At 41.3% G+C, this 230,686-nt stretch carries 187 protein-coding genes, 2 tRNA genes, 3 rRNA genes and 2 pseudogenes (1 of these 194 running past the window's edge); 109 read left to right on the top strand and 85 right to left on the bottom strand.

The features are described 5' to 3' along the window. Positions 1-1,606 carry the 3' portion of an Hsp70 family protein gene (locus tag HG267_RS09645; RefSeq protein WP_045870117.1) on the top strand. It extends 317 nt beyond the left edge of the window, so 1,606 of the gene's 1,923 nt are visible here — the last part of the coding sequence; its start codon lies beyond the left edge, outside the window; the stop codon is at positions 1,604-1,606. Between the two features lie 323 nt (positions 1,607-1,929). Here HG267_RS09645 and HG267_RS09640 read toward each other — a convergent pair whose 3' ends face one another. Next, positions 1,930-2,256 carry a hypothetical protein gene (locus tag HG267_RS09640; protein ID WP_228045422.1) on the bottom strand — a complete coding sequence of 109 codons (327 nt, stop codon included), beginning with the start codon at positions 2,254-2,256 and terminating at the stop codon, positions 1,930-1,932. A 317-nt stretch (positions 2,257-2,573) separates the two neighbouring features. Between HG267_RS09640 and HG267_RS09635 the strand changes: the two genes are divergently transcribed. After that, positions 2,574-3,521: a nucleotidyl transferase AbiEii/AbiGii toxin family protein gene (locus HG267_RS09635; protein ID WP_045869874.1), complete on the top strand. Its 948-nt coding sequence runs from the start codon at positions 2,574-2,576 to the stop codon at positions 3,519-3,521. A gap of 261 nt (positions 3,522-3,782) precedes the next feature. Here the strand turns inward: HG267_RS09635 and HG267_RS09630 are convergent, their stop codons facing one another. Next, entirely contained in the window at positions 3,783-4,967 is a 1,185-nt protein-coding gene (locus tag HG267_RS09630) for an AGE family epimerase/isomerase (RefSeq protein WP_045869873.1), read from the bottom strand. 702 nt (positions 4,968-5,669) lie between these two features. On the opposite strand from HG267_RS09630, the gene HG267_RS09625 reads away from it, so the two are divergent. The 3 genes from HG267_RS09625 to HG267_RS09615 all read left to right on the top strand — a co-directional run bounded on the left by HG267_RS09625 (position 5,670) and on the right by HG267_RS09615 (position 8,013). Further along, the gene (locus tag HG267_RS09625) at positions 5,670-5,858 is read left to right on the top strand and encodes a DUF4089 domain-containing protein (protein WP_045869872.1); all 189 of its coding nucleotides are present in this window, start codon (positions 5,670-5,672) and stop codon (positions 5,856-5,858) included. Continuing rightward, complete coding sequence (locus HG267_RS09620; protein WP_045869871.1) at positions 5,855-7,228, top strand: Asp-tRNA(Asn)/Glu-tRNA(Gln) amidotransferase GatCAB subunit A; 1,374 nt, start codon at positions 5,855-5,857, stop codon at positions 7,226-7,228. Before HG267_RS09625 ends, HG267_RS09620 begins: the two co-directional genes overlap by 4 nt. 167 nt (positions 7,229-7,395) lie before the next feature. After that, complete coding sequence (locus tag HG267_RS09615; RefSeq protein WP_045869870.1) at positions 7,396-8,013, top strand: hypothetical protein; 618 nt, start codon at positions 7,396-7,398, stop codon at positions 8,011-8,013. 40 nt (positions 8,014-8,053) lie between these two features. Here the strand turns inward: HG267_RS09615 and HG267_RS09610 are convergent, their stop codons facing one another. After that, a complete protein-coding gene (locus tag HG267_RS09610) occupies positions 8,054-9,082 on the bottom strand; it encodes a 2-hydroxyacid dehydrogenase (RefSeq protein ID WP_045869869.1) in 1,029 nt (342 codons plus the stop codon). Between the two features lie 17 nt (positions 9,083-9,099). Between HG267_RS09610 and HG267_RS09605 the strand changes: the two genes are divergently transcribed. Then, positions 9,100-9,441 carry a hypothetical protein gene (locus HG267_RS09605; RefSeq protein ID WP_045869868.1) on the top strand — a complete coding sequence of 114 codons (342 nt, stop codon included), beginning with the start codon at positions 9,100-9,102 and terminating at the stop codon, positions 9,439-9,441. Positions 9,442-9,619: 178 nt separating this feature from the next. Here the strand turns inward: HG267_RS09605 and HG267_RS09600 are convergent, their stop codons facing one another. After that, complete coding sequence (locus HG267_RS09600) at positions 9,620-9,742, bottom strand: hypothetical protein (protein WP_263420042.1); 123 nt, start codon at positions 9,740-9,742, stop codon at positions 9,620-9,622. A gap of 132 nt (positions 9,743-9,874) precedes the next feature. On the opposite strand from HG267_RS09600, the gene HG267_RS09595 reads away from it, so the two are divergent. Continuing rightward, the gene (locus HG267_RS09595) at positions 9,875-10,075 is read left to right on the top strand and encodes a hypothetical protein (protein ID WP_155539167.1); all 201 of its coding nucleotides are present in this window, start codon (positions 9,875-9,877) and stop codon (positions 10,073-10,075) included. Positions 10,076-10,611: 536 nt separating this feature from the next. Here the strand turns inward: HG267_RS09595 and HG267_RS09590 are convergent. The 3 genes from HG267_RS09590 to HG267_RS09580 form a co-directional block, all read right to left on the bottom strand. Continuing rightward, positions 10,612-10,923 (bottom strand): DUF5615 family PIN-like protein, encoded by a 312-nt coding sequence (locus tag HG267_RS09590; RefSeq protein ID WP_045869866.1) that lies wholly within the window; start codon positions 10,921-10,923, stop codon positions 10,612-10,614. Beyond that, the gene (locus HG267_RS09585; RefSeq protein ID WP_045869865.1) at positions 10,920-11,216 is read right to left on the bottom strand and encodes a DUF433 domain-containing protein; all 297 of its coding nucleotides are present in this window, start codon (positions 11,214-11,216) and stop codon (positions 10,920-10,922) included. The genes HG267_RS09590 and HG267_RS09585 overlap by 4 nt, the downstream gene beginning before the upstream one ends. Before the next feature lie 112 nt (positions 11,217-11,328). Next, positions 11,329-13,944 (bottom strand): tetratricopeptide repeat protein, encoded by a 2,616-nt coding sequence (locus HG267_RS09580; protein WP_045869864.1) that lies wholly within the window; start codon positions 13,942-13,944, stop codon positions 11,329-11,331. A gap of 93 nt (positions 13,945-14,037) precedes the next feature. On the opposite strand from HG267_RS09580, the gene HG267_RS09575 reads away from it, so the two are divergent. Continuing rightward, positions 14,038-14,175 (top strand): hypothetical protein, encoded by a 138-nt coding sequence (locus HG267_RS09575; protein WP_155539165.1) that lies wholly within the window; start codon positions 14,038-14,040, stop codon positions 14,173-14,175. A gap of 340 nt (positions 14,176-14,515) precedes the next feature. Here the strand turns inward: HG267_RS09575 and HG267_RS09570 are convergent, their stop codons facing one another. Both HG267_RS09570 and HG267_RS09565 read right to left on the bottom strand, forming a co-directional pair. Beyond that, on the bottom strand, positions 14,516-14,914 hold the full coding sequence (locus HG267_RS09570; RefSeq protein ID WP_045869863.1) for a hypothetical protein: 399 nt from the start codon (positions 14,912-14,914) through the stop codon (positions 14,516-14,518). An 82-nt stretch (positions 14,915-14,996) separates the two neighbouring features. Further along, positions 14,997-15,257 (bottom strand): hypothetical protein, encoded by a 261-nt coding sequence (locus tag HG267_RS09565; RefSeq protein WP_155539164.1) that lies wholly within the window; start codon positions 15,255-15,257, stop codon positions 14,997-14,999. 247 nt (positions 15,258-15,504) lie between these two features. Here HG267_RS09565 and HG267_RS09560 point away from each other — a divergent pair, with 247 nt between their 5' ends. After that, on the top strand, positions 15,505-15,750 hold the full coding sequence (locus HG267_RS09560) for a hypothetical protein (protein ID WP_155539162.1): 246 nt from the start codon (positions 15,505-15,507) through the stop codon (positions 15,748-15,750). Between the two features lie 149 nt (positions 15,751-15,899). Next, complete coding sequence (locus HG267_RS09555) at positions 15,900-16,295, top strand: hypothetical protein (protein WP_045869861.1); 396 nt, start codon at positions 15,900-15,902, stop codon at positions 16,293-16,295. 408 nt (positions 16,296-16,703) lie between these two features. Here HG267_RS09555 and HG267_RS09550 read toward each other — a convergent pair whose 3' ends face one another. Beyond that, positions 16,704-18,527 carry a tetratricopeptide repeat protein gene (locus HG267_RS09550; RefSeq protein ID WP_045869860.1) on the bottom strand — a complete coding sequence of 608 codons (1,824 nt, stop codon included), beginning with the start codon at positions 18,525-18,527 and terminating at the stop codon, positions 16,704-16,706. Positions 18,528-18,779: 252 nt separating this feature from the next. Between HG267_RS09550 and HG267_RS09545 the strand changes: the two genes are divergently transcribed. Further along, complete coding sequence (locus HG267_RS09545) at positions 18,780-22,487, top strand: PAS domain S-box protein (protein WP_045869859.1); 3,708 nt, start codon at positions 18,780-18,782, stop codon at positions 22,485-22,487. A gap of 224 nt (positions 22,488-22,711) precedes the next feature. Continuing rightward, a complete protein-coding gene (locus tag HG267_RS09540) occupies positions 22,712-23,089 on the top strand; it encodes an RNA recognition motif domain-containing protein (protein ID WP_045869858.1) in 378 nt (125 codons plus the stop codon). A gap of 246 nt (positions 23,090-23,335) precedes the next feature. Here HG267_RS09540 and HG267_RS09535 read toward each other — a convergent pair whose 3' ends face one another. Next, a complete protein-coding gene (locus HG267_RS09535) occupies positions 23,336-26,812 on the bottom strand; it encodes an AAA-like domain-containing protein (protein ID WP_045869857.1) in 3,477 nt (1,158 codons plus the stop codon). 569 nt (positions 26,813-27,381) lie between these two features. Next, positions 27,382-30,474, bottom strand: a complete 3,093-nt coding sequence (locus HG267_RS09530) for a plasmid replication protein, CyRepA1 family (RefSeq protein WP_045869855.1) — start codon at positions 30,472-30,474, stop codon at positions 27,382-27,384. A 388-nt stretch (positions 30,475-30,862) separates the two neighbouring features. On the opposite strand from HG267_RS09530, the gene psb34 reads away from it, so the two are divergent. Next, complete coding sequence (gene psb34, locus HG267_RS09525; RefSeq protein WP_045869854.1) at positions 30,863-31,033, top strand: photosystem II assembly protein Psb34; 171 nt, start codon at positions 30,863-30,865, stop codon at positions 31,031-31,033. A gap of 648 nt (positions 31,034-31,681) precedes the next feature. Continuing rightward, on the top strand, positions 31,682-32,044 hold the full coding sequence (locus HG267_RS09520; RefSeq protein WP_155539160.1) for a hypothetical protein: 363 nt from the start codon (positions 31,682-31,684) through the stop codon (positions 32,042-32,044). Positions 32,045-32,152: 108 nt separating this feature from the next. Here HG267_RS09520 and HG267_RS09515 read toward each other — a convergent pair whose 3' ends face one another. Further along, positions 32,153-32,995: a phytanoyl-CoA dioxygenase family protein gene (locus HG267_RS09515; protein WP_045869852.1), complete on the bottom strand. Its 843-nt coding sequence runs from the start codon at positions 32,993-32,995 to the stop codon at positions 32,153-32,155. Positions 32,996-33,235: 240 nt separating this feature from the next. On the opposite strand from HG267_RS09515, the gene HG267_RS09510 reads away from it, so the two are divergent. Then, the gene (locus tag HG267_RS09510; RefSeq protein ID WP_045869851.1) at positions 33,236-34,381 is read left to right on the top strand and encodes an NAD(P)/FAD-dependent oxidoreductase; all 1,146 of its coding nucleotides are present in this window, start codon (positions 33,236-33,238) and stop codon (positions 34,379-34,381) included. A 146-nt stretch (positions 34,382-34,527) separates the two neighbouring features. Here HG267_RS09510 and HG267_RS09505 read toward each other — a convergent pair whose 3' ends face one another. The 5 genes from HG267_RS09505 to HG267_RS09485 form a co-directional block, all read right to left on the bottom strand. Next, positions 34,528-34,890, bottom strand: a complete 363-nt coding sequence (locus tag HG267_RS09505; protein ID WP_045869850.1) for a DUF4864 domain-containing protein — start codon at positions 34,888-34,890, stop codon at positions 34,528-34,530. 18 nt (positions 34,891-34,908) lie between these two features. Further along, complete coding sequence (locus HG267_RS09500) at positions 34,909-35,973, bottom strand: SGNH/GDSL hydrolase family protein (protein WP_045869849.1); 1,065 nt, start codon at positions 35,971-35,973, stop codon at positions 34,909-34,911. A 741-nt stretch (positions 35,974-36,714) separates the two neighbouring features. Beyond that, positions 36,715-37,629, bottom strand: coding sequence for a YsnF/AvaK domain-containing protein (locus HG267_RS09495; protein ID WP_045869848.1), 915 nt, complete (start codon positions 37,627-37,629; stop codon positions 36,715-36,717). Positions 37,630-37,774: 145 nt separating this feature from the next. After that, a complete protein-coding gene (locus HG267_RS09490; RefSeq protein ID WP_045869847.1) occupies positions 37,775-38,701 on the bottom strand; it encodes a DUF2382 domain-containing protein in 927 nt (308 codons plus the stop codon). 761 nt (positions 38,702-39,462) lie between these two features. Beyond that, positions 39,463-40,302 carry a DUF2382 domain-containing protein gene (locus HG267_RS09485; RefSeq protein WP_045874447.1) on the bottom strand — a complete coding sequence of 280 codons (840 nt, stop codon included), beginning with the start codon at positions 40,300-40,302 and terminating at the stop codon, positions 39,463-39,465. A 527-nt stretch (positions 40,303-40,829) separates the two neighbouring features. Here HG267_RS09485 and HG267_RS09480 point away from each other — a divergent pair. The 3 genes from HG267_RS09480 to HG267_RS09470 all read left to right on the top strand — a co-directional run bounded on the left by HG267_RS09480 (position 40,830) and on the right by HG267_RS09470 (position 42,461). Then, on the top strand, positions 40,830-41,168 hold the full coding sequence (locus HG267_RS09480) for a hypothetical protein (RefSeq protein WP_045874448.1): 339 nt from the start codon (positions 40,830-40,832) through the stop codon (positions 41,166-41,168). Between the two features lie 91 nt (positions 41,169-41,259). Next, a complete protein-coding gene (locus HG267_RS09475; protein ID WP_263419991.1) occupies positions 41,260-41,859 on the top strand; it encodes a helix-turn-helix domain-containing protein in 600 nt (199 codons plus the stop codon). Beyond that, positions 41,856-42,461: a transposase gene (locus HG267_RS09470; RefSeq protein WP_045870252.1), complete on the top strand. Its 606-nt coding sequence runs from the start codon at positions 41,856-41,858 to the stop codon at positions 42,459-42,461. The genes HG267_RS09475 and HG267_RS09470 overlap by 4 nt, the downstream gene beginning before the upstream one ends. Positions 42,462-42,591: 130 nt before the next feature. Here HG267_RS09470 and HG267_RS09465 read toward each other — a convergent pair whose 3' ends face one another. The 3 genes from HG267_RS09465 to HG267_RS09455 form a co-directional block, all read right to left on the bottom strand. After that, the gene (locus HG267_RS09465; protein ID WP_045874449.1) at positions 42,592-42,837 is read right to left on the bottom strand and encodes a multicopper oxidase domain-containing protein; all 246 of its coding nucleotides are present in this window, start codon (positions 42,835-42,837) and stop codon (positions 42,592-42,594) included. Between the two features lie 653 nt (positions 42,838-43,490). Then, positions 43,491-43,715, bottom strand: a complete 225-nt coding sequence (locus HG267_RS09460) for a hypothetical protein (RefSeq protein WP_045874450.1) — start codon at positions 43,713-43,715, stop codon at positions 43,491-43,493. 551 nt (positions 43,716-44,266) lie between these two features. Then, positions 44,267-45,583 (bottom strand): hypothetical protein, encoded by a 1,317-nt coding sequence (locus HG267_RS09455; protein ID WP_045874451.1) that lies wholly within the window; start codon positions 45,581-45,583, stop codon positions 44,267-44,269. A 1,000-nt stretch (positions 45,584-46,583) separates the two neighbouring features. Between HG267_RS09455 and fmt the strand changes: the two genes are divergently transcribed. Beyond that, positions 46,584-47,585, top strand: a complete 1,002-nt coding sequence (gene fmt, locus HG267_RS09450; protein WP_045874452.1) for a methionyl-tRNA formyltransferase — start codon at positions 46,584-46,586, stop codon at positions 47,583-47,585. Positions 47,586-47,593: 8 nt separating this feature from the next. Here fmt and HG267_RS09445 read toward each other — a convergent pair whose 3' ends face one another. Beyond that, positions 47,594-47,968, bottom strand: coding sequence for a DUF6464 family protein (locus tag HG267_RS09445; RefSeq protein ID WP_045874453.1), 375 nt, complete (start codon positions 47,966-47,968; stop codon positions 47,594-47,596). A gap of 630 nt (positions 47,969-48,598) precedes the next feature. On the opposite strand from HG267_RS09445, the gene psaC reads away from it, so the two are divergent. The 3 genes from psaC (at position 48,599) to HG267_RS09430 (ending at position 51,634) form a co-directional block, all read left to right on the top strand. Continuing rightward, positions 48,599-48,844: a photosystem I iron-sulfur center protein PsaC gene (gene psaC, locus HG267_RS09440; protein ID WP_012411495.1), complete on the top strand. Its 246-nt coding sequence runs from the start codon at positions 48,599-48,601 to the stop codon at positions 48,842-48,844. A gap of 229 nt (positions 48,845-49,073) precedes the next feature. Continuing rightward, positions 49,074-50,951, top strand: coding sequence for a glutamine--fructose-6-phosphate transaminase (isomerizing) (gene glmS, locus HG267_RS09435; RefSeq protein WP_045874454.1), 1,878 nt, complete (start codon positions 49,074-49,076; stop codon positions 50,949-50,951). 107 nt (positions 50,952-51,058) lie between these two features. Then, the gene (locus HG267_RS09430; RefSeq protein WP_045874455.1) at positions 51,059-51,634 is read left to right on the top strand and encodes a Uma2 family endonuclease; all 576 of its coding nucleotides are present in this window, start codon (positions 51,059-51,061) and stop codon (positions 51,632-51,634) included. 268 nt (positions 51,635-51,902) lie between these two features. On the opposite strand, the gene HG267_RS09425 is transcribed toward HG267_RS09430, so the two are convergent. The 3 genes from HG267_RS09425 to HG267_RS09415 all read right to left on the bottom strand — a co-directional run bounded on the left by HG267_RS09425 (position 51,903) and on the right by HG267_RS09415 (position 57,331). After that, entirely contained in the window at positions 51,903-53,213 is a 1,311-nt protein-coding gene (locus tag HG267_RS09425; protein WP_045874456.1) for a Glu/Leu/Phe/Val family dehydrogenase, read from the bottom strand. Between the two features lie 396 nt (positions 53,214-53,609). Further along, positions 53,610-55,109: a carotenoid oxygenase family protein gene (locus HG267_RS09420; RefSeq protein ID WP_045874457.1), complete on the bottom strand. Its 1,500-nt coding sequence runs from the start codon at positions 55,107-55,109 to the stop codon at positions 53,610-53,612. A 794-nt stretch (positions 55,110-55,903) separates the two neighbouring features. Beyond that, positions 55,904-57,331, bottom strand: coding sequence for a folate/biopterin family MFS transporter (locus HG267_RS09415; protein ID WP_045874458.1), 1,428 nt, complete (start codon positions 57,329-57,331; stop codon positions 55,904-55,906). Between the two features lie 2,135 nt (positions 57,332-59,466). Here HG267_RS09415 and HG267_RS09410 point away from each other — a divergent pair. From HG267_RS09410 to HG267_RS09320, 19 genes are all read left to right on the top strand, one after another. Further along, positions 59,467-60,333, top strand: a complete 867-nt coding sequence (locus tag HG267_RS09410; protein WP_045874459.1) for a type 1 glutamine amidotransferase domain-containing protein — start codon at positions 59,467-59,469, stop codon at positions 60,331-60,333. A gap of 67 nt (positions 60,334-60,400) precedes the next feature. After that, the gene (locus HG267_RS09405; RefSeq protein WP_045874460.1) at positions 60,401-62,107 is read left to right on the top strand and encodes a thiamine pyrophosphate-binding protein; all 1,707 of its coding nucleotides are present in this window, start codon (positions 60,401-60,403) and stop codon (positions 62,105-62,107) included. A 146-nt stretch (positions 62,108-62,253) separates the two neighbouring features. Beyond that, the gene (locus tag HG267_RS09400) at positions 62,254-62,640 is read left to right on the top strand and encodes a nuclear transport factor 2 family protein (RefSeq protein ID WP_071989490.1); all 387 of its coding nucleotides are present in this window, start codon (positions 62,254-62,256) and stop codon (positions 62,638-62,640) included. A gap of 139 nt (positions 62,641-62,779) precedes the next feature. After that, positions 62,780-63,223 (top strand): nuclear transport factor 2 family protein, encoded by a 444-nt coding sequence (locus HG267_RS09395; RefSeq protein WP_045874462.1) that lies wholly within the window; start codon positions 62,780-62,782, stop codon positions 63,221-63,223. A gap of 220 nt (positions 63,224-63,443) precedes the next feature. Continuing rightward, positions 63,444-63,836, top strand: coding sequence for a nuclear transport factor 2 family protein (locus HG267_RS09390; RefSeq protein ID WP_045874463.1), 393 nt, complete (start codon positions 63,444-63,446; stop codon positions 63,834-63,836). Positions 63,837-64,006: 170 nt separating this feature from the next. Continuing rightward, positions 64,007-64,723: an SDR family oxidoreductase gene (locus HG267_RS09385; protein WP_045874464.1), complete on the top strand. Its 717-nt coding sequence runs from the start codon at positions 64,007-64,009 to the stop codon at positions 64,721-64,723. 223 nt (positions 64,724-64,946) lie between these two features. Continuing rightward, positions 64,947-65,615 carry an NHLP leader peptide family RiPP precursor gene (locus HG267_RS09380; protein WP_052335452.1) on the top strand — a complete coding sequence of 223 codons (669 nt, stop codon included), beginning with the start codon at positions 64,947-64,949 and terminating at the stop codon, positions 65,613-65,615. Between the two features lie 263 nt (positions 65,616-65,878). Further along, positions 65,879-66,910: a zinc-dependent alcohol dehydrogenase family protein gene (locus HG267_RS09375; protein ID WP_045874465.1), complete on the top strand. Its 1,032-nt coding sequence runs from the start codon at positions 65,879-65,881 to the stop codon at positions 66,908-66,910. 54 nt (positions 66,911-66,964) lie between these two features. Beyond that, entirely contained in the window at positions 66,965-67,462 is a 498-nt protein-coding gene (locus HG267_RS09370; protein WP_228045656.1) for a (2Fe-2S)-binding protein, read from the top strand. Positions 67,463-67,587: 125 nt separating this feature from the next. Further along, positions 67,588-68,361, top strand: a complete 774-nt coding sequence (locus tag HG267_RS09365; RefSeq protein WP_045874467.1) for an SDR family oxidoreductase — start codon at positions 67,588-67,590, stop codon at positions 68,359-68,361. Positions 68,362-68,380: 19 nt separating this feature from the next. Further along, positions 68,381-69,493 (top strand): XdhC family protein, encoded by a 1,113-nt coding sequence (locus HG267_RS09360; RefSeq protein ID WP_045874468.1) that lies wholly within the window; start codon positions 68,381-68,383, stop codon positions 69,491-69,493. 70 nt (positions 69,494-69,563) lie between these two features. Continuing rightward, positions 69,564-70,511, top strand: coding sequence for an NADP-dependent oxidoreductase (locus tag HG267_RS09355; protein ID WP_045874469.1), 948 nt, complete (start codon positions 69,564-69,566; stop codon positions 70,509-70,511). Between the two features lie 13 nt (positions 70,512-70,524). Beyond that, positions 70,525-71,142 (top strand): NADPH-dependent F420 reductase, encoded by a 618-nt coding sequence (locus HG267_RS09350; protein WP_045874470.1) that lies wholly within the window; start codon positions 70,525-70,527, stop codon positions 71,140-71,142. Between the two features lie 659 nt (positions 71,143-71,801). Continuing rightward, the gene (locus HG267_RS09345; RefSeq protein WP_045874471.1) at positions 71,802-72,818 is read left to right on the top strand and encodes a medium chain dehydrogenase/reductase family protein; all 1,017 of its coding nucleotides are present in this window, start codon (positions 71,802-71,804) and stop codon (positions 72,816-72,818) included. Positions 72,819-72,844: 26 nt separating this feature from the next. Continuing rightward, positions 72,845-75,217, top strand: coding sequence for a xanthine dehydrogenase family protein molybdopterin-binding subunit (locus HG267_RS09340; RefSeq protein WP_045874472.1), 2,373 nt, complete (start codon positions 72,845-72,847; stop codon positions 75,215-75,217). Between the two features lie 18 nt (positions 75,218-75,235). Then, positions 75,236-75,400: a hypothetical protein gene (locus tag HG267_RS09335; RefSeq protein WP_263420041.1), complete on the top strand. Its 165-nt coding sequence runs from the start codon at positions 75,236-75,238 to the stop codon at positions 75,398-75,400. 25 nt (positions 75,401-75,425) lie between these two features. Beyond that, the gene (locus tag HG267_RS09330) at positions 75,426-77,090 is read left to right on the top strand and encodes an FAD-dependent oxidoreductase (RefSeq protein WP_045874474.1); all 1,665 of its coding nucleotides are present in this window, start codon (positions 75,426-75,428) and stop codon (positions 77,088-77,090) included. Beyond that, positions 77,090-78,484: an ATP-binding protein gene (locus HG267_RS09325; protein WP_045874475.1), complete on the top strand. Its 1,395-nt coding sequence runs from the start codon at positions 77,090-77,092 to the stop codon at positions 78,482-78,484. The genes HG267_RS09330 and HG267_RS09325 overlap by 1 nt, the downstream gene beginning before the upstream one ends. A gap of 174 nt (positions 78,485-78,658) precedes the next feature. Beyond that, on the top strand, positions 78,659-80,035 hold the full coding sequence (locus tag HG267_RS09320) for an ATP-binding protein (protein ID WP_045874476.1): 1,377 nt from the start codon (positions 78,659-78,661) through the stop codon (positions 80,033-80,035). 114 nt (positions 80,036-80,149) lie between these two features. On the opposite strand, the gene HG267_RS09315 is transcribed toward HG267_RS09320, so the two are convergent. After that, on the bottom strand, positions 80,150-82,144 hold the full coding sequence (locus tag HG267_RS09315) for an iron uptake porin (RefSeq protein WP_045874477.1): 1,995 nt from the start codon (positions 82,142-82,144) through the stop codon (positions 80,150-80,152). 1,902 nt (positions 82,145-84,046) lie between these two features. On the opposite strand from HG267_RS09315, the gene HG267_RS09310 reads away from it, so the two are divergent. From HG267_RS09310 to HG267_RS09230, 16 genes are all read left to right on the top strand, one after another. Continuing rightward, complete coding sequence (locus HG267_RS09310; protein ID WP_045874479.1) at positions 84,047-86,824, top strand: hypothetical protein; 2,778 nt, start codon at positions 84,047-84,049, stop codon at positions 86,822-86,824. A 597-nt stretch (positions 86,825-87,421) separates the two neighbouring features. Next, the gene (locus HG267_RS41710; RefSeq protein WP_045874480.1) at positions 87,422-90,601 is read left to right on the top strand and encodes a calcium-binding protein; all 3,180 of its coding nucleotides are present in this window, start codon (positions 87,422-87,424) and stop codon (positions 90,599-90,601) included. Between the two features lie 651 nt (positions 90,602-91,252). Next, a complete protein-coding gene (gene sufU, locus HG267_RS09295; protein WP_228045537.1) occupies positions 91,253-91,720 on the top strand; it encodes a Fe-S cluster assembly sulfur transfer protein SufU in 468 nt (155 codons plus the stop codon). Between the two features lie 558 nt (positions 91,721-92,278). After that, the gene (locus tag HG267_RS09290) at positions 92,279-93,160 is read left to right on the top strand and encodes an FAD binding domain-containing protein (RefSeq protein WP_045874481.1); all 882 of its coding nucleotides are present in this window, start codon (positions 92,279-92,281) and stop codon (positions 93,158-93,160) included. Between the two features lie 206 nt (positions 93,161-93,366). Then, on the top strand, positions 93,367-94,356 hold the full coding sequence (locus HG267_RS09285; protein WP_045874482.1) for a zinc-binding dehydrogenase: 990 nt from the start codon (positions 93,367-93,369) through the stop codon (positions 94,354-94,356). A gap of 9 nt (positions 94,357-94,365) precedes the next feature. Continuing rightward, positions 94,366-94,935 carry a DJ-1/PfpI family protein gene (locus tag HG267_RS09280; protein ID WP_045874483.1) on the top strand — a complete coding sequence of 190 codons (570 nt, stop codon included), beginning with the start codon at positions 94,366-94,368 and terminating at the stop codon, positions 94,933-94,935. Positions 94,936-94,959: 24 nt separating this feature from the next. Further along, positions 94,960-95,394 (top strand): VOC family protein, encoded by a 435-nt coding sequence (locus HG267_RS09275; protein WP_045874484.1) that lies wholly within the window; start codon positions 94,960-94,962, stop codon positions 95,392-95,394. Positions 95,395-95,518: 124 nt separating this feature from the next. Next, positions 95,519-96,196: a TMEM175 family protein gene (locus tag HG267_RS09270; RefSeq protein WP_045874485.1), complete on the top strand. Its 678-nt coding sequence runs from the start codon at positions 95,519-95,521 to the stop codon at positions 96,194-96,196. A gap of 143 nt (positions 96,197-96,339) precedes the next feature. Beyond that, on the top strand, positions 96,340-98,154 hold the full coding sequence (locus tag HG267_RS09265) for an AGE family epimerase/isomerase (protein ID WP_045874486.1): 1,815 nt from the start codon (positions 96,340-96,342) through the stop codon (positions 98,152-98,154). Positions 98,155-98,364: 210 nt separating this feature from the next. Continuing rightward, positions 98,365-98,697 carry an anti-sigma factor antagonist gene (locus HG267_RS09260; RefSeq protein WP_045874487.1) on the top strand — a complete coding sequence of 111 codons (333 nt, stop codon included), beginning with the start codon at positions 98,365-98,367 and terminating at the stop codon, positions 98,695-98,697. A 48-nt stretch (positions 98,698-98,745) separates the two neighbouring features. Next, positions 98,746-100,866 carry a glycogen debranching protein GlgX gene (gene glgX / locus HG267_RS09255; protein ID WP_045874488.1) on the top strand — a complete coding sequence of 707 codons (2,121 nt, stop codon included), beginning with the start codon at positions 98,746-98,748 and terminating at the stop codon, positions 100,864-100,866. 91 nt (positions 100,867-100,957) lie between these two features. Then, positions 100,958-101,296, top strand: a complete 339-nt coding sequence (locus HG267_RS09250) for an anti-sigma factor antagonist (RefSeq protein ID WP_045874489.1) — start codon at positions 100,958-100,960, stop codon at positions 101,294-101,296. Positions 101,297-101,705: 409 nt separating this feature from the next. Beyond that, positions 101,706-102,122: an ATP-binding protein gene (locus HG267_RS09245; protein ID WP_045874490.1), complete on the top strand. Its 417-nt coding sequence runs from the start codon at positions 101,706-101,708 to the stop codon at positions 102,120-102,122. Between the two features lie 252 nt (positions 102,123-102,374). After that, complete coding sequence (locus tag HG267_RS09240; protein WP_045874491.1) at positions 102,375-103,829, top strand: PP2C family protein-serine/threonine phosphatase; 1,455 nt, start codon at positions 102,375-102,377, stop codon at positions 103,827-103,829. 137 nt (positions 103,830-103,966) lie between these two features. Further along, positions 103,967-104,593 (top strand): Coq4 family protein, encoded by a 627-nt coding sequence (locus HG267_RS09235; protein ID WP_369792194.1) that lies wholly within the window; start codon positions 103,967-103,969, stop codon positions 104,591-104,593. Between the two features lie 52 nt (positions 104,594-104,645). Then, positions 104,646-106,040, top strand: a complete 1,395-nt coding sequence (locus tag HG267_RS09230) for a cytochrome P450 (RefSeq protein ID WP_045874493.1) — start codon at positions 104,646-104,648, stop codon at positions 106,038-106,040. Positions 106,041-106,156: 116 nt separating this feature from the next. Here the strand turns inward: HG267_RS09230 and HG267_RS09225 are convergent, their stop codons facing one another. From HG267_RS09225 to HG267_RS09210, 4 genes are all read right to left on the bottom strand, one after another. Next, a complete protein-coding gene (locus HG267_RS09225) occupies positions 106,157-106,645 on the bottom strand; it encodes an LOG family protein (protein WP_045874494.1) in 489 nt (162 codons plus the stop codon). Positions 106,646-106,835: 190 nt separating this feature from the next. Then, positions 106,836-107,384, bottom strand: a complete 549-nt coding sequence (locus HG267_RS09220; protein WP_096622075.1) for a hypothetical protein — start codon at positions 107,382-107,384, stop codon at positions 106,836-106,838. Positions 107,385-107,703: 319 nt separating this feature from the next. Further along, positions 107,704-108,327, bottom strand: coding sequence for an exopolysaccharide biosynthesis protein (locus HG267_RS09215; RefSeq protein ID WP_045874496.1), 624 nt, complete (start codon positions 108,325-108,327; stop codon positions 107,704-107,706). Positions 108,328-108,469: 142 nt separating this feature from the next. Further along, complete coding sequence (locus HG267_RS09210; RefSeq protein WP_045874497.1) at positions 108,470-109,075, bottom strand: DedA family protein; 606 nt, start codon at positions 109,073-109,075, stop codon at positions 108,470-108,472. 148 nt (positions 109,076-109,223) lie between these two features. Here HG267_RS09210 and HG267_RS09205 point away from each other — a divergent pair, with 148 nt between their 5' ends. Together HG267_RS09205 and HG267_RS09200 are read left to right on the top strand one after the other, a co-directional pair. Continuing rightward, a complete protein-coding gene (locus HG267_RS09205) occupies positions 109,224-110,006 on the top strand; it encodes an ABC transporter permease (RefSeq protein ID WP_045874498.1) in 783 nt (260 codons plus the stop codon). Between the two features lie 215 nt (positions 110,007-110,221). Then, entirely contained in the window at positions 110,222-112,912 is a 2,691-nt protein-coding gene (locus HG267_RS09200; protein WP_045874514.1) for a filamentous hemagglutinin N-terminal domain-containing protein, read from the top strand. Between the two features lie 138 nt (positions 112,913-113,050). On the opposite strand, the gene HG267_RS09195 is transcribed toward HG267_RS09200, so the two are convergent. Both HG267_RS09195 and HG267_RS09190 read right to left on the bottom strand, forming a co-directional pair. Then, positions 113,051-113,602, bottom strand: coding sequence for a DUF2231 domain-containing protein (locus HG267_RS09195; RefSeq protein WP_045874499.1), 552 nt, complete (start codon positions 113,600-113,602; stop codon positions 113,051-113,053). Positions 113,603-113,614: 12 nt separating this feature from the next. Beyond that, positions 113,615-114,358, bottom strand: coding sequence for a DUF2993 domain-containing protein (locus HG267_RS09190; RefSeq protein WP_045874500.1), 744 nt, complete (start codon positions 114,356-114,358; stop codon positions 113,615-113,617). Between the two features lie 417 nt (positions 114,359-114,775). On the opposite strand from HG267_RS09190, the gene HG267_RS09185 reads away from it, so the two are divergent. Then, complete coding sequence (locus tag HG267_RS09185; protein ID WP_045874501.1) at positions 114,776-115,828, top strand: hemerythrin domain-containing protein; 1,053 nt, start codon at positions 114,776-114,778, stop codon at positions 115,826-115,828. Between the two features lie 75 nt (positions 115,829-115,903). On the opposite strand, the gene HG267_RS09180 is transcribed toward HG267_RS09185, so the two are convergent. The 3 genes from HG267_RS09180 to HG267_RS09170 all read right to left on the bottom strand — a co-directional run bounded on the left by HG267_RS09180 (position 115,904) and on the right by HG267_RS09170 (position 118,172). Further along, positions 115,904-116,149 carry a type II toxin-antitoxin system Phd/YefM family antitoxin gene (locus HG267_RS09180; protein ID WP_045874502.1) on the bottom strand — a complete coding sequence of 82 codons (246 nt, stop codon included), beginning with the start codon at positions 116,147-116,149 and terminating at the stop codon, positions 115,904-115,906. Positions 116,150-116,254: 105 nt separating this feature from the next. Beyond that, entirely contained in the window at positions 116,255-117,445 is a 1,191-nt protein-coding gene (locus HG267_RS09175; protein ID WP_045874515.1) for a M20 family metallopeptidase, read from the bottom strand. Positions 117,446-117,641: 196 nt separating this feature from the next. Further along, positions 117,642-118,172: a pentapeptide repeat-containing protein gene (locus tag HG267_RS09170; protein WP_045874503.1), complete on the bottom strand. Its 531-nt coding sequence runs from the start codon at positions 118,170-118,172 to the stop codon at positions 117,642-117,644. Positions 118,173-118,618: 446 nt separating this feature from the next. On the opposite strand from HG267_RS09170, the pseudogene HG267_RS09165 reads away from it, so the two are divergent. Then, positions 118,619-119,320: pseudogene (locus tag HG267_RS09165) on the top strand (galactokinase); the annotation flags it as partial. A gap of 3 nt (positions 119,321-119,323) precedes the next feature. Continuing rightward, positions 119,324-119,704 (top strand): signal peptidase I, encoded by a 381-nt coding sequence (locus HG267_RS09160; protein WP_045874504.1) that lies wholly within the window; start codon positions 119,324-119,326, stop codon positions 119,702-119,704. A gap of 52 nt (positions 119,705-119,756) precedes the next feature. On the opposite strand, the pseudogene HG267_RS09155 reads toward HG267_RS09160, so the two are convergent. Further along, a pseudogene (locus HG267_RS09155) lies at positions 119,757-120,065 on the bottom strand (carbamoylphosphate synthase large subunit); the annotation flags it as partial. A 673-nt stretch (positions 120,066-120,738) separates the two neighbouring features. Between HG267_RS09155 and HG267_RS09150 the strand changes: the two are divergent. Then, complete coding sequence (locus HG267_RS09150) at positions 120,739-121,524, top strand: SDR family NAD(P)-dependent oxidoreductase (RefSeq protein WP_045874505.1); 786 nt, start codon at positions 120,739-120,741, stop codon at positions 121,522-121,524. A 113-nt stretch (positions 121,525-121,637) separates the two neighbouring features. On the opposite strand, the gene HG267_RS09145 is transcribed toward HG267_RS09150, so the two are convergent. Then, positions 121,638-122,549 carry a hypothetical protein gene (locus tag HG267_RS09145; protein WP_045874506.1) on the bottom strand — a complete coding sequence of 304 codons (912 nt, stop codon included), beginning with the start codon at positions 122,547-122,549 and terminating at the stop codon, positions 121,638-121,640. 678 nt (positions 122,550-123,227) lie between these two features. On the opposite strand from HG267_RS09145, the gene HG267_RS09140 reads away from it, so the two are divergent. Next, positions 123,228-123,722, top strand: a complete 495-nt coding sequence (locus HG267_RS09140; protein ID WP_045874507.1) for a GNAT family N-acetyltransferase — start codon at positions 123,228-123,230, stop codon at positions 123,720-123,722. On the opposite strand, the gene HG267_RS09135 is transcribed toward HG267_RS09140, so the two are convergent. Further along, entirely contained in the window at positions 123,723-126,083 is a 2,361-nt protein-coding gene (locus tag HG267_RS09135; RefSeq protein WP_045874508.1) for a ComEC/Rec2 family competence protein, read from the bottom strand. 347 nt (positions 126,084-126,430) lie between these two features. Next, complete coding sequence (gene glyQ, locus HG267_RS09130; protein WP_045874509.1) at positions 126,431-127,309, bottom strand: glycine--tRNA ligase subunit alpha; 879 nt, start codon at positions 127,307-127,309, stop codon at positions 126,431-126,433. A 310-nt stretch (positions 127,310-127,619) separates the two neighbouring features. Between glyQ and HG267_RS09125 the strand changes: the two genes are divergently transcribed. The 8 genes from HG267_RS09125 (at position 127,620) to HG267_RS09090 (ending at position 137,444) form a co-directional block, all read left to right on the top strand. Then, positions 127,620-129,109: ribosomal RNA gene (locus HG267_RS09125) — 16S ribosomal RNA — on the top strand. A gap of 121 nt (positions 129,110-129,230) precedes the next feature. Continuing rightward, positions 129,231-129,304: transfer RNA gene (locus tag HG267_RS09120), tRNA-Ile, on the top strand. An 87-nt stretch (positions 129,305-129,391) separates the two neighbouring features. Beyond that, positions 129,392-129,465, top strand: a tRNA-Ala gene (locus HG267_RS09115). A gap of 334 nt (positions 129,466-129,799) precedes the next feature. Further along, positions 129,800-132,628: ribosomal RNA gene (locus HG267_RS09110) — 23S ribosomal RNA — on the top strand. Positions 132,629-132,721: 93 nt separating this feature from the next. Beyond that, positions 132,722-132,839 (top strand): 5S ribosomal RNA (gene rrf, locus HG267_RS09105). Together the 16S, 23S and 5S rRNA genes with 2 tRNA genes alongside form the textbook arrangement of a ribosomal RNA operon. A 367-nt stretch (positions 132,840-133,206) precedes the next feature. Then, a complete protein-coding gene (thrC, locus tag HG267_RS09100; RefSeq protein WP_045873013.1) occupies positions 133,207-134,508 on the top strand; it encodes a threonine synthase in 1,302 nt (433 codons plus the stop codon). Positions 134,509-134,595: 87 nt separating this feature from the next. Next, positions 134,596-134,871: a MoaD/ThiS family protein gene (locus HG267_RS09095; protein WP_045873012.1), complete on the top strand. Its 276-nt coding sequence runs from the start codon at positions 134,596-134,598 to the stop codon at positions 134,869-134,871. Between the two features lie 236 nt (positions 134,872-135,107). Further along, positions 135,108-137,444 (top strand): cation:proton antiporter, encoded by a 2,337-nt coding sequence (locus HG267_RS09090; RefSeq protein WP_045873011.1) that lies wholly within the window; start codon positions 135,108-135,110, stop codon positions 137,442-137,444. A 64-nt stretch (positions 137,445-137,508) separates the two neighbouring features. On the opposite strand, the gene HG267_RS09085 is transcribed toward HG267_RS09090, so the two are convergent. Continuing rightward, positions 137,509-137,745 (bottom strand): Hfq-related RNA-binding protein, encoded by a 237-nt coding sequence (locus HG267_RS09085; protein ID WP_045873010.1) that lies wholly within the window; start codon positions 137,743-137,745, stop codon positions 137,509-137,511. A gap of 20 nt (positions 137,746-137,765) precedes the next feature. Between HG267_RS09085 and HG267_RS09080 the strand changes: the two genes are divergently transcribed. The 3 genes from HG267_RS09080 to HG267_RS09070 all read left to right on the top strand — a co-directional run bounded on the left by HG267_RS09080 (position 137,766) and on the right by HG267_RS09070 (position 139,647). Continuing rightward, positions 137,766-137,897, top strand: a complete 132-nt coding sequence (locus HG267_RS09080) for a histidine kinase (RefSeq protein WP_096622078.1) — start codon at positions 137,766-137,768, stop codon at positions 137,895-137,897. A gap of 29 nt (positions 137,898-137,926) precedes the next feature. Then, complete coding sequence (dapF, locus tag HG267_RS09075; protein WP_045873009.1) at positions 137,927-138,766, top strand: diaminopimelate epimerase; 840 nt, start codon at positions 137,927-137,929, stop codon at positions 138,764-138,766. 86 nt (positions 138,767-138,852) lie between these two features. Continuing rightward, positions 138,853-139,647, top strand: coding sequence for a DUF4058 family protein (locus HG267_RS09070; RefSeq protein WP_045873008.1), 795 nt, complete (start codon positions 138,853-138,855; stop codon positions 139,645-139,647). 17 nt (positions 139,648-139,664) lie between these two features. On the opposite strand, the gene HG267_RS09065 is transcribed toward HG267_RS09070, so the two are convergent. After that, positions 139,665-140,345: a DNA-3-methyladenine glycosylase family protein gene (locus tag HG267_RS09065; protein ID WP_045873007.1), complete on the bottom strand. Its 681-nt coding sequence runs from the start codon at positions 140,343-140,345 to the stop codon at positions 139,665-139,667. A gap of 483 nt (positions 140,346-140,828) precedes the next feature. Here HG267_RS09065 and HG267_RS09060 point away from each other — a divergent pair, with 483 nt between their 5' ends. The 7 genes from HG267_RS09060 (at position 140,829) to HG267_RS09030 (ending at position 150,732) form a co-directional block, all read left to right on the top strand. Further along, positions 140,829-143,321, top strand: a complete 2,493-nt coding sequence (locus HG267_RS09060; protein ID WP_045873035.1) for a PAS domain S-box protein — start codon at positions 140,829-140,831, stop codon at positions 143,319-143,321. Between the two features lie 249 nt (positions 143,322-143,570). Further along, positions 143,571-145,337, top strand: coding sequence for a sensor histidine kinase (locus tag HG267_RS09055; protein ID WP_081584100.1), 1,767 nt, complete (start codon positions 143,571-143,573; stop codon positions 145,335-145,337). A 408-nt stretch (positions 145,338-145,745) separates the two neighbouring features. Beyond that, entirely contained in the window at positions 145,746-146,123 is a 378-nt protein-coding gene (locus HG267_RS09050) for a ferredoxin (protein ID WP_045873006.1), read from the top strand. Between the two features lie 809 nt (positions 146,124-146,932). Next, positions 146,933-147,232 (top strand): hypothetical protein, encoded by a 300-nt coding sequence (locus HG267_RS09045; protein ID WP_045873004.1) that lies wholly within the window; start codon positions 146,933-146,935, stop codon positions 147,230-147,232. Between the two features lie 439 nt (positions 147,233-147,671). Beyond that, positions 147,672-148,964 carry a glucose-1-phosphate adenylyltransferase gene (locus HG267_RS09040; protein WP_045873003.1) on the top strand — a complete coding sequence of 431 codons (1,293 nt, stop codon included), beginning with the start codon at positions 147,672-147,674 and terminating at the stop codon, positions 148,962-148,964. 147 nt (positions 148,965-149,111) lie between these two features. Continuing rightward, a complete protein-coding gene (locus HG267_RS09035; RefSeq protein ID WP_045873002.1) occupies positions 149,112-149,621 on the top strand; it encodes an AAA family ATPase in 510 nt (169 codons plus the stop codon). A 121-nt stretch (positions 149,622-149,742) separates the two neighbouring features. Further along, positions 149,743-150,732 carry a DnaJ C-terminal domain-containing protein gene (locus HG267_RS09030; RefSeq protein ID WP_045873001.1) on the top strand — a complete coding sequence of 330 codons (990 nt, stop codon included), beginning with the start codon at positions 149,743-149,745 and terminating at the stop codon, positions 150,730-150,732. 211 nt (positions 150,733-150,943) lie between these two features. Here the strand turns inward: HG267_RS09030 and HG267_RS09025 are convergent, their stop codons facing one another. Further along, positions 150,944-151,159: a DUF2945 domain-containing protein gene (locus HG267_RS09025; protein WP_045873000.1), complete on the bottom strand. Its 216-nt coding sequence runs from the start codon at positions 151,157-151,159 to the stop codon at positions 150,944-150,946. Positions 151,160-151,990: 831 nt separating this feature from the next. Here HG267_RS09025 and HG267_RS09020 point away from each other — a divergent pair. After that, positions 151,991-152,365, top strand: coding sequence for a DUF4870 domain-containing protein (locus HG267_RS09020; protein ID WP_045872999.1), 375 nt, complete (start codon positions 151,991-151,993; stop codon positions 152,363-152,365). Between the two features lie 92 nt (positions 152,366-152,457). Here the strand turns inward: HG267_RS09020 and HG267_RS09015 are convergent, their stop codons facing one another. After that, the gene (locus tag HG267_RS09015) at positions 152,458-152,835 is read right to left on the bottom strand and encodes a hypothetical protein (protein ID WP_045872998.1); all 378 of its coding nucleotides are present in this window, start codon (positions 152,833-152,835) and stop codon (positions 152,458-152,460) included. Then, positions 152,807-153,394 carry a Panacea domain-containing protein gene (locus HG267_RS09010; protein WP_045872997.1) on the bottom strand — a complete coding sequence of 196 codons (588 nt, stop codon included), beginning with the start codon at positions 153,392-153,394 and terminating at the stop codon, positions 152,807-152,809. Before HG267_RS09010 ends, HG267_RS09015 begins: the two co-directional genes overlap by 29 nt. Before the next feature lie 172 nt (positions 153,395-153,566). Here HG267_RS09010 and HG267_RS09005 point away from each other — a divergent pair, with 172 nt between their 5' ends. After that, the gene (locus HG267_RS09005) at positions 153,567-153,812 is read left to right on the top strand and encodes a DUF433 domain-containing protein (protein WP_045872996.1); all 246 of its coding nucleotides are present in this window, start codon (positions 153,567-153,569) and stop codon (positions 153,810-153,812) included. Positions 153,813-154,026: 214 nt separating this feature from the next. Here HG267_RS09005 and HG267_RS09000 read toward each other — a convergent pair whose 3' ends face one another. The 3 genes from HG267_RS09000 to HG267_RS08990 form a co-directional block, all read right to left on the bottom strand. Then, a complete protein-coding gene (locus HG267_RS09000) occupies positions 154,027-154,905 on the bottom strand; it encodes a restriction endonuclease (RefSeq protein WP_045872995.1) in 879 nt (292 codons plus the stop codon). Positions 154,906-155,021: 116 nt separating this feature from the next. Then, positions 155,022-157,664, bottom strand: a complete 2,643-nt coding sequence (alaS, locus tag HG267_RS08995; protein ID WP_045872994.1) for an alanine--tRNA ligase — start codon at positions 157,662-157,664, stop codon at positions 155,022-155,024. 135 nt (positions 157,665-157,799) lie between these two features. After that, positions 157,800-158,018 carry a hypothetical protein gene (locus tag HG267_RS08990; RefSeq protein WP_045872993.1) on the bottom strand — a complete coding sequence of 73 codons (219 nt, stop codon included), beginning with the start codon at positions 158,016-158,018 and terminating at the stop codon, positions 157,800-157,802. A 171-nt stretch (positions 158,019-158,189) separates the two neighbouring features. Here HG267_RS08990 and HG267_RS08985 point away from each other — a divergent pair, with 171 nt between their 5' ends. Together HG267_RS08985 and HG267_RS08980 are read left to right on the top strand one after the other, a co-directional pair. After that, a complete protein-coding gene (locus HG267_RS08985) occupies positions 158,190-158,390 on the top strand; it encodes a heavy-metal-associated domain-containing protein (RefSeq protein ID WP_045872992.1) in 201 nt (66 codons plus the stop codon). A gap of 945 nt (positions 158,391-159,335) precedes the next feature. Continuing rightward, entirely contained in the window at positions 159,336-160,361 is a 1,026-nt protein-coding gene (locus HG267_RS08980) for a GGDEF domain-containing protein (protein ID WP_045872991.1), read from the top strand. 91 nt (positions 160,362-160,452) lie between these two features. On the opposite strand, the gene HG267_RS08975 is transcribed toward HG267_RS08980, so the two are convergent. The 3 genes from HG267_RS08975 to HG267_RS41895 are packed head-to-tail and all read right to left on the bottom strand — an operon-like array spanning position 160,453 to position 161,985. Then, a complete protein-coding gene (locus tag HG267_RS08975) occupies positions 160,453-161,163 on the bottom strand; it encodes a hypothetical protein (protein ID WP_045872990.1) in 711 nt (236 codons plus the stop codon). Positions 161,164-161,223: 60 nt separating this feature from the next. Beyond that, positions 161,224-161,520: a hypothetical protein gene (locus HG267_RS08970; RefSeq protein WP_263420040.1), complete on the bottom strand. Its 297-nt coding sequence runs from the start codon at positions 161,518-161,520 to the stop codon at positions 161,224-161,226. Positions 161,521-161,574: 54 nt separating this feature from the next. Beyond that, on the bottom strand, positions 161,575-161,985 hold the full coding sequence (locus HG267_RS41895; RefSeq protein ID WP_081584098.1) for a hypothetical protein: 411 nt from the start codon (positions 161,983-161,985) through the stop codon (positions 161,575-161,577). Positions 161,986-162,299: 314 nt separating this feature from the next. On the opposite strand from HG267_RS41895, the gene HG267_RS08960 reads away from it, so the two are divergent. Both HG267_RS08960 and HG267_RS08955 read left to right on the top strand, forming a co-directional pair. Further along, positions 162,300-165,731: a PAS domain S-box protein gene (locus tag HG267_RS08960; protein ID WP_052335334.1), complete on the top strand. Its 3,432-nt coding sequence runs from the start codon at positions 162,300-162,302 to the stop codon at positions 165,729-165,731. Next, positions 165,728-167,404 (top strand): response regulator, encoded by a 1,677-nt coding sequence (locus HG267_RS08955; protein WP_045872987.1) that lies wholly within the window; start codon positions 165,728-165,730, stop codon positions 167,402-167,404. The genes HG267_RS08960 and HG267_RS08955 overlap by 4 nt, the downstream gene beginning before the upstream one ends. Before the next feature lie 33 nt (positions 167,405-167,437). Here HG267_RS08955 and purU read toward each other — a convergent pair whose 3' ends face one another. The 5 genes from purU to HG267_RS08930 form a co-directional block, all read right to left on the bottom strand. Further along, positions 167,438-168,292, bottom strand: a complete 855-nt coding sequence (gene purU / locus HG267_RS08950; protein WP_045873032.1) for a formyltetrahydrofolate deformylase — start codon at positions 168,290-168,292, stop codon at positions 167,438-167,440. Positions 168,293-168,438: 146 nt separating this feature from the next. Then, a complete protein-coding gene (locus HG267_RS08945; protein WP_045872986.1) occupies positions 168,439-169,044 on the bottom strand; it encodes a DUF4340 domain-containing protein in 606 nt (201 codons plus the stop codon). Between the two features lie 169 nt (positions 169,045-169,213). Next, positions 169,214-170,938, bottom strand: a complete 1,725-nt coding sequence (locus HG267_RS08940) for a GldG family protein (protein ID WP_045872985.1) — start codon at positions 170,936-170,938, stop codon at positions 169,214-169,216. A 112-nt stretch (positions 170,939-171,050) separates the two neighbouring features. Further along, positions 171,051-171,863 (bottom strand): ABC transporter permease, encoded by an 813-nt coding sequence (locus HG267_RS08935; RefSeq protein WP_045872984.1) that lies wholly within the window; start codon positions 171,861-171,863, stop codon positions 171,051-171,053. Continuing rightward, the gene (locus HG267_RS08930; RefSeq protein WP_045872983.1) at positions 171,864-172,868 is read right to left on the bottom strand and encodes an ABC transporter ATP-binding protein; all 1,005 of its coding nucleotides are present in this window, start codon (positions 172,866-172,868) and stop codon (positions 171,864-171,866) included. Between the two features lie 69 nt (positions 172,869-172,937). On the opposite strand from HG267_RS08930, the gene HG267_RS08925 reads away from it, so the two are divergent. The 4 genes from HG267_RS08925 to HG267_RS08910 all read left to right on the top strand — a co-directional run bounded on the left by HG267_RS08925 (position 172,938) and on the right by HG267_RS08910 (position 178,440). Further along, positions 172,938-173,069 (top strand): hypothetical protein, encoded by a 132-nt coding sequence (locus HG267_RS08925; protein ID WP_263420039.1) that lies wholly within the window; start codon positions 172,938-172,940, stop codon positions 173,067-173,069. A 90-nt stretch (positions 173,070-173,159) separates the two neighbouring features. Beyond that, positions 173,160-173,465: a hypothetical protein gene (locus HG267_RS08920; protein WP_045872982.1), complete on the top strand. Its 306-nt coding sequence runs from the start codon at positions 173,160-173,162 to the stop codon at positions 173,463-173,465. 649 nt (positions 173,466-174,114) lie between these two features. Continuing rightward, positions 174,115-177,402, top strand: coding sequence for a CHAT domain-containing protein (locus HG267_RS08915; protein ID WP_045872981.1), 3,288 nt, complete (start codon positions 174,115-174,117; stop codon positions 177,400-177,402). A 213-nt stretch (positions 177,403-177,615) separates the two neighbouring features. Further along, a complete protein-coding gene (locus tag HG267_RS08910) occupies positions 177,616-178,440 on the top strand; it encodes a DUF4351 domain-containing protein (RefSeq protein ID WP_045872980.1) in 825 nt (274 codons plus the stop codon). Between the two features lie 163 nt (positions 178,441-178,603). Here the strand turns inward: HG267_RS08910 and HG267_RS08905 are convergent, their stop codons facing one another. Together HG267_RS08905 and HG267_RS08900 are read right to left on the bottom strand one after the other, a co-directional pair. Next, positions 178,604-180,517, bottom strand: a complete 1,914-nt coding sequence (locus tag HG267_RS08905) for a caspase, EACC1-associated type (RefSeq protein ID WP_045872979.1) — start codon at positions 180,515-180,517, stop codon at positions 178,604-178,606. After that, on the bottom strand, positions 180,510-180,905 hold the full coding sequence (locus HG267_RS08900) for a hypothetical protein (RefSeq protein ID WP_045872978.1): 396 nt from the start codon (positions 180,903-180,905) through the stop codon (positions 180,510-180,512). The genes HG267_RS08905 and HG267_RS08900 overlap by 8 nt, the downstream gene beginning before the upstream one ends. A gap of 585 nt (positions 180,906-181,490) precedes the next feature. On the opposite strand from HG267_RS08900, the gene HG267_RS08895 reads away from it, so the two are divergent. The 3 genes from HG267_RS08895 to rnhA all read left to right on the top strand — a co-directional run bounded on the left by HG267_RS08895 (position 181,491) and on the right by rnhA (position 184,419). Next, on the top strand, positions 181,491-181,913 hold the full coding sequence (locus HG267_RS08895) for a hypothetical protein (protein WP_045872977.1): 423 nt from the start codon (positions 181,491-181,493) through the stop codon (positions 181,911-181,913). Positions 181,914-182,024: 111 nt separating this feature from the next. Beyond that, positions 182,025-183,377, top strand: a complete 1,353-nt coding sequence (locus HG267_RS08890) for a hypothetical protein (protein WP_045872976.1) — start codon at positions 182,025-182,027, stop codon at positions 183,375-183,377. A gap of 136 nt (positions 183,378-183,513) precedes the next feature. After that, complete coding sequence (gene rnhA / locus HG267_RS08885; RefSeq protein ID WP_045872975.1) at positions 183,514-184,419, top strand: ribonuclease HI; 906 nt, start codon at positions 183,514-183,516, stop codon at positions 184,417-184,419. Between the two features lie 93 nt (positions 184,420-184,512). On the opposite strand, the gene cruG is transcribed toward rnhA, so the two are convergent. Further along, entirely contained in the window at positions 184,513-185,694 is a 1,182-nt protein-coding gene (gene cruG, locus HG267_RS08880) for a 2'-O-glycosyltransferase CruG (protein WP_194007724.1), read from the bottom strand. A gap of 138 nt (positions 185,695-185,832) precedes the next feature. Continuing rightward, complete coding sequence (gene cruF, locus HG267_RS08875) at positions 185,833-186,738, bottom strand: gamma-carotene 1'-hydroxylase CruF (RefSeq protein WP_045872973.1); 906 nt, start codon at positions 186,736-186,738, stop codon at positions 185,833-185,835. A gap of 540 nt (positions 186,739-187,278) precedes the next feature. Between cruF and HG267_RS08870 the strand changes: the two genes are divergently transcribed. Then, on the top strand, positions 187,279-187,725 hold the full coding sequence (locus tag HG267_RS08870) for a hypothetical protein (RefSeq protein WP_045872972.1): 447 nt from the start codon (positions 187,279-187,281) through the stop codon (positions 187,723-187,725). Positions 187,726-187,798: 73 nt separating this feature from the next. On the opposite strand, the gene rpmA is transcribed toward HG267_RS08870, so the two are convergent. The 7 genes from rpmA to HG267_RS08835 form a co-directional block, all read right to left on the bottom strand. After that, the gene (rpmA, locus tag HG267_RS08865) at positions 187,799-188,080 is read right to left on the bottom strand and encodes a 50S ribosomal protein L27 (protein WP_045872971.1); all 282 of its coding nucleotides are present in this window, start codon (positions 188,078-188,080) and stop codon (positions 187,799-187,801) included. 30 nt (positions 188,081-188,110) lie between these two features. Further along, positions 188,111-188,497, bottom strand: coding sequence for a 50S ribosomal protein L21 (rplU, locus tag HG267_RS08860; RefSeq protein ID WP_045872970.1), 387 nt, complete (start codon positions 188,495-188,497; stop codon positions 188,111-188,113). Then, complete coding sequence (locus HG267_RS08855) at positions 188,478-188,630, bottom strand: hypothetical protein (protein ID WP_155539512.1); 153 nt, start codon at positions 188,628-188,630, stop codon at positions 188,478-188,480. Before HG267_RS08855 ends, rplU begins: the two co-directional genes overlap by 20 nt. Before the next feature lie 437 nt (positions 188,631-189,067). Then, positions 189,068-189,388, bottom strand: a complete 321-nt coding sequence (locus HG267_RS08850; protein ID WP_045872969.1) for a hypothetical protein — start codon at positions 189,386-189,388, stop codon at positions 189,068-189,070. Positions 189,389-189,425: 37 nt separating this feature from the next. Next, on the bottom strand, positions 189,426-190,844 hold the full coding sequence (locus tag HG267_RS08845; RefSeq protein WP_045872968.1) for a radical SAM protein: 1,419 nt from the start codon (positions 190,842-190,844) through the stop codon (positions 189,426-189,428). A gap of 121 nt (positions 190,845-190,965) precedes the next feature. Continuing rightward, on the bottom strand, positions 190,966-191,706 hold the full coding sequence (locus HG267_RS08840; protein ID WP_045873030.1) for a prolipoprotein diacylglyceryl transferase: 741 nt from the start codon (positions 191,704-191,706) through the stop codon (positions 190,966-190,968). Positions 191,707-191,952: 246 nt separating this feature from the next. After that, the gene (locus HG267_RS08835) at positions 191,953-192,495 is read right to left on the bottom strand and encodes a PadR family transcriptional regulator (RefSeq protein WP_045872967.1); all 543 of its coding nucleotides are present in this window, start codon (positions 192,493-192,495) and stop codon (positions 191,953-191,955) included. Between the two features lie 255 nt (positions 192,496-192,750). Here HG267_RS08835 and HG267_RS08830 point away from each other — a divergent pair, with 255 nt between their 5' ends. Beyond that, positions 192,751-193,044, top strand: a complete 294-nt coding sequence (locus HG267_RS08830; protein WP_228045319.1) for a monooxygenase family protein — start codon at positions 192,751-192,753, stop codon at positions 193,042-193,044. Next, positions 193,041-193,292 (top strand): hypothetical protein, encoded by a 252-nt coding sequence (locus tag HG267_RS08825; RefSeq protein WP_155539510.1) that lies wholly within the window; start codon positions 193,041-193,043, stop codon positions 193,290-193,292. Before HG267_RS08830 ends, HG267_RS08825 begins: the two co-directional genes overlap by 4 nt. On the opposite strand, the gene glgP is transcribed toward HG267_RS08825, so the two are convergent. Then, positions 193,252-195,465 (bottom strand): alpha-glucan family phosphorylase, encoded by a 2,214-nt coding sequence (gene glgP, locus HG267_RS08820; RefSeq protein WP_045872966.1) that lies wholly within the window; start codon positions 195,463-195,465, stop codon positions 193,252-193,254. The genes HG267_RS08825 and glgP overlap by 41 nt on opposite strands. A gap of 462 nt (positions 195,466-195,927) precedes the next feature. On the opposite strand from glgP, the gene HG267_RS08815 reads away from it, so the two are divergent. Further along, positions 195,928-196,305 (top strand): hypothetical protein, encoded by a 378-nt coding sequence (locus HG267_RS08815; protein ID WP_045872965.1) that lies wholly within the window; start codon positions 195,928-195,930, stop codon positions 196,303-196,305. Positions 196,306-196,325: 20 nt separating this feature from the next. Here the strand turns inward: HG267_RS08815 and HG267_RS08810 are convergent, their stop codons facing one another. The 5 genes from HG267_RS08810 to ndhC all read right to left on the bottom strand — a co-directional run bounded on the left by HG267_RS08810 (position 196,326) and on the right by ndhC (position 201,070). Further along, entirely contained in the window at positions 196,326-197,954 is a 1,629-nt protein-coding gene (locus tag HG267_RS08810) for a tetratricopeptide repeat protein (protein WP_045872964.1), read from the bottom strand. Further along, positions 197,954-199,240 (bottom strand): ATP-binding protein, encoded by a 1,287-nt coding sequence (locus HG267_RS08805; protein WP_045872963.1) that lies wholly within the window; start codon positions 199,238-199,240, stop codon positions 197,954-197,956. The genes HG267_RS08810 and HG267_RS08805 overlap by 1 nt, the downstream gene beginning before the upstream one ends. A 222-nt stretch (positions 199,241-199,462) precedes the next feature. After that, positions 199,463-199,987, bottom strand: coding sequence for an NAD(P)H-quinone oxidoreductase subunit J (locus HG267_RS08800; RefSeq protein ID WP_045872962.1), 525 nt, complete (start codon positions 199,985-199,987; stop codon positions 199,463-199,465). Continuing rightward, positions 199,980-200,717, bottom strand: a complete 738-nt coding sequence (gene ndhK, locus HG267_RS08795; protein WP_045872961.1) for a photosynthetic/respiratory NAD(P)H-quinone oxidoreductase subunit K — start codon at positions 200,715-200,717, stop codon at positions 199,980-199,982. Before ndhK ends, HG267_RS08800 begins: the two co-directional genes overlap by 8 nt. Continuing rightward, entirely contained in the window at positions 200,708-201,070 is a 363-nt protein-coding gene (gene ndhC, locus HG267_RS08790; protein WP_045872960.1) for a photosynthetic/respiratory NAD(P)H-quinone oxidoreductase subunit C, read from the bottom strand. Before ndhC ends, ndhK begins: the two co-directional genes overlap by 10 nt. Before the next feature lie 196 nt (positions 201,071-201,266). Here ndhC and HG267_RS08785 point away from each other — a divergent pair, with 196 nt between their 5' ends. The 6 genes from HG267_RS08785 (at position 201,267) to HG267_RS08760 (ending at position 203,585) form a co-directional block, all read left to right on the top strand. Then, positions 201,267-201,611: a rubredoxin gene (locus tag HG267_RS08785; RefSeq protein WP_045872959.1), complete on the top strand. Its 345-nt coding sequence runs from the start codon at positions 201,267-201,269 to the stop codon at positions 201,609-201,611. Between the two features lie 117 nt (positions 201,612-201,728). Next, positions 201,729-202,751: a photosynthesis system II assembly factor Ycf48 gene (locus HG267_RS08780; RefSeq protein ID WP_045872958.1), complete on the top strand. Its 1,023-nt coding sequence runs from the start codon at positions 201,729-201,731 to the stop codon at positions 202,749-202,751. A gap of 118 nt (positions 202,752-202,869) precedes the next feature. Then, the gene (gene psbE, locus HG267_RS08775) at positions 202,870-203,118 is read left to right on the top strand and encodes a cytochrome b559 subunit alpha (RefSeq protein WP_045872957.1); all 249 of its coding nucleotides are present in this window, start codon (positions 202,870-202,872) and stop codon (positions 203,116-203,118) included. Positions 203,119-203,127: 9 nt separating this feature from the next. Then, entirely contained in the window at positions 203,128-203,265 is a 138-nt protein-coding gene (psbF, locus tag HG267_RS08770) for a cytochrome b559 subunit beta (RefSeq protein ID WP_015115279.1), read from the top strand. Between the two features lie 9 nt (positions 203,266-203,274). Next, positions 203,275-203,394, top strand: coding sequence for a photosystem II reaction center protein L (locus HG267_RS08765; protein WP_071989460.1), 120 nt, complete (start codon positions 203,275-203,277; stop codon positions 203,392-203,394). 71 nt (positions 203,395-203,465) lie between these two features. Next, entirely contained in the window at positions 203,466-203,585 is a 120-nt protein-coding gene (locus HG267_RS08760) for a photosystem II reaction center protein J (RefSeq protein ID WP_013190555.1), read from the top strand. Positions 203,586-203,768: 183 nt separating this feature from the next. Here HG267_RS08760 and HG267_RS08755 read toward each other — a convergent pair whose 3' ends face one another. Then, the gene (locus HG267_RS08755) at positions 203,769-203,909 is read right to left on the bottom strand and encodes a photosystem I reaction center subunit VIII (RefSeq protein ID WP_045872956.1); all 141 of its coding nucleotides are present in this window, start codon (positions 203,907-203,909) and stop codon (positions 203,769-203,771) included. Positions 203,910-204,021: 112 nt separating this feature from the next. Next, positions 204,022-206,847 carry a hypothetical protein gene (locus tag HG267_RS08750; protein ID WP_045872955.1) on the bottom strand — a complete coding sequence of 942 codons (2,826 nt, stop codon included), beginning with the start codon at positions 206,845-206,847 and terminating at the stop codon, positions 204,022-204,024. A gap of 338 nt (positions 206,848-207,185) precedes the next feature. On the opposite strand from HG267_RS08750, the gene HG267_RS08745 reads away from it, so the two are divergent. Next, on the top strand, positions 207,186-207,806 hold the full coding sequence (locus HG267_RS08745) for a Uma2 family endonuclease (protein ID WP_045872954.1): 621 nt from the start codon (positions 207,186-207,188) through the stop codon (positions 207,804-207,806). A 238-nt stretch (positions 207,807-208,044) separates the two neighbouring features. On the opposite strand, the gene HG267_RS08740 is transcribed toward HG267_RS08745, so the two are convergent. The 4 genes from HG267_RS08740 to HG267_RS08725 form a co-directional block, all read right to left on the bottom strand. Beyond that, positions 208,045-208,290: a hypothetical protein gene (locus tag HG267_RS08740; protein WP_045872953.1), complete on the bottom strand. Its 246-nt coding sequence runs from the start codon at positions 208,288-208,290 to the stop codon at positions 208,045-208,047. A gap of 30 nt (positions 208,291-208,320) precedes the next feature. Beyond that, positions 208,321-209,175 carry a hypothetical protein gene (locus tag HG267_RS08735; protein WP_045872952.1) on the bottom strand — a complete coding sequence of 285 codons (855 nt, stop codon included), beginning with the start codon at positions 209,173-209,175 and terminating at the stop codon, positions 208,321-208,323. A 163-nt stretch (positions 209,176-209,338) separates the two neighbouring features. After that, positions 209,339-210,115 carry an RNA polymerase sigma factor SigF gene (locus tag HG267_RS08730; RefSeq protein WP_045872951.1) on the bottom strand — a complete coding sequence of 259 codons (777 nt, stop codon included), beginning with the start codon at positions 210,113-210,115 and terminating at the stop codon, positions 209,339-209,341. A 1,083-nt stretch (positions 210,116-211,198) separates the two neighbouring features. Continuing rightward, positions 211,199-212,032: a photosystem II manganese-stabilizing polypeptide gene (locus HG267_RS08725; RefSeq protein WP_045872950.1), complete on the bottom strand. Its 834-nt coding sequence runs from the start codon at positions 212,030-212,032 to the stop codon at positions 211,199-211,201. Between the two features lie 985 nt (positions 212,033-213,017). Here HG267_RS08725 and HG267_RS08720 point away from each other — a divergent pair. After that, the gene (locus HG267_RS08720; RefSeq protein WP_045872949.1) at positions 213,018-213,368 is read left to right on the top strand and encodes a hypothetical protein; all 351 of its coding nucleotides are present in this window, start codon (positions 213,018-213,020) and stop codon (positions 213,366-213,368) included. Positions 213,369-213,375: 7 nt separating this feature from the next. Here HG267_RS08720 and HG267_RS08715 read toward each other — a convergent pair whose 3' ends face one another. Together HG267_RS08715 and HG267_RS08710 are read right to left on the bottom strand one after the other, a co-directional pair. Continuing rightward, the gene (locus HG267_RS08715; RefSeq protein ID WP_045872948.1) at positions 213,376-218,406 is read right to left on the bottom strand and encodes a WD-40 repeat-containing protein; all 5,031 of its coding nucleotides are present in this window, start codon (positions 218,404-218,406) and stop codon (positions 213,376-213,378) included. A gap of 148 nt (positions 218,407-218,554) precedes the next feature. After that, positions 218,555-219,886, bottom strand: coding sequence for an ATP-binding protein (locus HG267_RS08710; RefSeq protein ID WP_045872947.1), 1,332 nt, complete (start codon positions 219,884-219,886; stop codon positions 218,555-218,557). A gap of 978 nt (positions 219,887-220,864) precedes the next feature. Between HG267_RS08710 and HG267_RS08705 the strand changes: the two genes are divergently transcribed. Both HG267_RS08705 and ftsZ read left to right on the top strand, forming a co-directional pair. Then, positions 220,865-221,710, top strand: a complete 846-nt coding sequence (locus HG267_RS08705) for a cell division protein FtsQ/DivIB (protein ID WP_045872946.1) — start codon at positions 220,865-220,867, stop codon at positions 221,708-221,710. 1,170 nt (positions 221,711-222,880) lie between these two features. Next, the gene (ftsZ, locus tag HG267_RS08700) at positions 222,881-224,176 is read left to right on the top strand and encodes a cell division protein FtsZ (protein WP_045872945.1); all 1,296 of its coding nucleotides are present in this window, start codon (positions 222,881-222,883) and stop codon (positions 224,174-224,176) included. Positions 224,177-224,583: 407 nt separating this feature from the next. Here the strand turns inward: ftsZ and gshB are convergent, their stop codons facing one another. From gshB to hflX, 5 genes are all read right to left on the bottom strand, one after another. After that, positions 224,584-225,570, bottom strand: a complete 987-nt coding sequence (gene gshB, locus HG267_RS08695) for a glutathione synthase (protein ID WP_045872944.1) — start codon at positions 225,568-225,570, stop codon at positions 224,584-224,586. A 120-nt stretch (positions 225,571-225,690) separates the two neighbouring features. Further along, positions 225,691-225,960: a glutaredoxin 3 gene (gene grxC / locus HG267_RS08690; RefSeq protein ID WP_045872943.1), complete on the bottom strand. Its 270-nt coding sequence runs from the start codon at positions 225,958-225,960 to the stop codon at positions 225,691-225,693. A gap of 510 nt (positions 225,961-226,470) precedes the next feature. Then, positions 226,471-227,337 carry an exosortase-dependent surface protein XDP2 gene (locus HG267_RS08685; protein WP_045872942.1) on the bottom strand — a complete coding sequence of 289 codons (867 nt, stop codon included), beginning with the start codon at positions 227,335-227,337 and terminating at the stop codon, positions 226,471-226,473. A 648-nt stretch (positions 227,338-227,985) separates the two neighbouring features. Next, positions 227,986-228,648: a 2OG-Fe(II) oxygenase gene (locus HG267_RS08680; protein ID WP_228045317.1), complete on the bottom strand. Its 663-nt coding sequence runs from the start codon at positions 228,646-228,648 to the stop codon at positions 227,986-227,988. 88 nt (positions 228,649-228,736) lie between these two features. Continuing rightward, a complete protein-coding gene (hflX, locus tag HG267_RS08675; protein WP_071989459.1) occupies positions 228,737-230,482 on the bottom strand; it encodes a GTPase HflX in 1,746 nt (581 codons plus the stop codon). Positions 230,483-230,686: the final 204 nt, after the last annotated feature.

Raw genomic sequence — 230,686 nt, 5'->3', positions numbered from 1 at the left:
AACTACATACTTTTATGTGGGTTGTCCTTCTGGGTGGTCAGTGAGCGATCGCAGCGAATATCAAAAGCTACTGCAATCAGCCGGGATTGATTTATTAAATGTTGTTCCTGAGTCGCGGGCTGCTTTTATGCAAGCCAAAGAAGCGGGGAAATTAGAGTATGAAAAGCTACTTTCTTCAGTATTAATTGTTGATATTGGTTCTTCAACTACAGATTTTACCCTGGTGAAAAGTTTACAGGAAATTCCTATAGATTTTGGCAGTAATATTTTAGGTGCATCATTAATTGACAAAGCTATCTTTGAACGCACTCTTGCTAAACATGAGCAAAGAAACTTACTAGAAAAAGTCTTTGCCGAATATCCTCACCACCAAGCACGTTGTGAACTAGCTTGTCGCAAAACTAAAGAAGATTACTTTTCTAATGAACAGCTATATAGCGATGCTCAATCATTTGCCCGTGGTTTTGAGTCTATCAATGAACAAATTTATTTTATCCCCCAAGTTAATAAATTAATTATGGAGGAAATCTTGCATCAACCTTTAGCTGCGTTGGCGGGAAAGAGTTGGATGCAAGCATTTTGTGAAGCAGTCCAAGAAGCAAAAGAACAGCTAGATAAACAAGGAATAGTACCAAAAATTTTGCTGATGACTGGTGGTGCATCGCGGATGAAATTTACCCACCAAATTTGTCAAGAAATATTTCCCGAACCGGAAACACTTCTGCGTCCCGATCCAGAACCAGAACGTTGCATAGCATTAGGTTTAGCACGTGTTGGGAGATGGGATTTGCGGGCTACAGCCTTTAAACAAGAAGTTAACAAACTGGTAGAATCGAACAAGCTAGAAGAATTAATTTCACGGCATATTCCCGAATTAATTGAATTGTTAACCCAGCCTCTAGCCAATGGTTTAATTGAAAATGCCGTGCGCCCAGGAATCAAAGATTGGCAGAAAAATAAAATCAAGACCTTAGCCGATTTAGAAACCTCAATGAAAAATCGCGCAGAAGATTGGTTACAAGGTAATATCGCCCAACAAATAATTAATAATCAATGCATTAGTTGGTTTAACAAAAAAATTCAACCAGACTTAGCAGCAGAAACCGATCCCATCTGCCGAAAATTTCAAATCCCTAGAAGTAGTTTGAGATTTGAAGATAGTATAGACCCAGCTTTTGTTAACCCAGAATTAAGAATTGGCGATGCCATTCTTGCCGAAACTGTAGGGTTGATTGTTAACGTCATCATTGGTGGCGGTACTCTTGCTAGCATCATCACCTTAGTACTCACCGGACATTTTACCTGGCCCATTGCATTAGTATATGGTGCTTCCGCGATCGCAGCCGGAATGGAGTTCAATCGTAAAGGTGTACAAGATGCAATCAAAGCCAATGTAGATGTTCCTGGCTGGTTGCGTTCGAGTTTTTTGAATGACAGAAAAATTGACGAAATGTGCGAGAGAATCCAGCCAGAGTTAGAGCAAGTTTTTCAAGAACAACTGACAGCTAATCAAGAAGCTTTTGATAAGTTAATCGCCAAAGTTGAGCAAGGATTAGAAACTGCACTTTCCACCAAAGTACAAGAAGCAATCATCCTTATCCAATGAAAAACTCCACCCCCTTTTGGGTGGAGTTTTTGGGCATAGGGCATTGGGAATGGGGCATGGGAAAGTGTTGCCAATGCCAATTAATGAATAGAATAACCTCGTCCACTAACGGATTAAATTTTCCCGTCGCTTTCAATGAAATATCATCTGAATGAATTGGATAATCTTTTTTCTAGAAGTTCCTAAGCTCAAAATATCAACATAGAAGCTGCTGCAATTTACGCGCAATACGGAAACGTTAACACAGAAGCTGCTACAACTTGCGCGGAACACGGAAACGTTCAAGCTGAAGCTGCTACAGCTTGCGCGGAACACGGAAACGTTCAAGCTGAAGCTGCTACAGCTTGCGCGGAACACGGAAACGTTAAAGCTGAAGCTGCTACAACTTGCGCGAAATACGGAAACGTTAAAGCTGAAGCTGCTACAGCTTGCGCGGAACACGGAAACGTTAAAGCTGAAGCTGCTGCAACTTGCGCGAAATACGGAAATGTTAAAGCTGAAGCTGCTACAACTTGCGCGAAATACGGAAACGTTAAAGCAGAAGTTGCTACAGCTTTAACAGAAGCTGCTACAGCTTTTGCAAAACAAGAAAACATCAAAGTAGAAGTTATGCCAATTTGAAAAAAGAATGCAACAGACTGTAGGGGCAAGGCAGTGCCCACCTGTGTCAACTTAACGTGAAACCCGTTCTTGTGCAAGGTTTCGCCCTCACCCCCAGCCCCTCTCCCACGGGGAGAAGGGAGCCAGAGATTTAGTTCCCCTTCTCCTGCGGGAGAAGGGGTTAGGGGATGAGGGCGCGAGGTATTTGTACAACGCCCACCCTATATCGCTTTTAGCTGAAGCTGACACCAATGGGCAGTGCCTTGCACTCTAGAATATATTAATGTGTCGCCAACATTATTTGATTCTGTATTACTCAAGCCAAGGTTAGCCCACCTAAAATTTCTCATGCTATCTGTAATGGTCTATGACAATTACACCTCAAATTGAAATACCAGATAAATTGCCCTTCTTAGAAAAATTATGTTGGCAAAGAGTAGATTTGCAAAATATTACTCTTTTAGAAATGCTCAAAATATATGAGCGAGGCTGGCATTATCGAGGTATTTTAGGAGATTTGAGCCAAACAGAAGCATTATTTGTGCAAGATTTAGCTAAATATTATGATTCATGGCTAGGGGCGCAGATGTTTGTTAGGGAATTTCATCAAAAAATTTTTAATGTACTGAATCAACTAAATGCTAATTTCTTATTAGAATGTGGCGCATATTTTGGCGATAGTACTCTAATTAGTTTAAACAATGGCGAATATAGATTAAGCAAAGATATAGATTTTCTCTGTTCTACAGGTACAGGCTATAGGTTATTGCGAAAGGCAATATCTGAACATCAATATAATGCCCTTTTTAATACCCAAAATAACTTCAAATTACCCAGAGAAATCAAGGCTGACCAATATGGTGTGAGATTTGCAATTCTAGCAGATGAAGTTTTAATTAAATTTGAAATTATTATGGAAGGGCGTATCGAATTGGGAGAACCAGCATATCCCAGTTGGTCGCCTGTACCATGCCTAAATCAAATTGATAGTTTTGCGGAAAAACTTTTAGCCAATTCTGATAGATGGAACGATTCTTCTGTAGAATCCAGAGATTTAATTGATTTGGCTATGCAAAGGCTCAAGTCTCCCATTCCTCAGCAAGCTATTGATAAAGCAGAAGCAGCTTATCCTGTGATTGAACCTTTAAAAGAAGCAATATTATTTTTCCAAAATCATCCCAATTATCGCGACAAATGTTTTACGGCTTTGGGAATTATTCAAGCAAGTAACATTATTGATGGTATTGATTTAATGGCGACAGATTTTTGTTTAGAAAAAACAGCCAGAACATTTAGCGAATCTCAAGCAGAATAATATAGTAATAATAAAATTGCGAGGTGAACATTGTCTTGAGGGCAAGGCACTGCTCATACGTGTCAACTTAAGCTAAAAGCTATATACGGCGCGTGTTGTAAAAAAACCCTCGCCCTCATCCCCTAACCCCTTCTCCCGCAGGAGAAGGGGAACTAAATCTCTGGCTCCCTTCTCCCTGCGGGAGAGGGGCTGGGGGTGAGGGCGATTAGAAAAATCCAGTATCACATCAGGTTAATTTTATCTGCGTTTATCGGTGGTTAATTATCCAACAGTTTGTGAACTCAACGCCTCAAATTGTTGCCAACAAAGATACAAGGCACGGGGTACATGAAAACAGCCTTTCCATTTACCGCCTTTAAGATTTAACAATACTTCCCCACGCCGATTTAAATACCCAAACCACTCACCATATTCAGGATCGGCAAAGTGCGACCAAGTATAATTATGCATCTTATTATACCATTCTCGGCATTCAGCACGCCCCGTTAAGCGATCGCCCATTGCTAACGCCACCAAAGATTCTAAATGCACCCACCACAGCTTTTGATCCCATTCCAGTTGTTGGGGAGGATGTCCCTTTGCATCCATGAAGTAATACAAACCGCCATATTCATCATCCCAAGCGAAATTCAGGATATTTAGCACCACATCCACCGCTTGGTTAATGGTTTTGGTATCATTGCGGCGGTTGGCAATATCCATAATGAACCACATCGCTTCGATACCATGTCCGGGGTTAATTAATCTCCCCTCAAAACAATCTACGTGAGAACCGTCCGGCGCAACGCTTTCATACATTAGCCCTCGTTCTTTGTCGAGGAAATCGTTCATCACTTCCTGAACTGTTAAATCTAGGACTTTCTCTAAGGTTTCGCTGGGTAGTAACCATGCCATTTCCAGGGTGAGGTTAGCTAAAATCATCGGTACAGCCAAGGATTTCATCGGGCGTGTACCTGGGTAAGCCTTGGTATATTTGCCCTTGGGGTTATCCTTGCGGCGCAAAACATTATTGTAAGCTTGCATAGCGATATCCCTTGCCCAATCTTCACCACAGGCGAGGGCGTATTGGCTAAAAGCCATTGCTGCAAAGCAATCAGAAAAAATATTGTAAGGTTGGACTAAAGGCTCACCTTCACGAGTTAAGGCGAAATACCAGTTACCATCGCTATCTCTACCATGTTGAGAAAGGAAATTCGCACCATTAGTAGCAATTTTTAGCCAATCGTCGCGTTTCTCTAGCTGGTTATACAGCATCGAGAAAGTCCACACCTGACGATTTTGCAACCAGATAAATTTATCTGTGTCATACACTTTACCTTGGCGATCCAGGCAAGTAAAATAACCGCCTTGTTCCCAATCTATTGAGTATGTTTCCCAAAATGGGAGTACATCGTGCAGCAGCGTGTTTTTATAAAGTTCAGCTAGTTCTTGAAAATCCTGCCCCATAAATGCCCCCAGCTTTGTACTAAAACTAACAGCGTTAATTATTACCGAATTTTAGATTTGAGATTTTGAATGTTGGACTGACGATTGAAAATTTAAAATTTCAATAAGTTTGTTCGCGTAGTGTTACCAGAAGGGGCAAGGAGAATAGGGATCTCGTACAAGCTCCGTTTATAAGGAGCGCTTACACAGCAATACAGTCCAGATAAGTTCATTAGTGATTGATTTGTTAGTTGTGGAGACAGCTAGCACAATTGGGGGATTCTCCCCCAAACCCCCGATTGGGGGACGGTTGCGTCCCCCAAACCCCCTCCAAAATTATTGTTTTTGTTGTCAATTTATTTTCTTAACTGAACTGTATTGGCTTATACGGGGCGAAGTCCAAGCTCCGTTCCAATACTGCTCGGTTAAGGATTTTCAAGTCGGAATTTGGTTTGGGGAAAAGGTGTTCGCGTAGGGTCTCCGCAGGAGAAAGGGTAAGGGTTAAAGGTTTTTTCTTGCCCCTTTTTCCCTTCCCCTTTTGCCCTTAACCGACAAGTATTGAGATCCGTTCCGGTCTTCCCCCTCTGCTCCCTTGTTAACCAGAAGCTAGCCTCAAATTGAGAGCTTGGGAGTCATAATTTGGTAAATTTTGTTTCAGGTGATTAATTTGGCATCAGGGGCAAATAGCTGTAAATGTAGCTGAAACAATTGCGAAGAGGAAATATGGAAAGTCGAGAATTCGATGTGGGTGAGTATGTTGAGCAGATGGCGTTGTTGGTAAATTTACAACTGCGGGATGAGTACCGTGATGGAGTGGTGGCAAATTTTGAGAGAATCAAAGCGATCGCTCAACTCGTGAATGATTTTCCTATAGCTGAAGAAGTTGAAGTTGCACCTGTGTTTGAACCATGAATGATGCTGTATCAATAGCGGCGGCTATACGTGCGGGTAAGGTTAGCGCTGTGGAAGTTACTAAAGATGCTTTAGCCACAATTGCGGCGCGCGATCGCGAAATCAATGCTTTTACGGCGGTAATTGCGGAAACTGCTTTGGCTGATGCAGCACGCATCGATAAGGAAATTGCCCAAGGTAACAATCCTGGTGCTTTGGCGGGTGTACCTTTTGCCGTGAAAAACCTCTTTGATGTCGCTGGGTTAACAACTCTCGCAGGTGCAAAAATTAATGCCGAAAATCCCCCAGCTAGCCAAGATGCAACCTTAGTAGCCAGGTTGAAACAAGCTGGTGCGGTGTTGGTGGGTGCGTTAAATATGGATGAGTACGCCTATGGGTTTATGACAGAAAATGCCCATTATGGTGCTACTCATAATCCCCATGATTTACAGCGTGTCACTGGCGGTTCTTCAGGTGGTTCGGCGGCGGCTGTAGCTGCGGGGTTGGTTCCGTTAACGCTGGGTTCTGATACTAACGGTTCGATTCGCGTTCCGGCTGCCTTTTGTGGAATTTTTGGTTTAAAACCGACTTACGGTAGGTTATCGCGGGCTGGGGTAGCTTTATTTTCCACCAGTTTTGACCATGTTGGCCCCTTTGCTCGTTCGGTGCGGGATATTGCGACGGCTTTTGATATTCTCCAAGGAGAAGACGATCGCGATCCGGTATGTACAAAACGCCCACCGGAATTATGTTTACCTCAAATTCACGAAGATATATCTGGTATTAGATTTGCCATTGCTGGGGATTACTATACTCAGGGTGCAGAACCGGAAGCCTTGTTAGCAGTGGAACAAGTCGCCCGGGCTTTGAATGTAACTGAGTATGTAACGCTACCAGAATCCCATCGCGCCAGGGCTGCAGCGTTTGTGATTACCGCCAGCGAAGGCGCAAATCTGCATATAGAGAGATTGCGATCGCGTCCCCAAGATTTTGATTTTGCCACACGCGATCGCTTTTTAGCTGGGGCTTTAATCCCGAGTCAATGGTATTTGCAAGCCCAGAGATTTAGAAGATGGTATCGCGATCGCGTGCGAGAAATCTTTCAAAATGTCGATATAATTCTGGCACCAACTACACCAATGGTAGCGCCATTAATTGGGCAAACCACGATGGTTTTAGATGGACAAGAAATTATCATTCGTCCCCATCTGGGATTATTTACGCAACCATTATCTTTTATTGGCTTACCTGTCATCTCAGTACCAATTCAACGCCCCAACGCTTTACCTTTAGGCGTGCAATTAATAGCCGCACCCTATAATGAAGCCTTAATTTTAAAAGTCGCATCTTTCCTCGAAGCGCAGGGTATAGTCTCAGCGCCAGTGGTTTGAAGAGGGGGAAAAGGGGAAAGGTTAAAGGTTAAAGGTTTTTCCCTTTCCGCCTCCGCTTTCTCAAAAGTTAAAGGATAAACGTTTTCCCCTTCCCCTCTTCCCCTTTCCCCCTTCCCCTTCTTACATGTTGATCTACCATACGATCAGAGAATTTCAAGAGTGTATTTATGACTGCTGAAGTAACACCTACGGCTAAACCTGATTTGGCGATATTATTGCAAGCTGCGGCTGCTTATTGCGGTGAAGGTGGTAAACTTCCGACTGCTGCTTTGGTTGTGGATGCGTTGCTAGCAGCAGAAAAAGCAGCCAAGCAGGAAAGATTAATCTATAACTTTGAGTCGCTTGTGGGTAAATGGCGGCTTTGCTTTGCTACGGGTACTCGCAAGGTGAGACAGCGCGGGGGAATTGTTTTAGGTAAGGGTGTATATATGCCCAAATTTGCTGCAGCATATATTTCTTTTAGCCAAACTTCCGAAGCAGATTTAGGTAAAGGCGAAATAGAAAATCAGGTGCAAGTCGGCCCAGTATTATTGAAGTTGTCAGGGCCAGCCAAATATTTAGGTAAGAAAAATCTCTTAGCGTTTGACTTTACGCAAATGCAAATTAGCCTATTTAATTATGTTGTGTACAACGGACAAATTCGCTCTGGTAAAGTTGAGAATCAAGATTTTTACACCCAACCAATCGCAAAGCAAGCCTTTTTCGCCTTCTTCCTAGCTACAGAAGATTTTATCGCGGCTCGTGGTCGTGGCGGTGGATTGGCGCTGTGGATTAGAGAGAAATAATACCAATTCATAATTACGAATTACGAATTGGTATAAATGTTTAGCTTACCAAGACCTTATTATGTCCGGGTTGGGGTTGGGGACAGATTTCGTAGGGGCAGTCTCTTCCCTGTTCAAAGTCAGTAATATTTGATAGAGTTGTCTCCGCGATATTATGTAGGGCTTCTTCTGTAAAGAAGGCTTGATGTCCGGTGATTAAGACGTTGGGGAATGTTGTCAGGCGTTGAAAGGTGTCGTCTTGAATGATTTCCCCTGACAAATCTTCAAAGAATAATTCTGATTCTTGCTCGTATACATCAACACCAAGATAACCAATTTGACCGGATTTTAAGCCTTCAATCACGGCTTGGGTATCGATAAGGGAACCTCGGCTGGTGTTAATTAACATCACACCTGGTTTCATTTGCGCGATCGCATTTTCATTGATTAGGTGATGAGTTTCTGGAGTTAGGGGACAATGTAGGGAGATGATGTCAGATTTAGCGAATAGTTCTGGTAATTCTACATATTTACCACCCATTGCTTCTATTCCAGGGTTTTGATAGACATCATAGGCAAGGATGTTACAGCCAAAACCTCTCATAATTTGCCCTAAAATTAAACCGATTTTGCCTGTTCCAACAATCCCGACTGTGCGTCCATGCAGATTGAATCCTAGCAAGCGATTGAGGGAGAAATTACCATCTCGAACTCGGTTATAGGCGTGATGAATTTTGCGATTGAGGCTTAAAATCAAGCCTACGGCGTGTTCTGCGACACCATAGGGCGAGTAAGCTGGAACACGTGATACTCGAATTCCTAATTCTGCTGCTGCATTGAGATCTACGTTGTTAAATCCGGCACAACGGAGAGAAACCAGGCGAGTTCCGTTTGCGGCGAGAATTTTTAAAGTGGAAGCGTCAACCTGGTCATGGACAAAGGGACAAACGGCTGGAAAGCCAGCTGCTAAAATGGCGGTGTCTCTATCTAAACGTGGTTCAAAGAATACCAATTCGTGCTGTTTAGAAGAATTTGCAGCTTCCAAAAACTGCCGGTCGTAGGCTTTAGTACTGAAGACTGCTACTTTCATGCAAAACCTTAAGTTTGATGCTGCATAGTTTCCGACTACATAATAGCTTGACTTGGGGACGTGCGATCGCTCTTGCAATGGTTGTCAGTCCTGGGTCTGAAGCTGTGTGTCAGCTATGGTGGAATTACAGCAAAACTTTAGAATTGGGGAATGGGGAATGGGGAATGGGGAACTCGGGGCCCCCTCTGGGGATAAGGGGTAATGGGGAATGGGTAATGGGTAATGGGGATTGGGTGAGGGTTTTAAATATTTGTAGTGGTTACTGGATTTATTTTACTCAGTACTTAGCACTCGCAACTCAGCACTTTCTTGAGATAAATAGGCGGATGGGCCTTGCCATCGGTATCCGCCTCAGATAAACAACAATACTATGAACTTAGTCTATGATTACAGCTAATGCAGCCATTTTGCTAGGGATAAATTGCAAGATAATCATTGATTTAATGTAAAAACTGTATTCCATTGTGGCGATCGCATCTATCTTTGTGATGAAAGTAACACTTTTTAGGGACTACGAGGCTGTCTGCTTCGCCATTATTAATCTTGATGTAGCTGGTTGAGCAGATGTGTGCTTTTTTGCTCCCACCATTGATCATTAACTTCTATTACTTCTCCGCTTTCAAGTCCGGCAATTAAATCTTCTTCTATCTTTTCTTGCATTTTGCGTTTTTGGCGTTGGTTGATTAATTCTTTTAAGCATTCGCTGATTGAAGCTTTTGAAAAAAGAATGCGACAGATGGACAGTAGGGGCACGGCATCTACAATCTTTTGGTATATGTAATTATCTTACTGGTGCCGTGCCCTTACAAAGAATTGCTCTCACCCCAAGATAATAAAAAGCCTGCATTAGCAAGCCTGAGTTCCTTTAGCCAAGAGTTTCAGAAGCGATCGCGATCGCGTCCAGCTACCATTTCGCGTTCATGTTCGCGTATTTCCGCAGCGCTGGGGGTTTTGAAGCCAAAATACGCAGCAATTAAGGCGGTGATTGCATGAAGCCAGACGTAGAAAGTCTCCTACATACTTGGCGATCGCACTTTTGTTGAAGAGAAAATGCGATCGCTTCTATAATCTATTCTTCACCCCAAGCGCTCAAAAATTCTACTTGATTTTGCATCTCCTCTGCTGACCGAAAATTAATGACGCGCAAGCCCCTAGATTCATCTATGGGGATAAGCGTCTAGGCGATTTTAATCGCCGCCCAACATGGTACGATTAGCATAGCTACATAAAAGAAAAGTAGCTCACCTACGTACTGCGAAAGCTCGGTTATTTGGACATCGGTAACCTGGTTAGTAGAGAGGATCGGGGTATTAAACATAAAAGTATCTGGGTTAATTCCCAGTAGTCGGGACGATGGCGTTCCCCACAGAGAAATCTGTGTAGCCCGTAGAATCTGCTCTACCAAGGGCAGTGGAAACGTGGAAACCCTGCTTGTGGAAACATTTTTCGACCATGAGTATCAGGGAAGAATCCCCCAGCTTTTCATGAAAACGAGCGATAGCGTTGTTTTCATAGCTGTGGGGAGTACGTCAATTGGCTGCAATTATTTTCAATAGGCGGCGCATTTGCTCACCTACAGAGTAACCTTGCTGTGCCAAGATAATACCAGCGTGAGATTGTTCGCTTTCTAATACAATTGTGTGCAACCGATAAAAGTCTCGCAGATTAAAACTGTAAATGACTCGTTGATTTTTTAAAGCCCAATTCAGTTGCTTTTCATCACTACAAGATATCATTCCTGCTTCTGCGACAGTAACCACATCTACACCACGAGCACGCAAAGCTTGCAACAGTCTGTTACTTTCTGCATCTTCATCTAAATATAAACGAATTAAACTCATTGTTGATGCTGTTTACTGTAGTGGAGTGCTGCTAATTCCTCATAGGCTGCTTGTTCTTCGGCTAAATCTGTATCAATTTCTGCTTGGTTAGCGTGATAATAAGTTAGTGCTGCATAAATTTGTACGAGTGTTAAGTGAGGTTTATCCGCAGCAATTTCTTCGGCGCTATAACCTTGCTTGTACAAAGCTGCTATTCGGCCTACAGATGTGCCTGTTCCGGCAATTATGGGACGACCGCTATGCAATTTAGGGTCTCTTGTAATTAGCGTACCGATATCAATGCTAGCTACCAAATGTTTTCTCCTACGATATTTTTCCTGATATAACTTAGGTTAACATTGCGATCGCACTTGACATTCAAGACAGTCGCTACGTAACTAAGTATCTCAGCATTTTAATTACGAATTACGAATTACGAACTACGAATTGAATTATTCTCTTAGCCAATCGCCACAGCAGGTAAAACGGGAAAATTACTATAGCTAAAAGAATTTGCAAAACCTGACGTAATCGACGTTTCCAAATGCCAACGAGAGTTAACTGACGTTGCAGAATTGTGAGATTTTCTCGAATTGTGACCGTAGTGGGATGATTAACACCTAACACCCGTTGACACATCGCCAAGGCTTGAACATACAGGGGTTCGGCTTCGCTGTACTTCCCATGCTTATCGTAGAGAAGAGCTAAATTGTTCAAGCTAGTGGCGATATCGGGATGGTCGCCTGCAAACAGGCGTTTTCTCATCGCTAGAGCTTGAATGTGGAGAGGTTCGGCTTCGCTGTATTTTTGTTGGCTTTTGTAGAGACTAGCTAAATTGTCCAAGCTTGTGGCGACATCGGGATGGTCGCCTGCAAACAGGCGCTTTCTCATCGCCAAGGCTTGAATGTAGAGAGGTTCGGCTTCGCTGTACTTCCGTTGGATGAGGTAGAGTCCTGCTAAATTGTTCAAGCTAGTAGCCACATTGGGATGGTCGCTTGCAAATAGACGCTTTCTCATTGCCAAAGCATCAATGAAAAGGGGTTCGGCTTCGCTGTACCTTCCTTGGCTACGGTAGAGACTAGCTAAATTGTTCAAGCTAAAAGCCACATTGGGATGGTCGCTTGCGAAAAGGCGCTTTGTGATCGCCAAGGCTTGAATGTGGAGGGTTTCGGCTTCGCTGTACCTCCCTTGGCTTTTGTAGAGACTAGCTAAATTGTTCAAGCTTGTGGCAACATCGGGATGGTCGCCTGCAAATAGGCGCTTTCTCATTGCCAAGCACTCAATAAAGAGAAGTTCGGCTTTGCTGTACCTCCCTTGGCTAAGGTAAAGATTAGCTAAATTGTTTAAGCTAAAAGCCACATTGGGATGGTCGCCTGCAAACAAGCGCTTATACATTGCCAAGGAATCAATGAAGAGGGTTTCGGCTTTGCTGTACCTCCCTTGCCTAAGGTAGAGTACTGCTAAATTGTTCAAGCTAAAAGCCACATCGGGATGGTCACCTGCAAATAAAACTTGGCAAACGTTGACGCATTCTTCATACCAAGGTTCTGCTAATTGATATAATCCTTGTCCTGCGTAAAATCTTCCCACTCCCACAAAGGCCCAAAGTACTTTATCTTGAGGAACTGATGCTGGGTAATTTATCTGATTTTCTGTTACTTGCTTAACTTCCGCAATTAACCTTTGTCCCAGGTCTTCGAGATGGGGAACTACATCTTTGATAAGTTCGATATCCTCAGAAGTGGGCGATTGGGGAACAGTTTGAGCAACTGCTATCATCGCATTAGCAAAGGTTTTTTCTAAAACTGATTTCATTTCGCCAGCACCGGCTAACTGTTCTTGCAAGAACCAGCGCACTAAGGCATGAATTTTATAATATCCGTCGCTGTCTTCTACTTGTTGCAACAAGTTGCGCTCGTAGAGTTGCTTTTTAGCTGTGTTTAATTCTTCTTCATTCCACCCCAGCAAAGCAGCGTTTTCACTTCCCTCCTCACTGGCGTTTAGGGTTTCGGGGTGGGGTGCTGTTATTTCTGTTTGCTCAATGTTTTGACTGTTTATTGCTACCCAAATTACTACATCCCAGAGAATTAATTGGGGAGCAAATAAACTCAAAAATCTGCCTAATTGTTGCGCTAGGGGGTCAAGTTCTGCCCATGTTAAGGCGAAGGCGGCTTTAACTCCTAGTTGAGTTGCGGTGAGAGTTTCGCGGTTTTGTAAGGCGGCTTCGGCTAATTTGCGTTCTTGCAACCACTTCAACATCATATCTAAAGCTAGATCCGGGTCACGGACTAAATAACCTCCTACTAACTCGATACCTAAGGGTAAATATTCTAAGCATTCACAAATTGCTGTGGCTGCAGTTGGTTGGTTTTCTACGCGTCTGTCTCTGTTTCCCAACAATCCTTTTAACAGTTCTACAGCTTTCCCTGGTTCTTTTTGGGGCGAGAGAACATCTAAGGGAATGGCTTGAATAAAGTTAGGGTCTAAAATTCGCAGGCGAGTAGTTACAAGAACGCAGAAGCGGTGGTCTTGGGGAACGACTTCGCGGAGGTTGGCTAGGTTAGTGACATCATCAAAGATGATTAAAATGGGTAAATTAGATTGGGGATATTGCGCCCAGCACCAAGCGACTTGTTCTTTGAGGCTTAACAGTCTTCCGCCTTGTTCTTGGGGAATCTCGAAGCCGAATTTCACAAAAAATTCCAAGACTGTGGCGGCGAGGTTGGTTTCTCGGTCGTTGAACCAGGCGATTCCACTATAATCTTGTTGATAGCGTCTGGCGTATTGGGTGGCTAATTCTGTTTTCCCTACCCCTCCCATGCCGGCGATAGCTACATAATCTCCGCGCTGCAATTGTTGATGGAGCATGGTGAGTTCGGTTTCTCGCCCGACAAAATGCACAGAACCGCGATAGGGGATATGATATTTGATGAGGTTGAGCTGTTTTTGACTTTCAATGATTTGAGTACCGATGTTTACCTGAGCGCCAGGAGCAGCAAAAACACCGATTTTCTCAGCAAACTTCCCAGATTCTTCAGGCATACATAGTTAAATTAACTGCGATCGCGGTGCTGTGAATACAAATGTAGGGTGTGTTGTCGCGCAGCGCAACGCACCATCAACGATTAGAAATATTTGACTATAGTTTTATGGAATTGGGCAGAGTCTATCCGCGCAGCGCAACGCACCATCAACGAATTAAAAATGCATGAGTTAAGTGTCATTGGCGGTGTGTTAGGCTTCGCCGTAACACACCCTACTGGACTGACATAGCTAAAATGTTGCAATAATTTTTCTTGTGGGGTGGACATCTTGTCCGCCTAGGACGGGCAAGATGCCCATCCCACAAGAGTTTGAATAATGCACTATTTTAGTCTAGACACGCCACTACTAGCGTGGCTGCGATCGCGGTGCTGTGAATACAAATGTAGGGTGTGTTGTCGCGCAGCGCAACGCACCATCAACGATTAGAAATATTTGACTATAGTTTTATGGAATTGGGCAGAGTCTATCCGCGCAGCGCAACGCACTATCAATGAATTAAAAATGCATGAGTTAAATGTCATTGGCGGTGCGTTAGGCTTCGCCGTAACACACCCTACGATTCAATGCTTTAAAAGGATTGGTTTTGAATATTGCCGGTTCCACCTGGCATAACTACCTGACCAATTTTATCAGCCAATTTTGTCAGGTTAGGCGTAGCCATAATTTCGGCAAACTTAGGATTGGTTTCGGCTTTAGCGGCTGTTGCTAGTTCTTGTGCAGCTTGCGCCAGTTCAGGATTAGCCTGAGTTGCCGATTCTACTTCTAGTACAGCTTTGCCATAATCGAGTGGTTGGTCTGGTGCTTTCTCAATTGCAACTACAGTTTGGGGAGAGTGTTTTCTCAGCTTGACGATAAACTCACCCGTCTTATCCCAGACAGCTTGTCCAACATTTTCGCCTGTTTTTTCTAAAGCTTTTGTGGCAATTGTCGCGCCAATTGCGATCGCAGCAGTAGTTAAGGGTTCCATTTGCTACTTTCTCTCGATGTCAGCTATTTATTTATTAACACATGGCTTTTGCGGGATTTTCCGTAATTTAGCTGAACAATCTTTATATTGCAGGTTGTTCAGGGTTTCGCATTGCTAAACTCCTACGAAAATTTGCTTTGTGGTCACCAACGTGACGATGTTGGTCACCAACGCGATGATGTTGGTCACCAACGCGATGATGTTGGTCACCAACGGGACGATGTTGGTCACCAACGCGATGATGTTGGTCACCAACGCGATGATGTTGGTCACCAACGTGATGATGTTGGTCACCAACGCGATGATGTTGGTCACCAACGCAAAGAATACCTCGCGCCCTCATCCCCTAACCCCTTCTCCCGCAGGAGAAGGGGAACTAAATCTCTTGCTCCCTTCTCCCTGTGGGAGAGGGGCTGGGGGTGAGGGCGAAACCTTTCAGTCAAGCGGGTTTCACCTTAAGTTGACACCAATGTTGCCCCTACCATCTGTCGCAATACTTGTCGGTTAAGGGGAAAAGGGGAAGGGAAAAAGGGGCAAGAAACAACCTTTAACCCTTACCCTTTCACCTTTTCCCCAAACCAAATTAAAAGTTGAAAATCCTTAACCGAGCAGTTTCGCCATCTGTCGTGTTCTTTTTTCAAATTGGTATAACTCCCCACAACATTATCATTACCATGCCCAATGCCCAATGCCCCATGCCCCATACCCAATGCCCCACTTCCGGTAATTTACGGTCATTTACCAAAAATCTTGTAAAAAAAATTCAAAATTCCAGAAATTATGCTGAACCGGAATTAAGGTTGTTTGAGGCAAGCTATTTAAGTAGGCATGATTAACCCTAGCTATATATATTGTTCTAACGAAAAAGGTTAAGGAAAAAAGATAACGGTTTTCTCTTGTTTCCTTACCTTTTTCTCTTCTCAATTATAGTTACGTACAATTGCCGACTTCATTAACTTTTAAACTACTTTTGATTGGGTGCATTATGACGCGACAAAAACGCACATCTCGCGTGTTAGAAAAGGCTGTCTTGAGGGCGCATGGCTTTAAGGCAATTGATCCCAATATGAACTTTGGGGAGGATTGCGACTTACAAAGTATGCTAGAGGAAATGGAGAAATTACGCAATAAGCTGGAAATTTATAATACAGCTTTAATTGTCATCGACTCTACTAAAAGCGAAATTGAGGAAATCGAGAAGACTTTGGGTAACATTTCTGAGAGGTTGCTATTAGCAGTTGCTTGGAAATATGGTAACGATAGCAACGAATATAAGATGGCGGGTGCTGTGCGGAAAAGCGATCGCATTCGTAAAGGTACGGCTACTCGTCTCAAAGGTGGAACCAAGGCGAAACCTGCGGAAGATACGCCTACTGCTTAAGTAGTTTTGGGAATGGGGAATGGGTAATGGGTAATGGGTAATGGGGAATGGGTAATGGGTAATGGGGAATGGGTAATGGGTAATTGCGTTACTCATTACCATCATCGTAGGGTGTGTTGTCGCGTAGCGCAACGCACCATTTGAGGTTATTAGGGAATGAAAAGAAGACATTATAACCTTGTGATGGTTGGCGGTGCGTTAGGCTTCGCCGTAACGCACCCTACTAGCGTGTCTAGACTAAAATAGTGCGTTAGATTTAGAAAAAATTAACCGCCGATAAACGCAGATAAACGCGGATAAAATTAATCTCTATTGCAACATTTAAGGCTAGACACGCCACTACGGCTTGTCATGGTTGGCGGTGCGTTAGGCTTCGCCGTAACGCACCCGACGGCTTCAATTCCGAGGTTATTGCTGTAATTCGGTGATTAAGTTGAGAATTTCGCGATAATATTGGGTGTTTCCTTCCTTATAATATAGATGGGCGGATTCTTGGAAATCGGTAATTGCGCGTTCGTAATGTCCCAGGTTGCGGTAAATATCGGCGCGGACAAGATAGGCTTCTGTCCAATGTGGTTGTAATTGTAAGGCTTTGTTGAGGTCTTGGAGTGCGGTTTCTAAGTCGCCGATTAAGGAATAGCTGCGTCCTCTGTTATACCAGTCTTCGGCAAAGTTAGGCTCAATGGCGATCGCTTGATTATAATCTGCGATGGCTGCTTCATAATCTTCTAGGGCATAGTGGGCATTACCGCGATCGCTATAAAATGCGGCGGAGTGGGGATTGAATTTGATAGCTTGGGTATAATCGGCCACTGCACCTTCATATTCTTCCCAGGCGTAACGCAGGGAAGCGCGGTTGTAATAAGCTTCGACTAATTCGCGGTTGAGTTTGATGGCTTGGTGATAATCAGCCATTGCGCCTTGTTCATCCCCGATTTGGCGGCGGGCGTTGCCTCGATTACAATAAGCTTCGGAAAAGTCGGGGGCAATTTCTATGGCTTGGGTGTTATCGTTAATTGCACCTTGATAATCTTGTAAGGCTTCGCGGACAATGGCTCGACCATAGTAAGCTGTAGCTAAGTTGGCATCAAACATCAAAGCCCAATCATAATCTTTGATCGCCCCTTGATAGTCTCCAAGGCTACGACGGGCAGAGGCGCGATCGCAATATCCTTCTGCTAATAAGGGGTTGAGTTGTAGTAATTTGGTGCTATCTTGAATGGCTTCTTGGTAGTCTCCCATACGGCGGCGGACGTTGGCGCGTAAGCCGTAAACTAAATCTAAGGTGGGGTTTTCTTGTAAGGCTTGATTATAATCTGCGATCGCACCTTCATAGTCTCCCAAGGCGCTACGGACTAAACCCCGTTCGTAGTAAGCTTGTACATCATCGGGATTAAAAGCGATCGCTTGGTCTAAATCGGCAATGGCTTGTTGATACTTTTCTAAATGAGCGTAAACTAAACCCCGATTATAGTAGGCTCCGGCAAATTTGGGGTTTAGTTCGATAGCGCGGTTGTAATCGGCAAGCGCCCTGGGATAATCTGTGAGGGCATAGCGGGCGTTACCACGATTATGGTAAGCTTCCGCTAAATGAGGATCTAGCTGTAAGGCTTGGTCATGGTCGGCAGTGGCTTGGATATACTCGCCTAAAATTTGGTAAACATTACCGCGATTGGTGTAGGCGGCGGCGAAATTAGGATTAAGCTGCAAAGCCTGATTAAAATCAGCGATCGCTCCTTCATTATCACCGCGATCGCAACGCGCCACACCTCGGTTATGATAAGCATTAGCAATATCAACATCTATATAAGTAGATAACTGGGGATTAATTTGAATTGCTTGCTGAAAATCAGCTAATGCTGTTTCGTAGTTTCCCAGAGCAAAGTCAGCCTTACCTCGGCTGTGGTAAGCTTCTGCCAACTGCGGATTAATTTGTACAGCCTGGCAATAATCAGCGATCGCCGTTTCATAATCTTCTAATAAATAATGGGCGTTCGCTCGGTTACAGTAAGCTTCGGCAAAATCAGGATTAATTGCCACAGCCCGACTAAAATCTGCGATCGCACCGTGATAATCTTTGATTTCATTAATTAGAATCACTCCCCGGTTATAATAGGCTTCTGCATAATCAGAATTAAGTTGAATTGCTTGGGTATAATCTGCGATCGCGCCTTGATAGTCACCTTGACAATTCTTGTTGAACCCCTGATGAAAAAAATTTGTAGCATCCATAATTTAAATTTGTCATTTGGTAATTGGTAATTGGTAATTGGTAATTGGTAATTGGTAATTGGTAATTGGTGTTTGTTATTTCCCCATTCCCCCTTCCCCATTTCCCCCTTCCCCATTCCCCATTCCCCCCTTCCCCATTCCCCATTCCCCATTCCCCATTCCCCCTTCCCCCCTTCCCCATCCCCCAATCTTGATAAACTAAACGGAGAATTTGTAGTACTTTCCAGCTATCTGTTATCCATATAAGTAGTTATGAGCCAGCCACAGCGCACTGTTTTGATAGTTGATGATAACCCAGAAGATTGTGAGCTGTATCGGCAATATTTTTTCCAGGATCGGGAATACCAATATACTGTTGTGGTAGCAGAATTGGGGCAAACTGGATTACAACTCTGGCAAGTTCATCAACCAGATGTTGTGTTGCTGGATTACCGACTACCAGATATTGATGGCTTGGAATTCCTCAATCAACTGCAAGCAATTACCCGTCAGCCGTTTTTACCTGTAATTGTAATTACAGGGTTGGGGAATGAAGCGATCGCAGTGCAGGCGATGCAAGCAGGGGCGCAAAATTACTTGGTTAAAGGTGGGATTACTTCTGAGGAAATGCGTTTAGCAGTTAATGGGGCAATAGAAAAATTGCAGCTACGCACCCAATTACAACAGCGCATTGAAAAAGAGCGATTAATTACCCAAATTACTCAACAAATCTATAAATCTTTAAACTTCCAAGAGATTCTGCAAATCACAGTCCATGAGGTGCGGCAATTCCTCCAGACGGATCGGGTAATTATTTTTCAGCTGTACTCAGATGGTAGTGGACAAGTAGTTGCAGAATCCCTTGGGGAACAGTGTCAATCTGTGCTGGCTTCTGCTATTTTCGATCCCTGTCTGGCTGAGGAATACATTGAACGCTATCGTCAAGGACTGCTGAACCAAGAACCCAGTGCGGTGGAAGAATATATCGAGCGCTATCGTCAGGAATTAGTGACGGCAACAGCAGATATTGATGATGGTACTATTGAACCATATCATAGGGAACTGCTAGCGCAGTTTCAAGTCCGGGCAAATTTGGTAGTACCAATTTTGCACGATCGCTATTGTTGGGGGATGTTAATTACTCATCACTGTACAGCCCCCCGAAAATGGCAACAGTTAGAAATTGATTTGCTTCAGGAATTGGTAACTCAGGTAAGTATTGCTCTACGCCAGGCGGAAGCTTTACAGCAGGCACAAACTGAACTGGCTGAACGTAAACGCGCCGAGGCAATTTTACAGGAAAATACCGCTTGGTTGAAATTGGCACAAAAAGCCACAAAATCAGGATTATGGGATTTAGATCTAACTACAGGTAAAGCCAAAATCTCGGAAGAATACTGTACGCTGTTGAGGCTTGACCCCAGTATCAGAGAAATTAGGGGTGATGAGTGGTTGCAGTGGGTACATCCTGACGATCGCAGCCGCATCAGCGAGTATGTTGGTCAAATGATGCGCGAGCGACGGCAATATTATGATACAGAGTTCCGCGTCTTGCATCCTGATGGCGATCGCTGGTTGGCTGGGAGAGCGCAAGTATTCTATGATGCAGCTGGCAACGCTGTGCGAAAAACAGGTAATGTGCAAGATATCACAGAACGCAAACGCGCTGAAGCCGAACTGCGAGAAAGTGAACGCCGCAATGCCACTTTAGCAGAAGCAGTACCAGTAGCCATTTTTCGCTTTGATAATCATCATAACTGTATTTATGTCAACAATCGCTGGTCGGAAATTACAGGTAAACCAACACATACAGCATTAGGCTTGGGATGGATAGAAACCTTACACCCAGAAGACCGCGATCGCATTGTTAGGGAAACACCGCTAAGATTACAGCCAGGAAAATTTTATCAGAATGAAGGCAGGTGTTTACGCCCAGATGGCAGCATCATTTGGTTTTATGTCCAGATACTAGCGGAAACTGACTCCAATGGTAATGTTATTGGTCAAATAGGCTCTCTCACGGATATTACTGAGCGCAAGCAAGCTGAGGAAGAACTGCGACAGAGTGAAGAGTTTAACCAACGGATGCTAGCCAGCAGTAAAGACTGTATCAAAGTCCTAGACTTAGATGGTAGACTTTTATACATAAATCCCGGCGGTCTCTGTCTGTTAGAAATCGATGACTTCACACCTCTGCTCCACACAGAATGGCGCTGTTTCTGGGAAGGAGAAATGAGGCAAGCAGCAGAAAATGCGATCGCCAAAGCTAAAGCTGGGGAATTAGCCAGATTTCATGGTTATTGCCCCACCGCCAAAGGTACACCGAAATGGTGGGATGTGGCAGTTACACCCATCCGCAATCCCGCCGGGCAAGTAATCCAACTGTTATGTATCTCCCGGGATATAACTGAGTACAAACAAGCCGAAGAAACTATCCGCCAAAGTGAAATCCGTTACCGCTACTTAGCAGAAGCCATTCCCCACCTTGTCTGGACTTGTGATGCCAATGGCGATTGTGATTATGTTAACCAACGATTATGTGAATATACGGGATTAACATTTGAGCAAGCCTTGGGTTTTGGTTGGCTAGCAGCCGTGCATCCAGATGATATGCAAGAGTCGCAAGATTTATGGGAAAGGGCTATCAAAAATAGTACTTTTTATAAACATGAATACCGCTTCCGCAGAAACTTAGATGGTAGCTATCGTTGGCATTTAATTTTGGGCTTACCCCTAAAAAATGAACAAGAACGGGTGGTGAAATGGTTTGGTACCTGTACAGATATTCACGATCAAAAAGAATTGGAAATCGAACGCGATCGCATTTTGCAACTAGAACAAGTCGCCCGCAATGAAGCCGAAAAAGCCAACCGCGTCAAAGATGAATTCTTAGCAATTCTCTCCCATGAATTGCGTTCCCCCCTCAACCCCATCCTCGGTTGGACAAAACTGCTGCAAAGTCGGAGGCTGGATAGCAAAAAAACAGCTGAAGCCTTAGCCACAATTGAACGTAACGCCAAGCTGCAAACTCAACTCATTGATGACTTATTAGATATTGCCAGGATTCTGCGGGGTAAACTCAGCTTAAACGCCGATACCGTCAACTTAACATTTGTGATTGAAGCAGCTATCGATACCGTCAGAACCGCCGCCGTCGCCAAATCAATTCTGATTCATTCAAAATTACGCAACATCGGGCAGGTATCCGGCGATGCTGTCCGCTTGCAGCAAGTTATGTGGAATTTACTGACTAACGCCATCAAATTTACCCCCAACGGCGGAAGGGTAGATATTCGCTTAGAAAGGGTAGATAACCAAGCCCAGATTACCGTTAGCGACACAGGTAAAGGCATCAACCCCGATTTTCTCCCCTACATATTTGAATCTTTCCGCCAAGAAGATGTCTCCATTACCCGTAAATATGGCGGATTGGGCTTAGGGCTAGCAATTGTGCGCCACATCATCGAAGCCCACGGTGGTACAGTAGGCGTTGACAGCCCAGGCGAAGCACAAGGAAGCACCTTCACCGTTAGTTTACCATTACAGAACATTCAACCAGAGAGCGATCGCACCGCAGATTTAGCAGTAGATGAACTTAATCTTGCAGGTATCAAAGTCTTAACCATCGATGATGAAGCAGACAGCCGTGATTTTCTCACCGTCTTGCTAGATTATTACGGCGCAGAAGTCGTCACAGTTGCTACCAGCTACGAATTTTTAGCCGCCCTAGAATCATTCCAGCCAGATGTCATAGTCAGCGACATCGGTATGCCCGAAGTCGATGGTTATACCCTCATCAGACAAGTCCGTTCCCTTCCAAGCGATCGCGGCGGACAAATTCCTGCGATCGCTCTTACAGCTTATGCTGGTGAAATCAATCAACAACAAGCCTTAGCCGCCGGCTTTCAAAAGCACTTATCCAAGCCCATTGACCCAGATTTGTTAGTGCAGGCTGTGGCAAAACTAATTTGTGAGCAATAATTCAGAAGTAGCCAAAAACCGATATTTATCCGGGTTTCGGCAGTTGGGGTAATGTTTTTAAGTTATGTAACTTTTAGCGTAAAACTTCAGCTTAAGTTTGAATTTAAATTGGTGTTACACAAATTTATGCTAGAGAAAAGTTTAATTCTTGGTTCTTTAGCTATCGTTTTTCTGCAAATCTCTTCTTGCAATATTACCATCTTTATTAATCAGGGGACATCAAAATGTTCAAAGTTAGCGGCTTACCAGTTCAGATTACTAAATCCGATCTAGAAGAGCTTTTTTCGCCCTATGGAAAAATTCAAATAACTGAAACTTCTATTGTTATAAAAATCGAAAAGGATGAGAGTATTGCATTTGTGGCGCTAGACAAAGAGGAAAATGAAAAAGCTGCTATTAACAAACTAGATAAAACACAATGGCGTAATAAGTACATCCTTTATCTTGATCCAATCAGAGGGGATGATATCAAAATTGGTCAGCCTCAAAGCAAGGATAGTAGGATGAGCGATGGCGATGGTAGCAAAGTTGGTCAGCCTCAAAGCAATGATAGTGCGACAGAAGCTGGCGATGACCGCAAAGTTGGTCAGCCTCAAAGCTAGGATACTTCAAACAAAGGCACTCACAACAAGTGATAATCTAGCTAATTTTCGCATACTTATAGTCACAAGACAGTAGGATATCTTAGATTTGGCGTTGCTGATTTATTTGTGGGATGGGGTATCTTGTCCATCTCTTGTATTTTGAGTAGGTATTCTACCCCACAAGAATCAACCCTTGATTTAGTAATGCCCTTACTTTTTTTTACATTGAGCAGACATACATTTAAGTTGCAACATCTACATCAATCAATTACATAATTTTTCTAAACTATTTGCTTGAGTCTTCAAATAATCTTTGACCTGGCTGCATCCTTTTTCCACCAACCCCTTCAAACTAATATCTGACACATCCCATAGCAAAACAAGTTTATCTGCACCAGCAGAAGCCAACCATTTGCTATCGCTACTAAAACTCACAGTATGCACCGAACCTGTATGTCCACTCAGAGTAGTGATTAACTTTCCATCCTGTTGCCAAAGTTTGATCGTCCCATCGCTACTAGCTGAGGCGATCATTTTTCCATTGGGGCTAAAGCTGGCATCAAGAACCGAAGCTGTGTGTCCACTCAAAGTGGTGATTAACTTTCCATCCCGTTGCCAAAGCTTGATTGTTTTGTCTCCACTAGCAGTGATAATCGTTTTTCCATCTGGACTAAAACCAACAGACCAAATTTCACTTGTATGTGCTTTCCATTTACTTGTATGTGCTTTCCATCTACTGAGTTGTTTACCCCCAGAACTCCACAAATTTACGGTCTTGTCATCACCAACAGTGGCAATTGTTTGTCCGTCGGGACTGAACGCGACACTTAAGACTCTATCACTGCCTTTTATTAGGGTTATAGGTTCTTTACCATCTAAACTCCAACGTTTCGCAGTTCCATCAGCACTTGCAGAGGCAAGTTTTAGTCCGTCAGGACTGAAGCTAACGGACATAACCCTATCTTTATGCTCTCCCAGTGTTCTCAGCGCTTGTCCGTCTACACGCCAAAGCCTTATTTTATTGTCATCACCACCACTAGCAATAGTTTTTCCATCTGGACTGAAACTAACGGTATTGATCTTATTTTTATGTCCTGTCAGGGTAGAGAGTAGCTTACCGTCCCGACTCCAGATCCTCACAGTTCCATCAGAACTTGCACTTGCAATCCGTTTACCATCTGGACTGAACTTTGCACCAAGCACATTGTCCTGATGTCCAACCAAAACAGTAAGCCAACTTCGATTTACCTGCCAAAGCTTTGTGATGCCATCGTTACCAGCAGTCACAAGCATCTTTCCATCTGGGCTAAAAGCTACACAGGGAATTGCCCCCTCATGGCCTGCCCAAGTGTCCAGCAATCTGCCATCTCGCGCCCAAAGTCTTATGGTTCTATCCTGACTACCAGAAACAATTGTTTGTCCATCACGACTGAAACTAACACTCCATACCTGTCCAGGATGCTTAAAAGTCCTTACAAGCTCACCCTCTTGATTCCAGAGCTTCACTGTTCTATCTACACTACCAGTGGCAAAAAATCGACCGTCAGGACTAAAATCTCCACTCACAACAGCGCCAGTATGACTTTTGAGAGTTTTTATTAGCTTCTTGCCATCTTGGCTCCAGAGCTTTACTGTTTTGTCATCACTGACCGTGATCATCCGATCCCCTTGAGGACTAAAACTCACTTGCCTTACCAAGTCCTGATGTTCGCTAAGGGTAGAGAGCAATTGACCATCCAGTCGCCACAGTTTTGCAGTTTTATCAGCACTGGCAGTAGCAATTGTCTTTCCATCTGGGCTAAAACTGACACTCATAACCAGATTATTGTGAGCTTGAATAACTCGTATTAGATTGCCCTTGCTGTTCCAAAGCCTGACTGTTCCATCCTGACTGCCAGAGGCAATCGTCTTTCCATCTGGACTAAAATGGACGCTCATGACAGGTTCTGTATGTCCTGCCAAAGTTTTGAATAGGCTTCCATCCCATCGCCACAACTTTATAGTGTTATCATAGCTACCTGTAGCAAGCATCTTAGCATCCGGGCTAAAGCTAACACTCTGAACAGCGTCTTGATGTCCTTCTAAGCGATCGCTCTCTCTGACAGCATACACTGCATTACCAAGTGCTTCCATTACTTGAGCTTGCAGTTCAGGTTTATTTCTATACCAAATAGATTGCTTTAGTTCTTTTCCTGCTCTCAAAGCTTCTATTAAGGCATCAAAAGTATTTCTATTAATGATGTATTTCGCGCTTGAAGATGTTGTTAGTGCTTTGATTTGTCCGGCTTCTGCTGCTCTCCACTTGTCGGCTGCAAAGATGGCAATCCCTGTGATAATTGCTGAAAAAGCGATCGCAATTCCAATGAATTGCTTTTGCCCTTGAACTTTTTGTCTAGCTTGTGCGGCTTCAGCTTGTGCTAATTCTAGTTCCAATTTTTTCTTAAAGTCGCGCGTTTCTAACTTTTGACTAGCTGCTAAAAATTGATAATCCAAATCGCTTAAACTTTTATCTGTTGCCCAAGTTTGAGCATCCTGTAGCGCTTGTCCTCGCAATAAACGCGACTCATCTTGACGTTCACTAGCTACCCAAATATTTAATTCTTTGGCATAAGGACGCAGTTTTGCTAGTTCACCCTCACACCATTGCTGATTAAATACCTCTGCATACAGGCGGTTATAAATTCGCAATTTACCATCACGCCGCACCACCAATCCTGTCAGCCGCAGTTCAACCTGTTCCGGACTGTCATCCGCTATAACTTCTCCTTGCTGCAAAATTTGCTGAGACAAGCCTAACAATCGTCCGCTACCATGTTGCTTACTGCGTAAAATGCGATCGCGGATGGTTTTTAAATGGGTTGGCTCATCATTTGCTTCCCAGTTGGTGATCATGTGCGATCGCACTAGCTGTTCTACCCAGTCTGCAATGTTGGAATCTACTTTTTTCCCCATCTCTAAACCAGATTGCAGCACCAACTTACATACCTTTTGGGTAAGAAATGGTTGTCCTCCTGTCCAGTCTAAAACGGCTGTGATTAATTCTGTGCGATCGCCAACATCTTCTAATCCCTGTGCTAATGGTTGCGCTTCATCCAGTTGGAAACCTGTCAAATCAATTGCCCGCCCAATATTAAAAGGTGTCCGCCCTTTGTCTTTAATTAAATCTGAGGGCGTAGATACTCCAATTAACGCAAAGGTGAGGCGGTTATAGTCTTTTTGATCGGCACGGCGGTTATAACAGTCGCGGATGACTGCAAAAAAGTCATCCAGGTTGAATGCAAGACTGAGGATACTATCAATTTCATCAATAAATATGACAATATTGTCAGTATTTTCTTTTAATAATACGGTCTCAATAAACTTGCTTAAATGTTGTACTGGTGAAAGCAATCCATTATTAGTCCACCAAGTTTCTAAATCAAAGTTTGTATAAAGATTAAAAGTTCCCACCAGGGTATCAATCACCCCAGCATACCACTGCTCTGGGGTAATATCTGCGGTGCCAATCGCTGTAATGTCAATGGCAGCACAGGCAAATCCCTCTACCTGCAACCGTTGCATTGTCTGCACCCGCAAGCTAGATTTGCCCATCTGTCGAGAGTTGAGGACATAACAGAATTCTCCCCGCTTCAAACTTTCATAGAATTCTTGATCAGCTTGTCGCCGTACATAAGTTGGGGCATCAACTGGTAAACTACCCCCTACTTGATATTCGTAGCTTGGGCGAGGTGCTGCAGTCATTAATTAACTCCCAAGCGCAAAATACTGGCGAGACAAATCACACAACGGCATGACTTCATTACCCTTAAACTTGACTAATCCCATACTTTGTTGGTGTTCGTCGGATTAGCGGACAAAATCAGGATTTTTTTCACTGTTTTCGACTATTAAACGCGCAATTCCTACCAAGATGCAGTGTACAGGTAGTTAAGGTGAATTACTGATGAGTTTTATGTAAATTTTTGTTGTAATGGCAAAAAGTAGAGTTTGCATAAGGACTTACAAATAAAAAAATATCCCAGTATTTATTGTGGGGTGGACATCTTGTCCGCCCAGTTTATTTCTTGGAAATCCCTAAGGACTATTTTATCAAGTAAGCGATCGCATCGCCCTGCAATTGAGTTGCATCGCCCTGCAATTGAGTTAAGCTGCACGAACGTAAGTAAGTCGGTGGGAAAAAACAAAACTAAGTTAAGAAAGATAAACAAAGCTATAACCCTCTTCTCTCCTGCCTCCTGCCTTGTCATAGCGATAATTTTTAACACTTAGCTACTTAGCATCAACAATTTAAGATGCCGTACCCTCACCAATCACACACCTACTTGCTGCCATTCTGAGAGATAGTTAGTTGTTTCATCCCTCATATTTCGCAAATGAGTCAACATTAATTCATCGCGTTGTTGCCAAATTGCAAATACTTTTTGTCTACCATCTGCAAGGGTTTCTGCGTCAACTTGATAACCTTTCTCTCCTCGCCTCAACCTTAAACCCAACAAACTTAATAAGCGACTGAGAATTTTAATTCCCGAAACACTTTCCGGCGCGCTTCCCAAATTAATACCCAGCACTCTTTTAATATGTTTACTATTTTGCACAGCCAAATTCTTCAATAAAGTTAAATCAGGCTCATCTTCCGTAAATTCTCTCCCTACTTCTAGAAAATCTACCATTCCCAAGGCTCTCATCGCCTCAACCTTCAGCGTATAAGTCTTTATATCTGGTAGAAAAACCTGCCCATCACCCCATGATAATTGTTGGTGCCACTCCTGGCGATCGCGAATATGAAAATACTCGCTTTCGTGGGTTAGATAATAGTGAGTTAACAGTTGTCCGTAATAGCCCCTATCATCTTGTAACTTCAGATTCGGCGTAACTTCTATACCGTATCTTTGCCTGAGAATATATTTCTCAACGGCGTTCCGTTCATCTTGAGTGAGGGAATGTTTAGCGAGCAAATTCTCATACTCAACATAATCAATATCCCTAGCATTAGCCACAGCCGTTGCTGCTAACAATTGATTTTGCTGTTTAATATCACGAATTTTACGTTTAATTTCTTTAGATTTTTGCCGTTTTTCCGTCCATTCTTTTTGGACTTTGACAATTTCTAAAATCAACCGCTTGCGATTGGCAAAATCCTGCGGATCTGTTGCTAAAAATGCTAGGCGTAAATCGCGGATAATATTATTATGTACAGCGTTGCTTCTTGTCCAAACTTGATGTCCATCTGCCATTAAACCTTCTTGTAAAGATTGGCGATAAAGACGAATAGAAGCATTTACCCTAGCAGACAACTTCGCCCAGGTTCTTAAATGAATGGGGTCGTAAACTAAGGGTAAATCTACATCAATTTTATGCAGAGGACTAAGCAAAGCTAAATTATCTTTTTGATTTTCTTGATACCAATAGGAAAGCAAACGATAATTTGTACTACCGCTACCAATTAACCCAATACCCCGCTTCGCACACCAAACCACACGGGGCACATTATCCCTCACTCTCGCTAATGCCTGGCGAGCTTCCGAATCTGGAATTACCCCTTGAAATATGCCATATACTCTATCAAAATGTTGCACATCAATGCTAATTCCTGTGCCAATGCTAGGGGTAACAAATACAGTCTCATATTCAGGAATCTTTTGATTAATTGCGGCTACAAAATCAACTGCTGGATGTCCTAATGTATTTGTAGTTTGGCTGCTAATTACTAAAGTTTTAGGAAATTGGCGACGTAATTTTTCTAACCGTTCTTTTAAATAACGTTCAATAGTTTCGCAACTGTAACGCCCGGTGCGACTATCAGTAGTTACATAACATTTTCGCCCAGCAATTAAATCTAATTCCAATTGATGAATTAACGGTGTTGGGTTAGGAGAATCATAAAAAGTCACATCCCAGCCGCGCTCAGGCTGCCATTGGTTTAAAACTATCCAAGGCGTTAATTTACTACCTGCTAAACCTTGTAAATATTCAAGAGAAACATCAGATAAATCTGCATCTTGGGCAATGACTAATCCGCCAGTGCTTAAAACTGTAGCAATTAATTGTTGGAATATCTTTAATATTCTGACGCGTTTTTGTTTACAAGTATTGCTATTGAGTAGATGCCATAAAGACTGCTCTACTTCATCTAAAATTATAATTGCTCCCTGCCAATCATCTGGATTCAGTTTCCAAATAGAATCAACACATAAACCAAATGATTTGGGGATGGGGCATGGGGCATGGGGCATGGGGCATTGGTAAATATTTTCTTGGCGTTCTCCATAATTAATACCCCAGTTAATGCCGATTTTTTCACATAAAAACTTTCCCAGTTGAATTCTATGGGTAATTAATAAAATAGGTTGATTTCTATTTTTAGCTTGATGAACGACAGCTTTTAATCCTGTAGTCTTACCCGTTCCTTTAGCTGATTTTACGCCTACTAATCCAGAAGTAGGAAAAGGAATTTCACCTAAATAAGGAGAATTAACTGTAATTGCAGCCGGAATAGTTAACTCGGTATGGGGTTTAGTTAAAGCTAGATAAACTTCTAAATCAACACTTTGGCGATAAACCTTCTCAAAACTACCCGCACCTTTAGCAACAATAAACTCATCAACCCCTTTTTCCACCCCTGGTAATTCAATAACTTTTACCGGACAGTTTTTTTCTTGAAATAAAAAGCCTAGTTGGGAAATAGCGTTATTAACTGCGGCGATAGTTTTGGGCTTAGTTTCAAAATCAAAGCAAATATAAAAGGTACGTTTTTTGAGAGTAAAAATTCCCAAGTCAGGAATTAGCTGACGACGAGTGACTTTACCAAAATCATCTTTAACAACGCGATAGCCGCTAGTGATTCCCGGAATTGCGATCGCAGCATATCCTTGACTTAAGAGTGTGGCTGCTTTCTTCGCCCCTTCGCAAATAATTAGGGGAATATTCTGTTCCATCACCCATTGCCAAAAGCCTACAGCTTCACCATTGCCAGCAATACTTATATTATTGGGCAGTGAAAGATTATAACGCTGGGCTACTTGCTGCCAAACATCTAGTGTCACGCGCAGACAAAACACCCGCGTTGGCGTACTGGGAGGATGTTCGTACTTGATTGCCTTACCATTTTGATTGATTCGGGGCTGGTTGGGCTTAAAGCATCCCCATTCCATCATTTGCCAATGATTTACCGGATCGAGTCCCGAACACCACCAGCCGCCCTCGGTGATATGGGCGTAACGCTGCAACCAGGCGTTTTTTACCATCCCGGTATTGGTGCGCGGAAGCAACTCAGAAATCAACAAGTACTCATAGGCGTTGATCCCCTGAAGCGACAAAAAATTCAGCTTCGCAATGTGTAAATTTATGCCACTGCTCTTGACTAATTCCTCAAGGTGTTGGGGGTGTAAATAGTGCAGATGCATAGTGCGAGGCTCTAAGCGAGGACATTGGATTTAAAACTTATCATGCATCTGCCGATTTTTTATCATGGTTTTCATGAGGGTTTAATGCTATTTTTTTTACTCAGTGGCGGGAGATACATCGGTAAAAGATAAAGTGAACGATTTTGTCTTTTATCTTGGTGCGGTAATAAGTTTGTATTGTGATAATTGTTCGCGATTAATTTTTAATTATCAGTAGAATCCTAGATTAAGGAATGCGATCGCACTGCCACAGCAGTTCAGTTGTATTACCTGCCTAATAAGCCCAGTTTATAGATACTATTTAATCTTTGTTGTCAACTTCTATTGACCAATCGTAATAATATCCGCTAAATTACTTTACATAAAGTAACAACCCAAAGAAAAAACTATGTATACCACCATTAACGAAAACGGCATTCTTAACAATTACGCAACAGAACCCGAACTTTACTACGCTGAATATCCCAACCAAGAGTTGCAAAATCGTTACAAGTTTCAAGCAGCAATTGGTACTTTATTAGTCACAACTTTATTTTTAGTTGCTTTGGGCGTTAGCTAAGATTTTTTACTTCGGTACAACTATTTCTCATCCAGGAAGGAACTACTTTTAATTACCTCAGCTATCAAGCTGAGGCTTTTTATTTTTACAGATGATTTTATTGCTTAATACCAAATCAAATATGTTTGCAACACATCAATAATATTCTAGAGTGCATGGTGTGCCATACCCCTACAATCTGTCGCATTCTTTTTTCAAATTGGTATTACTCAAAAAAAAAACCGATCAATCATTTTGGAGGGGGTTTGGGGGACGCAACCGTCACCCAATCGGGGGTTTGGGGGAGAATCCCCCAATTCTTCTAGCTTCTTTAATAAGTGATACCAAATCAAATAATGTTTGTAATACATCAATATATTCTAGAGGGCACAGCCTGCCATACCCCTACAATCTGTCGCATTCTTTTTTCAAATTGGTATAAGCTAATGAGCGTCTAAATTGCATAAATACTAATAAGGACAGTTAACTGTTAACAGTCAATAGCCTTCACGATGGATTGTGCGTTCAGCTTCAGCCGTAACGCACAATCCATAATTTAGTTACTTTCATCACGTTTGCATTAATCAAATTGGTAAATTCTGAACTATATATTTACTCAACTTAAGTATTAAATAAAATGACTACCAATAAACTAGGAAAAGCACAAACGTGAATCGTTTCCAAAAGCTATCCTCAATGGTTGTCCTGCTATTAGCCTTCATCTATCCACCTACTTTGGCTGAAGCTAAGGATACTACCCTCAATCATGTATTCAATGAACAGAGTATTGACTCACAAACAACATTACTAAAAGAGCAGAGTGAAGAGCTTTTGTTAGCTCGCCGACACACTCAAAGACGTTACCATAGACAGCGACATAGCGGAAAATATTATCAGCGCCAGAGGCATCGAAAACATCATTATAGACGAGGTTATCGTTCTATTCGTTATCGTGGACAAGCATATCGTTATGGACAATGGGAACTTGTGCGCGATCGTCATGGCAGACTAATGTATGATTGGCGGCGTTAATTTTAAACGTTGCTCTAATTCCTCGAAGTTTTTTTATGCGTAAGTCCTCATATATTTAGACTTTTTATAGCTAATTCTTATCTTAAAAATATCCTTGCATTGATTAAATTAACCATAAGCCCCATTAGGCAAAAATCCTAAGAGTTGTTTTAATCTTTCGTCTGCTCCTTCATAGCAATAAATTGGCATTTGATAATTCATAAATGGTGCATATTTATGCCCAACTAGCCTTTTAGCATAAGTAATCTGCGTAATATAGCGAGTGATAGCAGAAGAGTTTCTAGAGCCTCTATGCCATACTTGATTGTTAAAGCAAACGGCAGAACCCATTGCACCCAAGCAGCTAAAAATTTGGTCTTCATATCCAGAAATATCACCATTGCAGAACTTACCAAATAGATGAGATCCAGGAATCACCTGAGTAGGCCCATTTTCTTCAGACAGTACATCTGTGAGGTAATAATTCACAGTAAATGCCAGCACATTTAAACGAATATTAGTTAAAGGTTTACCATCAAGTGAAATTACGTGTGGTGTATCGTCTTGATGCCAAGCATTTTTAGCCAAACCATCAGTCTCTGCAGGAATCTTAAATGAGTTATTGTGAATCACATGAATGACATTAGCATTGGGAATACCATCATTCATTGAGTAGCCTATGCCATTAGCTTCACCAATTAAATGTTCTGCAAATGTCACAATCGGCTCCAAAGCAAAAAGATTTAGATTATTCTGAGAATGCTCAAACATTCGCTTCATAATCTTTTTTGATTGATGATAATTTTTACCTTCAGTCTGCTTGATAGCAGCATCTAAATCATTTCTTAGAAGCTCACATTGCTCAGGTGTTAACACATTGTCAATTACCAAAAAGCCATTAGCATGAAAAAACTCAATCCATTGATTTAATTGCTCTATAGTTGGCTTATTTCCAGCTAAATATTCAGACATTTTTATTGGAGCTTTATATTTATATTGGTATGTAATACAGGCTTTATTGTTGAGCCAGTTAATTCTAGTCTAAGAGATGATTCGTCAATAAAAGCTGAAAATTCATCATTCTGACTCAAACGCCGAAATCGATTGAGCCAGCCAAATGTCGGTTATATAATCCATTGAGTAGGCGATCGCTCTACTATCCACCGTTACAAACAAAGTCTAAACTTGGACAGGTACGTACTGGTGAGCATAATGAAGACTTACGACTGGATTGTTGTTGGTGCTGGAATTACAGGTGCGACACTTTCCTACGAATTAGCAAAAGCTGGCTTTTCAGTTCTCTTGTTAGAACAATCGCCAACACCAGACAACGCCACCCGCTATAGTTATGGTGGATTAGCTTATTGGTCAGGAACTACACCGTTAACTCGCCAACTCTGCGAAGAAGCGATCGCACGTTATCAAATCCTACCTCAAGAATTAGACGCTGATATTGAATTTCGCGAATTAGATTTATTACTAACTATTCCAGCCGATATTAATCCAGAAATCACAGCCGCATCTTACGCTAATTGTCGCATTCAGCCTCAGCTACTCACTGTTACTGAAGCTTGTGAACTAGAACCATTGCTAAATCAAGATGCAATCTCAGGTGCTTTAACAGTCAAACACGGTCATATTAATGCAGAAAAAACTACACAAGCTTATATCCAAGCTTTTCTCCGGATTGGCGGTGAAATCAAGATAGAAAAAGTATTACAGATATTATCTAACGGCGTTAAAACAAATACTGCAACTTTCAATAGTGCTAATGTAGCGATTTGCGCTGGTGGACTCAGTCGCCAGTTACTTAAATCTGCTGGAATTCCCATCAAAGTGTATTTTACCCACGCAGAAGTGATTAAAACTCCACCTGTCGAACTGCGGTTAAATACCTTAGTGATGCCAGCAAATATGCAAAGATTTCAACTAGAAGCCAAATCTACTCAAGTTGATGAATTATGGAATCAACCTGATAACGAACCACTTCCACCAATCCTAGATGCAGGTGCAATTCAGTTTCAAGATGGTAGTTTGCGCTTAGGACAAATTAGCCGCGTTCTCACAAATCCCAATGCTGAGGTAAACTCCCAAGCCAGTGAAAATTGGCTGCGAAACAGTATTGGCGAAGTTTTACCAGCATTAAAAAATTTACCCGGTACTTGGCACAAATGTTTAGTGGCTTTTAGTAGCAATAGCTTACCTTTAATTGGTGCTGTTCCAGAATATGAAAGTATCCATATTTTTTCTGGCTTTAGTAATCCCTTAGTCTTGGTACCACCTTTAGCACAACACTTTGCAAACTTTGCTAGCAGCAACCAAGATAATATTATTTCCCAGCTATTATTAAAGCGATAAATTTAACTCTTGCGAGGTTATTTATAAAGCGTGGATGGTGCGTTACGGCTAAATTTAATTGTCTCTAAGACCCAAATCCTTTTATAGCCGTAACACACCCTACTTAAAATTTACTTGACTCTTGACTCTTGACTGTTGACTCCATACTAATTAAATTCAGCCTCCACAGGTAATAAAACACATCCGTTAATTTTCCATGTAATATCAGGCTGCCTTTCCATTACATATAATGCCTTAACAGGTACTCCATCCGGGCCAAGTAGCAGTACTGGTTGAGTTATTTTGCCGTGAATATTTATTATATTTTGAAATAATACAGAACGAGGACGATAAACCGCCGGATAACTCACCCGCACCATTTCCATAAAGTTTTCTGCGGTGCGGAATTGGGTTTGAATTCCCGGACTAGCAAAGGCAAAAGCGCCTAAAGTATCATCTCTTTGAAAAGCTTCTAACTGACGTTCAATAACATAACGTATGGCGATCGCATCGCTATTAGTGATATTCATAATCTAAATTGCGATAGCTTAATTATCGCGCTGACTTAGCCTTAATTCTATCTGCTCTAGTGCTGCCTGCCAAACTTCATACCCATCAGGAGATAGATGTAAACCATCAGTAGTTAACTCTAGGCGTAAATTACCTTCAAAGTCTGTAAACCACCTATACATATTTGCATAACTAACTTTTTCTTGTTTGGCCATTAATGCTAGTTGATTATTGAGATTACGAATCCGTTGGTTAGAAATTGTTGACAGGCGAGTAGGTAAAATCGATTGCACAATAATTTGCGCTTTTGGGTGATTCTGCTTTAAGCGGCGCATAATTTGACGATGATTACGCAAAATTACATCATCACTTAGACCTTTGCGTAAATCATTAATCCCAGCCATCACATATATCACATCTGGTCGCGTTTGGGAAAATGCTCCTAATCTTTTTAACACACCACCAGAGGTATCTCCAGATATACCTTGATTGAGCCACAATTTAGTAGATGGCAGTTTTTCCTCAGGAAACCACATACTCAAAGAATCGCCTACCATAATCCCTAGATGATTTCCACCTTGGCCTTGAGCAACTGCTTTGGCTTCCAAAGCTAATAAACGTTTCCAGTCTTCGTAGCTTAACTGCGGTTTTTTAGCTGACTCCGAGAGCGATCGCAAAGTATCATCATCTACGGCTTTAGAAACTTGACCTGATTTTAGCGCTGCGAGTCTTTGATAGTAAAGTTGACTACCTGATGCCAGAGTGCGGTTTGTACCAACAGAAATAGGATTAAGTGATGATTGTACTGGCCTTGCTAACTCCTGGTTAGTCAAATCTGGTAAAGAGAAATTACCATTGGGGATAGTTTTCTTTGCTAATGCTGGCTGCGTATTTAAAAATTGCAAAGCCTGACTAGTAAAGTCCGATAGGGAGATGTCAAAACTAGGGATGGCTTTTTCGCCTACTGTTAGCTGCGAATTTTGATTTAATTCCCACTGTAATTGAGAATTTTCTGGCAGGATAATCGACATCTGGGGAAGAGCCGATGCTGGTATTGCCAATCCTGTTAACAAACTTGCTGCCAACAGATAAGAATCCCTCATCGCTTTATCTCTCCTATACTTATTACTTAATTTGATGACAGTATTACCTGAATGCACTCAGGCAAATTTTACTTCGGTTAAGTCTTATTGTGATTGACTTCATCTAGGTCTGTAAAGCAGGTTCACGGACTCCAATTAGACAATTTACAATCTCTTTAAAGCAGGTTTTTGCTCAAATCAAACAACTTAGCCTTGTAGCAAGACTTTAAATACCACAATGATTTTACTATCCCTGAGACTTCCATCTCCGATATTTCAGTGTTTTACGCGAATATTGGCTGACTCAACAGGATAAATCTATAATTTTTGTGTAATCTATCCGACTATTTATTTAAGTAAATACACATAAATCAAACTGTGAATGCTTTTTGATGTTTTCATCAACGCCCGATCTAAGTGGAACACACCGCATACCACGGATGACAATTTCATGCAGTACAGTATTACAGAGGTGTTTATAGCTTTGCACCGTACCTGTTGTAGAGAATATCTGCAATCTTCTGTTACATACAAATTTAAATTCTATATTTCGCGTACAGGTGGTCAAAAGTCAAGAGTTTACGTAGGATGCGTTAGCGATAGCGTAACGCATACTAAAACAGAGATGTTTTTACCTCAAATTTCTATAGACCTGTATCCCTATACCTTGGTCTATTTACCTAATAACAATTTGAAACCTCAAAACTTTTAGGTTTTGAGGTCTAGACTTTGGGGTTTAAAGTTAATTGTCTCGCGCAAAGTTTATAATTCTGGCTTTGGTGCTTGATCTAAAGAACAACGGTCAAACCACTCTTGATATTTTTGGCGATGTTCTTCATCTTCTACGACAATCGACACTTGTACCTGCTTACAACCTTGCTGCTTTTCCAGTGCGATCGCATTTAACAGTAGGCTAGCAATTTTAGGAGAGGTAAACAAGCCGCTCACGGTTAAACCATCTTCTAAACTAGCAACTGCTGGTATTTTTCCTGTATTCAATTCAATCCCAGAAATTTCTTCTTGTCCTAAATCAATTTCAGCTAATTGTTTATGTTCTGGACTAACTTGTTCCACAATTAGCTTTTCACGCCGCACAGGAACTTGTACCATCCTGGTTTCAATTTCTTTACGGACAATTATATCTCCAACTTTCCGCTTTTCACTATTAATTACCAAACGTTCTTCTAGTAATTTAATAGTTCTCTCTTCGCTAACTTCTGAAGATTTAGCAGTATCTATAATACCATTTATAGTTTGGCTGGAAGCCATTTCCCCAGTGGAGCCATTAGATACTATTTGATCGCTGGGTTTATTTGTCCCTAAATTATCTGACATATTTTCTATCTCTGATTTTTCTAAATCTATGAGGATTGATTTAGTTGGATTATCAATTTTTTTAATTCTCTGGCTCCTTAGTAGAAATGACTTCTGCATATCAGCTACTTTTTGTGTACCAGATTCTATACTATTTTGATTTATCTGTTTAGATATAACTAAATTTAGTCGATTTTGAGCATCTAAAACTAAATCTTTGACAACACCAAGCAGTTGCCCTTGCCTATCTATGACTGTAAAATTCCTAACTTTGCTTCCCAAATTATCCAGCAAATTGCTAATACGTTGATTAATGGCTGGACTTACCTGCCTACTATTTCGTGACAAAGTTTGGCTATTCATAAGGCAAATTTATTTAACTGCTATGTAACCAGCAAACTGCTATTTTGAGCGAAATAATTGAGTAGAAGTACAGGCAAAGCTATCGGCTAACTTCACCTGCACTTTATTTAATTAGTTATTAGCTATTAACTAATAACTAAGTAAATTAGCGTTCTTCAATTGGTAGACCACCAGTGGTATCTATATCTAATTCTTCACGACGTACAGTTGCTTGAGCTTCTGATGTTTCTTGCTCAACAACTTTTTTGACTCTGACTTCTTCACGTACTACTGTTTCTTTGCGAATGTCAGGAGTTTCTTCATAAAGTTCTACACGAGCAACTTCACCTTCACGGAAGTTAGCTTCCCCAGGAGTCACAGCAGTACCCGCATCGGTTGGTGTAACACGCTCAATTACTACGCGTTCTCTTTCTAGAGGAACCGCTACTCTTGCAGTGTCAGTTTCGACACGCTTACCAATTGCTACTTCTCCAGCCTTTTGGCGTTTCTTGTTAGCAATTAGCCGTTCTTCATATAATCTCAGAGTTTGATTATCCGCCTCGTTAATTCCAAACAAAGAAGGCTCGTTTTCGTAACGGTATGTATCGCGGTTGTAAGTTGGAGTTGGTGTAACCGCTGGTTGATAATTTCTATCTAGAGGTGCAGAAGCATCTACAGGTGTTGCTGATTCTAGAGTAGATGTGCTGTCTACAGCTCGGTTTGATGCTAAATCACCAGGACGACGATATACACCACGCACCCGTTCTTCGTAGTCATAATCAACTCCTGAGCGTTCATTAAACTCAGGTAAATCATCTGCTTGCTGTCTGGTCATGCCAATAGCATAAACTCGATCAACGTTATAGTCGATGCGCGCGCGTCCAATTGGTAACAATACTTTTTTACCAAAAATCCAGAAACCCAAATCCACGACTAAATAACGGAAATGTCCTTCATCGTCTACTAAAACATCGCTCACGCTACCAATCTTGTCATCAGTGCCTTCCGCATAGACACCAAGTCCTTTAATATCATCACCTTGAAAAGTATCGCGGTAGCTGGGATCAAAATCTTCTAGTTTGTAAAGAGCCATTTTATGTTTACCTCAAATTATTCTCTTTTATCCGTTAATAACTAAAGTATAAATTTATATATTTTTTGCCATCTGACCAACGACTGAAGTAATGGGATATTTTTTTATCTCAAGTAGTATATTTTTTTATAATTTATATAATGCTTAATCCTAAATTGGCTCATATAAATTAAATATTTAAAATTGCTCAATCAGTATTTTAAATTTATTAATTTTAATTACAATTTTATCTACACAAAACTAGCTAATAAATATCATTTTATCTAATCTAGGTAACTCAGCAGCACTCAAGATGCCTGTAATATAAGAGTTATACCAATTTTAAAAATGTGACAAATTGTAGGGACACGGCATTGCTCATACGTGTCAACTTAAGCTAAAAGCTATATAGGGCGAGTGTTGTACAAAAACCCTCGCCCTCATCCCCTAACCCCTTCTCCCGCAGGAGAAGGGGAATTAAATCTCTTGCTCCCCTCTCCTGGTGGGAGAGGGGTTGGGGGTGAGGGCAAAAACCTTGCAACCAATGGGGTTTCACGTTAAGTTGACACCAATGGGCATTGCCTTGCCCTCTAGAATATATTGATGTATATCATCCTTATCATAAAAAAATAGATGGGTTAATAACACCCATCCATATTTTCTAGTGGAATTGTGAGCTTTTACGTCAGTTTGTTCTAAGTAGAGGACTGCATATAATGGATAATATGTCGTTCTCTTGTGAAAATAAAACTGGATTTGATATCTTGAAATCTTGAATGTGACTAAATTAAGTTATCTCTACCAGGAGCAGTTTCATTCACATTCAAATTACCGGAAGTATCAATATCTAACTCTTCACGGCGAATTATCTCTTCTGCTTCAACGGTGTCGCTATCAACCACTTTTCTGACTCGAACTTCTTCACGCACAAAAGTTTCTTTCCGAATCTCAGGGGTTTCTTCGTAAACTTCTATGCGTGCTACTTCTCCTTCTTGGAACTGAGATTCTCTTGCATCTACTACAGCATCTTCTACTGTAGGAGTAACTCTTTCAATGACAACGCGCTCTTTTTGAATAGGTACGGAAACTTGTGCAGTTTCAGTTTCAATGCGCTTACCAACTGTAACTTCTCCAGCCTTAACCCGATTTTTGTTAGCAATCAATCTTTCTTCATAAAGTTTGAAAGTTTGATGATCCCGCTCATTCAAATCGTATAAATCAGGCTCTTGGTAATTATAGCTGTCCCGGTCGTAAGTGAATTGGCTATTTGGCGAACGATAAGTACTGCGGACATTCTCTTCATAGTCGGGATCGACGACTAAGTTATCTCTATATTCAGGTAATCTTGCTACCTGTTCTTTACTTAGTCCATCAACATAAACACGTTTTTGATCATAATTAATCCGAGACAACCCTATTGGTAGTAATATCTTTTTATCAACCGCATCTAAACTTGTATTAATAACTAAATAGCGAAATCTTCCATCTTGGTCAACTAAAGCATCATCAACCGAACCAATTCTATTTCCACTTTCAGTGTAGAGATCCAAGACTTTAACGTCTTCACCACCAAATATTTCCTTGTAGTCGGGTTCAAAATCTTCAAGTCTGTAGAGAGGCATAGGTTATTCCAATGTGGCTGAAAATATCTATGCATTAGCCTAAAAATTATAGAATTATTTTTCCTCCTGCTGGCGACTGAATTCTAAAAAAAGCTTCATGCTTAATAGGTGAAAAAATCAGAAGTAGCAACTAATTTAATTACCATTTGACATATAACTTAAGATATAGGAGTCTCGTATAATTGCTGAAATTACTTGCATGGCTAGAGAATAGGGAAAAATATTCTTAAAAATTAACTAAAAGCCTTATATAAAATTAAGCTTATTAGGTGAACGATATATTTGTAATCTAGAACACAAATTATCCCAAGGTGAATTATTAAGGTTTCCTTGGATATTGGCTGCTTATGTTAAGCGCGATCGCAATCTTAAATTATCACAGCCTCATCTCACACCAGCACCACTCGCTTTACGTTTAGTTCACAGAACTATAGCAAACTTATGTTGATTTATTTCTACTGAGTGATTTAATTGGCAGTTAGTTTAGAGTGAAATTAAAACCTCGCTCATCAACATGGAAAAGTTTTATGTGGAAAACTGTGTTCTTCACACTGATATTATTGATTGCTTCAGTGTTACTAATTGCTGAAACTACCTTTGCAACTCCTTGGATTGAAGGAAACACATGGCTTGCTTACCCTGCTTTAAACGCTTCTAAACCTGAGGTAAAACCATCACCAGAATTGCCAAAGGCTAATGATGCAGTGGCAAAAAATCAACAACCTCAAGAAAGCAAAACAGAAAGTCAGAATACAACCTCAGAAACACAATCAGCTATTAAGACCGTTCGACCCCAAACTGCTAATCCTTACGATATAGATGCGATGGAAAAATATAATGAGGAAAATTACGGCGCTGGTAACTAGTACAACACGGCATAAATAAATAGACCATATTGGTGGGAGAATAAATAATCAGGTTAAAACCCGTTTTGGGCGCGGATTAAGGAATCAAGGTGTGGCTAGATTAAATCCTAAAATATTAAATTTAAGCGATGGCGAGCGGGATCAACTCCAACAGTTGATAAACAGACACAACACGCCGCAACAGATAGCGCTACGAGCCAAAATAATTGTCATGGGATCAGAGGGTCAAAATCATCGTGAAATCGCCCGAAATTTAGACATAAATCGTCAAACGGCGCGTTTATGGCGAAATCGGTGGTTGGAAACTGAGGGGAAAGAATTATCAATTGAGCAGAGATTACAAGACTCTGAGCGTGTTGGCGCACGCCCGAAGTTTAGTATGGAACAAGTAATCGAGTTGTTTGCATTAGCTTGTTCCCCACCATCCGATTATGGAAGACCAATAAGTCATTGGACAGCAAGAGAACTAGCGAACGAAATCATCAAACTTGGAATTATTGAAAGCATATCTGTCCGCCATGTTGGAAGATTACTTGAAGAAGCAGAACTTAAACCTCACCAGAGCCGCTACTGGTTAACCCCCCTGAGGACGAAGAATTTGACGCAAAAGTTGAAGATATTACTGGTTTATACATCAATGCGATTGAGCGGCATCTTCAGGGAGAACGTACAATATCCATTGATGAAATGACAGGAATTCAAGCTACTGAGCGCTTAGAAAAAGACTTACCTGTGCGACCAGGCAAAGTCGAAAGAAGGGAATTTGAGTATATTCGTCACGGCACGCAAAGCTTAATTGCCAGCTTTGATGTTGCCACTGGTCAAATTGTCCAGCCGACTTGTTCAGATACCAGAACGGAAGTTGATTTTGCCCTTCATGTTCGCCGAACAATTGAAACTGACAGTGATGCTAAAAAATGGCATCTGATTATGGACTGCCTTAACACTCATCAGTCTGAGTCTCTAGTTCGTTTAGTTGCACAAATTGAAGGTTTGAATATTGACCTGGGTATTAAGGGAGAAAGTGGCATCCTTAAATCAATGAAATCCCGCACTGCTTTTTTGAGTGATCCAACACACCGGATTGTGTTTCATTACACACCTAAACATTCCTCTTGGCTCAATCAAATTGAGATTTGGTTCAGTATTTTGGTTCGCAAGTTACTCAGAAGAGCCAGTTTCGTCAGTCAGGATGATTTGAAAAATCGAATCCTCAAGTTTATCGACTACTTTAATCAAACAATGGCTAAACCTTTTAAGTGGACATATAAGAGCAAAGTTTTGGCTATTTAATGGTCTGCTTATTTCCGCCGTACTGTACTAGTAGCCCCTCAAGCAAAAATTTCTGGATTTGGGTGGGGAAAAGGTGAAGCGGTTAAAAATCTTTTCCCTTTACCCCAGCTTATTTAGCGATTTACTCAGACTAAAGCGTCGTAATTTGCGAAATTGGTAGCGCAGGTGCTGTTTTCACCGGGTCGAGGCCACCTTGACCAATTTCAAACTGAGTCATCATGGCATGGTCTTCGTGAACAAGATTATGACAATGCATCATAAATTTACCTTTGATGTCTCTATTATCCCGACTGCGAAATTGAGCAATTACTCTTACTAATAGTACACCACCGCCTGCTAAACTTAGTTTAATCGCCTCTCGTCTGGTAATCTTCATAATTTGTCTTGCCTATAAATGACCCAGCAATTCCACTATTTCTTGACGAATAGTTGGTTAAAAAATAAGCAATTAGGAAGACTCAGGAAATTGATTTTATCTGACAGCAGAACTTGCACCGCAAAATTAATGTACAGTCCACTATCTATGAGTGCAAATAACCGTTTAAGCACAGATAGGCTGTACATTACTTAATATTGTCTTCCGTTTGCATCCAGGAGTACGCCAATAATAGATATATTTCTATCTACTGAATATAAAAAACAATCTAGGACTTTTTGGAAGTAATTGATTTATATAGATATAAAAATTTAAACCTTAGTACTTGTTCATTCAGAAATATAGAATATCTTAAGTACATGAGGTACCACAATTAATAATAATGTAACTATTGTAGTGCGGGCATCTTGCCTACCATAGGTGTATATAACTCAGATAAAATTCGCTGAAGTACATCAGCAGAAATAAAGATATATGACGCAGCCTATATTAAGAATTATTGATTGCTCTTGGCTTCACTCATAAAACTATGGTTCCCAAGCTCTAGCTTGAGAACCATAACTTACACTTAAGGGAACACTAATATAGCTGAAATCTAGGAATTCGACAAATCCCTGCCTGCGATCGCAATTTTGCTTCCAACACAACTTGAGTTATAGCTTCGATAAAGAAGCCTCAACTAATTTTTTAAATTTCAGGTATGCTTCTGGTGCTGTCAGACCGATTGCATCCTCTTCATCTGGGATATAGAATACTGGGCTATCAGCATAGTGACGAACAACAAAAGAAGGAATAAGTTTCAAATTAACTGCCTTTCTTCCCCATGATTCTGCTTGTTCTGCTAAGGTAGCTTCATCGTGAAATGTGTAGTGGTTCATAACAATAATAGGGGCTTGAGTTTCTTTATGAGAAATTACGTAGCACTGTGGGCTGTTAGGTTTTCCTGTAGGGCAGGGATTGATTAATTAGTAATTGATTGAACTCAACTCGCAACAATTGGATAGGCAACACTTCATCAGGGTTATCTTCAGACTTGTCTAGCACCACTACCATCGTCTGAGTTTCGAGAGAGTGAGAAAAAGAAGTCTTGCATCAGAGTTGGGCATTGGTTTGATGACAAGTTGGCACGATGTAAAATGATGAATATCAGGAGTTCAAAGATTTTTTAACTTCTGATTTTCATCTTACTGATTTGTTATAAACACAAAATTTGAGGAACTTGTGAGGAATACCTATCAGGTCAAAAAATTACAGGTCTCAAGGTAATCACCACAGAAAAATCTATGGTTGTAACCCATGAAGCTCAAGGTTATCTATCAATTTTTGTAGAGCAGGTATTTTGTTCACTACGGCTGTAATTAGCAATGAAAAAAAATTCCCGTTGCCAACTGAGTAACAACGGGATCAATAGAATTTTATATAAATTGAACTATCGATAAGCGACCTGTGGGCCTGCCCAAACTTCTGTTAGCTTTTGACCGAAAGTAATAGGCTGATCTGTATCTGTATTTGTAGTTACAGTTTTACCATCACTTGCTACTTTCACTAAAGGCCAGTCTTCTTCGCCTAGTTCGCCAGCTCTAAATAGTACGTGATCTGGTTGGCTCTTACTCCAGCCTAATAACACTGCAATCTTTTCATGTTCATCTTCTGCTTGTGCCGGAGACACAGTGTTAGCCAGATTATTTTGTCGATCCCAAATCACTGCACGATCTGTAGAATCTGCTGTATTGAATATACCTTCAAAGCGACGAGCTAAGAAGCGATCGCCTTTTTCTGACCAACTTACAGGAACTAATACACCAATTGTGCCATTTGGCTGGATTGCTTCTGAGGATTGGGCTTTTGTTGCTAATAGTGGATCGTTAAGTATAGAAGTTGAAGCAATCACCCGTAATTTCTTGGTTTGGACATCTTCAACAAACAAAACGCTAGTAACGCGGCTATTGTACATTTGGGGTTGTACTTCTAGGCGTACTCTACTATAAACCACATACTTACCATCCGGAGAAACTACAGGTACACTGCGGTAGTAACGGACTCCGGAACGACCTTGAGAACTAAAAGCTTCTTGAGTAGCTATGATCCATTTCCAAGGAATTGGATGGGGACTACCTATAGGATCGGCTTGTGCTGCTTGCTCTGGCCCTGGTTGCTCCGAAACAGGAACTTCTGTTGCAAAGTTTGGCTGTGCGTCTCTAGGAAGCGGTTGAGTTGCTGTCAAAGCTTGAGCAATCTTTAACTCTTGTACCTGAGAATTACCTGCTGTCAAAGATTGGATTTTCGAGTCTTTTAATTTTTTCAATAAATTTAATTGACTAGAACTTAGCTTTGTGGATGGTGCGAGTTCCACTTTTGATAATGGATCGCTCACAGGTACATTGCTGCTAGGTACAGAGTGAGAATTTGCTGCTACTGCCGAAGGGTCAATTGCTTCTGGTGGTAATAATTGTGGTTCCCCAACAGTAGCCATTGCTTGTGGCTGAGAGTCAGATTCTCCTGTCAATGAATCAATTGCAGTTGCTTTTAATAATTCAGTTACATTAGGTTCATTAGCAGTAGCTATTTCTACTGGTGCTGAACTTGGTTTTTCTATATCAGGAGTGCTATTTGCTACTTCTGATTGTTTAGCTGAGGTAGAGTGACCTGATGCTGCCACGAGAGGTGCGATCAGTATCGCAACGACAGCATATTTAACAAATGGTTGCACGCGGAACCATCCTGACAGCAAAAGAGGTTTAAGCATGTGTTGACTCTCTAGGGGGTGGCAGTTGCTGTGTGGGGAGCAAGCCTATGCAGCAATGAATTAGGCTATGAATATAGGTATAACAAGAAACTAAATACTTTAACGAGATAATTTGTTCAAATTTATGACTGCTTTACAAATTTTAAGTATCATATTTAACTCCTTGTTTTCCTAGTATACTGTTATCTGCTATTACAGTAGTAATGCAGATTAACCAAGCAATATAAGGCACCAAATAAACTATTCAGTATTCAGCATCTAATACCATAACCGTACCTAGGGGTATCGGGATATAGGTATTAAACGCAAATTCAGACAGATAACAACTACAGCCAAGATTCAAATAACCGGGCTGTGAGGACTTTGTTTGAGGATAGCTAACCGATAAGCCGCTTCCTTATATATAACCTGCGACAATAGCGCAGAAGCCGAATCTAGGGGAGTTTGAGGCGTTAGTTGAAAAGCTAGCAAAGCTGACGCGCAACATATTGACTACTCAAAAACCACTACTAGTATCTACTCAAGATCGTAGTTTTGTCATCTGCTCTACATTAATTGTGAGAAGACAGTGACATTTTAGCGATGTAAATACACCTACAGCTAACTTTAAGGAAACACAAAGAAACGAAACTACTCTTGTAGATGCACAGTGGTATGGTAGCGATGCAGTGATTTTCCTTCCGCGATTTAAAATCCCCAGGAATTGTCGTCAGACATCGCCAAAGAATTAAGTTTGCTAGAGCAAAAGCTGTTATTACTAGCCTAGTTGCTACCTAACATAAACTTAATTATAAGTCTATCAAGGAACCTTGAATTTCACCAATATCAAAACACTTTAGCACCAAAAAACTTAATTTGTTAAAAGTTTATGGTGTAAAAGTCAAATATTCAAGGTTAAGTATCCATAGTCTCAGTTTTATGGGGCTGTTACGCTTGACTCTTGAGTACAGACGCGGTTAATTACGTCTCTGTGAATCTTGATCCTTAACTATTAACCCAGATGAAAATCGTATTTTTTGGTACTCCTCAATTTGCTGTTCCTACTTTAGAAAAATTACTACATCACCCAGAAATTGAGGTTTTAGCAGTAGTTACCCAACCAGATAAACGCCGAGAAAGAGGGAATAAACTAACACCTTCTCCTATCAAAACTCTTGCTACTGCTTTTAATATTCCAGTATGGCAACCCCAGAGGCTGAAAAAGCATACTGCAACCTTAACTAAACTCAAAGAATCAGGTGCAGATGCGTTTGTGGTTGTCGCATACGGGCAAATATTGTCCCAAGCAATCTTAGATATGCCTAAGTTGGGTTGTATTAATGTTCATGGCTCAATTTTGCCCCAGTATCGGGGTGCAGCTCCCATTCAGTGGTGCTTGTACAATGGTGAGCTAGAAACGGGGATTACAACGATGTTGATGGATGCGGGTATGGATACAGGGGCCATGTTGCTCAAGGCTACTACACCTATTGAGTTACTGGATAATACCTATAATTTAGCCGATAGGCTGGCGACCATTGGTGCTGATTTATTAGTGGAAACCTTATTCAAACTTCAACAGCAGGAACTTACCCCGATTCCTCAAGATGATAGTGCTGCGACTTATGCACCATTAATTCAAAAACCAGATTATGGATTGGATTGGTCTAAGAGCGCTATGCAATTACATAATCAAATTCGAGGCTTTTACCCTAACTGCACAGCTAGCTTCCGCAACCAAGTTGTGAAAATTACTGCTACCGTTCCCCTTGGTTGTGCTTATAGCTATCAGCTACCACCAGAATTAGCAAAAATACTTGATAAATTGCCTGATTTGTCAACTTTATCTGGTAGCCCGGGAGAAGTGGTAAGCATTACCAAGGGAATTGGCGCTATTGTCCAAACTGGCGAAGGTATGTTGTTGCTACGAGAGGTTCAGTTAGCTGGGAAACGTCCTCAATCGGGATGGGATTTCGTTAATGGTACCCGCTTAACTGTAGGAGAAATGTTTACAAATGGCTAAGGGAGAAATTATGTAGTCGGAATTTCATCCTGGCTGTTTTCGTAAAAACGGCAAGAATCACAAGGGCCACTGGGATTGACTGCACAACGTACAATTTCTGAATGGGCATTGAAGCTACAGGTAGCATCGCCAATTACCCATCGCCCCTTTACCAAACTTTTCTCAGATGGCCTTTGAGCAGATTGTACGTAAAGGGCTATATTATGCAAGCGGTAGCGCCCTGCTTTTAATTGATATTTGTGGCGGCGTTCTAAAACTGCGTAGGTTTTACCGTCAAAATCGAGATAGTTTCCCGGTTGCGGTGTCCAATCAAGCTGCGTTCTACCGAGGTACTGACGCGGATGCGTCAATATTACCTCGGTTGGTAAAGAGTCTGGCTCCATAAGCTGATGTGATGTGATTTACATTATAAAAATGGTATCGTAATAACCTCTTCTAGCTTATCGAATTTAGATTATAATTAGTAGTTTGCTGATTTTCCTAATAGTTACTATCTAGCGATCGCATCTCATAGTTGCGCGAATTTATCGGTTATTAAAGCTACTAAATAAACAGCGCGATCGCATATTTTAAACACTCTTGATTCAAGGGCGATCGCGCTTCAAATTATGATTGACAAAATGCTATGATTGGCATCGAAATCAATCTAGGCGATCGCTTAGTCTGTGCTGAAGTTGTGTTTTGCATTCCGGCTCAACCTGCTAAGTACCATATGCGACTGTCTTGCCTGCTCTTTGCTGTTTAATATAGATTGAGTTTAGATTCATAAATCTTCACAAAGGCGAAGCGCTGCTAGGGAGTCGGTAAAGCCGATTTCAGCCTATGATGTGGTTGATTTATTAGGGGGAACAGGCGATAGAGACCATGATCAAAAAGGCAAATTTTCCAGCCAGCCTATTACATTGTTTAAAGTTATGTAGCCTTTTGATTACGGAGCCTCAGCCACTGCGGTAAACTATGCCTTGATTATAATTCCTTCGCAGAGAAGAACACTCGAAAGGAGCCTTTTTTCAATGTCTCATACCGTAAAAATCTACGATACCTGCATTGGCTGCACTCAGTGTGTCCGCGCTTGCCCTACTGACGTATTAGAGATGGTACCTTGGGATGGCTGCAAAGCTGCTCAAATTGCCTCTTCTCCTCGTACAGAAGACTGCGTAGGATGCAAACGTTGCGAAACCGCTTGTCCCACAGACTTTTTAAGCATCCGGGTTTACCTTGGTGCTGAAACTACTCGCAGCATGGGTCTAGCTTACTAGGTTTTTGAGGAATTCATTTTAATTTCTCATTTTGCTCGCAATCTATTGTCTTAATTAGCAAGCACCTTTAGCAACGTAGGGTGGGAACTTGCCACCCTACAGTATCGTTCTTTAAAAATAGTGACTATCAAAAGGAGTAATACGCTCCTTTTTTCTTTGCTAAAATGTCACTTCTATGATACCAACTTAAACAGGTTGGAGTCATCCTCAACAGGGAATGGTGAACTAAATGTGCGGAATTGTTGGCTATATCGGCACCCAAGCAGCAACAGAAATCCTACTAGCTGGACTAGAAAAACTCGAGTATCGTGGGTATGATTCTGCTGGAATCGCTACCATCTGGGAAGGTGATGTTCAATGTGTGCGGGCAAAGGGTAAACTGCATAACTTACGTTCTAAACTAGAACAATTAGAAACCCCTGCCCAAATTGGTATCGGTCATACTCGTTGGGCAACTCATGGTAAACCAGAAGAGTATAATGCTCATCCCCACTTAGACACAGCAATGCGAGTGGCGGTAGTGCAAAATGGCATTATCGAAAACTACCGGGAGTTGCGAGAAGAATTAAAATCGAAAGGACATCAATTTCGTTCGGAAACAGATACCGAAGTCATTCCCCACCTCATCGCAGAAATTATCAAAAAATCTCCCGCTTCCTTATTAGAGGCAGTGCGTCAAGCAGTTAGCCACTTAGAAGGCGCATTTGCACTGGCAGTAATTTCTGCTGATTATCCAGATGAATTAATTGTAGTTCGGCAACAAGCTCCCTTAGTAATTGGCTTTGGGCAAGGCGAATTTTTCTGCGCTTCCGATACGCCTGCGATCGTTGCCTATACCAGGGCTGTACTACCATTAGATAATGGCGAAATTGCCCGTTTAACACCTCTAGGAGTGGAAGTTTATAACTTTGCCGGCGATAGGCTGAAAAAACAACCCCGGCTGCTGAACTTGAATCCCACGATGGTAGAAAAGCAGGGATTCAAACACTTTATGCTCAAAGAAATTTATGAGCAACCGGGAGTAGTACGCGCTAGTTTAGAAGCTTATTTTAATAATGATGCTCATGCGACTGGAGCTAGCCAGTCACCGATTAATTTAGGTTTATCTGAATCATTCTATGCAGATATCGAACAAATTCAAATCGTTGCTTGTGGCACGAGTTGGCACGCAGCTTTAGTAGGAAAATATTTGCTAGAACAATTAGCTGGTATTTCTACACAAGTACATTATGCTTCGGAATATCGCTATGCACCATCACCTTTGATAGCTAATACATTAATTATTGGTGTCACGCAATCAGGAGAAACTGCTGATACTTTGGCAGCTTTAGCGATGGAAAAAGAACGCCGTCAAGGTAAAGAAGCTAAATATCAAGCGCGATTGTTGGGTATTACCAATCGCCCAGAAAGCAGCCTCGGTCATCTAGTTCCCCATATTATTAATACATTGGCAGGGATTGAAATAGGGGTTGCAGCCACAAAAACCTTTGTTGCCCAATTAATGGCATTTTATGCTTTAGCCTTAGATTTAGCTGCTCATCGTCAATCAATTTCTCCTGATAAAATTGCCGAAATTATTGAGGGATTGCGACAAATTCCTAAAGAAATTGAAGCCACTTTAGAAACTCAAGAAAGTTTAACAGAACAACTAGCCCATCAATTTGCTGAAACTCAAGACTTCATCTTTTTAGGCAGAGGAATTAACTTCCCCATCGCTTTAGAAGGTGCTTTGAAATTAAAAGAAATTAGCTATATTCACGCTGAAGGTTATCCCGCCGGCGAAATGAAGCACGGCCCGATCGCCCTTTTGGATGCTAAAGTACCAGTAGTTGCGATCGCAGTTCCTGGTAGTGTTTACGAAAAAGTAATTTCTAACGCCCAAGAAGCCAAAGCCAGAGATTCTCGCTTAATTGGTGTAACTCCCGTGAAAGATGGCGAAGCAGGCGAAATCTTCAACGATTTATTACCAGTACCAATTGTAGATGAACTACTTTCTCCTCTTGTTTGTGTAGTACCTCTGCAATTATTGGCTTATCATATCGCTGCCCGTCGCGGTTTAGATGTCGATCAGCCAAGGAATCTAGCAAAATCGGTAACTGTGGAATAGGCTATTGATAGAGGTAGTAGCGCCCAAGCTCTACTACCAACCAATGTACAATTCTTCCTAATCTTTTGAGAATTATCTCAAAAAATCTCGTTATTAAAAATTATGCCATGACAAAGGCAACTACAGAGCGTCTGTATTCTTTTGAAGAATATCTGGCTTATGAAGATGGTACTGATAACCGTTATGAACTGGTGGATGGAAAACTGGAACTTATGAATCCACCAACTTTCAGACATTTACTGATTTCTAAATTCATTGAACTAGCATTTGACACAGAAATAAAACGCCTGATTTTACCTTGGCTATGCTTTAGAGAGGCGGGAGTAAGAACGGGATGGCGGAAGTCAAGATTACCTGATGTTTATGTCGTCACGGCTGAACAAGTAAAGGAATTCCTTGATGAGTCGGCTGTTTGTCAGACTGCACCGATATTAGTAGTCGAGGTGGTGAGTCTTGATTCAGTGAAGCGCGATTATCGCTATAAACGTTCTGAATATGCAGCGTTGGAAATTCCAGAGTATTGGATTGTAGATCCAATAGAATCAAAAATTACAATTTTATTTTTGTCAGAAGGATTGTACGAAGAGCAAGAATTTACCGGAAGTGAGCAAATTGTATCTGCAACTTTTCCAGAAATTGTGCTGACAGTTGAACAAATTTTAGCTGCGGGTAATATTGAGTAGAAAAAAATGATGCCTACAGTGGGCTACGCTTCTTGACCAACTACTAGGTTACACTTCGTGGTGAGACACTAAAAATTGCACTAACCATATTTAACCGGAATAAAAATTTTTCAGCAGTTTTATACATTAAATCTGTGTCCTCTGCGTCTCTGGGGTTTCAAATCACAGAGAACACAGAGACAAGAGTTTATGGTGAGAATCGCTAATTTATTTGTAAAAAAAGAGGCAGATAATTTATCTGCCTCAGAACACTATCAGGGATAAAAATTTATGGATAAAGACCTCTGTCAGTTAGTGCTTGTGCTACACGACCAACACCTAAGGTATAAGCTGCTAACCTCAGAGGAATTTGCCGCAACTTCGATTGTTGAATTACTTGATGGTAAGCTTGCACCATCAAATGTTCCATTTCGCGGTTAACTCTTTCCTCATCCCAAAATACGTAAGAAAGACCTTGTACCCATTCCAAATAACTCACGACAACACCACCAGCGTTCGCCAAAATATCAGGTAGGACGATCGCACCTCGGGCCTCTAAAGCCCTGTTTGCCTCTAGAGTGACTGGGCCGTTAGCCGCCTCTGCAATAATCTGGGCTTTGATTTGGTTCACATTCTCTTCGGTGATTTGATTTTCCAAAGCTGCGGGAATCAACACATCACAAGGTAAGGTAAGTAAATCTGCATTGCTAATTGCGTTGGCGCAGCCCGCCTTAGGCATCGCATCTGGAAAACCCACAACACTGCGATGATTTCTACTGGCGTAAGCTTTCACGGCGGGAATATCTAAGCCAGCTTCGGAATATATCCCCCCACCACTGGTAGAAACAGCAATAATTTTTGACCCAGCTTCGTATAGTAATTCAGCTGCGGCAATACCTACATTACCAAAACCTTGAATTACTACTCGCACTCCGTCTAAGGATCTACCTTGATCGGCTAAAGCTTCGCGAACAATAATCATCGCACCACGTCCCGTAGCCATTTCCCGTCCTCTGGAACCACCTACAGAAATTGGTTTACCAGTAACCACACCAGGAACAGCATGACCCACATTCACTGAATATGTGTCCATCATCCAGGCCATCTCACGGGCAGAAGTTCCCATATCTGGCGCGGGAATGTCTACAGATGGGCCGATATCTTTAATTAATTCGCTGGTGTAACGTCGGGTAATTCGTTCTAATTCGCTAGCACTATACTGTTTTGGATCGATCGCAATTCCTCCCTTTGCACCACCGTAGGGAATTCCTAGCAACGCACATTTCCAAGTCATCAGCATGGCTAAAGCAGACACTTCTCGTAGTGTCACCGCCGGATGGTAACGAATACCGCCTTTGTATGGCCCTAAAATATCTGAGTGTTGTACCCGATGTCCAGCAAAGACGCGAATTTCGCCGTTATCCAGTTTTACCGGAATGGAAACTGTAACTACTTTGCGTGGGTGGCTAAGAATTTCTAAGATTCCTTGGTCTAGTTTTAATTCTTTAGCTGCTGCTTCTAAATACCTACAAGCTTGATCAAATGGACAAATATACGCTGGAGAGGCAGGTTCCAGCGGCAGCATAGGTGTGGCAATCATAAAATTTTCTCCCAATCGCGGTATCTTTGCGAACCGGAATATATATATGTCTGGGGAAAAGGTTAAAGGGTAAAGGTGAATGGGTTGTTCTTTCCCTTTCTCCTTTAAGCTATTCTGCTTTTAAGTTGCACAATCCATCGTGAGGGCTGTTGACGGTTGGCAGTCAACGGTTAACCGTCAACAATTAACAGCCCTGATTAGTAGTTATGCAATTTAGACGCGCATTAGCTTAACTGACCAGTATTGATATATGCCTAGCTTATCCTTTCTGATAAAAAAATTAGAGATTTTGTAGTTTTTGTTACAATTTTATTTGATTTTTATGCAAGCAAAGCAAAAGGAACACAGATTATTGATTCTGTGTTCCTTTATGATGAGGCGATCGCTTTTCCGGAATTAGCCTTGTACGAACACCTCAGGCGTAAAACTGCCGTGCAAACCGTAGGGGATATGATGCTGGAGATGCAAACGCGCGATCGCACCTTTATGCAAATCTTGTGCATCCAAAATCACTACATCTGATCGATCATGAGCCGCATCATAAACTAAAGCCAACAGCCAGCCGTCATCTTCTGTTTGAGAATTAGGACGGGGAACAAAAATTGGCTCGCCCGTAAAACCGCGTGGTGCTGCACTCCACAGTTGTCTTTCACCAGAATCTAAATCGATTTTCAAAATTGCTTGTAAAGGAGCATTACCTGTTTCTGCATGAGCTGCACCTATATATAGATAACGATATTGGCGACCTACATTATCTGGATGAATAGTAGGAAACTCACAGCAACGGCTTTCTATTAATTGTCTTTGAACTGTGCTATTTTGCAGTTGCAGTGCAAACCGCCAGAGTTGTCCCGGTGCAAGTGCGTCAAAGTTAACTTGGCGAAAATCGCTTTCGGGTTCGACTTGAGATAAGGAATCGTAGCAAATCGAGTCAATGATAATTTCATCCCCCACCTCAAAAGCATTGATGTGATGAAAGATGAAACCTGATTGAGTTTCTAGAATTTTTACACCTGTTTTCGCAGTTTCGGGGTTGCGGGGAATGACTATGATCCGAGTTGGCTGATTTGGCTGAAACTTGATACATTCCCCAGCCGAACGGATTCCCAAAACAAAAGGTAAGGGATTGAAAGTCACAGGATTTTGTAAGAATATGCAGTAATTTGGCGTAATTACAAAATCGTGAATAAAGCAGAAACCCGGCACACTATGAGCGTGTTTTCTAATAATTTCTCCTGCTGGGTTTAGCTCAAAAATCGTAATTTTTGTAGATAGTCCCGGCTGAATTGAAAAGTTGACCAAACAAGGCGCGCCATTATCTTGGTTACAGCTGGGGTCAAGGCGGGGATGAGCGCTAAAAGCTTCACCTGTTGATAATACACCATTGAAATATTCCCTTCCCAAGGTTTCTAAGGTGTAAGGGTCGAGGTGATGAGGTTCAGCAGCTTCCCACAGCGCTAAAAGTTTACTACCCCAGTAGATGACGTTGGTGTTAGCAATATCTTTCATTTTGAAGTCAAAGAGATTAGCTAGCCAACCGCCGGGTTTTTGCGTACCAAATACACCGCGATACAGAATTTTTCCCGCTTTTTGTTCTGCTAAATAGCCTTCAGTGCGGATAAAGCGATTGCGGAAATGGGCACGACCATTAATAAAGCTAATGCGGCTAATCATGCCATCACCATCAAAGGGGTGATGAATCTGTTGACCGTTGATATCCAGTAAACCAGGGCCGTTTCTAAATAGCGTACCTTGCAGTTCTGGGGGGATTTCTCCTTCTATATCATCAATCCAGTAATCAAATTCTTGCTTTAAAGATTGATATCCCCCCAGCCAATCTTCACGATTGTAGGATTTTTCTAAAATTGCGTTTTCTGAAAGTTTTGAACTCTGCATCTGCTATATATTCTTAAAAAGGTGAAGGATAAAGAATGAAGTCACCCAATTTTAGATTTTGCGGAAAGTTGCGTGCGGGGGTTCCCCCCGTTGAGCAAACTTTTCAAGACGGATTTACGATAGCGCAGCGTTAGCGAGTCCGCGAGCGTCTTTTGGATTGACCTCTCCTTATAAAGAAGAGGCTTAAGTATTGAATGATTTTTTTGCTCCTTCTCCGTCAACGGAGGAGCCACTCTCGTGGGCGGGTTTCCCGACTTGAGAGAAGTGGCGTGAGACAGTGTGGTGGGCGGGTTTCCCGACATAAAGCAACTGGCGTAGGCTTGAAACCGTTTTTTGGATTTTATTTTTAGATTTAATCTAAAATCTAAAATCTAAAATCCAAAATTGTCTCGGTCAGAATCGATAAACGCTTAAATCTGGAATAATGCGTTATCTCTTGTTAGGCGAAGTAATACCAATTCAAATAATGTTTGCGACACATCAATATATTCTAGATGGCACGCCGTGCCGTGCCCCTACAATCTGTTGCATTCTTTTTTCCAATTGGTATTATTCAACAAAAAACCGAACAATAATTTTGGAGGGGGTTTGGGGGACGCAACCGTCACCCAATCGGGGGTTTGGGGGAGAATCCCCCAATTCTTCTGGCTTCTTGAATCAGTGATACAAAATCAAAAAATGTTCGCGACGCATCAATATATTCCAGAGGGCACGGCACGCCGTGCCCCTACAATCTGTCACATTCTTTTTTCAAATTGGTATAATTTCACACTTCTGACTTCCGACTTCAGCCTTCAGTTAACTCGGGTAATGGTAGCCTCAACGTCAGTGATCAACTCAGGTAAAAATTGCTCACCTTGAGTTGCTGAGGCTGGTTGCAATGCCGTAGAAATTTGACTTTGCTCTTCTGCTGCTGGTAGCCAGTTCAGAAATGGTAGTGGTAACAAAGTGCTGAGGTTAGTAATCATCACCAACAACCACAGAGAATCAAAATTAGTTTCTGTAATTCCCAGCCAATGCATGATGATGGCCCCAAATTCATAGGAAACCATTCCTGCTAAATTCGACACCGACATTAATAAAGCAAATAATGTCGCTTCTACTCCCGGTGGGCAAAGTCTAGCAGCCAGTACCAAGACAGGCATATAGGCGATTTGCCCCATGACGGTGAGAATTAGACTATCACCTAAACTAAACCAATGGTCATCTATACCTAAAGCGCGGTTGGTGTGTGTAACTAATAGCAGCATTGTCATTCCTAAAGCTGCTGATAGTACCGTACTCCAACCAAAAATCACGCGAAAAGGTGAGCTTTTCAGGTATCGCTGGAAAATCCAAATCCCTACTAAAGAAGCGAGATTTGTAACTAGGCGCACTCGTCCCAAAAATTCTGGGGCAAAATGTAATTCGTTGGTGGTGAAGAAGAAAAAGGCTGAGTCAGCAGTTGGTGTCGCTTGCCAAATAAAGACAAATGCTGTTGGTAACCAAATTGCCTTTTGGGTGACAGCTTGGCGGAGTTGACTCAGTTGATGCTTAACGCTGACACTGTTATTTTCAGAGGAATTTTCCGCACTTTTATTGACAGGAGATTCGGCAATTAACCAAGCGACAGCCGAAACTAATAAGGGAAAAATGGCGGTAATCCAAAATACAGTATGTGTAGAGAAATGCTCTAAAAGCCAGCCGCTAAAATATGCTGTAATCAAACCACCAAATGCAGAAGCACCCCAGCAAATAGATTGTAGTGAACCTGCATCAGCTTGGGATTCTGCTCTGGCGCGTTCGACTACTAAGGAGTCAACGATCACATCGCTGACTGCAACTGAAAGCGACCCCAAGGCGATCGCTAACGTTGCTGCCCAGGTAGTATGAACTAATGTGGCGAGGCTTACCCAGGAAATAGTTCCTAATATCCCCGATAAAATTAGATATGGACGGCGGCGATAGCCAAAGATGGGCAAGCCATCGGAGATAAAACCAAATACTGGTTTAATAATCCAAGGTAAGGCGACTATTCCTAGTAGCGCCGATACTTGGGTGGGACTCAGCAACAGTTCATCTTTGAGGAAAAAGCTGACGGCTAAACGCGCCAACCCTAAAATGCCTTGGACAAAGTAGACGGTAAGAATGGCGATTAACTCGGCACTGGGTTCATGGCCGAAGAAAATTTTCTGTTTTACTGAGTCTTTGACCTTGGACAAGCCAGAGGAGTGAATCAGCATTAGGTAAATATTTTTTAAGCTTTATCTACTTTTCTATATTATCTATGTTCTGAGAAATGGGGGTAAAGGCAGAGCCAGCGATCGCGGATGCACAAATTCCCTACCCAAAGGGAAAGTTCTCATTAAAATCGTTGAAAATGTGCTTAAATATACCTTTTGAATGTGATTGCTACTTAAAAAGCAAGTTTTATAATCAACCTGAAAATTAAATGCGATCGCACTCACTCAGATAATAGCGACCAAGCTAAATCATCAATTATCTTCTGTCAAGGTGACTCTGAAGAGTTTGTGGTAATTTTTTTCTTACGCTCTAGTCAAATATTGATACTTATTTACACAGTCACAAGCTTTGATATGTGAAACTTAGATTATTAGTAATTTTTTATACATTTTTATCTCAAAAAGTTAAATTAAGTACATGAATAGAAGTGTACTCAATACTGCTCGGTTAAGGTTTTTCAACTCGGAATTTGGTTTGGGGAAAAGGTGTACCCCTGCGCTTAAGCAAGCAAGCTACGCGTAGGGTCTGTGCAGGAGAAAGGGTAAGGGTTAAAGGTTTTTTTTCTTGCCCCTTTTTCCCTTCCCCTTTTGCCTTTAACCGACAAGTATTGGAAGTATACCTAACGATAGGGTAGCTTCTGTAACATTAGTGATATCTGCTGTAATTAGGCATTTCAGCAGGCTTTTTGATTGATAACCCTAGTTGCAGATCAATGATAATTTTTATACTTACAGTTATTTTTATGAAACAATAAACTGCCTATTTGGCATAACTATCACACTTTAGTTTCTGGTTAAGATTAGTTCATGATTAAGTAAATTAATGATTACTATCTGATGGTTGCAAAGTGAATAATCATCTGTAGCCAAAATTCCTTGTGATCGCCTTCAGTAAGTGATTTGCGGCATTAAGATGATATTGATACATATCATTGATTCTGCTAAATAAAGGCCCTCATTAATGAAAGCGATCACTGATTGTCGATGGCAATGCATAAATTGCCAATTAATTCTGTAGCCGCAATTATTTAAATATAAATACGAGAGAAAAATATTTTGATATCTTGTTATTTATTCATAGGTTAAATAATGCTTAAATAACAAGATATTTTAGGTTAATTTAACTCCCTTTTATAGATTAAAAATTATTAACTAAAGTATTGATAGTCATAAGGTAGACAGATAAAAAATTTCTAGCCAGAAATGAAAAATAATTTTTTAGCCCAGCTACCCTAGGCAAAAATTAAAATACAACAAGCAGAAGCAATCTCATGAATAGATTGAAAGCGTTCAAGTTCCATTGGAACATTGACACACAAATCTTCTCTTGAGCAGCTGTATTTTCCAAATTGCTGTCCTCTGGCTTTCTTTGCCACTTCTAAGAAATTAAACTTAACTATATTACTATTTAGCGATATTACCAATTTGAGAATTAGATTGACAAAAATAAATGTATATAATTTCTGTACATCTGGATGAGATTTATGCGAAGATAGCTAGGTCAACAAGTTTTTCGTTTTGATTGTCCAAAAATTAAGTTAATTAACAAGCGATCGCGGCCTGTCTAGAGTGGCTAACAACAAATCGCCCATAACAATTTCGTCAGAATGACAAGCAAGTTTTACAATTTGTTATCTCCAAGAGAAAATCATAATTTACATAAAAAATTAAGAATCTGATTGGACAAACTGGAGAAGTAAATATTATTCTAGTAGCGTGTTTTAAAAATTACCCTCTAACAAAATCACTTTATCAGGCGAGGTAATTTTCCGAAATCACGAAAGACGCAAGTGTAGGCTTATAAGTTGCCTACTTGAATACACAAGATAGATACTATCTGGCTTTATGGTTTTCCTCATATAAGCCTGTAATCTGGTGGGTTTTGTCTCAATCCCAAAGATCAACTTTTCTTTAAGTATCAAAGCTGTAGATGCGTATTCCTTATCAGGATAACTAGCGACTCAGCTGCTTCTAACAGGAGTGGCATAGAGGGCGCAGTCGTATCTCCTGCAAGGGTAGTATAGTCACAACAGGGTGCTGAGAAAAACATGGGATTTTTCACGAACAACCTGTAACTATAAATACCATAACTGTGATATTTCTATTTCTGTGAGCCGTAACAAGGAAATAAGACAATGACAAAAAATGTTCTCTTTATCATTTCAGAGTGGGGCTACTGGGGCGAAGAACTCATTGGGCCCTTAGAGGCATGTGATGCTGCTGGATATAACATCACCTTTGTCACCCCCAACGGCAAAAAACCAACACCACTATCTGTAAGTTGTGCGCCTGGTTATATCGATCCCCCATTAGGACGTGGCGTGACTTCAGAAGAAATGGGAGCAAAAACCGTCCGCGTTCATGAGTCAGACAGACTCGACAGCCCTAAGAGTTTAGCTGATTGGTTTCCTCTAAGAGCTTATCCTAGCTCTCCTACATATCTCAGAGATATGGAAGCCTACTACCAAAAAATAGACAAAATTATTGCAGAAGAACTAGTCAATTACGATGCGCTAGTGATTGTTGGTGGTAGTGGCGCACTCATTGATTTAGCTAATAATTCCCGTCTACACGAACTCATCCTTGGCTTTGTCAAACTCAACAAACCTATTGCAGCTGAGTGTTATGGAGTTACCTGTCTAGCATTTGCTAGAGACTTCCGCGAGAAGAAGAGCTTGATTTGGGGTAAGCACGTGACTGGGCACCCAATTGATTACGACTACCTAGACGGTACCGGATTTGAAGGGCCCCACGCTATTGATGGCTCTAAAAAGGGATTTGGCGACGGCTATATTAATTTTGGCCCTCCATTCTACCCTCTAGAATTCATTCTCCGTGACGCTGTTGGCCCCGATGGAGCCTTTATCGGTAACGTTGGTCACCAAACCTCCGTTTTAGTTGATTATCCTTTCATTACCAGTCGTTCTACAGCTTCTTCTGTTGAGTGCGGTCGCATATTAGTAGAAGTCCTAGAGAAAGGACTTACCCGTTATGGATGGTAAACCTGATTAGTCTTTGCAACTCAAACAAGATTAATCAATGACCTAAGCACTAATAACGACAGAATCCATGACTCAAAAAACTGGTCGTTTTGCCATTCTTGAGCAATTTCTCGCAGATGGCATCCACTATATGTTTGGTAACCCAGGCACAGTGGAACAGGGTTTTTTGGATGCCCTGTGGGAATATCCAGATCTCAAGTACATTCTGACTTTGCAAGAAACCGTGGCTGTGATGACAGCCGATGGTTACGCTCGAGCTACCAAAAAGCCAGCATTAGTCCAAATTCATAGTGGCGTTGGTTTAGGTAATGCGATCGGCGCACTTTACCAGGCCATGCGTGGTCACGCCCCTTTGGTAGTCATCGGCGGAGATGCGGGTATCAAATATGCAGCAATGGATGCTCAAATGGCAGCGGATTTGGTCGGTATGGCCAAACCCGTCACTAAATGGGCTGCCACAGTCAATGAGCCATCTTCATTGCTGAGAATGCTCCGCAGAGCCATTAAGATTGCCTCTACACCCCCGATGGGGCCAGTTTATCTCTGCCTTCCTCAAGATATTTTGGATGCGCCTGTAGTCGAGCCAATCATACCTACCTTGACTCCTTCTACTCGTGTAGTACCAGACGATGAGACAGTTAAGGCAGTGGCCCAGACTCTAGTAGCTGCCAAAAAACCCATGATTTTTGTTGGCGATGGAGTTGCTTATTCTGGAGCCCAGGCAGAGTTAACCAAAGTTGCCGAACTTCTAGGGGCTGAGGTTTGGGATGTAGACTCTGGAGAAGTCAACATTAGCTATGCTCACCCTCTATATCAAGGGGCGACAGGGCATATGTTTGGCTCTAGTAGTCTGCCAATTACCACCAAAGGAGATGTCAATCTAGTTTGTGGCACTTATATGGTGCCAGAGGTCTTTCCGGAACTAGGAAATATATTTGCTCCCGGCGCAAAGGTGATTCATATTGATTTGAACGCCTATGAAATTGCCAAGAATCACCCAGTAGATGTAGGGATTGTCAGCGATCCCAAACTGACACTGGCTAAACTAGCAGATGCGATCAAAGACATCCTTACTGCACAAGAGCAAAGCGCAGCTCAAACCAGAGCCGCAGAGATTGGTAAGGCTAAAGCAGACAAGATTGCTGCTGCTAAGGCAGCCGATCAAGCTGTCAGGGACTCAGTTCCTCTGCATTTCTCTCGGTTTATGGAAGAGCTTGCACCTCTGTTACCAGAAGATGCAATCTTCTTTGATGAAGCCTTGACCTCTTCACCCAATATCATTAGGTATAAGCCACCCAGCAAGCCAGATCATTATTTTCTCACCCGTGGAGGTTCTCTAGGGGTAGGGATTCCTGGGGCAATTGGTGCTAAATTGGCTAATCCTGACAAAAAGGTGATTGGCTTTACAGGTGATGGCGGTGGGATGTATACCATCCAAGCTCTCTGGACAGCAGCTCGTCATAATGTAGATGCCATATTCATCATTTGCAATAACCGTTCTTACAAGCTATTGCAATTGAATATTCAAGCTTACTGGCAAGAACAAAGTGTTGCCAAGCATGACTTTCCCTTAAGTTTTGACTTGTCGAAGCCAGTACTGCGCTTTGATGAAATGGCTCGTTCTATGGGGGTTGAAGCCATCCGAGTCGAGAAGCCAGAAGAGATTGCCCCAGCAATTAAGCAGGCATTAGCACATAATGGCCCTTTCCTCATCGATGTTGTCTTAGAGGGTGATGTTCGCCCAGACATGATTGGGATTCGGTGTGGTCAATAAAGGAGCTAGGGGATGAGGGGCTAGGAGAGCAGAGGAAGCAGAGGAGCAGAGGAGAAATCAAATACGCCCAATGCCCAATGCCCAATGCCCCATGCCCCATGCCCCATTCACGATTTTGAGTCTAGTTTCATAAGGATGCCTTAAGTATGAGTACTACTACTACACCAGGTCGTCAGTTCTTCGATGAACACATGAAGTACATCGTCGCTAAAGACGTGGTTGGCATGGTGACCAATACCTATACAGAAGATGCGATTCTGTATAATGCTTTTCCTTTTTTAGATACACCACCCCCAAATGTAATTCAGGGGAGAGAAGCATTAATCAAAGCTTTTGAAGGTTACCTAGAATATCAAGGCGAAATTCAAGTTGATTCTTTATACAACTTTTTAGAAACTGACGACGTAATTTCCTTCCAAGCAACAATTACCTCTCCCAAAACAGGTAAGTGGGCAGTAGGTGATGTGTGGGTGCTTCAAGATGGCAAGGTGGCTCGTCACTTTGGTTTTGCTCACAGGCTAGGAGATGCTTAATAACCATCTGGGCTGGTAAGGTGTTTTAGTACTACGAAGGTTCATTTAAGTTGTAAATCTGTTGCGTTGATTAAATCTGCGGTTCTGTAGCAACATCCCAACTTTTGAGTAATTAACTGTTCAATAAAGGAAATAAATCATGAGTGAGCTAGCACCACTAACTCAACCAGAAATTCTAGAATTTGCAAAAGCTTGGTATAGAAAACTAGACATTCACGTTCCTGTGGACGAATATGCTCCTCTGTTAGCCTCAGACGTAGAATTGAGGTTTCCTGAAGCCACAGTTAAAGGCTTTGAAGGATATAGCGGTTGGTACGATCGCGTCATCAATATTTTCTTTGATGAAGTCCATACCGTCAAAGAAGTAACAGTTAAATCTGCGACAGCCGAAAAAGCAGATGTACAGGTGGTGGTGAAATGGGAAGCCAGTGTTTGGAAGGCTCCAGCAGCTACTAGCGAACGCATTGTTTTAGATGCTTATCAAACATGGGAAGTTAAGCGATCGCCCGAAACCAATAAACCAGTAATCTCTGTTTATATAGTTGATGAACTCAAATACTACGAGGGTTCAGCTACATTGTAAATAATAGAGAACTCTTAACAGATAACATGAAAAACAGAAGATTACATAGATAGATTTTTAGCAAAATAAATTATCCCTGATAGAACGGGAAAAAATCTCATCTATTGCTGATTCTATATACAGAATAAAGCTAAAATTATCTGCTTTTTTTGTCTGTTAAGAGTTCTTTTTACCTAGTCTAAAGGGTTTGTGTAATCAAAATTTACGGAGAATCGAAAATATGGGCAAGCCTCCCGATACTGCTTTAGGAAGACTATACGAAGAACATATTCAATTAATCCTGAAAAAGGATATTGAAGCATTATTAAATCAATATACTGAAGATGCAGTTTTAATTAGCAGCTTTGAGAAAGTTCCTAAATATTTTCGCGGACGCAAAGAACTCGAAGAACACTTTCAAGGCATCCTAGGAATTGAAGGGTTACAGACAGATATTGCTTTTTGGGCAGAAACAGAAAATCCCCAAACCCTAATGATTGTTGAAGCTATTACTATGCAGGCTGGGGGACAAGAAGCTAAGATGCGGTTTGCCGATAGTTGGGTTTTGAGAGATGGCAAAATAGCTATTCACTTTGCTGGCATGACTCAATATCCCGATGGCACAGTAGCTTAGATTAGTTACATAATACTGATTTAAATACCATCACAGCAGTTGTTAACCTATAAGTACGTTAGCAGTTAGCGTCTTCATGGGTAAGTCCTGGGTAGAGTATGTGCAGAGTAAATAATTGCTGAGTAATTTATTGACTCAGCAATTATAGCTATCTATTTATTACCGAAATCATGGATTTAACCAATCAAAAAATAGTCATTATTGGTGGTAGTTCGGGAATTGGATTAGCAACCGCAAAAGCAGTTGTGGCTGCAGGGGGAAATGTCGTAATTGCTAGCCGTTCAGAAGCCAAATTAAACGCTGCTCAAGCTGAGATTGGTGAACGGGTAACTACCTTTAGCTTAGACATCACCAATGAAGAAGAAGTGCAAAAATTATTTTCCACAGTTGGTAGTTTTGATGGTTTAGTCATCACTATTTCTGTAGAAGCTATGGGTGCATTTCTGGAATTAGATTCCCAAGTAGCCCGCCAGATATTTGAAAATAAATTTTGGGGGCACTATTATGCTGCTAAATATGGTGCAGCCCAACTCAAACCTAGTGGTGCGATCATCTTCTTTTCTGGTTATGCATCGCAAAAACCAGTATCTAATCTTTCTATCATGGCATCTGTGAATGGAGCGCTGGAAGCATTAGCTCGTTCTTTAGCAGTGGAACTCAGTCCGATTCGAGTTAATGTTGTGTCTCCTGGTTTAGTAGCAACTCCTCTCTATGAAGGAATACCAGCAGAACAACGGCAAAACTACTTTAATTATGTAGCTGATTCTCTACCTGTAAAACGGATAGCTCAACCAGAAGATATTGCGGAGACAGTTCTATATTTAATCAACAACAAGTTTACAACTGGTGCGGTTATTGATGTAGATGGTGGAGCGAGGTTAGTATAAGAGGCTATTTATAAAGTAAAAATAAAATTACTGTAGGGGTTGCCTAACGCATTATTTATGCGGCTATTCCCTACAGCTAAATTTTATTTTCTCTGATTACCAAATTATTTTATGTCCGTAATAAAACCTACTTAAGATTTACTTATAAATAGTCTTGCAATGCTTTAGTAAAAAACTGGTACAATCAGAGAAACAACCAAACAATTGCTTGGAGTTAGCCACAATGTTAAGTGCAGTTAAAAGAACTTGGGCAGGAGTAGACGTAACTGGATTTGACCCTTATAAAGACGCTTTACAAGCACGGTTAATTAATCTTATTTGGAATGATGAAAACCTCAAACAAGAAATTCTGAAAAATCCGAAAGCTGTGTTTGAAAGGGAAACAGGAATTAAATTCCCTGCAGAATTAGAGGTTCGAGTGTTAGAGGAAGATGAAGATGAATTCTATATTGTGATTCCACCTCTACCTCCAACACAAGCCCAATGGGAGAATTTCTATCAGCAAATGTCTGTTTGGTGGACGTTAACATATACATGGTGGTGGTGGATTTACCGCACTAAAACAGAGAACGCTGTACCTTTCAGAGAAGGTTTAGAATCCCTCATCATTGTTCGTTTCATGCAAGATGAATCTTTAAGGCATCAACTTTTTACTGAACCAAAAACAGCTTTAGAAAAGCAAGCAGGTATTCAACTTCCTGCTAATATCAAAGTCCAACCATTAGCAGAAACTCAAAATCTTGCTTATTTTGTTCTGCCGAAGAATCCACAACTAGAAAAGCGTGTAAATGGAGGAGTAGGAGAAGCATGGATGGCAGCCCATACTTGGTTTTGGTGGTTAACATCCTTACGAATCAGAACGTCTGCTTTGGAAGCTACTAATTATAATTAAATATAGTAGCGGTAGGTAACAAGTTATCTCACTCTCAAGAATGCTATTTAAGAAGGCATAAGTCAGAGGGCAGAAGGCAGAGAGTAGAAGGATGGATCAAGATTTTTATCCTTGTTTGCTAAATTGAAAATGCTTCTTATACAGGTACCCATACTAGGTAGTTCCGGATTGCATTTTCATATTTTGATATTTGGTGGCGAAACCTGTTTCATTGGGATTGCCTTCTGCCCTTTACTTTTCTTGAGAACATCACAAATTTGCCCATGAAAGCACAAGTAATTGAAGAACTTGGGGATACTAGCGTATTCAAAGAAGTAGATTTGCCAAAACCAGAAGCTATACCTGGTCACATTTTAATTCGTGTGTTTGCCTCAAGCGTTAACCCACTGGATTATGTGATCCGAGATCCCAAGTACATGACTTATATTACTGATGAAAGATATGCTCAGGCGTTCAGCCAGGCGATTGTACCAGACTTACCAGCAGTGATACATGGTGATGTTGCTGGGGTTGTGGAAGAAGTGGGAGAAGGAGTAAACAAATTCCAGCCTGGTGATGAAGTTTATGCTTGTGCAGGCGGTTTGCGAGGTTTTGGTGGGGCTTTAGCTGACTATATGTTGGTTGATGCTGATTTAGCAGCTTTAAAGCCTAAGTCACTGACGATGGCAGAAACTGCTGCACTTCCCTTAGTTGCAATCACTGCTTGGCTGGCCTTGATAGACAGAGTGCAGATTAAGCCCGGACAGAATGTGTTAGTACATGCAGCTACAGGCGGTGTAGGTCATATTGGGCTGCAACTTGCCAAATGGGTTGGGGCAAAAGTTTTTACAACAGCTTCTTCTGAAAAAAAGTTAGCGATCGCCTATGAATTAGGTGCAGATGTTGCTATTAATTATCGCACGCAAACTGTGGCAGAGTACGTCAAACAGTATACGGATGGCAAAGGTTTTGATGTAGTTTTTGATACTGTTGGTTTCGATAATCTCGATCGCTCCTTTGAGGCTGTTGCAGTCAATGGCATAGTTGCAACCACAATGGCTTGGAATAATCATGACCTGAGTCCAGTTCATTTAAAGGGAGTAACTCTACATGCTGTCTGGTGGGAAATTTCTATGCTTTATGGTATTGATCGCGCACACCACGGCGAGATATTGGCCAAGCTTTCTCAACTCATAGATGAAGGCAAAATCCGCCCCTTAATAGATCCAAAATCCTTTAGCTTTGCTGATATAGCAGCAGCGCATCAATATGCTGAATCTGGTCAGGCAATTGGGAAAATAACTTTGACGCGATAATTTGCTAGCTTGGTATAAATTTGTCTGGAATTTTGGTATAAATTTAGTCTGGAATTGCAGACAAATAATTTAGAACAAGCTACATCTATGGAAATTTCCTTGAGAGTTAATGGTAAAAAATATACAGCAGATGTTGAACCCAATCTACTGTTATTAGACTTGCTCAGAGATCATCTTGGTTTAACAGGTACAAAAGATGATGGCGGTTCGACTTCTGGTGTGTGTACAATTTTACTCAATGGCGTATCGGTAAAAAGCTCATTTGTGCTAGCAGTGCAAGCGGATGGTGGCGATATTGTTACCATTGAAGGTATTGCTAAAAACGGGCAACTGAGCGTTATTCAAGAAGCATTCTGGGAAAAGCACGCAGTGCAAAACGGCTTTTGTACACCAGCAATGATCTTGTCTTCAATGGATCTCTTGCAAAAAAATCCCAATCCTACAGAAACAGAAATTCGTGCTTGGTTAGATGGGATTTATTCACGAGATACAGGCTATCAAAATGTTGTCAGTGCCATTAAATATGCAGCTGAAAAATTACAGCAAAGCTAGGTAGTGGTGACCGGAGTGATGAGGGTGATAAGGGAGAGGTGGGAGATGAGGGAGACAAAATAATATTCCCAATTGCGCCCTGTTCCCTGTTCCCTAGATAAAAATCATATGGAGTGAATAAAGCTATGAAACTTGAAGGTAGTGTAGTTCTAATTACAGGTGCGAGTGGTGGTATTGGAAAAGAGTTCATTCAGGGATTACTAGGCGCTGGTGTTGGGAAAATCTACGCCGCAGCTCGTAGAGTAGAGGCTCTGGAAAGTTTGAAGGCTAATAATCCTGACAAAATTGTGCCGATAAAACTTGATATTACTAACCTAGCTCAAGTTAATGAAGCAGCAGCCCAATACCAAGATGTCAATGTACTGATCAATAACGCTGGGATTACCCATGACCAAGGAGTAATTTCTGCACCAAATATGGATGGTGCACGTCAGGAAATGGAAACCAACTACTTTGGGACAATGGGGATGTGTCGCGCCTTCGCTCCTGTACTAAAAGCAAATGGTGGGGGAGTAATCGTCAACCTAGTTTCTTTCTTAGGTAAAATTAACCTCCCCTTTTTGGGTACATACTGCGCGTCTAAGGCAGCAGAATTATCCCTAACTCAATGTGTGCGTGCAGAATTAGCAGCCCAAGGAACCCTAGTAGTTGCCGTTATGCCAGGTTCAGTCGATACTGAATTTGCTAAGTATTATCCACCGCCAAAGGTTGCACCCGCAGAAGTTGTTAGAGTAGCTTTAGATGCTGTCATTAATGAAGTTGAAGATGTCTATCCAGGCGACCAAGCAACTTATTTGGCAGCTGAACTGCTCAAAGATCCTAAAGGTATAGAAAAATACCTTGCAGGGATGTTACCAGGTATATTGGAGCAGCAAAAACAGCAGCAAGAACAGCAATAGCAATTGAGGTAAAGCACCGATGAAAGAAGTAATAGATGAAGTCGAACAATGGCTAAATCTGGGCCATACTGTAGCATTAGCAACTGTGGTCAAAACCTTAGGTTCCAGCCCTAGGGAAGTCGGTGCTGTAATGGCGGTTAACGATGCTGGAGAAGTTCTTGGTTCTGTTAGCGGTGGTTGTGTAGAAGCAGCCGTGGTAGAAGAAGCTCTGATAGTCATCCAATCAGGCGAACCACGGCTGTTAAGCTATGGGGTCAGTGATGAATTGGGTCTATCGGTTGGCTTAACCTGCGGCGGGACAATTCAAATTTTTATCCAGCAGTTCTCAGACAAATTACATAGCAGTAATCTCAGTTTGAGGGAGATTTTCCAAGCAATTCGCCAATCATTACAGAAACCCATAGCTATCTGTACAGTGGTGGAGGGAATGCAAGCAGGAGCCAAGATGATTGTCAACGACAAGGGCGATCGCTTGGGTTCCCTCGGTAATGCAGAGATTGATTGCATAGTTGCTGATGATGCTCAAGGAATGTTGCATCAAGGGCTGACTAAATTGTCTGACTTTGCTTTAAATGAAGAATGTCGGCAAGCAGAGGTCACAGTTTTTATAGAGTCTTTTGCTCCACCACCTCACTTAATTATTTTTGGTGCCATTGACTTCACGCGATCGCTCTCTGTATTAGCTAAAGTCCTGGGTTACCGGGTGACTGTTTGCGATGCGCGCGATAGCTTTGCCACAGTTGCACGTTTTCCCGCAGCTGATGAGGTGATTGTGGAATGGCCCCATAAATACTTAGAAAGCACTCATGTAGACCACCGGACTATGATTGTTGTTCTCACTCATGACCCCAAATTTGATGTCCCCGCTTTAGTTAGCGCTGTGAGAACACCAGCCGCTTATATTGGGGCAATGGGTAGCCGCAGAACTACTAAAGATAGAATCAGTCGTCTTCAAGAAGCTGGACTGACTGAGGCGGAAATTAACCGGATTTCTGCCCCAATTGGGCTAGATATCGGTGCTCGTACCTCCGAAGAGACAGCAGTTTCAATTATGGCTGAAGTGATTGCCCAAAGAAGCGGGCGTAGTGGCGGACGGCTATCTCACAATGAAAAGCCAATTCACGCCAGATAGTGAAGCATTACTTCAGTAAATCACGCCAGTGGCGTGATTTTCCTCTAGCGATGAAGATTTAGGAAAATTTATGAAAGCAGTACGCACTCATTCCTACGGCAAACCAGAGGTACTTGTTTATGAAGATGCTCTTCTTCCTGGAATTGGTTCAGAAGAAGTTTTAGTTGAGGTTCATGCTGCTGGAGTAAATCCCCTAGATTGTAAAATCCGTGAAGGTCGCATGAAAGCGATTTTTGATTATCCTAAACCCTTCATTTTGGGATTGGATATGTCCGGTAAAGTCGCGGCGATTGGATCAGCAGTGCAAAACTTCCATTTAGGTCAAGAGGTTTATGGAGTTGCAGAAGTGAGCCGTTCTGGTGCTTACGGCGAATATGCGATCGCGCAACCGCAAAAGTTAGCTGCAAAACCAAAAACCCTCGATTATATTCAAGCCGCATCTATTCCCGTTGTTGCTATGACAGCATGGCAAGCTTTATTTGATGTCGCGGGAGTATCACCAGGGCAAACCGTACTCATCCATGCGGCATCGGGTGGTGTTGGGATATTTGCTGTACAGTTGGCTAAGTTAAAGGGAGCCAAAGTCATCGGCACAGCATCAGCTAATAATTTAGAGTTGGTCAAGGAATTAGGCGCTGATGAGGTGATAGATTACAAAACCACTAAATTTGAAGATGTCGTCAGCAATGTAGATATGGTTTTAGATACAATCGGTGGCGATACACGGGAACGTTCTTGGGGAGTCATTAAACCTAATGGCATTTTGGTTTCGTTAATTTCCTCTCTTCCTCCCTCTCAAGCGACTGCTCTAGAAAAAGGCGTTCGTGCGGTGGGATTGGTGATGCAGCCTCAAGCTTCGCAATTAACAGAAATCGCGGCGCTGTTAGATAGCGGCAAAATTAAAACTGTTGTTGGTAAAGTATTACCTCTGGCTGCAGCTCGTCAAGCGCATGAATTGATTGAGAATGGCGGGATTCGGGGAAAAATTGTGCTGCAAGTCGAACAATCGTCAACATAGTTAATAGTTAATCATGAAAATCGGAATTCTCGGTGCAGGTAATATTGGCGGTAATCTGGGTAAAATCTGGGCAGCAAAGGGACATGAGATTTTTTTTGCTGTGCGAGAACCTCACAGTGATAAGGTAAAAGCTTTATTGAATGAGTTAGGGTCTAGCGTTCACACAGGTAGTTTACAAGAAGCTGTCTCTTTCGGAGAAGTGGTGTTACTAGCTGTACATTGGCAAAACGTACCAGCAGTTTTACAAGAAATTCAAGGGCTGATGAGCGATAAAATTCTCATCGACAGCACTAATCGCATGATACCCCCGCCTCCTGATACTACTGGTTCAGCAGCTGAGGATATTGCTAGGGCACTCCCTGGAGCTAAAGTAATAAAAGCGTTCAGTACTCTGGGTGCAAACAATCTCACTAATTTAAAGTTTGGCTCTGAAGATGCTAGCACTTTTATTTGTGGCGATGACCCAAAAGCTAAAGCTATAGTTACCCAACTGGGAGAAGAACTTGGTTTTGATGTAGTGGATGCAGGACTATTAAATACTGCTCCTTTAATAGAGTCTTTAACTAAGCTTTGGGTACAGATATCACGTAACTATGGTAGAGAAATTGCCTTGAAGTTATTGCGACGGTGAAATTTATAGGAATATACCATTCAATTACAGTAGGAAAGAAGATAAATTGATAAATTGAGTTTCTGCTTTTTACCCAACAATTGATTTTAAATTTTATAAATTATCAATGAGTAACTTTTCGTGCGTTACGGCTCAATACTTGTCGGTTAAGGGCAAAAGGGGAAGGGGAAAAGGGGCAAGAAAAAACCTTTAACCCTTACCCTTTCTCCTGCAAAGACGCTACGCGTAGCTTGCTGAAGCGCAGGGATACACCTTTTACCCAAACCAAATTCCGAGTTGAAAATCCTTAACCGAGCAGTATTGCGTTACGGCTTACACCTAACGCACACTACCAAATACTTAATTTATATTAATTAATCTTGTTAAATTTTATAAATTACTAATTAGTTATATATAAAACCAAAATTTTCATCTATTTAAATACATGAAAGTATTTATGCTGATATAAAACAATTACTTATCATAGATAGACAAGACAATATCAATCAAAGCTAGTAATAGAAAAGATTTCCAGATAATTGTCAAACTTGATACTTTTGGTAAAATGGTCAATTTAAGCAACTAGATGAGAATCATCTCCCTTGATTGCTGTCTTAATTAACAGTTATTCTGTTCTTAATTATCAGGGACTTTTACCTTAGTATTGGAATTGACAATTTATGAAAAATCAATGCGTACTAGTGACAGCTAAAGGCGGTTCAGAAAATTTAAAGTTAGTTGAGCAAGATATTTCTGAACCAAAACTTGGACAAGTGCGGATTAAGATTTTAGCAACCGGGGTTTCTAGTGCAGATATATTAATGCGTGAGGGAGTGTATCCGGTAGATCCTCCCTCTTTTCCATTTGTTCCGGGATATGACATTGTCGGAATTATTGACAAATGCGGTGATGGAGTCAACAAATTCCAAATAGGTCAGAAAGTCGCGGCATTAACTAAGATTGGTGGCTACGCAAAGTTTATTAATTTATCAGAAAATGACTTGGTATTAATGCCTGATGGACTTGATCCCGTAGAAGCTGTAGCAGTCATCTTAAATTACCTCACAGCTTATCAAATATTGCACCGCATTGCAGAAGTCAAAGCTGGTGAAAAAGTATTACTTTACGCTGCTGCTGGGGGTGTTGGTACAGCATTTCTACAGTTAGGTCAATTAGCAGGGCTGGAGATGTATGGTACAGCATCTCCAGAAAAACATCAAACAATTATCGAATTGGGAGCCACTCCCATTGACTATAGAAATGGCAATGTTGAAGAAAGAATTAAGAGTCTCACTGGTGATGGTGTAGATGTGGTTTTGGATTCCATTGGTGGAGAAAATTGTTTCCGTTCTTATCAAACTTTGCGACCACAAGGTAGGATAGTAACTTTTGGCGCTTCATTCATTTTGCACGGACAAGCAGAACCAGATTTACAAGAAGTATTCTTTTGGTGGCGTGCATCTTTAGCATTAAATTTAATATCTAAAGATAAACAAGTCTTAACTTATGCCATTTCGACTTTTAAACAAGAACATCATGGCTGGTATTTAGAAGATTTAACAACTCTTCTTAAATTGTTAGCTGAAAAGAAAATTCAGCCGTTAATTGATAAAACAATGAGTTTATCAGAAGCTAAGGAAGCACATCATTTACTTGATACACAAGCGGTAAGAGGTAAGATAGTTTTATTGCCTTAATTTAGAAGAGTTAACTAAAAGAGAATATGGCTCAACCAATATTGGGAACCTCTATTAAACGGCGGGAAGATCCAGAATTATTACGCGGGGAAGCCAAATTTACAGCAGATATCACTCTGCCAAATATGTTACACATGGCAATTTTGCACAGTACTGAGGCTCATGCTCTGATTAAGAGCATTGATACCAGTGTGGCAGAAAAAATGCCAGGAGTGGTGCGAGTAATTACAGGAGCCGATACTAGCGCAATTTTTCCCCTCCCCGTGATTATGAATCCTGGCGGTGCAGAGGCGAAATTTCCACCCCATCCCTATGGCATACCAGCAGGTCAAACTATCTTAGCTATCAATAAAGTACGCTATGTTGGCGATTTTGTGGCTGTGGTGGTGGCCCAAACCCGTCAACAAGCATATGACGCTCTTAAAGGCATTCAGGTAGAGTACGAGCCGCTACCAGTTGTGACTGATGCTGAGGAAGCGCTGCAGCCAGATGCACCGCAACTATATGACAACATACCTGGTAATTTGAACCAGTATGCCAGTTATGGAGATAAAGAAGCCACAGAAAAAGCGATCGCAGCTGCTGAGGTAGTGATTAAGCAAAAAATTCGCATTCCCCGGGTGATTGCCAATTCTAGCGAAACCCGAGCCACGATCGCAGATTACAATCCCGAAACTGGAGACTATACCCTGTGGACAAATACCCAAATTCCCCACGGTAACCGCTTTTTGCTATCACAATTAGTTTTAGGAATTCCCTACAACAAACTGCGGGTGATTGTTCCCCACATGGGCGGAAGCTACGGTTCTAAAGGATATCTGTATTCAGATACAGCTATTACCTTGTTTTTAGCTAAAGAACTCGGTCGCCCGGTCAAGTGGGTAGATACTCGTCAAGGGTTAGCACGTACCACCGTTCATTCCCACGATCATATAGAGTATGCCACCCTGGCGGGTAACAGAGATGGCAAAATTACAGCCCTCTATTGCACCAACTACGCCAACCTTGGCGCTTTTTCTGGTACCAACGGCCCTGGCGCGCCTACAAGTTTGACAGGGCGCAGCATATCGGGGGCTTATGCCATTGAGCATCCTTTTTATGAAGTTTATTGCGTATTCACCAACACTACCCAAACAGGCCCAATTCGTGGTGCGGGAAGGACAGAAGCCCACTGTGTAATTGAGCGTTTGGTTGACCTCTTTGCTGATGAAATCGGTTTAGATCCAGCCGAAGTCCGCCGTCAAAACATGGTTCCTCCCGATCAGTTCCCTTACAAGAACGGTTTGGGCTGGACTTATGACTCCGGTAATTATCAAGTCGCCCTTGATAAAGCCTTAGAAATGGTGGATTACAAAAATATTCCCCAACTCAAAGAACAAGCCAAGGCGCGAGGTAAATATTTAGGTGTCGGAATTGGTTCCTTTGTCGCCATATCTGGTGTTGGCCCTTCGCCAATTATGGCTACAGATATTGGTCTCAATGGTAGTACTTGGGGTAGCGTTCACCTGCGCGTACATCCCACAGGTGATGTTAGTTTAATTACAGGTAGTCAGCCCCACGGTCAAGGTCATGTAACCACCTTCTCTCAAGTTGCTGCCCAAGAACTAGGGATTGATATTGAACGCATTGAGGTAATACATTCCGATACCAGAGGTGCTGTTTACGCTCAGGGTAGTTATGGTTCCCGGAGCTTCAGCGTTGAAGGTGCGACAGTTTATAAAGCTGCCCAAAAGATTAACGAAAAAGCCCGAAAAATGGCAGCTCATATCTTCAAAGTTCCAGAGGATGAGATTATTGTTGAGGATGGTAAATTCTATCCTAAAAATCAACCAGATCAAGTCAAAACCATACAGGATATAGCCTTAGCCCTTTGGTATGCTTGGGATTTACCACCAGGAATGGAACCAGGCTTAGAAGTCATTACCTTCTTCGATCCACCAGATTTTAGCTATCCCTTTGGTACTCATATTGCCGTCGTGGAAGTCGATCAAGAAACTGGTGAAGTTGAAGTAGTGCGCTACGTCGCAGTCAATGATTTTGGCAATGTGGGCAATCCAATGATTGTTGATGGTCAAACCCACGGCAATATTTATCTAGGGATTAGCCAAGCCTTATTTGAAGAAGCTGTTTATGATGAGTCTGGCAAAATCCTCACAGACGACCTCACCAGTTATGCGATCGCTAAACCTTCTGACTTACCCCACTTTGAACTAGCGCGTACCGTCACCCCCACACCACATAACCCTTTAGGAGCCAAAGGAGCTGGGGATGTCAGCAATCCACCCGTAGCACCTGCAATCGTCAATGCTGTTTGCGATGCTCTTACTCCTCTAGGAGTCAAGCATCTGAATATGCCTTTGACACCAGAGAAAGTGTGGCGGGCGATGAATGGGGTGTAGGTGATTGGGGACTGGGGATTGGGGATTGGGGATTGGGGACTGGGGATTGGGAAGATGAGGGGGGATGAGGGGGATGAGGGGGATGAGGGGGATGAGGGGAAAATTTCCATTACCCATTACCCATTACCCATTCCCAAACCCCAATTTTATAAATTAAAACCCACGGCAATTAATAATAAGTAAAGAGAAAGCAACATAGGTAAACTTTATGGCTAAACCAATGATTCTGACCGTGGATGACGATCCTCAGGTTTTACAAGCGATCGCGCGGGATTTGCGTAAGGAATATGGCGATCGCTTCCGGATCTTACGTGCAGATTCAGGCGCAGCAGCACTAGAGGCCATCAAAGAATTAAAATTACGTAATGAAACAGTAGCACTATTTCTGGCTGACCAGCGAATGCCCCAAATGACTGGGGTAGAGTTTCTGGAACAAGCAATTGCTATCTTCCCCGAAGCGAAACGCGCCTTGCTGACTGCTTATGCAGATACCGATGCTGCGATCGCAGCTATTAATAAAACTAGTATTAATTACTACCTAACTAAGCCTTGGGACCCACCAGAAGAGCGGTTGTATCCTATTCTGAATGATTTACTAGATGATTGGTTTGCTTCTTATCGTCCACCTTTTGAAGGGACTCGCGTGATTGGTCATCGTTGGTCGCCTAATTCTCATAAAATCAAAGATTTCCTCGCCCGCAATCACGTTCCTTATCAATGGTTAGATATTGAACGAGATCAGGAAGCCCAAGAGTTAGTTAACTATAGTGGCGTAGATAACGCCGAATTACCTTTGGTAATTTTGCCAGATGGTGAGCGTTTAGTAAAACCCAGCAATATTGAAATTGCAGCCAAAGTTGGATTGCAAACCCAAGCTAAACAGCCATTCTACGACTTAGCAATTGTCGGTGGCGGGCCAGCCGGGTTAGCCGCCGCCGTCTATGGGGCTTCTGAGGGGCTGCGAACGGTGATGATTGAACGGGAAGCCCCTGGCGGACAAGCGGGAACCAGTTCGCGGATTGAAAACTACCTCGGTTTCCCCATTGGTTTAAGTGGTGCAGATTTAGCTAGACGCGGCGTTACCCAAGCCAAACGCTTTGGTGTAGAAATTCTCACGCCCCAGGAAGTAGCAGGAATTCGCACCAACGGTAACTATCGTTATGCACTACTCAAAGATGGCTCAGAAATCGCCTGTCATGCCTTAATTTTGGCGATGGGTGTTTCTTGGCGGCGGTTAAATGTCCCTGGAATCGAAAAACTCACAGGTCGGGGTGTATATTATGGTGCAGCCATGACCGAAGCAATGGAATGTAGCAACGAAAAAGTCTACATTGTGGGTGGTGCTAACTCCGCCGGACAAGCCGCAATGCACTTCAGCAAGTATGCCCAGCAAGTACATATGTTAGTGCGTGGTGACGATCTGGGTAAAGGAATGTCACAATACCTCGTCGATCAGATTGGTGCTACAGACAATATTATTGTGCAACTTAACTCCAGCGTCGTTGAGGTGAAAGGTGAAGAAAGTTTAGAAGCCTTAACTATTCTCAACAATGTGACTGGGGAACAAGAAACCGTCCCAGCTAACTCTCTGTTTATTTTCATTGGTGCTGTTCCCCATACCGATTGGTTAGATGGAATTGTCGAACGGGATGAACGTGGCTTTATCCTGACTGGGCCTGATTTAATCAAAGATGGCAAACGTCCCAAAGGCTGGAATGTAGATAGAGACCCTTACTTACTCGAAACCAGTGTACCAGGAATTTTTGCTGTGGGTGACGTGCATCATGGTTCCGTGAAGCGCGTAGCTTCGGGCGTGGGTGAAGGCTCAATATGTGTTAGTTTTGTCCACCAGTATCTTGCTAAGGTGTTGTAATGCTGGACATAGAAGAATTACGCCAAGTAGAATTATTTGCCAGCTTAAGCGATGAGCAATTGCGGTGGTTGTGCGAACAAGGCAAAGAAATATGGCTGCAACCTGGTGATATCCACCGTTCTGCGGGCGATCCTGCCGAACAAGTTTTTATTATGATTGACGGTGAGGTACAAGTTACCCAGAAGGTAGGCAATCAAGAAATTGTCTTAGTTACCTATGGGCCAAAAACCTTCTTTGGGGAATTGCCCATTTTAACTGGAGAAACTCACTATTGGGCTGGTGGCAAAGCTGTGCAGCCTTGCCACATCCTGGAATTGGACAAAGATAAATTCTGGCAAATGCTAGCCACCATGCCGGCTGTCACCACCTTGATTCTGCAAACAATGGCGCAGCGGGTACAAGAGTTACAGTCCATGTCTCAGCAGCGGGAAAAACTCGCGGCTTTAGGCACAATGGCGGCGGGACTGTCCCATGAAATGAATAACCCGATGGCTGCAGTTAGGCGGGGAACTGGAGAATTGCAAAAGCTATTTCAACAGTTACCCTCGCTAGTGTTGCAACTGAGTCAACGACAATTTACCCAGCCGCAAATACAATATTTGGGTGGTTTGCAGCAAGAAGTAATTGCCAAGCAGCAGCAAACTACTCAATTGTCTCCCCTTTCCAGATGCGATCGCGAAGATGAACTGGTTGATTGGTTAGATGACAATGGTGTCAGTGATGGTTGGAAACTCGCGCCTACCTTAGTTGCAGTCGGCTTAGATGCTAACGACCTCAGTAAAATTACGCAGCAAGTCCCAGCAGAATCTTTAGGGGATATCTTAGCTTGGCTAGAAGCCAGCTTGAGCGGATTAAACTTACTCTCCGAACTAGACGAAGGCTCATCCCGTGTCTATGAGCTAGTCAAAGCTCTGCAAGACTACTCTTACATGGATCAAGCCCCCTTACAAGAGGTGAATGTCCATGACGGTATTGAAAGTACCTTAAAGATGATGCACCATAAACTCAAGGATGGAGTAGCGGTAATTAGAGAGTATGGCAATTTACCCAGAATCAGCGCCTATGGTAGCGAATTAAACCAAGTCTGGACTAACCTGATTGATAATGCCATTGATGCAGTTAAGGGTCAAGGTCAGCTTCGCATACATACAAAGTGCGAAAACGACCAAGTTTTGATAGAAATCATCGATAATGGCACAGGAATCGCGCCAGAAATCCAATCGCGCATTTTTGAACCATTTTTCACTACCAAAGGCGTAGGCGAAGGTAAAGGATTAGGCTTGGATATTGTTTACCGCACTGTAGTTGGGAAACATAAAGGAGATGTCCGATTTACCTCCTGTCCTGGTAATACCTGTTTTCAAGTTCGTCTACCAGTTGTATTGACGGATTGATGAGGGATTGGGGATGAGGGAGATCAGGGGACAAGGAGACAAGGAGACAAGGAGACAAGGAGACAAGGAGACAAGGGGAAATAACAAACCCCAATTACCCATGCCCAATGCCCAATGCCCCATGCCCAATTCCCAATTCCCAAACTATAAATTAATTTCTATAAGGTATTTTCTATGCTGCAAGAACCTAATGAGATCGCGCTTTTTCCCCAGTTATCAGATGAAGTGTTGCAGCATCTTCAAGGCTATGGGACTGAGATTGATTTAAATGTAGGTGAATATTTATTTAAGGAAGGCGAACATAGTTACGATTTCCATGTGGTTTTAGATGGGGAAATTCAAGTAACTAAGCAGGTGGGGGGAGAAGAAAAGTTACTCGCCAAGCATCAACGAGGTGAGTTTATTGGTGAACTTTCTATATTAATGGAAGCTGATTCCTTTGCGACTGGTTATGCAACTCAGCCTAGTCGGGTATTAAAGCTGGAACTGAAGACTTTTAAACAAATTATTGCTACTTTCCCACCCTTGGCTGATGTTGTGCTTTCTACTTTTGCGGCTAGAACCAAAGCTGTAGAATCGCAGTTACAACAGCAGGAACAATTAGCATCATTAGGTAAACTCTCCGCCGGATTAGCCCATGAGTTGAAAAATCCTGCTGCTGCTGGTGCTAGGGTAGCAGAAGAGTTGCGATCGCGTTTCCAAGAGTCGCAAACTTTAGCGCTACGTCTTCATCAATATTCCTTTACCCCAGCACAACTAGATTTTTTAGCTCAGTTACAGCAAGATAGCCGTGTTTCCCATAAACTGGATTTAATTAGCCAAAGCGATCGCGAAGATGAAATTACAAATTGGCTAGAAGACCATCAGGTTAATCAAGCTTGGGAAATTACATCAACTCTGGTTGATGCTGGATTAGATGCTGACAAGTTAGATGCTTTAGCCGATCAAATCCCAGATGTCGCAATCAGCGATGTTGTGCATTGGTTAGGCGCAAATTTAACCACTCTGGGACTAATTGGCGAAATTGAACAAAGTACAGCGAGGATTTCCGAATTGGTGCAATCAATTAAATCCTATGCTCATATCAATCCGCTGCTACAACATCAAGTAGATGTACATCAAGGTATTGAAAATACTTTAACAATGCTCGGTCATAAGCTAAAGGGAGGTATTGCTGTTACACGAGATTACAGCCAAAATTTACCACTGATTAATACCTATGGCAGCGAACTCAACCAAGTTTGGACAAATCTGCTAGATAATGCCATTGATGCGTTAGAAGGTAAAGGCAAAATCTGGATACGTACTTATCAAAAAGATAATTATGTGATTGTAGAAATAGCCGATAACGGGCCTGGTATTCCCCCAGAAATTCAGACCCGGATTTTTGAACCATTTTTTACTACCAAAGGGGTGGGTAAAGGTAGCGGTTTAGGTTTGGACATTGTGCATAGTCTCATAGCCGATAAGCATCACGGCCAAATCCACCTCCACTCTCAACCAGGGGATACCAGGTTTCAGATATTGCTACCGATAATGGGGAATGGGTAATGGGTAATGGGTAATGGGTAATAGGTAATTGCAAAGAATGTATCACCCTTTACCTTTGACCCTTTTTCCCTTTACCTTTCCCCCTTAACCCTTCCCCCTTCCCCCCTTGACCAATTAAAAATTAAACTGCGTCCTTAAGTTACCCACAAAAATAGTCGGGTTGTTATCGAAGTTATTTGCATTCATCACCACAGAAAAAGAGGGGACAAGGGCGATATTGCTGGATATGGGCAAGAAATAACTGCCCTCAACTTCATACCAAGTACCACCGTTACCGCCTCCAGATACTAGGTACTGGCGACCCGATAAAATATCCATTGGGATGAGGAAGGAAAGCTGTCCCATTGCGCCTGGTTTACCCAAGTCTGGGAAAGCCATACCAAACTGGAATGCTTGGGTATTGATTTCCCCTCTGGGGATATTGGGGTTAACTGGACGAATAGCGGTGCTACCGTAAGTATAACGACCAAAAATGCCGAATTTAGGAGTAATTCGCCAATCAGCGTTGATACCAAAGGTGTCTGCTGTCCCATTATTGAGATCACCACCAAAACCATCATCAGCTACACCATAAAAGGGTTCTGTGAGTCCATACCCTAGTTGTCTCACGCCATCCCTATTCAACCTATATCCTTCAATATTTGTACGAGTGTAAAGAAATCTGATATTAGAAGTATTACTGGGTCTAAAAGTTAGTTCTGCGGTCAGGGTATTAGTCCCGCCAAATAAACCCTGAAACGGATTGCTAGCTGAGTTAAACGGTGGACTAGGTAAATATTCATCTGTCTCACTAAGATAAGCCAGTTTGAGCAGAAAGTTTTTATTAATATCCCACATTGCTACTGCACCAGCACCACGGTCAATGGCATTGACCAAGGTACTGTTAGCAGAGTTAAATGTCATGTAGTTAAAGATTGGTGGCCCTTGGGTGAAAGTAAAGGAGAATTGGTTTCCTTCTAAGAAGCGGAAGAAGTTAAACCTGGGCCCTACTACGAGTTGAAGGTTGTTGGTGACGGGAAATTGATAGTAAAGTTCTCTAATCGTGATCTCAGTAGGGATGATAGCCCCAGGGCCAGTAGTAAAATCAGCGAATGAATAATCTAAGCCAGCAGAAGCATAAGAATTAGCCAAGGGGCCAGGAAATGCGTTGCTAGTACCCATTGCTAGTTGTAGTACTAGGCTATCTTTACCTGTGAAAGAGGTGACAAAGTCCAGCCAGACTAAGCCTGTGAGGGTAGCATTGGGGTCGTCAACTCTGACAATTTCGCGATCGCTACTTCCTCTAACTACCCGGTTTCCAGTCTCTTTCTGTACACCACCTCCAGAAAACCCAGCTGCTAAGTTCATCCAAGCAAAACCAAATAGTTTTGTAGTGGTAGAAAATTGTTGGTTTTCCAGTTTAGCAGTTCGTGCTTCTAAGCCATCTACACGTCCCCGTAGGGTTGCTAGTTCAGCCGTAAACTCTTCTTGTAACTTTTGTAAAGTTCCCAGGTCTTCTTTTTTAACTAAATCGGAGGTAGCTGTGGAAATTAATTCTTGCACTCGTTCTAAACAAGCATTCAAACCCGCCGCAAATTCATAACGAGTCATGGCGCGGTTACCCAAAAAAGTCCCACTTGGATAACCAGCGATACAGCCGTAACGTTCCACTAAGCTTTGCAAAGCTGTAAAGGCCCAATCTCCAGGCGACACATCCCGTAACTGCGATACGGAGTTGACTTGCGCCATACCATTATTGGTATCCTCTTCACCTGGGGTTAAGCTGAGGTCAGCAGCATTAGAGCTAAACTGATTTAACCCATCAACTGGGGTGAGATCGGATATTATCAGAGGCGATCCTAATTCCTGTTTGTTCTCAGCCAAACTAGAGTCATTGGTTGACGGCTCTTGATTTACAGGATTTTGATCGACTACAGTTTGCTGAGGAGTAGTAAGTGGCTGTTCGACTGTACTAGTATTGTCTGATTTAATATTATTTACTGCATCACCCTCAGCTTGAGCTAAGACTTGCAGAGGGCTGGCTATAACACCAGACGAGAGCAGCAAAGCGATCCATACAGCTTTTAATGAAGCAAGTTTAGCTTGCCAATGAGTTAAATTATTCAACATGGAATTCTCACACCTGTTTTTAAATCTTCGCCACAGAATTCACAAGCACCCATTCATGAGTCTTTAATAGGATACCTGAGAAGCATTATTTACTAGTCTTTTGGGCGGCTATTACAGTCGCTATTACTTAGTATTTAATTGTCTCCTCTTAAAACCTTCCAGACATCCTTATAAGTTGCAAGATATACCTTTGTCAAATCATACAGTAGTCTAGGATGTCTGAATAGTAAAGAAAAATAACTCGTAATTAACCAACTATCTAGTCTCTCGCTTTGTGGTAACGGTCTTTGATAGTAATGGCAAATAAATTTTTGCTCCCTCTTTGCGATCGCGTCTTTGCCAGACAGAGCAATCAAAAATCATCTGTCAAATGGTGAACTAAGCTAAAAAACATCTAAATTACATCACTACCCATGAAGGTATTCCTTCGTCATTAGTCATTCGTCATTTGTAAGCTAAACCACATCTAGTTTGCATAATTATGAAATTGTATATTTCTTGTGGCGTTGGGCATCTTGACAGCCCAATATATGCAAGTTAAATGTGGAACAGCTTATTTACATTGGACAAGGGATAAATGACAATCTCAAACAGAGTGATGGAATATTTTTTTAGTTGGAATTGCCGAACTCTCAGAGGCTGCGATCGCAAACATATAACTGCATAGTAAAATATTAATTTAGTAATATTATTTACTGTAACATCAGCATAAGCACTTATATAAAGTTTTAATAAAGTTGGGATTGATAGCCTGTAGTCGGGTAAATCGCCAGACTCGTCATCTTTTCTAGGTTTAACTCGATTTTTATGCAGCGTTTTTAAATTTGCTTTATATTTAAAATAGTGATAATACTGAAATTTTATAAATTTTTATACTTTATAAAATGCAACTTTTCTGGGGTTGGCATCTTGCCGTCCTGGTGATGTAATTAGATATAGAAGCTACCAAACCAATCAGTTTTTATGCTTAAATTTACATAAAATAAGCAGTACATCTCAGTTAGATTATACCTATCTCGGTAATTACTAGGTCATCAATATTATTATGGCACCACTAAGGTAAATCATTCTTCAATATCATCAACAAACCAATTGCTAGCAAGCTCTTCAATAAAGCTCTCAGACACTTTGTCACAGAGATAAAATTCTATAGCGTTCATAGGTATCATAAATGTTATAATTCTGACTGTATTGACAGCATCTATCCAACAAGATAACTCAATTACATTCCTAGCACTATTGAAGATATCAAATATCAAGCTAAAAGCAGGCAATTATCCAAGTATCAGCTAACAAACCAGCTGATGCTTTAGAGGGTAAAAGACTATTTGAAGGTATTGAGATATTTCCAATTTTTTGGAACATCATCACAAGAAAAGGTGAATTTCCTGTAATGTGTATCTAACTTAACCCGTGCAATTAAGGCGCTATCCTAAACCACAGGCGCAAGGCTGCAGAAGATTCATAACTGCAAAAATTTGGTTATTTAGTACATAGTCTACTATTTGCGGCTAGGTAACATATAGAGAGCGTCTAAACAATTTCAAAGTAATAGAAAGGATGCTATTTATATTTTTGATTTTTCCTGCGTTCTGGCAATAATAGGTTTTATAGGTTCAATTAAAACCTATTATAAAATTGAAAATTTTTTAGCAATATTTTCGTTACTTTGAGAGGGAGATTGAGAGAATCAACTGCTCAGAACTAAAATTTTGAAAAATTACTAAATAGTAGTTAATGTACTAAACATCAATTAAAAAATTAGCATGGTAATTGTCAAAAATTACCATGCATAATTCAATCACAGAACTTTATTTAATGATGATTTTGTAGAAAAAATACTGGAGAAGTAGTAACTTTTTGGATTGTCAAATATCATAAATACTCAACAAAGAGGATAATATGGCTTACACTACCCAAGAACAAAACAATATCAATGTAGTTAAAGGCTTTTTCGCGTCTTTTCGCCAGAAAAATGCTACAGCACTCAATCAATACATTGATAGCAATGTCACATCCGATGGCAGATTTATCATCGTCCGTGGTGGTAAAGAACTATACGATGGCTTAGATGCAAACGGTAATAAGGTATTTCAACTAGCTTTTACCGGTGGAGAGACACCACAGAAAAATCTCAATGATACCAATGCTTATGCTGACGATCGATTCTCTCACGAGCGCAATGCTCTTGTTCCAGAGACCACAGAATACATCGGCCCAGCAGGTGTTAAGAATTTCATCGCCGCGTTGCAAGCTGACTTTGACTTTAATAGCAAGTTCTTCCAATTCAATGACCTAAAATACATTGCCGAAGGTAATAAAGTCGCAGTTTACGGCTACCTGCGGTACGTTCACTCGCGTACAGGTAACTTTGTTAGTACTCCTTTTGCCATCAACATTACGATGAGTAATGATGGCAAGATACAGCTATATCATTATTACGACAACTCTTTTGCTTACGCAGCCGGCTCCCGTGAAGGTGGTACTTGGCAAGGACAGTATGGTGTCAACCTATGGGAGCAAAATAGTACCAGTCCTCTAGGTGCAATCCATCCCGTCAATATTCGCTGGGGTACTAGAGCCGACGAAAACTTGACTGGAGACACCAACTCCAACCAACTCAGGGATGTCATCTATGGTTACCAAGGTAATGACACTATAACTGGTGGTAGCGGTGATGACTACCTCAACGGTGGTAGTGGTAACGATTCTCTAACTGGTGGCGATGGTAATGATATTCTCTGGGGTGGTATTGGTTTTGATACTGCTACTGGGGGTGCTGGTAATGACTTCTTCGTGTTGTACTCCGATGCCAAAGTTGCTAAACCTACAGACGAAGGATTCTTGACAGTTACCGACTTTGTCGATGGTGTAGATAAGTTGGTGGGAGCACCAGCCTTATTAGATTCGACAGATGGAATAAATGTTACTGAGTTAGCGCCTAAAATCACCTTTAGTATGCTCAAAATTGAGCAACAGGGTGCTGATACAGCGATTAGTCTCAATAGCACAGGTGAAAAGCTAGCACTTCTGAAGAACATTAACGCTAGCCAAATTACGACAGATGACTTTATTGAAGCTGGCGATCAGACTAAATCTACTGTTTTACAGGAATTTCCGGCTTTTAGAGGTTACCCAACAGACAATGCTGACCCAGCAAACTTTACTACACAAGCAGAAGCAGGTTATCGCCAAACAGTTCTCGGCTTCTTTAACGCTTTTGGTGACGGCACCATAATAGACTACATTGCTAATAATTTCGCCGATGATGTTAAGTACATCATCATTGAAAGCCAGAACTCCTATTTTGAAGAATACAATTCTGATATCAACGGTTACTCTGTATCCTTCTCTCATGAGCGTTTTGGCATCACCCCTCCTACTCAAGAATGGCAAGGGATTGCAGGTGCCCAAGCATTTATCGGTAGTCTTGGGGAAGCTAACGACTTAACAGATTCAATCACTAAGTTTTTGATCGATGATGTTTTCCAAAATGGGCCGGATTTAGCCTTATTTGGACGGTTTGAATATCGGGATAAAAATACCAAAAACGTTCATGATGTACCCTTTGCCTATGACTTTCACATTAACCCCACCAGTGGCAAAGTAGATTTTATCCATTTCTATGAAGATGCCTATTCTTATAGTATCGCTGCTCGCAAAAGTGGGACTTGGACTGCTAATTTAAGTGCAGATCAAACCGTTGATTTTACCTTTGGTACCACAGGCGGAGATGAAATTACTGGCGGCGATCGCAACGACCAAATATATGGCTATCAAGGTGACGATACCATCAATGGCGGAAAAGGTAATGACACCTTGATTGGTGGTGGAGGAAAAGATACTTTTGTATTTGCTGGAAATAATGGAACTGACACCATTAATGACTTTGAAAAAGGTCAAGACAAAATCAAACTCTTAGATGATTTGTCTTTCGATCAGTTAACCATTACTCCTACTAATGGAAATGTCGAAATCAAGGTAACTGACACTCAAAAAGTCTTGGCTGTAGTTAAGGGTGGAGTTCAGCTTGATTCATCTGACTTTATTGCTAACCCACAAAAGCAAAATATTGGTACTCCTAACGCAGATACCTTAATTGTAGGACAAGCAGAATTTAAGGGGAACCGAGAGATAATTTTCACCGGTGCTGGTAATGACGAAATAGATGTGACTGATTCGCAAATCGGGCGCAACAGCATTTTTGCTGGTAGCAATGATGATACTATCTATGTCAGCAAGAATGATCGCGTATTTGGTGGTTCCGGTAACGATACCTTCTACGCTATCGATAGTAAAGGTGGTAACCGCATGTCTGGTGGCGTTGGCGATGATGAATTCTACCTCGGTGAAGGAGATCGCGCTTTGGGTGGTGAAGGTAACGATATTTTCTATGTTCAGAGTGGCGGTAATAACATCCTCACGGGTGGTGCGGGTGCTGACACCTTCCGGCTGCTGAATGCGGAGATCCCAAAAAATCCTAATACTATCACTGATTTTGTACTAGGTACAGATATCGTGAAAATTGGTGGCTATCAAAAAGCTAACGTCACTTTTACTTTTAGCCAAGATGCTCAAAGCAATGCCATTCTGGCTGTCAATAGTACTAATGTTGCCACATTCCTGGGGATTACCCAAGCTCAACTAGAAACCGAAAGCGCTAAATTCGTGTTTATCTAATCTCGAATTTGTGACTCTGCTATTATTACAAATTCAATTGTGAATTTGATTTAATTTTTAAGCCTGCCTAAGCGGGCTTTTATTTTTTCTACGCATATTAATAGTTTATTGAGAGTATAAATCAAGCATTACTTAATTAAATAACCTGCAAGTAATTAATACTAATTCAAATAATGTTTGCAACACATCAATATATTCTAGAGGTCAAGGCAATGCCTTGCCCCTTCTATCTGTTGCATTTTTTTTCAAAACAGTAAAATCCCACGGTCAAGAATTTGCCATTAAAATAATCCTTTAACAATCAGGTTTCAGGCCAATACTTGTCGGTTAAGGGGAAAAGGGGAAGGGGAAAAGGGGCAAGAAATAAACCTTTAACCCTTACCCTTTCACCTTTTCCCCAAACCAAATTAAGAGTTTAAAATCCTTAACCGAGCAGTATTGGGGTTCAGGCTTTCGATAAATTTATTCTGGTAGATTTCAGAAATACAGTACATTCGGTCTGTAGTCTATATAACCCCCAATACAATCTCAAATTCATTCCAGATATTTACTCTTTAATGATGCAACAGAACTGGGAAAATTTGGGATAAAGCTTTCATGGGTTTTTTCGCTTTAAAAATCTCTGTAATTCATTCATGGTGTTTACCAGGAAAGTACACACAACAAACTAGACGGAGTTTATCTATTCATATGACCGGATACAGCTTGGAAGAACAAAAGCATATACAGCTATTAGAAAATTTCTTTAAAGCGCAAAAAGACGGAACTATATCAGAAAAAGCGGCTAATTTCTTTGCTAACAATGGGCGATTTATCTTTATCCGTGGAGGTGAAGAAAGGTTAGGTAGAGGAGACGAAACAGGCCCGGAAAGCCTCATTTCTAAAACACCCACAAAATATTCAGATTCCAAAGGTGGTTTACCACTTAAAGGACTTAACTTTCTCACTTCTGATCCCTCTAAAGGTATCTTTAACCTTTACGATGTCAAAGTCGTTCCTAGAGTTGGTGGTTATACAACAGAAACTACTCAACAAGACACCAATGCTTATACAGATGCATCTGTAGCTCATGAAACTCGTGACTTGATACCGTTTAGTGACAACTTTGTTGGGCCGGATGGAGTAATTGATTTTTATAAAGACTTTTTTAATAACTTTGAAATAGTTTCCTTCATCACCAACACAGATGAGTATGCTACGGCTAAGGGTAAAACTTCGCCATATCCCTATGGAATAATTGCCAATGATGATAATTTGGCAGTATATGGGGAATTTGAATTCCGCAACAAGTTTACTGGAAATACTGCTAGGTCACCTTTCCGTATTGATATTGAGTTTGAAGATGGTCTAGAAGGCAAAATTAAGACCTATCACTTCTGGACAGATCCTCATACCTTAGCCGCATCTATGCGTGAAGGTGGAACCTTTAGAGAACAATATGGTTTGCAGGTCACACCAATAATTAAAACCGGGCCTAATCCAGAAGATTTTCGTTTTCCGACGGTTCCAGAATTAAACCCAAATGACTATGTACAGCACCCCTTATTTGGTCGTCAATACGATCCCAAGGGATATCTGATTGATGAAAATGGTAATCCTGTTAACAATAACCCCTTTCAACAGGGCAAAGTAGATGAACGACTATTTTTGCCACTTTATATTCAATGGGGTACCGGTAAGGATGATCTACTCACTGGCTTTGCAGATAAAACAAAGTACTACGACCCTAACTATTCCAACGACCAACTATATGGCTTACAAGGTAACGACACCTTAATTGGTTTGGAGGGTGATGATGAGTTTTATGGGGGTAGTGGAAATGATGTTATAGATGGCGGTGCAGGTAATGATTTGATCAATGGTCATACAGGAATCAATACCCTCACAGGTGGTTCTGGAAGAGATACATTTATTCTTGATGATCTATTTGATCTGACATCTGAACCTACAACCTCTACAATTAACGACTTTTCTATTGCTGATGGGGACAAAATCGGTCTAGGAGGAACATTAACCTACAGCAAATTAACTATTTCTGATGGTGTTAATGGTGCAGAAATTAAGCTGACTGGTTCAAATCTACCCACTTTAGCAATTGTTAAAAATGTGACTGCTGCTCAGTTGACAGCAGATAAGTTTCAAGATGTTAGACCAGATTTTAAAATCGGTGTGACCACACCAGATAATGTAATTGGAGACGCAAATGAGAATAAATCTTTAGTACTTGGTTTCTTCCAATCTTTCTTTACTGGTGACATCTTCAAGTACATTAAAGAGAATTTCACTCAAAACTCCCGTTACATAGTTATTCAAGGAGAAAATAACACCTATACATCAGATGATGCATTTTCTGCTGAACGCTATCGCATCACACCTACTACAAAAGAATGGACTGGAATTGATGGCACTCAAGGTTTTATTTTCAATCTCTTCCAAGTTGTTGATGTACTAGGAACACGCTGGCCAGATCAAGCACCGGCTACTAACTTTTATATTGAAAAAATTGTTCCTGATTCTGCAGACCCCGATAATGTCGCCATCTTTGGACGGTTCTTGTATAGGAATAATAGTACAGGGATTCTCACAGATGGGCCGTTTGCTTACAACTTCCACATTAAACACGAAGTCGATCAAGCTACAGGTCAACAAGTCGCCAAGATTGATACAGTTAGCTTCTTCGAGCAGTATAACGCCTTCGGTTATTCATCCCGTCAAGGTGGGACTTGGACAAGAAATTATAATGGCAAACTAACTAATATTTATTGGGGTACAACAACCGGAGACACTCTTGATGGTAGTGACATTGAAGATATCATTTCTGGATATCAAAGCAATGACACAATCAATGGTAAAGCTGGAGATGACACCATCTATGGTGGTGAAGGCGATGATACGATCGCAGGCGGTTTAGGTAACGATAATATCTGGGGTAATCCTGGTAAAGATACTTTTGTATTCGCTGGAAATGATGGAACTGACACCATTAATGACTTTGAAAAAAGTCAAGACAAAATCAAACTCTTAGATGATTTGTCTTTCGATCAGTTAACCATTACTCCTACTAGCGGGAATGTCGAAATCAAAGTAACTGACACTCAAAAAGTCTTGGCTGTAGTTAAGGGAGCAGTTCAGCTTGATTCATCTGACTTTATTGCTAACCCACAAAAGCAAAGTTTTGGTACTCCTAACGCAGATACCTTAATTGCAGGACAACCAGAATTTAAGGGTAACCGGGAAATAGTTTTCACAGGTGCTGGTAATGACGAAATAGATCTTACTGCTTCGCAAATTGGGCGCAACAGCATTTTTGCTGGTAGCAATGACGATATTATTTATGTCAGCAAGAGCGATCGCGTGTTTGGTGGTTCGGGTAACGATACCTTTGATGCTACCGATGGTCAAGGTGGTAATCGCATTTCCGGTGGCGTTGGCGATGATACATTCTTCCTGGGTGCAGGCGATCGCGCTTTGGGTGGTGAAGGTAACGACATCTTCTATGTTCAGAGTGGCGGTAATAACGTCCTCACTGGTGGTGCTGGTAGCGATCAGTTCTGGCTGGTGAATGCGGAAATCCCAACGGCTGCGAACACCATCACTGATTTTGTACTAGGCGCAGATGTCGTAGGAATTGGCAGTTATCAAAAAACTGACCTCACCTTTAGCCAAGATGCTCAAAGCAACGCTATTCTGGGTGTCAAAGGTACTAATGTTGCCACATTCTTGGGGATTACCCAAGCTCAACTACAAGCCGAAAGCGCTAAATTTGTGTTTGGCTAATCTCTAACTTGATTATAAATTTCAGTTAATTTTTTAGCCCGCTTATGCGGGCTAGACTTATATCTATAACAACACTTTTTCTCCCAAATCAAATAGAGTTCAAGGCACTGCCCATTGGTGTCAACTTAAGCTAAAAGCGAGGGCGGGCATTGTACAAATACCTCCCGCCCTCATCCCCTAACCCCTTCTCCCCCTGGAGAAGGGGAACTAAATCTCTGGCTCCCTTCTCCCTGTGGGAGAGGGGCTGGGGGTGAGGGCGAAACCTTGCACAAGAGCGGGTTTCACGTTAAGTTGACACCAATGGCCACTACCTTGCCCCTACAATCTGTCGCTTTCTTTTTTCAAATTGGTATTAGATGGTCTAAAAAGGGATTTTTAGTTTAGAGGTAAATCATTTTATAGCTATTTAGTTATTCAAAAATGTAACAATTTATATTAACAACCTCATCTATTAGAGGAAAATTAATTGCTATGCTGGCATTCCATAAGTCAGCTAAAGTCAAATTTTATTAGCTTGAAATCTACTCATATCAAGCAAAACATCAAGATGCTAGAATGCCCCTAGCAATGATTGAAAAATTTACATTCACTGGGAATGAATAGTGTTATATTACACTCGTCTAATCTAATTACTAGATCATTAAAAGTGAAATGGCTTCCCAAAGAGCAATGGCCTCTCCGGAGAATCAGCGACACACTTTCGAGCAAGTAATTCAGGAACGCTCTAAAAAACCTAGGTATAGGGGTACAACAATTCCAGTTCATCGCTATCACAAATGTTCTAACCCCTATTGTGGCGACAATATCGAACTAACTTTAAAACTCAATCAAGCTAGCGACACTATTGAGGAGATTAAATTCCAAGGTGAAGGTTGTGCTATCTCCATCGCCTCAGCTGATTTAATGGCTGGTTATGTTCAAGGTAAAAGCCTTAGCGAAGCCCTCAATATGATCGAATCTTTTCATAGCATGATGCAAGGAGAAACTGAATTTCCCAGAGAATTACAAAAGCTCAATCTTCTTAAAGGAGTATCTAACTTTCCTTTGCGAGTTAAATGTGCAACATTGGGATGGAAAACCCTGAAAGCTGCAATAGAATCCTCAGCACCTATGACATAGTTATGCTTTTTATGGGCTTGAATTTCATTCTCAACTGCTATGTGATAAATCATACAGCAAGAGCATGAAAACAGAAATGTTTTCAGATTTAAAAAAGTTATATTCAAATACAGTTATGAATCTTTAAAGGAATTCAAAAAATAGCTAGATTTCAAGAGAATCTTGGTTTATATCCTTTAGTTATCTATAGGTGTATAACTAGCCGAGGTTATGGAAAAACTGCAAAGCTGTGATTCAAGTTCATTAACTAAAAGTTAAATATTTGATAAATGAAGTAGTATAAAATCTTAAATTGAGAATTTTGAGACCTAAATGTACAAATAATTTATTCGCATACGAAATATTAAAAGTATAGAAAATCTTAAGGTTTTCTAGCTAGAAATATTAACTCGAGAAACCGCATAATTTCTATTAAATTCTTATTAGAACTAAAAACAAATATTAGCAGACACCTGATAAAATAATTACCCAGTACATAGATGGGGAAATTTATCGGTATCAAAATCATTTAGTTCGTCCCTGATGTTGAAACAGCCATAATCAAGAGAAAAAATTAATATGCTTCCCGTTCAATTTGACTATGTAGCGCCAGAAAGCCTGGAAGCTGCAGTGAACTTCTTGAAAGATAATGCAGAGGCTTTGATTTTAGCTGGTAGTCACAGCCTGATTGCAGAAATGAAGCGGGGTAGTATTTCTCCTTCCCTGCTGGTAGATTTAGGTAAAATTGGCAGTTTGCGAGGAATTAACCATCAACCAGGTAATATCCTCCAAATTAATGCTATGACTACTTATGCTCAAGTAGCAGCATCTCGCGAAATTCAGGAGAATTATCCAGCGCTGTTTGAGGCTGTTAACAACATTGGAGACGCTCAAATCCGTAACTGGCAAACAATTGGTGATGTTTTTGCCTATCGCGACTTAGCTTGTGATTTCACAGCAGTAGCTTTAGCGCTAGAGGCGACTTTTAATACTCTTGATACAGAAGGTAGCCATCAGATTGAAGCAGCGCCATTGATTGCTAAAGCTTTTCAAAGTAATTGGCAGTTAAAAGAAATTGTCACATCAATTAATTTACCAACTGATGCTTCTGGTAAAGGTAGTGCTTATCAAAGTTTTAAGCATCCTGCAACTGGCTATACTCTTTGTGGGATTGCCATCGCTGTTGGTGAAATCAACAATGGTATAGTCGGGAAATGCCGTGTGGCGGTAACTGGTGTAACCCCCTATGCTGTCAGATTAACTCAAGTTGAGGCTGCTATAGAGGGTAAAGCACCTACAGCAGAAAATATAGCAGCAGCCTCTACATTGGCTAAGGAAAGTGTGGGTTCTATAGTAGGCGATCGCTATGCTTCTGCAGAATATCGTGCTCATCTGATGGAGGTCAACATCAAACGCACCTTGACTCGCGCTTTAGACAGAATTGGTATTGTAGTTGTTTAACTTCAATATTTATTGATTTTCCTAGGTTTTACAGCCTATTGGAGTTATAAACCAATACTGAGCATATAGATAAAAACCAGACTTTCCGTAAAGTCAGACCGCGAAATTGTAGAGAAGAAAGAAAAACATTATTTACCAGAACTTGAGGATAGCGGTAACTGAATTGTCTACTAATCAAAAGGGTAGCTGAGTTGCAAGCAGATTTAATGAAAGCACTGATTCTCGACCGACCAGGTTCTCCACAAACCCTCCGCCTTGCCCAAGTAACTCAGCCCCAACCCGCAGAGGGAGAAGTCAGAGTCAAAGTCAAGGCTGTCGGCTTAAATCCAGCAGATTATCAATTTATGGGGCGGGGATTTCCCAGTTGGAATTACCCTTTTATTCCTGGTCTAGATGTGGCTGGTACTATAGATGCTATTGGTGCCAACGTCACTGGTTGGGAAATAGGCGATCGCATTTATTATCACGGCGATTTCTCCAAGCCAGGTGGGTTTGCCCAATGGGCCATTACCACCGCCCATACTATTGCAGCTTTACCCGATGATCTCTCTTTTACTGCGGCTGCGGCTTTACCTTGTGCCGGGTTTACCGCCTACCAAGTTCTTTATCGCAAATTACATATCCAACCAGACCAAACCATCCTCATTCATGGAGGTGCGGGAGGAGTGGGAGGCTTTGCTGTGCAATTAGCGTCCCTCGCCGGACTCAAGGTAATTTCTACCTGTTCTAGTCGTAACAAAGAATGGGTACGTCAATTAGGCGCTAGTGAAGTCATCGATTACAACAGTGAGGATGTCAGCGCTAGAGTCAGGGAAATTACCCAGGGACGAGGGGTTGATGCCATAATTGATACGGTTAGTTCTGCTCATGCCACCGATGGACTAGAATTGCTAGCTTTTGGTGGCGGTATTGCCTGTGTAGCAGGATTACCTAATTTCAGCCATTTACAATCCTTTGGCAAAGCCATTTCTGTGCACGACATTGCTTTAGGAATGGCTTATTTATTAGGTGATATGAAATCTCAAGCAGAACTAGCAGAAATTGGTAGAGAGTTAGCGAAATTAGTTACCCAACATCAAATTAATCCCATCCTCCAAGAAGTAATTTCTTTAGAAGAAATTCCTCAAGCCTTAGTGCGTCTTTCTGGTCGCCATGTCAGAGGAAAAATTGTTGCCCAAATAGATCCTGAAGGTTAAGCCAAAATTATGAAACTCAAAGGAAAAAAGATTGGTATCCTAATTGAAAGCGACTTTTACGAACATGAGATTTGGTATTACAATTACCGCTTTCCCGAAGAAGGTGCAGAACTGCATTTTCTCAGTCGCCTTTGGGGTCAATCATATCTAACTTTCAAAGGACATGAATATCATGCGCCCTTTGAGTGTCACAAAAGTTTTGAAACTATAGATGATGATGAACTTAAAACTTATGCGGCAATCATAGTGCCATCTGCAATGGTTTCTGACCGCTTGCGATACACAGAAGATGTGACTCAACTTCCTCCCGCCTGTGAGTTTCTTCAAAGAGCATTCGCAGACAAAAATATTCTCAAGGGAATTATTTGTCATGGGATGTGGTTAGTATCTCCTGTACCAGAGTTAGTCAAGGGTCGCCCCGTAACTTGTCATAACAACCTGCATGGTGATGTAGTAAATATGGGCGCTATCTATACCAACGAAGATGTCGTTGTAGATGGTGATTTAGTCACAGGGCGTAGTGGCGGTCATGCTCACTTATTTGCCAAAAAAATCATTGAAATTCTAGCAGAACGTTAAGAAAAATTAAGGATAAAACCAGTTATGGGTTTACAAATCTTTTCTCAGGTTGCACTTACTTGTAAAGATCCGATCGCCACTGAAAAGTTTTACAGCAAATATTTTGGTTTTAAACGCGCTAGAGTCGCAAAACTCCCTGATGGCGACCAGATAGTATTTATCAAAATGGCAGATTCTGCCTTTTATTTGGAACTATTTAAAGCTAAAGAAGAATCTCCCGTACCACCACCAATTAATGACGGGCCGCAATATCCAGGAGTACGTCAATTAGCTTTTAAAGTTGATAGCGTCGATGGCAAATTAGCAGAAATGGGAGACGATGCCAAAATTACCCTTGGCCCTCTCAATTTTGATGATTATATTCCTGGCTGGCGTACTGTTTGGGTAGCCGATCCAGATGGCAATATTGTGGAAATTAGCCAAGGTTTTACAGATGAAGACAATCCTCCCCCACTCTAATTTTGTTGAGGCAATCATCAGAGTTTCACAGTTTTGCGTAGGACTTTAATAATTTATACTTTTCCTACATTATGTATGCCATACTGACACAAAATTAGGAAGAGGATTCAGGAGATCGCCACTAATGTCTAACGAAGACAATACTGTTAAAAATGAAAAACCAGGGGCTGCTTTTCATGGAAATGAGCGCATAATAGCTTTAAGTGATGGCGTTTTTGCGATTGTCATCACCTTGTTAGTGCTAGAGATTAAAGTTCCCCATATCGAACCAGATTTGATAGATAAAGAACTGCCTCATGCACTGATGCATCTATTACCAAAAATTATCGCCCATATCATCAGTTTTATTGTCTTAGGCATTTATTGGATCAGTCATCACAACACATTTATGCACATCAAACGCCATGATAGAGTCTTGTTATGGCTAAATATTCTCTTTTTGCTATGTGTTGCTTCGATGCCTTTCCCCACAGCTTTACTGAGCGAGTATCCTAATCAAAGAATTGCAATCATTGCCTACGCTTCAACTTTAGTCCTAGCTGGCATAGCTATGGATGTAATGTGGTGGTATGCTTCAACTTATCGCCTCTTAGATGAGACTCAAGAGGATAAAAACTTTATTGCTTTTGTTCACCGTCGTAACTTAATTGCACCCTTAGCCTATTTATTTGCGATCGCCGTATCTTTTGTCAGCCTGACATTAGCAAAATTAGTTTTTATCATTGTTGCCTTGTACTACATACTACCCAATCCCTTAGACCGCAAGCGTCTTCAACAATTATCCCGTCGTTTTGATCGCTAAATAAAGGATGAAGTCTGTTCGCACAGCGTCTCCCATAGGAGAAGGTTGAAGTGTACACAAGCAAATCCAGGCGGGTATAACGATTTTTTTCATCCTTTAGCCTTTTTCTCATCCTCCTCTAAAATTTCTTGGAGAAGACTACCATGAGTATCAATTTCCCCTTCTCAGATTTGATCGCTGGCTACGTTACTCACTATGATGCAAATGGCGATGTTTTTGGACTCAAAACCTCTGATGGTAGAGAGTTTAAAGCCAAACTGAGTCCAATGGCCTATGCCAAACTAATTCAGAATTTTGACGAAGGCTACCCTGATGCGACTGGTAGCATGAAATCTATGCTGGCTCCAGGTAGATTTTTATTTGCCTACGGCGTATTTTATCCCGATAGCGATTTATTTGATGCTAAACAAATAGTATTTGCAGGCCGGCAAAAAGGCGATTACGTATTTGAAAAACAAGATTGGTGGATCAAGCAAGTTAATGCTTTAGGTAAGTTCTACCTTAAAGCTCAATTTGGCGATAAAGAATACGACTATCGTAACTATCGCACCACTCTGAGTTTAAGCGGAGTTCTATCAACTACCAATTTCCGTCAAGAAACCGATACTATTTCCCGCTTAGTATATGGTTTCGCCACAGCTTTCTTGATGACTGGTAATGATAGCTTTTTAAGAGCCGCCGAAAGAGGTACCGAATACCTGCGCGAACACATGCGGTTTGTAGACTCAGATGAAGGCATCGTCTATTGGTATCATGGCATTGATGTCAATGGCGATCGCGAAGAAAAAATCTTTGCTTCCGAATTTGGGGATGACTACTACGCGATTCCCGCCTACGAACAAATTTATGCCTTAGCTGGCCCCATCCAAACTTATCGCTGTACTGGCGATCCCAAAATTATGGATGATACCGAGAAGACTATTAAGTTGTTTAACAACTTCTTCTTGGATAAAGGCCCAGAGGGTGGATACTTCTCTCACCTCGATCCCTTTACCTTAGATCCTCTCAGTGATTCCCTAGGCCATAATAAGGGTAAAAAGAACTGGAACTCTGTTGGTGACCACGCCCCAGCTTATCTAATTAACCTGTGGTTGGCTACAGGTAAGCAAGAATATGCCGATATGTTGGAGTATACCTTCGACACCATCGAAAAACGCTTCCCAGATTACGCCAATAGCCCATTTGTCCAAGAACGTTTTTATCAAGACTGGTCTGCTGATACAACTTGGGGTTGGCAGCAAAATCGGGCTGTAGTTGGTCATAACTTGAAGATTTCTTGGAACTTGATGCGGATGCACAGCCTCAAAGCCAAGGAAGGCTATGCTAATTTAGCCCAAAAAATCGCTGATATCATGCCTGGTGTAGGTAGCGACCAACAACGTGGCGGTTGGTATGATGTTGTGGAAAGATTGCTAGGGGAAGGCGAAAAACATTATCGCTTTGTGTGGCACGATCGCAAAGCTTGGTGGCAACAAGAACAAGCCATCTTAGCTTACCTAATCTTAACTGGCATTGTGGGCAACAAAGAATATCACCGTTTAGCCCGTGAATCAGCAGCCTTTTACAATGCTTGGTTCCTGGATTTAGAAGAAGGTGGCGTTTACTTTAACGTTCTCGCCAATGGTATTCCTTATCTAGCTGGTGGTAACGAACGGGGTAAAGGGTCGCACTCCATGAGTGGTTATCACTCCTTTGAGCTATGCTATTTAGCAGCAGTTTATACTAACTTGCTAATTACCAAACAGCCAATGGACTTTTACTTTAAGCCAGTGCCTGGCGGCTTCCCCGATAATATTCTCCGAGTATCACCGGATATTTTACCACCTGGAAGTATTAAAATTGGCAAGTGTGAAATCGACGGAGAACCTTACAGCAACTTTGATGCTCAAGGTCTAACTGTAACTTTACCCAAGACAAACGAACGGGTGAAAGTTAAGGTGCAGATTGTGCCTGTGTAGCTATAGATGAAACAATGGGAGTAAGGGAACTCTAAAAAATAAATTATTCCGTTCAAGTCGTTGACTGTTGACGGTTCACAGTTAACAGTCAACGGTCAACAGTGAACAATCACTTCGGGAATATTATTTTATTTGGAAGTCCCTAAGAGAAAACCCTTCTCTTTATTCCCATTCCTTCATTACGAATTCAGTGGAACTTGGCAATAAATTATGGAAATTAACATCAAGACAATTGAAGACGTAAAGGTAGCTGAACTTACAGGTGATGTAGATGCAAGTACAGCACCATCTGTTACTAAAGAAGTTTTACCTTTGGCTGAACCAGAAAGTAAGATTCTTCTCGATATGACTGGGGTACCTTATATGTCCAGCGCTGGCTTGCGGATGTTGCTGTCCCTATATCGCCAAGTCACTGCTAAAGAAGGCAAGCTAGTACTGGTTGGCTTAACTGAAGATATTCGAGATACCATGTCAGTCACCGGATTCCTCGACTTTTTTACAACTAGCGAAACTATCGATGAAGCATTAGAAATACTGACATAGGAGGATTGGCAGTGACTGCTGACAACGGGAAAATAAGGACAAGTAACAATGGAAAGAATTGATATTCATCCAACGCATACTTATGAAGGTTTTAAATTACGTAACGGCAAACCATTCCCGTTCGGTGCAACCTTAGTACCGGGAGGGGTTAACTTTTCTATTTTTTCGAGTCAAGCCACATCCTGTACTTTAGTCCTGTTTAAGAAGCACGACCAAAAACCGTTGGTAGAAATTCCTTTTCCAGAGGAGTTTCGGATTGGTAATGTCTATTGCATGGTCGTATTTGACCTAGATTACGAAAATCTGGAATACGGCTATCGCATGGATGGGCCAAAGAATTTCCGTGAAGGGCATTGGTTTGACAAAAGTAAAATATTGATGGATCCCTACGCCAAAATTATTGGTGGTCGGGATGTTTGGGGAGTTACTCCAGATTGGAATGATATCTATCACCATCGAGCTAGAATTGCCTTTGATGATTTTGATTGGGAAGATGACCGTCCGCTAGAAATCCCACCATCAGATCAAGTCATCTATGAAATGCATGTCCGCAGCTTTACCCGTCATCCTTCCTCGGGAGTCAAAGATAATCATAAAGGAACATTTGCCGGAATTCGGGAAAAAATTCCTTACTTAAAAGAATTGGGTGTCAATGCGGTGGAATTGATGCCCATTTATGAATTTGATGAGTTTGAAAACAGTCGCCCTAACCCGCAAACAGGGGAAACTCTTTACAATTATTGGGGTTATAGTACAGTTGGTTTTTTTGCTCCCAAAGCTGGTTACGCAGCTACAGGTAAATTTGGGATGCAGGTTGATGAGTTGAAATCTTTAGTCAAAGAATTACACAAAAACGGTATTGAAGTAATTTTAGACGTAGTATTCAACCACACTGCGGAAGGTAACGAACACGGGCCAACCATTTCTTTCCGAGGCATTGACAATAAAACTTACTATATGCTGACCCCTGAAGGGTATTATTATAACTTCAGTGGTACTGGTAATACTCTCAATTGCAACAACCCCGTAGTGCGGGGAATAGTATTAGATTGTCTGCGTTACTGGGCATCAGAATATCATATAGACGGTTTCCGGTTTGACTTAGCCGCAATTTTAGGGCGCGATCCTTGGGGCGCACCCCTAGCAAATCCACCATTGCTAGAATCTTTAGCCTTTGACCCGATTTTAGCTAAATGTAAACTGATTGCGGAAGCTTGGGATGCAGGCGGCTTATACCAAGTAGGTTCTTTCCCAGCTTATGGACGTTGGGCAGAATGGAATGGTAAATACCGTGATGGTATCCGTAAGTTCTTAAAAGGGGATGGTAGCGTTGGCGATGCAGCTCAACGTTTACAAGGTTCTCCCGATTTATATGCTTGGTCTGGTCGCGCGCCAGCAACTTCGATTAATTTCATTACTGCCCACGATGGTTTTACCATGATGGATTTGGTTTCCTATAACGGGAAACATAATGAAGCCAATGGTGAAAACAACAACGATGGTAGCAATGATAATGATAGCTGGAATTGCGGTTGGGAAGGGCCAACCGATGATCCAGGAATTAACGCCTTACGTCATCGTCAGATTAAAAATGCTGTGGCGTTGCTAATGGTGTCTCAAGGTGTGCCCATGATTCTCATGGGTGATGAAGTGGGACGCACTCAAAAGGGCAACAATAACACTTATTGCCACGATAATGACTTGAACTGGTTAGACTGGACATTGCTAGAAAAGAACGCAGATTTGTTTAAGTTTTTTAAACATTGCATCGCCTTCCGCAATGCCCATCCAGTGTTGAGAAACGAATGGCATTTCCAAAATCGGGATTATGTAGGTAGTGGCTATGCAGATATTACTTGGCATGGCACTCAAGCTTGGAATGCCGATTGGTCTGATTCCTGTAAAACTTTAGCGTTTATGCTTTGTGGCAAACATGCCAAACAGGGAACAGTAGAAGATAACTACATTTATGTAGCGATGAATATGCATTGGGAATCTCTTTGGTTTGAAATTCCGCGATTGCATCCGGGGATGAAGTGGCATATCTTTGCTAATACTGGTGCCAACCCAGCAGAAGCTAGTTGGGAACCCGGTAAAGAACCAGTACTAGAAAATCAAGCTGCATTGCTGATGGGCGATCGCTCTGTGGCAATTTTAGTAGGTAAATAGGTTAAAAGTTGGCAAAATTAAATTGCCATTTTTTAACCTTTTATCTTTGGTGAATAACTAACAACTAAGAACTTATAACTCAAAAAAGATCATGGCTTTTTCAGCAACTCTCGAAACAGTTGGTAATGTCGCTAAAATCACCTTAGCTGGCGAACTAGATGCGAGTACCGCACCCGAATTTAAGCATAAAGTTGAGGAGGCCGCAGCACAAGAACCCAAACGGTTAGTGCTAATTCTCAACGAATTGGAATATATGGCCAGTGCAGGATTGCGGGTGTTAATCTTTGCTAAACAAAAGATGGGGAAAAATGTTGATATGTATGTGGTAGGAACTCAGGAAATGGTGATGGATACTATCACCAAGACTGGCTTCCATCACAGCGTTATTGCGCTGGATGAATATGATGCATCTGTGATCGAAAACATCTAGATGACAAAAATGAAGTGTGAAGTAGAATTTTGCTCCTTTACACTTCAAACATTTTTTTCTACATAATTTAGAAAATTAGCAAAACCAGATAAGAAAGTTGTCTGATTTGCCATCTGTTGCTAAATTTTAGAGAGTTGGTCTGATTGATGTTTCGTTGATTGATCAAGGTTGGTGCATCAGGACTGCTTTGAAGAAACATTTTACGCAACAGTGAAATTAATCATCAAAATTATTGGTTTAGGCAGAGATATTTGAGAACAGCAATATTTTGCTATTTCAAATATAAAATGCTAATACTTTGTTGAATATTGGGAATCCTAATGACAACAAAGCAAATAACTGCAAAATACTTCAGCTATTCGACAAAAAGATTCATCTTTATGCTTATTCAGCAAAGGAAGTGCTAGGTATGACAACTTTAACTTTACCAGGAACTCTCGACTCTTTAGGCGCGATCGCTAAATATGTCATGGAAGCAGCACAAACAGCCGGTTTGGATAAAAAAGCCGCCTATAAGCTGCGTTTAGCAGTGGATGAAATTGCCTCTAATATTATTATTCATGGCTATGAAGAAGCTCATTTAGAAGGCGAAATAGATCTGTCCGCTGATATTAATGAGTCAAGCCTAACCATTATTATTGAAGATACGGGTGCTAAATATGATCCTTATGAAACTGTAGCTGTAGAAGAAGAACAATTGAAAAAGCCCTTAGAAGATAGGCCTATAGGTGGGTTAGGAGTATATCTCGCAATTCAAGGTGTGGATAAGTACCTGTTTGAGCGCGTTGGTAATCGCAATCGCAATATTTTTGTTGTTAATTGCTGAACAAACTGTAACACCCAAAGTTACCTTATTAACAACCTGATATAAGCTATATTAAGGTAGATATATCTTACATGGCTTGAATATTAGGTGTTCCAGCTGTTGCCAAAATTTTCAGTAATAAGTATTATTGAAAACACCAGCTAAGAACACACTTGCTTATTTGTTAAAATATTTACTTTACATTATCTTAAAAAATCATTCGAGTCAAATTTATTTTCAATTAACAGTTTAAATCCCTGTGTAGGTAAAAAGATGGGTGTGCAAAATCAATTCAAAGAATGTGATGAAGATGAATTAGAAGCACTGCGCCAAGAGGTAGCAGAACTGAAAACAGCACTTAAAAATGAAGAAGCCGCTTTCCAAGCTCAATCAAAACTACTCGAGAAGTTCGTGATGATGGCACGTTCTTCTACAGAGGAAGTGCTAAAAACTGCATTACAAATGACATTAGATGTCGCCGCCGATCAAACAGCTTCAGAAAAAGGCAGTCTTTTTTTACTAGAGCCTTCAGGGAAAGTATCTGACGCAATTTTGTCACGGACTGAAGTCACAGCCGAACAGAGAAAACGTCTCATTGGTACAGTCATAGATAAGGGTTTAGCAGGCTGGGTAATCCGCCATCGCCAGCTAGGATTAATTGATGATACCGAAAATGATGATCGCTGGCTGACCTTACCCAATCAACCTTACGTAGTGCGCTCTGCTTTGGCTGTACCGATTCTCCGGGGAGATGAATTACTCGGAATTATCACCTTACTACATTCTGAACCAGGACATTTTAGCCATGAAGCAGCTAACCTCATGCAGGTGACAGCCGATCAAATGTCCTTAGTTTTAGAAAATGCGCGGCTTTACTCAAAACTAGAGAAATATTCTAAAGCACTAGATGCAGAAATGGAAAAAGGGCGGCAGATTCAGATAGATTTTCTGCCCTATGAAATGGTGAAGCAGCCCAATTGTGAGATTACAGCTTGTTTCTACCCGGCGCGTCAAGTAGCTGGCGACTTCTATGATGCCTTTGAGCTTGATGATAAACAGATAGGATTAGTAATTGCAGATGTCTGCGATAAAGGCGTTGGTGCAGCGCTATTTATGGCTCTAATGCGGAGCTTAATCCGGATTTTTTCTGCAGAAACTCAATTACGCGGTATCGCCCACGAAATTCTAGAACAGCATAAACCGGTTCCAGATGGGTGGATTGGCAAATCTATGTCTGCTAACTTAGCTCACCTCAATGCGCTGCAAGCAGTTACCCGAACCAATGAATATGTCGCCGAAAACCATTGGCAATTGAGTATGTTTGCCACGTTGTTTTTTGGAGTTTTAGAGCCGGATACGGGGATACTCACTTATATTAATGGTGGACATGAACCACTATTCATTCTGGGTGAGTCTGGTATCAAGAAAACTCTGAAATCTACAGGGCCAGCTGTGGGGATGATGGCGGGGATGAAATTTAAAATTCAGCAAGTGCAGATGGAGCCAGGAGACATCTTAATTGGTTATACGGATGGTGTAACTGAAGGTAAAAATCCTGATGGCGAGCTATTCACCGATAAAAGATTGCGATCGCTCTTAGAACAACCATGTTCCTCAGCTGGTGATTTATTAGAACGGATTAAAACCCATTTATTCGCCTTTATTGCTGATGCACCGCAGTTTGATGATATTACCATGTTGTCTGTGCGTTGGAATCCGGTGAAGTGAGTGCTGAGTTCTGAGTAAGTTGATTCTGGTTGATATGGAAACTGTCAGAGTTAACGATTAGCGATCGCAGTAGACTCAATAAATACAGCTACCTATTTAGTTGACACAGTGTATCCTTGTCATTGCGAACGCTCGCAATGACAAATTTTATGATGTTAAGCAAACTCAAAGCTATTTTTGGTGCTAAAAACTCTAGAAATTTAGGCGATTTTGCGGTTCTCAAGTCGGATTTCTTAGGTGCAAAAGTTGCTCCCGAAGTCGCTGAAAAATTGCGATCGCTTGCAGGATATCATCCGCCAATCGATTTAGCAAAATTAAGCCAGTACCCTCAAGGCTCCTTTGGGCGAGAATACGCCAAACACATGAATGCTAACCATCTCCAGCCATTAAATGTTAGTCCTGAACTTGATGAGGTAGCTAAACGCAATGTTTTTGCTTTGCGCTATGTCGTCACTCACGATATTTTTCATGTTTTACTCGGCTTTGATACTACCTATGCTGGAGAAATTGGCGTTTTGGCTTTTGCTGCTGCTCAGAACTACAGTAAATCGCTAAAACTTAGTTTGTGGTTAGCAAGCTTACTCTATCCAATTTTGGCTCCTCAACAATTTTCAGAAATTTTTGTTAACCTGCAAAAAGGATATCAATTAGGTAAAAAAGCTGAGTTTCTACTCAGTTACCGCTTTGAAGAGCATTGGGAAGAGCCAATTAATGAAGTGAGAAAACATTTAGGTTTATCTCCAAATTTCTCAATTTTACCTTGAATTTAGCCCAAATTGTCGCTAAAGCTTGTTAATAAATATCAGGGGAAAAGTAATGATTAAACTTCAAGAAAATTCTGCTGAAACAACTGTTACTAAACTCCCAGATGGAAGACAAAAATCTCAATTATTGCAAACAATCAAAATAATTTTACAACCGATTCAAAATCTGGAAAATCTGCGCCAGCGTTATGGAGATATTTTTTATAGCGAATTTGCTAGCTTTCCACCGCAATTAATTATTAGTGACCCAAAAGCGGTTCAGGAAATTTTTACTGCTGATTCTCAGCTATTTGAATCAGGTGCAGGAAATCAAGTTATTCAACCCTTGCTAGGAGCCAATTCGCTGATTTTATTAGATGGCGATCGCCACGTACAACAGCGTAAGCTTTTAATGCCTCCCTTCCACGGCGAACGGATGCGAGCTTACGGTCAAATTATCCGTGACATTACAGCACAGGTAACTAGTCAATGGGTAATTGGCAACCCTTTTGTAGCTCGTTCCAGTATGCAGGATATTTCCTTGCAAGTGATTTTACGGTCTGTTTTTGGGCTGGAAGAAGGAGAACGTTATCAACAAATTAAGCAGCTTTTAGTTGCAATGTTAAATACTTTTAATACGCCATTAAGTGCGATTTTACTATTTTTTAAATCGCTACAAAAAGATTTAGGCTCTTGGAGTCCTTGGGGACAATTTGTCCGGCGCAGACAGTTACTCGATAAACTACTTTACCAAGAAATCCAAGAGCGTCGAGAGCAAGGTAAAACTGATGGTGAAGATATCCTCAGCTTATTAATGTCTGCACGTGATGAAGCTGGCCAGCCAATGAGTGATGTAGAGTTACGCGATGAATTGATGACGATGTTATTTGCAGGTCATGAAACAACTGCGATCGCACTAGCTTGGGCTTTATATTGGATTCACTATCTCCCCGAAGTCCGCGAAAAATTGCTACAAGAACTCAATTCTATTGATATCGCTAATGCAGACCCAATGGCGATCGCGCAATTACCATATTTAAATGCTGTTTGTTGCGAAACTCTGCGAATTTATCCAGTGGCTTTCTTTGCTTTCCCCCGCATTCTGCGGACTGATATGCGATTTATGGGCTACGATTTACCAAAAGGAATGTACCTATCAATCTGCATTTATTTAACTCACCAGCATCCTGATATTTATCCTGAACCTAAGCGTTTTCGACCGGAACGTTTTTTAGAACGGCAATTTTCACCCTACGAATTTATACCTTTTGGCGGTGCTAATCGTCGCTGTCTGGGTGCAGCTTTTGCCATGTTTGAAATGAAACTGGTATTGGCAAATATCCTATCGCACTACTCCCTAGAATTGTTGGATAAAGTTCCCTTGCAACCTGTCCGTCGAGGTATAGTATTTGCGCCTCCTGGGGGTGTGCGTTTGGCGGTGAGGGAGAAGGTGGGGATTGGGGATTAAGGACTGGGGATTGGGGACTGGGGATTGGGGACTGGGGATTAGGGACTGGGTAATTAATTGGTAATTGGTAATGGGTAATTGGTAATGGGAAAACAAACACCAAATGCCCAACACCGTTACTGTAATCTTGCTTTGGCTGTTGCGATCGCATCTATTGCACTATCAACCAAATAAATATTGTCTGGTGAGAGTTTTTTAAAGAATGTTTTGCTTTCTATATCTTCAGTCAATAAAATTACTGGCTGATTTGCTTTCACAGCCAAAGCAATTTCCGAAGCAGTTCCCGCACCCATTCCACAGGCAATAATTACATTACTGGAGAGAACATTAATATTGTTTCGAGCGTTCCCCATGTCTGTGAAAATGGCAATATCTACCCCATCAGAAATGCTATCTTGCTTATACCTCGGTAAAATTCCCAGCGTTAACCCATTCGCAGATTTTGCACCCTTATTTGCTGCATCCATCACCCCTGTATTTCTCCCGCCAGTCAGCAAAATCCATCCTTCCTGAGCAATGAGGCTACCTAATTCATAAGCATTTTGCAAATCACTTGCTGTCGCTTTTTCTCCTGGCCCCATCACTCCTACAATAATTTTTCTCATGGCGGTGTCAATTTCTTAAGAGTCAAGAGTCAAGAGTCAAAAGTCAAAAGTAATATTTGATATCTCCTATACTTCGCCATCCTATTACCCAGTCCCCATTACCCCTTATCCCCAGAGGGGGCCCCGAGTTCCCCAATACCCAATCCCCATTACCCCTTATCCCCAGAGGGGGCCCCGAGTTCCCCAATCCCTACCATTGCTCCGCCCAATATACAATTTCCGCAGATGAATTATCAATTGCTACACCATAGCTACTACCATGATTCCACTTGAAGCCTGGGGTACCTCTATCTTCAGCATTTAAAACTAAGATTTCATAACTAGGTGGGAAGGATTCTTCAGATTCGTCACCTGTATAAAAAAATGTTGTTGGTACTCCGTTTTTAAGATTAATGTGTTCATTGGTGTTACCACCTCTAAACTCACGTTTAGCAACAGGTTTATATTGCGAAAGGATTTTTTTTACTTCTTGTGGTGACTGTTTCATCCGTACTTGAAAAAAACTTCCACCTTGTAAAACGCCTGGTGAGTAAGCAATCCGAACATCTTTTGCGTCAGTAGGAATCTGAATCGGAAAATGTTTTATCTTGTAGTCTTTAGATAATAATGTATTGAGTATTTCCGTATAGCGTGATGTGTCAGTAACTACTTCAGGTTCACCAGAACTACTAAAAGCTTTTCTGAGAAAAAAACTTCCCCCAACAACACCCAGACTGCCAAGGGAAAATAAAACTATCATGGCGATTTTGACAAGATATGATCGCTTCATGGAGTTGGATAAGGAGAAAATTTAGAGTTATATATCCAACTACTAAACTAAACTCGTACTATTTCGGATATCACAATAGCAAGATTGATGAAATCTTTGTGAATTCAGGGAAAATACGGTTTATTTGTAAAAGTTTGATGAAGGCAATTAGAGTAAATTGTGCAAAATCGCAGGTAAGTATACTGAGCTTCTATTAATACTTTTGTTTTTCCTTGAGTATTACGGAAAAAATGCCAGGCTCAATCACTCAGAACTCATGAGAATTTATTAAATAGACCCTAAAATTTACCTAACGACCCAGCCATGTTTTGATGATATCAAGAAGGCTAGAACCACCCCACATCAATGCAAACAGAATTGATGTAGTCAAAATAGCTCCCATTAAACACAAAACTAAACCGCCTAAGCTAATAGCACCATCATCTTCTAACAAGCCAAAACCAGTTACAAAAATACCCATAGCTGGTAAGGTATTTGTCCCTGGAATGGGAATCATCATGGAAATTGCCATTAATGCGATCGCACTACCAATTGTGATTCTACCTGGCAATGTCGTACAGATATAAGTAAGCCGTGGGCGCGCGATCGCTTCAATCCTTCTTAACCAAGGAATTCCCCCTTTCAAAAATCCTTGTACTGTTTCCAATTTCAGCGGATGATTGAGCATTCGCTGCGGTAGCCAAGGACTTTTAGCACCTGTAATTAGCTGTATTGCTAGTAGGAAAATCACGATTCCAAAAGGAGTTGAGTAACCAGGAGCCGGAATTGGTAAAGCAGAGGGTAAAGATAAGATAACTAGTAGAAAGCCAAAAATTCTTTCCTGTGCTAGCTTCAAAATATCTGCCAAAGTTACTTGTGGTGGTCGCTCTTCTTCTAAAAAATAGCGATGCAATTCCTGAGAAAGTTTAGCCATAAAATCCTCCTGAATATTAATTTTTGCCAATTATGAAATGTCATTATTCCTGAGTTAAGCACAACATAAAATAGCCAGCCTACCATCAGAATTTTGTCAAGGCAGGCTTTGCTTATATAAGGATATTTATAGAGTATAAAAACTATTTGTTGTTCGCTCTACTTTCTTGGATGACATGAATAATTGATGGCAGTAGAGAAACAACAATAATTAATCCAATAATTGGTAACAAATATTTATCTACTTGTTCGGCTGGTAAAGATTTTCCTAAAAAGAATCCGAGAAAAGTAATTCCAAATGTCCAAACAAAGCCACCTACTAAGTTATAAGACATAAAGGTCTTATAATGCATAGCACCAACACCAGCAACAATGGGAGCAAAAGTGCGTACAATTGGTATAAAACGAGCTAAAACAATGGTTTTTTTACCATATTTTTGATAGAATTTCTGAGTTTTAACAATATGTTTTTTATGAAATAACCAGGAATCTTCTTTGCTAAATAACTTGCGTCCAAATCTATAGCCAGTGGTGTAACCGACATTATCACCAAGGACGGCACAAATAAAAGCACCAATAATCAAAATCCAAATATTGAGTAATTGCTGAGAAGCAACAAATCCAGCTGTAAACAGCAAGCTATCACCAGGCAGAAAAAAACCAATTAGCAAGCCAGACTCAGCAAAAATAATTCCCCATACACCAAAATAGCCAAGTGATTTAATCAGCGCTGGTAAATCAAAATGCATAGAACATCTTACCTTTAAGCAGAAACATACAACATATTAACGTTCAGCAAATTTTCGGAGAGCAAAATACGATTAATTTTACGAAAATTTATTGCTTAGTATAGAAAATATTCATCAAAAATAGTAGATTTTGGGTTAAGGGTACAAAATGCGAAGATACTTGAAAGTACTCAGACTATTTTGGAGTACTGCGATCGCAGCTGAGATGGAATATCGGGTTAACTTTATCGTTGCTACCATCACCAGCGTGGGGAATTTGGCAGGTAGCTTGTTTGGACTGTTCTTGTTTTACCGCACTGGCTATACTTTCGCTGGTTGGTCATGGAATGCGGCTTTAGTTGTTCTCGGTGTTTTTACGCTATTACAAGGTTATTCTTCAACTTTTTTAGCTCCTAACCTCAATCGCATTGTCCGTCATGTGCAGGAAGGTACGTTAGACTTTGTGCTACTGAAACCTATCCGCAGTCAATTTTGGCTTTCTACCCACACCATTTCACCTTGGGGTATGCCAGATTTAGTTTTTGGTACAGCGATTATTGCTTATGCAGGTAAGCGCCTTGGCTTGAGTCTCAACAATTATTTAGTTAGTGCATTACCTCTAGCATTAGGCTTGGTAATTCTTTACAGCCTGTGGTTTATCCTAGGAGCTACTAGTATTTGGTTTGTCAAAATATATAACGTTACTGAAGTACTACGGGGTTTATTAGAAGCTGGCAGATATCCAATGACAGCATATCCTGCAGCTTACCGCTTTTTCTTTACCTTCGTTGTGCCCGTAGCTTTTTTAACTACTGTGCCAGCAGAAGCCATGTTAGGGCGAGGGCAAATTACCTGGCTTATAGGTGCAATAGTATTGGCATTAGGGCTATTTTCACTTTCTACTTGGTTTTGGCGGTTTGCGTTGCGTTTTTATACTAGCGCTTCTAGTTAAACACACAAGCGAAGCGATATTGAATTTTGCTTTGTATAGCGTAATTTATGAGTGCAAGACGCTTTTCCTGTACTTCTAATACTCCCACACTTCTCTGATAGTAGTGTTGAAAACTATACGCATTTGGGCATATTAAATTGCGTATATCAGGAGGCTGGAAAATGCGATCGCTCTTTGTTGTCTCAAGTTTAGTGAATCGCGTCTTGGCAAGCTTGATGCTGCCGTTAGGAATGATTTTTCTTGGCAACAGCTATGCTCATGCTCAGGTAATATCTGATGGCACTACGAACACTAATATTAATTCTAGCGATAATAATTTTACAATTCTTAATGGTATAGCTAAAGGAAATAATTTATTTCATAGCTTTAGTAATTTTTCTGTTCCTACTGGTGGTACAGCCACCTTTGATTTAGTCAACACACCAAATATTACAAACATATTTAGTCGGGTGACAGGTGGAAATATTTCCCAGATTGACGGGTTGATTAGCACAATCAATCACAATAACTCAGTCAGTTTATTTTTGCTGAATCCAGCAGGAATTGTATTTGGGCCGAATGCCAGCTTAAATATTGGTGGTGCATTTGTGGGGACAACGGCGAATAGTATCAAATTTGCTGATGGGGTGGAATTTAGTGCGCTAAACTCCGCGACACCACCATTATTAACGATGAGTGTACCTGTGGGATTGCAACTAGGAGCAAATGCTGGCGGGATTCGCACTCAAGGTAACTCATCAGCCAACATCCTGTATGGTTCTCCACAAATATTTAAGGCGGAAACTGTAGCGTTAATAGGTAGTGATATTGATATTAATCAGACCTATTTGGCTAATCCTGATGGCAAAGTCGAATTATGGGCATTGCGAAATGCAGAAGTAGGTTTAAATAATCAAGGCGGCTTACAACTCACTAGCCCTGCTGCGGCTGATTGGGGAAATATTTTGCTCAGACAGTCCTCATATATCCAGACTAACGGTATGAATGGCGGAGCAATCAACATTCGGGGGCGAGGTTTGACACTTCAGGACGGTTCGCAAATCAGTTCCAGCACTGGCACTTTAGGAAAAGGGCAAGGAATCAACATTAAAACTACAGAGTTTGTAGATTTGTTAGGCGCATCTGCTGCAGGCCAATATCCTACCTCTGGTTTACACACTAGCGTCATGGGGAATCAAGGTAGAGCCGGAGATATTACAGTCGAAACAGGGCGTTTACGTTTAGCCAATGGAGCTTGGCTTGAGTCTACGCTGAGTTCTCCCTTCGACTTTATATCCTTTAGCCCCATCGCCAGTAATGACTCGAGAACGGGAGATATTAATATTAAAGCTGTAGATGTGGAAGTTATTGGTTACAATCCATTTCCATATTTATTTCCATATTCTGATATAGTTGTAAACTTCTCTAGTGCTATTACTACTTTAATTAGCGGTGGTAACTCGAATGAAAGTGGCAAGATAAATATTGATGCTCAAAGGGTAAGTCTAATTGATGGTGCTCGTATTAGTGCCGATTTAATCGGCTTTTACTTCCCTGGTTTTTCTGAGTCTCCCACCATCGGTAAGTCTGGAGATATTGTGATTCGAGCTTCCGAAAAATTAAAAATTTCAGGAGTGGGGATTAATGGCACAACTAGTGCTGTGATTAGTTCGATTCAACCTTTTACAGTAGGTCAAGCTGGCAATATCTTAATTGATACTGGACACTTGATGCTGTCACAGGGTGGAACTGTGGCTAATAATGTCACAGGAAGTGGTCAAGCGGGAAATATAGAGATTCATGCTCAGGATGTAGAAGTTAGCGACCCAGTAATTGATAATTTTAACCAAGCGGTTAGTGGTATTACTGTGGGAGTGGGTAAGGATGCTGTTGGTCAAGGTGGGACAATTAACCTGACAGCAGATAGCTTGCGTGTGTTCAACGGTGGACAAATAACTTCCTCTAGCTTGGGTCAGGGATCTGCTGGTAGTGTTAACCTCAACGTGAAAAATATTGAGGTACAAGGAACTTCTCAAAGCATAATTAATGGTAGCTATCTGCCCAGTGCGATCGCAGCATCCTCGGCTAATAACTTGGCTGCGGGGTCTATAAATATCACATCAAATAGTGTGAATGTTAAAGATAATGCAGTAATTACTGTAAGTAATACAGGCAATGGCGATGCAGGGAACCTCAATATAACAGCTAAGAACCTTTTCCTCGACAATAGCGCTAGCCTACGTTCTGAGGTGAATGGAGGTGGTCAAGGTAATATCGACCTCAATGTCAATGATGTCCTGTTATTACGGCATGGTAGTAAAATTATTACCAATGCTTTGGGTGCTTCTACAGGAGGCAACATTAATATTAATGTGGGGTCGATGGTAGCTGTACCCAGCGAGAACAGCGATATTTCAGCCAATGCTGTCTTAGGAAGTGGTGGCAATATCCAAATTACCACTCAAGGTATCTTCGGGTTAGAGTTTCAAAACCAACCCACACTCAATAGTGATATCACTGCCAGTTCACAGTTTGGGCTGAGTGGTAATGTACAAGTTAATACCATTGGTGTTGACCCGAATTCTGGTTTACTCGAACTACCAGAGAATGTCACCGATTCATCGCAGCAAATTGCTTCAGGTTGTGCAGCTAATACTGGTAGCACATTTGTAGCTACAGGTCGGGGTGGAATACCTCAAAATCCGATGCAGGAAGTCAGCAGCGATCGCACTTGGTCTGATACTCGTGATCTCTCTATATATCAGAAAAATAGTGGAGTGACAGCACAAATACCCCAACTGCCCAAAACTCTCTTGCAAGCTACTGCTTGGCATCGTCGCGCTGATGGAAAAATTGAGTTAGTCGCAGCGCCATCTCCCGCAAATATCCAGCCACAGTTAACTTGTGCTGCACTTTCTCAAATTTAATTGCCTGAATCAATTAAATTTGAGAAAGTCGATATCAATTTAAAAAAAGAAAAAGGGGAAAGGTTTTAATTTACTCTTTCCCCTTTGCTGTCTCTACGCTCTTCAATTTATGTATGAGGCTTCGCCCTTATGCTTTAACTAAGGGTATCTTTTACTACCCGCACCTACGACTCCGATTTTGTGGCGATAGGAAAGTTCTGCACCGAACCACCCAGAAAGGCTAGTCAAAGTTCCTACAACCAGCGAGATTAACAATCCCCAAGGTAGGATGCGTGACTCAATATCACCAAGACGAATTAGGAAATTAACAAGAGTTAAAACAAGCACAGAAACATTTAGTATCAAATGTGCCCAGCCAGCCTGGCGCTTGCGGACTCGCTCTATTTTCATAAAGTCGCTGAGGCCGATGATTGCAGCTAAGACACCTCCGCCTAATCCCAGTCCAATTAACCAGAAGGAAGCCCTAGCCCAGAAGAAATCTTTGGTCAGCCAGTAACCGAAATCACTTCCCAAAGCTGCGGCTAAAAAAGCTATAGGAAAGATCACACTTAACGGGTGTAGAGGATGACCTGCGATCGCAACTGTACTGGGTACACCGCTATCATGATATTCGCGATCGTCACTTTCAATAATAGGCGGCAAATTAGGAAATGGTGTCGAGGTCGTTTGGGTATTCTCTGTAGTTTCCATGATTTTATTACCTTAATTTGAGGAAGGAATTTGCTCAACATAAGCTTGAGCTTGGAGTATAAGTTTTCCTGGTTCTACCTTTAAACTGTTAACTTGTAAGGTCATTCCTTCCAAGTCAAAGTTGCTCAAGTTTAAAAGTTCGCTGGTTTGATTTACCAAAGCTTTTGTCAGTTCTGGCGATATTTCTTCACCTTGTCCATACTCAACATTCTCTAAAGAAACAGTTTTGCCGTTAGCACTAACACGGGGTACTGCTTCAAAAGCAACTTTGTGTGTTTCGCCAGTTTCTACTAACAGAATATTGGCATTAATGGCAACTTTCCCATCACCTGGTAGGCGAAACTCTACATTTTGTGGGTTAATTGTTCTCACTTCTCCATTGACTTGTATTTTCTGACTTTGAAGTTGAGAACGAACATAGTCTGAGTTAAAAGCGCGGTTAATATCTGCTTCATTTAAAACGACTCGCGCACTTCCCACAGTGGGTTTTGTTAGCTCAATTTTGCCAAATGCAACACTTAAAGGATTTATGGCAACGCTTTGGATTTGCATATCCATTTCCTCCACTCGGAGGTCTTTTTGCATTACCATACCCTCTCCTTCAATGGAGACTGAATCTACCTGTCCTTGAACCAATTTGAGCGGATCGGTTTTAATCTCGACATCTAAATTTTCTACTTCATCTAACTGGCTAGATAAACCGACTTCTGCCGCTTTATTCAGCGCTTGCTCTCCTAGCCCAGGACTTTCAGTCATGATAATTTAATCTCCGAATTTGACCAGAAAAATGAATTATAAAAAATGATAGATATTTGTATTTTTTACGCCTGCAAACTAAGTAGATAAATATCTATTTTCAAGACTTATAACCTATTTATAGAATTAGAGCGTAATTTTATACATCATCTTTCATTCTTGAGCATTCATCTTTTAATTGACTACCTTTGAGTCAATCTAGAAAATTGGCGCAGAAAAATTATCTATCTGACGGCGGAGTAAATATTGAATATCTCTATATCTAAAAGTAGAAGTATTTATTTATGAGTAAAAATTTTTATTTTTCTACCCGAGGTGATTAAGGTAATCACTCAAAAGAAAGAGGGAAGGATTCTCAGCCGTATGCAAACTTGGTATTAGTGACAAATAAGAATTCTTTCTGAGGAGAACTGAATAATGGTAGCTAGTTTAGATGATACTAAACGTAATGCAATTGCCGTTAAATTGGCAGATATGAAAGCTTTGCAAGAGTTGGTTCTACAAAATGAACAACAACTTTTACAGCAAGGTCTAGATTCCGAAATTTCTGACCGCATTCGGGATTTCATCAAAGATGATCAAAAGAATTTAGGGATTTTGGAAACTGTAATTGGTCAGTATGGTATCCAAGCTCAACCCAGACAAACAGTTCAACAATTTATTGATAGAGCTCGCGAATTATTCCAAGGTTCTGAACTCAGCTTGTATGATAAAGTATCTCAGCATGAATTGTTGAAGCATCAAATAGTGATGAGTGGCTTAATTGTTCATAAGGCTGCTCAAAAAGTTGGTGCTGACGTAATGGTTGCGATTGGGCCTTTGAATGCAGTTAACTTTGAGAACCGCGCTCACCAAGAACAACTCAAAGGTGTTCTGGAAATTCTAGGTGTTCGCGAACTCACTGGTCAAGAAGCAGATCAAGGTATTTGGGCACGTGTTCAGGATGCTATGGCCGCAGTTAGTGGTGCAGTAGGTAGCGCCGTTACCCAAAGTAGTGACAAAAAGGATATGAATATCCAAGATGTCATTCGTTCAGATCATGCCAAGGTAAATACTCTATTTACCGAACTGTTGCAAAGCAACAATCCCCAAAAAATTCAAGAGTACTTCGGTCAAATCTACAAGGATTTAACCGCCCACGCTGAAGCAGAAGAAGAAGTAGTTTACCCACGTGTACGTGCTTTCTACGGTGAAGGTGATACCCAAGAACTGTATGACGAGCAAGCTGAAATGAAGCGGGTTTTAGAAGAAATTAAAGCAATTAGCCCCTCTTCAGATCAATTCAAAGATAAAGTCAGACAGTTGATGAATGACGTTGGCGACCATATCCGCCAAGAAGAAAGCACAATGTTTGCTGCTATTCGCAACAACCTCAGCAGCGAACAAACCGAACAATGGGCTACTGAATTCAAAGCCGCTAAGAAGAAAATTCAAGAAAGACTTGGCGTTGTCAGCGAAGCTAACATCTAGGATATCTTCAAGCCTTCTTTGGAAGCTAGTAAAGGTTAGTTAGAAGCTACTCCCAGCACCTCGGTGTTGGGAGTATTATTTATAAATCGCCATGATTGCTTCTATCGTGGTAAATCCTTCATTCTCTTCTACAGCACTTCTGAGCTTTGCCGAGTCCAGCGCATCCTCAATGGCTTCTAGTAACTTTAGATCCTCAATATTAATAATCGCTACAACTGCTTTACCTTGATGCTCAATTAAAATACGTTCTTTGCCGTACTCAGCACGGTTAATTAGCTCTGGTAAATTAGCACAAGCCTCGGTTGCACTGACAATATCCATAATTTTGTAAAAAACTACATTATTTTATTTAGCAAAAAAAGCGATGCCTGCGGCGAGCTGCACCAACGCGCTTTGTCAGGCGATCGCATCAAGATAAAAAACATTTTAGGGAATTTGAGGAGACTGCCAGTATTTATAAGCTGTATAAGCCATAGTCACCACCCCAGTGATAATTGCAGATTCATCAACCTCAAATTCTGGATGGTGTAGGGGGTGATTAATAATTCTGTCTTTGTAGCCTACACCCAAGCGGAACATCGCACCTGGAGCGTGTTCTAAATATACAGAAAAATCTTCAGCGCCAAGGGAAGATTCAGGTAAGACTTGGACGCGATCGCTACTCCAAGCTTCTTCTGCTGATGATTGCAATAATTGTGTCAGGGCATAATCATTTTGCACGCTGGGTACACCCTGGTGATAATTGACTTGATACTTGGCCCCAAAGGAATGGCAAACATTAGCCACAATTTTTTCAATCCAGTTAGGGAGACTCGCACGGGTTTCGGGGTGAAGCGATCGCACAGTTCCCAACAAGCGGACTTTATCAGCAATGACGTTGGGCGCTCTTCCACCAGTAATTTGCCCAATGCTCAAAACTACAGGCCGTAGGGGATTTTGTGTCCGGCTAATGGCTTGTTGCAATGCAGTAATTACCTGCGCTGCAATCCAAATTGCATCTATCGCCTCATGGGGACGGGCCCCATGTCCAGACTCACCAATAATGATAATCTCTAAATCGTCAGCCGCAGCAGTTAACGCACCATAACGCACGCCAATGGAACCTGCAGGTATAGAAGGGAAAACATGAACCCCCAAGATGGCTGAAACTTTTTCCATTGCCCCATCTTGTACCATCCAGCTTGCGCCTTGGGCAATTTCCTCAGCTGGCTGAAATAAGAATCGGGTTTTACCACCTAATTCTTCTGCTATTTGGGATAATACCATTGCTGTCCCCAAACCCACAGTAGTGTGGACATCATGACCACAAGCGTGCATCACACCTTCAGCGCGAGAGGCGTATTCCAAACCCGTGCGTTCTTGAATGGGTAAAGCGTCCATATCGGTACGAATTGCCAATAAACGCTCATCACTACCATTACCTTGTAGTTCTCCAATCACACCGGTTTTTCCCACACCCTCTTGCACATGAAGGCCACTGGAAGAAAGCACACCTGCAACAAAAGCAGATGTTTGGTATTCCTGACCACTGAGTTCAGGGTGAGAGTGAATATGACGGCGAATTTCAATCAGACGAGGTGCTAGTTTTTTGGATAAATCTTTAATCTGGGTAAGCATGAATTGATCGCAAGTGACAGGCTTTGTTCCCATGATAAAGAAAGGGTTAAGGGTCAAGAGCCAAACAATTTTAGATTTTGCGGAAAGTCTGAGCGGCGGCTTCCGCCGCTCAGAACTTTCCAAGACGGATTTTGGATTGACCATTCTCAATTACCCATTCCCCAGTCCCCAGTACCCAGTCCCCAATACCCATTCCCTATTTCTTCTTCTGATTCGCTTGTGCGTCTTGCCCTTCTTGTAAAGACCAACCATAGGGTTTATCAGAAGTGACCACACCATTAGCCATAGTTGTCAGCCGGAAATTTGCCGCCCGGAAGTTAGTAAACAGCAATGTAGCACCTTTGAGGTTAGCTGCTTCTAAATTGGCACTGATAAAACCAGCATAAGAAAGATTGGCATTTTCTAAAGTTGCTGATTTTAAATTTGTACCTGTTAAAGAAGCACCAGTAAGATTTGCAGAAGTCAGAACCGCAGCTTCCAAATCCGCACCAGTGAGGTCAGCATTTGTCAGGTTCACTTGGGATAAATTAGTTGCCTTCAAATTAGCATCTCGTAAGTTTGCACCAGCTAAATTCAGTTGTGTAAGGTCAGCACCGCTTAAATCGCACCGGGGACAGGAACTTGCGGCTTTTAATTGATCAACGTCTTGCTGATTGAAGGCTAAAGCTTGTTCTGCTAACCCAAAACAAGCTAACAGGCTAAGGATAGCAACAATCTTGAATTTCATATGTGTTACGGATATTCACTAAACTAGATGATATGTAATATCTTGTACTATTGAAAGGCCATAATACTTACATTGTTCCCTTACCTTGCAGGCGAGGCAGCGTGACAGATTACAGTTTATTCGCGGATACAAGATGTAGTATCACAACTATAGCCGTTGTCATACCAAACATATCCGAATTTTTCGCTAAATTACAGCTAATGAAGCGTCAATGAAGAAGTTATAAAATTAGTATAAATTCTCGTGGTTATACTACCCAAATGCAAGTCTAGGGTTTAGAATCGTCTCGTAACCAACTATACTGAACCTCTTATAGACTACCACATATTGCGATCCCCCAAGCTCACGAGAAAGAGCAGCTTGGGGGATCTTAAATTTTTTAGAGGAAAAGCAATCAAGAACATTGAGAATATAGCGGTCTGAAAAATCAGGGCTATTAGTACGCCAAAGCATTACGCCAGCTTCTTAACCTCCCAATTAATGATGTAGAAATTGCCCAACTCGCACAACAAGCGGAAATTCATTATGCAGGTGTGCAATGCGGGATTATGGATCAGATGGCTTCGAGGCTAGCTGATACTGAGCATATGCTATTTTTAGATACTCGTACTCTAGAACAGCGTGTGTTACCTTTAGCTTCAGATGCAGAGATTGTAGTCATAGATAGCGGTGTGCCTCGTAGTTTAGCTAGTAGCGGATATAACTAAAGACGCGCAGAATGTGAAGCGGCGGCGCGATCGCTAGGAGTTAAAGCACTGCGCGACATTAGCGATGCTAGTGCTGTGGAAGATTTACCAGAACCCTTAAAACGGCGTGCGCGTCACGTAGTTACAGAAAATAACCGCGTTTTGGAAGTGTTGCAAGGAGTTTCATCTCAACGTTTTGGTGAATTGATGAATGCATCCCATGCTAGCTTGCGGGATGATTACGAAGTTTCTGTACCAGCATTAGATACATTAGTTGATATTTTGCAGAAAACCCCAGGCGTTTTGGGCGCAAGGTTAACGGGTGCTGGTTTTGGTGGTGCTTGTGTAGCTTTAGTATCAGGGCAAGGCAAAGCTTCGGCGATCGCAAATCAGGCCCTAACAGCATACAATCAATCTGGTTACACTGGAAAAATTTTGGTGCCAGAAACTTTTGCCACATAACAAATGACAGATAAAAAAGTTGTTTTCGGTAATGCACAACAGGAAGGCGCAAATCGCTGGGGATGGTTCATGGGACACTTTATTACTCCTGTGGACGATCCACGTTCTACAGAAGAGTTAGAAGTTAAATGGGGTATTCATAAAGCTGGTGATAGTAGAAACCAATGGGTAATAAATAACCAAGCTGCTACTATTTCAATTCTGATTAATGGAAAATTTCGTTTGCAATTTGAAGAGAGAGAAATTGTATTATCCCGTGAGGGTGATTACGTTCTGTGGTGTGCGGGTGTACCTCATACTTGGATAGCTGAATCTGATTGTACGATTTTAACTATTAGATGGCCTTCTAAACCTGGTGATAGTGTTGGAATTACAAACAAGTAGGAAGGCAAAATTTTGCGTCTATAAATCATTATTTACTAGATAATGTTATATTTTAAAACTGCAAACCCTTATTTTGTAAATTCTGCTCAATCTGCTGTATATTTTCTACTGTTTCTCCCGCTACTATCCCATAAATTTCGGTGTAAATTTTGCCGTATTTAACCTTCTCTAAAGCCGATAAAATTATCAAGTCTTTGCGTTCTAATTCTGGTTATAAACTCAATAAAATAGCGTCAAATGTTCCATCTATGCGGTAGTCAGTAGAATATTTAGCTACTTCCTTTCCTAAATTTAATAGAGTATGGCGCTGCAAGCAAAGTGGAGTTGAACTATTAACGCGAAAATTAGCATCTATTATATAAAATACTTCTGCAATTACCTGATCAAAAAGGTATTAATTGTAGAGTTATGAATCTTCTATCTATAAGTATAAAAAAAGTAGCTATAAGTATTAAACAATTATTTTCTATCTCTAACTTTCGTATTAGCGCTGATGCCATACTCTCGCTGCTAAATTATCCTACATGAACTTCAAAAATCAAATATGAATCCTATACAATTACCAAGACTTAATTATTTATATGATTCTAGTTAAAAATTTCAGTCCTGAGAAGCATAACAGCTTGTTTAATATTTCCAAAATTCTATTGAATATGTATAACTACTTACAAAATATAAAAGCTTAAAAACTAGTATAAAAGAGCATTTCTACTTAGAAAAATGCAGCAATAAATCAGAAAATATTTTTCTAATCTAAAATTTTGAACTAAACAATTATATATATAGTAATCTGCTTTCAGGATGTATCTTATTCTGAATCTACCAATTATCCACAATCAACCAAAATTCACAAACATAGAAAATTAGACAAAATCTAAATTTCTTAGTTGGAATTTTGAATTGGTACTCAAGCATTGATTACAAGAACCAAGAAAGTTTATCCCTTTTCGCAGTATTTCTTCTAATTCTGTAGAGATTGTTGGTTAGTACCCATACCTACACACTAAATTTTCGTTTCAATTGAGGAAATTAACATGGTTACCATACAACCTCAGAACTCCCAAATTGATCGGTTAATGCGCGATCGCGTCGTTCTTATTACTGGTGCGAGTCGCGGAATTGGTGCTGCTACTGCCAAATTGTTCAGTCGTCATGGTGCAGCAGTAGGAGTAAATTACTACAGTAGCGAGAAAGCTGCTCAACAAGTTGTGGAAGAAATTTCGTCAGATGGAGGAAAAGCACTAGCAGTCAAGGCAGATGTTAGAGACTCTCAGCAAGTAAATGCAATGGTGCAAGCAGTTTCTAAGGCTTTCGGTGCAATTGATACCCTGATAATTAACGCCAATGCTAATTTTCCCATTGCACCTTTCGTAGATTATCGCTGGGAAGATTTTGAAACCAAATTACTAGGAGAACTTCAAGGAGCCTTTTTTCCTTGTAAAGCAGTTGTACCATCAATGATGGAACATCAACGAGGTTGCATTATTGCGATTAGTAGTGGGTTATCTCGCAATCCTGGTGAGGGATTTTCCGCTCATAGTACTGCTAAATCAGGATTGGATGCTTTTGTGAAAAGTTTAGCATTAGAACTCGGGGCGCACGGAATTAGAGTGAATGCGATCGCACCGGGATTGACTATCACAGATGCAACTGCAAGATTACCTCAAGAACACAAAGCAGCAGCGGCTAAATTTACACCTTTGAAAAGAAACGGAATGCCAGAAGACATCGCTAGTGCAATTCTCATGTTAGCTTCTGATGAAGCCAGATTTATTACAGGTGCTTATTTACCTGTTAGTGGCGGCGATCAAATGCTTTGATACCACTTTGGAAAAAGAATACAAAATCTAATCTAGGGACACAATATACATTGCGTCCCTATATATTTTTTATTTCCTTTTCAACTTAGTAGTTCTTGCTTCTACCGAATTAATTACGAATTTGTAATTAATTTCGGTGCTTTTGTATGTGAACCATATAGTTCCACAAATCTTTTAAACAGCAACATTGTTTGATGATTAGAAGCAAAATTTATATTAAATAACCTCTCAAGATTTTTTTCGCCCAAGTTGCGTAAATAAGGTAAGTCTTCAAACAGCGTCAAATAAGCAGCTAAATGCAATAAGATTTGCAAGATAGGCTTTGGCCATTCTAGATCACTGTAGATTTCTATAAATAGATAATGCTCACTTTGAGTTAAAGGTAATGCATAAAACATGACAGTGATGCGTTTGCCATTGTAAACCGGAATACTCAGTTCAACTGTGTAGGGAGTATGTAAGATTAAATCAACTTCCACAATTGGTTGTCGCCAAATCCTCAGCGCATTAACTGGAGATTCTAAAATTGTTTGAAATTGGATTTTACCCCCAATCTCTGTAGGCTGAAACGAGTTGATATTAATGACTCGCAGATTGTTCAGGCTAAACTTGTGGATAGTTTCTAAATGTTTTAAATTCAACAAATGATAGATTTGGCACAGATAAGGAAAAGGTAAAATATATTCCTGGCTGATCATGTGCCGCTTTTTTAAATCAAACTTGCTATCTTGAATTGGGCATAAAGAATTTGCATTGCTATTTACATCTTGCTCTGGTCTTAAATACAGCCAACTCAAAAAGAAAAATGATGCTGTAAATAGCTGAAACACTTCCAAAGTAGATATATAACCATCGGCAAATGTAGCAAAACTTCTATCAGTTATACCAAAAAGCCAAGATGGAATACCCGCTAGCCAAATACCATTTTTGAGATTGAGGATAAAAAGACCAAATTCAAATTCTAGAGATTGAGTAGCATTTTCAGCAGTTGCATCACTCTGCTCATGTATGAGGTTAGTAGGCATATTCTTCAAAATAAAATCTATCGTTATGGCAATAATTACTATCTGCAATTGCCTCAATTCTAGCTATAGATAATTTCATCAACCTCTACCTATGGCTGGAAATAGAATTACCCAATAGCTATGTAATTTAATACAGTTAATATCAAAAATTCTTGCTCAAATAAATAATATACATTTATCTAAAAAGTAATTTTAGTTACTGCGTAAATCAATGACTGTATATTTTATTTCTGAGATTTACTTAGCAAATTTATATAAAATATTTCTTGAAGAAGAGGTCAAATCATATAATCTGATTCAGAAAATTAAGACTAAAGCAAAGATATTGAGTTTTAAGGCGCAAGATTAGGTTGATTATTTGGGTTTTGAAATAATCCTTGGTCTCATCTAGTAAAAGCTGTGGATCACTCGTAACTATTTCCTCTACCCTACAAAAGCAATCTGATCAGCTGTAGCAGTAGTAGTTGCGCTGATTGCTACTCACATTGAAATAATTACACTAATTGAGGTTCATGAAATTTCAATCAATGAACTCATCAACATATTTAGTTGCACCCAGCAGCAACAACTGCTTGTGTAATATCAACAGAACAATTAGTACCTCAACCTATAGAATTACTACCGCTTTAGCGGTATTATTTTTAAATATTTTCGCCAAAATTCCCAGAGACAGCAGCAATGACTATTCGCCATGCGACTGAAATTGACTTACCAGCTATTGTGGCAATTTACAATGCTGCAATTCCTACCCGCATGGCTAGTGCTGATTTAGAGCCAGTGTCAATAGAAAGCCGTCTAAATTGGTTTCGCGGGCGATCGCCTTCACACAGACCCCTTTGGGTGATAGAAGTAAATAGTGTAATAGCTGGGTGGCTGAGTTTCCAATCTTTTTACGGACGGCCAGCTTACAGTAAGACTGCCGAAATTAGCATTTATATTGCTCCAGAGTTCCAAAAATGCGGATTAGGACAACAACTTTTAGCACAAGCAATTAAGCAAAGCCCAGATTTAGGCTTAAAAACTTTAATTGGCTTTATTTTTGCTCATAATCAGCCCAGTTTAAAGCTATTTGAACGATTTGGATTCACGCCTTGGGGACATTTACCCAACATCGCAGAACTTGATGGTGTAGAACGTGACTTAGTAATTATGGGGCTACGACTCACTAACTAATCACAACACAGAGGACTTATTTTCTGTAGCTTGAATAAAGGCTTCAAAATCACTTCCTGGTGTCCATTGAATCGCGCCATCTCGCCCCGTAAAGAAAAGTTTCGTTTGACTTTGGCTAAGTTCAGATAAAACCTTTGGTTCCAAGTCAGGGGAAGATGCGATCGCAATTTCTGGTTGTAGCGCTAAAACTAAATCCTTTAAAGATTCCGGTACACACCATAGCACTTGGGGACGAGGTAAACTCCCAGACTTAACTAACTGTGCAATTTCTTTAGACTTGAGGTTACCTACTAATAACCAATTCTGACCTTGAATTTGCAATTGCAACATCGGCAACTGCTCATTAATTAATTGTGCCACTACCGAGCCAGTAGTAATTGCTTGTCCCAATGCCAAAGGCTGATATAAGCCTTGACGCTGTTGGACGTTCTGTTGAATTACCTGCGCTTCCACAATGTTTTCTGGCTTAGGGGGATAGCTGTAAAAATTTTTGATAGGTAAGCGCTGCATGACTTCCAGCCAACCACTACTCTCATGATCTTGAAAATCAGTGGCGATCGCCCAATCAATTTGATTCACACCTTGCTGTTGTAAAAATGGTAAGATTGTGAAGCGTCCTGTACTTTCATCTCCACTATTAATTAGCGTGACTGTGCCCCTGTCTTGAATAACTAAAACTGGTTCTGCACCTGCTGCTAATACAGTAATTCGGAACAAACTGTTAGCAGAATGCCAAACTGGAATAAGTACTAAACCGATGGCAATAAAACTAGCAAACCACCAGCGTTGTCGCCACCAACGTGCTAAAACAACTAATAAAATTAATGTATAGAGAGTGAGCATTTGCCAAGGGGAGATACTCCCCACAGCAAAGGAATTACCAGGTAATTTGCTAAAAAATTCTACTAATTTAATTAGCCAATCAGTAGGGGGATGCAAAATTCCTGCTAAAAAACTGCCAGCGTCCGGCCAAATTAATGCTGCTAAGGCACTAATAATTCCACCGATACTAATAATAGAAATCAACGGGGTGGTAATAATATTGAGGATTAAACTGTAAGACGGTACTACCCCAAAGAAAAACAACTGCAACGGTAAAGTCCAAATTGTTGCGGCTAACGGGACAGCAATCAAAGATGCGATCGCAGGTGGTAACCAACCCAAGCGTTGAATAATCGGTGGTACTGTGACAACTAATCCCAGCGTCGCTAAAAAGCTAAGTTGAAAACCCAAATCCCAAATCCATAACGGATTAAATAGTAATAATATTGTTGCCGCTAGTAATAGCGAGCCTAACTGTTTTACCTTTCTTTTTAAAGCTAATCCTACTAATGCCGCAAAACCCATAATTACGGCTCTTAAAACCGCAGGTTGAAAACCAGTTAAACTCAAGAAAATCAGCAATCCTAAACAGCCAAGGATAAATTGAGTTACCTTTTTAGAACGCCTCGTTAACTGTAATATTACGCCTAAAATCAACGAAGTCTGAAAACCAGAAGCTGCTAAAGCATGAGCCAAGCCAGCCTGGACAAATAAATCGCGGATATCATAAGGTAAATCAACAGTTTTGCTGCCTAAAACCATTGCACTGACAAGCGGCCCTTCTGGAATACCCAGCCAACGAACTTGCGATCGTACTATTCGCTCGCGAACTTGCCACCATCCCCATTTACGCGGTTCTTCATCTAAAATATTTATCTGTCTACCTGTTAAACCCGCAAATGTAGCTTCTTGTTTGAGAAACTTTTGAAAGTCAAAAGCACCAGGATTGGATGCTGCTTTTGGCTTGTACAAAATTCCAGTTACCGCAATTTGTTGACCTGGATATAAGCCAGTTGCTTGCAGTATCGGCACTGTAACATATAACTTACCCGTTACCCCTTTACTTACACCTGCGGGGCCATCACCTTTTTTGACTTCATCTAGCTGAGTCGCTTCCAACCAAAATTGTCCTCGCTGAGTCCGAGTTAACCTTGGTGTACTTGCCACTTCACCACGCACACTTACTACTTGTTCTTGATTACTACTATTTCCTGGCGGGACGAATTTACTAATATCTTTTGGCCCTGGTTCTGGTACTCGCCATTGAAAATACAGGGTAGCCAGCAAACCTACCAAACCTGCAACTAACCAAATTCGAGGTTGGGGAGTATTTTGCCAGAAACTAGATATTGCCTTAGCTTTAGTCGCAGCATTTTCTGGTTTTTGACTAAGTTGCCGTGATTTAAGAAAACGTAGCCGCAACAGCACTGCTATCAATATTCCTAGCAAAAAAATCCATACACCGCCCCAAGGAACTGCTGTAAATAGTAGCCCCAGAATATAGCCAAGACAGATAATTACACCACTAGCCTGAATCATAAGACTTCTAATACAAGTACTTGCTGACTATAAAATGAAACCCGCAGATGCGGGCTGTGTTTGTAGAGCCAGTGACTACCAGTCTTATGGGGCACAGGCTTTATTTGTAGAACTTTTTGCAATAACTTTATCAAAAAGATGTGCCTAAATTAAACCCTAGTACCGCATGGATAAACAAAATCAAAATTGCTGTAGTCGGCTTTCAAGAGCAATCCAATTGCCTAGAGTTAGACAATGGAACCAAAATTCAAGTGCAATTGCACAACTTTTGTATACACCGGAGCTTTTTGAGGGAGTTCTCAGGATTTACCTAACTTGTAATTATCCTCAGTGTTAATCTCTACTGTTTAACTTACGGCATTTTTGAGTAAGGGAAAACCTAACTTCTCCCTTTGCTCAACATATAAAGTAGCTACTTTCCGTGCTAAATGCCGAATTCTAGCAATATATCGAGTCCGTTCCGTCACAGAAATTACACCCCGTGCATCCAGTAAATTAAAAGTATGAGAACACTTAATAACATAGTCTAAGCCAGGTAAAACCAATCCCCGTTCAGTCAATTGAGTAGCTTCCTGCTCATACAGATTAAACAGTGTCAACAACATTTCCGGATTCGACGCTTCAAAGTTGTAAGTACACTGTTCAATTTCCGCTTGCAGGAAAACATCACCGTAAGTAATGTTGTCCGTCCATTGAATCTTGGTGATGGCTTCTACCTGCTGGAGGTACATCGCCAATCTTTCTAAACCGTATGTAATCTCAATCGAAACCGGACGGCAATCAATTCCCCCACATTGTTGGAAGTAGGTAAATTGGGTAATTTCCATTCCATCTAACCAAACTTCCCAACCAGTACCCCAAGCGCCCACAGTAGCATCTTCCCAGTTATCCTCAACAAACCTTATGTCATGGTCTTCAGGATGAATCCCTAACGCTCTTAAAGAATCAAGATAAATCTCTTGGATATTATCTGGTGAAGGTTTAATCAGAACTTGGTACTGATAATAGTATTGAAAGCGATTAGGGTTTTCACCATAGCGCCCATCTGTAGGACGGCGGCAAGGTTCCACATATGCCACAGCCCAAGGCTCTGGCCCTAGCGCCCGTAAAAAAGTATGGGGATTTTTCGTACCTGCTCCCTTCTCAATGTCGTAAGGCTGGGCAATCAAGCAACCGCGATTCTCCCAGAATTCATGCAATGAAGCTATTACCGACTGAAAATTCACGCTCTACCTTTCCTTCTTCAGCACAGTGCATCAACCATTGTTACCTAAACCCAGCACTGTGAGGAGTTTTGCGACGCAAAAACAAAATCTCAAAAAATTTCCCGAAAAAAAGTTGACAAACGGAAGTAGGCTCGATATATTAGATAAGTGCCTGAGAGCGGAGCGCGAAAAGCGGCGCTGGTAGGGACACCGAACCTTGAAAATCATATAGTTTGAAAGCCAGTATATAACATATACCCTGCGTCAGTAAAGAGAATTACCGGACTGAGGTATAAATCAGTCGATTAAGAGCTAAACGAACTTTATCTACAAAATGGAGAGTTTGATCCTGGCTCAGGATGAACGCTGGCGGTATGCTTAACACATGCAAGTCGAACGGTCTCTTCGGAGATAGTGGCGGACGGGTGAGTAACGCGTGAGAATCTAGCTCTAGGTCGGGGACAACCACTGGAAACGGTGGCTAATACCGGATGTGCCGGAAGGTGAAAGATTTATTGCCTAGAGATGAGCTCGCGTCTGATTAGCTAGTAGGTGTGGTAAGAGCGCACCTAGGCGACGATCAGTAGCTGGTCTGAGAGGATGATCAGCCACACTGGGACTGAGACACGGCCCAGACTCCTACGGGAGGCAGCAGTGGGGAATTTTCCGCAATGGGCGAAAGCCTGACGGAGCAATACCGCGTGAGGGAGGAAGGCTCTTGGGTTGTAAACCTCTTTTCTCAAGGAAGAAAAAAATGACGGTACTTGAGGAATAAGCATCGGCTAACTCCGTGCCAGCAGCCGCGGTAATACGGAGGATGCAAGCGTTATCCGGAATGATTGGGCGTAAAGCGTCCGCAGGTGGCAATGTAAGTCTGCTGTTAAAGAGTGAGGCTCAACCTCATAAGAGCAGTGGAAACTACATAGCTAGAGTGCGTTCGGGGCAGAGGGAATTCCTGGTGTAGCGGTGAAATGCGTAGAGATCAGGAAGAACACCGGTGGCGAAAGCGCTCTGCTAGGGCCGCAACTGACACTGAGGGACGAAAGCTAGGGGAGCGAATGGGATTAGATACCCCAGTAGTCCTAGCCGTAAACGATGGATACTAGGCGTGGCTTGTATCGACCCGAGCCGTGCCGGAGCTAACGCGTTAAGTATCCCGCCTGGGGAGTACGCACGCAAGTGTGAAACTCAAAGGAATTGACGGGGCCCGCACAAGCGGTGGAGTATGTGGTTTAATTCGATGCAACGCGAAGAACCTTACCAAGACTTGACATGTCGCGAATCCTCTTGAAAGGGAGGAGTGCCTTCGGGAGCGCGAACACAGGTGGTGCATGGCTGTCGTCAGCTCGTGTCGTGAGATGTTGGGTTAAGTCCCGCAACGAGCGCAACCCTCGTTTTTAGTTGCCAGCATTAAGTTGGGCACTCTAGAGAGACTGTCTGGTGACAAACCGGAGGAAGGTGGGGATGACGTCAAGTCAGCATGCCCCTTACGTCTTGGGCTACACACGTACTACAATGCTACGGACAAAGGGCAGCGAGCTAGCGATAGCAAGCAAATCTCATAAACCGTGGCTCAGTTCAGATCGCAGGCTGCAACTCGCCTGCGTGAAGGAGGAATCGCTAGTAATTGCAGGTCAGCATACTGCAGTGAATTCGTTCCCGGGCCTTGTACACACCGCCCGTCACACCATGGAAGCTGGCAACGCCCGAAGTCATTACTCCAACCATTCGTGGGGGAGGATGCCGAAGGCAGTGCTGGTGACTGGGGTGAAGTCGTAACAAGGTAGCCGTACCGGAAGGTGTGGCTGGATCACCTCCTTTTAGGGAGACCTACCCAACTTTGAAATCAATTGCAAACAGTCAATAGAGACAAAGATGGTCTACTCTAGGTCGGTCGCAGGTATAGTGAAGGCTTTCAAACTATAGAGAGGTTCTCAATTATGGGCTATTAGCTCAGGTGGTTAGAGCGCACCCCTGATAAGGGTGAGGTCCCTGGTTCGAGTCCAGGATGGCCCACCTGAACAAGTAAAAAGAGCAAAGTAAAAAGTAAAAAGAAAGTGTAAATTCTTTTGAATTTTTCCTTTAAACTTTTACCTTGTGGATGGGGGTTTAGCTCAGTTGGTAGAGCGCCTGCTTTGCAAGCAGGATGTCAAGCGGTTCGAGTCCGCTAACCTCCACATGATATCTGTTGTGACAGCAGCAAAAGTGAATATATCACAGGTAAAAATTAGCCAAAAGTGATAGAGTGAGTAGTTTTTGTGTTCATAGCAGAGAATGTGGTAAGATAAGAGATTGTGGGTAAATTCAGCAATTGACGTCAAAAAGAGTCAAACTGCTGGAAATAGTCCAGCCAGAACCTTGAAAACTGCATAGTAACGCGAAAAATAGCAGGCAGACGAAATTTCAAGTAATGAGTGCTGAGTGCTGAGTGCTAAGTGTAAAACACAAAGGCTCCCATGAAAGTAGTCAGGAAAGAGAAAGAGTTTGCAGATGTGAAACCAAATGTATTGTGGTCAAGCTAATAAGGGCTGATGGTGGATACCTAGGCACACAGAGGCGAAGAAGGACGTGGTTACCGACGAAATGCTCCGGGGAGTTGGAAGCAGACTATGAGCCGGAGGTATCCGAATGGGGCAACCCTATGTACTACCTGCTGAATATATAGGCAGGAAAGAGCCAACCCAGCGAATTGAAACATCTTAGTAGCTGGAGGAAGAGAAATCAATTAAGAGATTCCCTCAGTAGTGGTGAGCGAAAGGGGAAAAGCCTAAACCAGTTGGTTTACTGACTGGGGTAGTGGGACAGCGATATCGAATCTAGAGGTTAGACGAAGCAGCTAAATACTGCACCAAAGAAGGTGAAAGTCCTGTAGTCAAAAGCTGAAGGATAGTAGCTGAATCCCGAGTAGCATGGGGCACGAGGAATCCCATGTGAATCAGCGAGAACCACCTCGTAAGGCTAAATACTACTGTGTGACCGATAGTGAACCAGTACCGCGAGGGAAAGGTGAAAAGAACCCCGGGAGGGGAGTGAAATAGAACATGAAACCATCAGCTTACAAGCAGTGGGAGTCCGATTCAACGGATGACCGCGTGCCTGTTGAAGAATGAGTTAGCGACTTATAGGCACTGGTAGGTTAAAGCGAGAATGCTGGAGCCAAAGGGAAACCGAGTCTGAAAAGGGCGATAATCAGTGTTTATAGACCCGAACCCTGGTGATCTAACCATGTCCAGGATGAAGCTTGGGTAACACCAAGTGGAGGTCCGAACCGACCGATGTTGAAAAATCGGCGGATGAGGTGTGGTTAGGGGTGAAATGCCAATCGAACCAGGAGCTAGCTGGTTCTCCCCGAAATGTGTTTAGGCGCAGCGGTAATGATTATATTTGGGGGGTAAAGCACTGTTTCGGTGCGGGCTGGGAGACCGAGTACCAAATCGAGACAAACTCAGAATACCCAAAGCACACATTGCCAGTGAGACAGTGGGGGATAAGCTTCATTGTCAAGAGGGAAACAGCCCAGACCACCAGCTAAGGTCCCCAAATCATCGCTAAGTGAGAAAGGAGGTGAGAGTGCATAGACAACTAGGAGGTTTGCCTAGAAGCAGCCACCCTTGAAAGAGTGCGTAATAGCTCACTAGTCAAGCGCTCTTGCGCCGAAAATGAACGGGGCTAAGCTGATGTACCGAAGCTGTGGGATTTGTTGAAAAATAAATCGGTAGGGGAGCGTTCCGTGGTAGGGAGAAGCAGTAGCGGCAAGCAGCTGTGGACGAAACGGAAGTGAGAATGTCGGCTTGAGTAGCGCAAATATGTGTGAGAATCACATACCCCGAAACCCTAAGGGTTCCAGAGCCAGGTTCGTCCGCTCTGGGTTAGTCGGGACCTAAGGCGAGGTCGAAAGGCGTAGTCGATGGACACAGGGTGACTAATCCCTGACTAAGGTATGGGAGCATTGCTAGGGACGCATGAAAGATAGCTACACCCTGATTGGTTTGGGAGGAGTTTACGAACTCCGAGTAGTGATTCGATTGTGCCAAGAAAAGCTAGGAATGTGATGAACATATCTTACCCGTACCCGAAACCGACACAGGTAGGGAGGTTGAGAATACCAAGGGGCGCGAGATAACTCTCTCTAAGGAACTCGGCAAAATGGCCCCGTAACTTCGGAAGAAGGGGTGCCCACGAGAGTGGGTCGCAGTGAAGAGATCCAGGCGACTGTTTACCAAAAACACAGGTCTCCGCAAACTCGAAAGAGGAGGTATGGGGGCTGACGCCTGCCCAGTGCCGGAAGGTTAAGGAAGCTGGTCAGCGAAAGTGAAGCTGGCGACCGAAGCCCCGGTGAACGGCGGCCGTAACTATAACGGTCCTAAGGTAGCGAAATTCCTTGTCGGGTAAGTTCCGACCCGCACGAAAGGCGTAACGATCTGGATGGTGTCTCAGAGAGAGACTCGGCGAAATAGGAATGTCTGTGAAGATACGGACTGCCTGCACCTGGACAGAAAGACCCTATGAAGCTTTACTGTAGCCTGGAATTGTGTTCGGGCTTCGCTTGCGCAGGATAGGTGGGAGGCAAAGAGATATTCCTTGTGGGGAATATGGAGCCAACGGTGAGATACCACTCTGGCGAAGCTAGAATTCTAACCTCGCACCCTTACCGGGTGTAGGAACAGTTTCAGGTGGGCAGTTTGACTGGGGCGGTCGCCTCCTAAAAAGTAACGGAGGCGCGCAAAGGTTCCCTCAGCACGCTTGGAAACCGTGCGGCGAGTGTAAAGGCATAAAGGGGAGCTTGACTGCAAGAGTGACCACTCGAGCAGGTACGAAAGTAGGCCTTAGTGATCCGACGGCGCAGCGTGGAATGGCCGTCGCTCAACGGATAAAAGTTACTCTAGGGATAACAGGCTGATCTCCCCCAAGAGTCCACATCGACGGGGAGGTTTGGCACCTCGATGTCGGCTCATCGCAACCTGGGGCGGAAGTACGTCCCAAGGGTTGGGCTGTTCGCCCATTAAAGCGGTACGTGAGCCGGGTTCAGAACGTCGTGAGACAGTTCGGTCCATATCCGGTGCAGGCGTAAGAGCATTGAGAGGAGTCCTCCTTAGTACGAGAGGACCGGGAGGAACGCACCGCTGGTGTACCAGTTATTGTACCCACAGTAGACGCTGGGTAGCCAAGTGCGGAGCGGATAACCGCTGAAAGCATCTAAGTGGGAAGCCCACCTCAAGATGAGTGCTCTCACTACAAATGTAGGTAAGGTCACGGGCAGAACACCCGTTGATAGGCTCTATGTGGAAGTGCAGTAATGCATGAAGCAGAGGAGTACTAATAGACCGAGGGCTTGACCTCATCAATCATTGGTTATTTCGCGTTACTTGCAGTCTTCAGGGTTTTGTTGACAGTTAACTGTTAACCGTTAACCGTCAACCAACCACAAGTTTTCCTGGTGTCTATTGCGCTGTGGAACCACACTGACTCCATCCCGAACTCAGAGGTGAAACGCTGCTGCGGCCACGATAGTCTAGGGGTTGCCCTACGCCACAATAGCTCGATGCCAGGTCTATTCATGAAACAACACAAATTGCCTCTCCAATAACATAAGGAGGGGCTTTTTGTTTTATAGCCATAGCCATGTTCTTTAGGACTTTAAGAGGATGTTTGAAAAGTCGGTCAGGCAGTAAAAAAGCCCAGGCTTTTGGTTTTGAGTTAATTCCTCAGTCCTCAGAAAATCTGGTTTCTTAGAAGAGGGATTAAAAACTCCATTAAATTTAGAAATAGCTATATCTGCGCTGCTACGCGTTATAACAATGCATATCTTTTTACATTCTTAAAATACCCGATAAAAAAAGTCGGGTATGTTTGACTGGTATTTCTACTCGTGTTAGTATCATGCGACAGTTGACAGACAAACAGGGAAAGCTAGGTTTATGACTCAGACAAAATCCGCACTTAACGAAGCAGCCACATATTTTCAAGCCTTGAAGTGTAAGGAATGTGGTGAGGAATATGAACTAAAAGCCAACCATGTTTGTGAGTTATGCTTTGGGCCTTTAGAAGTTAAGTATGACTACAATGCTCTGCGTCATTCTGTCACTCGTGAAAAAATTCAAGCTGGGCCGAATTCTATTTGGCGTTACCGTGCCTTTCTGCCTGTAGCAACTGACAATGTTATAGATGTGGGAACAGGTATGACTCCCCTGGTTCGTTCTCACCGTCTGGCTCGTCGTCTGGGTTTAAACAAGCTTTATATTAAAAATGATGCTGTCAATATGCCCACCCTTAGCTTCAAGGATCGGGTGGTTTCAGTTGCTTTAAGTAGAGCTAGAGAATTAGGCTTTACCACTGTTTCTTGTGCTAGTACTGGTAATTTGGCTAATTCTACAGCAGCGATCGCAGCTCATGCTGGTTTAGATTGCTGTGTGTTTATCCCTGCTGACTTGGAAGCAGGTAAAGTCATGGGTAGCCTGATCTACAGCCCAACATTGATGGCTGTGAAGGGTAATTACGATCAGGTTAATCGTCTGTGTTCGGAAGTAGCTAATACACATGGATGGGGTTTTGTCAATATTAATCTTCGCCCTTACTACTCTGAAGGTTCTAAGACTCTAGGTTTTGAAGTTGCTGAACAATTGGGTTGGGAATTACCTGACCATATTGTGGCTCCTCTAGCATCTGGTTCGCTATTTACAAAAATTTATAAAGGATTCAAAGAATTCGTAGAAGTTGGTTTAGTAGAAGACAAGAAAGTCCGTTTTAGCGGCGCGCAAGCTGAGGGTTGTTCTCCCATCGCGCAAGCATATAAAGAAGGACGTGATTTTATTAAACCAGTCAAACCAAATACCATTGCTAAATCTATTGCCATTGGCAACCCAGCAGATGGTGTTTATGCCGTAGAGATAGCTAACAAAACAAACGGTAATATTGAATCAGTCAATGATGCAGAAATCATTGAAGGCATCAAGCTGTTAGCTGAAACAGAAGGCATTTTCACTGAAACAGCTGGTGGTACAACAGTTGCAGTGCTGAAAAAATTAGTAGAAGCTGGCAAAATTGATCCAGATGAAACTACTGTGGTATACATCACTGGCAATGGTTTGAAAACTCAAGAAGCACTTCATGGCTATATTGGCGAACCTTTGACAATTGATGCCAAACTCGACAGTTTTGAACGCGCACTAGAGCGTTCTCGCACTCTTGATCGTTTGGAATGGCAGCAAGTACTCGTCTAAAGGATGAAAGGTAAAGGATGAAAGATTAAACTCAATCCTTCATACTTCATACTTTATACTTCTTATTTCACACTTCTTACTTCAATTATGTCTGTAACAGTTTTAGTTCCCACGGCTCTTCAAAAATTTACCAATAACCAAGCTACATTAGAATGCAGTGGCAGTACGATCGCAGAATTATTTGATTCTTTAGAACAAAGCTGTCCTGGTATTAAAGCGCGCTTGTGCGATGAAGCAGGAGCACCACGGCGCTTTTTGAATTTGTATGTCAATAGCGAAGATATTCGCTTTCTGGATGGCACAGCTACACCTCTCAAAGATGGTGATGAAGTCAGTATTGTCCCTGCTGTTGCAGGTGGTTGATAAAGAGAAGTTTGAAATTTGTTAAATATACATTAATAAGCGTGCTATTACGGCACGCTTATGCTTTTTGGGTATGGGCATTGGACAATAGTTATTTCTCCCCAAACTACCTACCTCTATGAATATTTAGCAATAAATCTGCAAATTTTGTCTTCCTTGCACCAATAACTTGAGCATAGATATATAAAAATTTGTATGCTGAGGTTAATAGGTCTTAATAGTTCTTTTTAAAACTGGTGCAAGAAGATTTTAGGTTAATTGTTGATTTAGTCTCAGTTCTGGCTGTCGCAGCATGTGGCGGACTGTTTGCAGCGCTGTTACGACAACCTGTGTTGTTAGGGTATCTCATCGGCGGGATGGTGGTGGGGCCGGCGGGACTGGGATTGATTAAAGAAGTTATCCAAGTAGAGACTCTGGCTCAGTTTGGGGTCGCTTTCTTGTTATTTGCTTTGGGTGTAGAGTTTTCCTTTGCAGAACTGAAGAAGGTAAAAGCGATCGCTCTGGGTGGTGGAGGGCTACAAATTGCGCTGACGATTTTAATCACGGTTGTGATTTGCGGTGTCACTGGTGCTTGGGGAGCCTTACCTGCGAAGGGTGTGTTTTTGGGGTCAATTCTTTCTTTATCTTCCACCGCAGTTGTCCTCAAATGCTTGATGGAAAGCAATGAAACAGACACGCCCCACGGACAAGTAATGCTGGGTATTTTGGTGGTGCAGGACTTGGCATTAGGGCTAATGCTAGCAGTCCTACCAGCGCTGCATGAACCAGGTGAAGCGATTGGGGTCGCGGTGGTGACAGCGCTGGTACGCATTGGCTTATTTGCAGCTGGTGCAGTCGTCGCTGGGATTTGGCTGATTCCACCACTGTTACGACTTCTGGCTCGCACTGAAAGCAAAGAACTATTTTTATTAGGTGTAGTGGCACTCTGCTTGGGTATTGCCCTGCTGACAGAGTATTTAGGGTTATCAATTGAGATGGGGGCGTTTGTCGCCGGTTTGATGATTTCCGAAGTGGAATACGCCGACCAAACTTTAACCTATGTGGAGCCGCTGAGAGACATCTTTGCCAGTTTATTTTTTGCATCCATTGGGATGTTAATTGACCCAGTGTTTTTGTGGAAAAACCTGGAATTGATTTTGGGTTTAGTGGCAATAGTTTTCGTCGGTAAGTTTTTAATCATTACACCTTTGGTAAAACTATTCCGCTATCCCTTAAAAACAGCTTTAATTGCTGGGCTGGGGCTGGCTCAAATTGGGGAATTTTCCTTTGTACTTGCCAGTGAAGGGCAGGCTTTGGGCTTGGTTTCGCGTACAGTGTATTTACTGATTTTAGGAACTACAGCTGTAACACTTGTTATTACCCCGTTTGTACTACGGTTGGTACCATTTTTATTTACTGTGGCAGAATCTATGCCTTGGTTGAAACCTTATTTAGAAGAAGTCCAACCTCGGGATATCTCCGAAGATTTGCCATTAAAAGGTCATGTAGTAGTTTGTGGTTATGGGCGAGTAGGCAAAAATCTGGTCAAATTATTACAGCAACACCAGCTACCTGTAGTCGTCATCGACCAATCTGAAAGCAGAATTCAGAAATTGCGGGAAGCAGGAGTGCCTTATGTATATGGCAATTGCGTGAGTTTACATGTTTTAGAAACTGCTGGGGTAAATCATGCCAAAGGAATGGCGATCGCACTTCCTGACCCCATGAGTACGCGTCTTTGCCTTAAACGCGCTTTAGAATTGTGTCCAGAATTAGATTTAGTTGTCCGCGCTACTCAAGATAAAAATATTGAAGTGCTTTATCAATTAGGCGCTAGGGAAGTTGTACAACCTGAGTTTGAAGCCAGCTTAGAAATGGCAACCTATTTATTAAAAGGTTTAGGTTTGGCAGGAGATTTTGTGCAACGGGAAATGCAGCAAATTCGCAAAGATCATTATTTGGACTTGCGGCCAGAACAGACCGCCTCGGAAGTTTCTCGTAATTTAGAATACGCAACACAAGATTTAAATCGCCGTTGGTATCCCCTACCATCTGGTTCGCCCCTGATTGGTATGAGCTTAGAAGAAGCAGATATGCGTTACTTAATTGGGGTGAGTTTAATGGCAATTCGCCGCGCCAACGGCGAAGAAATTGACTATCCCAATAACCAAACCCGATTGGAAGAAGGCGATCGCTTGCTGGTAGTGGGAGCAGATGAAGAACTAGCAGCTTTGGCAGAATTTGCTGTTGGTAGAACAGCCGTCCCCGGAGAAAATAGCGCTTGTCAGTGGACAGCAATTAATGCTGATACCCCAATTTTAGGTAAAAATTTAGCAGATTTAGATATTACTAACAAATACAGCGTCAAAGTAGAGGCAATCCGGCGTGATGGTAAATTTATCCGCTCTCCTGATAGCCACATGGACTTGCGAGACGGCGATCAAGTATTGTTATGCGGCAGCTTAGAGAGTCTCAATCAACTACAACCTTTATTTACTACATCTGAGGCAGTGCCGCTATCCATACCAATTGTAAAAACTGATGAGGCAGAAGCCCTAAAAGAATTTCTGCCTGTAGATCAGTCAAGAAATTAAATGGCATGGTTAAAGAAACATAACCTGCAAATACAAATTTGGGGAATTTAGCCAGCAAACAAGCCTAAATTTTAGGCTTAATGTAAGCGATCGCCTGCTTCCAAATTGTAGTTTGCTGGCTGTTCTCGTCCACAATACAGACACAGTGTGGATCTTGCCAAATGATCCTGCCTGTGACCAAATCGCCTGTCATCAGTTTGAAATCTACTGTTGCTGTATTTTTAATCAGGTTTTGTACTTGCCGAATACTCGGCAGTGAAGTATCGAATTCCGTAAGGGTTTTTGGTGGTGATGAATGCATAGGGGATTGGGGATTGGGGATTGGGGGATGAGGGAGATGAGGGAGATGAGGGAGATGAGGGAGATGAGGGAGATGAGGGAGAGAAATTCTTATGCCCCATGCCCAATGCCCCATGCCCAAATGACCACTTTCTCATCCATAATCGACAGTAACTAATCTTTGATAATTCATCCTTGGGTAAATGGCAATCGAATTTACTAAGTATCACGGTTTGGGGAATGACTTTATTCTCATTGATAATCGCTCTTCATCTGAGCCAGTAATCACTCCAGAGCAAGCAATCAAGTTGTGCGATCGCCACTTTGGTATCGGTGCGGATGGTGTAATTTTTGCTTTGCCAGGAGAAAACGGTACTGATTACACTATGCGGATTTTTAATTCCGATGGTTCAGAACCGGAAATGTGCGGTAATGGTATTCGCTGTTTAGGTGTGTTTTTGGCTGATTTAGAGGGCGAAGCGAGAACTCAAGACTTATATCGCATCCAAACTTTGGCTGGTGTCATTACACCGCAACTGATGGCGGATGGTCAAGTGAAGGTGGATATGGGTTTACCCAAACTACTGGCTAGCGAAATTCCCACTACCTTGACTGCTGCAGATACCAAGGTAATTAATCAACCGATAGAAGTGGCAGGTAAAACTTGGGAAGTTACCTGTGTGAGTATGGGCAATCCTCACTGTATTACCTTTGTGGAAGATGTAGCCGCAATTCCTTTAGAAAGCATTGGCCCGCAGTTTGAACATCACCCAGTTTTTCCCCAACGCACAAATACCGAATTTATTCAAGTTGTCAGTCGTGATTACTTGAAAATGCGAGTTTGGGAACGAGGTGCTGGTATTACCTTAGCTTGCGGTACTGGTGCTTGTGCTTCCTTAGTAGCTGGTGTGTTAACCGGAAAATGCGATCGCATTGCCACTGTAGAACTACCTGGTGGCCCCTTACAAATTGAATGGTCAGAAATTGATCAACGAATTTATATGACTGGCCCAGCAGAACGAGTTTTTACTGGAAAGTTATAATCTCTTCCATAGGCAGGTATTTGGCCTGCCATACCCAAAAACTGAATTTGGTAGGATATGAGCAACGAGAATCACATCCTACCCTTATGCGATCGCCATTTCCGGGGATGAATCCCTACCTTGAAAATCCTGAACTGTGGCCAGAATTCCATCATTGGATCATCACAGCTATTGCAGAGTTATTAGTTCCTCAACTACGACCAAAATATCGGGTAGCAGTAGAAAAACGAGTATATCAAGTAACCGATGAAAACTTTGTTCTAGTTGGTATCCCTGATGTAAGTGTAGGGCGATCGCTCACAAAAACTGAAGCAGAACCATCTAGCATGGCGGTTGTAACGCCAGCCGTTAAGCCGATTACAGTTAATGTTCCCATGCCGGAGGAAGTGCGAGAAGGATATTTAGAGGTGAGGGAAGTAGGGACAGGGGAAGTTGTCACAGTAATTGAGGTTCTCTCACCCAAAAATAAGCGTTCAGGAGAGGGACGGAGTGCTTATGAAGGGAAGCGTCAACAGATATTAGGTAGTTTGTCTCATCTGGTGGAAATTGATCTGCTAAGGGGCGGAAAACCTATGCCTATTTTAGGGAATGAGATTCAGTCCAGTTATCGAATTTTAGTGAGTCGCAGCAACTCTCGCCCCAAAGCTGAGTTATATCCGTTTAATTTGCCAGAACCAATTCCATCCTTGCTGTTACCACTGCGAAAGGAAGATACAGAACCATTATTAGATTTGCAAACATTGTTACATGGGGTGTATGACCGGGCTGGATTGGATTTGGCTATAGATTATACTCGTGAGCCTGTGCCACCATTATCGGCAGAAGATGCAGTTTGGCTTGATTCTTGGTTGAAAGAGCAAGGTTTAAGGCAATTAAGTTGACGCACAAGCTCAGAGGATTAAAAGTTTTTTAATTTGGAATTTGCTGTTAGGGCACTGAGATAATAGTGCCAGAGGATTCTGGTAGCAACTGCACGCCAAGGCCGCCAATTTTGGGCGATCGCTTCTATTTGTGTGGGTGTGGGGCGTGTTGTTAATCCTTTGAGCTTTTGTAAAGCGATCGCTATTCCTAAATCACCTTTGGGAAACACATCAGGACGTTGTAGCGCCATCAGCAAGTAAATATCAACTGTCCAGTCGCCAATCCCTTTGATACGCTTTAATTCAGTTCTAATAGTCGTTTCATCCATTGTCTCTAGTTGAACTAAATTCAGTTGACCATGAGTAATTGCCTGCGCCAATTCTCGACAATAGAGCATTTTTTGCCGACTAAACCCAACTCCTCTTAATTGCATATCGTCAAGCGTTAAAAAATTCTCTGGTGTGAGTGGTTGGATCGCTTCACATAGGCGTACATAAACCGCCCTGGCTGCTGCTAAGGAAACTTGCTGTTCTAGAATAATCCGCAGCAAAGTAGGAAAACCCCTTTCTCTTTCCCACATTGGTGGCGGCCCAAATTTTTCGAGAATGCTAGCAAAATCACTGTCAAGATGAGCAAGCACCCTCAAAGCATGGGTAAAAGTTTCTGGAGTTAGTGATTCTATTTGTGGTGTTGGAGAAATCGTTTCTTTTAAAGTCATTGTTTAATTAAATTGGGAATTTAAAATTAGGTTTGCTCAATAAAATTGTGCAGATGTTTAGACCGTTGTTGAAATTAAAAAATATTAAAGATATACAATATTATGTAAATAATTAGAATTATAAAAACTCTTTATTAATGAAGCGTATACTTTTATTTAAGCGTGCTAAGAAGTAATACACATCGTAATAACGATTGCCAAGAACAGCAATGAATTAATTGAATACTAAGAATTTTGGTAGGTGGCATTGCTAGATATTGCGTTCAGACTTTAATGATCAGTAGTACTTACTGTGGATACTATTCAGCACTAATTTAGGATCTGTTCACCCGATTGGGGGAATGCGATCGCATCAAGCAGAATTACCCTGAAATAAGGAGTAGTTTTGCTGCTGACAGCAATGATGTTACCCACATCAAAATTGTCAAGGTGGCAACAATTGCCTCAATTACATTAGTTCCTGGCTGTACAAAGGCACAAAAAGTGGATGAAACTGTAAAATTACTGCATAAACCAGATTTTCCACATAGGACTCTAACTTTGTTGGAGAAAATTGCTGCTAATTTACCGGGAATGATTTTCCAAGTCCTGCAACATGAGGATGGTTCTGAACAGGTGATGTATGTAAGTTCTGGTTGTCGTGAACTATATGAATTAGAACCAGAAGTTATTCAAGCAGATTTGCAGGTACTACACAAACTAGTTCATCCACAGGATGCGAACAGCCTCGCAGAATCTATTGAGGTTGCAAAAGCTACTTTGTCACCTTGGCGTTGGGAAGGCCGCATCATTACACCGAGTGGCAAAATCAAGTGGATTCAGGGCGCTTCTCAGCTAGAACTACAAGATAATGGTGATTGGCTGTGGGAGGGTTTGGTAATGGATATTACAGACCGCAAGCAAGCAGAAGAGCAATTGCGAACCAGCGAGAGGCGCTATAAGGCGATTTTAGATGTGGTTCCCGATTTGATGTTTCGCCTCAGCCGTGATGGTGAGTATTTGGATTTAAAAGGCGATGGTGCAAATATAGTTTTGCCCAGAGAAGAGATAGTTGGTAAAAATTTGGCAGATATATTGCCAACAGATGTAGTTGCAATTGGCCAAGAAGCGATCGCTAAAACTTTGGATTCTCATCATTTGCAAACCTGTGAATATCAATTACCAACGCCTTTAGGAATTCGCGATTATGAGGCCCGTTTGGTAGCTAGCGATACGGATGAAGTATTAGCAATTGTCCGAGATATTACGGAGCGTAAACAAGCAGAAGCAAATTTGCAAAGTCTGGCACAAAAGTATTCTAAAGCTTTTCGTTGCAGTCCCAATCCCATCAGTCTCAGCACCCTGCAAGAAGGACGCTACATCGAAGTTAACGACAGTTTTGTCAGGCTTTCGGGTTTTGAGCGAGAAGAAGCGATTGGGCGCACATCTTTTGAATTAAATATGTGGGTCAATAACCGCGATCGCATGAAATTATTACAACACTTGCGAGACCTGGGTATGGTACGGAACTTAGAAATAGAATTTCGCGCTAAATCAGGACAGATTCTCACATCACTGCTATCGGCAGAAATTATTGAATTAGATGGCACTCCCTGCATCTTAGCAGTCAATCATGACATTACTGAACGTAAGCAGGTAGAAGCTAAATTGCGCCTTTCCGCCCAGCGCGATCGCTTATTGACGGAAACTTTAGCGAGAATTCGCTCTTCCCTTAACTTAGAGCAAATTCTGCAAACTACGGTGACGGAAGTTAGGCAATTTTTACAAGCTGACCGAGTTTTTATTGGTCTCAATGATCCCAAACAAGGAGGTAAAACGGTTGCGGAATCAGTAGACCCCAAATATCCCGCCATTTTGGGTTGGACAACTGAAGATAAAACTTATCTCCAAGAATTAAAAAATCTCCTGACTACTAATCGGGTGCGTTTAGTAGAAGATATCGATCAAATAGCTGCATCGCCCAAATTAAAGGAACACTATCAACAATTCCATACCAGGGCGACCTTGGCTGTACCAATTATGGTCAATAATGAATTATTGGGGGCATTAGTTGCTAACCAATGTTCTGGGCCGCGTCATTGGCAAGCTATAGAAATTGATTTACTCCAACAAATGTCCGAGCAGTTAGCGATCGCTATTCAACAAGCTCGACTTTACCAAGAACTAGCAATACTCAATACTAATTTAGAACACCAGGTAGAAGAACGCACCGCCCAACTCCAGCAGAAAATGCAGGAACTAGAAGGACTGCAACGGGTAAAAGATGTAGTATTGCATACCGTTGCTCACGATTTGCGAACTGCAGTGATGGGTAATTTATTGGTGCTGAAAAATTTACTCAAAAATCGCGGACAAAATCAGGAAGCCACCCCATCGGAAATTCCTGTCCCGCGTTCGGTAATTGAGCGAATGATTCAAGGTAATGATCGCCAATTAGGAATGATTGACTCATTGCTAGAAATTCATAGCTGTGAAGGTCAAGAAATGGCCCTGCGCCGGGAATTGGTACATTTTAGTACGCTGCTGGAGTCGATTATTAAAGACTTGCAGCCGATGCTCAACCAAAACCAAGCCATACTGAATAACTTACTGCCTGACGATTTACCATTGGTGATGGCAGATCCCACTCAGTTGCAAAAAGTCGTGGCTAATTTATTTACCCACAGATTGCAAAATAATCCCCCAGGATTACGTTTTACCATTAAAACCAAAATTGAACCTGGCATGATTCGCACCGAAATTCACGATAATGGTATCGTTATGAGCAAATTAGAGTGCGATCGCTTATTCGATTTATCTGTTCGCGAACCCCAAGCTTGTTGTTCCACCAGCCTAGCTTTAAAAATGTACCTCAGTCGGCAAATTATTCAAGCACATGGTGGCGAAATAGGTGTGATTAGTAGTCGCAAGCATGGTTTAACTTTTTGGTTTTCATTACCCTTAGCCACTCCATCACCGGTAATTCGTAATTCGTAATTCGTAATTGATATGAAGCTGATACGCACCTAGTAGTAAGCCAAGGTAACGCAAGCGGGGTAAAGGGGAAAGGTTTTTGTCCCTTACCCTTTTCCCTTTAACCTTTACCCAACCTCCACCTCTTCAATGCGTAATAGCTTACCTCTTTAACCAACGCTATTGATAAATCCACGCCCAAATATCAGGGTATTGTGGCAGTCTGGAAATAGGAAACACCTGCGACTTATGGGTAAAGTGGGTAATAAGCGAATGGCTACCTTATTAAAAACAATGAAAAGGTGGGCTAAAACAGCCTTTTGTACATCAACTAATGAAAAAGTTGCTGTTGCTAAAACTAAAATTCAAGAATCTGAATGGTTAACTGCTAGACAGCGCTTTTTATGGCAAAGGTTGCAATTATGGCTATTACTCGGGCTAATTTGCTTACTTACCTTTACTTTGCGTAATATTTATGACTTATATTTTCCTTTAAAGGAATTTGACCAATTACCAGAGGCGTTCAGAACCCAAGGATTGTTGATCAATCTTGCTATGCTGGTAATTCTCATTATTTGCTTTAGCCTGCACAGAACTCAGTTTGGTCAGCGTTATCCGGGACTATTGTTTGTAGGGTCTTCTTGGTCAATTAGCCTCGCATCACAGTTATTTGCTACCATCAAAGGCTTTGCATTCCCTGATACCCTGGGTTGGTCACTGCTGTTTTTAAGCCAAGCTACATTTATTCCCGTTTCCTGGCGTTTGCATTTGATGTCTCAGGTGGGTTTGCTGATTTACTATTTTGGTGTCAATACAATCTTAGGACTACCAACCCCAATACCAGAACATCCAGAAATTTATAATGTCACGTTTATCTTGTACGTTTTTTGGCTATGTGCAATCTGCGATTTGGGTGTTTATCTTTACGATCGCCTACAACGCTCAGATTTTTATGCTCATCAAGAATTAGAATCGGCTTATCAAAAGCTGAAGGTTGCAGAAGCAAAATATCGCAGTATCTTTGAAAACGCTGTGGAAGGGATTTTCCAAAGTAGTCCCGATGGTAAGTACATTACAGCTAATCCTGCCTTAGCTAAGATTTACGGTTACTCATCGCCAGAGGAAGTAACAGCTAACTTCACTGATATTGAGCATCAACTATATGTTAACCCCAACCGTCGAGCTGATTTTGTCCGCCTGATTGAAGAGAATGGTAGCATCTCAGAATTTGAATCCCAAATTTACCGCCGAGACGGGAGTATTGTTTGGATTTCCGAAAAAGCTTACGCAGTTCGCGACGAACAGGGAAAGCTGCTTTACTACGAAGGACTAATTGAAGACATCACCAAGCGCAAACAAGCTGAAGAAGCCTTGCGAGTCTTTTTCCATGCAGTTTCTCACGACTTACGCAACCCAGTACTAGGTACTTTAATGGTACTGAAGAATTTACTGGCAAACCCAGACAGCAAAGTTACTATTTCCCGTTCGATTTTAGAACGGATGGTACAAAGTAGCGATCGCCAACTCAGCTTAATTAATTCTTTACTGGAAGCCCATAGCAGTGAAGTACAGGGGATAGCTATACAACGCCAGTCAGTACAACTACACACAGTTATCGAAGCTGCGATCGCGGATTTAGAACCGATGCTAGCAGAAAACCAAGCGACACTGAAAAATTCAGTCACCGCAGATTTACCATTAATTAACGCCGATCCGACACAACTGTGGCGTGTGTTTTGTAACTTGATTGTCAATGCAGTGAAACACAACCCCCCTGGGTTAGAGTTGAGAATTAACGCCACCATTAAAGAAGACAAGATTTATTGTACAGTCAGCGATAACGGTGTCGGCATCAGCCAGCAACAAAGCGATCGCTTGTTTGACCTTTACTATCGGGGTAATACCTCTCGTAACTCTGTCAGTTTGGGATTGGGATTATATCTCTGTAAGCAAATTATCCTAGCTCATAGTGGCGAAATCGGCTTAAATAGCGCTTTAGATAAAGGTGCAACCTTCTGGTTTACATTGCCAATACAGTAGTCATCAAATAACTGAGAGGTGTTTGGTAATTGGTAATTGGTAATTGTCATTTATCCTTATTCTCCTCATCCTTCATGCCTAAATTGTTAAAAAAGTATGACATTTTTTTGTAGCTAAAGTTACTATAATTGTTGCTCAGAAATGAACAACTTTATTTATGTCATATAACTCCCCTAATTAAGTGGAGTTTACACCCCTTTATAGACAATAATTATCAGCAACTCACCCATATAAATATCAGTAACTTAGGGGAAATTAAATCAAATTAACGGTAATCACATCGGGATAGTAAACTTATAAATCAGCCCGTAAAAACCCTATTGACTCCTCAAAAATATGAGTCTAATGTGATAGGTAGTCCTTAGTAGGACTACTCACAATGCATCAAAAAGTTAGGAGGTATTTCCTATGATGATGATGATGGCTGAATCCATGACAACCGAAATGCAAACTTGCATGGATGCTTGTATGGAATGTCATAAAATGTGCATGGAAGCCATGACTCATTGTATGTCTATGTTCAAAGGCGGTAAGCAAATGGACATGAACATGATGAGCATGATGGGCATGATGCGCGACTGCGCTGAAATGTGCATGATGTGCATGAACATGATGATGGGCGGTTCCGAATTTATGGGACGCACTTGTATGTTATGTGCAGAAATGTGCGATCGCTGTGCAATGGCTTGCGAACAAATGAGCGACAATCCTAAAATGATGGAATGTGCTGCTGCTTGCCGCAAGTGTGCAGAATCTTGCAGAATGATGCAAATGATGCCTGCTTAATTTCAATAACTCGCAGAAGTTGAATCTGCAACCTAATATTCAAGCGCTCAGGCTCACAAAGTCTGGGCGCTTGAAGTATATTGATAGAAAAAAGTGCATAATAAAGAATTAAAATAACAAGTATCAATAGGTATATTAACTATTGAGAATTTCAATATTTAAATGATTGCGATCAAAATGAAATAAATGCAGAACTGATACTAATTTGAAAAAAGAATGCGACAGATTGTAGGGGCACGGCGTGCCCTCTGGAATATATTGATGCGTCACGAACATTTTTTGATTTGGTATCACTTATTAAAGAAGCCAGAAGAATTGGGGGAGAATCCCCCAAACCCCCTCCAAAATTATTGTTCGGTTTTTTTGTTGAGTAATACCAATTTGAAAAAAGAATGCAACAGATTGTAGAGGCACGGCACGCCGTGCCCTCTAGCATATCTTGATGTGTCGCAAACATTATTTGAATTGGTATGACCTTGACTCAAAAATCTACAGGAAAGATGACAATGGTTAGTAGCCTTAAAGAACTAATTGATGAGTGAGAATTGGGTCACAGTAACGATCCAGAAGAAAGGTTTATTAGTAGCGGTGTGAGTTGAGAAATCTATGAAGCTGACGAATTTGAGCAGGGGTTGAAAGCAGCCGATGAACGCCAGCAATAGCCCTGACAATTAAAATCTGTAATTAGACGTAGGCAAGAGTATATTACGTCTGTATAAGGGTAGGTAATGAAAACCGATAAATTTGGTAGGTTGGTAATAGGATGGGTGAAATTAAAATTTCCTGTCTGAATTACCAAGGATTTGCTTATGAATTATCAGAAGCTAGACGCTGCCCTAGCCACAGCCCTTAATGATGTATCAGACCCAGAAACACCAAGTTTGACAGTATTTATCCATACCGAACCTATTTTAGATGCTGACGCAACTGCTGTCTTAGAAAATCTTAATGTGGCTGACGTAACTCCAGAAAAAGATACTTTTACAGCCACCCTTTCCGCCAATGCAATTGACCAGCTATCTGCACAACCTTGGGTACAATATCTCAAGTTATCGCAGAAATTGCATTTAGTTAACACCAGGTTAAATTTCCGTAAATTGGGTGTTTAATTTACTATTTAGCGATCGCACTCTTATTAGCTATGTTTCTATACAGTTAAACACTGCATATTAAGAGTTGGCAAAGACTAAGCAAAAATATTGTGAACAGAATTTGACAATTTTTCTGAAAACTATAAGTAGCTACTTTGTTCTTTGTAAAACCTTGAGCATAGTAAGGCTTACTGCCTGAGAAAGTGGGTTTTGTTAAAAAAAGCTAAGTTGTTAATATAGAGAGATTGCCGAGTTGTCAAACTTGATTGGCGATCGCATCTTTTTCCCAGGTGTTAATCAATACATAGCTTTTGATGTGCTATTTATTGGTAGCGACATATATCACCGGCAGCATTCTGTAAAATTCACTAACTATAATCTTTGATCCCCCCTTACCTATGGTGGCAGACAGTCCTAAACTTAAGGTGAGAGTTGAAAGGCAGTCGGGAGACATTTTGTGAAAAAAGTTATAGCAATCATTCTCGGTGGTGGTGCAGGTACTCGCCTTTACCCGTTAACGAAACTACGTGCTAAACCAGCCGTACCAGTGGCAGGAAAGTACCGCTTAATCGATATCCCTGTCAGCAACTGCATAAATTCCGAAATATTTAAAATCTACGTCCTGACACAATTCAACTCAGCTTCTCTGAATCGCCACATTGCTCGTGCTTACAATTTTAGTGGCTTCAGTGAAGGCTTTGTGGAAGTATTAGCAGCACAGCAAACCCCAGAAAACCCCAACTGGTTCCAAGGTACGGCTGATGCTGTGCGTCAGTACATCTGGTTGTTGGAAGAATGGGATGCAGAAGAATATCTAATTCTTTCTGGCGATCACTTGTACCGCATGGATTACCGTGAATTTGTCGAACGCCATAGAGAAACGGGTGCCGATATTACTCTCTCAGTTATACCTATCGACGATCGCCGCGCTTCGGATTTCGGCTTAATGAAAATCGATCAATCCGGTAGAGTGGTTGACTTTAGCGAAAAACCCAAGGGCGAAGCTTTAGCTAAAATGCGCGTTGATACTACCATCCTGGGATTAAGCCCAGAAGAAGCCCAACGCCAACCCTACATCGCCTCGATGGGAATTTATGTCTTTAAAAAAGATGTTTTGATCAAATTGTTGAAAGAATCTTTAGAAAGTACAGATTTTGGCAAAGAAATTATTCCTGATGCTGCTAAAGATTACAACGTTCAAGCTTACTTATTTGATGATTACTGGGAAGATATCGGAACCATCGAAGCCTTTTATAATGCCAATTTAGCTCTGACACAACTACCCCAACCGCCCTTTAGTTTCTACGATGAAGAAGCGCCAATTTATACCCGCGCTCGTTACTTGCCTCCCACTAAGCTGTTAGATTGCCAGATTACCCAATCCTTGATTGGTGAAGGTTGTATTCTGAAAAATTGTCGCATTCAACATTCAGTTTTAGGAGTGCGATCGCGCGTTGAATCTGGTACTGTCATCGAAGAATCCCTGATTATGGGTGCCGATTATTACCAATCTGCGATAGAACGCCGCCAATGCAATACAGTCCCAGAAGAAATTTCTGTAGGAATTTGTGCAGATAGCATCATCCGCCGGGCAATTATTGATAAAAACGCTCGCATCGGTTGTGATGTGAAAATTATCAATAAAGACAACGTCCAAGAAGCAGATCGTGAAAGCCAAGGCTTCTATATCCGCAGCGGCATTGTCGTCGTGTTGAAAAATGCCGTAATTCCCGATGGGACAATCATTTAGTGATTAGTCATTGGTCATTGGTCATTGGTCATTAGTCAAGATTTATTGATTAAGGACTAATGACATACAAACTGTAGCAGTAAATTTCCTCCCCACAGGTGTACTGTTGTTGGTAATTATTTGTTTTCGACAAATGACTAATGACTAATGACAAAACTCTTGTTGTTGATTGGTCTTCCGGGTAGCGGTAAGTCAACTTGGGTAAAACGATTGCTCGCAGAATGCCCCCAAACACAGCTGATTTCTACAGATGGCATTCGGGGGCAGTTGTTTGGGAATGAAGCGATTCAAGGGCATTGGCTGCTGATTTTGCGAGAAATTCGGCGGCTATTACACCAGGCTCAAACCCAAGGGAAAACAGTGATTTACGATGCTACTAATGCCCAGCGTCGCCATCGCCGTGAAGTGATTGCCCTAGCGCGTGAGTTCGGCTTTAGCCACATTACTGGGTTATGGGCAGATACTCCAGTATGGCTGTGTTTAGCACGAAATCAAAAGCGCGATCGCCAGGTTCCTGAAGAAGTCATTTTCAAAATGCATCGTCAATTACGGGACGCACCCCCAACCGTAGAAGATGGACTCGATAGCCTAATTCGCTTATCAGGATTGCGGGAGTACGGGAATCGCACTCATCCTACGAGCGAGAACCCCACTTGATTTTTGATGATGTTTGTTAATTTAAAATCAGAATCTATTTGCTGGGCATTATACCTGGCAAATAACATATCTAACATCTTAGAAATAGAACATAACAGAAATTTCTACAGGAGGCTGGTAGATGGCTGCAACCGACTTCAAAGACTATTACGCAATTTTGGGAGTAAGTAAGACTGCCAGTCCAGAGGAAATTAAACAAGCTTTTCGGAAATTAGCCCGCAAGTTTCACCCTGATGTTAACCCAGGCAATAAACAGGCAGAGGCAAGTTTTAAAGAAGTGAACGAAGCCTACGAAGTTTTGTCAGACCCAGACAAGCGCAAAAAATATGACCAATTTGGTCAATACTGGAAACAAGCTGGTCAAGGCTTCCCCTCTGGTGCTGGTGTGGATATGGGCGGTTTTGACTTCAGCCAATACGGTAGTTTTAATGACTTCCTCAATGAGTTATTTGGTGGTGCTGGCCCTCGCAGTAACCGTCAAAACTATTCTTATAGCACTAGCACTTCTTCCAGAAGACCAGGCGGTTTTGGCGGTTTTAACGATTTTGGCTTCCAAGATATGGGCGCAGGGACTAGCCAAGATAGCGAAGCCACAATTACACTGACTTTTGCGGAAGCATTTGCTGGGATTCAAAAGCGCTTTAGCTTAGGTAATGAAACTATAGATGTACGTATACCTGCGGGTGCGAAAGCTGGTACGCGTTTGCGTGTGCGTGGTAAAGGTCAAATCAATCCCATGACTCAACAAAGGGGTGATTTGTACTTAAAAGTGGAACTTCAGCCTCATTCCTTCTTCCAATTTGAAGGCGATAACCTCATCTGTGAAGTTCCCATTACACCAGATGAAGCTACCTTAGGAGCTTCTATTGATGTTCCCACACCCGATGGTTCAGTGAATGTAAAACTACCTGCGGGAGTACGTTCTGGCCAATCCCTGCGTTTGCGTGGTAAAGGTTGGCCCCTAGCCAAGGGTGGACGTGGCGATCAGTTGGTGAAGGTGGCGATTGTCCCACCAAAAGATATGAGCCAACAAGAGCGCGAGTATTATGAAAAAATCCGAGCTATACGCACCTACAACCCCCGCAGTCATTTGCAGCAAGTCAAGCTATAACTTTGCTGCAGTTGTAAACAAACAAAGCCTGCTGATGCAGGCTTTAACATAATTAGGTTGTCAATCAAATGAAATAAATAAGTTTGTATCGTTAGCCTTTGAGCGATTGAGAATGGTTGCTTGACTGATGCAGTGTGGTATTAGATTTGCCCCAAATCATTATTTTGCAAGTAGTTGCAAAATTACCAGGGTTTCAAGATGATTTCTGGAGTTATTCCTCAACATTCTCCAATGCATTAGGCTTATGCCCGGCTTTTTTCCCTGTTTTGTCGCTTTCTACCAAATATTCTGGATTGTCGGGAGAAGCGGCTACATGATGCCCTTTAATATCAGTAGGCGAAGTAATCTTTTCTTGCACTTCACCAGTGGTTTCACCTTGCGCTGTATTCCACTTCACCTTATCGCCTTTCTTAAACTCTTCAGTCATGGGTTATTCTCACTGCTGTTTTATACCTGCTCATTATGTTGAACTTGTACAAAAAATTAATCACTCGATAGACATAAAACAAAGCTAAGTAGGGCGCTGCATTTAAAGATAAATAGTCATGGTCATTTTCACTTCAACGCTTTACCTTTTGAAACTCAATTTTTCGGTAATAATGACCACGGAAAACTGCATCAGCCTGTAGAGCTTTCACAAGTACCAACTCTATATAAGTGCCATTTCACCTACTTTTATTTTTACTTTATAAATAAATACAGTTCAGAAAATTAATTGATAACAAAACAAAAAAACTAGTTACTCAACAAAAAAACAGAACAATAATTTTGGAGACAATACTTGTCAGTTAAGGGGAAAAAGAGGAAGGGGAAAAGGGAAAGCAAAAACCTTTAACCCTTAACCTTTAACCTTTTCCCCAAAATTGGTTTTGGGGAAAAGGTTAACCGAGTAGTATTGATTTTGGAGGGGGTTTGGAGGACGCAACCGTCACCCAATCGGGGGTTTGGGGGAGAATCCCCCAATTGATCTGGCTTCTTTAATAAGTGACAATCAATCGCTAATGAGCTTAACTGAACTGTATTACTTCATAAATAACCTCTTAGTATTGCTCAAATTCTCCAGTTATGGGATAACAATCCCAATTTTTTCTTTTTGGGAGTACGGTAAACCTCATAACTGATATTGATGAGTATGAGTCAAAATTAATCTATCTCAAGGGAAAGCCGCAAAATAGCCGGAGTACGGTAAACTGCAATACTAAACTGCTGAAGCGACGATTACAATAAAAACTATAAAGCAAGTGGAGGAGCCACCAGGATGCAAGTTACATACGACCCTGATAAGCGTAAATTGCTATCCTCTCTATGTCATGGGGCGATTTTCTTTAGTACAACATTGTTTTCTATTGGTATTCCCATCGTAATTAATATTATTTCTGATGACCCAGTTGTCAAAAGCAACGCCAAAGAGTCGATTAATTTTCACTTTAATGTTTGGTTTTGGGCTACTGTAATTGGAGTACCTATTGCGGTTCTATCTTTCCTGACTTTTGGCCTTGGCGGAATTTTATTCTTCCCGGTTGTAGCTTTGGGTTTTGCAATCCACTGGGGATTAACAATCTGGGCGCTATTTCACTGTCTCACAAACCCAGATGAACCGTTCCGCTATCCGTTTATTTTTAGAGTTTTTTAATCTTACAAACTACAGATAAAAGAGGATGTTTGCCCAAGGGATGATACTTTCATCCCTTTTTTTATCAGGATGCGATCGCAGTTTTATTAAAATTAAAACTCTAATATTTCTTTAATAATGCTCTTCAGGTCTTTTTCCGCAGGACGTTTTGCAAACTGCTCATGATTATAAATCCATACTAGCTTGATTACATAATCAATCGTATTCACCAAGTACATCAATCTAACTTGTCCAGAAGCACCTTTACCAGCTTTTAACTCTAGTTTGTGAAATGTCCATCCTTCAGGTAACTGAATTTTTGCAGGTAAGGGTTCATTGCGAGAATTTATTGGATATGGATCATCAATTAAACCTTCTAAAACTTCCCCTAACATCTCCACAAAATCGCTTCCTAGAGCTTTCGCCAGTTTTTTAAAAGAACGCCTAAAATTATCAGATTCCTCAATCGAGAAGGGATTTGAGCCAGTCACGCACTTCTCCTTTAGAAACACGAGTTGAGGGTTCTGAATTAATAGCTTCCTCTAAAGTTTGAGACATTACCGATTCATAAGCAGGGTTTTCTCTCTCGATAATGTCAAGCTTCTGATAACCCAAAGCTTTCATATCGTCTAAGCGAATAGGCTCAGTTGAACTGGCTTGAGGTGCTAAACCCTTGCGAGCCTTTTTCCAAGGAAACTCACCATGAGTCATATCACTCAATCGATATGCATGGTAGCCTCCAAAATGTTCCCAAATCTCTTCTAAAAGCTTCTTCTGTTCCTCAGCAATCTGTAACAAAAAATCCTTACTAGGAACAGGTAACTGATTAGCTTCAAATTCACTATAAAATCTGTATGCAGGTGGACAAACTGGGCCATATCGCCAAGCCTGAATCTCTTCATCAAATAATGGCTCATCATACAGTGCCAAATGCAAGCTTTGTGAATAATATAGTAGCTTTTGTACCTTCATATTGGTCATTTCAGCTTCTATACCATCCTCATAAGCTTTAACAATAAAGTAGCGAGCTATATTGAGACAATCAAGCATAACTCATATCTGCAATTAGCAAGTTTTTATGGGAACTTTTATATATTATTATAACTGAAGTTCAATTAATTTAGTACAAAAATACTATTTTGATAGCGATCGCACTTTGCAAGCATCACAAAACTGGATGTGAATTTAAAATAAAACATATAAAGCTTTTATTTACTAGTCCATGTCGCCAAATATTCAAAAATATTTTATTCAGAAAACTCCAGGAATTTGCGGAGGTAATGCACGCATCCGCAATACTCGCATTGCTGTTTGGACTCTAGTTTCTTTTCGTCAGCAAGGTGCTTCTGAGGAAGAATTATTAAGAAATTATCCGACGTTAACAACTGAAAATTTAGCCGCAGCTTGGTTGTATTATAAAGAACATCCACAAGAAATTGACCAAGTAATATCAAATCCGCTTAAATAACTCCTTTTTTATCGAACCGCATTCGCGAAGCGTCTCGCAGAGAAGACACAAAGAACGCAAAGAGAAGAGGAGTAAGAAGATAAAGGGGTAAAGAAGCCGGATTTGGTATAATAACTGACGAAGGATAATCTGAAAAAGTTTTATACTAATGAAAATTTTCTGTCATATTGAGGTTAATGATTACATAAGCTTAGTTATGATGTGTTGATATTATTTAAGATTGGAATTCTTTAAAAAATTGAATATCTACATCAAAGGTTTTTCGAGGCAATAAGCCAAGTTCTAAATTTTCAAACATATCAAGCAGTTTATCTCCATGAACTAGTTCAAGAGGCGGTACACCATCTCGTAAAGCTTCCTTTTGAGCATCTGGTGTAAAAGTACCTGTTGTTATAATTATTCCTTTATCAGCCCTACCCATCATCGCTCCTCGAAAATCTCTCACTTGCGAAGATGAGACAGAACCAGCATATCTCTTGCATTGAAAAAGTACTTTAAAACTGACAAATGGATTTATTTGCAAAATTCCATGTCCATCAATACCTCCATCTCCAGAACGTCCTGTTACTATAACTTGCTCAAAACCAGATTCTCTTAAAAGGCGTTGACATAGACGTTCAAAGCCTGATGGAGGTAATGAAAGAAGAATTTCAAGAAGTTTCTTACGATATGATGAGTCATCATTAATAGTTATTTCATGTGGAGCAATGCTTTCCTCTACTTCCTTATCTTCTTGTGCTAATTCTCCTGAAGAATCTCTATCAGTCTGAAATTCAGCATGAACCTTTTTAAAAATAAGTAACGCATCATCGAATGATAGAGACTCAATTGCTCTACCGTTATCGTTAAGACTCCAAACACCACGTTTAGAAGAATCCATTAAACCAAATTTCACAAGATAAAATCTAGCCCATGCAACTTGATTATCAAATCGGGGCGCGCCACCCTCAAGCAATTCTGTTCTTTCTTGTTCAGATATGTTTAATCTTTTTGCAATGAAATCCCTCACCTCAGAAGGACGACCAGAACCGCCTAATTCTTGAAGTGCTTCTATTACTGGTGAAAAGAATCGAACAAATTTAGGCCCGTTCATTATAAGTTTTACTATTAAAAATAGATCAAAGGTGGGTTAAGCAAAAACCTAACCCACCTTAACCTATAAATTATTAAGGCTATCAAAGGTAAATAAAATACCTTATGTATCAGCAATTAACTCAACCCAGCTTTCAAATCACTCAGCGCTTGTGTTAAAGCCTCTGGTAACTTACTCGCATCACGTCCGCCAGCTTGAGCTAAATTTGGTCTTCCACCACCGCCACCGCCGCAAATTTTGGCAACAGCACCGACAAATTTACCAGCTTGCAAACCTTTCTTGTTCACCTCTGCACTAAAGGCTGCAACTATACTCACTTTCCCAGCTTCGGGAACTGAACCCAACACCACCGCACCGTTACCGATTTTTTGTAATAAGCGTTCGGCTGCGGTCTTCAAGGATTCTGGATCGACATCATCTAGTTGGGCGACGATGATTTGATAATCGCCTACAGATTGAGATGTTTGTAGCAAGCTATCAGATTTGGCGATCGCTAATTGTCCTTTCAAGACATCCAGTTGTTTTTGGCTGGTTCGCAGTTCGTTTTGCAGAGTTGTGATTCTCTCTGGTAGTTCTTCGGGTTTGACTTTAAAGCGATCGCTTAAATCTTTGACGACTTTATCCCGTATATTCAGATAATCTAGTATTGCCGGGCCAGAAACCGCTTCAATGCGTCGCACCCCAGAAGCCACACCAGCTTCGGAAATAATCTTGAAAACGCCTATCTCCGCAGTATTACTGACATGGGTGCCGCCGCACAGTTCCATTGATACGCCTGTAAAGTCAATCACCCGGACTTCATCACCATATTTTTCGCCAAACATGGCAACAGCGCCTCTAGCTTTGGCTTCTGCTAAAGGTAATATTTCTATCTTTGCACTGTGTGCCTCGGCAATCCAAGTATTTACTTGTTCTTCAACTTGCTGGACTTCTTCTGCTGTTAAAGCGCGGGGACAGTTGAAGTCAAAGCGCAATCTGTCGAAGGAAACCAAAGAACCTGCTTGGGAAATACCTTCATCAACAATTTTCTTTAACGCTGCTTGTAACAGGTGAGTTGCAGTGTGGTTAGCTTGCAGACGACGACGACAAGCACGGTCAATTTGAGCAGTTACAGCATCTCCTACTCGGATTGTACCGCGTTCGATGCGCCCGAAGTGGATAAAGAAATCCGATTCTTTTTTCACGTCATCAACTCGAATCACCACACCATCACCGGAGATATAACCGCGATCGCCTATTTGTCCCCCAGATTCGGCATAGAATGGGGTCTGATCCAACACCAGTTGTATTTCTGTGCCGGCTTCTGCTGCTTCTTGAGCTACACCACCCACTAACAGCGCTTCGACTTTGGCAGTGGCTGTAGGTTGGGTATAGCCTAAAAACTCGGTGGCGTGGATATGTTCTGCGAGTTTATCCAGGGAACCTTGCACCGTTAAATCGATGGTTTCATGGGCAGCTTTGGCACGTTCCACCTGTTTTTGCATTTCGGCATTGAACCCAGCTTCATCAACGGTGAGGTTGTTTTCTTCGGCAACTTCTTGCGTCAGTTCTAAGGGAAAGCCGTAGGTGTCGTACAGAGTAAAAGCACTTTCACCACTAATTTGGGTTTTACCTTGCTGTTTCACCTGTTGAATAATTTCTTCCAGCAGTTTTTCCCCTCTATCCAGAGTCCGCAAAAAATTGGCTTCTTCCCGTTGCAGTTCGGCTTTAATTGCTGCTTCTCGTTGTCGCACATTGGGGTAAGCTGATTCGGAAAGTGCGATCGCACTTTCGGCAACTTGGGTAGTAAATTCTCCAGAAATCCCGATTAATCGCCCATGACGCACTAACCGGCGAATCAGTCTCCGTAATACATAACCCCGTCCCACGTTGGAGGCGCGGATTTCATCAGCAATCATGTGGACAACAGCACGCACATGATCACCAATTACTTTTAAGGAGACTTTGGTTTTCTCGTCGCTGCTATGGTAATCAATCCCCGCAATTTGGGCTGCTGTTTGAATAATCGGGAAAATTAAATCAGTTTCGTAGTTATTAGGGACTTTTTGCAGGATTTGGGCCATGCGTTCCAAACCCATACCCGTATCAATGTTTTTATTTTGCAGTGGTGTTAAATTCCCTTCGGCATCCCGGTTATATTGCATGAAGACGAGGTTATAAAATTCGATAAACCGGGAATCGTCTTCTAAATCAATGGTGTCATCGCCGCGTTCTGGGTGGAAGTCGTAGTATATCTCAGAACAGGGGCCACAGGGGCCAGTGGGGCCAGATACCCAAAAGTTATCATCTGCACCCATGCGCTTGATTCTAGCTGGTGTTACACCGATTTGATCGCGCCAAATTGCATAGGCTTCGTCGTCTTCTTCAAAGACGCTGACAACTAGGTTATTGGGGGAAAAGCCAAAAACTTGCGTGGAGATTTCCCATCCCCAAGCGATCGCTTGTGCTTTAAAATAATCTCCAAAGCTGAAGTTACCCAGCATCTCAAAAAACGTGTGATGGCGTTTAGTGCGGCCGACGTTTTCGATATCGTTGGTGCGGATGCATTTCTGGGAAGTAGTGGCGCGGTTAAAATCCGGCGTACGTTGTCCCAAGAATATTGGTTTAAATGGTAGCATCCCCGCGATCGTCAGCAGCACAGTTGGGTCTTCAGGCACAAGGGAAGCACTTGGGAGAATCTGGTGTCCCCGTTGAGCAAAGAAGTTAAGGAATTTTTGGCGAATTTCGTTACCGCTGAGGTTTTGGGGATTGGAAGACATGGATTTTTACAAGGTGAGTATCAATAAACTGGGAAGGTAGACAGAGGATCTTGCTTCGCTTTTACAGACAAAGTATGCCGCAATCCAGGACATCTGTGCTAAAAGTTTGCCACTTTCTCATATCTAGCACTATTCTCAAGAACTTTCGGGTGGAATATTACACGACTTAGGAACTCCCAATAAAAAATATCCCATTGCTTTTGCAGATTGGGGAGAAAAATCTATATTGTGGCGTATCTGGATTATTTGCATATATCTCTTTATGCTTATATATTTTTCCATTTTCAGGAATCTTGGAGTCAGCCAATCACAGGCAAATTTTCCTGAAATAGCATAAAAATCTGTTTTTCCCATGCCTAATGCCCAATGCCCATTTTCAATCTAAGAACCTGAATTGTAGAAGCCGCTATGTACTAAAATTGTCTACCCGCAAAATCACCTAACTCTAGTAGGATGAGCAATTTTTACAGAGACGATAATATTAAACCTTAAGAAGATATTAAGATTTTTTTTGAGGTTAGATTAATGGCATTAAAACTGAAAGTACCGAATATAGCTTGTGAAGACTGTGCAGCTAAAATCAGTAAATCAATTCATGTCATGGAACCTGATGCCAAGGTAGATGTAGATGTTAACGACAAAACTGTTACTGTAGAATCTGCCGCTTCCGAGGAATCCATCAAACAGATTATTGTTGCTGCTGGTTATCAAATTGAAGGTTATTAATCCTAAGATTAGCCTTCAGAGAAATTTACATCTCATAAATTTTGACACTCAAATAATTTGTTGCTGTGATTGTCCGTCTCCCACCGAGGCGGACAATCTGCTATTTAAGGACAGATAACTAATAACTACCTAGGTAAAATATTTTCTTGCAAGATTTTGGACTGGTTAAAAGTTGCAAAAATGACCATTAACCCTTGACTCTTGACCATTAACCCTTGACTCTTAGCCGTTTATCCCTTTAGCATATGATATATATACTTGTTACCTAAGTCGTGATAAATTTGGGTATAGTCACGGTTTATTTGGTTATTTGTGTAGAATTACTGATAGCCTTTGCAAATATTGTATGAAGAAGTAACTGATTAACTGTATACTCAATATCAATACTTTGAACATAGAAAGACTATGACTTACTTTGTGTTATCCAATAATGCAGCAATATCAAGGCTTTATGATCAGGAAATGATGATTCAGTATTTTAATGGATATAAGATTTTATCAAGTTAGTAGATATATCGGTTTTCACTAAGGAATAAAAATTTTTATCTTTTTTTAAATTTTGTGCATCAGTAAGTTTTTATCTTGAGAATATGCTGGTTTTTATCAATCATTAAATTACATATTTGGCTACCAATGTTTAATACATGGAAAATACATAACCAATTTTGTTCTCCCCAGTAATATTCAGTAATTATACTGTTTGAAAATTATTAGGTAAAAGCTGAAAGTATTTTCATCCGACCTTTTGTTGTAAGTAGAGTTGAGGTAAATTCTTAAAAGGAGATTAAAGTTATCAGAAAAAATTAAATTAGGTAGTAAAACAAACAAATATAGGGTAAACCTCCCTAACCGAAAACACTGATATACTCAGTATTATTTAAGTAAACACAGCAAGTTTTACCAAATCATCCTTTTGAAATTTTAAATAGGGTAAAAAGCAAAGCAATGAATATTTCCATTCTGGTCTTTGGGTGCCATAAATTTCTAAACACACTTCCAGATCAGATCCGTTATGCCACAGCTTTTAACGTAGAAGTTATTGACAATTTTGATCGGGCAGTTTCATATATTAAAAGCACACCACCAGACATCATAATTGTGCAGGCTAGTATTGATGGCAGTATAGAACTATGTACCTGGTTGAAAGACCAAGTCAAGCTATCTTGGATATACTGCATTCTCTTTGAAGACCGTTCTCAGTACATCATTGAAAGAGCTAACTATGGCTGGGAATGGGATTTAGAAATGACTTCCTCTGCTTTAAAACAGGGAGCTGATGCTTATATTTGGCAAGTGAATGCAGAAAAATCAATCAATAATTTAGCAGAAATAACTGCTAATCACCGACTCATATTAGCTCAATTGTCAGTTGGCTTACGCAAGGCAGAAAAGTATCGCGATCTGATGCGGAAAAATGATTTATTATCATCAATTGCCTTAGCAGATTCCTTGACAGAACTCAATAACCGTCGCGCTTTAGAATGGGATTTGCCAAGACAAATTCAAAAAGCTCGCGAACAGCAACTTTCTTTGAGTTTAATTATTTTTGATGTAGATTTCTTTAAGAAAGTCAATGATACCTATGGACATTTAGTAGGCGATCGCTTGTTGCAATTATTGGCTATTCGTGTCAAACACAATTTACGCTTCCAAGATACAGCTTTCCGCTATGGCGGGGAAGAATTCGTGATTCTTTTAGCTAATACCTCTGGCGAAGAAGCCGCAATTGTGGCGCGTCGTCTGAATCGTATAGTTAGCGAACAACCATTTGCGATTAACAATCAACTGAGTATTAATGTCACCATTAGTTTGGGTACTGCTTCACTCCAAGGTGACGATGACACGCAAGGAATGAGCCTATTGCATCGTGCCGATCAGTGCCTTTTAGAAGCTAAAAGCAGCGGACGTAATCGTGTCATTAGTTGGGAAAACTTCTGCCGTATCCCATATTTACAAGTCGCTTCTTCATAGAATTAAGATTTAATTCTGCTATTGCTATTTGGTATTGGACATTTCTTTTTAATAAATTTATTCCCACCATTGAGTCCCTGGTTTGTGTTCCCTATTTCCCAGCACTGGGTAACTCATGGACTCCAAATTGAGCATTCTCAATCGCAATTTGACAATCTGCTATTGATGCTTTTTGAGCCATAGCATCAACTAAGGCTTTGTAACTAGACCAATTTTCTTCTAGTAGGGTTTTGGCTTGGAGAGTATGAAAGCGTTGTTTCTGTTGAGCATTAGCAGCAGCAAAGCCGATATTTGCCAATACACCTACTAGCTTAGTGCGATCGTCAGCACCACCTTGAGCATTTTGGAAAACCAAGGTTTCTGCCGCCATCCCCGCCATCCAAACAGTGCAGTAGCGATCTAAGATATGTGCGCTAATTTTACCCGCTTCAAGTTGAGATACTAATTCCGCATCATTAAAAGTGACACCACCTTGTCCTGCTTGTCCCTGTTTCCAAGCTTCCCACGCACTGAGAGTATAAGCGCTAATTGGGATACCCAGCAGGTGTGCAACGAGAAAATGACCTGCTTCGTGATGCAAAATGCGATCGCGGTGTTCGCTGTTAAAACCAGCCAGCCAATCTAAAAGAAGAGTACCGCCTTTTCCCTGCAAGCTGAAACTGTCGAAGGTAGCTATCCCTAAAATAGTAAAAGTGGCAACTGCGGGGATTGCAGGCGAAAGATGCAGCAATGGCCCCAACAGCACCGATAGAGTCATTAAAAAGATAGATATGGCAATTAAATTTAGGGCAGTTTGGCTCATACTAAGTTTTATGAATGCAGCTTAATCTTTCTTTATTATGAGCCGATCTGCAAATGATATTCAGTTTTTCCAGGTATTAAGCACGTTAATTTTTAAACTTCCATAAATTTTTTGCACAACAGCGTCTAATACTCTCCATAAAGACGAAGCATTCAAAAAACTGGGAAACAATAAAGGTTCAATTTCAACATCTGACATCACTGCATCCAGTTCAGCCTCACTCAGATGTTCCTCCCATAATCCTTCTTCAACCAAGTTATTGGATAGAACAATAATCCGTTCGCGCAATAACTTTAATTGCTCATGCCTTGGTGCAGCAGGTAGGCGAATTGTACAAGGACAAGTCCCAAACAACACAACTACTTTTCCTGGGAGATATAGCGGCATATGTTCAGAGTCTGGAAATTGCGATCAATTTTGTGATTCTTCTTCACTTACCTTAATTGTATGCTCTTTTTTGTTGGCAGCATGAACAATCTTGACTACAGTATTGTAAGCTAATCCACTAATCCGGCTAATCCCTCTTAAACTAATACCATCAGCATAGGACTGTAGTACAATTTGTACGTCTTCTTGATTCACTTGCCGACGGTAATAAAACGTATTAAAAGTTTCACTGAAAGTTTGCCGACAACTGAGGCAGAAATAGCGTTGGCTACCTTTACTTGTCTTACCGTGTTTACGAGTATGAGGATGGTTACATAAAGGACAGGGTACTGTCTGTTTAGCAAAACTTGTCTGCTTTTGATTATGGAAACCACTATTTCGATAAGAAACTATCAAGTTACTAGTGACTTTGTCCATTTCTAATTGAACTGACATAAATTTCAATCTCCCTGGTAACAGAATTGAACTGATCAGTCTTGTTTTAGTGGATTTAATTGCTTTGCTGTTTTGCGAATAAAACAGTGGAAGTTACGATCCACATTTCATACAAGAACCTGGGGAGTAGAATACCAACTGGGTACTAAACTCTAGTACAAACACTAGTTAAGAATTCTGAGGAAATTCTGAGGAAGCAATATTTTTGGCACAATATTGGTCATCACCAGTATTTTCATCAAAGTACTGAAACCATTGCATAGCCATGTGCAATCTTGATTTCAGCCTTTTGTGTTTAAGAAGAAATCACCCAGATGGATATTCGTAAACCATTGCTGACAGTTACAAAAAATATGCCAATACTTGAGGTGATTCAATTGATGAATCAGTCTCAGACAAGCTATGCACTAGTTTTAGATGCCGAGAAATTAATTGGTATTTTCACAGTTAGAGACGTATTTTCTGCCACTAGTAATCAATCTGCACTGGCCGATATAACTGTTGCTGAACTCATGAATCAACCCGTGATTACCTTGAGCGCAACAGAGGCAAAAAATTTATCCACTGTGGTGCAAAGATTTAACCAGTATGGAATCAGCCACTTACCAATATTAGATAATTACGGGCAAGTATTAAGCGTGGTTACCAAGGATGAAGTGATTGAGAGACTCAGTCAAACTCTCGATCGCAAAACAGCAGATTTGGAACGCAAAGTAGCTCAAACAGAGCAAATGAGCAAATTGATTGCAGACAAAGAAAACTGTTATCAAGCATCACAAGCCATCATCCAAGATATTCTTGATAGTGCGATCGCTACTTCAATTGTCAGTTTCAGGATATTTCCCAACCGTGAATGGCAATTTGACTATCAATCACCAGGTAGCGAAGCGCTATTTGGCTATACACCCCAAGAAATTCTCACTCAAAAAAACCTTTGGATGTCGCGAGTGCATCCAGAGGATCGAGAAAAAGTGATCGAACCTTTATTTGAGGAGATTTTTGCTGAACGCACAGTCCATGTAGAGTATAGATTCCATCATAAAGACGGTTCGCTACGCTGGATTTGTGCTACCTATACATCGCGTTATGATGCTAGAGCCAACTGTTGGATAGTCACAGGTGCTAGTGGCGATATCAGCGATAAAAAACTGGCACAAAAAACTTTATTAGAGCAAGCCAAACTCTTAGAACTTTGTCATGATGCTATCATAATTCGCAATCTCGATAACCAGATTACATTTTGGAACCAGGGAGCAGAGCGAATCTATGGCTGGACAGCAACAGAAGTAATGCACAAGAATAGTTATACTCTGCTTGCAACTCAGTTTCCTATACCTTTGGAGGAAGCCAATGCTGGCTTGATTAATGAAGGATATTGGGAAGGCGAATTAGTCCATTTTCGGCGGGATGGTCAGAAAATTGTCGTAGAAAGTCGCTGGGCGTTGTTCAAACAAGCTGATGGTACACCCATATCTGTGTTGGAAATTAATCGAGATATTAGCAAGCGCAAACAAGCAGAACTGACTTTGCAGGACAGAGAAGCGATGTTGCGCGGGATTGGAGATAATTTACCTAATGCAGCACTTTATCAAGTAATCCGCGAAATCGATGGTAGCGATCGCTTTTCTTACCTGAGTGTAGGATGTGAAAGAATCATGGAAATCAGTGCAGAGGCGGCGCTACAAAATTCTAGTTTGTTGTATAGCCAGGTAATTGCAGAGGACGTACTTCGCTTACAACAAGCTGTTGAGCAGTCGATGCAGAATATGTCTGTATTTGACATCCAACTGCGGATTATCACCCCTAGCGGTCAACTGAAATGGTTAGATTTATGTTCTACACCACGCAAGTTGCATGATGGTCGCGTCGCTTGGGATGGATTGATGGTGGATGTTACTGATATTAAACAAACTGAAGAAACCTTACGCAAAAGCGAAGCCTTATTGGCAGAATCCCAACGCACTGCGCGTCTGGGTAACTGGGAATGTGATGCAGCTACAGGTAAAGCCACTTGGTCAAAAGAACTGTTCCGCCTGTTCAATCGCGATTTCGACGCAGAACCCAACTATCAGGAAATACTCAGCTTATGGCAATCTGATGATGGAGAAAAATTACAGCAAGCAATTGAAGAAGCGATCGCTACTGGTAAATCCTACCACTTAATTCTGCGTGTACCCCAGTCTGATGGCTCTCATAGCTATTTAGAGGTGATTGGACATACACAATCGAACGCCGAAGGCAAAGTTGTTCGCCTTTATGGAACTGCTCAAGATGTTACCGCCAGAGAAGAAGCGCTCAACGAACGCCAACGAGTAGAGCAAGCACTGCGCGAAAATGAAGCCTTTTTACGCAGTATCTACTATGGGTTAGGATTATCAATTTTTGTAGTTGATGTTGTCGATGATGATTTCCGCTATGTGGGCTTAAACCCTATTCATAAGAATCTTACAGGACTGACAGCCGATGAATTACGTGGCAAACTACCTGAGGAAATCTTGCCCCCAATTGCAGCTGCGGCTGTACGACAGCATTATCAGGATTGTGTCCAAGCTGGGGAAACTATTACCTATGAAGAATGCTTACCTTTTCAAGGTAAGGATATTTGGTGGATTACTAGTCTCACTCCTTTAAAAGATGAAAATTCCCGCATATACCGCATTGTTGGCAATAGTCTTAATATTAGCGATCGCAAACATACTGAACAGATATTGGAACTGCAAGCAATCATCACTCGCAATATGGCTGAAGGAATTTGCTTAGTTCGAGTCGATGATGGTGTTTTAGTTTATACTAATCGCAAATTTGAGCAGATGTTTGGTTATGAAGCTGGGGAATTAATTGGTCAGCATGTGTCGATTGTTAATTATGCAGATGCACAAACCGATCCTCAAGCAGTGTATGAAGCTATTACTACCAAGATTAGGCAAAATGGGGAAAGCACTTATGAAGTTCGTAATGTCAAAAAAGATGGTACTCCTTTTTGGAGTTCTGGCACGTCATCGGTGTTTGAGCATCCTGAATATGGAACTGTTTTTGTGACTGTGCAACAAGACATCACAGAACAAAAACAAGCTGAAGACAAACTTAAAGCATCTTTGAAAGAAAAAGAAGTGTTACTTAAGGAAATTCATCATCGTGTGAAAAACAACTTAGGAATTATTAGCAGTTTGTTACAAATGCAGTGTAGGCGCATCCAGAATTCTCAAGCAATCTCTATCCTACATGATAGCCAAAACCGCATCGCTTCCATTGCTTTAGTGCATGAAAAATTATATGCTTCCGATCATCTGAGCGACATTGATTTTGCTCAGTACATTCTCGATTTAACAACTCATTTATTTAAATCTTATAATTTTAGTTCTAGTAATATCCAATTAAATATTCAAGTTGAACCTGTGCATCTAGATATTGAAACTGCCATTCCCTGCGGATTAATTATTAATGAACTAGTTTCAAATGCTTTAAAGTACGCCTTTCCAGACCAGCCTTCAGGAGAAATAAAAGTAATATTGTATCAAAAATATGAATATTGCTCAAAGATTCCGCTTCAACCCGATTTAGTTCTAATTATCCGAGATAATGGTGTTGGACTACCTGCAGATTTTGATAGCAAAAAAGCAAGAACAATGGGAATGACCCTTCTGCATGGATTAGTCAAGCAGCTGAGGGGAACAGTTCAGATTCACAACCAGCAGGGAACAGAGTTTAAAATTATTTTTTCAAGAAGCAAGGTAGAAAAGCAATGAGCATCTCATCAGCAGTCGAAACAGCAAATATGATTCAAGTACTGGTTGTTGAAGATGAGTATATTCTTGCTATCAACCTCCAAGAAAGTTTAGAAGGTTTGGGCTACAGAGTTGTAGACATTGTAGATTCTGCAACCGAAGCAATTGAAAAAGCAAATGAGCTACGTCCAAACTTAATTTTAATGGATATCCGCTTGCAGGGAGAAATGGATGGTATTCAAGCAGCGGAGGAAATTTGGAGAAAACTGCAAATTCCAGTAATTTACCTAACAGGACTCTCTGATAAAAATACAGTAGAACGAGCAACTTTAACATCACCTTTTGGATACATACTCAAACCTGTTAGTGAACAAGAACTTTATGTTGCGATTCAAACAGCACTAGAACGCTATCAACGCGAGCAATTTTTAAGTACAGTTCTCCGGGGAATGGGTGAAGGTGTAATTGTGGCTGATTCTCAACTGCAAGTACAATACCTCAATCAAGTAGCCGAAACCTTAACTGGCTGGCGATTGGAAGAAGCTAAAAACCAGATGTTAACCGAAGTCGTGCAATTGATTGAGGAACAAACTCAGCGTCCCGCAGAAAATCCGATCGCCATAGCTTTACAAACACAAACAACTATCTATCTCAAAAATCGCATTTTACTGGTTACCAAAAACGGGACAAAAATTCCTGTTGCTGATAGTGCTACGCCTGTGAGAGATAGAAGCGGAACCATCACAGGTGCTGTGATGGTTTTTCGTGATGACACACAACGTAGACTCAATGAAGAACGTAGTATTGCATCTGAAAGAGCTAGACAAATAGAAATTCAATTAACAGAACTGCAACGACTCAATCAGTTGAAAGAGGATTTTTTGGCAACTACTTCTTATGAAATGCGGATGCCTTTGTCAAATATTAAAATGGCAATTTCTCAGCTCGAAAATGTATTAAATCAACTGGGAATATTGAATTATGAAGAACTGTCAACCTCTGAGTCTGTTGCTAAATACTTAACTATTTTGCGTAGCCAGTGTGAGCGAGAGTTAACTTTGATAGACACTTTACTCGAAATGCGGATGATTGATGCAGATGTCTATCCGTTGCAATTAACTAAAATTAATCTGCACAATTTTCTGTCGCAAATTATTGAGAGCTTTCAAGAGCTAGTGCAAGCACAACAACAAATTTTAGAAATTAATATTGCTGCAGATTTACCACCTTTTCTTGCCGACCTCAATCTTTTAACTCGGATATTGACAGAACTGCTAAATAATGCTTGTAAATATACACCTTTACGAGAAAAAATTACCGTCAATGTCGAATATATATCCTCAGCAAATAGTTACACAAATGAGCAGAATGAATCTGAAATAATAGGTAGTTATCAAGAACCTAGACTACAGATAAAAATTAGCAATTATGGTGTGGAGATTAACCAAGAAGAGCAAGCTTTAATCTTTGAACCTTTCTATCGGATTACCAAAAATAAAACCAAACAAAAAACAACTATTTTTGATCCAGATTACCAGATTAACATCAGGAATCCTTTACAAGATAGCGGTGCGGGCTTAGGTTTAACTTTAGTTAAAAAGCTAGTGGAACATCTGCAAGGCAGCATTACAGTTACTAGCAATCATCTCTGCACAACATTTACTGTATCATTACCGTTTATTCTGTCTCAGTAATTAAAGAGATAATCAACAGGCAGAGTAGAAAAATTATTCAAAGACTACAGTTCTATTGGCATAGACTAAGACCCGATTTTGTAAGTGTAAGCGTACGGCTCTAGCTAAAACAACTCGCTCTAAATCCTTACCTTTTCTAATTAAGTCTTCAACGTCATCGCGGTGGCTAACTCTGACTACATCCTGTTCAATAATTGGGCCAGCATCTAACTCAGGAGTAGCATAATGCGCCGTAGCTCCAATAATTTTAACTCCTCTTTCAAAAGCGCGGTGGTAAGGGTTTGCACCCACAAAAGCAGGTAAAAATGAGTGATGAATATTAATAATTTGCGGAAATTTAGTAATAAAATCAGCACTGACAATCTGCATATATTTTGCCAATACAACTAAATCAATTTTGTATTGCTGCAATAATTCTAGTTGTTTAATTTCCTGCTCTGCTTTGTTGTCTTTACTGATGGGAATGTGGTGATAATCAATGCCGAATTGCTCGGCTACTTTCTGCAGATGAGGATGATTACTAATAATTAGCGGAATCTCAGCTGCAAATTCTTGAGCACGATGTCGCCAAATTAAATCAAACAGACAATGGTCTTGTTTACTGACCCAGATAGCAATGCGGGGCACAGTATCCGAAAAATTTAGTTCCCATTTAGCACCTAAAGGTTGGGCAATGGCATTAAATGCTGGGCCAATTAAATCTCGTGGCAGGTTAAATCCCTCTAGTTGCCATTCGATGCGGCTGAGAAATAACTCAGCACCAAAGTCTGTATGCTGATCGGCATGGATAATATTGCCGCCATTAGAGTAGATAAAATTCGCAATTTTCGCCACTAATCCCCGCTGATCGGGGCAGGAAATAAGCAAGGTTGCTGTGGGTTTGGTCATGTCATTTGTAATGGGCATGGGGCATGGGGCATGGGGCATTGGGTAATTGGTAATTGGTGATGGGTAATTGGTAATGGGCATTTCTCCCTTTTCCCCTTCCCCCTTCCCCCTTCCCCTTTCCCCTTTCCCCTTGTCCCCTTCTCTCCCTATTTACTGCTGGGAGTTGGTATGGGTGTTTGATCGTTATTAACTACTGTTTGTTTCCACTCAGATAGGTCGCGATTGACTGCGTTTTCAAAATCTGTGGAAACCAACAAGATATCTATATTACCATCGGGTTTTACAGATGGGTCAGCCTGAACATATAAGAGACGACGGTTAAAGTTAGTCGTACCTAAAAGCAATTGATGGCTTTGCTGATTTTTTAGGGTGATATTAATTGTCGCCTGGGGGTTATCTAAGCCAAAATCGCCTTTTTGATTAGCTGGGATAGATAAAGAGCGATCGCTCTTTCCTTTTACCAACAAATCCATTAAATAAGAAACGATAGCATCATTCGCTGGCTCTGACACAGGTGATTTTAACAACCACTTAGGCGGATTATCCTGCGGGTTTCGTTCCAAGGCTAAAGAGAGTTTTGCCGTTGCGATTTTCAAAGACTGCACATCATCAGCAGTAAAAGTGAAAATTTGCTGCTTTTTCTCCTTTACTTCCTCACGCTGAGTCGCCCCCCGAATTTCATAGAAATAAACAAAGCTACCCAAACCCAGGGCTAGCAATATCAAAATTAAAGTTGTGCGCGAAAATTTCATGTTTTAATTTGTCATTTGTCATTTGTCATTTGTCATTTGGTAATGGGTAATTGGTAATTGGTAATTGGTAATGGGAATTTTGCCCCTTGCCTCCTCATCTTCCTCATCCCCCAATCCCCATTACCCCTTATCCCCAGAGGGGGCCCCGAGTTCCCCAGTCCCCAATCCCTCACCTCCTCCGCCACCAAATTAGAAAGGCAGATACTAACCCAATTAAGGGTAGAAGCAATAAAGATGACAATGTTAAAAGATTTGCTTGGGCGGCTGTGATGTTGAGGCGGCGGTTTTTGGCTTCTTTGGGGCGAATGGATAAAGGTTGTCGATCCTCTTGTTTACTTAGCCAGGTGACTGAGTTGAGGAAGACATCACCGTTTAATTGCTGTTGAAATAAGCCATCGGTAGCAAAGTCGGAATTTCCGATGACTACTAACCGGGATTCAGTAGCAGGTTTTTCACCTTGCTGATTGTTTAAAGGTGCAGCAGTTGTAGGAGTTGGCGAAGATGTAGCTGTGGGAGTTGGCGAAGGGCTAGCGCTGGGTGTAGGTGAAGTAGTAGCTTTTGGTGTCGCCTGTCCTTGGGTTGTGGGTGATGGTAATGGTGAAGGTGTGGGGTTAGGTTGAGTTGTGGATGAGGCTGGTAGTTTTTTCTCTAAAGCTACGCCCAAAGTTAAAGGCCCTTTTAGGTCTTTGTCGGCATTAAACTCTAATTTCTCGCTTTGCAGGTCGCTTTCTGCCCAGCTGTTAGGATAAGGTTTGGTTCGCAGCAAGGGTGTAGACTGAACACCAGCTACGGGATTAATTTGCAACGGTCTTGCTAACCGATAAAAAGAAATGTTGTTACCAAATTCTTTAGTAATTGGATGTTGACCGTAGTCTGTAATGATGGGCACTGCTGGCCCTTGTTTTGCACCTTTTCCAGAAACATCAACAGCTAAACGACTATCTAGGGTAACACCCCACTGTTTCAACAAGTTCTCGAGTTTGGGGTCGGTACCAGGGTCAATCATTAGCAGTAAGTTACCGCCACGATTGAGGTATTTTTCTAAAGCTTGAACTTCACCCTCAAATAGGGCTTCTTTTGGCCCTGCTACTACGACCGCCGCCGCATCATCAGGGACTTTTGCGGCTTCTGCTAAATTTAAGGGCGAGGTGGTGAAATTTTTATCAGTTAATCCCTGAATAGCTTGGGACATTCCACTTTCAGATGCTGTCAGTGGATGTTCGCCATGACCTTGAAGGAAGTAAACTTTGGCGGCGTTAGCAGTAGTAATTTGTTGCAGGCGATTAGTTAACCGCACTTCTGAAAGTCGTTCATTTTCTGGATTAACTACTTGTACTAACTGCCTTTTATCTTGATATTCTAAATAAACTTCTCCATAGTCTTTATAACCAAACTTTGTGGCGAGTCCTGGTCTAGCATCTGGATCGACATACTCAAATTGAAACTTAGAGCTTTGCCGACGATAATTTTCCAGTAAATCTCGGTCTTGGGGATTTTGATTCACATCAAAAATCCAGACTTTAACTGGCTGATTTAGATTATGTAATAATTCCTGGGATTGGGGTGCAAGGGTAAATAATTGCGTTTCTGTTAAATCGGCGCGGTAATGGTAGCGAACACCCAAAAAGTTAATTAGCCCTAAAATTGCTAATACTGCTAAGGTGGCAACTAAAGCATTAGTCCCGGCTTGGGTAGAACGACTTCCTAACCATTGATTGTTTTGGCTTTGTAAGATAATCCATATACCAATAACTGCAATTCCGGTAATGAGAAATGCTAAGGAAATTGGACTCCAATATGAGGAAATTAAGCTAGAAGTTAAGCCCGCCACTAAGAAGAATGGGCCTAGCCAAAACAGATATTTCCAAAGTTTCTTTTTAGCAACGATTTTCATGGGATTTGTCAAAAGTCAAAGGTCAAGGGTCAAGAGTTAAGGGTCAAGGGTCAAGGGTCAAGAGTGGAGAATTTTGACTTTAGACTCTTGACTTTGGACTTTGGACTCTTATTTATTGACGCTGAAAGCGCAGGGCATCAATTGATTGAGATGTGAGGAAGATACCCAGAAAGATGTAACTGAGAAATAATAGTAGGGCGCTAGTATCAAAAATGCCTTCGATAAAAGTATTAAAATGTTTGAGTAAGGAGATATAACTCAAGGCTTCGCCAATGGGGCCGGGAACAGTTTTAGCAATTAAATCAACGAATAACAGTAATAAAATCACTGCAAAAGTGAACACAGCAGAGAGAATTGTACTATCTGTTAACGATGAAATAAACATTCCCAAAGACAAAATTGCGGCTGCTAGCAAGATTAATCCCAAATGACCAAATAACAGCACGGTTGGTGCCATAGGTGGATTTGATTGTTGAATCACAAACGCTTCTAGTGCTAGCAAAGGTAAAACCATTGTGATGAAAAAAGTTAGCACGCCTAATAACTTACCCACAGCTACTGCCCAGTTTGTCACTGGTGACGTGGCTAATAGTTCTAAAGTGCCGCGTTTACGTTCTTCGGCATAAAGTCCCATAGAAAGAATGGGCAGTACAAATAATAATAGCCATCCCATCCGGTCTAGAAATGCCCGTACAAATTCATAGGGAACATCAATTGGCGGTACTGGTACTCCTAGTTGTTGTCCTTGTAAATCTAAGGCGGTGATTGTCGGCAAAATACCGCCTGGCCCTAGCAAAATCATGACTAAGAATAAGCCAGAAATAAACCAAAATATGCCAGCAATCACATAAGCCAAAGGTGATACAAAATAACTCTGCAATTCTCGGCGATAAATGGCAATAATATTACTCAGTACTATACCCATCTACGCTGCTTCTCCTTCTTTGGGGGCTGAGTCTTGGATAGATTCTAAATTCTTTTCTTCTGTTGTTAACTGCAAAAACACATCTTCTAGGGTAGCGCTGACACGGCGCATTTCATATAAAGCAAATCCCGCACGGATTATTGTGGCGGCAATATCTTTTCCGGGTTCGGTTCCTGGTTGCGATATTACTCGTAAATAGGCGCGGTTTGCTGACACTGGGTGATGACTTCCAGATGTAGGAATTGATTCTACCAGACTCACACCTGATATGTTTTGCAATACTTGTTTTGCCAAGCTAGCTTCACCTTCAATTTCTAATTCATACCCAGAGCCACCTGTCAACTGTGTCATGAGATTTTCTGGTGTATTGGTGGCGACGACTTTACCGCGATTGATAATGGCAACACGGCTACAAGTCATGCTCACTTCTGGCAGAATGTGGGTAGAAAGAATAATAGTATGAGTGCCGGCGAGACTTTTAATTAAATTCCGCACATCGATGATTTGCCGGGGGTCGAGTCCTACCGTTGGTTCATCTAAAATAATGGCTGGTGGATCGTGGACGATCGCCTGAGCAATCCCCACTCTTTGACGGTATCCTTTAGACAGCTTGCGGATCAGTACCTTGCGCTTATCTTCTAAATTACACCGCGCGATCGCAGCTGTTACTTTATGATTGCGATCGCCTGCGGATACTCCTTTAATTCTGGCAACAAAATGCAAAAACCCCTCCACTGTCATATCTGGATATAACGGCGGCGTTTCCGGTAAATAGCCAATCCGCTGACGCACAGCCAGAGAATTCTCATGGACATCAAAACCAGCAATCTTCGCCGTCCCCTTCGTTGCAGGTAAATAACCAGCTAAAATCCGCATGGTAGTAGTTTTACCAGCACCATTTGGGCCTAAAAACCCTAGAATTTCCCCAGGTTCGACATTAAAAGTCACATCAGTAATCGCTGGAGTCGAACCGTATATTTTACTTAGATGCTCAACTTCAATCATCAGTCTCAGGCGATCGCGATTTTATAGAATACCCAACAATATTAGATCACGACGTTGGGAAAAGAGGGATTGATTCGGGGGATTGGGGATGAGGGGGATGAGGGGGATGAGGGGGATGAGGGGGATGAGGGGGATGAGGGAGATGAGGGGGATGAGGGAGATGAGGGAGATGAGGGGGATGAGGGGGATGAGGGGGGATGAGGGGGATGAGGGAGATGAGGGAGATGAGGGAGATGAGGGGGAACGAACACCAATTACCAATTACCCATTACCAGTAAACCAAACCCCAGTTTGAGAAAGCAATATCTACTGTGGCTTGCTAAATATACTGAATGGAGAAAGCAAAAGCTGCTGGTGAGAAAGCAATATCTATTTTGGCTTGCTGAATATACTGAATGGAGAAAACAAAAGCTGCTGGTGAGAAAGCAATATCTATTTTGGCTTGCTGAATATACTGAATGGAGAAAGCAAAAGCTGCTGGTGAGAAAGCAATATCTGCTTTGGCTGACTAAATATACTAAACGGAGAAAGCAAAAGCTGCTGGTGAGAAAGCAATATCTGCTTTGGCTGACTAAATATACTAAATGGAGAAAGTAAAAGCTGTTTTGACTTACTAAATTCGACTTTATGTATTACGCCTGATGTGAATTAGAAACGCCTCTTATTCTATAAGGGTTTCAAGATTCATTCAAAATCATTGTTTTGGAACTACCTACGAAATTTCAAGGGTTTCAAGGCTTAATTCACATTAAACGTGTATTTTTTTGGTGAAGTTATGAGTTATAGCGATCGCCAGCAGTAAAAATAGTATATTTCAATACATTCAAGCCAAGAAAATTAATCGGCAAAAAAACCAAAAAACTATTTACTCAACAAAAAACAGATCAATCCTTTTGGAGGGGGTTTGGGGGACGCAACCGTCCGAAGTTTTGTGGAAGGAAACCTTCCCCACAAACTTCACCCAATCGGGGGTTTGGGGGAGAATCCCCCAATTGAGCTAGCTTTTTACCCAACTGACAAATCAATCACCAAGGATTTTATCTGAACTGTATCATAGTTAACTTTAGAATTTGCTAGTGATTGAATGAGAAGGCGTTAAGGCATTTTGCTTGAGGAAAACACCAAAATTGAGAAGGCTGTAATTTTTAGGCATTTACAATAAGTATTAAATTAGACTTGATAGACATTCTCTTGGGTAACTCTCTCCAGTAAAATATTTGATAAAACTGATACAAGGTTGCAGCAGATGCTCAAGCGGCTTTGGCTATTAATTAAGGATTATATTCAGCAATTATCCGGCAATGAACAGTCTATTTATAATTATTTAACAGAAGAAAAACTAGCAGAAATACGCAGAGAGTTAGAAGATACGGAGTATGAATCGTTATTTATTCAATTATTGGTAAGAGTCAATGATGAAGGCTGGAATCGAGGACAAGTAACAGATTTTTTGGATGCAAATCGCATCAATCAGAGAAATTTAGCCAAATGGTTGCGTGGCTATGGTGAAACCTTGTTAGCTTCACCCAGAGAGAATGATGCTTTAGCGAGTCGGATAGTGCGGTTAGGGGAGTTGGGCGCTGGGGAAGTTAGTGATGTTGCTTATGATATTGGTGTGCGCTTATTAGGGCGGGGGAAAGCAACAAACCAGGTTTTTGGAGAATCTCGCCCAGCAAATGCAGAGGAAGCAAAGGAACAAGGGGACGCAGCAGCTTGGTTTAACCAAGGGAATCAACAATTAATGCATGGAGATTTTGCAGGTGCGATCGCCTCATTGAAAAAAGCTACCAAAATCAACCATAACTTACATATAGCTTGGTTTAACCAGGGAGCAGCATTTTATCAATTACAGCAATTTGAGCAAGTAATTAGTGCTTGTGACAAAGCCATAGACATCAAACCAGATTTTTACCAAGCTTGGTTTAATCAAGCTACAGCACTAGAACAGTTAGGAAGATTCGATGAAGCGATTAGTTCATTAGAAACAGCTATAAAAGTAAAACCTGACTTCTACCAAGCTTGGTACAAGCAAGCTGAAATTTTGAGTCAGTTAAAACGATTTCCGGAAGCGATCGCCTGCTGCGATCAAGCCGTAAAAATCAAACCTGATTATTATCAAGCTTGGTTCCATTGGGGCTATATGTTAGCTCAACAAAGGCAATTTGAACAAGCAATTATTTATTATGACACAGCTATAGCCATCAAACCAGACTACTATCAAGCTTGGGTAAATCGCGGTGCAGCAATGCACGCATTAAAGAAATTATCAGCTGCACTTAGCTCTTATGATAGAGCTATAGAAATTCAACCTCAAGCTTATCTAGCTTGGCACAATCAAGGTAACATTTTAACTGAATTAGAACAGTTTGCAGCAGCGCTGAATGCCTATAATCAAGCCTTAAAAATTGAACCAAATTATTATCAAGCTTGGAATAATAAGGGTTTGGTATTAAGAAAATTGCGGCTATTTCAAGGATCAATTGCTGCTTACGATCGCGCTATAGCCATAAATCCTCAAAATTGCTTAGTCTGGAATAACCGGGGTTTAACGCTGAGTGAAATGGGAGAATATCAAGCAGCGATCGCCTCTTATGACAAAGCTATCAAAATCAACCCTAACAATAAATTTGCTTGGAACAACCGAGGTACAGCCTTATCCGATCTCAAACTATTGGAAGAAGCGATCGCTTCATTTGACAAAGCCATAGAAATCTCCTTTGACTTCTACGAAGCTTGGCTAAACCGGGGGATGACAGCCGGAAATTCTGTGAATTGCGATCGCTTGCTGGCTTTGTTGAGTACAGTAGCAATCCAAAATCCTCAGCTTAACCAGCGAGGCTATGAGGGAGAATTGGCAAGTTATGAGGAAGGGTTAAAGTACTGCGATCAAGACACCCACCCCAAAGGTTGGGGAAAATTATATCAGGCAATGGGTAATGCTCTCTACTTTCGTGGGAGAGCCGATTCTCGTCCCCACAGCTATTGGTACAAAGCTGTTACCAACTATAACGAAGCACTGAAAACTCTCACAGCCGCAGATTTTCCCCATTTGCATCTAGAAGTATTACAGAATTTAATTCGCGTGCAGTTGAATTTGGGGGAAAAGGCTAAAGCCGAAGAACTCAAGCGACGAGGAACGGATATTTTACGGCGTTTATTGGATGAGTGTAAAAGTCCTGAAAAGAAAAAGCAGTTAGCGTTGAAGTTTGCAGGCTTTCAACAGTTAACTGTAGATTTAGCCGTGCAGTCAAGAAACTTGAGTACAGCCTTGGAATTAGCAGAACAGGGAAAAAATGCTTGTATGTCTTGGCTGCTAGATGGGTGGAGTGATGATTCCCCTAAATGGGTGGAGATGAAAAAATTACTCAATCCCCATACTGCCATAGTTTATTGGCATCTCAGCCCAGCCGCCTTACATACTTTCATCTTCCAGCACAATACCCCATCACTCATTGTTTTAGGAGCAAAGTCTCTAACACCAGTGCAACGTCTGCGTGATTTTGAAAGCTGGCTGAAAACTTGGAATGAACAATACGCTAATTATCGCCAAGGTAAAGACAAGCATAGCCAAGATGCCAAAACTTGGCGCGACAATTTACCCGCAATGCTAAATAAACTGAGTGAAATTCTCGATATCAATACTATTGTTTCCCAAATCCCAGATATTACCCAGTTAATTCTCATTCCTCACCGCGACTTACACCGCTTTCCGCTGCATACGCTATTTCCAAGAGAATTCACTATCAGCTATTTACCCAGCATTCAATTAGGCTTAATCTCCCAAAGCAATGAAAATCAGCTAAGTAATCAGCTACTCAGTATCGAACATCCCAACAGCGCAGGTTATCCCGAACTAGAATTTGCTCAAGTTGAATCACAAGCGATTTGTCGCCTCTTTCCCCACAACACCCGTAAGCGTTCTGAGGAAGCGACAAAAGATGCAGTCATTAATGCTTTGCCCCAAGGCTACGGTATTCTACACTTTAGCGGACATGGCGAATACAATTTCCACAATCCAGCCTTATCTCACTTAGCCTTAGCAGATAAAGATAAACTGACTCTCACAGATATCCGCGATTTTGATTTACGCAGCTATCAACTCGTCAGCCTAGCTGCTTGCGAAACGGCGATTACAGGTAATCACACCATCACCACAGAATATGTTGGGCTTGTCAGTGGTTTTATGAGTTGCGGCGTGGCTTCTGTTGTCAGTACCCTGTGGACAGTAGAATCAGCTGCTAGTGCTTTAGTGATGATTCAGTTTTACCAACGCTTACAACAAGGTAAATCAAAGGTAGTGGCTTTAGCGGAAGCTACCCAATGGCTGCGGAATGTCACTCACGATGAACTAGCTGCATGGTATGCAGAGGAAATTGCTAAACTCCCAGAAGAAGAAGGTATTTTGCGCCGTTTTTTATTACGTCATTTAAATAATCTTCAGAATCAACTAGAACCTAGTAATCAACCCTATAATCACCCGTACTTCTGGGCAGCTTTTACAATTACTGGTATCTTTCCAATACTACTCAGTTAAGCGTTTTGATTTCAAAATTGGTTTTGGAGAAAAGGTTAAAGGTTAAGGGTTAAATGTTTTTTCTTTCCCTTTTCCCATTCCCCTGCTAGAAGTTAAGACCATTCATTGGTGCGTTACGCTTTCAGCTAACGCACCCTACCAAAACTTGTCCAATGAGATTGAATTAAGCTGCTTTTAGAATAATATATTCATGGCATGAATTAGGTTGATATCGTGAGTTTTGATAATGTCTGTAAATTGCTTGCAGAAAAATATCCAGAAGATTTTGTCCGGTGGTTAATTGCTGAAGAATCTACCAATATTAAGGTATTAAAAACTGAGTTAAGTTTAGAACCAATTCGTGCAGATTCTGTGACTTTTCTCCAAACTGGCAATCAGATTTTGCATATTGAATTTCAGACTTTAACACAGTCTAATCCTGCAATTCCTTTCCGAATGTTGGATTATTCTGTGAGGTTAAAACGTCAGTATAAGTTTCAAGTTGTACAGGTAGTAATATTTTTGCAGGAGACGGATGATGAAATTGCTTTTACTGAAGAGTATGTGGATGATACAACTATACATCGCTATCGTGCAGTAAGAATGTGGGAGCAAGATTCCAGCTTATTTTTGGGTAATAAGGCATTGTTACCTTTAGCACCTTTGTGTCGAACTGATTCACCACGAGATTTATTATCGCAGATTGCTCAGGAAGTCGCTAAAATTTCAGATAGAGAGACAAGGCAAAATACAGCAGCCTACACCGAGATTTTAGCAGGTTTGCGATTTGATAAGGGTTTGATTCGTCAGTTATTAAGTGAGGATATTATGCAGGAATCGGTTATTTATCAGGATATTTTTCAGAAGGGAGATAAAATAGGTGAGGAACGTACAATCATACGCCAGCTTAATCGACGTTTTGGTGAAATAGATTTGTCATTGATTGATCAGATTAAACTGTTACCTATTGAAAAACTAGATACTTTGGCTGAAGCATTACTAGATTTTTCAGCTTTATCTGATTTAGTTGCTTGGCTTGAGCAAAATACAAGCAGTTAAGTAATCGTAGGTAAAATTTTGGTTTCCGCATAAATGTTAGATGTTTGTAGGGTAGGCACAATTAGATCTTTCGTTCCAAGCCTGATAATAATAGTGCCCACCCTATGGTTTAATGGGGACTGGTCGCAGCAATGTTGTTAATAGCATTCAACATTGTTAAAGTTTACAAGTCTCGGCGCGAGAGAAGAGATGGCACACACACCCAGCCCCCACCAAAGTCATGATGTTCTCCCTCCCCTCTAGCTACTGTTGCAGGAAGGTGTCCTTCGGGAGCATGAATATCAAAAGTGAGGTCTGTGTAGTAAAGCCATTTCCCACCCATCGTCGTTACGGCTTTTTCTTGGAATCCCAGCTTTTGATTAATCTCCTCTAAATGTTCTACGATTTTCTTGTGTATAACTGTCTCATACGTCCGCCAGCCGATGCGATCGCCTAACTTTGTGTAGTCTTTTGCCACACTTTCCCAAATGAGCTTCTGCACACTAAAGCCAAAGCGTCCATCACTGTATTTAACCCACAGTTGGTCAATGGTGCGTAAGTCAGTGGAAGGAAAGTTTTTTATCGATTCGGGATCAAGCCAGAGTTTTTGTTCTCTGTCAACAACTTTTAGCATCACTTCCAGAGTTTCTTGATCTGCTTCTTCCCACTTTCTAGCTTTGAGTAAATCGCGCAACCGCGTATAGTCTATACCCTTCTCAGAACTGAGATCATTATTCTGCTGCGTTGGTTTTTTTGTGGTTGTTTGAATAGATTGTTGTTCTTGTTGCTGCTTCTTGGCTTGTTGTTGTTTCTGGTACTCTGCTCGTTTTATGGTTAAAAGTGGTGCTTCAATTCGCTCTACATCTTCATCGTTGAGTCCTAAAGACTCTTGAAACTGTTTTAATCCATTGCGGACATATTCATCTAGCGGGTATTGCGCTTTAATTGCTTTTATAAATTCCTGCTCATAATACTGCAGGCTATTTTCATACTCTTCTTTTTCTTGTTGTTTCTGTATCTGAACCTGTTTTCGATATTCCGCTTTTTTAGCAGATGTAATCTCTAACTCAATTGGTGCAACATCCTCATCTCTAAGACCTAAAATATCCTGCTGATAATCCTTCAATATCTTACGAGTATGTTCATCCAAGGGATATTTTTGCTCAACTACCTCAACAAAAGCTTGTTTGTAACTTTCCAAGTTGGCAAAGCGTCTGCGTAAAGGCTCTAATACTTCGTTTTCTATTTGCTCGGCTTTTTCATCTGTAATTCCAGATGTTTTCCGTTTCGGCTTTAATATTAAGTAGGAAAGTTTACTAAGTTCACCATTTTGGGCATATTGTTCAACCAGTTTGCGATACTCTGATTCTGGATTTTTAGGGGCATAAGCCAATAATATATTGAATCCTTCCTTATCCAGAATGATGTCTGGTGTCATCTTCGGTTTTACCGCTTGGACTTTTGCCTTAGCGTAAGCGTGCAGTTCCTGCACATGAATATTGCCATCGTTATCTGTGTCTGCTGCGCCCGTCTCAATTCCCTCAACTAAATATTGAGTGTAGAGCGAAAGTGTTGAACCTTCTTGTTCAAATGAAGTTTGAGTTGCACTGGAAGATGTGAGAACAACTCGCCCCTCCGCGCCTAGCTGCTTTTTGATATCTACACCGATACTTTTTGTCTTCCAACCTTGAGCGATCGCACCACTGTAGCAAGCATCTAAAATCAAAACTTGCCGTTTAGCATAGCAATTGTTTGATTGCCCTCGGATAAAACTTGCGTCTACAGCAGTAGCTTCAAAATCGTCTTTTGCTGTATTTCGAGTCGCTAAATAGAGATGATCTTCATCATTAGTAATACCATGACCAGAGAAAAAGAATAATACTAAATCTTCTTTAGAAGCTTCTCTAAACAGCTTTTGAATTGCCTTTCGCATGGCGATCGCATCGGGATTCAGCAGCCGTTCTACCTGTTCAAAACCTCCCAGGTTTGGATCTTGTAAAACTCGCTGCATAGCTTCGACATCATTGAGCGCAGATGACAGGGGAGGAATACCTTGACTGTACTCACTGACTCCAATCAGTAGTGCTATCTTAGCCATTTCCACCACCCATTGCGGCTAACAGGTCTTTTGCTATTCTTTCACCTTCTAGTAGCTCTTTTCGGCTTTTAGCTTCTATGTTGACTTCTTTATCTCCAGCTTTGACAGTAATTTTCATTGGTTTGTCACCCAGGCGATCGCTCAGAAAGCTTAAAAACCCTTTGACATTCTTGAGACTCACCTCAGCCGTCAACACACCGATCAAAGTAGCAAATCCTGGCTTGCTTCCTGCTTCTGGGTTCACATCTTCCGCGCGATCAGCTTTCTCCACCTCATCCAGTTCCCGAATTTCCCGTAGCAGCTTGCTAGCTATTTTTTGCCTTCTCTCATCATCTAACTCTGGGTCATCAACAGCAAAAGTAAATTTAATAGTTGGTTTACCTGTCATCGTCAACTCCAAGGTTCCCTTATCTACGTGGTGATAAACTACACCTTCAAATTTTAAGATTTCGTATCAGAATAATCTAATTAAAATTAACAAATTACCGTGCTCGCGTTACTGTCAGTTTGGGTAAGTAGTTAAACAAAATTAATTACAAAATGTCATTGCGAATGGAGCGGAGCGGAATGAAGCAATCGCAAGGGTTGAGATTGCTTCTCTTCGAGACGCTGCGCGTTAAGCGAAGCTATGCCGAAGGCTTTACGCTGCGCTCGCAATGACTGTAATTAATTTTGCGTGGTTACTTATAGGCTTGATTTTTGATGCGCTAACCTATATAGTTCTTTTCTCATATTTCGCTGCTAAATTACTTAAAGTACCAACGCGGTTAGTAAATGAGGTGTGTTGTCGTGTAGTGCAACGCACCCTTTGGGTTCAGTATTCGCCTGCGGAGGAAAACCCACACGCAGCACTGCTTTACTGTCAACCATTCTAGGTGCGTTAGCCTAAGGCATAACACACCCTACGTCAAATTTATATTTTGTGATAAGTATCGAATTTTTTTATTGACTGAATTACTGGTATCCTTCCATCATGCAACCAATAGAAGTATCTGAACTAAAAGCCTTTATTTTGGCACTATCCCAACTTGATACCCCATTACCAGATGATATCCAAGCCAAGGTAAATACAATTAAGATTCCTGGGGATATTAGTAAACTGTATGCGATCGCCACTAGTTATCCACCCCTAGCCACAGCATACAATCAAGTCTGGGATAATTTAGATGCGATCGCCAAAGTCCGCAGTAAAGGTATTGATAGCATACCTGAGTATGTTCCTGAATCACTCAATACGGAAATTGACAATTCTTCTATAGAAGTTGCTGCGGCGTTAGTGCAGTTAGACAAAAAAGTAGATCGTAATAAATTGGCAATCTTATCTAACCAAATATTTCAGGCGTTAAATTCTGTTAAAACAGCAAAAGATGTCATCTCAACTATTCTTTCTCAATAGTTAAGCATTTTGAACTACAACCTGTTGCAGGTTAATAAAATTCACAGATAAGGGCACAACAATGTTGTGCCCTTATAATCATCTCTACTTCACGGAGCGAAAATCTTTTATATGAGTCCACAATATGAGTTAATTTACCCAACTATTGATTTATTTCTGTATAACCTGAAAGAAGGTTTAGGACAAGATGAAGCCAAAATTTCAGAAAATCGTCGACTATTTTGGCAAAAAATTTATGGGAGCCAGTTAGACAATCGGCAACTAGAACAACTCCAACAAGCTGAAATTGATGGTTCTGATTATCATGAGTTACTGAGTAATCCCAAGATTATTCCTTTTAAATCACCGCTAGATGGTTATTATTACCCCGTACAATTAGGCGATACTTACGGACTCCAAATAGACTGCACAGCTAATTACATCAAAGATTATAAATACTCACCTCAACCTGTTAGCTGTTTGCAAAAAGTACAAACAGAAATATTCTCTAAAATTAATACCCAAGAAGGTAAACTTGGTCAAACTTGGTTCGTTTGGGGTCAACTAGCGATAGATAACCAAGATGCAGCAGCTACTGCTCAAGCTTGCTACGAACAATTAATCTTAGACTCAGAGCAGAATTGGCAAGCTGATTTACGAGGAAGAGGAGAATTTTTTGGCGGAACTATATTTGAACTTTGGCGGCTTCCTTCTGAAGTGCAGCAAAGTGAAGGTTATCACCTGTTAATCTGTTTATTTCCCTATCAACTAAAAACCGATGCTATTAGAGAAGCCAATCAAAAGCTATATCCAGAATTGATGCAATTATTTAGATATAGAAATAAAGTTATTTGGGCTTATCATCAAAGTCGCGCTATTAAAAGTAATTTAAAAACAGTATCTCAAGTCTCTCAAGGTATAATTAATAATTTAAATCAAGAATCTCAAAAACCCAAAATTGATATTAGTAATTTACAAAATATCCTTAAACAAACGCCAGAAATATTGTTAAGATATACATATACTAATAACTTAAGTTATCTAAATGACCAATATAGAACTGTTGAGATTAACATCAGTAATTATCAAAAACGCTGGCAAAAGCTGCTAATATTAGAAGCTAATAGTGATTGGCAATTTTTGCAAGCATTTAGTGAATTTGCTCAAGAGAAATTTTTAGTCCAAATCGAAACAGACCAAGCTTACTACAGCCCTGGCTTAAATTTAGTCGAGAATTATATCAAGACCATCCAAGGAATAATTGACCTAGAACAAACCAAAAGCGATCGCACTCTCAACACTACCATTGCGATCGCAGGTATCGGGTTAGCAACCAGCCAAATCGCTTCTGCTGTCATCTTGGCAGAAATCCCCAAAGACCAAAACCCTACTTCCTACCAAACCACAGCTTTTAGCCTCAGTTTAGGTATAGGCTTGATTTTTGCTGCTCTAACCTATATAGTGCTTCGCATCTTTCGCCGCTAAATTACCGAATGTACCAATGCGGTTATTTCATCTTCTAATACTTTTCGGTTAAGGGGGAAAGGGAAAGAAGATACCTTTAACGCTTGTCCCTAAACTAAATTAGGAGTCCAAAATACTTAACTGAGTAGTATTGCTTATGTCCCAACGCAGAATCCAAAGTATCTACACCGATGGCGCTTGTACAGGAAATCCTGGCCCTGGGGGTTGGGGTGTAGTCGTTTATTTCAATGATGGCTCAATTCACGAAATCGGCGGCGCATCATCCCACACCACCAACAATAAAATGGAAATGCAAGCTGCGATCGCAGGTCTGCAATTTTTGCAAACATCTGGACAAACTCAACCTATAACCCTTTATACCGATAGCGAATATTTAATTAATTCCGTTACCAAGTGGATCAAAGGCTGGAAACAAAGAGGTTGGAAAAAAGCCGATGGTAAACCTGTGCAAAACCAAGACCTGTTAGAAACTTTGGACGAACTTAATAGTTATATAGTAAAGTGGGAATATGTCAGGGGTCATTCTGGTAATGTAGGTAACGAGCGCTGCGATGTCATTGCTCGTACTTTTGCTAGTGGTAGAGTTCCAGATCTTAAACAATCTTTTACCACAGATGCCGATCAATCTTTACCACAAACTAATCAAATAAATGTAGCAAAAGTAACTGAATCTTCAGCAACCTCTACAATAATTGACACAAGGACACCAGAAAGCAGTACTCTTGCATCAAATATAACAATTATGGAGCCAACTATCACAAACTCTACTAATCCAATTGAAGATAAGCCACCAGCCCTGAGGGTAGAACAACTGCGTGACTTAGTTGAAACCCTACGGATTGCTGATGAAATCGCCACCAAAGGTTATTTAATCACCAGTTCCGAACTTGCAGACCTCATGGATGTTCACGCTAGCGCTGTCACCAGTCGCGGCGACCAATGGCGCTGGCGCAACTGGATAGTTTCACGGGTAAGACGCGAAGGTAATCAAATTCTTTGGGAATTGGAACGTGGTGATCAGGTAGGAGGTGAGGAGGAGTAGCGGGGATTGGGGATTGGGGATTAGGGGACTAGGGATTGGGGATTGGGGACTGGGAAGAAATAATTGTGATCCTTGACCCTTAACCCTTGACCCTTAACTATACTTCCTTCCCCGCCACTCTTTAGGAGTGCGGAATGCAGATAGAAAGATTCGCAGCACAGCTAGAGGATCGGCTAGGGGTGAAAGCCAGAATAACCAGCCGCCTTTAGCAGTTGTGCGATCATAGGAAGGTGCGATCGCCAGTAACATTGCAAAGCGAATTACTAACAGAAATATATTTAGTCCTAATAACAAATTCAAAGGAAGCAGGGAAGGCTGGGGAAATAGGAGAGCCAGCAAACCGTAACTAAGTAAAATTAGTAGGGGTAAACCTTGCACTGCTGAAAGTAGCCATAAATCTCCCCAAATCTGAGCGCGGGGTGATGCGTCTTTTAAGTCGAGGCTGCGTCCCCATTCTTTCCATGTCTCGATTGCACCCTCATACATCCGCACCTTTAGCACCTTCGCGCCATCTAAAAAGCCTACTTTAAAACCTTGAGCAGCAATATATCGAGCTAAGGTAACATCATCACAAAATGAACCACTAGCGCTGGTATAACCATCTACAGCAGCTAAAACCGAACGCCGACATAAAAAGCATTGACCATTAGCCATTACCCTTTCTGGCTGTTCTGTATTCACACCAGCCGGATCGAATCGATACAGCAGAGTCATTAACAAAGCAGGCTGTAACAAACATTCCCCTGGATATTTAAGAATAAACTGAGGTGAAAGCGATACCAAGTCATAACCTTGGGCTTTGGCTGTCTGCACTAAACCAGCAACTAAACCAGGATGGGGTACAGTATCAGCATCCATCCCTAAAAACCATTCACTCTCTGAGGAACTCTGCAAAAAGCCATTATGTAACGCCCAAGGACGACCAACCCAACCAGGGGGTAGAGGATCGTCTGTAAATACACGAAAACGGGGGTCTTGCTGTTGCGCGGCTTTGACTAATTCTGGCGTACCATCTTGCGACCTGCTATCTACAACGATCGCTTCCCTAACTTCATAACTTTGTTTACTTAACCCAGTTAACAACGGGCTAATACGCGCAGCCTCATTCAGTGTTGGCACCACAACGCTGACATTACCCAAAATATCCGGTGTCGGCTGTTGTGGTTGAATCGGCGGATGGCGTGTCGGCCCTTTAAATAATCTTGAAAGTAGAATCGCTGTTGCTGGTATTTGCAGTAATAGTAATAACAGCGATAGGTTACTAACTAAAATCAAAGCATCATCTCCTAGGGCATGGGGTATTGGGTATGGGGCAATTCAATTTTGGATTTTGGATTTGCGATTTTGGATTAAGTTTGAATCCAAAATCTAAAATCTAAAATCTAAAATTCCCCAGTCCCCAGTCCCCCAAAACTACTTCAAAGCAACTTTGACATTTGCCACTGAAATTTCCTGAGTTGCAGGTTCGATCGCCACAGATTGTCCATTTGAACCTTGCCACCAAAGTGCTACAGCTGGAGCAACACCTGTTAAAAAGCCAAGCAATACAGGGATAGAGAAGCCAGCAGCCAAACTCATCACCGTAGCAAAGGTGAAATTGCCTAAATAAACTATCAAAGGCAAATTGAGTTGCGATCGCTCTAATTTAATGGGGTTGTTTCTCCAGAGGAATGCTGCCACAGTCATAAATAGCGCCCCTGTTCCCATCCAGCCAGCAAAGTTTTGGTAAGGCATACCAAAGAATGGGCCTGGTTGTTGCCAATACCAGAAGGGGAGAGAGGTTTGGCTCATTGCTGGATCTAAGACAAAATCCCAAGAGGTCAATAATAAAGCACCTAATGCGATCGCACCTATATGACGCAACAAGCTGGGCTTTTTGTCTACTTCTAAGCCAGCACGTGCTAACAGGTAAGAAACACATCCCACATAAAACCACGATAAGGGAATTGTGAAGGGAACTAAACCAGCAATTTTATAGCCCAGTCCACTGAGGTAACTATAGTGCCCAAAAGGAAAGCCAGTGCTGGTTCCCGACAGTTCGCTTCCTAAGGAAATAAACACTGATGGCAGCAAAAATGCCAAAGCGCGACCCAATCCCAACGTCCGGTAGGCATACAAAAAGACAGCCGCTGCGCCCAAAATCATATAAACAACACCGCCTCCAGCCATACTCCACTGCATGGCGGTTTGCCCAACCTCAGTTAGGTTCATAATAATTTCCGCATTCGGCACAACTAGTAGTATGCCTACAAGTCCAAACACCATCGACACGATATGACCAATCAGGCATACGCGCTCAACAATAACAAGTTGTCTCATGATAATTCCTTAACAAGATGTGACACGCGGCTACTCGGCTGCTAACAGTTTACAAATGTTTAAGAAAAAATTTAACTAGTTTGTCTGCAAATTCTCTGTGAACTTGCTGTGATGTTGTGGCAACAACATCATCAACAATGGCTGAAAGCCAGAACATACAAGCAATTTTGCAGGTTTGGTACCTGCTAACCTTTTATTCAAATCCTGATGATTATATTGTGGACACTACCCAACCTCAAGTTATGGTAATGTTACAAGATGTCAGCCAGAGCATCATCAACGATTGTTAACAGCTAGAAAACATCAGATGATAGAGTTATAGTCTACGGCATGAGATTAACAATCTATACGTTTGACTCAAATGTTTCTCGATTGTGCTGTGCGATCGCTCCCAACCATAAACCCATATAGTCCTATCATCAAAGAACAAATTCGGGAGATATATCGATAAAAAACTCCCAAAACCTCATCCCATCAAGTCTTTTGTTATTTCATTGAGTTGAGTAATAATGGTTTAACTTGCTACCAAAAACCTAACCCATGTCGATTTTGCAACGCATCCCTTGGGTTTCCCTAACACTATTATTACTGAGCTACAGCACCCTAGGCTGGGTCATATCCGAGACAAAAGCCCCTTTATTTGTCTGGGCAATAACTGTGCTTGCTATCTTACTGTTTGTGGGAAGCTTAACCGTTCCCTGGACAAATTTGGCACGATTTTCTAGTACTGTATTTAAATCTAGTACCAGGACTTTTGTATTCTCAGTTTTCGCAGCATTCTTGTTTTTTGTCATGCTTGCTTGGTTTCGGATGTTCCTTGACACTTTACTAATTATTGCTGCCGCTATCTTAGCAAGGATAGACTTTCAAGCAGCAGGTGTGAAGGAAGGACAAGCTTTCTGGCTAACATCTCTACTTTCATTGGCGGGTGTCGCTTTAGGTGCAACAACGCAAATGCTATTTGTGCGCCACGTGTTAATTCGTTAAGTTGGCTCAGTTAAACAACTTCACAGTTCATTCAGTATAAATTTTTAAGGGTGGGCAATGCCCACCCTTCTTGCTAGCTAGCGGTTGCTTCAGCAGCCGCAGCAGGTGCATAAACACTAACTTTTTTACGAGTTTTACCTTTTCTTTCAAAGGTAACAACGCCATCAATTAAAGCAAACAAAGTGTCATCACTACCAATGCCAACATTGTTACCAGGGTGGAATTTGGTACCGCGCTGGCGCACGAGAATGTTGCCTGCACGAACAACTTGACCACCGTAGCGTTTTACACCTAGACGTTGAGCATTAGAGTCACGACCGTTGCGTGTACTACCTGTTCCTTTCTTATGAGCCATAATTTCCTTTTTTGACCTAACTGTTATTGATTATTCAGCAGCGGTTTCTTCAGCAGAAGTCTCTTCAGCAGCTTTTGCTTCTTCCGCTGCTAGGACTGTACCATTGAGGTTAATAGAATTAATCAACAGTCTAGTGATTTCCTGGCGATGTCCGCGTTTTTTGCGGGTTTTCTTTTTCGGCTTCATTTTGTATACCAGGACTTTACGACCTCTGAGGTGTCGTAGTACTGTCCCTTCTACAGTCGCCCCTGACACTAATGGCTGTCCAATGTTGACTTCGCCATCGTGCTGTATGAGTAAAACCTTATCTATTGTAACTTTCTCATCAGGTTGGGCAGTCAGTAACTCGATATCGTAAAAGCGACCAGCCTCAACTTTAAGTTGTTTGCCGCCAGTTTCAATAATTGCGTAAGTCATGAAATTGTCCTTGAGGTTGCCGTACAGGTATCTGGCTAATCTCTGTTGTGGAGATGCGATTTAGCGCTTTCGCCAGCTTTTGTAGGATGTCTACCTGATCCGAGCAGGAATTAGACAGACAATCTAAAATCATATTTGATGAACTGCTATAGAGTCAACACCCACAACGGATTTTAGATTTTGCGTTCGCGTAGCGTGTCGTTGGCGCAGCCTCTCGTAGAGAAGACAAAAGTTGCGTGCGGGGGTTCCCCCCGTTGAGCAAACTTTTCAAGACGGATTTTAGATTTTGGATTAAAAGTCTTGTCTGCAAGGACTTTTGACTAATTGCTGTGTAGGTAAGCCAAAAAATATCAGATTTTTTCCAAAAATTTTGAGTTAATTGTCGAAATTGAGATTTGTGCTGCTGTAGTTAGGTGAGACACAGAACAGCACCGACAAGTCTGAGTAACTAGAGATGTTGCTCAGATTTTCTCTATGTAATGGCACTTTATTGAATTTTTGAATGAATAACTAAACTTTGGGGTATCTTTAATGCCCAAATTATAGAATTTAAATGTGTGAAACATTAATTTAACGATTAGCAAATACTAATAAGAAACAACTACCATTTAATAAAGCTGTAATCACAGCACCAATAATTACACCTTTCATCATTGCTAGGCGCTGTTGTCTTCTGAGCAAAATGCATAAAGGGATGACATATAAAAGCTGCCAAATAAAAAATCCCCAACCGCCAATCAGCCAAACACCTAAATAACTATAATTAGCATAGCCAAATATTTGAGCAGCGAGTAAACCTACTCCAAATATGATGCCTACTGCTATCAAATGCAAACCAAATAAAATTAATATTCCTAAAAAAATCTGTAAATTTTCATTCCTTTGAGACATTAATTGAGTCCTGTAGATGACACTTGATAAATTAGATTTACGAATTACGATGATTCACTAAATGGTAGCCAGCGCTGCCTTCGCGATAAAACATATTAAATGTATCAAATGGAATAATCCTACCATCTGGATGCACAATATGAATACAAGACCGCTTAACAGAACGGACATCAAAGTTAAAAGCATCAAGAAACTGCACAATCATTACCCGAAATACATTGGAGTAGTTAATACCTTCTGGTACAGCAATCATTGGCAAACAACACAAAAGCTGCTTGAGCGATAAAGCGGCAGATTTGGGTGAATGACTTGTTGAAAATAATTCAAATATTTGTTTTTTCAGTTCTTCATTTTGTTCATAAAGCACGCTATTGGGCATAATTTTCACAAAAACATCTGGATTAATTAACCCAGTTAATGGTATTACTTGACCATTTAGTTTTAATGCATAAGTCATAGCTAAAGAATCAGGATGGCAGGGAACAGGGAGAATATCTTCAGGTTTAAAATAAGGACTCTGTTCTAAAATGGAGCGTCGGACTTCGGTTAAAGTATATCTATCTCGTTTAGGGTCAAATCCTTCTAATCTTCCTGCTGCTTGTATTGGTTGAAATGTCACGCCTCGAATACATTTCTGCTGCAAAGCATACTCAATAATTTTGCCAATCTCACAATCGTTCAGTCCCTTTTTGAGAGTGACAACTAAAGTTGTAGAAATATTATATTCATTGAGATGCTCAATTGCTTTTTGCCTAACTGCCCGTAAATCTGCACCGCGTAACTCTTTTAACGCGTCTAATTCAAAGCTATCAAATTGCAAATATATCTCAATTCCTGGCATATATTGGCTGAGGCGATCGCAAAAAGATTTATCCTTAGCAATCATTACGCCATTGGTATTGATCATTAAATGCTTAATCGGCTTAGTTTTGACAATATCTAAAATTTGAAAAAACTCAGGATGAATCGTAGGTTCACCACCGCTTAACTGCACTATCTGCGGTTCTCCTTCATTGGCGACAACCGCATCAATCATCTTTTCGATTTGCGCTAGACTCCGATGCAGTCTTGGTTGATGGGAGATTTCTGAAAATTCTTCTGCACCAGAATCGGCATAACATATTGGGCAAGAAAGATTACATTTATCTGTAACTTCAATTAATGTTAAACAGCTATGCTGTTCATGATCTGGGCAAAGTCCGCAATCATAAGGACAGCCATATTTTATGGGTGTATTAAACTTTAATGGCATATCTCCAGGTTTGATAAACTCTAGAGATTTTTTATAGTATTCAATATCATCCGCGATTAAAACTTCTTCTCGTCCGTGGGTGGGACAGTGTTTTACTAAGTAAACACAATCATCCTGAAATATAATTTTTGCTTCTACCTTGACTAAACATTTTGAACAAACACTATTAGTTAAGGCATAAAAGAGATAATTACGAGTAGGCATAATAAATAAATTTGTAAGTTGTTACTAGGCTAAACGCGATGCCAAACAAGCAAGATTTATGGATTTCATATAGCGTACTGAAAAACTATTTTTATTCAGAGTTTCTGAATTTAAAGGTAAATCAGTTGTGAAATTGAAATATCTGAGAGATGGTGTGGCGATAATACACAATAGTTAATAAACAAGCCACTTGAATTGCACTTAAGCCCCAGAAAGGATGAAAATCAGGTTTAATGAAATCTACCAGAAAACGAAAGCTAAAATAAGAAATTAAATAAAATTTAAATAAATCACCATTTTGATATTGATAGCGACTGCGAAATTGCAAAAATATAATTAGCAACCCTAAAAATAAGATTTCATATAACTGTGTGGGATGGCGGAAAATACCATCGCCAAAATCTATACCCCACGGTAATTTTGTGGCGATTCCATAAGTGCGATCGCTCAATCCCGTGAGAAAGCATCCAATTCTACCAATGGCTGTGCCAACAATCAGAGGATAAACAAATACATCACCTGTAGACTGATGAATGCCAATAATTTTTTTAGTAAGTTCTACACCAATTAACCCGCCTAAAAGTGCCCCAACGACTGTTTTACCCTGGAGTAATAGTAATAGAAACTGCTGTTGATTTTGCCAAATCAAATCAATATGTTCCACCCCTACCAGAAGTTTTGCTCCCATTAAAGCGCCTATCATACCGCCAACAATTACAGAACTGCGCTGGCTAGGTGCGATCGCATCTTTGCGAAGCCGAAATATTAACAAACGAAATGCTACTGCATAAGCTAAAGATTCAAATAAAATATGAGGATGAATTCGCAAAGAACCCAACCAAATATAAACAGGGAAATTCAGCATAATTTGTAATTATATTCAGCACTTATGCCATAGCTTTTACACTGATAAATATAGCGAAATTTATCTGCGTTCATCTGCGTACCCTGCGGGTTCGCTATTAGGCGTTCTCGTAGAGTAGCCGCTACGCGTCTATATCCTCTTTTATCTGCGGTTAATTTTTGATTCAAAACACTTCTACTTAACAGATTAAATTCTCTAATTCCCTTGTGAATGTGGCAAAATGCCCGCCTGAGAGTACAACGCCTACTTCAGCAACATCATGATTTCGTCACACCAAGCTAGCCAGCCCATTTCGTAGTGAATTCCTTTCAGCAACGTCATGTACTGGAACTTGAGGGTATTTGATAAATCTTGCGGATTCTGGAAGTACTGGTTCTGAATTTCTTGATAGATTGCTAATCGCTGCTGATGTTGCCGACGATGCACTTCCAGCTTGGCTACTATCGTTTGCTGCGGTACTAGATGCCCAGCATAAAGTTTTAACAGCAATTCATCTTTGAGGGGTGCCATTTCCTCAGATTCAGCAATCCACTCACATAACTGCTGTTTACCTAACGCCGTCACACTATATATCCGTTTGTCGGGTCGATTTTCTTGCTGTACAGATTCAGCTTGCAGCCATTCCTTTTGTTCTAAGCGGTTCAGTTCTCGATAAATCTGTTGAAAACTGGCACTCCAGAAAAAACCAACCGACCCTTCTACCGAGGGGTTAAAACGCTTGGCAAGGTCATAGCCGCTACTAGGGGCGCTAACTAAGACCGACAAAATGGCATAGGTAAGAGACATGGGTAATGGGTTGACATATTCACTTAGTTGAATATAACTTAGAATATATATTCAATTAAGTGAATAATATATTAATTGAATATTTAGCTGACACAAAGCAACACCATCAACAACTCTCAAGAGGGTAGTGCAATGAGTTATTCAATTTATCAAATTAATTTGCCCGAAAGTCCCGAGGCTGTTGTCTTTGTCAACGGCATCATAGCGCGCGATTCTCCATAGGAGAGGCTACGCCAACGCATCGGCTTTTTCTGGATGTGGAAAAATTTATTTTGGATAAGTAGTTCAACTACCAAAGCTGAAGGTTGCGTACAAGTTAAAGCGGGAATTTGTTCCGCCAACGAAGTGATTATGGTTAGCTACTGGCGTTCCGCCCATGACTTGAAACAGTTCTTCCGTGGTGAACCCCATCGGCGGATGATGCAGTTTATCAGCAAAAATCCCAACAGTTTGTGTTTGTATAACGAGACATACCAACCACAGCACAGTGGCAAATACAGCCATGAACCTCAAGCAATGGCAAGGCTGTACCCAAGTGTAGCGAAATGAAAAACTCCACCCACAAGGGGATGGAGTTTTTGGGCATGGGGAATCGGGCATGGGGCATGGCGAAGAAATTACCAATGCCCAATGCCCAATGCCCAAAGCGGCGAGGCGCGCACCTTACGAACCCAAAAGAGAATACAGTTTCCCGCCGCTTTCAAAAAAAAGAGGTGGTTAACCCACCTCTATCATCTAACCAGGAAACCCAAACTTCTAAACTAGAACCTTCGCCAAAATCGGTTCTACACTCTTAGCAATTTCTGGGACGTAAACCTGGGAAACATAGTCAGCAATCATCCTATCGGTGTTAAATAGTGGTGCATTGGTTTTAATTGATGTCTTCATCATCTGCACCCAACCCGAGGAAACACCTTGAGAATTTTGGTTATAGTACAAAGGCACAATTTCTTGTTCTAATAGCTGATAAAGCGATTGAGAATCTATGCGATCCTGTAATTCTTGATCACTAGTATGAGCATCTTCACCGATAGCCCAACCATTAAGCCCTTTACCATCGCTTCCAGCTTTGTAGCCTTCACACCACCAACCATCAAGGACGCTTAAATTTAGTCCACCGTTAAAGCAGACTTTTTGTCCACTGGTACCTGATGCTTCTAGAGGACGACGGGGGTTATTTAACCACACATCCACACCTTGCACGAGTTTTTGTCCGGTGTAAATGTCGTAATCTTCAATAAAGGCGACTCGATTACTCAGCCCGGAATTTCGGCACCATTCCATCAATCGTTGGATAATCCGCTTCCCTTCTTCATCCGCAGGGTGAGCTTTTCCTGCGAAGATAATTTGGACTGGATTTTGAGCATTGCTAAAAATCTTCTTCGCCCGTTCTGCATCTCGTAAAATTAAATCTCCCCGTTTGTATGGGCTAAAGCGGCGGGCGAATCCAATCGTTAACACATCAGGATCAAGCAGGGTATTAGTAGATTCAATAAAGTTGTAATCTTCTCCCAGTTGTTCCCTGGCTTTCCTAACTTTATAACGGGTGTAAGCGATGAGTCTTTCTTTGAGGACGCGATGTCGCCACCACAGTTCTTCATCAGGAATCTCGTCAACTTTTGCCCACATTTCCGGCAACATGGCGCGATTTTTCCAATCTTCGCCCAAATACTGATTGTACAAGTCACCTAATAAAGGCGCAGTCCAGGTAGGTGCATGAACACCGTTAGTAATGTAACCAATAGGAACCTTATCTTCTGTATGTTGTGGATAGAGGACAGTCCACATTTTGCGGGAAACTTGACCGTGTAATTCACTTACACCATTGCAAGCACGAGTCATCCGCAAAGCTAAAACCGTCATTCCGAATGGTTCCCAAGGATCACCCAATCTCCTTGCACCTAATGCCAAAAATTGCTCGCGGGAAAGTCGCAACTGCGGCCAGTATTGAGCAAAGTAGGAGTCGATTAAATCTGGAGAGAAGACATCATGTCCGGCGGGAACAGGGGTGTGGGTGGTAAAGACACAACGATTCCGCACCGCTGCTTCAATGTCATAGAAAGATTTGCCAGTCTTTTCGATTTCTAATCGAGCAACTTCTAATGTACAGAAAGCGGCATGTCCTTCGTTGAGGTGATAAACAGATGGTTGAATACCTAAAGCATTCAAAGCACGCACACCACCAATGCCTAATACTACTTCTTGGGCGATACGAGTTTCTAAGTTACCGCCGTAGAGGTGTCCAGTTAGCCAACGGTCAATGGGGTCATTGTCTTCGCGATCGCTATCGAGTAAATATAAAGTTACTCGCCCGACTTGTACCTGCCAAATTTGGACTTTTACTTGCCTTTGACGAACATCTAGGTGAATAATCAACGGTTCCCCATTTTGAGTTTTTACTAACTCAATGGGCATGTGTTGGAAAGGGTTATCAATATAATAATCTTCTTGCCAACCGTGACGGTTCAAGCGTTGACGAAAGTAGCCTTGGCGATATAACAAGCCTATACCCACCATTGGTACACCCAAATCTGAAGATGATTTGAGGTGATCCCCAGCCAGAATTCCTAAGCCACCTGAGTAGACTGGTAAGGATTCATGAATACCAAATTCCGCACAAAAATAAGCAATAGGATTGTCTTTGCTAAGTTGCGGTGCAACGCCGCTTACCCAAGTATCTTTTTGCAGCAGATATTGGTCAAACTCTTTTGCCAAGGCAGAGATTTGCTTCAGATAAAAAGGGTCTTCTGCTAATTGGGTGAGACGTTCATAACTTGCTGATTCTAAAATCGCCACTGGGTTATGCCCACAGCGTTCCCATTCTTGGGGATCGATAGTTTGGAATAGAGCAATGCGATCGCCACTCCAACTCCACCAATAGTTATAAGCCAAATCTGCCAAACGCTTTAACGGAAAAGGTAACTTTTCGCTTAAGCGTAGCGCTGCGGTCATTGCACTACTATTAGCCATAAATTCTCAGTTCTCTGCTATTTTCCCTAGTTCACTTCACATCTGCTTGCGCGTAACTGCTATTCAGTTCGATTACAACGGCGACTTCATCGATCAATTCTCCCGGAAGTCGAAGCAGTTACTCAAAAATTAAACACAATTCTAGTGAATGGTTTTTATTGTTTCTACGATTACAAAATTATCTCTGTTTTTGTGATTTTTTTATATCAATTTCAATCACATTTTTTTAAACAAAATATTTGATGTTTAACATTTATTTATAAACTGCAATAATTCACTACAAAAAATGTTAATTAATTCCGAAAGTCAATATCTGTATAGACTCTGTTCTTTACAAAAATAAGTTTGAACCGAGAATAACTGTAATTTTACTGTGATTTATAGCCAACCTAATGGCTTTTAAAGGCGCAATGAATGAACATATATTCATTTTGTAAAAATACGGAAGGTGAATAGTGGATTTTGATACTGGATTGCGAGCGATCGCCTTCACAACTCCATCATTGCACTTCAAAACAGAAAACTTCGCACTCCAAAGTCAAGCGATCGCCTTCACAATCTCATCATTCCACCTCAAAACAGGAAATTTCTCGTTCCAAAGTCAAGCGATCGCCTTTACAACTCCATCATTCCACCCCAGAACAAGAATATTCTCGTTCTAAAGTCAAGCGATCGCCTTCACAACCCCATCATTCACCTTTAGAACAGGAACATTCTCGTTTGGAACAAGAACGTTCTCGTTTAAAACACGAAAATTCTCAATTGGAACTGAAACATTCTCGTTTGGAACAGGAAACTTTGAGTTCAGAACACGAAACTTGGAGATTAAAGCTTGATTGATGAGGCTGAGAACTTAAATTTTACTTTTCTGAGGCGAGGCGATCGCTAAGAAATGCTAAATTGTCACGCACAGTAATAGTATTGGGATGATTTATCCCTAAAGTCTGCTCACAAATATCTAAAGCTTGCAGATACAGGGGTTCGGCTTCGCTGTATTTTCCTTGGGATTTGTAGAGTGTAGCCAGATTGTTGAGGCTAGCAGCAACATCTGGATGTTTGTCACCTAGCAAGCGTCGCATGAGTGACAAAGCTTGCTGGTACAGGGGTTCGGCTTCGCTGTATTTTCCTTGGGATTCATAGAGTGTAGCCAGATTATTGAGGCTAGCAGCAACATCTGGATGTTCTTCACCCAGCAAGCGTCGCTTGAGTGACAAAGCTTGCAAGTACAGGGGTTTGGCTTCGCTGTATCTTCCTTGGGATTTGTAGAGTACAGCCAGATTATTGAGGCTAGCAGCAACATCTGGATGTTCTTCACCCAGCAAGCGTTGCCTTAGTTCTAAAGATTTTTGATACAGGGGTTCGGCTTCGCTGTATTTTCCTTGGTAGTAGTAGAGTGCAGCCAGATTATTGAAGCTAGTAGCAACATCTGGATGTTCTTCACCCAGCAAGCGTTGCCTTAGTTCTAAAGATTTTTGATACAGAGGTTCGGCTTCGCTGTATCTGCCTTGGGATTCATAGAGTAATGCTAGGTTATTGAGGCTAGCAGCAACAGCTGGATGTTCTTCACCCAACAAGAGTCGCCTTAGTTCTAAAGATTTTTGGTACAGGGGTTCGACTTCGCTGTATCTGCCTTGATAATCGTAAAGTAATGCTAAATTGTTGAGGCTGGTAGCTAAATCTCTCTCTAAACCTAATTCTTTTTGCAATTCTACAGCTTTGCTTAAATACTCAATGCCTAATTCTTGCTCTTTCTTATAATCTTGACACTCACCCCGGTCGAGTCTTTTTCTATAAATATCTCCTAAGCTAAAGTATAAAGTCGCTAAATTTACATCCTTAACACCACGCTGTTCTAAATTTTGAATAAACCCTTGTAAATCTTCTATAGGCAACAAATAATCATTGTCATCATCAAAACCAGAAATTTCATTATCCCGGAAAGCAAAACGAATCGCTTCTAAATCTCTACCAGCAACAGTATTTTTTCTTCTAGACACAAACCGAAAAACACCATTGCGCCAACTCCAAAAATCAGGGGCTTTTTTAATTAACTCAACTAATATTTGATTAGTCACCCACAAGACAATGGCAAAAGGAAATGCCCTCAAAGCTTCCCTAGTCCACTGTAAATAACCGAAAAAAACCTCTTGTTCCGAACGTTCCTTGCCCAGTTTCAGAAAATGAAGCTGTTCTGCACCAGTCACCGTAATTACTGCTGGTTGATTTTGCTGCAAATACTCTTCACTTCTGACTAATTGAGAAATAGCAGCCGTCAAACTCGGCTCATCCCTTGCCAATGTCACCCGATAACAACGGATTTCCGGCTGTAATTCTGCTTCATACTCAGCAATAATTTCATCCCGAAAACTAGCATCATCACATACAGCAATTAGCAAATTTAACCGATTGGCTTTAGCCTCAATAGAAATAGTTAAAGAATCATAAGCATCTCTGTTGTCATCATCTGTCAGTAAATCTTCATTCATCATTAATTAATCATCCCCCTACGTCTCAAAGTTTCTACAAGAATGGGGTGAATATCATACCAAGTCTCATCATTACGATATTCCAATATATACAATCCATGCAGTAATTCTAAAAACTCTGACTGCTTGACATCTTCAGGCTCAAAATTATGATAAGTAGTTGCCAAAATTCTCAAATCTTCTTTTCCTAAGCGCAGAGAAAGTTCATTCCGAATTTCTTTAATTGCTTGTTCTATAACTTGGTCATCAATTACAATTCTTTCTTCTGGTTTACGCCTAATCAGTCGTAAACAAATAAGGCAACATACATTAGCCAGACGAATCAACTCCCGCAACACTCCACCACTGTAAATAACAATCTTCTCTGTAGCTGATTTGTCTATTAATTCACTAGAAATTCGTTTTTGTAATATTTCACATAAAATATCTGTTGCTTCCCGTCGCGGCTTACCATCAGGCAAGCGATTCTCACCCTTTGTAAAAATTTTTATTACAGGCATCACCACAATTCTGTAGTTACTTTCTGCTTTAATAATTTCCCAAAGAAAAGTATTGCACATTACCGCAATAGGGACAGTATAAATAATCCGAATATTCGGTTGAAACAGAGATTTAATATTGTTGCCATAAATTTCATTGACTCTTGCTAAATCTAGTTTATCTAAGTCATCAATGATCACTATAGTTTCTTTTTTAGTAGCTACTTGAATCAAGGCTGCAATTTCATTAATCCGAGCAACTAAATCAGATATTTTGCCTTCAAATTCCTGTTTAATTTCTTCTCTAACTTTGGCATCAGCTTTTAATTGAGCTTTAATAAATTTGAGTAAATTAAAACCAACTTCCAGCCCACCTCCTAGCTCTACCTCTGTAGTCCGAGTGCGAGTTGCAAACCACCCGTAGATTTGAGCTTTAGTAGTGTTAGGGATTTCTACTTTACGTGCTTCCGCCTCAAACATTAAATCAAGCGCGATCGCAAACAAAATATTAATATGATTAACAGCCGACATTTCAATACTGTCAGCAATCGAAAATACAACTACAAAATAATTATCTTTAATTTGTCTACTTAATTCAGCTAATAAAGAAGATTTACCGCATCCCCGATGTCCAGTAAATACAATCTTCGCATCACCATTAGGACTATATTCAATGTATTGAATTAACTTCTCTATAGAATCATTACCATAATCAACTCTAAAATTATCTGTTTCCTTCTTTTCCAGTAAGGGAAATAATTCGAGATTGTTATATGCTTGCTTAAAAGATTCTTGTAATTCGCTAGACATTGGCTTTGACAAAATAATATTTTTACTGCCTATTTATATTAATGCCTACCTAGCCCTAACTCAAAAATCTGTTTACCATCTCTCTACATTTCTAGCGTAAACAGAAAATCTCATCTTCTTCCATTCTAACCCCAAAAAAACAATACCCCTCTCCGCCGCCGGAGAGGGGTTAGGGATGAGATATCACACTTCTCACTGCTGACACTCAGCAATCAACACTGTCTAATAAGCGTCTTGCAACTCGTAGAAATCAGGCGAGATGTAATCCTTCCGCAAAGGCCAACCTACCCAATCTTCAGGCATTAAAATCCGCTTCAGGTTGGGGTGTCCTTCATAGACAATGCCGAACATATCATAAGACTCGCGCTCTTGCCAGTCTGCGGTCTTCCAAATCCAGTAGACTGAAGGCACTGTGGGGTTTTCCCGTGGGAGGAACACCTTCAATCGTACTTCTTCAGGGCGATCGCTATTATCACCTACTTTAATTAAGTGATATACACTCACCAACTCTTGCCCAGGGCCGAGGTCAACACCACCTTGGAACTGGAGACAATTAAACCCGTAAGCATACAAAGCTGTAGCGGTGGGAAGTAAGAAATCTCGTTCCACCTTGAGTATTTCTACTCCGTTAACATCTGGTGCCAAAACCTCATGGTCGAAGCCATTTTCGCTCAACCATTGAGAAACTTTACCGGCTTTTACCAGTGAATCTTCTGCTGGTACTGGCTTAGATTCTTCATCAGCCACGGTTTGTTTCCTCCTTCTGTTTCTGGGATGTCAATAAAGCTGGTGGAACTGGTAAACCAATCGCTTCCGCCAATTCCTTAGGTGGTGTAAAGCGAGTATCTGACTGCATATACTTACCAGTCAAAATTTCCGCCACAGGCTTCAGATTGTGAGTTGTGCTGTAATAGCGGTGGGTTTGCTTAATTTGATCCCGTTCTTGGATGGAATCGTTAGCTATCTTCTTCCGCAGCTTAATAATTGCGTCAATAATCGCTTCTGGACGCGGCGGACAACCAGGCAAATACACATCTACAGGAATGAGTTTATCAACTCCACGCACAGCCGTGGGGGAATCAACGCTAAACATCCCGCCTGTGATTGTACAAGCTCCCATCGCAATTACATACTTTGGCTCAGGCATTTGCTCATAAAGACGTACCAATTGCGGTGCCATCTTCATGGTGATTGTGCCAGCCGTAATAATTAAATCGGCTTGGCGCGGGCTGGAACGGGGAATTAACCCAAAGCGGTCAAAGTCAAACCGAGAGCCAATTAAAGCTGCAAACTCAATAAAGCAGCAAGCCGTACCGAATAGCAACGGCCACAAACTAGAAAGCCGCGCCCAGTTGTAAAGGTCATCAACCGTAGTCAGAATCACGTTTTCTGAAAGGTCTTGAGTGACAGTGGGACGCTCAATAGGGTTGATGATGCGTTCTTTGTCCTGAGTTGGTAAATTAGAATTCAAGACCATTCCAAAGCTCCTTTACGCCATGCGTAAACTAAGGCGATTACAAGAATTGCAATAAAAATTAGCGCTTCAATGAATGCCAATAGCCCTAGACGGTGGAAAGCTACCGCCCAAGGATACAAAAACACAGTCTCCACATCAAAGACGACAAAGACCAGCGCAAACATATAGTAGCGAATGTTGAACTGAATCCAGGCTCCGCCAATGGGTTCCATCCCGGATTCATAGGTGGTGCGCCGTTCCGCACTTTTGCCGCTGGGTCGTAGGAGCTTGGACGCTGAGAGCGCCAGGGCAGGCACTAGGCTACAGATAATGAGAAAGCCTAGAAGGTACTCGTAACCGCTGAGAACAAACACAATGGATATCTACCGCTTATGGTGTAAATAACGCCGTAACTTTCTTTTACATTATATCTTTTAGGCATTTCTGAAATCTGGGAAACAGAAGCTCTGAAGGTATTTGATTCGTTTTTAGTTGTGATAGAAAAATCTAACAGTTATGTCATAATTTGTAACGTATATTTAATATTTGCCCCTCTGCGAGGCCTAAGCAATGAGCGAACAAAGCGAACAAGCTGTTGAAACTCAAGTATTAGACCGCTATGAGTGTCGCTCCTGCGGTTACATTTATGAACCTGAGAAGGGAGATGACAAATATGAAATTCCCCCTGGAAGACCCTTCGCAGAACTGCCTGTAAATTGGCGCTGTCCCGTATGTAGTGCAAAGAAGCAAGCTTTCACCAACATCGGCCCAGCAGGTCAAGCATCAGGCTTTCGCGAAAATCTTGGTTATGGCTTAGGTGTCAACACCTTGACACCAACCCAAAAAAACCTGCTGATTTTCGGTGCTTTAGCACTAGCTTTCTTATTTTTTCTCAGTCTCTACGGGTTACAATAGATACTATTTGTTGCCCAGTCTCGGTATTTAGCAGCCACCACTCAATTTTGAGGTTGGTAAATCTTTTTCCCAAACCCGTACACAAATTTAGAAACAACTAAGAAATAAAAAATACTGATGCACGCAATTTTGAAAAGTTGGCAACGAATATTTGCCGTATTGATAGTTGTCCTGATGTGTATAGGTTGTAGCAAAGTTCCTTCTACCAGCTATAACCCCTGGGCAGTTATTTCTGTCCCCACAGAAGCAAAGCTGTTTGATATTGCTTTTACAGAAAATCCTCAGCATGGCTACATAGTCGGTAGCAATGCCACCATTTTAGAAACCAATGATGGTGGAGATAGTTGGAAACCCTTAAACCTAGCCCTGGATGACGCTAGGTATCGCTTTGATTCTGTTAGTTTTGCAGGTAAAGAAGGTTGGATTGCTGGCGAGCCTGGTTTGCTACTGCATACTACAGATGAAGGCCGTTCTTGGTCACGCATTCCCCTGAGTGAAAAATTACCTGGTAATCCCATTAGTATCAGTGCATTAGGGGCAGATACTGCTGAGATGGCTACGGATGTAGGCGCAATTTATCAAACCAAAGACGGTGGTAAAAACTGGAAAGCGCAAGTAGAAGCAGCTGTTGGTGTGGTACGTAACTTAGAACGTTCTACTGATGGTAAATATGTTGCGGTTTCTGCTAAAGGTAGCTTCTACTCCACTTGGGAACCAGGGCAAAATGCATGGGTACCCCATAACCGCAATAGTTCTCGCCGCGTAGAGAACATGGGCTTTGCTGACAATGGGCAAATGTGGATGCTGGCGCGGGGTGGACAAGTGCAATTTAGCGACCCCACCAAACCAGAGGAGTGGCAAGAAGCACAAAATCCCGAATTATCTACTAGTTGGGGTTTACTGGATTTAGCCTATCGCACACCGGATGACATTTGGGTAGGTGGCGGTAGTGGTAATTTACTGCACAGCCCTGATGGTGGTAAAACTTGGGAAAAAGACCGGGATGTAGAAACAGTAGCTGCTAACTTTTACAAAATTGTGTTTTTCCAACCCAACCAAGGATTTATTATTGGCGATCGCGGCGTTTTACTGAAATATAACCCCAACGTGGCCACAGCGTCCCCAGCAGAGCCAGCTTAAGGTCACACTAGCCTCTGTAATTATCCAGATTTCTGAGAAGGACGTTGCAAGTTGTAACTCTTTCTAAACTTTGTAGGATAATAAACTCAATAACTGTCTTTGTGAAGGTAGGAAATCAATGTCAGGTACCACTGGAGAACGTCCGTTTTCGGACATTATTACCAGCATTCGTTATTGGGTAATTCACAGCATCACCATCCCAGCATTATTTATTGCTGGTTGGTTATTTGTCAGCACCGGACTGGCATATGATGTTTTTGGCACACCCCGCCCTAACGAGTACTTCACACAAGTACGCCAAGAAGTACCCATTGTGAACAACCGTTTTGAAGCTAAAAAGCAAGTAGAAACTTATATCGGAAAGTAGTTTGAGATTATGACTAGCGGCAACAACATCAATCAACCAGTTACCTATCCCATCTTTACAGTTAGATGGTTGGCGGTTCACACCCTAGGTGTACCTACTGTCTTCTTCTTGGGCGCGATCGCCGCAATGCAGTTTATTCAACGCTAGGAGCAACTCATGGAAAGAACGCCCAATCCCAATAATCAGCCGGTTGAATTAAACCGGACTTCACTGTACCTGGGACTACTACTGATTTTTGTTCTGGGTATCCTGTTTTCCAGTTACTTCTTTAACTAACTGGCAAAATCTTTGTTAATCATTTGTTTATTCAACTTGTGTTGATTTGTTGTTAAGGGAGGAGAAAAGCTGTGTCAGGAAGTGGGAGAATTCCCCTGTGGGTCGTCGCTACGATCGCAGGATTAGGTGTAATTACAGTTGTCGGCATTTTCTTTTACGGAGCCTATGCCGGAATCGGTTCTTCACTTTAAGAGTAGCTGGAGCCGAATATCATAATAATGTAGATTCTCTAGCAGTTGTTTAGAAATCAACATCATAAAAAAACCGCCCGTCTCATAGAGATAGGCGGTATTAATTATTTGTGATTTGTCATTTGTCCTTGGTCAATAGTTTACCAGTATCGGAGTACTATTGACTAATTGCTGTAGCACAAATTAAGCAATATCTTCGCGTTCAATATAGATAAACAAAAACGCAAATACTGCGATGGGTACACCCCAACCAATAATGGGAACGAACAGAGCAGGCAAGTAAGAAGTACTAGCCAAGATTGAAGGAAAAAGTTCAGTTGTCATAGCTAATTATTCCTGTTGAATTACACTTCAATTCAAGATGAGCTTACTGCAAATTCTGTCCCATTTTTGAAAATCTAAAGATTTTTAACACAGCCTGATTTAGCGAGAATGTCTAAATACCTAAGAGTTCATCTAGCTGCAAATTCGGCAAATCAGGAGGAATTACAGAGCGTGTTAGGGAAATTTTGTCACTTTCTTGTTGAGTTTCTAAATTAAGTGCGATCGCTTCTACTCGCATTTCTAAGCAGCCAAAAGGTACATGTAATTGTGTCTTCACTTCCAATACTCCCAAAGCGTTTGGTAGTAAGTCTTTGAGAATATAGGGGCCGTCTATTAGCCAACGTGTTTGGCAATCCTTAATCCATAACTTCACCACAACTTCTGGTGGTACCTCAGGTAGTTCTATGCGTACCCGTACAGATGTACCAGCAATTAATTCTCCCTCTGGTAAATACAGTTGCGGAATTGGTAAAGGCTCAACAACTGCTACAGCCATCAATGGTAATGGTGATGGTGGTGCTATTAATGGTACTTCCTCTTGTTCTTCTTCTTCAGGAACGCTCGGAACTATCTCTTCTTCCGGCTCAATGTAAGTATCATCTACAATAATTTCTTCTGTAACCCGAACTAGGGGTATCTTCGGATAACGTGGTGGCGGGGGAGGTGGCTCTGGTACTGGTAGCGTTAACTCTACTTCTGATACATTTTCTGCTGTCTCTAGCTCCTGTTGAACAAGCTCCAACTCATCTGCAAATATTCCCATGTCAGCATCTAAGTTGAATGACAAGTTGAGTTCAATATCAGTGCTTTCAGGGTTAAAAGCATCACTAATTTGCTCATCGGGTGTTGTCTGGTGTGCGACAACATCCATTTCATCATCTTGATCTAGCAGATGGATCGGTTCGGGTAAAGAGAAGCCTTGGCTTTGCAACCACTGTGTAATCAGTGGAGATGAGTATGGATTTCCCTCTATAACTAATTTGGGACGAGTTGGTGTATCTGTTTCCACAACTGCATCATCAATTAATTCCGCATCAGGTGGTGTAGTTGGTTGTACAGCATCATTAATTAATTCAATTAATTCATGAGGTGGTAGGGTAGCAGGTTGTACAACAGCATCATCAAAACCTGGGCGAGTTGGTGTAGCTACTTCTGCAACCGTATCATTAATTAATTCAGGAGGATGAGGTGTAGCAGGTTTTGCCACTGTCTCATCAAACTCCGGTCGAGTTGGCGTAGATACACCAGCAATATAGGCATCAATTAATTTAGAGCGACGTGGTACAGTTTCTTCGACAACAGGTTGATTTTGAGATTGTGGATAGCTACGTAATAATTCAGCGTTCAATTCCAGATCAGGTAAATTGACATCTAGCGCTGTTGATGTTTTTGGAGACTGAGAATCTGATGGAACTGCGTCCTCACCACCGGGTAAAGCTGGTAACGGTTTCAAGAATGGAAATGTACCGCTCATTATGGGTAATCGCCGATTTGTAATTACCAGCTCATCCATGTTGATCGCGGCTAACGTATCAACCTTGTCGAGACTTTCTTCTTGTTTCGGCGGCTCTGCTGTCAGAGATTCTGCCACCTTAGCAGGTATAGGAGGTAACGGTGGCATATTCGGCAATTGAATCCCACTATGAGACTCTACAGATTTTTTTGGCGATCGCGTTTTAATTTCTGGGGGAAGAAATTTCGGCACCAACCCACCAAGAGTTAAAGAATCATCTGATTGGATCGTTTTGACTAAATTCAACAGTGACAAATCAATACCAGGTGATGACTCAGCGGTTGCAGGTGCAGGTATTTCTTCGACAATCTCTGGTTTTTTGGCTGTGAGTTCGGCTTTGATGACCAGTAATTCGCTTACATCTGCTGTAATTGTGAAAGACTGGCTAGCTAAGGGAACTACTTCCCCACCCTCATTAACTGCACCATATAAATTGACATCCGCCAAAATTAACTTAGATTCACAATCAGCAGGAATATCAATTGTCGCTGGGATATGAAAAGGTACCACTTTGTTAGGTAAAGCTTGCCGTACCTGATGTAAGGTTTCTAAACCGAGAGGTGAGCGTAAATCAATTTTTAATTCTAAAGAATAGAGAGTTTGTTTCTCAGGAATCTCAACTTCTTCATTTTCTAGTTTTAGTTCTAATTGCCCATTAATTGCGAGACTTCCCCCCCAACGAGCAACATAGGTTTCCTGATCGAGCTTCAGCAACAGAGGTGGTAACCCTGGCGTTGCTGGCGGATCTGTCAACATTTCCTCATCGAAAAGCGGCTCAGAGGTAGGTAAGGCTAATTCTATTAAGTTTTGTAAAATCTGCTCTGCCGTTACTCCCTTCACCCAAACTGGGCTGACAGGCTGATCGATAATGGCATCTTCTAAATATTCAATTGAAACTTCGCTTCTGGCAGGGCTAATTTCTATTGTAGTTATTGTGGCTGGGGCAGTATTAACAGTTTTTGGCGCTGTAATGCTAGTTGCTGTCTCTTCAGGAACAGCAGGTGCAACATCATTAACAAGAATATGAAGAGACTCTGGGGGTGAATCTAATACTTGAGTTTCCTCAGCTGCTTGCTGAGATAAAACCCGCACATAGAGGTTGTATTGCCAAGATTGACCGCCGAGAATATCCGACATCAAGTCGCCAGAGCATTGCAGTTCCCAAATTCCCGCTTTGAAGTAGGTATAGGGAATTACCGCCATTAAACCTTCTGCATTAGTGCGACGCGATCGCTTCTGAATTCGCCGCTTGGGCGGGACTTCTTGCGTCGATGAGTGAATTACCCGTACTTCCACATCCGTATGAGGACGGTTAGAACGAGCCAAAACTCTATACCGACCTTCGATAATTTCTACCTTTGGCGATTCCAGGGTATGCCAAGCGCGATCGCCCTGTCTCTGTATCAGAAATTGCCAGTGTTCCATTGTGAGTGATGCCCAGACCGCAGACCAGCTGAGTAATATTTTGCATTACTTGCTTGCAAGTTTACCTCAGCAATTTACAATTGCATAATCTTAGGCCATGTTTTGATAAAGATACTGTTAAAAGGTAACTCTTCACAGTGAAATCATCATCAGTAAAATTTACATTACGGCCAGCAATTAATTGAGACTGTTTTTCCAGTATGACCCTTTATAATCCTCTCTCGGCATATTTAGAGCTAAAACTAATCCTGGAAACACTAAAGTATCAGACTCTTCAAGTTGTCCGTAGTCTCCTAGATTGGAGATAATAATTCCAGAGCAGTAATTCTCCATTATCTATGACTCAGTCCATAACTAAGCTAGTAACCTTTGAGGAATTTGTCGATTGGCTACCTGAAAACTCAGGGGTACGCTACGAATTACACAATGGAAATATTGTAGAAATGGCACAACCAGTAGGAGAACATGAAGAAGTAAAGGGTTTTATAGCTAGAAAAGTAACAGTTGAGTTTGATCGCTTAGACCTCCCCTATGTTATCCCCAACCAAGCTATAGTCAGACCACCTGAAAAAGATTCTGGTTATTTTCCAGACGTTTTGGTGCTAAACAGTGCCAATCTAGCCAATGAACCTTTGTGGAAAAAAGAATCTACCGTGAGTTTAGGTGCATCGATACCGTTGGTAATCGAGGTTGTATCAAGCAATTGGCGGGACGATTACTACTTAAAATATGCCGATTATGAGGAGATGGGAATTCCCGAATACTGGATTATAGATTATGCAGCTTTAGGTGGACGTAATTTTATTGGTAACCCCAAAAGACCAACAATCTCTGTCTGTAACTTGGTTGATGGAGAATATCAAATCAGTAAGTTTCAAGATAGCGAGCGTATTATCTGTCAAACATTTCCAGAGTTAAATCTGACTCCAAACCAAATTTTTCCAGCAAGTTTGCTGTAGTTTTTTTATTCGTCATTAATTTTGAAGCTATACTTTGCTAACTATAGTTTTTTATAGCAATTTTCTGCTTTATCTATGGGATAGTTATTTTCAAAAAAAACTAATTTAAAAATAAAGACTAGAGACTGGGAACTAGGCAGGAAATAATCTTGCCTAGTCCCTAATCTCTAGTCCATATTTTCTTTTTCATGTGTCCTAATGTACACAGTTACTGAGGACGACTTCTTAGTTGAAATCATCAAACATTATAAAGACTTCGATAGTAAGCCAAAATTTGCTGAACACGGTGCCGGCTTGAAGACTTAGGGTTGGAAACCCAAGAAATCCATAAACCTTCAATTTGACTTTGATAATAATCAAACTGTAGAGACGACTGAGGTATCAAACCTACTTCTACCCCTTCAACTTGACGCAAATGAGCCGCTATTTCTCGATAGACAGCTAAAGGCAAACCAGCAAATTCAATTTTTTCCTTCGTCTCCATTGTAATGAAGCTCCGACAGCAACAAGATTGTTAAGATGGCGTTGTCTGCGAACCAGGATTTCCACCAGGATTCGTAGTTGGTGTTGCTGAGTTGGTAGGTGCATCTCCCACCATTCTGGCAACTTCAATTCCATATTGTTCCACAATCACAATAGGATTGGAGCCTTCATTCATTTCAATACGCTTAATTAAAATCCCATTGGCTAGTCGCTGTCCAGCTTGCACATAGCGACTTGTTGGCTCATTTGGGACTTTAATAATCGCCTGTAGTTGTTTACCAATTAAAACTACACCAGTTACAAAAACTGACTTTGCTAAATCAGGTTCTGGTGGTTTAGGTAATACAGATACGAGATTTGGGCTAGGAAGTACTGGCGGCAGAACTTTTGGCAAAACAGGAATTAGCTTAGGAATGGCAGCAGTTTTTTGGATTTGTATTTTTCGTGGTTTGCTAGTAATTGCTTTAACTGCACTCCTAGGTGTTGTTGTTACTGCTACTGTTACTGCTGGCGGTTTAGGAATAGGCAGAGGCGGTAAATTAGGAACAGGTCTTCCTTGTCCGCTAGGAAGTATGCTATTACCTCCTTGTGCAATAATTTCCGCAAACGGGTCTGTTCGTCCTTTTGATACCAACACTAACCGCTCTGTAGCATTAGTAGGTTGAATCAAAGTAGAAGCAGGACTATAAGTTGCGGCGGCAACTTTTGAGACCTGTTTTCCAGGGACGAGAGGATTATTAAAAGTTTGCGTAGCTGGTGGCGATTTGAGTGCTGGTTTGGCAACCGGGCTAGGATTAGTAGCTTGTGGTGTTTCTTCTGTGGTACATCCAGCGATCGCCAACGCTAAAATGGCTGCACCTGCGATTGTGAAATTTTTTCTATCCATTAGCCGTTCTCAAAAGCTATAGGAAAATTTGTTTAGGAAAATTAACCAGCCTTAAATTTGTATTAAAGACTAAGTCTGTTCCCGTTATAACCTAATTTTTTACAATTGCCTGGTTATTTTTATACTGTCAGTACAGCATAAATGCGGAGTGAATATTTGCTAGTTACTCGTCTACCACACCCATAAGCTTTTTCAACAAGTCCAGCCCTTTCTTGACTCTCCGGGAAACCGTGACTACACTAATCCCTAAATGTTCTGCCACTTGTTTTTGTGTCAAATCATGTAAAAATACACATTCCAAAACATCACGGGTGCGCTGTTCCAACTGAACCAACGCTTGTTGTAGACGAATTTGATCTTCTTGCGCTAATTGAAAACTGCGATAGTGAGGATCTGGAACTAATTCTCCTAGGCTTGTAGAACCTTCTTCTCCATCTTGTATTGGTACATCCAAGCTCAAAGGCGCACGATTAATCCATGCTAATTTAATTTCCTGCCATTCATTAGGGGAAATTTCTAGTGCAGCTGCTAGTTCAGAGTCAGTAGGTTGGCGATTATATTGTGCGCGCAAAGAACGCGAAACTCCTATCGCTTGCTGTTGCAGTGCTAAGTAGCGTCGGGGAATGCGTACAGTTACACCTTTATCTCGGAGGTAATGTTGAATTTCACCGCGAATATAAGGAACAGTAAAGGAACTAAAAGCATGTCCTTTAGAAATTTCAAATTTCTCAATTGCTTTAATTAAACCTAAACAGCCGACTTGGAGTAAGTCTTCATAGTTTTCATGGCATTGATTCATCCAATAGTGAGCTTCCCTTCTCACTAGTCCAAAATTGAGTTTAACTAGCTGATTGCGAACGGTTTCTGAGCGCGATTGCTGATATTCTCGCAACAATTGCCAGGTTTCATGCTTCAGTTCAGTGGTGACAGTGGTAGGCATAGCACCGAGTTTATTGAGCAAAGCAAATAAAGCGTTAAGTAATTGCTTGTAAATTTAGATGCGATTGAGCGATATGAAAGTAAATATCAAACTAAATTACCCAGTAGATTTATGACACATAACAAATTTGTTATGAGAGAATCTCGGATGGGTAAACAATCGAGCTAAGTGCAAACAAGCATATTTGGTATTTTGTCTGTTATCTAGCTTTGGTATTACCTAGAGCCAAAAAACTATATAGACACAAAATATAAAACTTTCTATTGTTTTTCAAACCGAGATTGTACCTAACTTTGGTTATTAAGTATCAGGTTAGATGGTAGACAAAAACTTTGATTATCTGATGATGAACTTGGATTTTTTAACCTTGATTGGCTCAGTAAAAATACGACATTAGCTACCAAAATCATCATTATTTCAAGTTTGCTAAATATATAGGCAAAAATATACGTACTTGTTATTAACGATTAATTAGTTAACATCGATTAGAGTTTTTATCAAAAATGAGATTTTGGATTGGTTCGGTTGATTATAAAAATTTAAAAATGCACTTTGAAGATTTTAAATTTCGTATTCAAATTTGAAATGAAAAGTTCCAAATATAAAAATTTTATAAATTATGATAAATTTTTGAATAAATTAAGCCTAATTGTAATTGAAGTTTAAATTTAAAAATCGCAAATAGCGCTGTATTGAACAGAGACAATAAGCAATACTACTCGGTTAAGCGTTTTGAAATCAAAATTGGTTGTGGGGAAAAGGTCAAAGGTTAAAGCTTCAAAGTTTTTTCTTTCCCTTTTCCCATTCCCCTTTTCCCCCTTAACCGACAAGTATTGAGACAATAAGTGCCCAAAAAGTAACTTCTCTATATAATTTCATCAATCAGCCAAATCGCAAAAGCCTTCTTGCGCTATCTTTGCCTACGCCAGTAAATAAAAAATATAGAGATTAGCCGATTTGCAAAAAAAACACATACCCCCTTAAATCAAAGGAGTATGTGAATTAAATTTTGCATTCAAGCCTAATGCATACAGAATTGTTGTGACTATCTGAGTGCCCGTAATTTGCGGTACTCAAGCTAACTTAGCCTCTGTTGGGTTCAACTCGAGCATAGAAAAGACCACGAATCTTCACTTCTTTAGGTTCACCAGCGCCTAAATCAGTATCAGATGGCTGTTCACTATCGAAAGTACCTGCAATTTCACCAGTAGAGTTATCAACTTTAGCTACTTGCAAAGAGATTTTGCCGCTCAGACTTTCAGCACGCTTAACGTTAGTGCGAGTCAGTTCATCATCATCCGCTTGGGCAGGCAGAGCTACAGCGTTATCATAACCACTAACAACACCCCGTCCTTTGGGATCTAAGAAAGCAGCACCACGATATGAAGGTACTTTGAATGTGCCTTCAAAATCTGTAGAAGTATTCAAGCTGATTGAACCAGGTTGTGTTTGAGCAACTAAGTTCTTGATAGTAAACAGGAAAGGTACTCGCTCACCACCAGGGAGTTGCACAGTGATAGCTTGAAAGTCCAAACCATCTTTTTCTGCAAATGTCAAGCTGCTGTCTGAATTGATTGTCAGATCGCCTTGCACCTGGTCAATAGTCGATGTATACCTAGTTAGCAGCTTACCAGCAACAAATTCTGCTTCTTGGCGTTTATTAGCTGGTTCTTCTTTGACAAAGAAATTAGTTGGTTCTAAGCAAAGTTCTTTAATGGTGTAGGACTGGCTAGAATCCAAGGGAATGGAACCACGGCTTGTTTCTGCCAATTGAGGGCACTTGTTAGCCAAACCAGTGCCGCGAATTTGTTCGTATGTAAGTATGTCTCTACTACTAGCAGAGGAACCATCACTACAAGCAGTTATTAACCCTAGGCACAAAGCCAAGAATGCAACAATTAAAGCGCGATACCTCATGATCAACCTCAATTTCAAAAATTAATATCTAACGTTGTAAAACTGCACTTAAGTTTCGATCTCTGGTGAGAAATCGCCCTAATATTAGGGGCATTGACGGCAGTTTACTCTTATGCCCTTCCGTTTCCGGTTCGGCACAGTTCCTTCCCTACGAGTAGGGTTAGGTAATTACCGCTCAAACTTATGTTTGCTAAACGTATTTAAACGTGTCGCTCTTTTGACTCTGGGATAGAAACCCCAGGCTAGCTAGTACACTGCATCCATTACGGATGTGTGGCCCAAAACGGGCAAAAACCAGCAGTTTTACTATTGTCGGCATTTGGTAGAGTTTGGGCGCATCAATGATTGTGCCCTGACACAGAGCGGCATCAGCGCTTGCCTCTGAGGACACGAAGAGCAAGATTCTCTTCGTACTTTCCTCTAGCGTATGGCAAAAGTGGCATCGCTTTAATCGTTCTGTATTATGTATGTGTCGCCACTACATACAGCCCATTGTTTAAATAGGGAAATCAGCCAGATCATACGATTTTTTGAAACTCAAAATCAAAGCACTCTCGTATTAACCCAGAATATCAGGAGCAGATTTAGCTCACGTGTAGGCTGTAGCAACGGTCATTGCGTTGTTCTAGAAGCGATGCCTGATCTTGCTAGATGTTCAATGAGGAGACACAAGATCTGGCTGTAGCTGCTCTCCTAGGTGGTAAGATTTAATGTCAGACTGGGTAACGAAAGAGTAGTGGCAGGAAACATAGTTATTGACTTAGTGAAATCGGATAATTTATGTTTTCCGATGTTTCCCATTGGGGATTTTACTCACCCCTCACAACTCAGCACTTTTCCATCAGTTAAGGCTGGATAACCAAAAAGCAGCAATCCTCAACAACCTTCTCAAAGCCAATTGAGAAGATCTAACAATGCTAGCCAATAGAAAGCCAAAAATGTTGGGTAAATTTGAGTAGGCCTTAATTTATACGGAAAAGCTGGCATGAGCAACGACAGAAGCTTAGAAGCAGAGAATTTGTCTTCTAAACTACAAATAATTTCCAATACGGTGTATGAGGCAGCAAAAAGTTGCGAAGGAGATGCGATCGCGCTTTTAGCTTTACTACGGCAGTTAGAACAATTACACCGCGAGATTCGGGATGGAGCTTTTCAAGCAACTTTACCTGAAAACCGTCAGCAACTCTACTCATTGCTCAAAGATATTGAATCTGAGGGAGGCTGGCCTTACATTGAGCGTATGAGAATACAAGCCTTTTTAGCAAACTTGGTAAAAGATGCTCATGAGGAGAATAGCGACGGTGTAATCAACAGCGATCGCTCCTGTGGTTGGTAAATTTTGGTTATTTGCTGTTGGTAAAGCCATCGCAAAGCCAGCGATCGCGTGGATCAACATTATGGTTGTGCTGGAGGTAATCATCAACCCAGCTGCAACCACGAACCAGCAGGTCATTAAGATTTAAATTCCACAACATGATCGTGTTGTCATCACTAGCAGAAGCCAATGTTTGACCATCAGGACTAAAGCTGACACTTAATACAGCACTCTGATGTCCAGTGAGGGTTTTAATTAGTTTACCCTCACGGCTCCAGAGTTTGACTGTTTTATCCCAGCTGGCAGCAGCAAGTAATTCTCCATTGGGGCTGAAGGTAACAGCGTTAACGCTATCGCTATAGCCTTTTAACATAGTTTTCAATAACTTCCCATCTCGCCGCCATAACTTCACAGTATTATCCCAACTAGCAGAAGCTAATAACTGGTCAGTGGGGCTAAAGCTGACACCCAAAACCCAGCTGTCTTGAGGCGAAAAAGTTTTCAACAAAGTTCCATCCCTGCGCCAGAGTTTGATGGTTTTGTCGTCACTCGCAGTTGCTAAAAGCTGACCGTCCGGGCTGAAATTGACACTATTCACCCAACCGTTATGTCCTACTAAAGTTGTCAGCAAGCGGCCATCACGATGCCAAAGTTTCACTGTCTTATCTTTACTGGCTGAGGCTAACAACTGTCCGTCTGGACTAAAATTGACGCTCATCACGCTATCAGTATGCCCCTGTAGCGTCTTGATTAAAGTCCCATCACGCCGCCAAAGTTTGACAGTTTTGTCGTAACTGGCTGATGCTAATATTTCACCTAAGGGATCAAAACTCACACTGGGAACTTTATCTGTGTGGCCCAGCAGAGTTTTGTAGAGTTTAGTTTCTACCTTTCCATTTCTAGTCTCACGTTTCCAAAGTTTAACCGTGTGATCTTTGCTGCCAGAAGCCAACATTTGACCATCTGGACTCCAAACTACGCTTAAAACTCTACTTGTATGACCTTTGAGGATGGGTATAGTTGAGTCATCTAAACGCCACAACTTGACGCTTTTATCATAACTAGCTGATGCTAGCAGTTTGTTATCTGGGCTGAAAGCGACACTAGCAACAGTATCGCTGTGTCCCTTAAAAGTATTTAGTAGAGTGCCTGTGACACTCCAGAGATTGATTGTGTTATCGTCACTGCCAGAAGCGAATTTTTGACTATCGGAACTGAAATTCAGGCTCCAAATTGTCTTGTGATGCTCCAGTAAGGTTTTGCTGGGACGAAAATCAAAGCTGTTTTTGTTACTATTACGCTCTCTGCGCCAAAGTTGTATGGTCTGATCTCTACCACCAGACACCAATACTTGCCCATTGGGGCTGAAAGCTACAGCAGTTACACCCTTGCGATGCCCCTGCAAGGTGGTAACTAAACTGCCATCTCGTCGCCAAATTTTGACAGTTTTGTCTTCACTTGCAGAAGCAATAAATTTTCCATCTGGACTGAAGGTTACCCAATTAACCCATCCTTGATGTCCCCTGAGAATTTTTAATAAAGTACCATCCTTACGCCAGAGCTTAATTGTTGCGTCCTTACTACCAGTAGCTAATGTCTCACCATCTGGACTAAAACTGACGCTATAAACCGATTCCCCATGCCCTTGTAGAGTTTTATATGGCTGTAAGTCAAACAAGCCTGTATCCGCATTTCTCTGCCAGATTTGCACGGTTTTATCCAGACTAGCGGAAGCTAAGGTCTGACCATTTGGACTAAAACTTATGCTAGTAACACCATCACTATGGCCTTTGAGAGTTTGTAGTAAAGTTCCGTCAGGTCGCCACAACTTTACTGTCTTATCTGTACTACCTGAAGCCAACAATTGACCATCAGGGCTAAAAGTCACACCCCAGACGATATCTTCGTGCCCCTCTAAGCGATTTTTCTCTTTGATGCCATAAACAGCCTGTTGCAGGGCCGTTACAACTCGCATCTTCGTATCTGCTTGAATGCTATCGTCTGCTTGTTTGAGTCGTCTCCACGCCCGCAAACCTTCTAATAGAGCATCAAACTCTTTATTAGAAGCAAATAAGGCTTCACTAGAAGCTGCGATCGCGCTGATTTTGAAATTTGTTTCGCTGCGTTCCGCTCTTAATGCTTGCCGCTCGGCTGCTCTTTTTTGTAAATCTGCCTGCCACCATAAGACTGCTATTGTCCCTGCCATTGCTGCCAAGGCCACACCTGCTAGACGTGCTTCTCGCAGTCGCCGTTGTAACACTAAATTCAGTTGCTTTTGAGAGAGTTTTTGCGCTACTTCAGCACGATTTTTTTCCGATCTGACTTTTTCTAATTCAGCAACCATGCCATAGTCGTTTTTTTGGCGGATCGGTTCAACTAAATAATCATGAACCAACTGGTAGCGATCGCCTAATTCTTCTGGTTCTCGTAATACTAAGCCTGACCCCACCAAAATTTCTAAAATAAATTCCCACTCTGAATTAAAATTAGATATTGCGTTTTGATTCTTTTCCAGGGCAACCGCTAAATCAGCTTTGGTTTTGAGGGGTCTAGTCCCTTTTTCATCTGTTAATTCAAATAATAATTTCCAACTCAGCGCTTCGTTTTCTTCCCCACAATCTTTGATCACTTCCTCCAGCCAGCGCTCCACTAATTTTGCCGAACCACCACAAAGGTTATATTGTGCGAGTGTCGTAATATTTTCTGCTTGCAGTTGAGCGCCAACTATTTGTAGTTCAATCGGATGTACTTCGTTAATTTCTCCTGCTAAATCCTTGACTAACTGATGAATTAATTCTTCGGTAATTTCATAATGTGAGCGTTGAGTTAGACTTTTAATGATATTAATGGCATCATCGCTATCAAAATTTCCTAAATAATAGCGAATATCTTTATCTAAAATATTTTTATTAATTACACCTAAATCATATAAACCATCACTATTTTCTTTGCTCAACCGCTCAAATTCTAATAAATAATGTAAATAATCTTCGCGAATTGCCAAAATTATTTTGACATAGCCAATATTTAAACACTCACTGAAAAATTTATAAAATTGGATTTTTTTCTCAGGAGATGTACTGATAAAGAAGAATTCTTCAAACTGATCAAAAATAATGACTATCGTATGATTACGTTCAGAAACTAAACGTAGTTTTTCAATAAGTATAGTAGGTGTAATTTCTCCAGCAGTAAATATTTCTGACTGTGCTAGTACTTGATTGAGATTGCGTCCTAATGCTGTCACCCAATCTGTATACACCGATAAAACTATAGGTAAAGCAATACGTTCACCAATAGCTTTTCCCGTTAAAGCTGGTACTAAACCAGCTTTGAGAATAGAACTTTTACCTACACCAGATGGACCATGAATGACTGTGAGTTTGTAATCAGCACGTGTAATCCTTTCAATTAAACGATTAACATCTTGTTGTCTTCCAGAAGCAGCTATTTCTTGGGCAACTTCTTCAGGAATAAATGGTATTTTTTGTGCCGCTAAAACTGGGTTAATTCTATAGCGTTGTGGTTGTAATTGGCTGGCCCCAATGAAGGCACGAAAACGATACTGATGTTCGATTTGAATTTTTTCTTGCTTGAGAATAAAGGCTTCTGTATAGTCATGACGCTCATCAAAGTAGAGCGATCGCAACTCCTCTAAAATTTCTAAATACAGCAATGGCTCATACTGTAGCTCACAAACGACTCTTGCCCATTCCAGGTTATTGATAGCTTCTTGCCATTCTCCCAAATGTCGCTGTGTACGTGCTAGCAATAAAAGATACCAACTTTCTTGCCTGCGTGATACTTCTGTCGCTAATTCAGCAATAGAAAGTGCTGTATTGGCTAATTCATGGGCTAATACCCAGTTTGACTCTGAAGCCGCCACATCTGCCAGAAAAGCGTAATCTTGCGCTACTTGTGCTGGATTGGCATAAGTTTCATGCAAACGCAACGATTTTTTCGCTAATTGCTCTAATTCTTCCCAACTTTGTAAGCGTTGTAGCATTTCACAAGCTGGTAAAATGAATTTAGCAACTAAGTCTTGTCTTTGTGCCTCTTCCAATACCTCCAAGCATTTTGTAAACCACAAAAGCGCATCTTGCCAGTACTTACTATCGGCACCTTGGTATAAGTCTGCCATACGTCGATAGCACAAACCGATGTGAAATATCACCACAGCCTGTCTTAGAAGTGGTGGGGATGGTAGCATTGGCGGATAAGGGCAATAGACTTCTACATTCTCTTCTAAATCCCTAAATCCACTCTCACCTGAACCTACCTGTTGCCATAGCTCTAAGCTTTTTTGATAATGAGCTAAAGCATCATCAATTTGATCGTTGGCATATTCATCACGTCCCAAGACAAATTCTAAACTTGCCTCTAATTCAGGATCTAATTTCACACCATATAAACGCAGCAAATCGTTACGAGCTGATTCAATTTCTCGACGATTTTGTGATTTTGGCGCTAAATCAAGAGCATCATTAGATAAAAATCTATCCGCACCTGCTTCTAGAACTTTAGCAAATAGAGAATCTGTTTCCTGACGGATTAAGGCAATTAAATATTCTTGTGCTAGTTCAAATTTGATGGTAGTTGCTGCCCAGCTTTTGAAATCTGGCGCTAATCTTGACAGCATAGAAGCTACTTCATCTTGTAGCCAAAATATTAATGGGAAGGGAAAAGTAGCTGCATAAATATCTCGTGCTTGGTTGACACCAGCCAGAAAATTATCTAGAGCAATAATTGACTCTAGTCCGAAAACCATCACAGCCGATGGCAAAGTATCTTTGACAACTACAGGATGATCTAAAAATAGCTCTGTAATTATTTGAGTATGTAAAGCATTAGTTGATGGCTGGAGAAATATCTCTCTAATATTGATGTCTTTAGTCAGCAAGCGGAGATTACCCAACATTTGCTCTCGTAATTGCCCATAGTTACACCGGACTAAAATTAGGGCAAATTGACCTTTAGAGAGATTGATTGCCCGAATCATCCTTTGCAGAGCATGTTGATTGTCATTAACTATAGCTGCTGTGAATTGCCACTTTGTCATAAATAAAAACCGGGCTATATAGGAAAAATATGAAATTACACATCAAGCAGCAGCAAGAATATTTTTTGATACTGGTTTTGCATTTTGTGAAAAATATAGTGAAGGAGTGATTCCCATAGCCAAATTTTCGAGATTAATTTGGCATAGCTCACTTATTTTGCTGCCAGAGAAGGACTTTTTCTGTTTCTGCTAATGCTGGGCTAATTCCAAACCAGCGACCTTGGGGATCGCGGTATTCAAACAAATACATACTTCTGAGTAAGCTTTGATAGTCAGATTCGCCTTTGACGCTTTGCTGCTGTACTACTTCAAACAGTAATTTCCATTGATGTTCATCAATAGCTAATAACAGGTCGTCCCGATAGTCTTTGATGACAGCTTCTAAACATTCTCTGGAAAACGGGGGATCTTGACGTTGCAAGCAACTATAAAGCAGTCCCAATAAATTACGAATGTGACCGCCACTGACACGACAAATTCGATCTAATGTCTCGGGGCGATCAAATAAATCTGTGATTAATAAAGCTCTTTCATCCCACTTAACTTCAGGAAAAGCTCGTGCTAATACTAACTGGCGCAATAGTGACATTCCAGGTTCAAAGTCGCTACCATCTCTTTTCCGCACCAATACCATTGGTAAGACTTTAGGCGCAATTCCTCCACCTAAGCGATTTTTGAGAGTTTCGTACTCATTAGAAAAAATTAAAGCTAGGGGAATGGTATAAACTAAATGGCATTTGAGTCGGCGTAACTGCTCACCTCGGTCAATAAACAGATACTCTGGTTGGGTACGTCCAGAAGCAACGGGGCGCATATCAACCCGATCTAAGTTATCGACGATCACTACTAATCCTTTTTGACCACGTTGTTTGAGCTGTTCTACAGCTTTTTCTAATATCTCCTCGTTAATTGCTTGCAAAATACTGTTGGTACGTGGTTCTAGGTATTGTCTTAATTGATTACGTGTCTGGGCACTATCTTTGGTTTTAGCAGTAATTTTGGCAATACCCAAGGATAATTCTGCTTGTCCAGATAACTCTATAGGAGTCTGCAAAAAATCCCCGATTTCTTTAAATAAATTACTAAAGTAACCTGGTCTAAATTTAATTCCAATTCCTTCTAAACTGACACTGACTTGACGAGCTACACTCAGCAAAATATCACTAACATCTATATCCGCCATATCTAGGTCTTGGCTGGACTCAAAATAAACCACATGAAATCCTGCGGCTTCTAGCTCTGCTTTTAGGCGCTGTAACTCTGTGGATTTACCACAACCAATATGACCTGTAAACAATTGGCAAGTTGGTTCATCTGGAGAAATGCGAGTAATAGTACGTTGTAGCTCTTCAACAATTTTGCAACCACGGACATCGGAGAAATCTATATAGTACTGCTTATCCAGTACCTCACTCATATTTAATGTGTAGCTTGGGTTACACGCTTTATAAAAACGTGACAAATTTAATGTAGTTTTCATGTAGATGCAGATCTAGTTTTATTTGTATCTTTTGCTATGCAAAAATCTCGATCAACTTTCAGACACTCTTAAATTGAATACAAGTTGGTATCGGATCACAGACAGCCCTGAAAGGGAGAATGAATGCTGCAAACATCTGTCAGTATCATGGCAGAGATTAAGTTTTTCCTTATACGTTAAGTATCTCTGTCCTTTTTACAGCTGGTGTTGAGCTTTTGACAATCTGTAGCCGTTACCTGAGGCTGCCAAATCCTGAGCGGTTAATCAAGATGTCAAAAAAAATACTTTCTTAGCTAAATGGAGGGTTTGGTTATGGATGGTACACATATCACTTATTTTTAATTTTGTCAATTCAATACGTAATATTATTTACAACCAAATTAACATTTTGTAATTATCTGCAAAAAAAACTCAGATGTCTATATGTTTTCAATGGCACTTACTACTATATATTTAGCTAGCTCGTCAGAGTTGATCAAATAGCACTAAGTTAACATTCAAGGTAGCCCATATAATGTGATTTTTACAGAAAAATTATCTGTCTATTTGTTGATTTACCCTAGTAATGATTAAAGCGCTATTTACCTGGAACTGTCAGTCCGATAGAGAATTTTGCCCTAATCAAGGTTAAGAATAATTTTGATTGTTGCTCTCATTTGTAAAGCGTATAAATACTGAGAAGATATTGCACCCAATATACATATAACATTATATATTTCAATACCACTGATGTAGTTTTTTTGGCAGATAATGGCTATCACCCTACAGTAAAAAAGTGACATTGGGTCTAGAATAGACAGCGCCAACTGCTAAATGAAGAGATATTGCCCCACAATCATCCTGTGGTTGCTGTAAAGTGTTACTAAAAAGTGAAAAAATTCTGGAAAAAAGGGGCGAATAACGGCCACCAAAGTTTACTGAAATTAATTAACGATCTAAGTACTAAAGAATTTGGACTGGAACCAGCAAGGGGTTTTAATGGCTGACCTAGTATCACTTTCCCGTGCAGATTTAGCCCAGCGCCGTAAAAGATTACGACGTAAGCAGCAAATGAAAATTATTCAGGCTATTTGGCGAAGTTTTGCCATTACCAGTTTGGCAGGTTGTTTATTGTGGTTGGCAATCCAGCCTGTTTGGGTACTGAATACACCCAAACAAATAGTGATGAAATCCGGTAATGAATTACTCCCAGAGGAGACAGTCAAATCTCTGTTGGTATTATCTTATCCTCAATCTTTATGGCGGATTCAACCGTCAGCGATCGCCGAATCTTTGAAGCGGCAACCAACTATTGCACAAGCAAGCGTCAGCCGTCGTCTATTCCCGCCTGGACTGATTGTTGACATCACCGAACGAGTACCCGTAGCTATAGTTCAAACACCCAGAAGCGGAAATTCTGAAGCTGCGAATAAGCAAGCATCTGTTGGCTTAATAGATGCTAGTGGAGTCTGGATACCTCTAGAAAAATACACATCACTGAATCCTACAAGAAAATTACCTAGTCTCAAGGTAATTGGGTTACCAGAACAATACCTTCCTTATTGGAATCAACTGTACCTATCTATCAACCAAAGTTTGGTGAAAATTCAAGAAATTAATTGCCAAGATCCCACAAATCTAATTTTGAAAACAGAACTAGGCAATGTATATCTCGGCCCACCAAGTCCCCAGCTATCTGAACAGATTAAGACCCTTGCCCAAATGCGCCATTTATCTAGCAAATTAAATTCCAGTCAAATAGAATACATTGATTTGCAAAATCCTGAAGCTCCATTAGTACAATTGAACCAAAAAAATCAGAAAATTAATGTTCGTAATCCTTAGAAATATTTAACATGTTTAATATATATAAGGCTTTTAGTAAATTAACAAAGTTTTATGATAAAAAATTATTTACTATTTTTTTATATTTCGAGTAATAGTCACAAAATATGCGTAAACTTCTCATTAAAATGAGACCATTACTCACAAAGCCTGCTTTAAGACTAAAGGCAACACAATTGTTACCCTGGCATCTCACGATTGAGCACAATACTTGAGAACGCTAATCATGGCTTTGGTTGTGTAAACCATCTTGTGTTCAGGCAATTTTTACATAAAGTAAAATTTTCCCGACAAAAACCAGTATCTGTCTCTACCCTAACTCCTCTAGGCTACAAAGCTACTTTGGTACACCTAATATATATGGACGACACCAGTGAGGATTTCTATAGGGTAGAATATTTCTCCAACCAATAGTTTGTTAAAACAGAGCAAATAGCTAATCAATTTTGGTTTTCCATAAATTGACCAGCAATTTCTTCTCTGCCCCTAACTTCAAAATAAGTAAGTAAAGGGCAAATTTTGTGTCATAAGGTGCAATCATTCCCAATGGTGAAACCTATTAACTATATTATAGAAAGAGAACGGACGCGCTATGGTGCGTCTTTACAAGTTGTGCTATCCAAGTGTAATTTTTGGTATAAAAGTATTTATGCTGAGATAAACAGTATCTTTAATTACCATAATTTATATATAGGGGATAAATTTAACAACAAGAATAATCTCTTTCCTAAGTATTTTTCTTTGGAGGAAAATTATAAAATATACAAAATTAACCTTGTAATAGTGGCGATCAAGGAAAAAAAAATCAATACTGTAAGTTGTAAAATTAATGACTCATCAAAATCATTAGTAGTAATTAAGGAAGAACATATTAAATGCCAAAGAAATCCCCCAATAAATCGGCAGCAGCAAAGTAGAGATCTAAATCTCTGGTTGAAGTTATACAGATCATTTTTAAGTAAATATAGGTATACTTCTTTAGAACTAGTTGTGCGATCGGCTGCGTTCTTGGCTGATGCCGTAGCGAAATTTCGCACTGACAATCCTGTTAGGGTTGGAAGTAGTGAGAACAATAAAGAACACTGCCATATCTGTAGCAGTGTCAAACTATAGTTGACTCTTAGGTGAGTAACACCTGAAAAAGTCGTTTATCTACCTTTCACAAATCCAATGACACTTGATAATAACCAAGGGCTTACCTATAAAAACTCCCAGTCTGTGGGACAGTCAGGGTTCTCACTGGCTGTGAATTCAACCAATCCTTTTAATCACTCAGGGCTAAACTTCAGTCAAAATAATGACGGTAAGAAGATTACTGCTGAAAGCAACCGCATCGGCGAGATCGTTCCTGGTAGAGTTGCTAACATCAAAGTGATTGGTGTAGGAGGCGGTGGTGGTAATGCCGTCAACCGCATGATTGAGTCTGATGTCAGTGGAGTGGAATTTTGGTCAATCAACACTGATGCACAAGCTTTAACATTGGCAGGTGCTCCTAGTCGGTTGCAAATAGGACAAAAACTAACAAGGGGTTTAGGTGCAGGTGGTAATCCTGCTATTGGTCAAAAGGCAGCTGAGGAATCAAGAGACGAAATTGCTACAGCTTTAGAAGGTGCTGACTTAGTATTTATCACTGCTGGTATGGGAGGAGGCACTGGAACAGGTGCTGCACCCATTGTTGCAGAAGTTGCTAAAGAAATGGGCGCACTCACAGTTGGTGTTGTCACACGTCCATTTGTATTTGAGGGTCGCCGTCGTACCAGCCAAGCAGAACAAGGCATTGAAGGTTTAAAAAGTCGGGTAGATACTTTAATTATTATTCCTAACAATAAGTTGTTGGAAGTGATCCCCGAACAAACCCCTGTACAGGAAGCTTTTCGTTATGCCGATGATGTACTGCGTCAAGGGGTACAAGGTATATCCGATATCATCACCATACCTGGGTTGGTCAACGTTGACTTCGCTGATGTGCGAGCTGTGATGGCAGATGCAGGATCGGCATTAATGGGAATAGGCGTAAGTTCAGGAAAATCAAGAGCCAGAGAAGCTGCGATCGCAGCTATTTCTTCTCCATTACTAGAATGTTCGATTGAAGGCGCTAGAGGAGTTGTCTTCAACATCACTGGTGGTAGTGACCTCACCTTACATGAAGTTAATGCGGCTGCAGAAACTATCTATGAAGTGGTAGATCCCAACGCCAATATTATTTTTGGTGCAGTGATTGACGATCGCCTCCAAGGAGAAGTACGAATTACTGTCATTGCAACTGGCTTTACAGGTGAACCACAAGCAGCTCCACAGCAAAATACCGCTAACAATAGGGTAACAACGCCTCCACCTAGAAGGCCTGTAGCACAACAACCTACTGCGAATCCTACTCCCCCAACCCCAATTGCAGAACCCAAAGAAAAACCGATATTAGATATTCCTGATTTTCTGCAAAGGCGACGCAACCCACCCAAAAATTAAGTGATGCTAAAAGTTTGGATTTGAGATGAAATAGGAATGCTGGGTTTACCTGGTTCCTGTATACAATCTGCTAAGTTTTGAGTTTCCTACTTGGGGGAATTCGCTAGTTCGTTGTGCATCTCTGAAATATCACCAATTGATAACTAAACTGCATAACGTTAGCCACAAAAAATTAACTTGGGCAGGAGTCTGTTGACTCTCATGTCCACTAGTATTTTAGGAAAAAGCACAGAAATTGAGAGTGTTGAAGAAGCTTGCTTATAGCTTCATCAGCATCTGTCTGGAAAACGGGAAGACTAGTCCAATTACAGCAATACTTGCTTGTCTAGGTTCGCTAGATTGTCAGGTAAATTACATAAGTGTAAGCTTCCCGTAAAAGATAATTCTAAAAAAACAGATAAGGTAAATTATTTTTCTTTTTTACTTTTTAGAGTCTGTTCAATCCATTGAATGACATCTCTTCCTAGATGAGTGTGATCTAATCTGTCGATTTCACGAATTCCAGTTGGGCTAGTAACGTTAACTTCCGTAAGGTAACCACCAATAACATCAATTCCTACAAAAATTAACCCGTCTTGGCGTAATTTTTCAGCTACTTGGGTACAGATTTCCTGCTCTCTTGGGGTAATTGTGGTTTGAGCAACTGTCCCGCCTGCCGCCATATTATTACGAAAGTCGCTGCCGCTAGAAAGGCGGTTCAGCGCGCCTATTGGTTCTCCATTGAGTAAAATAATTCTCTTATCTCCGTCTTTGGCCTCTGGTAAATAAGTTTGTACCATCACAGGTACTCGACCTTGAAAAGTACTGAGTTCAACAATCGAGTTGAAATTGCGATCGCCTGATTGTAAAAATAAAATCCCTTCCCCAGCTTTGTTACCCAGTGGCTTGAGAACAGCAGCACCTTTTGCGTCCAAAAATTCTCGAATGACCTGCTTATCAGCACTCACAATCGTTTCTGGAATCACATTGGTAAACTGAAGAGCATACATTTTTTCGTTTGCTCCTCGAATACCATTAGGACTATTAATGACTAGGGTTTTGTTTTGATCAATATAGTCCAGAACATAGGTGGCAAAAAGGTAAGCATCATTTACTGGTGGATCTGTCCGCATCAATACAGCATCCATTGTTTCTAAGCAAGCAAAAGCCCGTTGTCCCGCGCTCAACTTGTACCAAGGATTAGCTGCAAAATAACGTCCGTCTACCAACTCGACTGGTATTAGTTCTACCTGTTGTAAAATAGCCCAGGCTTTACCTGCTACGACACTCAACAGATTTGCCTGTGTTATCCACACTTCGTGTCCAAGGATTTGTGCTGCTTCCATCATGGCAACACTGGTGTCATGACATGGATCAAGCTGATGGATGGGATCAATAATAAAAGCTAGTTTCACGCTTTTTGCCTCAAGCACCAGGAAATTTAATGGTGTTCAATTTAAATTATCCCCTGATGTTCTGACTGATTGACACTTGCTGATGTTACCAACAAAGGGTAATTGCCAGAGTTTCTGCATCTAGAGCCTAGTAGCGGCCAGTAATTCATCTAGCTTTCCTTGCCTGTCTAACGCGTGGATATCATCGCAACCGCCAACATGATTGTCATTGATAAAAATTTGCGGCAAAGAGCGTCGTCCATTTGCTCTTTGTGACATTTTCTCTCTTGCGTCCTCATCTCCGTCGATGCTGTATTCGATAAAATTCACCCCCTTTGTATTCAGCAAGTTTTTAGCACGGATACAAAATGGGCAAGTTCTCCAAGTATAAATTTCTACCTTAGCAGCCATAACGTCCTCTATTTATTTGAATATTCTTCATTTTAGAACGTAGACACTAACTCTAGCTGTTTGAGCTAGTTTTACTAATTTCCAAAGTAGCTTCATCAATTTACACAAATAAAGGTTAGTCAAAAGTCGTGAGACTCTTGACTAATTTTAATGTTTGCACCAGTTTTCTTCATGAACCGATAATATTACACTTTAAATACCAGCTACCTCAGCAACCATACGGTGATTGTCCGGCTCACATAATTTTATGACCGTATAAATAGCTAGAATATTTATACATTTACATTAGTAAAAAATACGGTTTATTGGATTGGGTTAATTGTGGATATCATAAAGTCTACAAATAATCGTGAGCCAAAAGATAGATAAATGAGGATTTAAGTCGGTTGATTGAGGAGATTACAAAATGTACCGGAAACTGCAATTAAAATGCTTAAGTAGCAATATTTACGTTTTTTTTGATTTACAGTATCCAGTACATCATTGGCATTAAATCAAATAGAGTATCATTTAAACTATAAAATTTGCCTTTTTTCTCAGTGTTCGTACTGCAATCACTGCCAAGAAACCAAGAGCTGCTGTTGTACTGGGTTCAGGCACTTGTTCTGCTGATATCTGGCTGCTTCTGGCCAATAATTTAAAATCGGGGCCGTTAAAACTGGCTTCTGCTGTCAGTTGAATACCACTTAGAGAAGTAACACCTAACTGTTGCAGTTTGACACCCCATGAACCTACTTGTTGAGCGTCACCTATTTCAGTAGTCTTAATCTTATAGCCTGCGTCTGCTTGGTCTTGATGATTCAGTTTTAAGAAATTACCGATTAAGTTGCCACTGCTATCAATCCCCTGAATACCCAAGTCACTGTTCATCCCCCTTTCCCAGAAAAATAGGTTATCTAATCCACTACTATCTTCCTGAATAGAACTGTTGAAAAAGAGGTTGATTTTAAAAACGCCTCCATCTTCAGTATCAATAATATTGTTTAAATTCTTATTACCCAAAAAGGTAGCAATTTCAGCCCCAGTTGGGTCTTTCAAGCCAGAAACTGAGATAGGTGCATAAGCTAGATCTCCTTGATCTGTACTGGCAGCACCAGTATTGTTATTTGTAGACCCTGGTGTACTAGTACTGTCTGCTTTAACATCTGTAATTGGTGTGTTTTCTAAGATATCAGCTCTAGTACCCAAGGAAAAATTATTAAATTCTTTTCCATTCTGAGTAATAGAACTGAGCCAAATATCTCCTTTAGACGCATCTGTATTTGAAAGCGATGAAGTGTAATTGGTCTGAAAAGTTGCAGCTTTAACAGATGGAGAAAAAGCTAATAATGTTCCAAAAGAGAGACAAACCAGAGTAGAGATTTGGTGAATTTTCATAGTTTTTACTACGATGTTGAATAGTCAAATGTTATTGCCTTACTTAAATTCGTAAGTAAGATAATTTGAAAATTTATTGCTAGGCAGTAATTGCTGTATTTAGATAGCTAAACTTTTAGTCATTCGCTAGTTCACATAGCGATAAATGCACTCGATGATGATTGGATGATCCAACCTTATATAGATATAACTTGCCACACATTCTGCCTCTTAGTACATCGGTTATCCACAGAGTTGATAAAATTTTATTGAAGCTAATAGAGTAATTTTTATATGTATTTATATGGTGACTAGTAACTTCACTGATAACAAGATTGGTAATAAATCAGTAATTCAACGGCAATAATTCAAGATTTATTGAAAGCGGCGGGAAACTCCATCCCCTTGTGGGTGGAGAGGGATAGCTGCCCCGCCGCTTGGGGCATAGGGCATAGGGCATTGGTATGTTCTTTCCCATGCCCCATGCCCCATTCCCAATGCCCAAAAACTCCATCCCCTTGTGGGTGGAGTTTTTCATTAATATCTATATATGATTTAAGCCAAATACCCAGCAGTCACAACCTGGAGGCTACCTTACAAAAAATTTTGTAGTTGATAATCAGTCTTTATTTGGTAATAAATTGGAAAAGTCTGTTTTTTCTTTAGTATCTACACTGAATTAGCTGCACGGTTAACCCAGCCATTAATTGTAAAACGGCTATCGGCAAAAACTTGAGAATGGCAATTAACAGGAAGTACTTCATGCAGATAGCGGCTGAGGAAGAAGACAATACTATTGTTACGTGGCTCAATCGTTGTGAATGATTCGGAATTTACATAAAAGTTGTTGATGATTTTGCTATCGTATATCAGCAACTCGCCACCAGAAAATTGCTTTGGTTCTTGATGAAAGTAGTAAACATAAGTGATTTCTCGGAGAGATGTTTCTGGACTACCATTATCATTATGAATTTTGAAATAATTACCATCATTATGTGCAGTGAGTTGGCTTTCAATATAGGTTATGGGAAATGATGGTAAACCTAATCTATTCACTACATCAGGTACAAGCGATTTTATTCGCGTAGTAATTAGCTCAGAAAACTCAGGAAATGAGTAAAGCACTTTTGATTGACGGTAATTCATCTCATTAGTTGAAGTTGTGGTGACAACAAACTGTAATTCGCGGTCAAGAACATAGTTGAGTAACAGTTGATGTTCTTCTGCTGTAAGAAAGTCTTCTATTTGAATATAGCTAGAGGGCAAAACATCAATATTTTGAGCTTTAACTGGCTGTATTTGGGTAATTAAAGTATCTGATTCTGTAGTCATAAATATTTTCGGGGTAATATAAAAAGCCGTAGTCATTATAACTACGGCTTTTTGCAGCAAAACACAAAATTTACTTGATTTTTAGTATTTACCGAGAGTCAACAGCGTATTGAATTAGCTGCGTTAATCGATGGCGTAGGGTTTCTAATCCCAAACGCTGACTAGCAGAAATAAATACTGCTAGAGGAAACTCTTCCCGTGCTAAAGCGAGAGTTTCGCTACTGACTTGATCGATTTTGTTAAAAGCCACTAATGCTGGGCCTGGAGTCACTGGCATTTGAGCGAGGATTTCTCTAACTGAGCGAATATGGCTCAACCAAGCTGGATGAGACAAATCGACCAAATGCAGTAAAGCATCTGCCTCTGTGACTTCCTCTAAGGTGGCGCGGAAGGCATCCATTAAGGAGGCAGGCAATTCATGTATAAACCCTACTGTATCTGTCAGCAGAATCTCTTGGGTTGCACCTGTCTCAGCATCAGAAATTACCAGACGGCGCGTGGTAGGGTCAAGAGTAGCAAATAATTGATCGGCTGTGTAAACTTCGGCATTTGTGAGGGCATTGAGCAAAGTAGATTTGCCAGCGTTTGTGTACCCAACTAAAGCCACTGAAGGCACTTCCCGATGTTGTCGGCGCTGCCTTAAGCGGGAACGATGTGCTTGCAACTGGTTAACTTCTTGTTGCAGCCGAGAAATGCGCCTTTGAATGGCACGACGTTCAGTTTCTAGTTTGGTTTCACCAGGGCCCCTAGTCCCAATACCACCGCCTAACCGAGACATCGCCTGACCTCTACCAGTTAGTCGCGGCAGCATATACTCAAGTTGTGCCAGTTCTACTTGTAACTTACCAGCACCAGACTGAGCGCGTTGAGCAAAAATATCTAAAATTACTTCGGTGCGGTCTACTACCCGGACACCAATTTGGGCTTCTAGGTTACGGACTTGGGCTGGTGAGAGGTCGCGGTCAAATACAACTAGATTTGCCCCTAAAGTTTGGGCAGTTAAGGCAACTTCTTGAACTTTACCTTCACCGACTACTGTTTGAGGATGAATACGCGATCGCTTTTGTTGTACTGTCTGTAGTACATCGCCCCCGGCTGTATCTACTAACCGTGCCAATTCTGCCAAGGTGTCTTGGAATTGTAGCGGAGTCATTTCATCGGTCATGACTCCCACAATTAGCACGCGATCGTGGTCAACATCTACTTCTTGGGCAACGAATTCGCGCTGAAATTCTGCTTCTAGATTTTCTACTAAATCGATAAAGTCTTGCTGTGCTAACTCATCCAAACTCAGAGGTTGTGACACAGTCCAGGTTGGAGATTGGATATTGTTAGACCCAGTCTTTAACACAGCAGGGCTAGTAATGAGCGCACGAGAATCTTGGGGTGTCAAGTGAGCTAAATAAGCTTCTTTGACGTACCCAGTCGCACCGCCACCTCTACGTGTAAATCCTGCCCCAGTAATATTGAGTACTACCAGGACATCTAACCGTTGCAAAGCCATTGCTGTCAGTGCCGCTTCATTAGGCGGTTCTGGCTTCAAATTAGTAGCTATACAACGGATACCGCTAAGTCGTTCTGCACCATAACGGGGCAATTCTAGCGGTGGGATTTGCGTTTGACGCGGTGTGCCTACCCCCACACGTATCACTTGTCCGCGACGGTTGAGATAGGCACACACAGGCTGATTGAGTTCTGTACTAATTGCTGCCAGACGCTGAGAGAAATCGGACGTACTGATGCTATCGCCCGGTATGCGTTGGTGATACAGCCGCTGTAGTTGCTTTAGCTGGCTGGACTTTAAACCTTGGAGATTTCCGTAGATAGTCTCTATAGGCGTTTCTGACCAGTAAATGGCCCCCCGAATCCTTCTTTGTTTATTTTACAACATCCCTAAAACCCAAAACTATATCTTAAGGGGGTTGCGTAGTGATTTAATCACATTTACTTCTTAATGTAACTAGTCTTTAATGTTATAATTCCATCCCGGCTAGGGTGATGAAGTACTCTTAGTACTCCTGAATAGAAAACTTGAATT

This window comes from Tolypothrix sp. PCC 7601 (assembly GCF_025677855.1).
Taxonomy (GTDB): domain Bacteria; phylum Cyanobacteriota; class Cyanobacteriia; order Cyanobacteriales; family Nostocaceae; genus Aulosira; species Aulosira diplosiphon.
Note: the sequence above shows the minus strand (reverse complement) of the source record. Positions and strands in the feature narration are given on the sequence as shown.

Bases quoted from the DNA above. Each gene is read 5' to 3' on its own strand.
- rpmA (WP_045872971.1), bottom strand. From the start codon at position 188,080: ATGGCTCATAAGAAAGGAACAGGTAGTACACGCAACGGTCGTGACTCT.
- HG267_RS08685 (WP_045872942.1), bottom strand. From the start codon at position 227,337: ATGAAAATTCACCAAATCTCTACTCTGGTTTGTCTCTCTTTTGGAACA.
- HG267_RS08945 (WP_045872986.1), bottom strand. From the start codon at position 169,044: ATGAAATTTTCGCGCACAACTTTAATTTTGATATTGCTAGCCCTGGGT.
- HG267_RS08975 (WP_045872990.1), bottom strand. From the start codon at position 161,163: ATGAGCCAAACTGCCCTAAATTTAATTGCCATATCTATCTTTTTAATG.
- HG267_RS09385 (WP_045874464.1), top strand. From the start codon at position 64,007: ATGGATTTAACCAATCAAAAAATAGTCATTATTGGTGGTAGTTCGGGA.
- HG267_RS08745 (WP_045872954.1), top strand. From the start codon at position 207,186: ATGACTCAGTCCATAACTAAGCTAGTAACCTTTGAGGAATTTGTCGAT.
- HG267_RS09190 (WP_045874500.1), bottom strand. From the start codon at position 114,358: ATGACTGAAAGTCCTGGGCTAGGAGAGCAAGCGCTGAATAAAGCGGCA.
- HG267_RS09185 (WP_045874501.1), top strand. From the start codon at position 114,776: ATGGTAGCTAGTTTAGATGATACTAAACGTAATGCAATTGCCGTTAAA.
- HG267_RS09600 (WP_263420042.1), bottom strand. From the start codon at position 9,742: ATGCAAGAAAAGATAGAAGAAGATTTAATTGCCGGACTTGAAAGCGGA.
- HG267_RS09345 (WP_045874471.1), top strand. From the start codon at position 71,802: ATGAAAAATCAATGCGTACTAGTGACAGCTAAAGGCGGTTCAGAAAAT.
- HG267_RS09625 (WP_045869872.1), top strand. From the start codon at position 5,670: ATGGAAAGTCGAGAATTCGATGTGGGTGAGTATGTTGAGCAGATGGCG.
- HG267_RS09555 (WP_045869861.1), top strand. From the start codon at position 15,900: ATGACGCGACAAAAACGCACATCTCGCGTGTTAGAAAAGGCTGTCTTG.
- rplU (WP_045872970.1), bottom strand. From the start codon at position 188,497: ATGACTTACGCAATTATTGAAACTGGCGGCAAACAACTTAAAGTTGAG.
- HG267_RS08835 (WP_045872967.1), bottom strand. From the start codon at position 192,495: ATGTCTCTTACCTATGCCATTTTGTCGGTCTTAGTTAGCGCCCCTAGT.
- HG267_RS09485 (WP_045874447.1), bottom strand. From the start codon at position 40,302: ATGCCTCTCTACAGACTTGAAGATTTTGAACCCGACTACAAGGAAATA.
- HG267_RS09425 (WP_045874456.1), bottom strand. From the start codon at position 53,213: ATGATTGCCACACCTATGCTGCCGCTGGAACCTGCCTCTCCAGCGTAT.
- HG267_RS08955 (WP_045872987.1), top strand. From the start codon at position 165,728: ATGAGCATCTCATCAGCAGTCGAAACAGCAAATATGATTCAAGTACTG.
- HG267_RS08740 (WP_045872953.1), bottom strand. From the start codon at position 208,290: ATGGAGACGAAGGAAAAAATTGAATTTGCTGGTTTGCCTTTAGCTGTC.
- HG267_RS08735 (WP_045872952.1), bottom strand. From the start codon at position 209,175: ATGGATAGAAAAAATTTCACAATCGCAGGTGCAGCCATTTTAGCGTTG.
- HG267_RS09535 (WP_045869857.1), bottom strand. From the start codon at position 26,812: ATGACTGCAGCACCTCGCCCAAGCTACGAATATCAAGTAGGGGGTAGT.
- HG267_RS09360 (WP_045874468.1), top strand. From the start codon at position 68,381: ATGAAAGAAGTAATAGATGAAGTCGAACAATGGCTAAATCTGGGCCAT.
- HG267_RS08780 (WP_045872958.1), top strand. From the start codon at position 201,729: ATGCACGCAATTTTGAAAAGTTGGCAACGAATATTTGCCGTATTGATA.
- HG267_RS09540 (WP_045869858.1), top strand. From the start codon at position 22,712: ATGTTCAAAGTTAGCGGCTTACCAGTTCAGATTACTAAATCCGATCTA.
- HG267_RS09510 (WP_045869851.1), top strand. From the start codon at position 33,236: ATGAAGACTTACGACTGGATTGTTGTTGGTGCTGGAATTACAGGTGCG.
- HG267_RS09375 (WP_045874465.1), top strand. From the start codon at position 65,879: ATGAAAGCACAAGTAATTGAAGAACTTGGGGATACTAGCGTATTCAAA.
- HG267_RS08940 (WP_045872985.1), bottom strand. From the start codon at position 170,938: ATGAAAATCGTTGCTAAAAAGAAACTTTGGAAATATCTGTTTTGGCTA.
- HG267_RS09235 (WP_369792194.1), top strand. From the start codon at position 103,967: ATGACAAATTTTATGATGTTAAGCAAACTCAAAGCTATTTTTGGTGCT.
- HG267_RS08890 (WP_045872976.1), top strand. From the start codon at position 182,025: ATGAGTCCACAATATGAGTTAATTTACCCAACTATTGATTTATTTCTG.
- HG267_RS09505 (WP_045869850.1), bottom strand. From the start codon at position 34,890: ATGAATATCACTAATAGCGATGCGATCGCCATACGTTATGTTATTGAA.
- HG267_RS41895 (WP_081584098.1), bottom strand. From the start codon at position 161,985: ATGTCAGTTCAATTAGAAATGGACAAAGTCACTAGTAACTTGATAGTT.
- HG267_RS09045 (WP_045873004.1), top strand. From the start codon at position 146,933: ATGAATTATCAGAAGCTAGACGCTGCCCTAGCCACAGCCCTTAATGAT.
- HG267_RS09565 (WP_155539164.1), bottom strand. From the start codon at position 15,257: ATGAGGGCGCGAGGTATTCTTTGCGTTGGTGACCAACATCATCGCGTT.
- ftsZ (WP_045872945.1), top strand. From the start codon at position 222,881: ATGACACTTGATAATAACCAAGGGCTTACCTATAAAAACTCCCAGTCT.
- rnhA (WP_045872975.1), top strand. From the start codon at position 183,514: ATGTCCCAACGCAGAATCCAAAGTATCTACACCGATGGCGCTTGTACA.
- HG267_RS09495 (WP_045869848.1), bottom strand. From the start codon at position 37,629: ATGAATAGCCAAACTTTGTCACGAAATAGTAGGCAGGTAAGTCCAGCC.
- HG267_RS09065 (WP_045873007.1), bottom strand. From the start codon at position 140,345: ATGACTTTAAAAGAAACGATTTCTCCAACACCACAAATAGAATCACTA.
- HG267_RS09220 (WP_096622075.1), bottom strand. From the start codon at position 107,384: ATGATAGTTTTATTTTCCCTTGGCAGTCTGGGTGTTGTTGGGGGAAGT.
- HG267_RS08990 (WP_045872993.1), bottom strand. From the start codon at position 158,018: ATGGGAAAAACAGATTTTTATGCTATTTCAGGAAAATTTGCCTGTGAT.
- glgP (WP_045872966.1), bottom strand. From the start codon at position 195,465: ATGGCTAATAGTAGTGCAATGACCGCAGCGCTACGCTTAAGCGAAAAG.
- HG267_RS09635 (WP_045869874.1), top strand. From the start codon at position 2,574: ATGACAATTACACCTCAAATTGAAATACCAGATAAATTGCCCTTCTTA.
- HG267_RS09140 (WP_045874507.1), top strand. From the start codon at position 123,228: ATGACTATTCGCCATGCGACTGAAATTGACTTACCAGCTATTGTGGCA.
- HG267_RS09230 (WP_045874493.1), top strand. From the start codon at position 104,646: ATGATTAAACTTCAAGAAAATTCTGCTGAAACAACTGTTACTAAACTC.
- thrC (WP_045873013.1), top strand. From the start codon at position 133,207: ATGACTCAGACAAAATCCGCACTTAACGAAGCAGCCACATATTTTCAA.
- HG267_RS09500 (WP_045869849.1), bottom strand. From the start codon at position 35,973: ATGAGGGATTCTTATCTGTTGGCAGCAAGTTTGTTAACAGGATTGGCA.
- HG267_RS09615 (WP_045869870.1), top strand. From the start codon at position 7,396: ATGACTGCTGAAGTAACACCTACGGCTAAACCTGATTTGGCGATATTA.
- HG267_RS09285 (WP_045874482.1), top strand. From the start codon at position 93,367: ATGAAAGCACTGATTCTCGACCGACCAGGTTCTCCACAAACCCTCCGC.
- HG267_RS08765 (WP_071989460.1), top strand. From the start codon at position 203,275: ATGGAAAGAACGCCCAATCCCAATAATCAGCCGGTTGAATTAAACCGG.
- HG267_RS09320 (WP_045874476.1), top strand. From the start codon at position 78,659: ATGCTGCAAGAACCTAATGAGATCGCGCTTTTTCCCCAGTTATCAGAT.
- HG267_RS09210 (WP_045874497.1), bottom strand. From the start codon at position 109,075: ATGCATTTTGATTTACCAGCGCTGATTAAATCACTTGGCTATTTTGGT.
- HG267_RS08725 (WP_045872950.1), bottom strand. From the start codon at position 212,032: ATGAGGTATCGCGCTTTAATTGTTGCATTCTTGGCTTTGTGCCTAGGG.
- HG267_RS09545 (WP_045869859.1), top strand. From the start codon at position 18,780: ATGAGCCAGCCACAGCGCACTGTTTTGATAGTTGATGATAACCCAGAA.
- glmS (WP_045874454.1), top strand. From the start codon at position 49,074: ATGTGCGGAATTGTTGGCTATATCGGCACCCAAGCAGCAACAGAAATC.
- HG267_RS09260 (WP_045874487.1), top strand. From the start codon at position 98,365: ATGGAAATTAACATCAAGACAATTGAAGACGTAAAGGTAGCTGAACTT.
- HG267_RS09020 (WP_045872999.1), top strand. From the start codon at position 151,991: ATGCAAGTTACATACGACCCTGATAAGCGTAAATTGCTATCCTCTCTA.
- HG267_RS09550 (WP_045869860.1), bottom strand. From the start codon at position 18,527: ATGGATGCTACAAATTTTTTTCATCAGGGGTTCAACAAGAATTGTCAA.
- HG267_RS09025 (WP_045873000.1), bottom strand. From the start codon at position 151,159: ATGACTGAAGAGTTTAAGAAAGGCGATAAGGTGAAGTGGAATACAGCG.
- HG267_RS08785 (WP_045872959.1), top strand. From the start codon at position 201,267: ATGAGCGAACAAAGCGAACAAGCTGTTGAAACTCAAGTATTAGACCGC.
- HG267_RS09420 (WP_045874457.1), bottom strand. From the start codon at position 55,109: ATGCAGAGTTCAAAACTTTCAGAAAACGCAATTTTAGAAAAATCCTAC.
- HG267_RS09415 (WP_045874458.1), bottom strand. From the start codon at position 57,331: ATGCTGATTCACTCCTCTGGCTTGTCCAAGGTCAAAGACTCAGTAAAA.
- sufU (WP_228045537.1), top strand. From the start codon at position 91,253: ATGGCTTCCCAAAGAGCAATGGCCTCTCCGGAGAATCAGCGACACACT.
- HG267_RS08850 (WP_045872969.1), bottom strand. From the start codon at position 189,388: ATGTCTCAAAGGAATGAAAATTTACAGATTTTTTTAGGAATATTAATT.
- HG267_RS08855 (WP_155539512.1), bottom strand. From the start codon at position 188,630: ATGATTTTAGATTGTCTGTCTAATTCCTGCTCGGATCAGGTAGACATC.
- HG267_RS08805 (WP_045872963.1), bottom strand. From the start codon at position 199,240: ATGTCTAGCGAATTACAAGAATCTTTTAAGCAAGCATATAACAATCTC.
- HG267_RS09240 (WP_045874491.1), top strand. From the start codon at position 102,375: ATGGGTGTGCAAAATCAATTCAAAGAATGTGATGAAGATGAATTAGAA.
- HG267_RS08900 (WP_045872978.1), bottom strand. From the start codon at position 180,905: ATGACAGGTAAACCAACTATTAAATTTACTTTTGCTGTTGATGACCCA.
- HG267_RS09410 (WP_045874459.1), top strand. From the start codon at position 59,467: ATGACAAAAAATGTTCTCTTTATCATTTCAGAGTGGGGCTACTGGGGC.
- HG267_RS09605 (WP_045869868.1), top strand. From the start codon at position 9,100: ATGCTGCATAGTTTCCGACTACATAATAGCTTGACTTGGGGACGTGCG.
- HG267_RS09225 (WP_045874494.1), bottom strand. From the start codon at position 106,645: ATGAGAAAAATTATTGTAGGAGTGATGGGGCCAGGAGAAAAAGCGACA.
- HG267_RS08680 (WP_228045317.1), bottom strand. From the start codon at position 228,648: ATGACTACAGAATCAGATACTTTAATTACCCAAATACAGCCAGTTAAA.
- HG267_RS08845 (WP_045872968.1), bottom strand. From the start codon at position 190,844: ATGCCTACTCGTAATTATCTCTTTTATGCCTTAACTAATAGTGTTTGT.
- HG267_RS09035 (WP_045873002.1), top strand. From the start codon at position 149,112: ATGACAAAACTCTTGTTGTTGATTGGTCTTCCGGGTAGCGGTAAGTCA.
- HG267_RS09215 (WP_045874496.1), bottom strand. From the start codon at position 108,327: ATGGCTAAACTTTCTCAGGAATTGCATCGCTATTTTTTAGAAGAAGAG.
- HG267_RS08985 (WP_045872992.1), top strand. From the start codon at position 158,190: ATGGCATTAAAACTGAAAGTACCGAATATAGCTTGTGAAGACTGTGCA.
- psb34 (WP_045869854.1), top strand. From the start codon at position 30,863: ATGTATACCACCATTAACGAAAACGGCATTCTTAACAATTACGCAACA.
- HG267_RS09180 (WP_045874502.1), bottom strand. From the start codon at position 116,149: ATGGATATTGTCAGTGCAACCGAGGCTTGTGCTAATTTACCAGAGCTA.
- HG267_RS08895 (WP_045872977.1), top strand. From the start codon at position 181,491: ATGCAACCAATAGAAGTATCTGAACTAAAAGCCTTTATTTTGGCACTA.
- HG267_RS09005 (WP_045872996.1), top strand. From the start codon at position 153,567: ATGTCGCCAAATATTCAAAAATATTTTATTCAGAAAACTCCAGGAATT.
- HG267_RS08980 (WP_045872991.1), top strand. From the start codon at position 159,336: ATGAATATTTCCATTCTGGTCTTTGGGTGCCATAAATTTCTAAACACA.
- HG267_RS08730 (WP_045872951.1), bottom strand. From the start codon at position 210,115: ATGCCTACCACTGTCACCACTGAACTGAAGCATGAAACCTGGCAATTG.
- HG267_RS09330 (WP_045874474.1), top strand. From the start codon at position 75,426: ATGGCTAAACCAATGATTCTGACCGTGGATGACGATCCTCAGGTTTTA.
- HG267_RS09010 (WP_045872997.1), bottom strand. From the start codon at position 153,394: ATGCTTGATTGTCTCAATATAGCTCGCTACTTTATTGTTAAAGCTTAT.
- HG267_RS09395 (WP_045874462.1), top strand. From the start codon at position 62,780: ATGAGTGAGCTAGCACCACTAACTCAACCAGAAATTCTAGAATTTGCA.
- HG267_RS09275 (WP_045874484.1), top strand. From the start codon at position 94,960: ATGGGTTTACAAATCTTTTCTCAGGTTGCACTTACTTGTAAAGATCCG.
- HG267_RS09095 (WP_045873012.1), top strand. From the start codon at position 134,596: ATGTCTGTAACAGTTTTAGTTCCCACGGCTCTTCAAAAATTTACCAAT.
- HG267_RS09070 (WP_045873008.1), top strand. From the start codon at position 138,853: ATGCGATCGCCATTTCCGGGGATGAATCCCTACCTTGAAAATCCTGAA.
- HG267_RS09470 (WP_045870252.1), top strand. From the start codon at position 41,856: ATGACAGGAATTCAAGCTACTGAGCGCTTAGAAAAAGACTTACCTGTG.
- HG267_RS09340 (WP_045874472.1), top strand. From the start codon at position 72,845: ATGGCTCAACCAATATTGGGAACCTCTATTAAACGGCGGGAAGATCCA.
- HG267_RS09030 (WP_045873001.1), top strand. From the start codon at position 149,743: ATGGCTGCAACCGACTTCAAAGACTATTACGCAATTTTGGGAGTAAGT.
- HG267_RS08720 (WP_045872949.1), top strand. From the start codon at position 213,018: ATGAGCAACGACAGAAGCTTAGAAGCAGAGAATTTGTCTTCTAAACTA.
- HG267_RS08755 (WP_045872956.1), bottom strand. From the start codon at position 203,909: ATGACAACTGAACTTTTTCCTTCAATCTTGGCTAGTACTTCTTACTTG.
- HG267_RS09290 (WP_045874481.1), top strand. From the start codon at position 92,279: ATGCTTCCCGTTCAATTTGACTATGTAGCGCCAGAAAGCCTGGAAGCT.
- HG267_RS09590 (WP_045869866.1), bottom strand. From the start codon at position 10,923: ATGAGTTTAATTCGTTTATATTTAGATGAAGATGCAGAAAGTAACAGA.
- grxC (WP_045872943.1), bottom strand. From the start codon at position 225,960: ATGGCTGCTAAGGTAGAAATTTATACTTGGAGAACTTGCCCATTTTGT.
- HG267_RS09325 (WP_045874475.1), top strand. From the start codon at position 77,090: ATGCTGGACATAGAAGAATTACGCCAAGTAGAATTATTTGCCAGCTTA.
- HG267_RS08915 (WP_045872981.1), top strand. From the start codon at position 174,115: ATGCTCAAGCGGCTTTGGCTATTAATTAAGGATTATATTCAGCAATTA.
- HG267_RS09280 (WP_045874483.1), top strand. From the start codon at position 94,366: ATGAAACTCAAAGGAAAAAAGATTGGTATCCTAATTGAAAGCGACTTT.
- HG267_RS09580 (WP_045869864.1), bottom strand. From the start codon at position 13,944: ATGCCTGAAGAATCTGGGAAGTTTGCTGAGAAAATCGGTGTTTTTGCT.
- HG267_RS08810 (WP_045872964.1), bottom strand. From the start codon at position 197,954: ATGATGAATGAAGATTTACTGACAGATGATGACAACAGAGATGCTTAT.
- HG267_RS09170 (WP_045874503.1), bottom strand. From the start codon at position 118,172: ATGAAATTCAAGATTGTTGCTATCCTTAGCCTGTTAGCTTGTTTTGGG.
- HG267_RS09355 (WP_045874469.1), top strand. From the start codon at position 69,564: ATGAAAGCAGTACGCACTCATTCCTACGGCAAACCAGAGGTACTTGTT.
- purU (WP_045873032.1), bottom strand. From the start codon at position 168,292: ATGACCAAACCCACAGCAACCTTGCTTATTTCCTGCCCCGATCAGCGG.
- HG267_RS09630 (WP_045869873.1), bottom strand. From the start codon at position 4,967: ATGGGGCAGGATTTTCAAGAACTAGCTGAACTTTATAAAAACACGCTG.
- HG267_RS09445 (WP_045874453.1), bottom strand. From the start codon at position 47,968: ATGGAGCCAGACTCTTTACCAACCGAGGTAATATTGACGCATCCGCGT.
- HG267_RS09405 (WP_045874460.1), top strand. From the start codon at position 60,401: ATGACTCAAAAAACTGGTCGTTTTGCCATTCTTGAGCAATTTCTCGCA.
- psbF (WP_015115279.1), top strand. From the start codon at position 203,128: ATGACTAGCGGCAACAACATCAATCAACCAGTTACCTATCCCATCTTT.
- HG267_RS09085 (WP_045873010.1), bottom strand. From the start codon at position 137,745: ATGCATTCATCACCACCAAAAACCCTTACGGAATTCGATACTTCACTG.
- HG267_RS09145 (WP_045874506.1), bottom strand. From the start codon at position 122,549: ATGCCTACTAACCTCATACATGAGCAGAGTGATGCAACTGCTGAAAAT.
- HG267_RS09270 (WP_045874485.1), top strand. From the start codon at position 95,519: ATGTCTAACGAAGACAATACTGTTAAAAATGAAAAACCAGGGGCTGCT.
- HG267_RS09465 (WP_045874449.1), bottom strand. From the start codon at position 42,837: ATGAAGATTACCAGACGAGAGGCGATTAAACTAAGTTTAGCAGGCGGT.
- HG267_RS09050 (WP_045873006.1), top strand. From the start codon at position 145,746: ATGATGATGATGATGGCTGAATCCATGACAACCGAAATGCAAACTTGC.
- HG267_RS09480 (WP_045874448.1), top strand. From the start codon at position 40,830: ATGTGGAAAACTGTGTTCTTCACACTGATATTATTGATTGCTTCAGTG.
- HG267_RS09310 (WP_045874479.1), top strand. From the start codon at position 84,047: ATGGCTTACACTACCCAAGAACAAAACAATATCAATGTAGTTAAAGGC.
- HG267_RS08750 (WP_045872955.1), bottom strand. From the start codon at position 206,847: ATGGAACACTGGCAATTTCTGATACAGAGACAGGGCGATCGCGCTTGG.
- HG267_RS09175 (WP_045874515.1), bottom strand. From the start codon at position 117,445: ATGCTTACCCAGATTAAAGATTTATCCAAAAAACTAGCACCTCGTCTG.
- HG267_RS41710 (WP_045874480.1), top strand. From the start codon at position 87,422: ATGGGTTTTTTCGCTTTAAAAATCTCTGTAATTCATTCATGGTGTTTA.
- HG267_RS08935 (WP_045872984.1), bottom strand. From the start codon at position 171,863: ATGGGTATAGTACTGAGTAATATTATTGCCATTTATCGCCGAGAATTG.
- HG267_RS09245 (WP_045874490.1), top strand. From the start codon at position 101,706: ATGACAACTTTAACTTTACCAGGAACTCTCGACTCTTTAGGCGCGATC.
- HG267_RS08870 (WP_045872972.1), top strand. From the start codon at position 187,279: ATGTCGATTTTGCAACGCATCCCTTGGGTTTCCCTAACACTATTATTA.
- HG267_RS09490 (WP_045869847.1), bottom strand. From the start codon at position 38,701: ATGGCTCTTTACAAACTAGAAGATTTTGATCCCAGCTACCGCGATACT.
- HG267_RS09250 (WP_045874489.1), top strand. From the start codon at position 100,958: ATGGCTTTTTCAGCAACTCTCGAAACAGTTGGTAATGTCGCTAAAATC.
- HG267_RS08830 (WP_228045319.1), top strand. From the start codon at position 192,751: ATGTGGAAAAATTTATTTTGGATAAGTAGTTCAACTACCAAAGCTGAA.
- HG267_RS09160 (WP_045874504.1), top strand. From the start codon at position 119,324: ATGACAGATAAAAAAGTTGTTTTCGGTAATGCACAACAGGAAGGCGCA.
- HG267_RS08930 (WP_045872983.1), bottom strand. From the start codon at position 172,868: ATGATTGAAGTTGAGCATCTAAGTAAAATATACGGTTCGACTCCAGCG.
- psaC (WP_012411495.1), top strand. From the start codon at position 48,599: ATGTCTCATACCGTAAAAATCTACGATACCTGCATTGGCTGCACTCAG.
- HG267_RS09570 (WP_045869863.1), bottom strand. From the start codon at position 14,914: ATGGAACCCTTAACTACTGCTGCGATCGCAATTGGCGCGACAATTGCC.
- HG267_RS09315 (WP_045874477.1), bottom strand. From the start codon at position 82,144: ATGTTGAATAATTTAACTCATTGGCAAGCTAAACTTGCTTCATTAAAA.
- HG267_RS09265 (WP_045874486.1), top strand. From the start codon at position 96,340: ATGAGTATCAATTTCCCCTTCTCAGATTTGATCGCTGGCTACGTTACT.
- HG267_RS09455 (WP_045874451.1), bottom strand. From the start codon at position 45,583: ATGCTTAAACCTCTTTTGCTGTCAGGATGGTTCCGCGTGCAACCATTT.
- HG267_RS09000 (WP_045872995.1), bottom strand. From the start codon at position 154,905: ATGAACGGGCCTAAATTTGTTCGATTCTTTTCACCAGTAATAGAAGCA.
- HG267_RS09610 (WP_045869869.1), bottom strand. From the start codon at position 9,082: ATGAAAGTAGCAGTCTTCAGTACTAAAGCCTACGACCGGCAGTTTTTG.
- HG267_RS08705 (WP_045872946.1), top strand. From the start codon at position 220,865: ATGGCTGACCTAGTATCACTTTCCCGTGCAGATTTAGCCCAGCGCCGT.
- HG267_RS09515 (WP_045869852.1), bottom strand. From the start codon at position 32,995: ATGTCTGAATATTTAGCTGGAAATAAGCCAACTATAGAGCAATTAAAT.
- psbE (WP_045872957.1), top strand. From the start codon at position 202,870: ATGTCAGGTACCACTGGAGAACGTCCGTTTTCGGACATTATTACCAGC.
- HG267_RS09400 (WP_071989490.1), top strand. From the start codon at position 62,254: ATGAGTACTACTACTACACCAGGTCGTCAGTTCTTCGATGAACACATG.
- HG267_RS08960 (WP_052335334.1), top strand. From the start codon at position 162,300: ATGGATATTCGTAAACCATTGCTGACAGTTACAAAAAATATGCCAATA.
- HG267_RS09530 (WP_045869855.1), bottom strand. From the start codon at position 30,474: ATGCATCTGCACTATTTACACCCCCAACACCTTGAGGAATTAGTCAAG.
- alaS (WP_045872994.1), bottom strand. From the start codon at position 157,664: ATGTCTTCCAATCCCCAAAACCTCAGCGGTAACGAAATTCGCCAAAAA.
- HG267_RS09460 (WP_045874450.1), bottom strand. From the start codon at position 43,715: ATGAACCACTACACATTTCACGATGAAGCTACCTTAGCAGAACAAGCA.
- HG267_RS09380 (WP_052335452.1), top strand. From the start codon at position 64,947: ATGTTAAGTGCAGTTAAAAGAACTTGGGCAGGAGTAGACGTAACTGGA.
- HG267_RS09390 (WP_045874463.1), top strand. From the start codon at position 63,444: ATGGGCAAGCCTCCCGATACTGCTTTAGGAAGACTATACGAAGAACAT.
- HG267_RS08715 (WP_045872948.1), bottom strand. From the start codon at position 218,406: ATGACAAAGTGGCAATTCACAGCAGCTATAGTTAATGACAATCAACAT.
- HG267_RS09620 (WP_045869871.1), top strand. From the start codon at position 5,855: ATGAATGATGCTGTATCAATAGCGGCGGCTATACGTGCGGGTAAGGTT.
- HG267_RS08710 (WP_045872947.1), bottom strand. From the start codon at position 219,886: ATGAAAACTACATTAAATTTGTCACGTTTTTATAAAGCGTGTAACCCA.
- HG267_RS09205 (WP_045874498.1), top strand. From the start codon at position 109,224: ATGCGAAGATACTTGAAAGTACTCAGACTATTTTGGAGTACTGCGATC.
- HG267_RS09350 (WP_045874470.1), top strand. From the start codon at position 70,525: ATGAAAATCGGAATTCTCGGTGCAGGTAATATTGGCGGTAATCTGGGT.
- ndhK (WP_045872961.1), bottom strand. From the start codon at position 200,717: ATGGTCTTGAATTCTAATTTACCAACTCAGGACAAAGAACGCATCATC.
- glgX (WP_045874488.1), top strand. From the start codon at position 98,746: ATGGAAAGAATTGATATTCATCCAACGCATACTTATGAAGGTTTTAAA.
- dapF (WP_045873009.1), top strand. From the start codon at position 137,927: ATGGCAATCGAATTTACTAAGTATCACGGTTTGGGGAATGACTTTATT.
- fmt (WP_045874452.1), top strand. From the start codon at position 46,584: ATGAAAATCGTATTTTTTGGTACTCCTCAATTTGCTGTTCCTACTTTA.
- HG267_RS09200 (WP_045874514.1), top strand. From the start codon at position 110,222: ATGCTGCCGTTAGGAATGATTTTTCTTGGCAACAGCTATGCTCATGCT.
- HG267_RS08825 (WP_155539510.1), top strand. From the start codon at position 193,041: ATGAAAAACTCCACCCACAAGGGGATGGAGTTTTTGGGCATGGGGAAT.
- HG267_RS09365 (WP_045874467.1), top strand. From the start codon at position 67,588: ATGAAACTTGAAGGTAGTGTAGTTCTAATTACAGGTGCGAGTGGTGGT.
- HG267_RS09055 (WP_081584100.1), top strand. From the start codon at position 143,571: ATGGCTACCTTATTAAAAACAATGAAAAGGTGGGCTAAAACAGCCTTT.
- HG267_RS09195 (WP_045874499.1), bottom strand. From the start codon at position 113,602: ATGGAAACTACAGAGAATACCCAAACGACCTCGACACCATTTCCTAAT.
- HG267_RS08905 (WP_045872979.1), bottom strand. From the start codon at position 180,517: ATGGCTAAGATAGCACTACTGATTGGAGTCAGTGAGTACAGTCAAGGT.
- HG267_RS09135 (WP_045874508.1), bottom strand. From the start codon at position 126,083: ATGATTCAGGCTAGTGGTGTAATTATCTGTCTTGGCTATATTCTGGGG.
- HG267_RS09430 (WP_045874455.1), top strand. From the start codon at position 51,059: ATGACAAAGGCAACTACAGAGCGTCTGTATTCTTTTGAAGAATATCTG.
- cruF (WP_045872973.1), bottom strand. From the start codon at position 186,738: ATGAGACAACTTGTTATTGTTGAGCGCGTATGCCTGATTGGTCATATC.
- HG267_RS09150 (WP_045874505.1), top strand. From the start codon at position 120,739: ATGGTTACCATACAACCTCAGAACTCCCAAATTGATCGGTTAATGCGC.